This window comes from Streptomyces sp. NPDC102283, assembly GCF_044766265.1.
GTDB lineage: Bacteria > Actinomycetota > Actinomycetes > Streptomycetales > Streptomycetaceae > Streptomyces.
Genome location: NZ_JBIWLQ010000019.1, coordinates 1 through 170,954 on the forward strand (window position 1 = coordinate 1; position 170,954 = coordinate 170,954).

Annotated in this window: 147 protein-coding genes and 2 pseudogenes; 78 read left to right on the forward strand and 71 right to left on the reverse strand. The window is 71.8% G+C overall.

Going from position 1 to position 170,954, the window contains the following annotated elements; all coding sequences use genetic code 11:
• Positions 1-369: 369 nt before the first annotated feature.
• The 7 genes from ACIRJT_RS30330 to ACIRJT_RS30360 all read left to right on the forward strand — a co-directional run bounded on the left by ACIRJT_RS30330 (position 370) and on the right by ACIRJT_RS30360 (position 7,813).
• The gene (locus ACIRJT_RS30330) at positions 370-1,923 is read left to right on the forward strand and encodes a PP2C family protein-serine/threonine phosphatase (protein ID WP_403915317.1); all 1,554 of its coding nucleotides are present in this window, start codon (positions 370-372) and stop codon (positions 1,921-1,923) included.
• Positions 1,920-3,014, forward strand: a complete 1,095-nt coding sequence (locus ACIRJT_RS30335; protein WP_403915319.1) for a B12-binding domain-containing protein — start codon at positions 1,920-1,922, stop codon at positions 3,012-3,014. Before ACIRJT_RS30330 ends, ACIRJT_RS30335 begins: the two co-directional genes overlap by 4 nt.
• Positions 3,011-3,421, forward strand: coding sequence for an STAS domain-containing protein (locus tag ACIRJT_RS30340; protein WP_403915321.1), 411 nt, complete (start codon positions 3,011-3,013; stop codon positions 3,419-3,421). The genes ACIRJT_RS30335 and ACIRJT_RS30340 overlap by 4 nt, the downstream gene beginning before the upstream one ends.
• Before the next feature lie 49 nt (positions 3,422-3,470).
• The gene (locus ACIRJT_RS30345; protein WP_403915324.1) at positions 3,471-3,977 is read left to right on the forward strand and encodes a MarR family winged helix-turn-helix transcriptional regulator; all 507 of its coding nucleotides are present in this window, start codon (positions 3,471-3,473) and stop codon (positions 3,975-3,977) included.
• A gap of 319 nt (positions 3,978-4,296) precedes the next feature.
• Positions 4,297-5,538, forward strand: a complete 1,242-nt coding sequence (locus ACIRJT_RS30350; RefSeq protein ID WP_403915327.1) for a lycopene cyclase family protein — start codon at positions 4,297-4,299, stop codon at positions 5,536-5,538.
• Entirely contained in the window at positions 5,535-6,260 is a 726-nt protein-coding gene (locus ACIRJT_RS30355; protein WP_403915330.1) for a class I SAM-dependent methyltransferase, read from the forward strand. Before ACIRJT_RS30350 ends, ACIRJT_RS30355 begins: the two co-directional genes overlap by 4 nt.
• On the forward strand, positions 6,260-7,813 hold the full coding sequence (locus ACIRJT_RS30360) for an FAD-dependent oxidoreductase (RefSeq protein WP_403915333.1): 1,554 nt from the start codon (positions 6,260-6,262) through the stop codon (positions 7,811-7,813). The genes ACIRJT_RS30355 and ACIRJT_RS30360 overlap by 1 nt, the downstream gene beginning before the upstream one ends.
• 53 nt (positions 7,814-7,866) lie before the next feature.
• On the opposite strand, the gene ACIRJT_RS30365 is transcribed toward ACIRJT_RS30360, so the two are convergent.
• Genes ACIRJT_RS30365 through ACIRJT_RS30380 form a run of 4 tightly spaced genes read right to left on the reverse strand, consistent with a single transcriptional unit; the run spans position 7,867 to position 12,696 of the window.
• Positions 7,867-8,883: a DUF5914 domain-containing protein gene (locus tag ACIRJT_RS30365; protein WP_403915335.1), complete on the reverse strand. Its 1,017-nt coding sequence runs from the start codon at positions 8,881-8,883 to the stop codon at positions 7,867-7,869.
• Entirely contained in the window at positions 8,880-9,905 is a 1,026-nt protein-coding gene (locus tag ACIRJT_RS30370; protein ID WP_403915337.1) for a phytoene/squalene synthase family protein, read from the reverse strand. The genes ACIRJT_RS30365 and ACIRJT_RS30370 overlap by 4 nt, the downstream gene beginning before the upstream one ends.
• Positions 9,902-11,425: a phytoene desaturase gene (locus tag ACIRJT_RS30375; protein ID WP_403915339.1), complete on the reverse strand. Its 1,524-nt coding sequence runs from the start codon at positions 11,423-11,425 to the stop codon at positions 9,902-9,904. The genes ACIRJT_RS30370 and ACIRJT_RS30375 overlap by 4 nt, the downstream gene beginning before the upstream one ends.
• Positions 11,422-12,696, reverse strand: coding sequence for a polyprenyl synthetase family protein (locus ACIRJT_RS30380; RefSeq protein ID WP_403915341.1), 1,275 nt, complete (start codon positions 12,694-12,696; stop codon positions 11,422-11,424). The genes ACIRJT_RS30375 and ACIRJT_RS30380 overlap by 4 nt, the downstream gene beginning before the upstream one ends.
• 460 nt (positions 12,697-13,156) lie before the next feature.
• Between ACIRJT_RS30380 and ACIRJT_RS30385 the strand changes: the two genes are divergently transcribed.
• On the forward strand, positions 13,157-13,396 hold the full coding sequence (locus ACIRJT_RS30385; RefSeq protein WP_403915343.1) for a hypothetical protein: 240 nt from the start codon (positions 13,157-13,159) through the stop codon (positions 13,394-13,396).
• A gap of 377 nt (positions 13,397-13,773) precedes the next feature.
• Here ACIRJT_RS30385 and ACIRJT_RS30390 read toward each other — a convergent pair whose 3' ends face one another.
• The gene (locus ACIRJT_RS30390; protein WP_403915346.1) at positions 13,774-15,408 is read right to left on the reverse strand and encodes an acyl-CoA synthetase; all 1,635 of its coding nucleotides are present in this window, start codon (positions 15,406-15,408) and stop codon (positions 13,774-13,776) included.
• A 167-nt stretch (positions 15,409-15,575) separates the two neighbouring features.
• Between ACIRJT_RS30390 and ACIRJT_RS30395 the strand changes: the two genes are divergently transcribed.
• The 9 genes from ACIRJT_RS30395 (at position 15,576) to ACIRJT_RS30435 (ending at position 25,629) form a co-directional block, all read left to right on the forward strand.
• Complete coding sequence (locus ACIRJT_RS30395; RefSeq protein WP_403915349.1) at positions 15,576-16,376, forward strand: crotonase/enoyl-CoA hydratase family protein; 801 nt, start codon at positions 15,576-15,578, stop codon at positions 16,374-16,376.
• A 53-nt stretch (positions 16,377-16,429) separates the two neighbouring features.
• Positions 16,430-17,386, forward strand: a complete 957-nt coding sequence (locus ACIRJT_RS30400; RefSeq protein WP_403915352.1) for a Zn-ribbon domain-containing OB-fold protein — start codon at positions 16,430-16,432, stop codon at positions 17,384-17,386.
• Positions 17,387-18,439 carry a thiolase domain-containing protein gene (locus tag ACIRJT_RS30405; protein ID WP_403915354.1) on the forward strand — a complete coding sequence of 351 codons (1,053 nt, stop codon included), beginning with the start codon at positions 17,387-17,389 and terminating at the stop codon, positions 18,437-18,439. It abuts the gene before it with no gap.
• A complete protein-coding gene (locus tag ACIRJT_RS30410) occupies positions 18,432-19,598 on the forward strand; it encodes a thiolase domain-containing protein (RefSeq protein WP_403915356.1) in 1,167 nt (388 codons plus the stop codon). Before ACIRJT_RS30405 ends, ACIRJT_RS30410 begins: the two co-directional genes overlap by 8 nt.
• Before the next feature lie 92 nt (positions 19,599-19,690).
• A complete protein-coding gene (locus tag ACIRJT_RS30415) occupies positions 19,691-20,191 on the forward strand; it encodes a hypothetical protein (protein WP_003971159.1) in 501 nt (166 codons plus the stop codon).
• A gap of 275 nt (positions 20,192-20,466) precedes the next feature.
• Positions 20,467-21,717, forward strand: coding sequence for an MFS transporter (locus tag ACIRJT_RS30420; RefSeq protein ID WP_403915359.1), 1,251 nt, complete (start codon positions 20,467-20,469; stop codon positions 21,715-21,717).
• Positions 21,718-21,797: 80 nt separating this feature from the next.
• On the forward strand, positions 21,798-22,355 hold the full coding sequence (locus ACIRJT_RS30425; protein WP_403915362.1) for a TetR/AcrR family transcriptional regulator: 558 nt from the start codon (positions 21,798-21,800) through the stop codon (positions 22,353-22,355).
• A gap of 171 nt (positions 22,356-22,526) precedes the next feature.
• The gene (gene paaN, locus ACIRJT_RS30430; RefSeq protein WP_403915364.1) at positions 22,527-24,269 is read left to right on the forward strand and encodes a phenylacetic acid degradation protein PaaN; all 1,743 of its coding nucleotides are present in this window, start codon (positions 22,527-22,529) and stop codon (positions 24,267-24,269) included.
• A gap of 61 nt (positions 24,270-24,330) precedes the next feature.
• Positions 24,331-25,629: a LuxR C-terminal-related transcriptional regulator gene (locus ACIRJT_RS30435; protein ID WP_403915366.1), complete on the forward strand. Its 1,299-nt coding sequence runs from the start codon at positions 24,331-24,333 to the stop codon at positions 25,627-25,629.
• An 80-nt stretch (positions 25,630-25,709) separates the two neighbouring features.
• Here ACIRJT_RS30435 and ACIRJT_RS30440 read toward each other — a convergent pair whose 3' ends face one another.
• The 6 genes from ACIRJT_RS30440 to ACIRJT_RS30465 form a co-directional block, all read right to left on the reverse strand.
• Complete coding sequence (locus ACIRJT_RS30440; protein WP_403915369.1) at positions 25,710-26,591, reverse strand: SDR family oxidoreductase; 882 nt, start codon at positions 26,589-26,591, stop codon at positions 25,710-25,712.
• Complete coding sequence (locus tag ACIRJT_RS30445; protein WP_403915372.1) at positions 26,578-27,780, reverse strand: FAD-dependent monooxygenase; 1,203 nt, start codon at positions 27,778-27,780, stop codon at positions 26,578-26,580. Before ACIRJT_RS30445 ends, ACIRJT_RS30440 begins: the two co-directional genes overlap by 14 nt.
• A 1-nt stretch (position 27,781) precedes the next feature.
• On the reverse strand, positions 27,782-34,975 hold the full coding sequence (locus ACIRJT_RS30450) for an amino acid adenylation domain-containing protein (protein ID WP_403915375.1): 7,194 nt from the start codon (positions 34,973-34,975) through the stop codon (positions 27,782-27,784).
• 391 nt (positions 34,976-35,366) lie between these two features.
• A complete protein-coding gene (locus ACIRJT_RS30455) occupies positions 35,367-37,580 on the reverse strand; it encodes a germacradienol/geosmin synthase (protein WP_403915378.1) in 2,214 nt (737 codons plus the stop codon).
• 193 nt (positions 37,581-37,773) lie between these two features.
• Positions 37,774-38,448 (reverse strand): transglycosylase SLT domain-containing protein, encoded by a 675-nt coding sequence (locus ACIRJT_RS30460; protein ID WP_403915380.1) that lies wholly within the window; start codon positions 38,446-38,448, stop codon positions 37,774-37,776.
• Between the two features lie 613 nt (positions 38,449-39,061).
• Positions 39,062-40,198, reverse strand: coding sequence for an aminoglycoside phosphotransferase family protein (locus ACIRJT_RS30465; protein WP_403915383.1), 1,137 nt, complete (start codon positions 40,196-40,198; stop codon positions 39,062-39,064).
• A 231-nt stretch (positions 40,199-40,429) separates the two neighbouring features.
• Here ACIRJT_RS30465 and ACIRJT_RS30470 point away from each other — a divergent pair, with 231 nt between their 5' ends.
• Positions 40,430-41,923 (forward strand): hypothetical protein, encoded by a 1,494-nt coding sequence (locus ACIRJT_RS30470; protein WP_403915385.1) that lies wholly within the window; start codon positions 40,430-40,432, stop codon positions 41,921-41,923.
• A 77-nt stretch (positions 41,924-42,000) separates the two neighbouring features.
• Here ACIRJT_RS30470 and ACIRJT_RS30475 read toward each other — a convergent pair whose 3' ends face one another.
• Positions 42,001-43,428 (reverse strand): PP2C family protein-serine/threonine phosphatase, encoded by a 1,428-nt coding sequence (locus ACIRJT_RS30475; protein WP_403915387.1) that lies wholly within the window; start codon positions 43,426-43,428, stop codon positions 42,001-42,003.
• Between the two features lie 310 nt (positions 43,429-43,738).
• On the opposite strand from ACIRJT_RS30475, the gene rpmG reads away from it, so the two are divergent.
• Both rpmG and ACIRJT_RS30485 read left to right on the forward strand, forming a co-directional pair.
• Positions 43,739-43,903: a 50S ribosomal protein L33 gene (gene rpmG / locus ACIRJT_RS30480; protein WP_044369837.1), complete on the forward strand. Its 165-nt coding sequence runs from the start codon at positions 43,739-43,741 to the stop codon at positions 43,901-43,903.
• A 69-nt stretch (positions 43,904-43,972) separates the two neighbouring features.
• Positions 43,973-44,233, forward strand: coding sequence for a type B 50S ribosomal protein L31 (locus ACIRJT_RS30485; protein ID WP_371621721.1), 261 nt, complete (start codon positions 43,973-43,975; stop codon positions 44,231-44,233).
• A 377-nt stretch (positions 44,234-44,610) separates the two neighbouring features.
• Here the strand turns inward: ACIRJT_RS30485 and ACIRJT_RS30490 are convergent, their stop codons facing one another.
• The gene (locus ACIRJT_RS30490) at positions 44,611-45,111 is read right to left on the reverse strand and encodes a tetratricopeptide repeat protein (RefSeq protein ID WP_403915390.1); all 501 of its coding nucleotides are present in this window, start codon (positions 45,109-45,111) and stop codon (positions 44,611-44,613) included.
• A gap of 99 nt (positions 45,112-45,210) precedes the next feature.
• On the opposite strand from ACIRJT_RS30490, the gene ACIRJT_RS30495 reads away from it, so the two are divergent.
• Together ACIRJT_RS30495 and ACIRJT_RS30500 are read left to right on the forward strand one after the other, a co-directional pair.
• On the forward strand, positions 45,211-46,023 hold the full coding sequence (locus tag ACIRJT_RS30495; protein WP_403915393.1) for a VanZ family protein: 813 nt from the start codon (positions 45,211-45,213) through the stop codon (positions 46,021-46,023).
• A gap of 111 nt (positions 46,024-46,134) precedes the next feature.
• Positions 46,135-46,932 carry a DUF4389 domain-containing protein gene (locus ACIRJT_RS30500; protein WP_403915396.1) on the forward strand — a complete coding sequence of 266 codons (798 nt, stop codon included), beginning with the start codon at positions 46,135-46,137 and terminating at the stop codon, positions 46,930-46,932.
• On the opposite strand, the gene ACIRJT_RS30505 is transcribed toward ACIRJT_RS30500, so the two are convergent.
• Positions 46,905-47,927, reverse strand: coding sequence for a helix-turn-helix transcriptional regulator (locus ACIRJT_RS30505; protein WP_403915399.1), 1,023 nt, complete (start codon positions 47,925-47,927; stop codon positions 46,905-46,907). The genes ACIRJT_RS30500 and ACIRJT_RS30505 overlap by 28 nt on opposite strands.
• A 101-nt stretch (positions 47,928-48,028) precedes the next feature.
• Between ACIRJT_RS30505 and ACIRJT_RS30510 the strand changes: the two genes are divergently transcribed.
• The 7 genes from ACIRJT_RS30510 to ACIRJT_RS30540 all read left to right on the forward strand — a co-directional run bounded on the left by ACIRJT_RS30510 (position 48,029) and on the right by ACIRJT_RS30540 (position 53,681).
• Positions 48,029-48,598: a DinB family protein gene (locus tag ACIRJT_RS30510; protein ID WP_403915402.1), complete on the forward strand. Its 570-nt coding sequence runs from the start codon at positions 48,029-48,031 to the stop codon at positions 48,596-48,598.
• Between the two features lie 67 nt (positions 48,599-48,665).
• A complete protein-coding gene (locus tag ACIRJT_RS30515) occupies positions 48,666-49,766 on the forward strand; it encodes a winged helix DNA-binding domain-containing protein (RefSeq protein ID WP_403915404.1) in 1,101 nt (366 codons plus the stop codon).
• Positions 49,767-49,900: 134 nt separating this feature from the next.
• A complete protein-coding gene (locus tag ACIRJT_RS30520; RefSeq protein ID WP_403915407.1) occupies positions 49,901-50,605 on the forward strand; it encodes a DUF4230 domain-containing protein in 705 nt (234 codons plus the stop codon).
• Between the two features lie 275 nt (positions 50,606-50,880).
• The gene (locus ACIRJT_RS30525) at positions 50,881-51,396 is read left to right on the forward strand and encodes a lytic polysaccharide monooxygenase auxiliary activity family 9 protein (protein WP_371621713.1); all 516 of its coding nucleotides are present in this window, start codon (positions 50,881-50,883) and stop codon (positions 51,394-51,396) included.
• 184 nt (positions 51,397-51,580) lie between these two features.
• Positions 51,581-52,255: a TNT domain-containing protein gene (locus ACIRJT_RS30530; RefSeq protein WP_403915410.1), complete on the forward strand. Its 675-nt coding sequence runs from the start codon at positions 51,581-51,583 to the stop codon at positions 52,253-52,255.
• Between the two features lie 6 nt (positions 52,256-52,261).
• On the forward strand, positions 52,262-52,495 hold the full coding sequence (locus tag ACIRJT_RS30535) for a hypothetical protein (protein WP_403915412.1): 234 nt from the start codon (positions 52,262-52,264) through the stop codon (positions 52,493-52,495).
• 157 nt (positions 52,496-52,652) lie between these two features.
• Positions 52,653-53,681, forward strand: a complete 1,029-nt coding sequence (locus ACIRJT_RS30540) for an alpha/beta fold hydrolase (protein WP_403915415.1) — start codon at positions 52,653-52,655, stop codon at positions 53,679-53,681.
• 28 nt (positions 53,682-53,709) lie between these two features.
• Here ACIRJT_RS30540 and ACIRJT_RS30545 read toward each other — a convergent pair whose 3' ends face one another.
• The gene (locus ACIRJT_RS30545; protein WP_403915417.1) at positions 53,710-54,075 is read right to left on the reverse strand and encodes an iron chaperone; all 366 of its coding nucleotides are present in this window, start codon (positions 54,073-54,075) and stop codon (positions 53,710-53,712) included.
• 82 nt (positions 54,076-54,157) lie between these two features.
• Here ACIRJT_RS30545 and ACIRJT_RS30550 point away from each other — a divergent pair, with 82 nt between their 5' ends.
• The 3 genes from ACIRJT_RS30550 (at position 54,158) to lepB (ending at position 55,900) form a co-directional block, all read left to right on the forward strand.
• Positions 54,158-54,667: a DUF664 domain-containing protein gene (locus tag ACIRJT_RS30550; protein WP_403915419.1), complete on the forward strand. Its 510-nt coding sequence runs from the start codon at positions 54,158-54,160 to the stop codon at positions 54,665-54,667.
• A gap of 111 nt (positions 54,668-54,778) precedes the next feature.
• Positions 54,779-55,069 carry a hypothetical protein gene (locus ACIRJT_RS30555; RefSeq protein ID WP_403915421.1) on the forward strand — a complete coding sequence of 97 codons (291 nt, stop codon included), beginning with the start codon at positions 54,779-54,781 and terminating at the stop codon, positions 55,067-55,069.
• 108 nt (positions 55,070-55,177) lie between these two features.
• Positions 55,178-55,900 carry a signal peptidase I gene (lepB, locus tag ACIRJT_RS30560; RefSeq protein ID WP_403915423.1) on the forward strand — a complete coding sequence of 241 codons (723 nt, stop codon included), beginning with the start codon at positions 55,178-55,180 and terminating at the stop codon, positions 55,898-55,900.
• Here lepB and ACIRJT_RS30565 read toward each other — a convergent pair.
• The 6 genes from ACIRJT_RS30565 to ACIRJT_RS30590 form a co-directional block, all read right to left on the reverse strand.
• On the reverse strand, positions 55,897-56,328 hold the full coding sequence (locus ACIRJT_RS30565; RefSeq protein ID WP_403915426.1) for a protein-tyrosine phosphatase family protein: 432 nt from the start codon (positions 56,326-56,328) through the stop codon (positions 55,897-55,899). The genes lepB and ACIRJT_RS30565 overlap by 4 nt on opposite strands.
• A gap of 61 nt (positions 56,329-56,389) precedes the next feature.
• Positions 56,390-56,662: an HPr family phosphocarrier protein gene (locus ACIRJT_RS30570; protein ID WP_403915428.1), complete on the reverse strand. Its 273-nt coding sequence runs from the start codon at positions 56,660-56,662 to the stop codon at positions 56,390-56,392.
• Positions 56,663-56,711: 49 nt separating this feature from the next.
• The gene (locus ACIRJT_RS30575) at positions 56,712-58,805 is read right to left on the reverse strand and encodes a fructose-specific PTS transporter subunit EIIC (protein WP_403915431.1); all 2,094 of its coding nucleotides are present in this window, start codon (positions 58,803-58,805) and stop codon (positions 56,712-56,714) included.
• A gap of 159 nt (positions 58,806-58,964) precedes the next feature.
• On the reverse strand, positions 58,965-59,912 hold the full coding sequence (gene pfkB, locus ACIRJT_RS30580) for a 1-phosphofructokinase (RefSeq protein ID WP_403915433.1): 948 nt from the start codon (positions 59,910-59,912) through the stop codon (positions 58,965-58,967).
• Positions 59,909-60,670 carry a DeoR/GlpR family DNA-binding transcription regulator gene (locus tag ACIRJT_RS30585; RefSeq protein WP_403915672.1) on the reverse strand — a complete coding sequence of 254 codons (762 nt, stop codon included), beginning with the start codon at positions 60,668-60,670 and terminating at the stop codon, positions 59,909-59,911. The genes pfkB and ACIRJT_RS30585 overlap by 4 nt, the downstream gene beginning before the upstream one ends.
• A 187-nt stretch (positions 60,671-60,857) precedes the next feature.
• Complete coding sequence (locus ACIRJT_RS30590; RefSeq protein WP_403915675.1) at positions 60,858-61,106, reverse strand: DUF6296 family protein; 249 nt, start codon at positions 61,104-61,106, stop codon at positions 60,858-60,860.
• 197 nt (positions 61,107-61,303) lie between these two features.
• Between ACIRJT_RS30590 and ACIRJT_RS30595 the strand changes: the two genes are divergently transcribed.
• Complete coding sequence (locus ACIRJT_RS30595) at positions 61,304-62,101, forward strand: PepSY domain-containing protein (RefSeq protein ID WP_403915436.1); 798 nt, start codon at positions 61,304-61,306, stop codon at positions 62,099-62,101.
• 80 nt (positions 62,102-62,181) lie between these two features.
• Here the strand turns inward: ACIRJT_RS30595 and ACIRJT_RS30600 are convergent, their stop codons facing one another.
• The 3 genes from ACIRJT_RS30600 to ACIRJT_RS30610 form a co-directional block, all read right to left on the reverse strand.
• Positions 62,182-63,414: a serine hydrolase domain-containing protein gene (locus tag ACIRJT_RS30600; protein ID WP_403915438.1), complete on the reverse strand. Its 1,233-nt coding sequence runs from the start codon at positions 63,412-63,414 to the stop codon at positions 62,182-62,184.
• A 198-nt stretch (positions 63,415-63,612) separates the two neighbouring features.
• Entirely contained in the window at positions 63,613-64,113 is a 501-nt protein-coding gene (locus ACIRJT_RS30605) for a GNAT family N-acetyltransferase (RefSeq protein ID WP_403915440.1), read from the reverse strand.
• A gap of 166 nt (positions 64,114-64,279) precedes the next feature.
• Complete coding sequence (locus tag ACIRJT_RS30610) at positions 64,280-66,313, reverse strand: ATP-binding protein (protein ID WP_403915678.1); 2,034 nt, start codon at positions 66,311-66,313, stop codon at positions 64,280-64,282.
• Between the two features lie 208 nt (positions 66,314-66,521).
• On the opposite strand from ACIRJT_RS30610, the pseudogene ACIRJT_RS30615 reads away from it, so the two are divergent.
• The 9 genes and pseudogenes from ACIRJT_RS30615 to ACIRJT_RS30655 form a co-directional block, all read left to right on the forward strand.
• Positions 66,522-67,022, forward strand: a pseudogene (locus tag ACIRJT_RS30615) (alpha/beta hydrolase); the annotation flags it as partial.
• Positions 67,023-67,060: 38 nt separating this feature from the next.
• Positions 67,061-67,276 carry a hypothetical protein gene (locus ACIRJT_RS30620; RefSeq protein ID WP_403915443.1) on the forward strand — a complete coding sequence of 72 codons (216 nt, stop codon included), beginning with the start codon at positions 67,061-67,063 and terminating at the stop codon, positions 67,274-67,276.
• A 125-nt stretch (positions 67,277-67,401) separates the two neighbouring features.
• On the forward strand, positions 67,402-67,941 hold the full coding sequence (locus tag ACIRJT_RS30625) for a DUF6630 family protein (RefSeq protein ID WP_403915445.1): 540 nt from the start codon (positions 67,402-67,404) through the stop codon (positions 67,939-67,941).
• Between the two features lie 173 nt (positions 67,942-68,114).
• On the forward strand, positions 68,115-68,276 hold the full coding sequence (locus ACIRJT_RS30630; protein ID WP_403915448.1) for a hypothetical protein: 162 nt from the start codon (positions 68,115-68,117) through the stop codon (positions 68,274-68,276).
• 769 nt (positions 68,277-69,045) lie between these two features.
• On the forward strand, positions 69,046-70,398 hold the full coding sequence (locus ACIRJT_RS30635) for an ABC transporter substrate-binding protein (protein ID WP_403915451.1): 1,353 nt from the start codon (positions 69,046-69,048) through the stop codon (positions 70,396-70,398).
• 7 nt (positions 70,399-70,405) lie between these two features.
• On the forward strand, positions 70,406-71,374 hold the full coding sequence (locus ACIRJT_RS30640) for a carbohydrate ABC transporter permease (protein WP_403915454.1): 969 nt from the start codon (positions 70,406-70,408) through the stop codon (positions 71,372-71,374).
• Positions 71,375-71,391: 17 nt separating this feature from the next.
• Complete coding sequence (locus tag ACIRJT_RS30645) at positions 71,392-72,345, forward strand: carbohydrate ABC transporter permease (protein WP_403915457.1); 954 nt, start codon at positions 71,392-71,394, stop codon at positions 72,343-72,345.
• A 163-nt stretch (positions 72,346-72,508) separates the two neighbouring features.
• Positions 72,509-74,110 carry a glycoside hydrolase family 13 protein gene (locus tag ACIRJT_RS30650; RefSeq protein WP_403915460.1) on the forward strand — a complete coding sequence of 534 codons (1,602 nt, stop codon included), beginning with the start codon at positions 72,509-72,511 and terminating at the stop codon, positions 74,108-74,110.
• A 205-nt stretch (positions 74,111-74,315) separates the two neighbouring features.
• Positions 74,316-74,981 (forward strand): lysophospholipid acyltransferase family protein, encoded by a 666-nt coding sequence (locus tag ACIRJT_RS30655; protein ID WP_403915463.1) that lies wholly within the window; start codon positions 74,316-74,318, stop codon positions 74,979-74,981.
• A gap of 26 nt (positions 74,982-75,007) precedes the next feature.
• Here the strand turns inward: ACIRJT_RS30655 and ACIRJT_RS30660 are convergent, their stop codons facing one another.
• Positions 75,008-75,592 carry a DinB family protein gene (locus ACIRJT_RS30660; RefSeq protein WP_403915465.1) on the reverse strand — a complete coding sequence of 195 codons (585 nt, stop codon included), beginning with the start codon at positions 75,590-75,592 and terminating at the stop codon, positions 75,008-75,010.
• 258 nt (positions 75,593-75,850) lie between these two features.
• Here ACIRJT_RS30660 and ACIRJT_RS30665 point away from each other — a divergent pair, with 258 nt between their 5' ends.
• On the forward strand, positions 75,851-76,648 hold the full coding sequence (locus ACIRJT_RS30665) for a VOC family protein (RefSeq protein WP_403915468.1): 798 nt from the start codon (positions 75,851-75,853) through the stop codon (positions 76,646-76,648).
• Between the two features lie 24 nt (positions 76,649-76,672).
• On the opposite strand, the gene ACIRJT_RS30670 is transcribed toward ACIRJT_RS30665, so the two are convergent.
• The 4 genes from ACIRJT_RS30670 to ACIRJT_RS30685 form a co-directional block, all read right to left on the reverse strand.
• A complete protein-coding gene (locus ACIRJT_RS30670) occupies positions 76,673-77,533 on the reverse strand; it encodes an endo alpha-1,4 polygalactosaminidase (RefSeq protein WP_403915471.1) in 861 nt (286 codons plus the stop codon).
• A 54-nt stretch (positions 77,534-77,587) separates the two neighbouring features.
• Complete coding sequence (locus ACIRJT_RS30675; RefSeq protein ID WP_403915474.1) at positions 77,588-78,925, reverse strand: sensor histidine kinase; 1,338 nt, start codon at positions 78,923-78,925, stop codon at positions 77,588-77,590.
• Positions 78,925-79,599 (reverse strand): response regulator transcription factor, encoded by a 675-nt coding sequence (locus ACIRJT_RS30680; protein WP_403915477.1) that lies wholly within the window; start codon positions 79,597-79,599, stop codon positions 78,925-78,927. The genes ACIRJT_RS30675 and ACIRJT_RS30680 overlap by 1 nt, the downstream gene beginning before the upstream one ends.
• Positions 79,600-79,732: 133 nt before the next feature.
• Positions 79,733-80,656 (reverse strand): LysR family transcriptional regulator ArgP, encoded by a 924-nt coding sequence (locus ACIRJT_RS30685; RefSeq protein WP_403915480.1) that lies wholly within the window; start codon positions 80,654-80,656, stop codon positions 79,733-79,735.
• A gap of 67 nt (positions 80,657-80,723) precedes the next feature.
• Between ACIRJT_RS30685 and ACIRJT_RS30690 the strand changes: the two genes are divergently transcribed.
• The 4 genes from ACIRJT_RS30690 to ACIRJT_RS30705 all read left to right on the forward strand — a co-directional run bounded on the left by ACIRJT_RS30690 (position 80,724) and on the right by ACIRJT_RS30705 (position 84,605).
• Complete coding sequence (locus ACIRJT_RS30690) at positions 80,724-81,335, forward strand: LysE/ArgO family amino acid transporter (RefSeq protein ID WP_403915483.1); 612 nt, start codon at positions 80,724-80,726, stop codon at positions 81,333-81,335.
• Positions 81,336-81,796: 461 nt separating this feature from the next.
• Positions 81,797-82,741 carry a ScbA/BarX family gamma-butyrolactone biosynthesis protein gene (locus ACIRJT_RS30695; protein ID WP_403915486.1) on the forward strand — a complete coding sequence of 315 codons (945 nt, stop codon included), beginning with the start codon at positions 81,797-81,799 and terminating at the stop codon, positions 82,739-82,741.
• Between the two features lie 12 nt (positions 82,742-82,753).
• Entirely contained in the window at positions 82,754-83,602 is an 849-nt protein-coding gene (locus ACIRJT_RS30700) for an NAD(P)H-binding protein (RefSeq protein ID WP_403915489.1), read from the forward strand.
• A gap of 259 nt (positions 83,603-83,861) precedes the next feature.
• Entirely contained in the window at positions 83,862-84,605 is a 744-nt protein-coding gene (locus ACIRJT_RS30705) for a class I SAM-dependent methyltransferase (RefSeq protein WP_403915492.1), read from the forward strand.
• Here ACIRJT_RS30705 and ACIRJT_RS30710 read toward each other — a convergent pair.
• Positions 84,568-85,497, reverse strand: a complete 930-nt coding sequence (locus ACIRJT_RS30710) for a helix-turn-helix domain-containing protein (RefSeq protein ID WP_403915494.1) — start codon at positions 85,495-85,497, stop codon at positions 84,568-84,570. The two genes, ACIRJT_RS30705 and ACIRJT_RS30710, sit on opposite strands and share 38 nt — an antisense overlap.
• 162 nt (positions 85,498-85,659) lie before the next feature.
• Between ACIRJT_RS30710 and ACIRJT_RS30715 the strand changes: the two genes are divergently transcribed.
• Entirely contained in the window at positions 85,660-86,700 is a 1,041-nt protein-coding gene (locus ACIRJT_RS30715) for an NAD(P)-dependent alcohol dehydrogenase (protein WP_403915497.1), read from the forward strand.
• Positions 86,701-86,773: 73 nt separating this feature from the next.
• Here ACIRJT_RS30715 and ACIRJT_RS30720 read toward each other — a convergent pair whose 3' ends face one another.
• Positions 86,774-87,145, reverse strand: a complete 372-nt coding sequence (locus ACIRJT_RS30720; protein ID WP_403915500.1) for an ArsR/SmtB family transcription factor — start codon at positions 87,143-87,145, stop codon at positions 86,774-86,776.
• A 137-nt stretch (positions 87,146-87,282) separates the two neighbouring features.
• On the opposite strand from ACIRJT_RS30720, the gene ACIRJT_RS30725 reads away from it, so the two are divergent.
• Positions 87,283-88,401: an NADH:flavin oxidoreductase/NADH oxidase gene (locus ACIRJT_RS30725; protein ID WP_403915502.1), complete on the forward strand. Its 1,119-nt coding sequence runs from the start codon at positions 87,283-87,285 to the stop codon at positions 88,399-88,401.
• Between the two features lie 128 nt (positions 88,402-88,529).
• On the forward strand, positions 88,530-89,546 hold the full coding sequence (locus ACIRJT_RS30730; protein ID WP_403915503.1) for an alpha/beta hydrolase: 1,017 nt from the start codon (positions 88,530-88,532) through the stop codon (positions 89,544-89,546).
• 12 nt (positions 89,547-89,558) lie between these two features.
• On the opposite strand, the gene ACIRJT_RS30735 is transcribed toward ACIRJT_RS30730, so the two are convergent.
• The 12 genes from ACIRJT_RS30735 to ACIRJT_RS30790 form a co-directional block, all read right to left on the reverse strand.
• On the reverse strand, positions 89,559-90,677 hold the full coding sequence (locus ACIRJT_RS30735; RefSeq protein WP_403915506.1) for an AI-2E family transporter: 1,119 nt from the start codon (positions 90,675-90,677) through the stop codon (positions 89,559-89,561).
• Positions 90,678-90,767: 90 nt separating this feature from the next.
• The gene (locus tag ACIRJT_RS30740) at positions 90,768-92,981 is read right to left on the reverse strand and encodes a HelD family protein (protein ID WP_403915680.1); all 2,214 of its coding nucleotides are present in this window, start codon (positions 92,979-92,981) and stop codon (positions 90,768-90,770) included.
• A gap of 163 nt (positions 92,982-93,144) precedes the next feature.
• Positions 93,145-94,404 (reverse strand): phosphopentomutase, encoded by a 1,260-nt coding sequence (locus tag ACIRJT_RS30745; RefSeq protein WP_403915509.1) that lies wholly within the window; start codon positions 94,402-94,404, stop codon positions 93,145-93,147.
• An 11-nt stretch (positions 94,405-94,415) separates the two neighbouring features.
• Positions 94,416-95,579: a YhfX family PLP-dependent enzyme gene (locus ACIRJT_RS30750; RefSeq protein ID WP_403915511.1), complete on the reverse strand. Its 1,164-nt coding sequence runs from the start codon at positions 95,577-95,579 to the stop codon at positions 94,416-94,418.
• 2 nt (positions 95,580-95,581) lie between these two features.
• Complete coding sequence (locus tag ACIRJT_RS30755; RefSeq protein WP_403915513.1) at positions 95,582-96,709, reverse strand: aminotransferase class V-fold PLP-dependent enzyme; 1,128 nt, start codon at positions 96,707-96,709, stop codon at positions 95,582-95,584.
• Between the two features lies 1 nt (position 96,710).
• Positions 96,711-97,667: a phosphotriesterase gene (locus ACIRJT_RS30760; protein WP_403915516.1), complete on the reverse strand. Its 957-nt coding sequence runs from the start codon at positions 97,665-97,667 to the stop codon at positions 96,711-96,713.
• A 71-nt stretch (positions 97,668-97,738) separates the two neighbouring features.
• Entirely contained in the window at positions 97,739-99,073 is a 1,335-nt protein-coding gene (locus ACIRJT_RS30765) for a YhfT family protein (protein WP_403915519.1), read from the reverse strand.
• Between the two features lie 43 nt (positions 99,074-99,116).
• On the reverse strand, positions 99,117-99,473 hold the full coding sequence (locus tag ACIRJT_RS30770) for a DUF2620 domain-containing protein (protein ID WP_361332538.1): 357 nt from the start codon (positions 99,471-99,473) through the stop codon (positions 99,117-99,119).
• 71 nt (positions 99,474-99,544) lie between these two features.
• Complete coding sequence (locus ACIRJT_RS30775; protein ID WP_403915522.1) at positions 99,545-99,931, reverse strand: PRD domain-containing protein; 387 nt, start codon at positions 99,929-99,931, stop codon at positions 99,545-99,547.
• Positions 99,932-100,029: 98 nt separating this feature from the next.
• Positions 100,030-100,968, reverse strand: coding sequence for a GntR family transcriptional regulator YhfZ (gene yhfZ / locus ACIRJT_RS30780; RefSeq protein ID WP_403915524.1), 939 nt, complete (start codon positions 100,966-100,968; stop codon positions 100,030-100,032).
• 79 nt (positions 100,969-101,047) lie between these two features.
• Positions 101,048-101,260, reverse strand: coding sequence for a hypothetical protein (locus tag ACIRJT_RS30785; protein ID WP_403915527.1), 213 nt, complete (start codon positions 101,258-101,260; stop codon positions 101,048-101,050).
• An 82-nt stretch (positions 101,261-101,342) separates the two neighbouring features.
• Positions 101,343-101,867, reverse strand: a complete 525-nt coding sequence (locus ACIRJT_RS30790; RefSeq protein WP_403915530.1) for an RrF2 family transcriptional regulator — start codon at positions 101,865-101,867, stop codon at positions 101,343-101,345.
• 156 nt (positions 101,868-102,023) lie between these two features.
• Between ACIRJT_RS30790 and ACIRJT_RS30795 the strand changes: the two genes are divergently transcribed.
• Positions 102,024-102,764, forward strand: coding sequence for an SDR family oxidoreductase (locus ACIRJT_RS30795; protein ID WP_403915533.1), 741 nt, complete (start codon positions 102,024-102,026; stop codon positions 102,762-102,764).
• Between the two features lie 73 nt (positions 102,765-102,837).
• Here ACIRJT_RS30795 and ACIRJT_RS30800 read toward each other — a convergent pair whose 3' ends face one another.
• Positions 102,838-104,736 carry an RICIN domain-containing protein gene (locus ACIRJT_RS30800; protein ID WP_403915535.1) on the reverse strand — a complete coding sequence of 633 codons (1,899 nt, stop codon included), beginning with the start codon at positions 104,734-104,736 and terminating at the stop codon, positions 102,838-102,840.
• 217 nt (positions 104,737-104,953) lie between these two features.
• On the opposite strand from ACIRJT_RS30800, the gene ACIRJT_RS30805 reads away from it, so the two are divergent.
• Positions 104,954-105,616: a TetR/AcrR family transcriptional regulator gene (locus tag ACIRJT_RS30805; RefSeq protein WP_403915538.1), complete on the forward strand. Its 663-nt coding sequence runs from the start codon at positions 104,954-104,956 to the stop codon at positions 105,614-105,616.
• A gap of 19 nt (positions 105,617-105,635) precedes the next feature.
• Here ACIRJT_RS30805 and ACIRJT_RS30810 read toward each other — a convergent pair whose 3' ends face one another.
• On the reverse strand, positions 105,636-106,130 hold the full coding sequence (locus tag ACIRJT_RS30810) for a hypothetical protein (RefSeq protein WP_403915540.1): 495 nt from the start codon (positions 106,128-106,130) through the stop codon (positions 105,636-105,638).
• Between the two features lie 233 nt (positions 106,131-106,363).
• Here ACIRJT_RS30810 and ACIRJT_RS30815 point away from each other — a divergent pair, with 233 nt between their 5' ends.
• Positions 106,364-107,275: a LysR family transcriptional regulator gene (locus ACIRJT_RS30815; protein ID WP_403915543.1), complete on the forward strand. Its 912-nt coding sequence runs from the start codon at positions 106,364-106,366 to the stop codon at positions 107,273-107,275.
• Here the strand turns inward: ACIRJT_RS30815 and ACIRJT_RS30820 are convergent.
• Both ACIRJT_RS30820 and ACIRJT_RS30825 read right to left on the reverse strand, forming a co-directional pair.
• Entirely contained in the window at positions 107,264-107,506 is a 243-nt protein-coding gene (locus tag ACIRJT_RS30820) for a hypothetical protein (protein ID WP_403915547.1), read from the reverse strand. The genes ACIRJT_RS30815 and ACIRJT_RS30820 overlap by 12 nt on opposite strands.
• A gap of 231 nt (positions 107,507-107,737) precedes the next feature.
• The gene (locus ACIRJT_RS30825) at positions 107,738-108,148 is read right to left on the reverse strand and encodes an Ohr family peroxiredoxin (protein ID WP_403915550.1); all 411 of its coding nucleotides are present in this window, start codon (positions 108,146-108,148) and stop codon (positions 107,738-107,740) included.
• A gap of 113 nt (positions 108,149-108,261) precedes the next feature.
• On the opposite strand from ACIRJT_RS30825, the gene ACIRJT_RS30830 reads away from it, so the two are divergent.
• Positions 108,262-108,750: a MarR family winged helix-turn-helix transcriptional regulator gene (locus ACIRJT_RS30830; RefSeq protein WP_403915552.1), complete on the forward strand. Its 489-nt coding sequence runs from the start codon at positions 108,262-108,264 to the stop codon at positions 108,748-108,750.
• 26 nt (positions 108,751-108,776) lie between these two features.
• Here ACIRJT_RS30830 and ACIRJT_RS30835 read toward each other — a convergent pair whose 3' ends face one another.
• Together ACIRJT_RS30835 and ACIRJT_RS30840 are read right to left on the reverse strand one after the other, a co-directional pair.
• A complete protein-coding gene (locus tag ACIRJT_RS30835; RefSeq protein ID WP_403915554.1) occupies positions 108,777-109,322 on the reverse strand; it encodes a TetR/AcrR family transcriptional regulator in 546 nt (181 codons plus the stop codon).
• A 56-nt stretch (positions 109,323-109,378) separates the two neighbouring features.
• The gene (locus tag ACIRJT_RS30840) at positions 109,379-110,887 is read right to left on the reverse strand and encodes an MFS transporter (protein ID WP_403915557.1); all 1,509 of its coding nucleotides are present in this window, start codon (positions 110,885-110,887) and stop codon (positions 109,379-109,381) included.
• A 151-nt stretch (positions 110,888-111,038) separates the two neighbouring features.
• Here ACIRJT_RS30840 and ACIRJT_RS30845 point away from each other — a divergent pair, with 151 nt between their 5' ends.
• Positions 111,039-111,680, forward strand: a complete 642-nt coding sequence (locus ACIRJT_RS30845; protein ID WP_403915560.1) for a hypothetical protein — start codon at positions 111,039-111,041, stop codon at positions 111,678-111,680.
• Positions 111,681-111,749: 69 nt separating this feature from the next.
• Positions 111,750-112,406 carry a maleylpyruvate isomerase N-terminal domain-containing protein gene (locus ACIRJT_RS30850; protein WP_403915562.1) on the forward strand — a complete coding sequence of 219 codons (657 nt, stop codon included), beginning with the start codon at positions 111,750-111,752 and terminating at the stop codon, positions 112,404-112,406.
• Between the two features lie 29 nt (positions 112,407-112,435).
• Here ACIRJT_RS30850 and thpR read toward each other — a convergent pair whose 3' ends face one another.
• Positions 112,436-113,065, reverse strand: coding sequence for an RNA 2',3'-cyclic phosphodiesterase (thpR, locus tag ACIRJT_RS30855; RefSeq protein WP_403915564.1), 630 nt, complete (start codon positions 113,063-113,065; stop codon positions 112,436-112,438).
• A 184-nt stretch (positions 113,066-113,249) separates the two neighbouring features.
• Between thpR and ACIRJT_RS30860 the strand changes: the two genes are divergently transcribed.
• The gene (locus ACIRJT_RS30860; RefSeq protein WP_403915566.1) at positions 113,250-114,278 is read left to right on the forward strand and encodes an aminoglycoside phosphotransferase family protein; all 1,029 of its coding nucleotides are present in this window, start codon (positions 113,250-113,252) and stop codon (positions 114,276-114,278) included.
• Between the two features lie 83 nt (positions 114,279-114,361).
• Here the strand turns inward: ACIRJT_RS30860 and ACIRJT_RS30865 are convergent, their stop codons facing one another.
• Complete coding sequence (locus ACIRJT_RS30865; protein WP_403915568.1) at positions 114,362-115,288, reverse strand: LysR family transcriptional regulator; 927 nt, start codon at positions 115,286-115,288, stop codon at positions 114,362-114,364.
• A gap of 242 nt (positions 115,289-115,530) precedes the next feature.
• On the opposite strand from ACIRJT_RS30865, the gene ACIRJT_RS30870 reads away from it, so the two are divergent.
• Positions 115,531-116,142 carry a helix-turn-helix domain-containing protein gene (locus tag ACIRJT_RS30870; protein ID WP_403915571.1) on the forward strand — a complete coding sequence of 204 codons (612 nt, stop codon included), beginning with the start codon at positions 115,531-115,533 and terminating at the stop codon, positions 116,140-116,142.
• 155 nt (positions 116,143-116,297) lie between these two features.
• Here ACIRJT_RS30870 and ACIRJT_RS30875 read toward each other — a convergent pair whose 3' ends face one another.
• The gene (locus ACIRJT_RS30875; RefSeq protein WP_403915573.1) at positions 116,298-117,434 is read right to left on the reverse strand and encodes a PQQ-dependent sugar dehydrogenase; all 1,137 of its coding nucleotides are present in this window, start codon (positions 117,432-117,434) and stop codon (positions 116,298-116,300) included.
• 477 nt (positions 117,435-117,911) lie between these two features.
• Between ACIRJT_RS30875 and ACIRJT_RS30880 the strand changes: the two genes are divergently transcribed.
• Complete coding sequence (locus tag ACIRJT_RS30880) at positions 117,912-120,038, forward strand: glycoside hydrolase family 6 protein (protein WP_403915575.1); 2,127 nt, start codon at positions 117,912-117,914, stop codon at positions 120,036-120,038.
• Positions 120,039-120,177: 139 nt separating this feature from the next.
• Here the strand turns inward: ACIRJT_RS30880 and ACIRJT_RS30885 are convergent, their stop codons facing one another.
• From ACIRJT_RS30885 to ACIRJT_RS30910, 6 genes are all read right to left on the reverse strand, one after another.
• Positions 120,178-122,106, reverse strand: a complete 1,929-nt coding sequence (locus ACIRJT_RS30885) for an HtaA domain-containing protein (protein ID WP_403915577.1) — start codon at positions 122,104-122,106, stop codon at positions 120,178-120,180.
• 151 nt (positions 122,107-122,257) lie between these two features.
• A complete protein-coding gene (locus ACIRJT_RS30890; RefSeq protein ID WP_403915580.1) occupies positions 122,258-123,436 on the reverse strand; it encodes an oxygenase MpaB family protein in 1,179 nt (392 codons plus the stop codon).
• A 67-nt stretch (positions 123,437-123,503) separates the two neighbouring features.
• The gene (locus ACIRJT_RS30895) at positions 123,504-124,559 is read right to left on the reverse strand and encodes a polyprenyl synthetase family protein (protein ID WP_403915583.1); all 1,056 of its coding nucleotides are present in this window, start codon (positions 124,557-124,559) and stop codon (positions 123,504-123,506) included.
• Positions 124,556-124,828 (reverse strand): polyprenyl synthetase, encoded by a 273-nt coding sequence (locus ACIRJT_RS30900; protein WP_403915585.1) that lies wholly within the window; start codon positions 124,826-124,828, stop codon positions 124,556-124,558. Before ACIRJT_RS30900 ends, ACIRJT_RS30895 begins: the two co-directional genes overlap by 4 nt.
• A gap of 319 nt (positions 124,829-125,147) precedes the next feature.
• On the reverse strand, positions 125,148-126,293 hold the full coding sequence (locus tag ACIRJT_RS30905) for an RNA polymerase sigma factor (protein ID WP_403915587.1): 1,146 nt from the start codon (positions 126,291-126,293) through the stop codon (positions 125,148-125,150).
• 7 nt (positions 126,294-126,300) lie between these two features.
• On the reverse strand, positions 126,301-126,708 hold the full coding sequence (locus tag ACIRJT_RS30910; RefSeq protein ID WP_215103286.1) for a YciI family protein: 408 nt from the start codon (positions 126,706-126,708) through the stop codon (positions 126,301-126,303).
• Between the two features lie 260 nt (positions 126,709-126,968).
• Here ACIRJT_RS30910 and ACIRJT_RS30915 point away from each other — a divergent pair, with 260 nt between their 5' ends.
• Positions 126,969-127,778, forward strand: a complete 810-nt coding sequence (locus tag ACIRJT_RS30915) for an alpha/beta fold hydrolase (RefSeq protein WP_403915589.1) — start codon at positions 126,969-126,971, stop codon at positions 127,776-127,778.
• A 26-nt stretch (positions 127,779-127,804) separates the two neighbouring features.
• Here ACIRJT_RS30915 and ACIRJT_RS30920 read toward each other — a convergent pair whose 3' ends face one another.
• Positions 127,805-128,296 carry a MarR family winged helix-turn-helix transcriptional regulator gene (locus ACIRJT_RS30920; RefSeq protein WP_403915592.1) on the reverse strand — a complete coding sequence of 164 codons (492 nt, stop codon included), beginning with the start codon at positions 128,294-128,296 and terminating at the stop codon, positions 127,805-127,807.
• Positions 128,297-128,322: 26 nt separating this feature from the next.
• Here ACIRJT_RS30920 and ACIRJT_RS30925 point away from each other — a divergent pair, with 26 nt between their 5' ends.
• Positions 128,323-128,742: a DoxX family protein gene (locus tag ACIRJT_RS30925; protein ID WP_403915683.1), complete on the forward strand. Its 420-nt coding sequence runs from the start codon at positions 128,323-128,325 to the stop codon at positions 128,740-128,742.
• A 332-nt stretch (positions 128,743-129,074) separates the two neighbouring features.
• Here ACIRJT_RS30925 and ACIRJT_RS30930 read toward each other — a convergent pair whose 3' ends face one another.
• The 4 genes from ACIRJT_RS30930 to ACIRJT_RS30945 all read right to left on the reverse strand — a co-directional run bounded on the left by ACIRJT_RS30930 (position 129,075) and on the right by ACIRJT_RS30945 (position 135,042).
• Entirely contained in the window at positions 129,075-129,212 is a 138-nt protein-coding gene (locus ACIRJT_RS30930; RefSeq protein WP_403915595.1) for a hypothetical protein, read from the reverse strand.
• 134 nt (positions 129,213-129,346) lie between these two features.
• Positions 129,347-132,343, reverse strand: a complete 2,997-nt coding sequence (locus ACIRJT_RS30935; RefSeq protein ID WP_403915598.1) for a family 16 glycoside hydrolase — start codon at positions 132,341-132,343, stop codon at positions 129,347-129,349.
• Between the two features lie 411 nt (positions 132,344-132,754).
• Entirely contained in the window at positions 132,755-133,411 is a 657-nt protein-coding gene (locus tag ACIRJT_RS30940) for a DUF5701 family protein (RefSeq protein WP_403915601.1), read from the reverse strand.
• A gap of 56 nt (positions 133,412-133,467) precedes the next feature.
• On the reverse strand, positions 133,468-135,042 hold the full coding sequence (locus ACIRJT_RS30945) for an alpha/beta hydrolase (protein ID WP_403915604.1): 1,575 nt from the start codon (positions 135,040-135,042) through the stop codon (positions 133,468-133,470).
• A gap of 270 nt (positions 135,043-135,312) precedes the next feature.
• On the opposite strand from ACIRJT_RS30945, the gene ACIRJT_RS30950 reads away from it, so the two are divergent.
• The 3 genes from ACIRJT_RS30950 to rph all read left to right on the forward strand — a co-directional run bounded on the left by ACIRJT_RS30950 (position 135,313) and on the right by rph (position 140,227).
• A complete protein-coding gene (locus ACIRJT_RS30950; protein WP_403915607.1) occupies positions 135,313-136,497 on the forward strand; it encodes a sensor histidine kinase in 1,185 nt (394 codons plus the stop codon).
• A complete protein-coding gene (locus ACIRJT_RS30955) occupies positions 136,498-137,175 on the forward strand; it encodes a response regulator (RefSeq protein ID WP_403915610.1) in 678 nt (225 codons plus the stop codon).
• Between the two features lie 355 nt (positions 137,176-137,530).
• Entirely contained in the window at positions 137,531-140,227 is a 2,697-nt protein-coding gene (gene rph, locus ACIRJT_RS30960) for a rifamycin-inactivating phosphotransferase (protein WP_403915613.1), read from the forward strand.
• 75 nt (positions 140,228-140,302) lie between these two features.
• On the opposite strand, the gene ACIRJT_RS30965 is transcribed toward rph, so the two are convergent.
• Together ACIRJT_RS30965 and ACIRJT_RS30970 are read right to left on the reverse strand one after the other, a co-directional pair.
• The gene (locus ACIRJT_RS30965; RefSeq protein ID WP_403915616.1) at positions 140,303-141,091 is read right to left on the reverse strand and encodes an SDR family NAD(P)-dependent oxidoreductase; all 789 of its coding nucleotides are present in this window, start codon (positions 141,089-141,091) and stop codon (positions 140,303-140,305) included.
• A gap of 93 nt (positions 141,092-141,184) precedes the next feature.
• The gene (locus ACIRJT_RS30970; protein ID WP_403915619.1) at positions 141,185-142,993 is read right to left on the reverse strand and encodes a flavin-containing monooxygenase; all 1,809 of its coding nucleotides are present in this window, start codon (positions 142,991-142,993) and stop codon (positions 141,185-141,187) included.
• 245 nt (positions 142,994-143,238) lie between these two features.
• Between ACIRJT_RS30970 and ACIRJT_RS30975 the strand changes: the two genes are divergently transcribed.
• Positions 143,239-144,258 carry an SMP-30/gluconolactonase/LRE family protein gene (locus ACIRJT_RS30975; RefSeq protein ID WP_403915622.1) on the forward strand — a complete coding sequence of 340 codons (1,020 nt, stop codon included), beginning with the start codon at positions 143,239-143,241 and terminating at the stop codon, positions 144,256-144,258.
• A 13-nt stretch (positions 144,259-144,271) separates the two neighbouring features.
• On the opposite strand, the gene ACIRJT_RS30980 is transcribed toward ACIRJT_RS30975, so the two are convergent.
• Together ACIRJT_RS30980 and ACIRJT_RS30985 are read right to left on the reverse strand one after the other, a co-directional pair.
• Positions 144,272-144,862, reverse strand: a complete 591-nt coding sequence (locus ACIRJT_RS30980; RefSeq protein ID WP_403915624.1) for a TetR/AcrR family transcriptional regulator — start codon at positions 144,860-144,862, stop codon at positions 144,272-144,274.
• Between the two features lie 308 nt (positions 144,863-145,170).
• Positions 145,171-145,755 carry a DUF6461 domain-containing protein gene (locus tag ACIRJT_RS30985; RefSeq protein ID WP_403915627.1) on the reverse strand — a complete coding sequence of 195 codons (585 nt, stop codon included), beginning with the start codon at positions 145,753-145,755 and terminating at the stop codon, positions 145,171-145,173.
• Between the two features lie 682 nt (positions 145,756-146,437).
• On the opposite strand from ACIRJT_RS30985, the gene ACIRJT_RS30990 reads away from it, so the two are divergent.
• The 3 genes from ACIRJT_RS30990 (at position 146,438) to ACIRJT_RS31000 (ending at position 148,729) form a co-directional block, all read left to right on the forward strand.
• Positions 146,438-146,758 carry a hypothetical protein gene (locus ACIRJT_RS30990; protein WP_403915630.1) on the forward strand — a complete coding sequence of 107 codons (321 nt, stop codon included), beginning with the start codon at positions 146,438-146,440 and terminating at the stop codon, positions 146,756-146,758.
• Positions 146,759-146,987: 229 nt separating this feature from the next.
• Positions 146,988-147,605 (forward strand): hypothetical protein, encoded by a 618-nt coding sequence (locus ACIRJT_RS30995; RefSeq protein ID WP_403915633.1) that lies wholly within the window; start codon positions 146,988-146,990, stop codon positions 147,603-147,605.
• A 626-nt stretch (positions 147,606-148,231) separates the two neighbouring features.
• Positions 148,232-148,729, forward strand: a complete 498-nt coding sequence (locus ACIRJT_RS31000; RefSeq protein WP_403915636.1) for a hypothetical protein — start codon at positions 148,232-148,234, stop codon at positions 148,727-148,729.
• A 794-nt stretch (positions 148,730-149,523) separates the two neighbouring features.
• Here the strand turns inward: ACIRJT_RS31000 and ACIRJT_RS31005 are convergent.
• Positions 149,524-149,674 (reverse strand): annotated as a pseudogene (locus ACIRJT_RS31005) (IS5/IS1182 family transposase); the annotation flags it as partial.
• 625 nt (positions 149,675-150,299) lie between these two features.
• Between ACIRJT_RS31005 and ACIRJT_RS31010 the strand changes: the two are divergent.
• From ACIRJT_RS31010 to ACIRJT_RS31020, 3 genes are all read left to right on the forward strand, one after another.
• Positions 150,300-150,980, forward strand: coding sequence for a ScbR family autoregulator-binding transcription factor (locus ACIRJT_RS31010; RefSeq protein WP_403915639.1), 681 nt, complete (start codon positions 150,300-150,302; stop codon positions 150,978-150,980).
• A 170-nt stretch (positions 150,981-151,150) separates the two neighbouring features.
• Positions 151,151-151,348 carry a hypothetical protein gene (locus tag ACIRJT_RS31015; protein ID WP_403915642.1) on the forward strand — a complete coding sequence of 66 codons (198 nt, stop codon included), beginning with the start codon at positions 151,151-151,153 and terminating at the stop codon, positions 151,346-151,348.
• 592 nt (positions 151,349-151,940) lie between these two features.
• Positions 151,941-152,165, forward strand: a complete 225-nt coding sequence (locus ACIRJT_RS31020; RefSeq protein ID WP_403915644.1) for a hypothetical protein — start codon at positions 151,941-151,943, stop codon at positions 152,163-152,165.
• A 478-nt stretch (positions 152,166-152,643) separates the two neighbouring features.
• On the opposite strand, the gene ACIRJT_RS31025 is transcribed toward ACIRJT_RS31020, so the two are convergent.
• A complete protein-coding gene (locus ACIRJT_RS31025; protein WP_403915647.1) occupies positions 152,644-152,841 on the reverse strand; it encodes a hypothetical protein in 198 nt (65 codons plus the stop codon).
• Between the two features lie 124 nt (positions 152,842-152,965).
• Here ACIRJT_RS31025 and ACIRJT_RS31030 point away from each other — a divergent pair, with 124 nt between their 5' ends.
• On the forward strand, positions 152,966-153,241 hold the full coding sequence (locus ACIRJT_RS31030) for a hypothetical protein (protein WP_403915649.1): 276 nt from the start codon (positions 152,966-152,968) through the stop codon (positions 153,239-153,241).
• 26 nt (positions 153,242-153,267) lie between these two features.
• On the opposite strand, the gene ACIRJT_RS31035 is transcribed toward ACIRJT_RS31030, so the two are convergent.
• Positions 153,268-154,476 carry an IS110 family transposase gene (locus ACIRJT_RS31035; RefSeq protein WP_403915686.1) on the reverse strand — a complete coding sequence of 403 codons (1,209 nt, stop codon included), beginning with the start codon at positions 154,474-154,476 and terminating at the stop codon, positions 153,268-153,270.
• A gap of 1,537 nt (positions 154,477-156,013) precedes the next feature.
• Entirely contained in the window at positions 156,014-156,871 is an 858-nt protein-coding gene (locus tag ACIRJT_RS31040; RefSeq protein ID WP_403915651.1) for a ScbA/BarX family gamma-butyrolactone biosynthesis protein, read from the reverse strand.
• Between the two features lie 172 nt (positions 156,872-157,043).
• On the opposite strand from ACIRJT_RS31040, the gene ACIRJT_RS31045 reads away from it, so the two are divergent.
• From ACIRJT_RS31045 to ACIRJT_RS31070, 6 genes are all read left to right on the forward strand, one after another.
• Entirely contained in the window at positions 157,044-157,685 is a 642-nt protein-coding gene (locus ACIRJT_RS31045) for a ScbR family autoregulator-binding transcription factor (RefSeq protein WP_403915654.1), read from the forward strand.
• Between the two features lie 1,551 nt (positions 157,686-159,236).
• A complete protein-coding gene (locus tag ACIRJT_RS31050; protein WP_403915657.1) occupies positions 159,237-160,094 on the forward strand; it encodes a BTAD domain-containing putative transcriptional regulator in 858 nt (285 codons plus the stop codon).
• Positions 160,095-162,923: 2,829 nt separating this feature from the next.
• On the forward strand, positions 162,924-165,233 hold the full coding sequence (locus tag ACIRJT_RS31055; protein WP_403915660.1) for a BTAD domain-containing putative transcriptional regulator: 2,310 nt from the start codon (positions 162,924-162,926) through the stop codon (positions 165,231-165,233).
• A 219-nt stretch (positions 165,234-165,452) separates the two neighbouring features.
• Complete coding sequence (locus tag ACIRJT_RS31060; RefSeq protein ID WP_403915662.1) at positions 165,453-167,921, forward strand: BTAD domain-containing putative transcriptional regulator; 2,469 nt, start codon at positions 165,453-165,455, stop codon at positions 167,919-167,921.
• A gap of 442 nt (positions 167,922-168,363) precedes the next feature.
• Positions 168,364-169,977, forward strand: coding sequence for an acyl-CoA carboxylase subunit beta (locus tag ACIRJT_RS31065; RefSeq protein WP_403915665.1), 1,614 nt, complete (start codon positions 168,364-168,366; stop codon positions 169,975-169,977).
• A gap of 24 nt (positions 169,978-170,001) precedes the next feature.
• The gene (locus ACIRJT_RS31070; RefSeq protein ID WP_403915667.1) at positions 170,002-170,805 is read left to right on the forward strand and encodes a thioesterase II family protein; all 804 of its coding nucleotides are present in this window, start codon (positions 170,002-170,004) and stop codon (positions 170,803-170,805) included.
• Positions 170,806-170,954 lie beyond the last annotated feature (149 nt).

Here is a 170,954-nt window from a genome sequence, read left to right on the forward strand (position 1 = left end):
TCGTCGGACAGGATCAACTCGGCCTTCGGCCGCCCAGTACGCGCCACAGACCAAGCCTATACATCTGAACAGAATTCCTGACTCAGAAGACTAGCTCTCCCCGCGGCGGGTATGTGGTCCTGTGGTGAAGGATCTGCAACCTTCTCCGTGTGAAGCCCGCTCGGGGAGAGGGGGCGGTTGTCAGGCGGCGACCCCATGAGAGATTGTTGCCTTCAGGCAATCGTCTAGTTGATGAGGTGAGGGATCCGTTCAGCGGATCCTCGACATTTGGTACCCACTCAAGCGCAGACAGTCGCAGCCACGGGGTCCGACCTTCCATGGGGTGGGGCCCCGACTCCCGTCCTGATCGCTGACGTCGAGGGTTCTGTGGTGCAGTGCAATGAGGCGGCAGGCCGCCTTCTGCCCGCCGCGGCCCCCGGGACACCGCTGGTGGACGTGGCTCCGGACTGGCTCCGTGCCGCGCACGCCACACTGACCCTCCCCGGCCCGCACGCCGTCCCGGAGACCGCGGGGCCGCTGCGTGGTGTGATCGGCAGCCGTCGTTTCGAGGCCCACCCGACCGTGCGGAAGGACGGCTCCGTGGCGTGGTGGCTGGTGGATGACACCGATCACCAGCTCATCCGGGAAGCCCTGCACGTGGAGCGGGAGCGGACCGCGTTCCTGGCCAAGGCGTCCAATGTCCTGCTCTCCTCCCTCAACCTGGGGCGCTGCATGGATGTGACCGCGCAGCTGGCCGCCGAGAGCCTCGCGGATGCGGCGCTGGCGATCGCGCCGCTTCGTGGGCACCGGCTGCCGGTGGTGACCTGTCTGCGCGGCGGTCCCCCGGTCCTGTCCACCCTGGCGGTTGATCCTGACGACGTGCCAGGCCTGGGGGAGGCGCTGCGAGGGTTCCCGCCGGTGCCCTCGCGGTGGATCGACCCGGCGACCGCGCCCGCGTGGATGGTGCCCGAGGGCTTCGGGCCGGTCGGCTCGATAGTGATCACCCCGCTGCCCGGGCACGGTGTGGCGGCCGGGGCGCTGATCCTGCTGCGCAAGACGGAGAACGCCGCCTTCAGCGACGAGGAAGAGGGCTTCGCCAGGCTGTTCGCCGCCCGCGCCGGGGCGGCGATGTCGGCCGCACGCCTCTACGCGGAGCAGACCGCGATCACCGACGTCCTCATGCAGGAGCTCCTGCCCCCGACCCTGCACCACATCTCCGGAGTGGACTTCGCCGGCCGGTACCGGCCCTCCGCGGACCACGAGCGTATCGGCGGGGACTTCTACGACGTCCACCCCGCCGCCGTCGAGGGCGAGGCTTCGCTGGTCTCGCTCGGGGACGTGTGCGGCAAAGGCCTGGAGGCCGCCGTGCTGACGGGCAAGATCCGCAACACGTTGCACGCCCTGCTGCCCCTGGCCGATGACCACCAACGGATGCTCGGCCTGCTGAACACCGCGCTGCTCAACTCCCACCACACCCGGTTCGCGACTCTGGTCCTGGCCTCCGCCGTACGCCGCGGCAACACGGTGGACCTCAAGTTGACCAGCGGCGGCCACCCCAGCCCGTTGATCATCCGCTCGGACGGAACCGTCGAGGAGGCCGACACCAACGGCACCCTGATCGGAGCCCTCCCGGACATCACGGCGAGCACCGCCGCGGTATCCCTCGCCCCCGGGGAGTCCTGCGTCCTGTACACCGACGGCATCACCGAAGCCAAGGGCGGGCCCATGGGCGACGCCCTGTTCGGTGAGGACCGCCTCAAACGCGTCCTCGCCGGGTGCGCGGGCATGCCGGCCGAGGGGATCGTGGAGCACGTGCAGATGCTGGCCGCCCAATGGCTCGGCAACCGCTCCCACGACGACATGGCCGTCGTCGTGATCTCCGCCCCTCGCACCCACCATCTCAGTGCGGTGAACGGGCGCACCCGGGGCAGGTTCACCGGGTGAGCACCAGCACGCCGCCGTACCTCGCCGGCCTCGAACACGCGGAACACTCGGCAGAACTGCTGTGGAAGGCGGTCTCGGCCGCGGACGAGCGCGCGGCCACCGAGCTGGTGTCGGGCCTGCTCGACGACGGGACCGATCCGGAGAGCGTCCTGCTGGATGTGATCGCCCGGGTGCAGGCCAGAGTCGGTGAGGAGTGGGCGGCCGCCCGGATCGGCGTCGCCCAGGAGCACGCCGCGACCGCCATCAACGAGCGGGCCGTCGCCGCGGTGAGCGTGCACCCCGCCGCCCGCGCCGCTGCCACCGGGGGCCGGATCACGGTGGCCTGTGTGGACGGCGAATGGCATGGGCTGCCCGCCCGGCTCCTGGCCGAAGTCCTGAGACTGCGTGGCTGGCAGGTCGACTACCTCGGCGCCCAGGTCCCCACCCCGCACCTCATCGCCCACCTCCACGGCACCCGGGCCGACGCGGTCGCGCTCTCCAGCTCGATCGCCACCCGACTGCCCACCGCGCACGCGGCGATCACTGCCTGCCAGGCCATCGGCGTCCCCGTCCTCGTCGGCGGCGCCGCCTTCGGCCCCGAGGGCCGCTACGCGAAGCTGCTGGGCGCCGACGCCTGGGCCCCCGACGCCCGGACCGCCGCCCACCACCTCGCCCGGGGGCGGCTGCCTCGGCCGGAGCCCGACCACCAGCGGTTCGACGACCTGCCGCATCTGGCCGACCAGGAATACACCATGGTCGACCGCAACAGTGCCTCTCTCGTCCGGAGCGTCTTCACCGCACTGGAGGACGCCTTCTCCGCGATGCGCTCCTACGACGATCTCCAGCGCGAGCGCACCGCGGAGGATCTCGCCCACATCGTGGAGTTCCTCGCCACCGCGCTCTACCTCGACGACGAGGAACTCTTCACCCGGTTCATCACCTGGACCGCGCAGATCCTCGTGGCCCGGGGCGTCCCCGCCCACAGTCTGCCCCCGGCCCTGGATCTGCTGGCCCGTGAGCTCAAGGACTTTCCCCGAGCCGCCCGTATCCTCCGGGCCGGGACGCGCTCCCTCACCACCGCCCCCTTCACCGCCGCCTGGAACATCGCATGACGACACACCCCCAGCACCTGCGCCTGACCACGCTCGACACCGAGGGCAGCGTCCGTATAGAGGTCCATGGAGACCTCGACTACGACAGCGCCGGCCTCCTTCTGGACGAGGTCACCGCGCAGCTCGCGGCCCGGCCCGCCCTGACGGACCTGCGTCTGCACTGCGCGGAGCTCGGCACCGTCGATTCCACGGGCCTGTCCGCCCTGCTGATGATCAGCCGCCGTACCTCCGGGGCCGGGGTCCGGCTGCACCTGGACGCCCGGCCCGCGAAGCTGGACCGGCTCCTCCAACTCACCGGTACGCTTGACCACTTCACGGCCCCGGCCCCCGGCGGCGCGGTCAGGTCCTCGACGACCGAGGAGAGCGTTGCGGCGACCTTCCCCAACGGACCGGACGGCACCACCTGAGCCACTTCCCGGCCGTTCACCGGGCAGAAGCACACACCGACGGGCAACCATGACCGCACCAGACGCAGCCGCCGGCGGAATCCGGCGGGAGGCAACCGAATCCGCGAGCTTCATCATCGAATTCCTCGACGTGATGTGGGATCACGCCAGAAACTCCACCGCGGGCATGACAGCGCCCGGCTCCACCTCCCAGCTGCGTTTGATGTACGTCGTCGACCGCGAGGACGGCATACGGATGCGCACCGTCTGCGAACGCCTCGCCTCCGCGGCCCCGACCGTGACCCGCATGTGCGACCGCCTGCAGGCCATCGGCTTCCTCGAACGCCTGCCCAGCCCCGACAACGGCCGCGAGATCACGCTGCGACTCACCCCCACCGGCAGAAGGCACCTGCAACGCATTCGCGAGCAACGCGACACGATGCTCCATCAGGCCATCGACAACATGGCGCCGACCGAACGCCGTGCCCTGGCCCATGGGCTCGCAGGTCTTCACACACAGCTCGACACCGCCCAAGGGCAGCGACGCCACCCACCCGGCAGACACTCCGCGGCCTGAACCGGTGGATGCCGCGGCGTTCGGGACCGTGCTCCCCCGCGGAAGCTCGCCACGCCGGAGGATTCAGGCACCCGGCCGAGCCGCACAGGGCGACGCCGCTCGCGATCGCCCGTGAAAGGGCGGGGCGGGTGAAGAAGGCCTGCCGTCCCCGGGCCAGGCCTTACCGCCACTCAGGTGTGAGCGGCCGGGCATGCCGCGTGGGAGAGGGCGCCGCGGGATACGGTCGCCTGGCACCCCGCCCGCCCGGCGTTTCGATGGGAAAGGCGTCGGCTGCGCTCCCACCGCGAGGGTTCGTGTCTGTCCGACCGAGAGGAATGCCGTGCCCGCCGACTTCGACGTCGTCATCGTGGGCGCGGGCGCGGCCGGGATGAGCCTGGCCTACCACCTCTGCGCCCCGGGCAGCGACGTACCTCTGTCGGTCGCCCTCGTCGACGCCCCGCCGGGGCCTCTGCGCGCGCCCCCGCGGACCTGGTGCTTCTGGGAGCCGCCGGGCGGGCCCTACGACGCGAGCCTGGCCGCTTCCTGGCCCCGGCTGCGGGTCCGGGCGGCCGACGGAGCCTCCACCGTGGCCCACCTCCCGCGGCTGCGCTACAAGATGCTGTGCTCGGACGCCTTCGAGGCACTGGTCGACCAACGGTTGTCCCGTGCACCGGACCTGTGCCGGATGGAGGCGACCGCGAGTGCCGTGCGCGACGTCCCGTACGGCGTCGGCGGCGAGGTTCTGACCCGGGCCGCGTGCGGTGAACGGGTCCTCGTGCGGGGCCGTCTCGTCTTCGACTCCCGGCCGTCCCTTGGCCTGCCCCCCGCTCGTACGACGCTGCTCCAGCATTTCACCGGCTGGTTCGTCCGCACCGAGCGTCCCGTGTTCGATCCGGGGACCGCGGACCTGATGGACTTCCGCACGCCGCAGCCCGCTCGTGGGCTCTCGTTCGGTTACGTCCTGCCGCTGGACCCGCACACCGCGCTGGTCGAGTACACGGAGTTCTCACCTGCCCCGCTGGACACCGACGGCTACCGGCGAGCCCTGCGCCACTACACCCACGACGTGTTGAGGCTCGGGCCGCATCACGTCACGGCGCAGGAGCACGGCGTCATCCCCATGACGGACGGCCGCTTCCCGCACAGGCCGGGGCGTTCGGTGTATCGCATCGGCACCGCCGGAGGCGCGACCCGCCCGTCGACCGGCTACACCTTCGCGGCCGTGCAGCGACAGAGCCGGGCCGTCGCCGATCAGTTGCGCTCCGGACGCCCCCTGCGCATGCCGGCCCCGTACGGGCGGCGGGCGCGGATGATGGACGCCGTGCTGCTGCGGGCCCTGGACAGCGGCAGGGTGGACGGTGCGGACTTCTTCGGCCGGCTCTTCCGCCACGTTCCCGGCGAACGGCTGCTGAGCTTCATGGACGGCGGTTCGCAGCTGCACGAGGACCTGCTCATCGGCCTGCGGACACCGATGGTCCCCATGCTGCGGACTGTCCTCGAACTCCCCTTCAGGACCCGGCGTGAACGCTCAGCGGCTCCGTTTCCCCCCGCACCGACCGCCCACGAAGAGAGCGCCCCATGACCCTGTTGCGCGGTGACGCGCTGTCCGAGGCCTTCGACCACGGCTCCACCGTCTACGACCGCCTCGTCTCCGCCAGCCCCGGCTACCACGCGCACCTGCGCCGCTTCGCACGCCGACTGGGCCTGCCGGAGGAGGGAAGCGGGCTGCGCGTGCTCGACCTGGGATGCGGAACGGGCGCTTCCACGGCCGCGCTCCTCGCTGCCGCCCCGGGCGCCCGGATCACCGGAGTCGACGCCTCCGCCGGCATGCTGGACCGCGCGACGGCCAAGAACTGGCCGCAGGGCGTCGACTTCGCGCATCTCCCGGTCGAGGAACTGGCCGGCCGGCTGGAAGCCGGTTCCTTCGACGCGGTGTTCGCCGGTTACCTCTTCCGCAACCTCACCGACCCCGACGCGGCCCTCGACCTGGTGCGCGGCCTGCTCGTACCGGGCGGCCGCCTCGCCGTCCACGAGTACACGCTCGGCGGGTCCCCCGTCCACCGTGCGGTGTGGAGCGCGGTCTGCTCGCTGATCATCCAGCCCGCCGGCCGGCTAGCAGGGGACGCCGACCTGTACCGACACCTCCGGGACAGTGTCGCCCGGTTCGACACGGCTCCCGCATTCGCCCAACGGTTGCGCCGGGCCGGCTTCGCCGACGTACACGTCCTCCCGCTGCCCGGCTGGCAGACCGGCATCACCCACACCTTCGTCGGTCGCACCGCGGTCCCGGAGGTACGGGCGTGATGTTCCAGCAGCACAGCGGCAGGGGGCACCGGCGCGGCCGGGACCGGCAGGCGGCAGTCGTGCCGGCACCGGCCGGCCGCGCCCGATTCACGGGGAACGCTCCCGTGGTGGCGGTCGTCGGCGGCGGCATCGCAGGGATCGCGGCGGCCACCCTCCTGGCGGAACGCGGCGTACGCGTCACCCTCTACGAGCGCGAACCAGGCCTGGGCGGAAGGTTGTCGGGGTGGCCCACCGAGCTCACCGACGGCACCACGGTGACGATGAGCCGCGGGTTCCACGCGTTCTTCCGGCAGTACTACAACCTGCGCGGACTTCTGCGGCGGGTCGACCCGGACCTCGGTTGCCTGACCCGGCTGCCCGACTATCCGCTGTGGCACAGCTCCGGCCTGCGGGACAGCTTCGCCCGGGTGCCGCGCACGCCTCCGCTCAGCGCGATGGGGTTCGTCGCGCTCAGCCCCGCATTCGGTCCGCGGGACCTGATCCGGATGAACCCGAGGGCGGCTGTCGGGCTGCTGGACGTGCGGGTGCCCGAGGTCTACGAACGGCTCGACGGGCTCAGCGCCACCGACTTCCTCCACCGCATCCGCTTCCCGGAAGCCGCCCACCACCTGGCGTTCGAGGTCTTCTCCCGCAGCTTCTTCGCCGACCCGCGTGAACTGTCGGCCGCCGAACTGGCTCTGATGTTCCACATCTACTTCCTCGGCTCCAGCGAGGGCCTGCTCTTCGACGTGCCCGGCGAACCGTTCCCCACAGCCCTGTGGGAACCGCTGCGCCGCTACCTGGAGGTCCACGGCGTCGACGTACGGACACAGACACCGCTCCGACAGGTTCGTCCCCTGCCGGACGGCGGGCTGGACCTCACCACGGACGACCGCACCACCCGGTACGACGCCCTCGTCCTCGCCCTGGACAGCGGCGGCCTGCGCCGCCTCGTCGCCGCCTCCCCCGAGTTGGGCGACACCGACTGGCGCGCACGGATCGCACGGTTGCGCACCGCCCCGCCGTTCCTGGTCTCACGGCTCTGGCTCGACCGGCCCGTGGCGCACGACCGGCCCGGGTTCCTGGGAACCAGCGGCTACGGTCCGCTGGACAACGTGAGCGTCCTCGACCGCTGGGAGGGAGAGGCCGCCCGATGGGCCCGGCGCACGAGGGGATCGGTCGTCGAGCTGCACGCGTACGCCGTCGCACCGGACGCCGACCGTTCCGCCGTACAGGACGAGGCGCTGAGACAACTGCACCGGATCTATCCGGAGACCCGGAGCGCCCGCATCCTGGACGAGCGCCATGAATGGCGGGCGGACTGCCCCATGTTCGCCGTGGGCGGCTACCGGGACCGGCCCGGCGTGCGCGGCCCCGGCCCCACCGTCACCGTGGCCGGGGACATGGTCCGCACCGAACTGCCCGTGGCCCTGATGGAACGCGCGGCCACCAGCGGATTCCTCGCCGCGAACGCCCTGCTGGAACGCTGGGGCGTACGGGGGCAGACGCTCTGGACGGTCCCGCGCGCGGGACGGTCGGCCGTCCTGCGCCGGCTCGCCGCGCTGGCCGACTGACGGAGGGCCGACTGACGGAGGGCCGTGTGGAGCTTCACGAAAGGGGCCGCTCGTCAGCCCGGGAACGTCCCGCTGTCGCGGAGTTCCCAGCGCCTCTCCGCGTACGCCAGGTCGTCCCGCCACAACCGGCCGGCCGTGGCGCGCATCAGAGGGCGCAGCAACGGAGCGGCCGCCCGGGCCACGGCGAATCCACGACGGTCCGACGCCGCGATCAGCGCCTCCGTCACGGCGGTGCGGGGCTTGCCCCGCTCGTCCGGAGCGAGGGGCGTGGCGTGGGTCTCCACGACGGACCCCGCGCCCTCGCCCTCGACGATGTGCATGACGACCGTACGGGGCTCGGGCGCCGTGAAGCGGGCCCGGACCGGCACCACCAGTCGCCCGGCCAGCTTGAAGGAGACGTCGACGGTGAACCCGTCGTCGTCCGCCGGGCCGTCGGCGGGCGTTCCCGTCACCGTCAGGTCCACGAAGGAGTACGGGTGGAACCACGCGCCGTGCCACGGATCCAGGCGGTTGGCCACCACGTCCTCCGGCTCGCAGCGGCCCACGCCGGAGTAGACCGCCTCCACGGCGTCCCGCGCCCCCGGCCGGGCGGGTACGCAGGGACGTTCCGAAGGGGACTCGCCCCCCATGCGGTCGAGCCGCACCCAGAGAAGGACCCCGTCGTCGAAGGCGGGGTAGGGCTCCCATCCGGCGAACGGCCCGCCGTTCAGCGCGAGTCCGTGCCAGTGACAGACCAGCGTGCCGCAGCGTACGGGGCTGTCGCGCAGCGGCGCCCCCAGATGCGGGCAGGCACCCGGGCCGGTGCGCAGCCTTCCCCCGCCGTCGCGCCACGCCACCACTTCGGTGGAGCCGACCGTGGCCCCCAGGGCCTTCCCCGGGGGAAGGTCGCGCGAGGCGCCGATGACGTACCAATTGCCCGAAGGCCTGCTCTGCGCACGCTTCAGTGCCTCCGCGATGAGCGCGGGCCTGGCTTCGCGCCACGTGGGCGCCTGACGCTCCCACGGGACGGGCGCGCGCCGTACCCGCAAGGGGACACGGCCGGATCGTGGGCGTCCTGCCGCGGGGCTCATACGGCGTCCTCCCGCACGGGGGCCGGGGCGCCGGCCGGCCGCGCCGGCCGGGACGGCTCGGCGGACCCGACCGCCGAGTCCGCTCGGCGCCGACGCACCGTGCGTACGGCGACCGCCCGCACCAGCCCGTCCAGCGCCACGGCGGCCCGTCGTCGGCGCGGGACGACCGCCCGGCGGTGCAGGACCGCGTACCCGTCCGCCTCGATCGCGTCGAGGATGCCGCTGTACAGCACGAACGCCGTACGGATGCAGGGCCGCGACACCGGGGCGAGCATCGCGATGCCGGGCAGGGCGGCCCGGTAGACGGCGCGGTTGTGAGCCGCGGCGGCCCGCACGACATCGGTGATCCGGCTGTCCGGCAGCCCCGTACTCCGGCTCCACTCGAAGCGTTCCCGGTCCACCCCGTGCGCGGCCAGCAGATCGGCCGGCAGATAGAGCCGGCCCCGGTCGAGGTCCTCGCCCACGTCCCGCAGGAAGTTGGTCAGCTGGAAGGCGACACCGAGCGCGGCCGCGTGCGGTGCCGCTTCCTCGCGCGCCACCACGGTCCCGAGCACCGGCAGCATCTGAAGGCCGATCACCGCGGCCGAGCCGTGCATGTACCGGCCTAGTTCCTCGTACGAGGCGTACCCGCCGACCGTCAGGTCGCTGCGCATGGAGGACAGGAAGTCGGTGAAGTGCCGATGGTCGATGTCGTACCGGCCCGCCGTGTCGGCCAGGGCACGGATCACCGGCTCGGCGGCCCGGCTCTCCCGCAACCCTGCCTCCAGCTGGGCTTCCAGGGCGAGCAGGGCGCGGGCGCGCTCCCCCGGTGTGGCTGTGGTGTCGAGATCATCGACGATGTCGTCGGCCCGGCGGGCGAAGCCGTACAGGGCGTGGACGGCCGGCCTCCGGCCGACGGGAAGGAGCCGCGTCGCGAGGAAGTAGGTCTTGCCGTGTCGTGCGTTGAGGCCGCGGCAGCGGGTGTACGCGGCCCGTAGCGCGGGGTCGTGGATGCCTGCTGCGTCGAGTTCGTGGTCGGTCATGCGCTGGAACCTCTCGGGGCAGGGCGCGGGGTCCGGGTGATACGGGGGCCGGTGATCCTCTCCGCCGCCAGCTTCCCGGAGATCAGCACGGTCGGCACGCCGACGCCGGGCGTGGTGCCGCAGCCGGCGAGGACGGCGTTGACCGTGCCCCGCACCAGGTTGCGCGGCCGGAAGGGGCCGGTCTGGGGGAAGGTGTGGGCCACGGAGAAGGGGGTGCCCGCCGCATGCCCCCGAGCGGTCCAGTCGACCGGCGTGACCAGCCCCTCCTCCTCGATCGCCGCGCCGAGACCGGGCATCTCGCGGCGCTCCAGCTCCGCCAGCAGCTCGTCCCGGTAGCGGGGTCCCAGCTCACGCCATTCCCGTACGCCGGGCCCGACCTCGGTGTTCGGGCAGGGAGCCAGCACGTAGTGGAGGTGCTTGCCCGGCGGTGCGAGAGAGGGGTCGGTCGCGGTGGGCCGGGTGATGAGGAGCGAGGGGTCCGACATCAGCTTCCCGGTGCGGGTGAGTTCGTGGAAGGTGCTCTTCCAGGCCGCGCCGAAGGAGATGGTGTGGTGCGCCAGGTCCGGCCAGGTGCGATCCGTGCCCGCGTGCAGGATCACCGCGGACGGCGAGTGCCGCAGGGGCAGGGGCCGATGCGGGCTGCGGCCGAGCAGACGGTAGCTGATGGGGAGGTCGGGGGTCAGGACGACCGCGTCGCACGGAATGTGCTCCTGGTCGGTGACGACAGCGGTGACCCGGTCGCCCGAGCGCTCCAGCCGGGTCACCCTCTGTCCGTAGCGGAGACGGGCTCCGGCGTCGGCGGCCGCGTCCGCCATCGCCCGGGGCAACGCGTGCATGCCGCCCCGGGGGAAGTACACACCGGCCACCGTGTCCATGTAGGCGATCACCGCGTACGCGGCCAGCGCCCGTGCCGGCGGCACGCCCGCGTACAGCGCTTGGAAGGAGAAGACCCTGCGCAGCCGTTCGTCCGGGACGAAGTGCGCGATCCGCGCGTCGAGCCGGCCGAAACCGCCGAGCGCCGCGAGGCGGGCCAGGTCAGGATGGGCGAGCTGGAGCGGTGAGTCGAAGTTGGTGTCGATGAAACGGCGCATCTGCACCCGGTAGAGGCGCTCCAGCCAGATCCGCAGCCGCCGGTAGCCGACCGCCTGCCGGGCCCCCGCGAACTCCTCGACGGCGGCCTCCATCGCGGCACCGTCGGTGTGCACGTCGAGCTGGGACCCGTCGGCGAACCGGGCCCGGTAGGCGGGGTCCAGCGCGATCAGCTCCAGCCGGTCGGCCATCCGCTCCCCGACCGCGGCGAAGGCCTCCTCCACCAGGTCCGGCATCGTCAGCACGGTCGGCCCGGTGTCGATACGGAAGCCCCCCGACCGCAGTAGCCCGGCCCGGCCCCCGGGCACGCCCTCCTGCTCGACCACCGTCACGCGGCGGCCCGCGCCCAGCAGGTGCAGCGAGGCGGCCAGTCCTGCCAGTCCGGCACCGACCACCACCACATGGTCGACCGGCCCCTTGACCGTGATCACCCGGTATGACCTCCTTCGGTCGCGATCAGGACCGGGGAGGCACCTGCCGCCCCGGTGCCGCTGGCGTGCGTCTCACCGCCGGTGGGGGAGTGGCCGGTCCGCTCTCCGGAGACCGCGCGCAGCAGACCGAGCAGCTGGCGGCCGCCGTGCGCGTCCACGTCGACGGCCTGGCCCAGACGGCGTACTGCGTGGTCGTGGAGGCGCTCCGCCTTCCGCTCCACATGGGCGCGCGCCCCCGTCACCTCGAGCACGCCGCGTACGTCCGCGAGATCCTCCTCGGTGAGATCGGCGTTGCCGGTGACGCGGCCGAGGACGGCCAGCGCCTGTTCGTCGCCCGCCGCTTCGGCCCACCTCCGGCCGACAGCCAGCAGGTAGGTCGACTTGCCCTCGCGGATATCGTCTCCGGAGGGCTTCCCGGTCAGCGCCGGGTCGCCGAAGACCCCGAGCAGATCGTCCCGCAGCTGAAAGGCGATGCCGGCACACCGACCGGCGGAGCGCAGAGCGTCGGTGGTCGGCTCATCGGCGCCCGCCAGGGCGGCTCCGATCGCCAGCGGCCGCTCGACGGAGTACGAAGCACTCTTGAGACAGGCGGTCCGCAAGGCTTGCTCCACTGATGACCCACCGCTGACCTGGCCACGCAGATCCAGGTACTGCCCGGCGACCATCTCGGTCCGCATGGCCCGCCACAGGGCGCCGATCCGACGGCGCTGGACGGTGGACAGCACGGTCTCCGCCACCGTGTCATCGGCCCAGACCAGTGCGAGATCACCCGCCAGCACGGCAGCCGAGGTGCCGAAGACGCAACCCCGCTCGGAGTCCGGCGAGAGACCGGCACGCTCTGCCAGACCGATGTGCACGGCGGGCTTCCCCCGCCGGAGCCGCGAGCGGTCCATCACATCGTCATGGATCAGCGCGCAGCTCTGGATCAGCTCCAGCGCCACCCCGAGCCGCAGCGCGGCCACGGTCTCCGCCGCACCGCAGGAACGCATGCCCCACCACAGGAGGCGGGGCCGCATCCGCTTGCCGCCCTCCAGCGTGAAGTCGGCGACCCGCCGTGCCAACTCCTCGGAGAACGAGGCGTCGCTCCGCACCGCCTCGTCGATCCGGTCCGCCAGCACCGCCCGTGCGGTGCGCAGGACCGCATCGACCACGTCCGAGTCCACGCCCCGGGCGTCCTCGTGCGACGGGGTGGGGTGGCGGCTTTTGCCCGTCTGGTGGGCCGGGCGCGAAGAATCGCCGAACGAGTGTTTCGTAGGCTGGCGACGGCCCATCTCACGCCTTTCCGAGATCAGTGGTGATGACGAACGACTCGACACTCCGCCCGGGCGCGTGCCCCGATCGCCTGCCTTCGTGCACTGCCGATCGAAGGTTCGCGCCGCGCGAAGGCAGGCACTGACTCAGAGACGATCACGTCGGCCGCGCACTCCCGGTGGAGAAACACCCCGGACACGTCATGACGGCGGTCACCACGCCCGTATGGCCCACGTGAACGGGCATACACCGGCCGGCCCCGGCGGCGGCGCCTCTCTGCCCGCCGTTCCATCCCGGCGCTCGACAACGTGGGCGAGCGTCCTGTGGGCCCGGGAGGAGGACGCCCACGACGGGGAGATCCACGGCTGCGGCCGAACAGGTTCTCCTTGGCGGGACGCCCGCGAGCCGCATATGCCAAAGGTTGTTTCATCGGCCAGCCTGGTCGCACTGCACCTACCGATGACATGAAGGAGAGTGGCCATGATTCGTCGTATCGCGATCACGCTGGCGGCCGTCGCCGCGGCCGGGTTCGTCGCCGCGGGACCGGCTTCCGCGCAGGGAACGAACGGCTGGGACGGTCCGGCCGGCGGCGGCCACGCGGGGATCGAGGGTGGCTGGGCAAGCGGCGAGTACCGCAACCTCGGCGGCCCGTACGGGATCACCTACATCAAGGGCCAGAAGGCCTACTTCGACGCGGAGCGCGGCTACTTCGTCCGCTGACCCCTCGGCCGGGCACACCCGGCCGCGGCTGTTTTGGACACGGGTGAGGGTCCGCTCCCCAAGAGGGACGGTCCCTCACCCGTGCCCTTTCGCGTCAAAAGACGCCGGGGCCGCGCAGGACGCGCCCCGGCGCGCGGTCCGCAAGGGCGAGGACGGGGCGGATGAGATCCCCGCCGCACGCGGGAGCTGGTCGCCGGCGGCCCCGGGCGGCGTGGGGCGTCCCGACGCTCACCAGTCCGTGGATCGCCGGCCGCTCTGCCCTCGACGACCGACGACCGGCGACCGGCGACCGAAGACCGACGGCGCGGTGGTGGCGATCAGCGCCCGGCGTTCTTGCGGTGCGACCCCTCGGCTCCGAGCGATGCCCGGGCGGGCCCTCACCCCCGCTCGGCCCCCGCCGCCACCGCTTTCGCCCACCGGTAGTCCGCCTTGCCGCTCGGCGAGCGCCGGATCCGGTCGGCGAGCACCAGCGCGCGGGGCACCTTGTAGCCGGCGAGCCGGGTCCGGCAGTGCGCCTGTATCCCCTCCAGGGTCAACGCCTGGGCATCCTCGCGCAGTTGGACCACGGCGGCGACCCGGTTGCCCCAGCGCTCGTCCGGTACGCCCGCGACGAGCGCGTCGTACACGTCCGGATGGGCCTTGAGCGCCTGCTCGACCTCCTCCGGATACACCTTCTCGCCCCCGGTGTTGATGCACTGGGAGCCCCGGCCGAGCACGGTGACGATGCCGTCCGCGTCCACGGTCGCCATGTCGCCCAGCAGCACCCACCGCTCCTCGCCCCTGCGGAAGAAGGTGTCGGCGGTCTTGGCCGGGTCGTTGTAGTAGCCGAGCGGGACATGCCCGCGCTGGGCGATGCGGCCCGGCTCACCGGGGGCCACCGGCTCGTACGTCACCGGATCGACCACGGCAGTACGGGCGTTGACCTGCACCCGGAAGCCCTTCTCCGGCCCCGAGTCCGCGGTGGCCGTGCCGTTGAACCCGGACTCCGAGGAGCCGAAGTTGTTCAGCAGCATCACGGTCGGCACGAGTGCCTGGAACTCCGCCCGCACCGAGTCCGACATGATCGCCCCGGAGCTGGAGACGGAGAACAGCGACGAGCAGTCCGTCCCGCGCGAGGGCCCCTTCAGGCAGTCGATCAGCGGGCGCAGCATCGCGTCGCCCACCAGCGACACACTGGTGACCTTCTCCTTCTCGATCGTCCTCAGTACCTCGGCGGGCACGAACTTTCGGTGCACGACCACACGTTGGCCGAAGTTGAAGCCGATGAACGCGGTCAGTGTGGAAGTCCCGTGCATCAGCGGCGGGGTGGGGAAGAAGGTGATCCCGTCGCCGCCCGCGGCGACCCGCTCCGCCAGCTCCCGCGGTGCCTTCACCGGCTCTCCGGTCGGGGCTCCGCCGCCCAGGCCCGAGAAGAAGAGGTCCTCCTGACGCCACATCACGCCCTTCGGCATCCCGGTCGTGCCGCCGGTGTAGATGATGAACTGGTCGTCGGCGGAGCGGGGTGGGAAACCGCGCCCGGCCGCACCCGACGCCTCCGCCTCGGTGAACGGAACGACCGGTACGGCCGGGGTCGCGGCCGGGGGAACTGCGGGTGCGGGCCCCACCCGGATCAGCCTGCGCAGGCCCGGGGCCTGCGGGGCGGCCGCCGCGACCCGCTCGTCGAACTCGCCGTCGAAGACCAGTGCCGCCAGGTCCGCGTCCCGGTAGAGGTAGACCAACTCCCCTTCTACATAACGGTAGTTGACGTTCACCGGAACGATCCGCGCCTTGAGGGCCGCCAGCACCGTCTGGAGGTATTCGACCCCGTTGTAGAGGTGCAGCCCCAGGTGCTCGCCCGGCCGGATCCCCGCGTCGATCAGGTGGTGGGCGATCCGGTTGGCGGCGGCGTCCAGCTCCGCGTACGTGAGCCGCCGCTCCGCGCCCGTACCGGGATGGTCGACGTACAGGAGCGCCTCGCGGCCGGGCACCGCGTCGACGACCGATTCGAACAGGTCGGCAAGGTTGTACTCCACCGTTCCTCCTGACCCAGGGTGACTGGCGACTCGGCCGTCATTAGAGCGCCGGGCGGCACAAGTGGGAAGAGGTGGCGTCGAAACAATCTGACGAGTAGTCAGAAAACTATTGAACTGCGCCCCCTCCTCCTGCAACCTGTTCCAGGTCTGGAGAACAGGAGTCGGTCATGGGCGGTACGGAACACCTCACCGTGCGGCGTGAAGGCGCCACGCTGGTGCTCACCTTGAACAGACCACAGGCCAGGAACGCGTTGTCGCTGCCGATGCTCGTCGGCCTGTACGACGCTTGGCTCGCGGCCGACGCGGACGACACGGTCCGATCCGTCGTCCTGACCGGCGCGGGCGGCGCGTTCTGCGCCGGTATGGACCTCAAGGCGCTGGCGGGCGGCGGAATGGAGGGCGAGGAGTACCGGGAGCGGATGACGGCAGACCCCGACCTCCACTGGAAGGCGATGCTGCGCCACCACCGCCCGCGCAAACCGGTGATCGCCGCCGTGGAGGGCGCCTGCGTCGCGGGCGGCACCGAGATCCTCCAGGGCACCGACATCCGTGTCGCCGGCGCGGGAGCCACCTTCGGGCTCTTCGAGGTCCGCCGGGGCCTCTTCCCGATCGGCGGCTCCACCGTCCGGCTGCCCCGCCAGATCCCCCGCACCCACGCCCTCGAAATGCTCCTCACCGGCCGCCCGTACACCGCCGAGGAGGCCGCCGCCATCGGGTTGATCGGCAGGGTCGTGCCCGACGGAACGGCGCTGGAGGAGGCCCTCGCCGTCGCCGAACGGATCAACGCCTGCGGGCCGCTCGCCGTCGAGGCCGTCAAGGCCTCGGTCTACGAGGGCGCGGAGCTCACCGAGAGCGAGGCGCTGGCCGCCGAACTCAAGCGCGGCTGGCCCGTGTTCGCCACCGAGGACGCCAAGGAGGGCGCGCGCGCCTTCGCGGAGAAGCGCCCGCCCGTCTACCGGCGCGCCTGAGCGCCGGGCATCCCGCTCCCCGTCCTCGGCGCTCCCACAAGGAGGCAGCAGCCATGTCCGACGTCCTCAGCGCCCCGCTGGTGGTCGAATTCCCCTTCACCCGCTCGCTCGGCCCCGTCCAGAGCGCCTTCCTCACCGGTCTGCGCGAACGCACCGTACTCGGCGTCCGCACGGAGGACGGCACGGTGCTCGTGCCGCCCGTGGAGTACGACCCCGTCACCGCGAACGAGATCAGCGACCTCGTCGAGGTCGCCCCCACCGGCACCGTGACCACCTGGGCCTGGAACCCGGACCCGCGCCGCGACCAGCCGCTTCTCACCCCCTTCGCCTGGGTGCTCGTCCGCCTCGACGGGGCCGGCACCGCGCTCCTGCACGCACTCGACGCGCCGGGCCCGGACGCCGTGCGCACCGGGATGCGCGTCCGCATCCGCTGGGCGGCGAAGCGCACCGGAGCCATCACCGACATCGCCTGCTTCGAGCCGTACGACGGCGAGCCCGGCGGCTTCGAACCCGCGCCGCACACCGGGGAGTTCACCGACCCCGTCACCGGCATCGTCACCCCGGCCCGCCTCGACTACGTCCACACCCCGGGCCGCGCCCAGGGCGCCTACCTCACCGCCCTCGAAGACCACCGCATAGTCGGCGAACGCTGCCCCGCCTGCCGCAAGGTCTACGTCCCGCCGCGCGGAGCCTGTCCCACCTGCGGGGTCGCCACCGCCGAGCAGGTCGAGGTCGGCCCGCGCGGCACGGTCACCACGTTCTGCATCGTCAACATCAAAGCGAAGAACCTCGACATCGAAGTCCCGTACGTATACGCCCACATCGCTCTCGACGGCGCCGACCTGGCCCTGCACGGACGCATCGCCGGAATCCCGTACGACGAGGTGCGCATGGGGCTGCGCGTCGAGCCCGTCTGGGTCGGCGGCGGCCAGGGGTCCCGCCACCCGGACCACTACCGGCCCACCGGGGAGCCCGACGCCGACTACGACACGTACAAGGAGCTGGTGTAGATGCGGGACGTGGCCATCGTCGCCTTCGCCCAGACCGCGCACCGGCGGCGCACCGACGAACTGTCCGAGGTCGACCTGCTGATGCCGGTCCTCCACGAGGTGCTCGGCGCGACCGGCCTCAAGGCCAACGAGATCGGGTTCACCTGCTCCGGCTCCGCCGACTACCTCGCCGGGCGGGCCTTCTCCTTCACCATGGCGCTCGACGGCGTCGGCGCGCATCCGCCCATCTCCGAGTCCCACGTCGAGATGGACGGGGCCTGGGCGCTGTACGAGGCCTGGGCGAAGATCCAGACCGGCGAGGCGGACACCGCGCTCGTCTACTCCTACGGCAAGTCCTCGCCCGGCCGGGTCCGCGACGTCCTCACCCGCCAGCTCGACCCCTACTACCTCGCCCCGCTCTGGCCGGACTCCGTCGCGCTCGCCGCCCTCCAGGCGCAGGCACTCATCGACGCGGGCGCCACCGACGAACCGGCCCTCGCCGCGGTCGCCGCCCGCAACCGCACCGCCGCCGCCGGCAACCCGCACGCCCAGCTCACCGGCGACGTCCCCGCGGGCGACTACCTCGTCCGGCCGCTGCGCACCGGCGACTGCCCACCCATCGGAGACGGGGCCGCCGCCGTGGTCCTCGCCGCCGGGGACACCGCCCGTGCCCTGTGCACGCGGCCCGCCTGGATCCGGGGCATCGACCACCGGATCGAGGCGCACGGCCTCGGCGTCCGCGACCTCACCGACAGCCCCTCCGCACGGCTCGCCGCCGAGCGCGCCGGAGCCTTCGAACGGCCTCTCGACACCGCCGAGTTGCACGCCCCTTTCACCTCGCAGGAAGTCGTCCTGCGCCGGGCGCTCCGGCTCGGCGACGACGTCCGGGTGAACCCCTCCGGCGGTGCGCTCGCCGCCAACCCCGTGATGGCCGCCGGGCTGATCCGGCTCGGCGAGGCCGCCGCCCGCATCCACCGGGGCGAGTCCGACCGGGCGCTCGCGCACGCCACCTCCGGCCCCTGCCTGCAACAGAACCTGGTCGCCGTCCTGGAAGGGGAGACCGCTCATGCCTAAGGAGCCCGTCGCCGTCGTCGGCATCGGCCAGACCAAACACGTCGCCGCCCGGCACGACGTGTCCATCGCCGGGCTGGTCCGCGAGGCCGCCGTCCGGGCGCTGGAGGACGCCGGGCTCACCTGGAGCGACATCGACGCCGTCGTGATCGGCAAGGCGCCCGACTTCTTCGAGGGCGTCATGATGCCGGAGCTCTACCTCGCCGACGCTCTCGGAGCCGTCGGCAAGCCCATGCTCCGCGTCCACACGGCGGGCTCGGTCGGCGGCTCCACCGCCCTGGTCGCCGCGAACCTCGTCGCCGCCCGCGTGCACAGCACCGTCCTCACCCTCGCCTTCGAGAAGCAGTCCGAGTCCAACGCCATGTGGGGCCTCTCCCTGCCCGTCCCCTTCCAGCAGCCGCTGCTGGCCGGCGCGGGGGGCTTCTTCGCCCCGCACGTGCGGGCCTACATGCGGCGCACCGGAGCGCCCGACGAGGTCGGATCGCTCGTCGCGTACAAGGACCGCCGCAACGCGCTGAAGAACCCCTACGCGCACCTCCACGACCACGACATCACTCTGGAGAAGGTCCGGGCCGCCCCCATGCTCTGGGACCCCATCCGCTACTCCGAGACCTGCCCCTCATCCGACGGGGCCTGCGCCATGGTCCTCACCGACCGCGACGGCGCGGTCCGCTCGCCCCACCCGCCCGCCTGGGTGCACGGCGGGGCGATGCGCAGCGAGCCGACCCTCTTCGCGGGCAAGGACTTCGTCTCCCCGCAGGCCGGCAAGGACTGTGCCGCCGACGTCTACCGGCAGGCCCGGATCACCGACCCGCGCCGGGAGATCGACGCCGTCGAGATGTACGTGCCGTTCTCCTGGTACGAGCCGATGTGGCTGGAGAACCTGGGCTTCGCCGAGGAGGGCGAGGGCTGGAAGCTCACCGAGGCGGGCGTCACCGAACTTGACGGAGACCTCCCGGTCAATCCTTCGGGCGGTGTGCTGTCCACCAATCCCATCGGCGCGTCCGGCATGATCCGCTTCGCCGAGGCGGCCCTCCAGGTGCGGGGGAGGGCCGGGGAGCACCAGATCGACGGGGCCTCGAGGGCGCTCGGCCACGCCTACGGCGGAGGGGCGCAGTTCTTCGCCATGTGGCTCGTCGGAGCGGAGCCCCCGCCCGGCTGAGGGGGAGCGGTGGGCCCGGTCCCGCGGGGCCCGGTCCCGCGGGGCCCGGGCCCGGCTCCGCAACGTGAGCCGGGACACGTAACATGGGCGGCATGTCCTTCCTCCGCCGCCGTAGCGCCGCAACACCTGCGGGCCCGGACTTCGACGTCCTGGCCATGGATCCCGGGGACTGGCCCGGCAACCTCGGCGCCGGTCTGCTCCCCGCCCCCGACGGCAGCTGTCAGGGCGTCTTCCTCCGTTACGACCTGTACGGCGGCCGGGGCCCGGCCATGATCATCGGCAATCTTCCGGAAGGCTCGCCCGCCCGCGAGACCGAGGAGGGCCAGGTCCCCTTCGAGGTGGCGCAACTGCTCCTCGCCCTGGAGAACGACGAGCCGATCGAGGTCGTCAGCTCCGAGGACGTCCCCGTCATGCAGGGCGACAATCTGCTGATCGTCCGCCGTGTGAAGCTCTCCGAGAGCCGTATCGCCTGCGTCCAGTTCGACCGCAGCGACGGTGTCCTGGTGACCATCGCCAGCTGGGACCGGCCGATCACCGACGACCTGTACACCCTGCTCAAGCCCCTGCCCGCAGAGCTGTTCCAGCAGGGCTGAAACGTCCCTGCGCAAGGCCGTCCGGAAGCGTCCGGGCGGCCTTTTCCATGCCCGCTTCCCTGCGCACGCCCGCGCCCGTGCCGTTCGCATGCTCGTGCCCGCGCCCGTTCCCCTGCCCGCGCGACCCCTGTGCGGCTGATTCCCGCCCTGAACGCGACCGGAAATGCGCGTTGACACGGATGGCGGGGGACCGGCTACGGTGAGAAAATGTAACGACCGTTCAATGTGTAACGGTCGTTCATATTCTTCTTCTTCCCGTCCGGAGGTCCATCCCCATGGCCAACCCCTACGGCGCCCTCTTCAAGGCGCCGGGCTCCGTAGCCTTCTCCGCCGCGGGCTTCGTCGCCCGGATGCCTCTCTCGATGGCCGGCATCGGGATCATCACGATGCTGTCCCAGATGAGAGGGGAGTACGGCCTGGCAGGAGCCGTCTCCGCCGCCTTCACCCTCTCCATGGCCCTCTGCGGCCCCCAGATCTCCCGCGTGGTCGACCGCCGGGGGCAGAGCAAGGTCCTCCTGCCCGCCACCGGAGTCAGCGTCATCGCCATGGGCGTGCTGCTTCTCTGCGCGCGGTACGACGCTCCCGTCTGGACGCTGTTCGTCAGCGCCGTGGTGGCCGGGACGATGCCCAACATGGCCGCGATGGTCCGCGCCCGGTGGACCCACGTCTACCGCGGCTCCGACCGGCTGCACACCGCCTACTCCCTGGAATCGGTCGTCGACGAGCTCACCTTCGTCGTGGGACCCGCGCTCTCGGTCGCGCTGAGCACCGCGCTCTTCCCGGAGGCCGGGCCCCTGGTTGCGGTGGTGCTGCTCACCCTCGGCGTCCTCATGTTCGTCCCGCAGAGGCGCACCGAACCGCCGGTGATCCAGCCGGCCACCGACGGCACCCAGAGCGTCTCGGCGCTGCGCGGTGGACCGCTCGTCCTGCTGGCCCTCACCCTTGTCGCGGGCGGCACGATCGTCGGCACCGTGGACGTGGTCAGCGTCGCGTTCGCGGAGGACCAGGGTTCCCCGGCCAGCGCGGGCATCGTGCTCTCCGTCTACGCGGTCGGCTCGGCCGGCGCCGGGCTGGTCTTCGGCGCACTCAGGCTCACCACACCGCTGCCCCGGCTACTCCTGCTGAGCACGGCCGGCACCGCCCTGACGACGCTGCCGCTGCTGCTCGTCGGCAACATCGCCACGCTCTCGGCGGCCGTCTTCTTCTCCGGCATCTTCTTCGCGCCTACCATGATCGTGGTGATGGGACTGGTGGAGAAGACGGTGCCGCCCGCCGTCCTCACCGAGGGAATGACCTGGGCGATCACCGGCCTCAGCGTCGGCGTCGCGCTCGGAGCCTCGGTGTCGGGCAGTATGGTCGACCGCTTCGGTCCCTCCGGCGGCTTCGCCGTCGCCATCGCCGCGGGCGGCGCGACGGTGCTGCTGGCGCTGATCGCCCAACGGCCACTCGACCGCGGCCTGCGGGAGCGGGCCGAAGTGCCCGCGGACCAACCGGCGGACGAGGGACACGCGAAGTCCGCCCTGTAGCCGCCGGGCCCAGCAGCCGCGGCGAAGGGGGCCGGCCCGCCGCTCCCGCCCCGCCCCGACCACGACGCCCGGAGGGCACGATGCACACACCGCAGACCGATGGACGCCTGCTCAAGGGCGAGCTCCGGCGGCAGGAACTCATCGAGGCCACCCTCCAGGTGGTGGCCCGCGAGGGCGTCGCCGGCGTCAGCCACCGGGCGGTGGCGCGCGAGGCCAACCAGCCCGCCACCGCCGCCGCCTACTACTTCAAGAGCATCGACGACCTGCTCACCGCCGCGCTCACCGTCTGTATGGACCAGGACGCCGAACGGATGCGACTCCTGGCGGAAAAGGCCGACGGCAGCCCAGAGGGCCTGACCGCCCTCGCCGATCTGCTCCGGGACGTCGTGTCGGGCCCCGGCCGCCTGCTCGCCGAGTACGAGCTCTACCTCCTCGCCGCCCGCCGGCCGGAGCTGCGCACCTCGACCGGGCACTGGCTGGACGCCATCGCCGGGTACGCCCACCGCTACACCAAGGATCCGGTCCGGGTACAGGTCTTCAAGGGCGTCATCGACGGCCTGCTCCTCCAGGGGCTGCTGACCGACACCCCGCCGACGGCGGCCGAGTTCGAGGCCGTACTGCGCCACGTTCTGCTCTGACCGCGTGGACTCCGGTCGCCCTACCGCTGGTCCATCACCCCGCCCTTCCCTCCTCCTCCCCGGTCTGCCCCGTGTCCCCGGCGACTCGGCCTGCCCGAACCCGGCATGTCCGCCGGGCGGGACGACGAAGACCCTCCGAAGTGCTTTCCCGGACCGATCCAAGGAGCTCGTGTGAACCCCATCCCCGTGCAGGACTCCTTCCCCGCGGGCGCGACCGACGCCACCCGGCAGATCCTGGTCGACGCGCACCGGCCCACGCTGGAGCGTGCGGTCAAGACCCTGCGCACCCGTGTCCACTGGTCGCCCTATCCCGAGGACCCGGGCGCCTGCGGCGCGGAGGCCGAGGCCGCGGGGGAGCGGGCGTTCCGCGCCTTGCTGGACCGGCCCTTCCCCCTCGAACAACCCGGCCGGGACGGCACCGTGGGCCCCGCACCCGCCGAGGGCGGCGAGATCTCCCCGTACGGCTTCGCCCTCGGCATCAGCTACCCGCACAGCGACCCCGATACGCTACTCGCGTGCGCGGAGGCGGCCGCCGCCGACTGGCGGCAGGCCGGGGCGCTGATCCGGGCGGCGGTCTGCCTGGAGATCCTCGCCCGTATCAACGCCCGCTCCGCCGAGTTCGCCCACGCCGCCATGCACACCAGCGGGCACGGGCCCGTGATGGCCTTCCACGCCGGAGCCGTACACGCCCAGGACCGCGGTCTGGAGGCGGTGGCCGCCGCGTACACCGAACAGGACCGGCTGCCCGCGCAGGTGCTCTGGAGCAAGCCCCTGGCCTCCGGCGAACCCTGCGTCATGGAGAAGACGTTCACCCCCTCGGGCCGGGGCACCGCACTGCTCATCGGCAACCGGATCTTTCCCGCCTGGAGCGGTTACGCCGGTCTCTTCGCCTCGCTCGCCACCGGCAACCCGATCATCGTCAAGCCCCACCCCGCCGCCGTCCTCCCGCTCGCCCTGACCGTCGCCGTCGCCCGGGACGTCCTCGCGGAGGCGGGCTTCGCCTCCGACCTCGTCGCGCTGGCCGTCGAGCACCCGGAGGAAGGGCTCGCCCGGAGGCTCGCCGTCCGCCCGGAGATACGGATCGTCGACTTCACCGGCACCACCGCGTTCGGCCGGTGGCTGCGGGACAACGCGCGCCAGGCCGAGGTCTTCACCTCCACCACCGCCGTCAACACCGTGCTGATCGAATCCACCGAGCACTACGCGGCCATGCTCGACAACCTCGCCTTCTCCCTCGCCCTCTACAGCGGCCAGCTCTGCACCAGCCCCCAGAACATCCTGATCCCCCGGGCCGGTATCCGTACCGACCGGGGGCGCAAGGGCTACCTGGAGGTCGTCGCCGACCTCGCCGCCGCCGTCACCCGGCTCCTCAGCCGCGACGCCCACGCCTGCGACGTGCTCGGGGCGCTCTGCGGACCCGAGGCGGCGGAGTCTGCGGAGCGGGCCGACGCCGGCGCTTTCGGCCCGGTCGTCCTGGCCGGCCGCGCGGTGCTCCACCCCCACCACCCCCGGGCCACCGTGCGCACCCCGACCCTCGTCGCGCTGGACGCGGCCCGGCCGGAGGACCGGGCCACCCTGGCACACGCCCACCCCGGCCCGGTCTTCTTCACCGTTGCCGTCGACTCCGCCGACGACGGCGTCGACCTACTGCTCGACACCGCCCGCATCGCCGGATCGCTCTCCGCCGGGGCCTGGACGCTCTCCGAGGACGTGGAGCACGCGGTCGCCCACGCCTGCGCGGACGCCGGGGTCATGCTCTCCCTCAACATGACCGGCGACTGGTATCTGACCCAGAGCGCCGTCTACTCCGACCTGCACGGCACCGGAGCCAACCCGGCGTCCGACCACGCGTTCTGCGACGGCGCGTTCGTGGCACGCCGGTTCCGCACGGTCGCGGTCCGCCGCCGTGTGTGACCGGTCCGCACGCCCACCTGTGCGGCGGGCACAGGGAAGTGATCAGAGAGAGAGGCCCCACGTGTTACGTGCCCCGCTCGACCTGCCGTTCAGGGGACGGGACGACGAACTGTCCCGGGTCCGCCGTGTGCTCGACCACGCGTCGCGCGGCGGTTGTGCGCTCCTGGTCGTCGAGGGACCACCGGGGACCGGCAAGACACGCCTGCTGCGGGCCTGCGCCCAGGAGGCGGCCCGGCTGGGCTTCCACGTCCCCGGCGAGACCCGCGTACGCCGCCAACTGCCGTCCCTGGTCCGCGGCAGAGGGACCGGCCCCGGCCGCCCCGGCCGGATCGGCCGACCGGGGATGCGCCGCACGCCGGTCCTCGTCCTGGTCGACGAGGCGGACCACCTGGGTTCGGACGCGGTGAACGCCCTGCTGAGGCGTGGTTCCGGACCGCACGGCGTGCCCACCGTCTGGGTGGTCGCCCACCGCTCGGGGCGCGGCTGCGAGAGCCTGGCTGCCGTCCTCTCCACCCGCTGTGGGCTCGTGGAGCGCCTCACTCTGGGTCCGCTCGCCCCCGGCGTCATCGCCGCCCTGGCCGCCGAAGCCCTCGGAGCGCCCCTGTCGCCTCCGCTGCGACAGCTGATCGAGAAGGCCGGCGGCCACCCCCGGCTCACGTCGGAACTGCTCCTCGGGCTCCAGGAGGAGGGCGCGGTCGAGACCGGCTCGGGGCTCGCCCACCACACGGCCACCCGGCTGCCCGAACGGCTCCACCGGCAGGTCGAGGAGACCATGGCCGGCTACTCGCGCGACTGCCGCCAACTCCTCAGCGTCGCCGCAGTGCTGGGCCGGGAACTGGACTACGAGATCCTCGCGCCGATGCTCCGCACCGCACCCTCCGCCCTGATCCCGCTCTGCGAGGAGGCGTGCACGACGGGCGCGGTGGTGGGGGACGGCGGGCGGACGGTGTTCCGCAACGAACTGACGCGGGAGATCCTGGCCGAGGCGGTACCGGCCGCACTCCGGCGGGCGCTGTGCCGGGAGGCGGAGGCGCTGCGCACGGCACGTGCCGCCGGTCCCCTCGTTCCCGTACCGGCCGGGGCCGCCGCCCCGGCCGGCCGGCCGGAGGCGACGGCGGGGATCCCGCTGAACGACCGGCAGGCGGCCGTGGTCCGGTTGGTCAGGGCGGGCCTGACCAACCAGCAGATCGCCCGCCGTCTCGACGTCTCCCCGCACACCGTCAACTACCACCTGCGCAGGCTGTTCAGCAGCTTCGGCGTACGGTCGCGGATCGATCTGCTGCGCGCGGTCGAACAGCGCGTCCAGGCCGTCCAGACCGCCCCGGCCTCCCGGCCCGGCACGGAGTACGCCCGCTCATGACCACCGGCGGGCGGTCCGGACGGACCGGGCCGGGTCGGCCGGGTCGGCCGGACGGCCCGGCCGACCCGGCAGGCGGCCGGTCAGTCCGTGAGCGGCCGGAGATAGCGGTCCAGCACCGGATCCGGCAGCACCCGGGCCAGCACCCCGGCCCGCCGCGCGTCGTCCCCGACCCGGTAGCGGGCCCGCGGCCGCGCCGCGGTGAGGGCCTTCACCACCGCCGCGGCGAAGTCCCCGGGCCGTGTTCCGGCGGCCGCGGCCCCCGCCTCGTTCTGCCGCAGGAACCGCAGGAACGGCACCCGGTACAGCTCCGCCACCGACTCCTCCACGCCGGCCAGCGCCGCCTCGCCGCCCGCCGACACCTTGCTCCAGATCGGCGTCATGATCGCGCCCGGCTGCACCACACTCACCCCGATGCGCTGGGGCCGGAGCTCCCGGCGCAGCACATCGGTCAGGGCCTCCTTGGCGAACTGCGCGGCGGCGTAGGCGCCCAGGTAGGGCAGCGCGACGCTGCCCAGGCCCGAGGTCACGTTGACGATCCGCCCCCGGCTGCGCCGCAGGTCCGGCAGGAACGCCTGGGTGACCGCGAGCTGACCCACCACATTGGTGTCGAGCTGCTGCCGCAGCTGTTCGGGGTCGACACACTCCAGCGGCCCCGAGACGCAGATCCCCGCGTTGTTGACCAGCCCCCACAGCGGTCGGCCACCCCTCAGGGAGGCGATCTCCCGTGCCGCCGAGGCGATCGAGGCCCGGTCGGTGACATCGACGCGGACCGCGGTGATCCGGCCGTGCGTCGACCGCCCGGCCAGCGCCTCACCGTCCGCCTCCTTCCGTACGCCGGCGAAGACACGGAACCCGGCCCGCTCCAGCCGCAGCGCGCACGCCTCGCCCAGACCCGACGAGGCGCCGGTGACCAGCACGGCCCGTCCGTCCGGTGCGGGGGAGGGCTTCCTACCGGCCGCCATGGATGTCCTCCGATACGGAAGAGGCGCGGGGGAAGGTCAGCGCGCCCTCCAGCACAGCGGTGAGCCGCCCGGTGGGCAGGAACCTGAAGTAGGCGTCCCTGACCGGTCGCCGGACCGGATTCACCGACTGCTCGAAGGTGCTGATGGACCGGGAGGCGGCGACGATGCCCCGGGTGCGCTCGCGGCGCTCGTCCTCGTACCGGCGCAGCGCGACCGTGCTGTCCAAGGCCCCGGCCAGGTGGCGGGCCAGGACGACGGCGTCCTCGATCGCCATGCAGGAACCCTGCCCCAGGCTGGTCAGCATGGGGTGGGCCGCGTCGCCCAGCAGGGTCACCGGGCCCCGGCCCCAGCGCTCCAGGAAGGCCCGGTCGCGCGAGGGGACGGCCAGGATCGACTCCTCGGGCGTCCGCGCGATGGCCTCCTGCACCTCCTCGGCCCACCCGGAGAAGGCGCGTCGCACCTCCGCCTTGGACCCCTGCCAGTTGTTCGACTCCTCGGGGGGCATGTTCTTCGTGCCCCACCAGTAGAGGGTGCCGCCGCCCATGTCGACCAGGCCGAACCGCTGCCCGCTGCCCCAGAAATGGGTGACCGAGCCCCGGGTGAAGTTCGGGTGCTCGAACGGAACGAGAGCCAGCCAGCAGATGTAGCCGCTGTCCCGGGACGGTTCGTCCGGGCCGGTGAGCTGGCGTCGGACGGCGGAGTTGAAGCCGTCCGCACCGACGAGGAGGTCGCCGTCCGCCCGGGTGCCGTCGGTGAAGTGCACGCGCACCCCGCCCCCGGGCCGGTCCGGGTCGAACCGGTCGGCCTGCGCCCCCAGCACGATGGGAATGGACCCGGCCGCCTCCAGCAGGGCGGCCTGGAGCGCGGAACGGGTGATCAGAACGCTCGGCACCCCGAGCCGCCCGATGATCTCGGGTAACGGGAACTCCCGGATCAGCCGCCCCCGAGCGGTCCTGACGTGGTACGACTCCAGGACCTGGCCGCGCTTCTCCAGACCGAGATCGATTCCGGCGGAGTCCAGGGCGGCCAGCGCGTTGCTCATGACGGAGAGCCCCGAGCCGGCGGTGCCCAGCTCGGCGGCCCGCTCGTACACCTCCACGTCGAGTCCGGCCCTGCGCAGGGCCACCGCGGCCGTCAGGCCGCCGATGCCCGCACCGATCACGATCGCCTTGCGGCGTGCTTGCGTCATGTCACTCTCCGATCAGTTCGGTGACGACCCGGGCGAGGTGGGCCACATGGGGCTCCTCCATGATGGTGAGGTGGTCGCCGGGCACGTCGATGACCTTCAGTTCGCCGCTGGTCCGCTCCCGCCAGCCGTTCGCCGGGTCCCGGTGCAGGGACTCGATGGCCGTGTGCATCGAGTCCAGGACCTCGGGCAGCGGCTCGGAGGCGTGCACCAGCACCATGTCCTGGTCGACCGGCTCCGGCCGGTAGGCGAAGGCCGCCCGCCAGTTGGCCTCGTACACATGGAAGAGACGCCGCACCACCGCTCCCGTGCTGCCCGCCGGCAGCACACCCTCGTCGACGGCGAGCCGGGCGATGAAGTCGAACTTCTCCTCCAGCGTCCCCAGCCCGGACGGGATGGCCTCCAGGGGGGAGTCCCCGCCACGCTGGAGCCACAGCAGCTCCCAGAAGAACCAGCCCAACAGGGCGTCGTCGTCGGTGGTCAGCCGTCGGCCGGGGTTGAGCGCGGTGGTGTCCAGCAGCACGAGGCGCGCTATCTCCTGTCCCTCCCGCCGCAGTTGGCGTGCCATCTCGAAGGCGACGAACCCGCCGAAGGACCAGCCGCCGATGACGTACGGACCCTCGGGCTGAACCCGCCGGATGGCCTCGACGTATCCGCCGGCGATCTCCTCCACGCTGCGCAGCGGCTCGGTCCCCGCGTCGACCCCGACCGCCTGGAGCGCGAACAGCGGCTGGTCGTCCGGGAGGTGCTTGGCGAAGCGGACGTAGCACAGGACGTTGCCGCCCATCGGGTGGACGAAGAACGCGGGGCGCCGGTCGCCGCCGGGACGGATCGGCACCAGCGGGTCGAACGCCGCGCTCACGCCGCCCGCCCGCAGCCGGTCGGCGAGCTGCGCCACGGTGGGTGCGGAGATGAACTCCGAGAGCGGGATGCTCACTCCGTACCGCTGCTCGATGAGCATCACCAGCCGCATCGCCGTCAGCGAGGTGCCGCCCAGATCGAAGATGTTGTCGTGGACCCCCGGCACCGGCAGCTGGAGCAGCTCGCCGAGGAGATCGGCCAGCGCTTGCTCGTACGCGTCGCGTGGCGGCGTGTCGTCGCCCGCCCGTCCCGCGGTCAGCGGGATGCGGCGCAGCGCCGCGTCGTCGCGCTTGCCGCTGGGGGTGAGCGGCAGCCCGGGCAGCCACTCGTAGTGCGAGGGCAGCATGTACTCCGGCAGGACGGTGCGCAGTTGCTTGCCGAGCTGACCCAGATCGGTGTGCTCGCGCTCACCGACGAGGAACGCCGCGAGGAAGGAGTCGTTGCCCTCGCGCCGCCGCGCGACCACCGCCACGTCGGCGAGTCCGGGGTGATCGGCGCCGAACCGGCCCACGGCGAGCTCCACCTCGGCCGGCTCCACCCGGAAGCCGCGCACCTTGACCTGCGCGTCGGCGCGCCCGAGGCAGACCACCGAACCGTCCGGCAGGACGACACCGAGGTCCCCCGTGCGGTAGAGGCGGCGGCCCGGCGTGCCGTCGGGGTGGGAGACGAACCGCTCGCCGGTCAGCTCCGGTTGATGGAGGTAGCCGTCGGCCAAGCAGGTGCCGCCGAGGTGGATCTCCCCCTTGACGCCCGCCGGGACCGGCCGCATCCTCGCGTCGAGGACCAGCACCTCCGAGCCCGTCACCGCCGTCCCGATCGGCGGCAGCGGCGGCCACGACGCGGGGTCGCCCGTCATCGTGAAACTCGTCACCACATGCGACTCGGTGGGGCCGTACTGGTTCTCCAGCAGCACCCCGGGCAGCGCCGCGCAGAGCCGCCGGATATCCGGGGTGACACGCAACTGCTCGCCGGAGGAGATCAGCGTGGTGAGTGCGCGGGGGAAGACGCCGAGCGTGGTGGCCGTCTCGGCCAGTTGCTGGAGGGCGACATAGGGCAGATACATCCGCTGCACCCTCTCCCGGTCCAACAGCCGCAGCAGCGCGGGCAGATCGCGTCGCTCGGTGCCGGAGAGCAGCAGCAGGGTGCCGCCCCCGCAGAGCGTGGAGAAGATCTCCTGGAAGGAGACGTCGAAGCTCAGCGGCGCGTACTGCACGGTCGTCCCGCCGACCGCCCCGCTGGGAACGCCGTTCTGCCAGGCGATCAGCTGGGCCAGCGAGCGGTGCGGCATCGCCACGCCCTTGGGCCGGCCCGTCGAGCCGGAGGTGAAGAGGACGTAGGCCGTGCTGTCCGGCGTCACGGCGGGCAGCGGCCCACCGCCGTCCGGCCCGGCGAGGGCGTCCTCCGCCAGGAGGACGGGCACACCGTCCGGCAGCAGCTCGCTCCGCGTCCGCTGCGCGACCACCCGCAGCGGCCGGGCCTGCTCCAGCATCGCCGTGAGCCGCTCCCGCGGGTAGTCGGTGTCCAGCGGCAGCGCGGCGGCCCCCGCCTTCAGTACGCCCAGGATCACGGCGACGGCCTCGGGGGAGCGGTCCATGGCGATGCCGACACTGTCACCGGGAGCCGCGCCCAGGGCCAGCAGCCCGCGCGCCACCCGGTCGGACGCCCGCCCGAGGTCGGCGTACGTCCAGCGCTCCTCGGCGAAGACCAGCGCGACCGCGTCCGGGGTCTGCTCCACCCGCTCCCGTACGGCGGTGACCACGTCCACCGGCACGGTGGCGGGCCCGGTCGGCGCGGGCGCCAGGTCCGGGACGCCGGCCCGCAGCGCGGCGTGCGGCGGTTCCTCGGGGTGGTGTGCGAGAGCGCCGAGGAACGTGCCGAAGCGCTCCGCGTACAGCGCCGCCTGGTCCGGGGTGAAGACGCTGCCGCGGAAGTCCATCCGCAGCCAGAGGTGGCCGTCCGCCGGATCGGCCACCGCGTTGACGAGCAGGGCGAAGTTGGTCTCCTCCCAGGCGTGGAAGGCGTCCATCCGCACACCGGGGAGCGACAGGACCGGGGCGAGCTGCCGGAAGTGGATGTAGTTGAACGCGGTGTCCAGCACCGTGGTGCCCAGTTCCTCCTGGACGGCGCTGAGCGGGTAGCGCCGGTGCGGGTGGCTGAGCTGCTCCTGCCGAAACGTTTCGCGGGCCACGTCGAGGAGGCTCTCCCGGTCGGTGGCCAGGCGCACCGGCAGGGTGTTGAGGAACAGGCCCACGATGCGTTCGGCGCCGTCCGTGTCGGGCCGGCCGTGGGTGACGAGCCCTGTCGTGACGTCGGTGGTGCCGGTGAACAGACCCAGGGTCAGGCAGTGCGCCGCGAACAGCACCGACTTGACGGGCAGCGCGTGCTCCCGCGCGAACGCCCGTAGAGAAGAAGCGAGTTCGTGAGGGAGGTCGATCCGGCGGGTGATGAGCTCCTCGCTGCCGGGTGCCGCGTGCGGCCGGAAGCCGTCGAACTGCGGGAGGACGGAACCCGCCAGATACCGCGACCAGTACGTCCGGCTCTCCACGGACTCCAGCGCCGCGCGCTCGGCCGCCACGTGCCCGGCCGCGGACGGCAGCCGGCCGCCGGGCACCGGTCCGATCCCGGCCCCGACCGCGTGCAGATAGTCCTGGAGCAGCTCGCCGACCACGTTGGCCACACTGCCGCCGTCCAGCAGTGCGTGGTGGAAGTTGAGGACCAACTCCACGCTGTCCGGCAGGAGATGGGCGCGGAAGTGGTAGAGCGGGGCGTCGGTGAAGACGTACGGGTGGTAGCGCCGCTCGGCGACGTACGCCGCGATCTCCTCGCGCGCCGCCTCCGGCCGCAGCCCCCGCAGATCCCGGACGGAGAGCCCGCGCTCCGCCTCCTCGTGGACCAGTTGCAGCGGCTCGGAGAACCGGCCGAGGTCGAAGGAGGAGCGCAGCGCCGGATGGCGGGCCACCGACCGGTCGAAGGCGGAGCGGAACGGCCCTTCCTGCCAGGGGAGGCTCAGCGAGTACTGGAAGACGTCGCGGTAGACGGCGGACGCCTCCTCGGCGCGGCTGTGGTAGATCAGGCCGAGCTGGAGGCGGGAGAGCGGCTGCGCGTCCTCGATGCCGGGCGTGCCTTCGAGCCGGGCCACATCGACCCGGGAGACCAGGGCGAACGGCTCGTACCCGCTCTCCGCCGGAGCGGCGGGCCCCTCGGTCACCACCGCGGCCAGCTCCGCGACCGTCGGGTTGCGGATCAGGTCGGTGAGCGAGAAGTGCAGCCCGAGCTTCTCGGCGGCGGCCCGCACCCGCAGCATCAGTATCGAATCGCCGCCGAGCGCGTAGTAGTTGTCGTGGATCCCCACGTCGCCGACGTCCAGCAGCCCGGCCCACACCTGGGCCAGCAGCCGCTCGGTGCCGTTGCGCGGAGCGGTCGCGGTGCGCGGTGAGCCGGCCTCCGCCGCCGGTTCGGGCAGCGCGCGCCGGTCGGCCTTGCCGTTCGGGGTGAGCGGGACGGCGTTGATCCTCACGAAGTGCGCGGGGACCATGAACCCGGGCAGCGTCGCGGCCAGAGCCGACCTCAGCGCGGCGTCGTCCAGGGCGACATCGCAGACGTAGTAGCCGACCAGGTAGGTGCCCCGGGCGGAGGAGAGGCGGTCCACGACGACCGCGTCGCGGACGCCGTCCACGGCGGCCAGCGCGCTCTGCACCTCGCCCGGCTCCACCCGGTTGCCGCGGATCTTGACCTGCCCGTCGATCCGCCCCAGGTACTCCAGCGTCCCGTCGGCCAGCAGCCGCGCCAGGTCGCCCGTGCGGTAGAGCCGGCCCTCGCCGGAGAACGGGTCGGCGGTGAACCGCTCGGTGGTCAGCTCCTCGCGGCCCAGATAGCCGCGGGCCACCTGCACCCCGCCGATGCACAGCTCACCCGGCAGCCCGGGGGGCTGCTGGTTCCCGGCCGGATCGAGGACGTAGAGCTGGGTGTTGTCGACGGGACGGCCGATCGGGACCCGGACCTGCGGCGTCCCGTCCGGCGCTCCGGGCAGATCCTGGAAGGAGACGTCCACGGCCGCCTCGGTCGGCCCGTACAGGTTGACCAGCAGTGGACCGGAGCCGGCGGAGTGCGGGCCGAAGACCCGGTGGAACTGGTCCACCCGGGCTGCCGGCAGCGCCTCCCCACTGCAGAAGACCCGGCGCAGCGAGGCGGCGTCGGCGCGCAGGGCGGGGTTCTCCTCCAGCAGATCGAGGAAGGGGCCGAGCATCGACGGCACGAAGTGCAGGGCGGTGACCCGCCGCTCCCGCACGGTCCGCAGGATGTCCCGGGGGTCCTTCTCTCCGTCGACCGGCAGCAGCGCCAGGGACGCCCCCTCGACCGCCCACCAGAACAGCTCCCACACCGACACGTCGAAGGAGATCGGCGTCTTCTGGAGCAGGACGTCGCCCTCCCCGATCGGATAGCGGCCCTGCATCCAGGCCAGCCGGTTGACCACCGAGCGGTGCTCGACCATGACGCCCTTGGGGCGGCCCGTCGAACCGGAGGTGTAGATGACGTACGCGAGGTGGCGCGGCCCGGCGGTCGGCGGCAGCGGACCGGACGGCCCACGCAGCAGGTCCCGTACGGTCAGCACCGGTACGGCCGGGTCCACGGCCGTCGGCAGCGGCTCGCCGGACGTCAGGACGACGCCCGCCCGGCTGTCCCGGAGCAGAAAGGCGATCCGCTCCTGCGGGTATCCCGGGTCGACCGGAACGTACGCGCCGCCCGCCTTGAGGACGCCGAGGAGCGCGGCCAGCAGGTCGGGACCGCGCCGCAGGGCCACGGCCACCCGGTCGTCCGGGCCCACGCCCCTGGCCCGGAGGGCGCGGGCGACCTGATTGGCCCGCGCGTCGAGCGTCGCGAAGTCGATCCGCTCCCCGGTGGCGTCGTCCACGACCGCCGTACGGCCGGGGTTCGCCGCGGCCTGCTCCTCGAAAAGCCCGTGCAGCGTCCGGTCCGCCGGGTGGGGGACGTCCGGCCCGCGCGCCGCCCGCACCAGTTCCGCCCGTTCCGCGTCGTCGGTCAGGGGGAGGGCGGAGGCGGGCAGCTCAGGGGTCTTCGCCGCGCCCTCCAGCAGCCGGCGCAGCCCCTCAACCACGCCCGTGACGGGGAGGTCCTCGTCGAAGACGTCCAGCGCGTAGTCGAGGGCCACCCGCAGCGAGCCGTCGCCCTCGTCGGCGTGGACCGTCACCGCGAGTGCGTCCCCGCGATGCACGGGCGCCAGGATGGACGCCACGCGCGTGATCCCCGCGGGGACCTCGACGGCCGGGAACCGTACGTACGACAGGGTGATGTCGAAGAGCCGGCGCGCACCGCCGGGCAGCTCCCCGACCGTGCGCAGCACCTCGCCCAGTGCGAGACGCTCGTGGTCGCGCAGTTCCGCGGTTCTCGTCCTGACCTGCTCGGCGAGATCGGGCAGGGACGCGTCCGGGGTGAGATCCACCCGCAGCGGCAGACTGTTGGCGAACTGCCCGACGACGGAGCGCGTCCGCTCGTCCTGCCGGTTGAGGAACGGCACACCGAGCACGATCTGCTCGCTGCGGTGCACCCGGGCGAAGTACGTGGCGAACGCGGCGGCGACGTGGCCGAAGGGCGAGCCGCCGCCGTCCCGTATTCGGTCCACCAGCGACGCGTCCACGCGGAACCCGTATCGCGCCCGACCCGGTCCGGCTAGGGCCTCGGCAGCCGCGGAGCGCGGGAAGAGCGCGGGGACGGTGTCCCGGTGGGCGTCGCGGTGGAAGGCGAGGTCGCGCCCGTGGGACGCCGATTCCCGGTAGGCGGCGTCGGCCTCCACCACCACGCTGTGGGGGAGCGGGGCCCCGTCCGCGCCGCCCCGGGCGTACGCCTCCCACATCTGACCGCTCACCACGTTCAGGGCCCAGCCGTCGACGACGAGATGATGGGCCTTCAGCGCCAGGTGGACCGTTCCCGCGCTCTCCCGGACCACCAGGGCGGAGACGAGCGGGGAGTCCTGAACGGTGAACGGCTCGGCGAGGAAGCTCTCCAGCCGGGCGGTGACGGCCGCCGCCGGGTCGCTCTCGGCCGACAGGTCCTCGTCCGGCACCCATACGTCGGGCCACGACCCGGCATCACCGGACCACTGGAACGGTATCCCTTCCCGCTCACCGAACCGGAGCCCGAAGGCCTCGTGGCCGCGGAGGGTCCGGGTCAGCGCCTCGCGCAGCGCGTTCGTGTCCACGGGACCGGTCAGCCGTTCATGCTGGACCACATTGAACTGCGGGTCGCCCGGCGTCCTGGATTCGGCGGCCCAGATGTCTTTCTGGTAGGACGTCAGAGAAATCTCACGGTGCGTACTCACGGGTTCTCCCATTCGTCGGCACTCCGGTGCGCATCGCTCAGGTCGATTCGTCCGGAACGATAGGCATCCGGTGATCGGCGAAACCACTACTCGAATAGGTAGGGGTCGGTGCGCTCCCGGGGCCGAGCCGAGTGCTACTCGTGTGAGCAGCGACAACGGCGGAACCAAGGGGAGAACAAGGGCCGTTGCGATGGAACTGTTCACGCCCGCTTCATGATTCTCGCCATGTATGTCACGGGAGGAAACACAAGGGCGGGGAAGAGTGGCCTTCGGTCGTGGTGATCGAGGAGCGCAGGAATACGGCCACGGCCCGCCGTGAAGTTCTCACGACGGGCCGCATTCCCGGAAGCCGGGTCTCCCGCGACACTCCGTCCGGGACGGAAGAGAAGCTCTACACCCTGCTGCCTGCCAGTTCGGCCATCATCCGGGTCACCTGCGCCGCCGAGGTGCCCAGACCCGTGGGGCCGCTCAGATGCCAGGGGGTGTCGTTGCCCTGTCGCAGGTCCTCCTCGCGGTAGCGCCGACAGCCCCGGTGCCAGATCAAGATCCCCGCGATCCAGTGCTTGAGCTCCTGCACATAACCCGCCAGAACCTCCCGCGCCTCGGCGTCCAGGCCGAAGTCGTCGTACAGCACGGGAAGTTCGACCTCGGCGACATGCAGGAACTGGCGCAGCCGCGAGTTCATCAGGTCGTGCACGATCGCTACGCCCGTCGGATAGTCCACGCCGAAGAAGTTCTGCACGACCAGGACGCCGTTGTGGACCTCGCCCTCGTACTCGATCTCCTTCTGGTACGAGAACAGGTCGTTCATCAGGCACGCGTAGTCCGCCGCCGCGTTCTCCAGGGAACGCATCGGACCACTGCGGTAGACCTCGTCGGGAACCTTCCTGCCGTGCCCGAGCCGGCACAGGCTCATCGTCAGGTCCGAACCGAACGTCGCCCGACGCATCTCCACGTAGTCCACCGGATCGGGGATACGGTTCTGCGCCTGGTTCGCCAGCTCCCACAGCCAGCTCTCGGTCATCGACTCGATCGCCGTCCGGAAGGCGCGCCGTCCGCTCGGATCCATCGGAGCGGCCGTCCTGCGCCACAGATCGCCCAGACTCCGCTCCAACGCGTTCACCGGCTCCGGTGTCCCCTCGGCGTCCAGCGGCATGAACAGCGAAAGCCGCTCGTTGGCCAGCCGTGCCCCCGCCAGGTCCCGGGCCCGCCCGTGCACCACCGGGAACCAGTCGTCGCCGTACGTACCCCAGGCCAGCCACCCCGAGGACAGGTCCAGTTCGTCCGGGGTCGCGTCCGGATCCAGGCCCGCCGCGCACAGCGGCAGGTCGATCGCGACGATCCGCCGTTCGTCCCAGATGTGCGAACCCGGCACGCCCGGCTGGGCCTCCAGGATGCCCATCCGCCGCGCCCAGTCGACGATCCTGACCCGGGCTCCCTCCAGGTGCGGGCTCAGCGTCGTCCCGAACGGCAGGTCGAAGTCCGGCAGCAGCGAGGGTCCCACGTGCTGGTACGGCACATGGCTCTGGCTGCGGGCCCGCGCGGTCTCGGAGCGGAGCGTGAACCTGATGGAGGCGGCGGACATCCCGAAGCCGGCCGTTGCCACGCCCGCGCCGCCGCCGTTCGTGTAGCGGCTGGAGCGCATGTGCCACTCGTGGCCGCCGGACTGCCAGTCCTGGAGCCCCTTGACGTACGCCAGCACGGCGGCGGCCTCGGCCGGGTCCAGGCCCTTGCCGGCGCAGAGCGGGCCGAGTTCGGTCAGCGCGGTGTTCTCGAACTGCTGGAGCCGCGAGGTCAGCAGGTCGTTGACCGCCTCGGCGGCCTCCTGCGTGGAGCAGCCGAGGAACTTCTCCAGCACCAGAACGCCGTTGCTGTTCTCCCCCTCGTCCTCCACCTCACGCTGGTAGGAGAAGAGGTCGTTGCGCAGATGCACCCCGTCGGAGAACGCGTCCCGCAGCACCCGCAGCGGGCGGGCGTCGGCGACCGACGCGGGCACCTCGGCGTTCGCCGCGTACTCCACCAGCCCCGCGGACCATGGCGCGCCGCCCACTTTGCGGCGCATCTCGATGTACTCGACGGGGTTCGCGATGCGGCCCTCGTGGATGTTCGCGAGCTCCCACAGGGACTCGTTGAGGAGGTTCTCCGTCGCCTCCGCGAAACGGGCCCGCCAGGCGTCCGACATCGAGGGGACCGTGCGCGCCCACAGATCGGCGAGCCCCGCCTCGACGGGGTTCTCGGGCTCCGGCGTCGGGGCGCCGCGCTCCATCGGCATGAAGGCCGGGAGACGGTCGAGATACCGCTTGCCGCCCTCCCGGTCGGGCGTGCGCTTGAACAGTTCCAGGAAGTGGTCGTCGAAGAAGAAGACCCACACGTACCAGTCGGTGACCAGAGAGAGGGCCTCGGCCGAGCAGTCGGGGTGCGTGTAGGCGCACAGGAGGGCGTAGTCGTGCGCCTCCAGGTCCTTCTCCTCCCAGATGCCGGATCCCTCCAGCATCCTCATGGAGCGGGCCCACGCCCTGGTGTGCGTGCGTGCCACTTCCACATGAGGGTTGAGCCGCGCCGGATACGGAACATAGAAGTCCGGCAGTGAGAAGGGCTGTGCCATGTGCGTCAGGCCTTTCCAGAAGCCTCCGCGCGGGGAAACGCGCGGACCGGTGGTGTCCGCGCAGCACTACCCTTCGGCCATACGGAGCACGCACGGCGGCGATTAGTCACATAATCGCGGCGTTGGTGCGTGCTCGAGAGGCCGTCGTTCGGATGTCGGTCGTTCGGTAGCCGGTCGCTCAGTAGCCGGTCGCTCAGTAGGCGGAGTCGACGTTGTCGATCGAGCCGTACCGGTCCGCGGCGTAGTTGGCGGCGGCGGTGATGTTGGCGACCGGGTCGGTGAGCTTCTTCGGGGTGCCCTTGACGTGGTAGGTGTCGAAGGTGGGCTGGATCACCTGGAGGAGACCCTTGGAGGGAATGCCGTTCTGCGCGTTGATGTCCCAGTCGTTGACGGCGTTCGGGTTGCCGCTGGACTCGCGCATGATGTTGCGGTGCAGCCCCTCGTAGGAGCCGGGGATGTTCTTCTTCTCCATGATGTCGAGCGACTCGCGGATCCAGCCGTCGAGGTTGTTCGCGAACTTCTTGGGCGCGGATGCCTTGCGCTCGGTGGAGCGGTTGGCGGCCTGCTTCTCGGAACGCGCCTCCGCGGCGTCCTTCTCCGCTGTCGCCTTGCGGGCCGCCGCGGCCTTCTTCGCGGCGGCTTCCTTGGCGGCGGTCTCCTGAGCGGCCTTCTTGGCCGCCGCGTCCTTCGCCGTGGGGATGCCTGCGGCGGCGACCGGCTCCACGGAGACGGAGGACCGGGTCGCCGTGGTCTGCGCTTCGCTCGGGCCGCCGGTGGCGGCTATGGCGCTGACGGAACCGGCCGCGACGAGCACGGCGGTGGCGATCTTGTGCGAGCGGGTGATGCGCAGGGTGGAGATGCGGGGCATGCGTGAGCTCTTCCTATGGGGGACGGGCTTCGCGGCCTTCGCGCCGCGTCGGCAGGAACCGCAATGTCCGGGCCGCGTTCGCCGGTGTGCGGTCGACGCCGGTTCGGACTCGGTGCTTGCCGGGATCCATGGTTAGCGGGCACCGACATAGGAAGCAATGACCGCATTTACTACTCTTCATCGTGAGATGCCAATTTATGAGCCATATGGGCGGTTCGTTACGCCGGATGGGAGGGCCCACGCCTACTACCGGAGGTCGTAGGTGACGTGGGTCTCGTGGCGGGCCTCACCCGCGAGGGGCCCCGGGGCGGCACAGGGTCAACGCCCGGTCACGGGGAGGTGCGGCCCGGAAGGGCTCTGGTGGCCGCCGTAAGCATCGGGCGACTCCGTCCCGGAGCATCGGGCCACTCCGCCCCGGAGCGTAGGGCGATTCCCTCCCGGAGCGTCGGCGTCAGCTCTGCCGGGAGGCGGCGGACAGGCCCGGAACGCACAACAGCGCGCTGCGGGACCGGTGTGTCGGCACCGGTCCCGCAGCGCGCTTCTTCTTCACAGTGGTCCGGTCACTGTGGATCTCGGCAGGCGGGCCGTATCCCCGCCGCTTCCTCGTCCGGTCTCAGCGTGTGCCGACCGCGGCCCGCACGGCCCGTCGCGCCATGGCGCAGTCGTCGTGCAGCCTCCGCAGCAGCAGCCGCTGCTCCTCGCCCGAGGAGAGCGCGCCGGGCCGGTCGGCCCCCGCCCCCACCGCGGGCGCCTCGCGCATGGTGCGCTGGACCGCCGTCTCGTAATTGCGGATCTCCCGGGTCAGCACCAGCATCAGGTTCACCAGGAACGCGTCCCGCGCGGCCGGCCCCCTGGCCTGGGCCAACTGGCTGATCTGGCGGCGCGACACCGGGGCGTCGCCCAGCACCGCCCACAACGTCGCCAGGTCGTACCCCGGGAGATACCAGCCCGCGTGCTCCCAGTCGACGAGCACCGGCCCGGTCGGCGACAGCAGGATGTTGGAGAGCAGGGCGTCCCCGTGGCAGAACTGCCCCGTACCCTGCCTGCCGCCCGCGTGGGCCAGACCGTGCAGCAGCTTCTGCAGGTCGCCGAGGTCACGGTCGGTGAACAGGCCGAGTTCGTGGTAACGCGCGATCCGCGACGCGTAGTCGAGCGGCGCCTCGAACAGACCGGGCGGCGGCCGCCAGGCGTTCACCCGGGCGATCGCTCCGAGCGCGGCCCGGATGTCGGCCCGCGGCGGCGCCTCCGCCGGGTGCCGGGTGAGGGCGGCGACCCGGCCGGGCATCCGCTCGATCACCAGCGTGCAGTTCTCCGGATCCGCCGCGATCAGCCGGGGCACCCGAACCGGGGGGCGGTGCCGGACGAACGCGCGGTATGCCGCTATTTCGTGCCGGAACCGCTCAGTCCACGCCGGCGAGTGGTCCAGTAAACACTTCGCGACGGCGGTGGCCCGCCCCGTGGTTCCGACGATCAGGACCGAACGGCCGCTGCGGCGCAGTACCTGGACCGGGTTGAACTCGGGGCAGATGCGCTGCACGGAGGCGATGGCCATCCGCACCTGCGCGCCCTGGGGCCCGGACAGGTCGATCCTTCCGCTGAGCGGTCCGGCGCCCGGTCCCGCGGCCCGTCGGGCCCGGCCCGGACCCTGCGCCGGTGCGGCGGCGTGAGGAGCGAGATAGGGCCCGCCGCCCGCGCCCATCGGGCGGAGCGGACGGGGCGGGGCGGACACGGAGGACGATGCTGTGTACATGGGCGAGACAGATCCCTTCGTGCGCCGACAAGATACGTGCGCCAACCCGGCCGACGGCCGTTCGGCACCCTGGGGAGTACCTAGGGCTGCCGGGCGGGGTGGCGCTTTCCTACCTGACACCGGACCGCGGGTGGCAGACCATCTGGCGGACCCTGGCGAACCCTGGCGAATAGTCACAGCGCATCTGACAGGGGGTTAGTGTCAAGTCAGCCGAGAACCTGGGGGCTTGAAGTGACCGGAGAACCCAACACCCGTCTTTCCGACCTGTTCGGCCTGGCCGGCTGGTCCAAGGGCGAACTCGCGAGAATGGTGAACCGGCAGGCGGCGGCCATGGGCCATCCGCAGCTGGCCACCGACACCTCGCGTGTCAGGCGCTGGATCGACATGGGGGAGTCCCCCCGTGATCCCGTGCCCGGAGTGCTGGCGGCTCTGTTCACCGAGCGGCTCGGCCGTGTCGTGACCATCGAGGACCTCGGGTTCGGCCGACGCGGGCGTGTGGGGAAGCGGCGTGACTCCGGGACGGAACACGATCCCGATCAATTGCCGTGGGCGCCCGAGCGGACGGCAGCGGTCCTCACCGAATTCACGGGAATGGACCTCATGCTCAACCGACGTGGCTTGGTGGTGGGTGCGGGTGCCGCGCTCACCGCCGGCTCAACCATCGCCGGCCCCATGCGCGACTGGCTGCACAGCGATCCCGCTCCGGCGGCCGACGCTCCACGCGCCAACGATCCCCTGCACGCCGATCCCGTTGGTCTCGACCGGTACGAGGCCGCACCGGTCGGCTCCGAGGAGATCGAGGCCCTGGAGCATTCGGTCGAGGTGTTCCGCGCCTGGGACGCGTCCCGGGGCGGCGGACTCCAGCGCAAAGCGGTCGTGGGCCAGCTCAACGAGGTGGGCGGCATGCTCGCCTACCGCCACCCCGACCATCTCCAGCGCCGCCTGTGGGGCGTCGCGGCCAACCTCGCCGTCCTGGCGGGCTGGATGTCGCACGACGTCGGCCTCGAACCCACCGCCCAGAAGTACTTCGTCATCGCCGCCCACGCGGCCCGCGAGGGCGGCGACCGGCCGCGCGCCGGAGAGGCGCTCTCCCGGGCGGCACGCCAGATGGTGCACCTGGGCCGCCCCGACGACGCACTCGACCTGATGAAGCTCGCCAAGTCCGGATCCGGCGACGAGACCCTGCCCCGTACGCAGGCGATGCTGCGCACCATCGAGGCCTGGGCACAGGCGTCGATGGGGCGCGGGCAGGCCATGCGGCGCACCCTCGGCGAAGCCGAGGAGCTCTTCACCTCGGACAAGAGCGATGTGCCGCAGCCCAGTTGGATGCAGATGTTCGACGAGGCCGATATGCACGGGATGCAGGCTCTGGCCTTCCGCACTCTGGCCGAGCACGACCAGGGGGCCGCGATCATCGCCCAGCGCCATGCCAAGCAGGCGCTGGAGCTGCGGGACAAGGATCGCCGGCGGTCGAAGATCTTCGACTACATCTCGCTGGCCTCGGCCTGCTTCATCGCCAACGACCCCGAACAGGCCGACCGGTACGCCCGGCTCGCGCTGGTGTCGATGGGGGAGACCTCCTCGCACCGCACCTGGGACCGGCTCCGCGAAATGTACCGGCTCACCGGTCAGTTCGCCGGATACGCGGGGATCCAGGATCTGCGCGAGGAGATCGAGCTGTCGATGCCGCCGAGCCAGAAGAAGGCCAAGGGCACGCGCATCTGACCCGGCAGCGCCACTTCGCGCTCACCCACGCCCTGACACGTCCGCCCTCACTCCCGCCCTGACACGTCCGCGCTTCCTCACGCCCCGATGCGGGCGACCAGCACGCACGCGTCGTCCAGGCGCTCGGTACCGCCGAACTCCTCGACGACGCTCCGGACGCACTCCTGTGCCGTCCGGGCCTCTGCGAACCGAGGGGCGAGGGCGAGCAGCGCCTCCGGGCCCGCACCCCGGTCGCCGCGTCGTGCCAGGCCGTCGGTGTGCAGAACGAGCACGTCACCCGGACACAGCCGCACCTCGTCCTGCTCGAAGACGACGTTGGACGCGGCACCGAGCAGCATCCCGTCCGGCGGGGGCAGGAGCCGTCCCGAACCGTGGCGGAAGAGCAGCGGTGCGGGGTGTCCGGCCTGCGCCCAGGACAGAACGGAGGTACCGGGGTCGAAGCGGCAGCACAGGGCGCTGCCCAGCGCGGGCTGTACCGATGTTTCGAGCACCTGGTTGAGGTGCCCCATCAGCGCGCCCGGCTCGATGCCGGCGACGGCCATGCCACGCAGCGCTCCCAGCATCATCGCCATCGCCGAGGTGGCGGGGACGCCGTGCCCGGTGAGGTCGCCGACGGTGAGGAGGGTGCGCCCGTCCGGCAGTTCCATGGCGTCGTACCAGTCGCCGCCGATGAGGCCGCTCGACTCGGAAGGGAGGTAGTGCGCGGCGATGTCCAGGGCTCCGGGGCCCTGCGTCGGGAGCCGCAGCGATCCGCGCCACGGGGGCAGGACGGTCTCCTGGAACTCCACGGCCATGCGGTGCTCGGTGCGCTCGATGTGCTCCTCGCGCCGCACCGACGCGCGGCTTCTGCTCACGGCCTGCTCGCTGCGCCGCAGCTCGCTGACGTCCCGCAGGACCGCCCACATGGAGGCGGTGCAGCCCTCGGCGTCGAGGACCGGCTCGCCGGTCATGTGCAGGGTGCGTGTGCGGCCGTCGGGCCGGACGATACGGAACTCGCCGTCCATCGGCCGGCCGTCGACGAGGCAGCCCGTCACCATGGCGGTCAGCACCGGCTGGTCCTCGGGCAGTAGCACGGACGGCAGGTCGTCCAGGGAGAGGGGCGTGGACCCGGGCGGCCTGCCGAAGATCTCGTACAGCTCCTCGGACCAGCTGGACTCGTCGCTGAGGAGGTTCCACTCGGCGCTGCCCACCCGGTTCAGCAGGGAACCGGCCCTCGGGTCGTCCGGGACCGCGACAGCCCTGGGGGCTTCGTCGGGGCTCCGGTCCGGCAGACCCGCCCGGAGCTGCCCCAGATGCTCGTCGAGGTTGTCCAGGTGCTGCACGGCAAGCTCGCACAGAGCGCGCTGCCAGCGCAGCTGGGGGTCGTCCTCGTCGAACACGACGGCTTCCCGCCGCACGGCGTCCACGTCCCCGCGCAGCCGGCGCGTCCGGTGGATCAGGGCGTCGACGGCTTCGGGCGCGGGCAGCTGTGGTGCGGGGCGGTCCGCGAAGAGAGGGGACGGCATCTCGTACTCCGATACGGGCGCGGCCTAGCCGGTTCTGAAGGGTGGACCGCTCCCGACTGTCGCACAGGGTCGGGCGGGCCGTAAGGGATTTGGCAACACTCGATGCGTTCTTGCGTCTGGCATATGCCAGCGGCTCTCCGGGGGTGGCGGCGATCCGAACAAGCTTACGGTCAAGGGTAGTTGACCACACGCTTCGGAGGGTGGGGCGGGGTGGGAATGCCGAGGGGATGGCGCGCGTTAGCTCACCAGAACGAAAACGAATCCCATTCTCGATATGAGAGCGGGGTCGGCAGAGGTGTCGGGAGGCGCCATGGCACGCAGTGAGACCAGGCCGGTCGTCACCCTCCGGTCCACCGTCGGTACGGGCCGGAGTTATGTGACACGCAAGAACCGCCGCAACGACCCCGACCGGCTGGAGCTCCGCAAGTTCGACTCCGCCGTCGGACGGCACGTCCTGTTCCGTGAGGTCCGCTGACCGCCCGGAAGAGGCCCGCCCCTATGCACGTCACCGCTGTCCGTGCGGCGGTGAGGAAGGAGCGCATCGATGAAGTCCCGAATCCACCCCGTCTCCCGTCCCGTGGTCTTCCGTGACCGTGCGGCCGACGTCGCCTTCCTGACCCGCTCGACCGCCGACTCCGGCGAGCGAGTGGCGTGGGAGGACGGCAACACCTATCCCGTCATCGACGTGGAGACCTCGTCGGCGAGCCATCCGTTCTACACCGGCGGGGGCCAGGTGCTCGACACGGCGGGTCGCGTCGAGCGGTTCCGGCGCCGTTACGGCACCGGCGAGACGCCCGCTAGCTGACCGGGCGAACTCCGAGCTGGAGGACGCCACGGGAGTCCGTGCCATGGATCACATCCGTGGGGTCGGGCTCCCGGGAACGGCCCAGGATGGTTTATCGTTCATCTATACGTGGGAGTGAGGGGGACGGAGTCCCCGGGCCTCACCTGTAGCCCACGGGGAAGACCGCAACGCCGAAGCCCCGTGGAGCCCTCCGCCGAGAGGCGACCGCCCTTCACCCCCGCACGTGAGCCGCCCCGGCTGGATTCCCCCGATCCGGCCGGGGCTTCCCCCTGCCCGGCGCCGCGAGCGCCGCACAGGAGGACGAACACGCGCCCGCCGCGCCGGGGACGGCGAACGGCGGGAGCAGCGCCCGCCCCCGCCCGCCCCCCCGGCACGGGTCACTCGATCTCGTCGAGGTCCTTCGCGTAGTGCTCGATCGCCCGTCGGTACTGCTGGACGTACGGGTCCTGGCTGGTCGCGGCCGTCAACTCCAGCAACAGGCGCATCGCCTCATGGTGCTCGTCGGTGTTGTACAGGGCCATCGCCAGGAACGTCCGGAACGAGCCGTCGTCCGGGAACTCCTCGACGCCCCGGCGCAGCGTCTCCACCGCCTGCCCGTACCGCCCGAGGGTGCGGTACGTACTGCCCAGTCCCAGGAGCGCCCCGCGCCGGTCCTCCGCGGCCAGCTCCGGATTGGCCAGAGCGCGCTCGTAGTAGGGCACCGCCTCCGACTCGAGGCCCAGCACGTCATGGATCCACGCCGTCCGGTAGGCCACCTCCGCGTCGTCGGGGTGCTCGGCGGTCAGGGCGAGAAGCCGCTCGCGCGCCTCCTCGGGCCGGCCCTCCTTACGCAGCCGGCCGGCCTCGTCCAGCAAGTCCCTCTTCTTACGTGCGCTCATGCCGCACATCGTCGCAGGCGGGCGTGGACGCCGCGGGGAATTTCGCTCCAAGGGGCCGGTAAGGCGTGTGTTCCGACCGGGCCGGGGCATCCGTCGGCCATGACAGCAGAGGCGAATCCCCGTACACGCCAGGGGACATGGGTACGTGTGCTGGTGCGCGGGGCGGTCCTGACGGTGGTGCTGTTGGGACTGGTGGCGTTCTCCGTCCTCCTGGCCAAGGTGACGCTCACGCCCTCACCGGCCTCCGAGGACCTCGTCACCTCGAATCTCCGCCCCGGGCGCTCGCTGCGCCAGTACGCCGAGGACTACACCTTCCTCGCCGCGTGCAAACAGGCGGGCGGAAACCTGCTGCTCGGCGTGCCGTTCGGACTCCTGCTGCCGTTCTTCGTGCCACGGCGCCTCCGCATGATCCGGACGACGCTGCTGACCGCCCTCGCCATGGTCGTCGTCGAACTGATCCAGGGGGCCCTGGTCGAGGGGCGCGCCTTCGACATCGACGACGTCATCCTCAACACGGCGGGCGCGCTGCTCGGGTACTTCGTGCTGGGCCGCCGGATCAGCCACCGCTACTACACCTACACCGACGACACGGGCTCACCGGGCCCGACGGCGGAGGAGCCCGCGGCAGAGCCGCAGAGCACACCGAGGCCGACCGGCCGCACGAAGGACTTCCGCACGAGGATCGCCCGTACGAAGGAATCGCGTACGAAGGACTCCCGCACGGCGACCGCTACCACGAAGGCCGCCCGTACCGAGGCCGGACAGCGGGCCCGGCCGAAGCCGACGGCCGCGACCCCGGCGAAGAAGCGCGGCTCTCGCACAGGGAAGCCCGACGGCCCGGCGAGCGGCGGCCGGAACACCGCGGGATCCGGCGCCGTCCGCGGCCTGCTCGGCCGGCTCCGCGGGCGCTGAGCCGGGCACCCGTTCGGGCCGGGCCGTTTGCGGGCGGCCCGGAGCGGACGCACGGTGGGGACACGTCCTGCGCGCGGATGCCGTACGGATCCCCTGCCGAGGAGGAGCGACATGGCCGAAGGCCAGTGGAGCCCGGGTCGCACGGAGCCGGACGCGGACGAGTTCCGGCCCGTCCTGGACATCGTCGAACCGGCACGCCAGCGGCGGCTTACCGTGTTCTTCCGACTCCTGCTGCTCGTCCCGCACTTCATCGTGCTGTTCGTCCTTCACATCGCGGCGTTCTTCACCGTGATCGTCGGCTGGTTCGCGGCCCTGGTGCTGGGGCGGCTGCCCGACCCCGTCTTCCGCTTCCTGACCGGTGTCCTCGGCTACGACATGCGCGTCTCGGCCAGCGACATGCTGCTCATCGACCGCTACCCGCCGTTCGCCCTGACCCCGCCTGCCGACTACCCGGTGCGGATCGAGGTGCGGCCCACCCCGCTCAACCGCCTCGCGGTGCTGTTCCGCGTCTTCCTGATGATCCCGGCGGCGATCATGCAGAGCCTCGCCGTGTACGGGTGGTGGGCGCTGGCCCTCGTCTGGTGGCTGATCACGCTGTGCCTCGGCCGGATGCCCCGGCCTCTGTTCGAGGCGACGGCGGCCACCCTGCGCTACCGGATGCGGTTCTCCGCGTACGTCATGATGCTCACCCCCGCCTACCCCAAGGGGCTGTTCGGCGACGACGACCTCGCCGTGGCCCCGGAGCGGTCGCGCTCCGCCACCCGCCCGCTGGTCCTGAGCAGCGCCGCCAAGTGGCTCGTGGTGCTGTTCCTCGTGCTGGGCCTGGCGGGCCACATCGCCTCGTCCGTGACGGCGTCGACGTCCGACGACATCGACGACACCTACGCAATGCGTCTCGTGGGTTCCTGAGGGCCGCCGGGTCCCGTACCCGCCGCGTCGGCGAATCGGCGGGCCAGAAGGGCGAACGCGTCCCTGAGGTCGTCGGGTCCGACGACCTCGATGCCCGCGTCGAACCTGCCGAGTTCGGCGGCGAGGCCCGGCCACGACCAGGCGCCCAGGACCACGCGGCAGCGGTCCGGGCCGTACTCCTCCACGACCCCGTCGCGGACATGGCCGGCCATCGCGGAGGCCGGCGCGTCGAGGATCACCTCGCCGCGGCAGGGCCACGCGCCCGGGGCGTCGGAGCCCTGGAACCGGGCGGCGACGAAGGCGGCCACATCGCCTCCGGGCACCTCGCGCGGCGTGAACCGGGGGCCCGTGGGAGTGCGCGGGGCGATCCGGTCCGCGCGGAAGGTCCGCCAGTCGTCGCGATCCAGGTCCCAGGCGACGAGATACCACCGCCCGCCCCAGGTGACCAGGCGGTGCGGCTCCACCCGCCGCACGGCGGGCGGGGCATCGACGGCGTCCGGCGCGTACGCGGGGGAGTGGTCGAAGCGCAGCACCTCGCGGGCGTGCACGGCAGCGCTCAGCGCCACGAGCACCCGCGGATCGGCCTGCGGCCTCGGCGGGCCTCCCGTGCGTTCGACGGCGGTGACCCGCAGCGCGTCGACGCGGTGGCGCAGCCGGTCGGGCATGACCTGCCGGACGGTGGTGAGCGCCCGGGCGGCGGCCTCCCCGATCCCGGCGCCCGTCGCGGCGGCGGTCCGCAGTGCGACGGCGAGCGCGACGGCCTGGTCGTCGTCGAACAGCAACGGCGGCAACCGCGCGCCCGCGTCCAGCCGGTATCCGCCGTCGGGCCCCTTGAACGCCGCGATGGGATAGCCCAGCTCCCGCAGCCGGTCGACGTCACGCCGCACCGTGCGCGGGCTGACCTCCAACCGCTCGGCCAGCAACGGACCCGGCCAGTCCCGGCGCGCCTGGAGCAGGGAGAGCAGCGCCAGCAGTCGCGCTGAAGTCTTCGGCATGACGCCAGTATGACCCGGGAAGCGGCCACACCCTGGCCTCTTCCCTTGCGAGGGTTCGACCCGTAGCGCACGACAGGAACACCGGAAGGGACCCGATCACCATGACCACGGACTCCACCTCCCCCGACGCCGAGCGCACCGACCTGCTCGCCGCCCTCGCAGACGCGCGGACCGCCCTGATCCGCTCGGTCGAGGGCCTCGGCGACGAGCAGGCCGGTGAGCGCCCGACCGTCAGCGCACTGTGCCTGGGCGGCCTCGTGAAGCACGTCACGGCCATGGAGGAGGGCTGGCTGAACTTCGTGACCGAGGGGCCGTCCGCGATGCCCTTCGACCTGCCCGAAGGAGTCACCTGGGACGATCTGGCGGCCGGCACCGCCGCTGAGTTCCCGCAGTGGGCGATCGAACGGGAGAAGGAGTTCCGGATGCTGCCCGGCGAGACGACGGCCGGGGTCCTCGGCGCCTACGCGCAGGTCGCCGCCCGCAGCGAGAGGATCATCCTCGCGGTCCCCGACCTCTCGGCGACGCACCCGCTCCCCGAGGCGCCCTGGAACGAACCCGGCGGCGAGTGGAGCGTGCGGCGGGTGCTGAGCCACGTCCTCACCGAGACGGCCCAGCACGCCGGGCACGCGAATATCCTGCGCGAGACGCTCGACGGGCGGCGGGCGACCTGACCACCGGCGCATCGCGCGAGGACGCGCGGAATCCGACGACAGGCGACCGAGAAGGAGAGACCACACGGTGACCGTCCTCGACAACCGGGCGCTCAACCGCGCCATGCTGGCCCGCCAGTTGCTGCTCGACCGGAACGATCTGCCGGTCGTGGACGCCGTGGCCCACCTCTGCGGCCTCCAGGCGCAGGAGCCGCAGGAGCCCTTCGTCGGGCTCTGGTCCCGGCTGACCGCCTTCGATCCGGCGGTCCTCTCGGACCTGCTGACCCGGCGGAGTGTGGTGCGCACCCATCTGATGCGACGTACGGTCCACCTCGTCACCGCCGACGACGTCCTCGCCTGGCGGGCCCGCCACGACGCGATGCTGCGCCAACGCGTGCTCGGGGTCTACCGCGACGAGCTGGGAGAGGTCGACCTCGACGCACTCGCCGCGGACGCCCGGGAGCTGATGGCCGACGGCGAACCCCGTACCGCGGCCGAGATCGTGGCCGCGCTCGCCGGGCGCTGGCCCGGCCCGGGGCCCCGCCCCCTGGGCGAGGTGGTGGTCGCCGCTCTCGTCCCGATGGCGCAGGCGCCGCCCCGAGGGCTGTGGCGGGCGAAGGGCGGGGTGCGCAACGTCGCCCTCTCCTCCTGGCTGGGGCGCCCGGTGGACCCGCCCGCCCCCGACGGCGCCGACCCGGTCGGCCGGGCGCTGGTCCGGCGCTATCTGGCCGCCCACGGACCCGCCGCGACGGCCGACCTGCGCGCCTGGTCCGGGCTGGCCGGACTGCCCGGCGCGGTGGCCGCCGCACGCGACGAGCTGGTCGGCTTCCGCGACGAGCGGGGACGGGAGCTGCTCGACCTGCCCGACGCGCCGCGCCCGGACCCGGACACTCCCGCCCCGGTGCGGTTCCTGCCGGCCTTCGACAACGCGATCCTCGGCTATCAGGAGCGCGGCCGGATCATCGACGACGCCCACCGCGGCCTCTCGGTCGCCGGCGAACGCGTCGTGCTGGTCGACGGCCGGGTGGCTGCCACCTGGCGCGTCACCGACGAGGCCCTCACGGTGGAACCCCTGCACGCGTTCTCCCGGGCCGACCGCGACGCGGTGGCCGACCAGGGGAGGGAGCTGGCGTCGTTCCTGACCGACGGCGGGAGCGATCGCGTACGGGTGGCCGCCGCGCCGGGCTGAGCGGACCGGTACGGCCGGGCAGACGCCCTCGCGTCTGCCCGGCCGTACCGGAACAGGCCTATTTTGTAGGGTAGTTCCTTCCGGATTCGGGAGCAGCCGGACTGAAACCACCGGTCGCGGGTCACACGGTGAACATGACGTCCAGCGACGTAACCACAGAGCCCGCGCCGCACGGCGACAGAAAGCGCGACACGCGCCGCTCCCGCAAGTGGCCGATGGTCCTCGGGGCCACCGCGGCCGTGCTGGTGCTGCTGTTCGCCGGCAGCCGACTCAGCCTGCTGCCGGGATTCGACGACCTCTTCGGCGAGGAGACCCACGACCGCTCGGGCCCCGCCGTGCTCAAGTCGATCCAGGACATGAGCGCGTACGAGGCCGCCTCGGGCAACTTCCAGGTCGTCGTCGATCTGGAGAAGGACGCGAAATTCGTTCCCGACGCCCTGCGTGGCACCCGCACGCTGTTCGTCGGTGCGGGCACGGTCGGCGCCTCCGTCGACCTGGGCAAGGTCACCGGGAGCGGCGTCGTGGTGAACGAGGACCGCACCACCGCCGAACTCCGCCTGCCGCACGCGGTGCTGGGCAAGCCGGCCCTCGATCCCGACCGGTCCTACGCGGTGTCCAAACAGCGCGGTCTCCTCGACCGGCTGGGCGACCTCTTCTCCGACAATCCCGGCAGTGAGCAGGCGGTCAACAAGCTCGCCGTCCACCACATCTCGGAAGCGGCGGAGGAGAGCGAACTGACCGCCCGCGCGGAGAAGAACACCGCCGACATGCTGAAGGGGCTGCTCGGCTCCCTCGGCTTCGAGCGCGTCACGGTCCGATACGGCGACGACCAGGGATGATCGCGTCGCACGGGCGGCCGCGTGGGATGCGCGTGCCGCCCGCGCGGCTCGGAGCGGCGGCCCGCCCTCCCTCCATCGCCCTTGACGTGAACGCGTCCGTGGGTATGGTCTAGTCCAAGTGCAAGGCCTTTCCGGACACCTGGCATCAGGCTTGTCCGGTAAGGGACTTGCAGCCCTTCGCGCCTCGTTGGCCCCACACTCGCGAGGCCTCGCCGTCGAAGCCGGGCCCCCCACGGCCCGCCACCGCGCGGTGCGGTCTCATGTGAAGGAGAAACATGCACACGAAGAGGAAGACCGCACTCGCCGTCGGCGCCATGCTCGCCCCGGTCCTCGCCCTGAGCCTTCCGGCGAGCTCCGCCAGTGCCCACGGCTACATCTCCAACCCGCCGAGCAGGCAGGCGCAGTGTGCCGCGGGCACGGTCAGCTGCGGTGCGATCACGTACGAACCGCAGAGCGTCGAGGGCCCCAAGGGGCTCACCAGCTGCAGCGGCGGTAACAGCGGCTTCGCCGAGCTGGACGACGACTCCAAGGGCTGGTCGGTCACCCCGGTGAACCGTTCCCAGCAGTTCCAGTGGAAGCTCACCGCACGCCACTCGACCAGCACCTGGCAGTACTTCGTCGGCGGCCAGAAGATCGCCGAATTCGACGACGGCGGCGCGCAACCCGGCGCGACAGTGACGCACCAGGTCGACTTCGGCAACAAGACCGGCAAGCAGAAGGTGCTCGCCGTCTGGAACGTCGCGGACACCCCGAACGCCTTCTACGCCTGCATCGACGTCAACGTCAGCTAGGCGCCGCGTCGGTCGGGCTCCACGGCCCTCCGTCCATCACGCCCCGGTCGCGCATCGTCGCGGCCGGGGCGCGGTGCTGTCCGCGGTGGCCGGAAAGCGGCATGGCGCGAAAGCCTCAGGTAGTTGAGCGGTTACCCTACGTCAGCTGTCCTGATTGATCATCAGTGCCCGAGGGGACTCCTGAATGAACCGCATGCGTACCGTACTCGCCGCGCTCGGCATCACCGCCGGACTGATCTCCGCCCCGGCGGCCACCGCCGCACCGGGGCCCGCCCGGCCCGCGCCCGCCGCCGAGCGCCACGAACCCTGCACCGGAGAGTTCCGCGGCGACGCCCGCCTCGGCCCCAAGTGGCTGCCGAACAAGCGGCTCGCCCCGGTCGGCCCGCTCCTGAAGGGCTGGCAGCGCACCGGTGACCTCGCCCCGAAGGACTTCCTCAAGAAGTACTGGGAAGGGCCCGCGGACACCGGCAGCTGGAAGTACCCGCCCAACGACGGCTTCGCCGAGGTGAACGGCGAGATCGACAAGGAGCCCGTGAAGCTCCGCACCGGCCAGCGCCTGGACCGCTTCGGCTCGGAGTACGGCGGCTACCTCGCGCCCGCGGGCGACGCCTACGCCGAGCGCGCCCTGCCCCCGCAGAATCTGAACACCCGTGACGCGGCCAGCCCTTGTGACTACCGGGTCTACAAGGTCGCCAAGCCCTTCTGGGTCTGGCAGGGCGGCATCGCCCCGTGGTTCGAGCAGCCCGGTGGCGGCCAGCAGATCAAGCTCGACGCGGTGTTCCTCGACCCGGGCGAGGGGCAGCGGCTCAATGTGAAGTGGCTGCTGGACAACGCCTACCTGACGCCCGCGGGCGCGTAACCCGCCATGGACCGCCGGGCGTTGCACGCCGTACTCGTCGAGGCACGTATCCCTGGCGGTTACTACCGGATCGAAGGCGTCCACGAGCCCGTTCCCACCCCGCCGGACTTCCTCTTCGTCCGGCGGGGCGAGGGCGGCGGCTGGGAGACCGGGGCGTTCGAGCGCGGCACCCACGAAGTCCTCGCCCACCACCCGGACGAGGCCGCCGCCTGCGCTCATCTGCTGAGCCTGCTCGTCTGAAGCCGGTCCCCGCCCCATTGTTTTGCCGGAACGGCAAATATCCTTGTCCGTGCGGTCGCGTCGGCCGAATGATCGTGACCGGGCGGCCGGGCTCCTGCCGGGCCGCCGCCGAAGCGTCACGACCGCCCCGCCCGCACGGGGCGCCCGAGGAGGAGCCATGCCGGAGCCCACCCCCGTACCCCCGCCGTCCGCAGACCGTGCAGCCCGCCCCTCCGCCCTCCTGCCCGGCGCGACGCACCGGACGGTCGACGTCCCCGGCGGCCGGATCCACTGCGTCGAACAGGGCACGGGTCCCCTCGTTCTCCTCGTCCACGGCTTCCCCGAGTCCTGGTACTCCTGGCGCCACCAGCTCCCCGCCCTGGCGGCCGCCGGATACCGGGCCGTCGCCATCGACGTACGCGGCTACGGACGCTCCTCTGCCCCCGTCTCCATCGACGCCTACCGCATGCTCGCCCACGTCGCCGACAACACCGCCGTCGTCCACGCCCTCGGCGAGGAGACCGCCACGGTCGTCGGACACGACTGGGGCTCGCCCATCGCCGCGAACAGCGCCCTGCTCAGGCCGGACGTCTTCACGGCGGTCGCGCTGCTGAGCGTCCCGTACGCGCCCCGGGGAGGCCCCAGGCCCACCGACGGCTTCGCGGGCATCGGAGGCGAGGAGGAGTTCTACGTCAGCTACTTCCAGACCCCCGGCCGCGCCGAGGCGGAGATCGAACCGGACGTACGCGGCTGGCTCGCCGGCTTCTACGCGGGACTGACCGGAGGCACGCCGGCCCCCGCCGACCACGGCAGGCTCTTCTTCGTGCCCACCGGTGGGCGGATGGCCGACCGGTTCCCCACCGGCCGCCTCCCCGGCTGGCTCGACGAACGGGACCTCGACGTCTACGCGGAGGAGTTCGAGCGCACCGGACTGACCGGCGCGCTCAACCGCTACCGCAACGTCGACCGGGACTGGGAGGACCTCGCCGCCTGGGACGGAACACCCATCAGCCAGCCCTCGATCTTCATCGGCGGCGCCCTGGACGCCTCCACCACCTGGATGTCCGACGCCATCGACGCCTACCCGCGGACTCTCCCCGGTCTGTCCGCCGCCCACATCCTCGAAGGCTGCGGCCACTGGATCCAGCAGGAACGCCCCGACGAGGTCAACCGCCTGCTGGCCGACTGGCTGCACGGCCTGCGCTGAGGGCCGCCCCGGCCACGACGCGCCCGCGTCAGCAGGCCGGGCCGCGGGTCGCCGCCGTCGCCCGCAGCAGATCGCGGACGAGTGCGAAGTCGATCTTCCCCGGGTCGCGGAAGCGCAGGCAGCCCTTGCCCATGTCGTGGGAGGCAAGCCGGTCCGCGAACGCGTCGCGGACGTCCGTGCGCATCAGGTAGAACGAGATGTACTGCTTCTGGTCGGCGAAGGCGATCTCGCCCGTCCCGTCCCGCTCGTAGGCGGGCATGCCGTACGCCATCACCTCGCCGAACCCCGTCAGCTCCTCCCGGCACAGCGCGCGCAGCGCCGTGAGCGCGGCCCGGCGGGCCTCCGGGGCCTCGGCGAGGTACTGATCGACGTTCTGCGCGCTGCTTCGGACCATGAGCGGATCGTACGGCGACACACCGCCGGTCCGGCGGTGTGTCGCGCCCGGGAGCCGCGGCCCTCCGGGCCATGGTGGACGGATGAACACCGCAGGCATGCTGGCCGAAGCGTTCGACCGGGTCGCGGAAGCGGTCCACGCGGCGGTCGAAGGACTCACGCCCGACGACCTCAACGCCCGTGTCGACGCGGGGGCGAACTCCATCTCCTGGCTGGTCTGGCATCTCACCCGCGTCCAGGACGACCACATCGCCGACGCCACCGGAACCGGACAGATCTGGCTCACCGAAGGCTGGGCGGACACCTTCGGGCTGCCGTTCGACGAGACGGCGACGGGCTACGGACACCGTGCCGACGAGGTCGCCGCCGTCCGCGTGGACTCCGCCGGACCTCTTCTCGGCTACTTCGACGCCGTGCACGAGCGGACCCTGGAATTCGTCGCGGGACTGGAGGGCCACGCGCTGGACCGGATCGTCGACGAGGGCTGGTCACCTCCGGTGACGCTCGGGGTCCGGCTGATCAGCGTCATCGCCGAGGACCTCCAGCACGCCGGCCAGGCCGCCTTCGTCCGGGGAATGCTGGAACGCGCCTGAGCGGCGGTGGCGGAACCGGGCTCTCGCACACCCGTGCGCAGTCCCACCGGCGGTGCCATACTCGGAAGGAGTCGGCTGGACAGGCTTGCCATCGTCCGAAAGGTGACCGTCATGAGCTGGGCATCTTGGACGACCAGCGGGGTCTACGCGGGAACCGGCGGAGTACGCACCGAGGAAGCGGGCATCCTGAGCGGCGATCTCACGGTGCACACGACCTGGTCCGAAGGACAGGCGTCGGTGGCCGTGCAGTACAGCGGCTCGTCGGACTGGTTCACCCTGACCGGCAGCCCCGTGCCGTGCCCCTCCGAGGAGGAGAGCCGCACCTTCCACCAGAGCGTGGTCGAGGCCGTCCGCGCCGGCGAGGGCGCGACCGTCCCTCCGGTCGGCGCGGGACCCGCCTGACCGGACGGCCCCTGGCGTCCCTCTCCGCTCAACACGCCCCATAGAGTGGATCTCCGGATCCGTTCCCCCAGGGACGGGCGGGCGGTACACGGGGCGAGGAGCGGTCCAATGGGGCGAGCGGGAGCACGGCGGTCGAGGACGCGGAAGAGCCGGCCGTTCTGGGTGGAGCTGCCACTCCTCGTCGGCGTCGCCCTGGTGCTGGCGCTGCTCATCAAGACGTTCCTGGTGCAGGCCTTCTCCATCCCCTCGGACTCCATGCAGAACACCCTTCAGCGGGGCGACCGGGTCCTCGTCGACAAGCTGACCCCGTGGTTCGGGTCGGAGCCGGAGCGCGGTGAGGTGGTCGTCTTCCACGACCCGTCGGACTGGCTCGCGGGCGTGCCCGTGGACCCGCCCAACACCGTGCAGAAGGTGCTCAGCTTCGTCGGCGTGATGCCCTCCGCCGAGGAGAAGGACCTCATCAAACGGGTCATCGGCGTCGGAGGCGACACCGTGGAGTGCGAGGGCGACGGGCCGGTGAAGGTCAACGGCGCCGCCCTGGACGAGCCGTACGTCTTCCCCGGCAACACTCCCTGCAGCGACGACGAGGACGGCGGCCGGTTCAAGGTCACCGTGCCCGAGGGCAAGATCTGGGTGATGGGGGACCACCGTCAGGCCTCCGCCGACTCCCGCTACCACCAGGACGACCCGAACCAGGGGATGGTCCCGGTCGACGAGGTCGTCGGCAGGGCCGTCGTCATCGCCTGGCCGGTCGGCCGCTGGAGCACCCTGCCGGTGCCGGGCACCTTCGACAGCGTGCCCGAGAAGCCCCGGGGCCCCGCCGCTCGCTAACGCGCGAAGGTCCGTACGTAACGGCGCTGCCAGGGCGTCTCCACCGCGCGCGGGTGGTAGCCGGCGCGCACGAACGTCACCGCCTCCTCGGCGGGGACCCCGTCCAGGACGGCCAGACAGGCCAGCGCCGTCCCGGTGCGGCCCATCCCACCGCCGCAGGCCACCTCGACCCGCGTCCCGGCGGCCCGGTCCCACACCTCCTGGAGGAGGTCCCGCGCCGCCGCCCGGTCCGCCGGGAGCCGGAAGTCCGGCCACCGCAGCCACCGCGACTCCCAGGCGACCGGGGGCGGGGTGCGCCCGAGGAGGTATACGGCGAAGTCGGGTTCGGGGCCCGCGGGCAAGGGCTTGCGCAGACCCCGGCCGCGTACGAGCCGTCCGGACGGCAGGGCCAGGACAGCCGGGTCGGCGGCGTTCCACGTCTCGGTCATGTGTCCCAATCTATCGACACGGCAGCCGCCGACGGTTCGCATCGGAGAAGGCGACCGGGGGTCAGACCGCGGCGTCGAGATCCCGCGCGAGCAGCTCGGCCAACTCCTCGACCGCCGCCCGCGCCCCGTTGCCCTCGGCGCTGAGCACGACGATCTCCCCGTGCGGGGCGGCCAGGGCCAGCACCGCGAGCATGCTGCGCGCGTCGACCGGGTCGCGGCCCTCACGGGCGATGGTCACCTTGACCGGCTGACGGGCGGCGGCCTTGACGAACAGCGACGCCGGACGCGCGTGGAGCCCGCTGCGGGAGGCTATGGCGACGGTCTGCTGGTGCATGGATCACTCCTTGGGAAGGGGCGTGCGGGAGGAGGGGCGGACACGGAGCTCAGGCGGCGACGGTGACCCGGGAGTCGTCGGAGCCCGTGTGCCCCGCCTCCCCGGCCGCCTCCGGAGCCGTCCTGCGTACGCCCTTGAGCAGGACGACGAGCGCGGTCGCGACCAGCGTCCCGGCGGCGACGGCGAGCAGGTAGAGGAACGGCTCGCCGATCAGCGGGACGACGAAGACGCCGCCGTGCGGAGCGCGCAGGGTCGCGCCGAAGGCCATCGACAGGGCGCCGGTGACCGCGCCGCCCGCCATCACCGACGGGATGACCCGCAGCGGATCGGCGGCGGCGAACGGGATCGCGCCCTCCGTGATGAACGAGGCGCCCAGCACCCAGGCCGCGCGGCCGTTCTCGCGCTCGGTCTTCGTGAACAGCCTCTTGCGTACGGTGGTGGCCAGCGCCATCGCCAGCGGCGGCACCATCCCGGCCGCCATGACCGCGGCCATCACCTTGAGGCTGCCCGGCGTCGGGTCGGCGAGACCGCCGACCGCGAAGGCGTACGCCACCTTGTTCAGCGGGCCGCCCATGTCGAAGCACATCATCAGCCCGAGGACGACGCCGAGGATTACCGCGTTGGAGCCCGACAGACCGTTCAGCCAGTCCGTGAGGGCGTTCTGCAACGAGGCGATGGGCTTGCCGACCACGATGAACATCAGGAACCCCACGACCGCCGACGCGATCAGGGGGATCACCAGAACCGGCATGATGCCGCGCAGGGTCGCGTGGACCGGGACCCGCTGGATGGCCATCACCACCGCACCGGCCAGCAGACCGGCGACCAGACCTCCGAGGAACCCGGCGTTGACCGTGAGCGCGATGGCCCCGCCGACGAAACCGGGCACCAGCGCAGGCCGGTCCGCCATCCCGTACGCGATGTACCCGGCCAGCACCGGCACCAGGAACCCGAAGGCCGCCGAGCCGATCTGGTTGAGCAGCGCGGCCCAGCTGTCGGTCTCGTCCCAGACGAAGTGGTCGGCGACCGACTTGGCGCTCGCTATCTCATAGCCGCCGATGGCGAACGACAGGGCGATCAGCAGTCCGCCCGCAGCGACGAACGGCACCATATAGCTCACGCCGGACATCAGATACGTACGGAGCCGGACGCCGAAGTGCGCGTGATCCGCACCTGATCCGTTCCCGTCCCCGCCCAGGTCCCCGTCCTCGCGGCCGGCCGACGTGTCGGCTTCGGGCGCGGCGGCGATCTCCCCGCGTTCCGCCTTGCGGCGGGCCTCGGCGATCAGCTCGGCCGGCCGGTTGACGCCCGCCTTGACCCCGACGTCGACCAGCGGCTTGCCCCGGAAGCGGGCCTTCTCCCGGACCTCCACGTCGTGCGCCCAGATCACGGCGTCCGCCGCCGCGACGACGGCGGGGTCCAGCTTCTTGAAGCCGGCCGAACCCTGGGTCTCCACGGTCACCTCGACGCCCTCGGCGCGGCCCGCCGCGGCCAGGGACTCGGCCGCCATGTAGGTATGGGCGATACCGGTGGGGCAGGAGGTGACGGCGACGATCCGGAAGGGGACGCTCTCGGCGGCTTCGGCGGCTTCTGAGGCTTCCGCCCCCGTTCCCGCCTGTTCCTGTTCCTGCTCCTGCTTCTGTTCCTGTTCCTGTTCTCGGTTCTCCGCCTCCATCTGCTCCTGCTCGGGTTCCTCCGACTGCTCCTCGCCCCGGATCAGCGCGGCCACCGCTCGCGGATCCGTTCCGGCGCGCAGGGCGGCGGTGAACTCCGCGTCCATCAGCCTGCGGGCCAGGCCCGACAGGATGGTGAGGTGGTCGTCGTCGGCCCCGGCCGGTGCCGCGATGAGGAAGATCAGGTCGGCCGGCCCGTCGGCCGCCCCGAAGTCGATGCCCGGCCCGCTGCGCCCGAAGGCCAGCGTCGGGGCGCTCACATGCTCGCTGCGGCAGTGCGGGATGCCGATGCCGCCGTCGAGGCCGGTCGGCATCTGCGCCTCGCGGGCGGCGACGTCGGCCAGGAAGCCTTCGAGATCGGTGACGCGGTGCGCGGCCACCATCCGCTCGGCGAGCGACCTCGCGGCGGCGTCCTTCGTGGTGGCGGACAGATCGAGGTCGACCAGTTCCGCGGTGATCAGCTCACTCATCGCGGTGCTCCTTGCTCGGGGACCGCCGTGCGGCGGCTCGGGGTGACAGGGCGGCGGGCCCGTACGGGTGGGGTCCGTACGGGAGTCGCGGGAGGTGCGGCGGCGATGGCGGTACGGACGGGGGCGGTACGGACGTGGGCGGTGAAGGGAGGTACGGGGTCATGGGGCGCGCTCCGTCAGCGCGCGGTCCAGGGGTACGTCGGAAGTCGTCACGACCGACGGCAGATCGAGGTGGGCCGGGGTGGGCATGAGGCTTCCGGCCAGCTGCACGGCCGCGGCACCGTGGGCGACGGCCGAGGTGAGAGCCTCCGGGCCCTGCCCGCCTGCCGCCAGGAAGCCGGCCAGGGAGGCGTCCCCGGCGCCGACATTGCTGCGCACGGCGGCCACGGGTGCGGTGGCGAAGTAGGCACCCGAGGCCTCGACCAGCAACTGCCCGTCGGCGCCCAGGCTCGCCAGCACCGACCGGGCACCGCGCTCACGCAGCTCCTCGGCGGCCCTCAGCGCGTCGCCCACCGTGGCGAGCGGCCGGCCGACGGCCTCGGCGAGCTCCTGGGCATTCGGCTTGATCACGTCGGGTCCCCGCTCCAGTGCGGCGGTCAGCGCCGCTCCGGAGGTGTCCAGCGCGATCCGCGCTCCGGCCCGGTGGCTCCGCTCGACCAGCTCCGCGTACCACCGCGGCGGCAGTCCGCGCGGCAGGCTTCCGCAACAGGCGATCCAGTCGGCGGCGGCCGAGTGGACCCGCACCGCTTCCAGAACGTCCTCCGCCTCGGCCGGACTCAGCTCGGGGCCCGTCGCGTTGACCTTGGTGAGGGTGCCGTCGGGTTCGACGAGCGTGACGTTGATCCGGGTGTTCCCGGCGATCGGCACGCCAACCGCCTCGATCCCCAGATCGCCGAGCAGCCGGGTGAGCAGCGCGCCCTCCGGGCCGCCCATCGGGGCGACGGCGACGGTGCGGTGTCCGGCCGCCGCGACCGCGCGGGAGACGTTGACACCCTTGCCGCCCGGATCGACGCGGTCCGCGGTGGCGCGCAGCACGCCGCCACGGGTCAGAGCCGGCAGCTCGTAGGTGCGGTCCAGGCTGGGGTTGGGGGTGACGGTGAGGATCATGCGCGGACCACTTCCGTGCCCCGGCTCTCGATGGAGCGGGCGTCGTCGGGGCTGAGGCCGGTATCGGTGATGAGCAGGTCCACATCGGCGAGATCGCCGAAGCGGGCGAAGTGCTCCTGCCCGAACTTGCCGGAGTCGGCGAGCAGGACGACCCGGCGGGCCGCCCTGATCACGGCCCGCTTGACCGCGGCCTCGGCGAGGTCGGGCGTGGTGAGGCCGCTGTCGGGGGAGAAGCCGTTGGTGGCGAGGAAGACCACGTCGGCGCTGATCTCGGCGTACGAACCCAGCGCCCAGGCGTCGACCGCCGCGCGGGTGCGGTGCCGGACCCGGCCGCCCACCAGATGCAGCGCGATGCCCGGGTGGTCGGCGAGACGTGCGGCCACCGGCAGCGCGTGCGTCACCACGGTCAGCGTCGCGTCCACCGGTACGGCGGCGGCGAGCCGCGCTGTCGTCGTACCGGCGTCCACGATCACATTGCCGTCGACGGGCAGTTCGGCGAGGGCGGCCTGTGCGATGCGGTCCTTCTCGTCGGCGGCGACGGCGTCGCGTTCGGCGAGGTCGGGCTCGAAGTCGAGTCGCCCGACAGGAATCGCCCCACCGTGCACCCGGCGCAGCAGCCCCGCCCGGTCCAGGGCCTTGAGGTCGCGCCGAACGGTCTCGGCCGTCACCTGGAACTCCTCGGCCAGGGACAGTACGTCGACCCGGCCGCTCTCCTGGGCGAGGCGGAGGATCTCCTGCTGACGCTCCGGTGCGTACATGTGGTTTTGTTTCCGTTTCATGCCCGAGTTTGTGGTTTCGCGCTCAGATTACGTCCGAGGTGCGGGAATGTAAACACAATCGGGCGAAGGATAGGCATGAACGGAAAGGTGGGCTCGCGCGCGGACATGCGCGCACAGCAGGGCGGGGCGCACCGTCACGCGGTGCGCCCCGCCCGGGCTGGTCCGGTCACCGCGTTCGGGGCGCGTCCTCGCTCAGAGGCCGGGCCAGCAGGGGAGTGCCGGGGACCTGGTGGCCGCCGCTGGCGAGCATGCGGACCTCGCCCCGGTCGCTGATCTCGGCGCGCACGATCCCCGTCTCGTCCTCGTACACCGGGAATCCGCCGGCCCCCAGCCGGTCGGTGAGCCGGACGCGGACCACATCGTCCGCGGCGCCGGACAGCTGGAAGATGAGCTCGTAACGCTCGGTGTGCACCATGTGATCCATGACGGCCTCCCGGCCGGGCGCGGAGGGTAGGGCCCTGCCGCCATTGTTTCGCACCTCGGCGTCCACCGCCCGGGGAGCGACGGCCAACGGGCGGACCCGCCCGGTCGATCGGGTGACTCCCCGGTGCGACAACATGACCGATGGTCCGGGCGGCTAGACATGCGTGCATGAGACTTGAGCCTCGACGAATGAACAGTGCCTCCTCCCGTTCCCGCACCCTCAAGACGGTCGGCGCCCTCGGCATGGCCGCCGCAACGGCCGTTCTGATGACCGGATGCGGTCAGAGCTCGGACAGCGCGACGAGCGCGGCCACCTCCGAAGCCGCGAAGGTCGTCCCGCAGAAGCAGACGACGTCGCCCTCGGCCAGCGCCCAGCTGACCGAGGACCAGCAGGAGCGGAAGAAGGTGCTGGACGCCACGAAGGTCACTTTCGACGACGCCGCCACCACCGCCGCCGGCGAGGTGGCCGGGGGCAAGCTGGTCGATCTGGACCTGGAGGGCGTGGACGACGACGACAGGGACCAGAGCCCCAGCCCGACCGGATCCGGCAGCCCCACCGGCTCGGCCAGTCCGAGCGGTTCCGCGAGCCCGAGCGGAACCGGTACGTCCAGCCCGAGCGCGAGCCCGGGCTCCGAGGGCCCGGTCTGGGTCGCGGAGGTCGCGGAGAAGGACGGCACGGTCCACACCGTCCGGATCAACGCGGTCGACGGCAAGGTGATCGAGGCCCGTGTCGACGCTGATCAGGACGCGGACGACAAGAAGCAGACGGCCGACCGGCTCGCCCAGGCCACCCAGACCCCGCAGCAGGCGGCCAAGGTCGCCACCGAGAAGAAGAAGGGGAAGGTCACGTCCGTCGGCCTCGACGACAACGAGGGCGACGGCGTCATCTGGCAGGTCGACGTCGTCGGCTCGGACTGGAAGAAGACGACCTTCGACGTGGACGCCAAGAACGACACCATCGTCCGCGAGGAGACCGACAACGACTGACCGCGGCCCCGCCCGCCCCGCCTGACCGCCCGACCCTCGAAGGGGTACGCCGAACGCCTGGCGTACCCCTTCCCGCCCTTCTAGCGCGTTCCGCCCGGCTTCCGGCGGTCGAGCAGCCGGCAGACGAAGTCCTCCTGGAGCTCGCGGAGGGTGGCCAGCAGGCGAGGATTCGTGGTGCTGTTCACCTGGGAGGTGAGGGAGACGGTCAGCGACCGCTTGCCGTCCTTGGTCCCCGCGGCCAGCTGCGTGTAGCCGGGGAGGTTGCCGGTGTGGCCGTACACGGTGCCGCAGCGCGTCGCGTACGAGAACACGGCGAGACCGGCTCTGTTGCGCCCCGGGCCGGCCGGTTCGGAGCCGCCGGCCACGAAGGACAGCTGCTGTCGGCGGACCTCGGGGCCGAGGCCCAGCCCGCCGGCGTAGCCGCGGATGAAGCCTCCCAGGTCCCGAGGTGTGGAGACGATGCCCCCCGACGCCCAGATGCCCGACGTGCCGAGGGCCGTGCTGACGTCTTCCGGCGCGTCCGGCGGGTCCACCGCGTAGCCGTGCAGATAGGGCTCGGGAAGGCGGTAGCCCTGCGGGAGGCTGGTGTCGCGCAGGCCGAGCGGCCGGTACACGAATTCGGCGAGGAGCTTCTCGTACCGCTGCCCCGTAGCCGCCTCGGCCATCAGCGCCACGGCGATGTTGTCGGAGTTGGAGTAGTGGTACGCCGAGCCCGGCCGGAATCGCAGAGGGTCCCCGGCGACGTAGTTCAGCAGTCGGCGGGAGTCGAAGCGCCGCCGCGGGTCGGCCGTCAGCTCGGCGATGAAGGCCGGGGCCTCGGTGTAGTCGGGCAGACCGCTGGTGTGGTTCAGAAGCTGGCGGAGCGTCACCCGGTGCCAGGCGGCGGGGAGCCGGGGCAGCCGTCGGCCGATCGTGTCGTCCAGGCCGAGCGCGCCCCGCTCGGCCAGCTGCAGGGCGACCGAGCCGCTGAAGGCCTTCGCCGCGCTGGCGATCCGCATGTGGTCGGTGGTCCTGGGCGGACGCCCGGTGCCGAGCTGCGACGTACCCGCCCGGTACACCTCGCTCCGGCCGTTCGACGTGAGGACGGCGATGGCGCCTGGCGGCCCTCCCGGGGTGTCCACGAGTGCCTGGAGCCTCCGCCGCAGCGTGGGGTCGACCGGCCCGTGCGGGCCGTCGCCCCCGTCGCCGCCCGCGTGGGCCGGGCCGGTGATCAGCCCGGCGAGCGATGCGGCCGCCAGGGCCGCGACGACGGCTCTTCGCCGCCGGGACCGACGGCGGGGGAGCGGGGCGTCAGGATGAGAACGTACGGGCACGGGGGCCTCCTGAAGGCGGTGCGCGGTGCGCGGTGGGCGGAGCGGTGGCGTCCGCTCCCGCGAGCCCCAGCATCGGGCGATCGGGCGGGGCTTGCCCCCGAGGTGGACCATCCGGCCGATCACCGCCACACCGTCGGTGCCGGGCCGTGCGCCGGCCACCCGCCCGCTCCACGTCGCCGCATCCTCCGGCGGCGCCGCTCAGCGGGTCGGGGGAGCGCCCCCGCTCAGATCCAGGACGTACCGACGCCCGGGGCGGTCGCCGAACATGACGTCCTCCAGCGGCTCGAACCCCGAGTGCGCCAGCACCGCGCGGGATCCCGTGTTGTCCAGCGTCGTCTCCGCGCGCAGCGCGGTGAGCCCGTACTCCCGGACCGCCAGGGCGCAGACCTGCTGGACCGCCCAGGTGGCCAGCCCGCGCCCCGCGGCCTTCTCGGCTATCCGGTAGCCCAGCTCGGCCGAATTCTCCCGCACCCCGAGGAGGTTGATCCGGCCCAGGACGCCGTCGTCGTCCTCGATGAGGTGGAAGTGGTGCAGCCCCGCGTCCTGCTCGGCGAGCAGCTCGCGGTGGCGTTCGGCGAATGCGGCGAAGTAGTCGTCGCCCCGGTCGGGAATGGACGCGGCGAAGTAGGCCCGGTTCTCGCGCTCGAAGGCGAGCAGAGCCTCGGCGTGGTCGGCTCGGAGCCGGCTGATGGACGTCATACGGGGATGCTAAGTGGTGCCTCGACGGAGTGTCCGGGGCTCGGGGCCGGGGGCTCGGCCTTCAGGGTCCGGTGTCCGGGATTCGGGTGTCCTGGTTCCCGTCCGGCCGCCGGGCGGGAACCAGGCGAGGCGGACGGGCGGGGGCCGGTGCGCCGGGCTTCTCCCGCTATCCGGGATTCCCGCGCTCCAGCGCGTGGGCCAGGCCGCGTTCGGCGTCGTCGGCCGAGGCGCGCCGGTAGGCCCGCTCGTACGCCGAGTCGCCCGCGACCTGCCGCGCCCGGAGCTCCCACTGCTCGCGGATCGCCCCGAGCTCCGGGGTGCCCCGGTGCGGGTGGCCGATCATGCGCCAGTAGGCGTGTCCGGTGCCGGAGGCACGGGCCGCGGCCACTCCGTTCCCCTGCGCGGCGATGGAACCGGCGAGCAGATCGAGGCCGAGCGCTATGCCGAGGCTGTCATGGAGCTCGTGCTTGCTCGCGAGCATCGCGCGCGCGTGGCTCTCGGCGTGACGCGGGCGGCCCTGGAGCAGGTGGATGAGGGCGAGTTGATGATCGGCGTACGCCCGTGCCCAGTGCTCGCCGAACCGCAGACTGATCCGCTGGAGCCGCATGGCCTCCTCGTACGCCTCGTCGAGCCGGCCGAGCGCGGACAGCGCGAACAGGCGTATCACGCGGCAGCGCAGCTGCGAGGGCGCGTCGGCGGGGTCGCCGTCGTGGTGGCTGAGCGCGCGGTCGCTGACGGCGTACGCGGTGAGCGGCCGGCCCATCATCAGATACGTGAAGCTCACGGAGTGGGCCGCGAGCAGCACCGCCTCGGGGTCCTCGTCGCGGTGCGCCGCGTGCCGGCACTCCTCGCCCGTGCGGCGGGCCGCCTCGTGGTCGCCCTGGAGGGTCAGCGTGATGCCCAGGGCCCATAGCGCCCGGGTGCGGTGAGGACCGGCGGAGAGCGGCAGGGCGAGCACCCGTTCCAGATACGCGCGGGCCTGGTGCAGGTGACCGCAGCAGCTCCAGAACAGGCCCGCGCACCCGGCCATCTCCATCGCCATCTCCGGGTCCTCGGCCAGCAGGTGGTCCAGGGCCGCGCACAGGTCCGCGTGGGTGTCGGCGATCCGGTGGTACCAGAGGACCTGCGAGGGCCCGAGCCAGCCCGCGTACGCCTGGACGGCGACATGGGCGAAGTGCCGGGCGTGGCGGTCCGAGAGGAGTGCGTCCTCCCCGAGCTCCGCCAGCCACATCGCCCCGTACTCGCGCAGCGTGTCCAGCATCCGGTAGCCGTTCTCGGTCCGCCGGAGCACGGACTGGTCGGCCAGGCGTTCCAGGGCCGGGGCGACGGCCCCGGCCTCCAGCGGCCCGCCCGCGCACACCGCCTCCGCGTCCGGAGTCGTGATGACGCCGCGGAAGACGGAGAGCCGCGCCCACAGCAGCCGCTCCAGCGGTGCGCAGAGCTCGTGGCTCCAGCCGATCGTGGTGCGCAGGGCACGGTGGCGGCGGGGCCAGAGGGTGTCGTCGGCGAGCTCCTCCATCCGGGAGGCCAGCCGCCCGGCGATCTCCTGCGCGCTGCTCTCGCGGAGCTGGACGCAGGCCAGTTCGACGGCGAGCGGTATGCCGTCGAGCCGACGGCAGATCTCGGCGGCGGCGGCCGCGCTCCCGGGGTCGTCGAGCGAGAGGCCCGGGGCGACGGCGGCCGCGCGCTGGTGGAAGAGCCGGACGGCCTCGTCACCGTCGTCGCCCGCGGCGAGCGGGGGCACCTCGACGCGTTTCTCGTCCGCCGCGCCCAAGGGTTCCCTGCTGGTGGCCAGGACCGTCAACCCCGGTGCCGAGGCGAGCAGTTCGGCGACGAGCTGCCCGCAGGGACCGACGATCCGCTCGCAGCAGTCGAGAACGAGGAGCAGACGGCGGCCGGACAGCCATTCGGCGAGCGCGGCCACGGGCCGGCGGGGGCTGTGGTCCAGGAGTCCGACGCCGTCGCAGACGGTGGTGGCGAGCAGTTGCGCGTCGTGCAGATGGGAAAGGTCGGCCCACCAGACGCCGTCGGCGTACTGGTCCCGGGCACGCTCGGCGGTGCGCAGGGCCAGCCGGGTCTTGCCCACCCCGCCGGGGCCGGTGAGCGTGACCAGCCGATGATCTCGAAGTGCCCGTTCGACGCTGACCAGTTCGTTGTCGCGTCCGACGAAGCTGGTCGTCGCGACGGGGAGGTTGCCCATCACGGGGACATCCTGCCTCGCCGCGGTCCACCGCCTCCGTTCATAGCGAAAAGCAGTCAGAAACGGCCGACAATGCATCCTGCTCGATCGGCAAGTCGCTTGGATCGAAAGGGTGTGGCGTGCCTGCGCCCCGATGTCCCGTGCCGGTGCTGCGGCCGGCCCGTCCGCGGCCGAGGGGACTGTCGTACTCCTGCGCTACGTTGCTGGCATGACGCAATTCGTACGGGTGGCGGGGGCCTGGCTCGGCCCGTGGGCGTGGCGCGACGTGGAGCCCGGCCTGCGCGCGGCCGGTCACGGGGTCCACCCGTTGACCCTGTCGGGCCTCGCCGACAAGCAGGAGGCGGCGGCGGGGCAGCGGACGCGCGTCCAGGACATCGCCGACGAGGTCGAGTGCCTCGGCCTGCACGACGTGGTGCAGGTCGGCCGCGGCTGTGCGGGCATTCCGGTCGGGCAGGCCGCCGAGCGGATCGGCGACCGGCTCGCCCGCGTCGTGTTCGTCGACTCCAGCGTTCCGGTCGACGGCGAGTGCTTCGTCTCCGGCCGGCCGGACGACCGGGCCGGCGTCGAGGCCGCCGTCGCCGCCGACGCGGGTTTCTGGCCGCCGCCGGCCGCCGCCGACTGCGCGGACCAGGGCCTCACCGAGGAGCGGCTCGCCCGGTTCCTCGGCGGCTCGTCACCTCACCCCGGCGCCACCGTCACCGATCCCGCCCGGATCCTGCTGGACGCCGCGGGAACGGAGGCCGGACGATGACGACCTCACCCCGCCCGGAGCGGCGTTCCCCGGACGAAGCGGCCACGGAGCACCCGGAGATCACCTACATCGGATGCGCGCGCTGCGGCACCCTGATCGCGGGCCTCGACGGGCGGTACGCCTGTTCGGGCTGCGGTTGGGTGAACGAGTGGACCGAGGGTCACCGCCCCCTGCCCGAGGCCCGGCGTCGGCGCTCGGCGGGCACCACCTAGAGCACGGCCCGGCCCCGTTCACCGGCTCCCGTTGCACTCCGTGCCCCGGCTCCCGGTTTCCACCGCGAGCGCCCGCTCCCGGCCCGATCCCGGCCCGATCCCGCTTCCTCGGAGGAGAGCACGACATGTCCGACCCGCACGACGCCGACGCGATCCGCACCGCCCTGGCCGAGATCGCCTCACTGCTCGCCCCGGCTCACCCCGCCGTGGCCGAGGAGGTGCTGCGCGCCCACGACCGCCCGCACGACTACGTTCGCGCCTTCGAGGGCCGCCTGGCGGACCGGGGCATCGACGAGCCGGTGGACGGCCTCGCCCGGATCGCGCTCGTCGACGCGCTCGACACACACGGTCTGCTCGCGGAGTTCGACTGGAAGGAGGACGCGCAGGAGATCCGGGCCCGGCTGCGGACGCTGGGGTCGCGGCCCTCCGTGGATCCATGGGTGCTGTTCGAGGCCGAGGAGATGCTCCTGCCGACCGAGGAGTTCCTGCACGCCTGTGGCCGCCGCTACCGGGAGGTCGGTGCGGCGCTGGCCGTCCTCGACATCGCGTCCGACTGCTATCCGGTGGTGGGCCTGCGGGCGTTCCGTGTCGATGAGCTGACCGCGCTCGCCGGCCGTGCGGGCTTTCCTGTGCAGCACCTCGGCACGGGCCGCCGCAGGCGGTGACGGAGCCGCCGTCCAGCGCTCTCCGGGGCCGGGACGGGGAGCTTTTCCAGCAGGTGCGGCGAGGTCCGCGCGCCGGAATGGAATCGCGACCGCCGCCGCCCACCACGTACACTCGCCCCCGCCTCCGCCGACCGGCAGGGGCTTTTCGCACCAGACCGACGGGGAAAAACCGTATGAGTTCCGCAGACAGCACCGAAGCACCGATCTACGCCGGCCTCGTGCAGGAGCACGGCGACGTGCCCGCCGAAGTACGCAGAGTGGCCGAGGAGGTCCTGCGCGAAGCCGACCGCGCCATCGACTTCGGCACGGTGCGGACGGCCGCCGCGGCCCGCTGAGCGGGGTCCTGGAAGACGGCCCGGAACCTCGGTCGCAGCCGCCTCCGGGCGGGCATGTCCATCACGGGACGATAAACGTCCTGCAACTATTGCCATATTCTTGCGTTCGTGACGCGATGGTTTGCTGAAGAGCTGTCGCCAGGGGAACCGGCTGAGGCCGCGGAAGGCCGGGCGTGCGACATCGCGCCCGATGCCGCCGCGGCCCCCGGTCCACCCGCCGCGACCGCCCGGCGGCCGTGCTTCGGTGAGCGGTCCACGCAGCCGCGTGGAGAGCGCTCCCAGCCGGCCGCCGAGGGGTGGCGCGGCCGCAGGGTCGGAGCGGCGGGCGCCCCCGGGGGGCCTGCGGTTTCCCGGGCGGGCTCCTTCCCCTGTTTCCCGTGGTGACCCGCCCTCTGTGGCCGCTGCCCCCGCTCGCGGGCGTCGCCTGCGGGCACCGCGCGTCCCGCCGAGGGCCACCCGGCGGCGGCTGTCGCCCCGCTCCCGCCGTCAAGGCTCCTGCCGCCCGCCGTCTCCGCGTGCCCGGCCGCCCGGCCGGGCCCCGGTCCCGCGCGGTGTCCGCGGCCCTCGGGCGACATCCCGTACGAGGTTCCGGCAGCACGTTTCTCCACGGTTTCGTCAGCCGCCGAGGCCTGTGCCGAGCGAGAGCTGTCAAAGATTTACGAAATCAACGTGACATCTTGCGGACATTCGTCGGCGGTGGTTGAGTGTGGCTCGCCGCACAGCTCGGGGCTGTGGGCTTCCCGCACTCCTGCCCTAGAGGGGTCCACCGATGAGAAGTTCTGTTCTTCGTCGTACCTGCGTCACCGCCGTCGCCACCGCGCTGACCATCACCGGCCTGGCAGCCTGCAACTCCGAGGGCGACAGCGCCGCGGACGGCAGGACGGGCATCACGGTCAACTGCTGGCCCCAGCCGAGTGCGAAGATCGACCACAAGCGGTTCGACGAGGACGTCAAGACGTTCGAGAAGCAGAACCCCGACATCGACGTCACCGCGCACGACGCCTTCCCGTGCCAGGACCCCAAGACCTTCGACGCGAAGCTGGCCGGCGGTCAGATGGAGGATGTCTTCTACACCTACTTCACCGACACCGAGCGCGTCGTCTCGATCAACCAGGCCGCCGACATCACCGAGTACGTCAAGGACCTCAAGGCGTACAAGGACATAGCCCAGCCCCTGCGCGACGCCTACACCGTCGACGGCAAGATCTACGGCATCCCGCGCACCAACTACTCCATGGGCCTGCTCTACAGCAAGCCGCTCTTCACCAAGGCCGGACTCGACCCGGACAAGCCGCCGGCCACCTGGGAAGAGGTCCAGGCGGCGGCCAAGAAGATCGCCGCGCTCGGTGACGGCACCGTCGGCTTCGCCGAGTACAGCGCCCAGAACCAGGGCGGCTGGCACTTCACCGCCTCGATCTACTCCCAGGGCGGCGCGGTCGTCAGCGAGGACGGCAAGAAGGCCACGGTCGACACCCCCGAGGGCAAGGCCGTCCTGCAGAACCTCAAGAACATGCGCTGGCGCGACGACTCCATGGGTGCCAAGCAGCTCCTCATCATCAACGACACCCTCCAGATGATGGGCTCCGGCAAGCTCGGCATGTACCTGGCCGCCCCCGACAACGTCCCGCGCATCGTCAAGGAGGCCGGCGGCAAGTACGAGGACCTCGCCTTCGCCCCGATGCCCGGCGGCAAGGGCACCCTCATGGGCGGCGACGGCTACATGTTCAACAAGAAGGCCACCCCGGAGCAGATCAAGGCCGGCCTCAAGTGGCTGGAGTGGACCTTCCTCACCCCGGGCCAGGGCTACATGAACAACTACGCCCGCGCCGCCGGGGACAAGTCCCCGGTCGGCCTGCCCGAGCCGCGCCTGTTCACCGGCGCCACCGACGCCGAGGACCAGGAACTGAAGAAGGCGTCCGCCAACGTCCCGGTCGAGAACTACCGGGCCTTCATCGACGGCGGCCAGCAGCTCGACATGAAGCTGGAGCCCAAGCACGGCCAGCAGATCTACGCGGTCCTCGACGGCGCCGTCTCGGCGGTCCTGACGAAGAAGGACGCCGACATCGACGCCCTGCTGAAGGACGCCCAGTCCAAGATCGACGGAATCCTGGCCCGGGGCTGAGCGAGCCATGAAGACCACGTTCCGACCCGCAGTGCCCGCGAGGCCGCGGTCCGCCGTCACGACGCCTCCTGTGGGGGACGCGAGCACGGCGGGCCGCGGGCCCCTCGGCCCGCTGCGCAGGAAGATCGCCGACCAGGCCACCGCCTACGGGTTCCTGATCGGCGGCCTGCTCTGCTTCATCCTGTTCTCCTGGTACCCGGCCGTCCGGTCGGTGATCATCGCGTTCCAGAAGTACACCCCCGGCTCCGACCCCGAGTGGGTCGGCACCGCGAACTTCTCCCGCGTCTTCCAGGACCCGGAGTTCGCCGCCGCCTGGCGCAACACCCTCACCTTCACCGTGCTGGCCCTGGTCATCGGGTTCGCCATCCCGTTCGTCATGGCACTCGTCCTCAACGAACTGCGGCACGCCAAGGCCTTCTTCCGGGTCGTCGTCTACCTCCCCGTGATGATCCCGCCGGTGGTCAGCGCCCTGCTGTGGAAGTGGTTCTACGATCCGGGCGCGGGCCTGGCCAACGAGGTGCTCGGCTTCCTCCACCTGCCGACGTCCAACTGGACCAACGGCGCCGACACCGCGCTCGTCTCGCTCGTCATCGTCGCCACCTGGGCCAACATGGGCGGCACCGTCCTCATCTACCTCGCCGCCCTCCAGGGCATTCCCGGCGAGCTGTACGAGGCCGCCGAGCTGGACGGCGCGTCCGTCTGGCAGCGGGTCCGGCACGTCACGATCCCGCAGACCCGCTTCATCATCCTGATGCTGATGCTCCTCCAGGTCATCGCGACGATGCAGGTGTTCACCGAACCGTTCGTCATCACCGGCGGTGGCCCGGAGAACTCCACCGTCACCGTGCTCTACCTGATCTACAAGTACGCCTTCCTCTACAACGACTTCGGCGGCGCGTCCGCCCTCAGCGTGATGCTCCTGCTGGTGCTCAGCGCCTTCTCCGCCCTGTATCTGCGACTCACCCGCACCGACTGAGAGGAGCGTCGCCCGCCATGACACAGACAGCTCCGCCCCCGGTACAGAAACCGCCCACCGTCCGCGCCGGCAAGTCCGGCGACGCCCCGGCCGAGCGGTCGGTGCGTACCGTCATCTCGCCGCTCGCACTCGCCGGACGCCGCGGCAAGGTCGCCTACTGGTCGGTGTTCACCCTCGTCGTCCTGCTCTTCGCGTTCGCGTTCCTCTTCCCCGTGTACTGGATGGTCACGGGCGCGATGAAACCGCCCGAGGAGGTGGTGCGCACCCCACCCACCCTCGTCCCCGAGCAGTGGCGGGTGAGCGGCTACACCGACGCGTGGGACCTGATGCGGCTGCCGACCCACCTGTGGAACACGGTCGTCCAGGCGACCGGCGCCTGGGTGCTCCAGATCGTCTTCTGCACCGCCGCCGCCTACGCCCTGTCCAAACTCAAGCCCGCCTTCGGCAACATCATCCTCGGCGGCATCCTCGCCACCCTCATGGTCCCCGTGCAGGCCCTCGTCGTCCCGAAGTACCTCACCATCGCGGACATGCCGCTGATCCACGTCAACCTGCTGAACGACCCCCTGGCCATCTGGCTGCCGGCCGTCGCGAACGCCTTCAACCTCTACCTGCTCAAACGGTTCTTCGACCAGATCCCGCGCGATGTGCTGGAAGCCGCGGAGATCGACGGGGCGGGCAGGCTGCGCACCCTGTGGTCCATCGTCCTGCCCCTGTCGCGACCCGTCCTCGGCGTCGTGTCGATCTTCGCGCTGGTCGCCGTGTGGCAGGACTTCCTCTGGCCGCTGATGGTCTTCTCCGACACCGACAAGCAGCCGATCAGCGTGGCGCTGGTGCAGCTCTCGCAGAACGTCCCGCTGACCGTGCTGATCGGGGCCATGGTCATGGCGAGCATCCCGATGGTCCTCATGTTCCTGGTCTTCCAGCGGCACATCATCGCCGGAATCAGCGCCGGCAGCACAAAAGGCTGACCACGCCGGACGGCACCACCCGTGCCGCCCGCCCGGACCCGCCGCCGCCCCCGGCCTTCCCGCCCCGCTCCGGGGCGGCGGCGTCAGAACCTCCCGCCCTCTGTTGCGCGGACCGGCCCACACCTCGCCGGCGACCGTGCCCCGCCCGAAAGGAACCCGCCTTATGGAAGGCAGCCAGCTTGCCGCCGACGACTGGTGGCGCTCGGCCGTCATTTACCAGGTCTACGTCCGCAGCTTCGCCGACGGCGACGGCGACGGTACCGGCGATCTGACGGGCGTGCGGTCCCGGCTGCCCTACCTGGCCGAACTCGGCGTGGACGCCCTGTGGTTCACCCCCTGGTATCTGTCCCCGATGGCGGACGGCGGGTACGACGTGGCCGACTACCGGGCCATCGACCCCTCCTTCGGCGACCTCGCGGAAGCCGAGAAGCTCATCGCCGAAGCCCGCGAGGCGGGGATCCGGACCATCATCGACATCGTTCCCAACCATGTCTCCGACCAGCACGTCTGGTTCAGGGCCGCCCTGGCGGCGGGCCCCGGCAGCGCGGAGCGCGAACTCTTCCACTTCCGGCCTGGCCGCGGCGAACACGGCGAACTGCCCCCCAACGACTGGGAGAGCGAGTTCGGCGGGGTGCCCTGGACCCGTGTCGAGGACGGCGAGTGGTACCTCCACCTCTTCGCCACCGAACAGCCCGACCTCAACTGGGCGCACCCGGCCGTACGCCAGGAGCACGAGGACGTCCTGCGCTTCTGGTTCGAACGCGGCGTCGCCGGGGTGCGCATCGACTCCGCCGCCCTCGTCGCCAAGGATCCGGCGCTCCCGGACCTCGACGGGCACCAGGGGCCCCACCCGTACATCGACCGGGACGAGCTGCACGACATCTACCGGGGCTGGCGGGCCATCGCCGACGCGTTCGGCGGCATCTTCGTCGGCGAGGTGTGGCTGCCCGACTCGGAGCGCTTCGCCCGCTACCTCCGCCCCGACGAACTGCACACCGCCTTCAACTTCACCTTCCTCAGCTGCCCCTGGGACGGCGCCCTGCTGCGCCACGCCATCGACGAGACCCTCGCGGAACACGCCCCCGTCGGCGCCCCCGCCACCTGGGTCCTCTGCAACCACGACGTCACCCGCACCGTCACCCGCTACGGCCGCGAGGACACCGGCTTCGCCTTCACGGCCAAGGCGTTCGGCGTCCCCAGCGACCTGGAGCTCGGCACCCGGCGCGCCCGCGCCGCCGCCCTCCTCTCGCTCGCCCTGCCCGGCTCGGTCTACCTCTACCAGGGGGAGGAACTGGGTCTGCCCGAGGCCGACGTACCCCTGGACCGCATCCAGGACCCCATGTACTTCCGCTCCCAGGGCCGGGCGCCCGGCCGCGACGGCTGCCGCACCCCGCTGCCCTGGGCGGCCGGCGAACCGTTCGCCGGATTCGGCTCCACCGTCGAACCCTGGCTCCCGCTCCCCGCCGACTGGCCGGCCCGCGCGGCCGACCTCCAGGCGCGGGACCCCCACTCCATGCTGGCCCTCTACCGCGAGGCCCTGCGGCAGCGGCGCACCCTGACCGCGCTGCACACCGGACCACTGCGCTGGCTGAGCGACGAACCCGGCCTCCTGATGTTCGCCCGCGGCGAGGGCCTCGTCTGCGCCGTCAACGTCGCCGCGAGCCCCGCCGGCCTCCCCGCCCACACCGAGGTCCTGCTCACCAGCGGCCCCCTGGACGCCGAAGGCAGGCTGCCCCGGGACACGGCGGTGTGGCTGGCCCTCTGAACCGGCACGGCACACGGCTCGGGCGTCCCGGCACACCGGGAGGGCCGCGAAAGCGGGGGCGAGCGACCAGGGAGCCTGAGTACCCGCACTCAGGCCCCACGCCCCGGTCGCCACGACGATGAGGGTGTGGCGGGCGAAGCCGGGAACGGCGGACCCCGCACCGCCGTCACCAGGACGGCCTCGCCCGCCGAACCCCGGGAGAACCGTGCTCAGCCGTATCGCCGCCACCGTCGTCCCCTCGCTCGGACGCCTCACGGTCACGTCCGACCACGCCACGGCCCCGGCCGCCGGCAGCATCATCGTCGCCAACCACACCTCCCTGGCCGACCCGGGCATCGTCCTCGCCGCACTGCTGCGCCTCGGCGTCGAACCCGTCGTCATGGCCACCGCGGGGCTGTGGCGCATACCGGTCCTCGGCCGTCTCCTGGAACGCGGCGACCACGTGCCCGTGCACCGGAACACCGACCGGGCCGCGGCCGCCCTCGACGCGGCGGCCGAGGCGCTCAGGGGCGGCCGTCAACTGCTCATCTACGGCGAAGGGCGGCTGCCCTGCCGCACGGATGCGGCGGAGGCTCCGCCGGAGAGTTTCCGCAGCGGCCTCGCCCGCCTCGCGCACGCCTCCGGCGCGCCCGTCGTGCCGCTCGGCCAGGCGGGAGCACGCCGGGTGACCTCGGGCCGTTGCGTCAAGCAGATCTCCGGGCTCCTCACCGCTCCGGCCCGCCGCCCCCGGCTCCACGTCCACGTCGGCGCCCCGCTCCATCTCCCGCCGGAGGTCGAGGAGGCGACCGCCACGGCCCGCGAAGCCGTCACCGCCGCCTGGCGCACCGCCGCGCACCACCTCGGCGAACCCGCGGCACTGGCGCGTCGCTGAACGGGCGACGTGATCGGGGGGAGCGGCTACCCGGCCTCCCGCGCCACCCGCTCCAGGCGCTGCCGGTACTCCTCCCACCAGGCGCGGTCGCCCGGCGGCATGTTGTCGGTGCCGGACCGCAGCCCCACCGTCCCGTCGACGAGCTCCCGGACGATGTCGGCGTGGCCGGCATGCCGCTGGAGGTCGGCGATCACATGGACGAGGATCTGGTGCAGCGTCACCCGGTTCCGCCCGTCGGGCCACCACCGGACGTGCCCGACCGCGTCGAGCGGCAGCTCGGCGATCGTGGCGTCCGCGTGCTCCGCGACCCGGCGGTAGAGGGCGAGGACGTCCTCGCGCGACTCGTCGGCGGTCGCCCACATGTCCTGGTTCGCCTCGGCGTCGTCCGCGTAGGCGGGAGGCGTCTCGCCGAACGGCCGCCGGAACGTCTCGCCGAAGTAGCCCAGCTCCACCCCCGCGGCGTGCTTGACGAGCCCGAGGAGATTGGTTCCGGTCGGCGTCAGAGGGCGGCGGAGGTCGTACTCGGAGAGCCCTTCGAGCTTCCAGAGCAGGGCGTCACGAGCGGACTGCAGATAGTGCTGGAGGTCAGCCTTCGGCTGCGAGACGGTCATGCGGGCAGTCTGCCACCGGGCACTGACACGGCTCACCCGTCCGGAGGCGGCCGGGCCGTGCGCTCCGCGCCGTTCCGGGACGCGGCCCGGGTGGCGGGCGTGACCCCGGCGGCGTAGGTATGGAGGCGTGCAGCTCCGGAGGACGTCGGACGCCGCGGAGCGCACCGGCCTGCGACGGCCGGTGACCGAGCAGGCCCACCCGCCGGACCGGCGTCCGCGTCCGGCGGCTCGCCACCGGGGACGAGGAGACGGATCCCGATGACCGCCGCAGAGCAGAGCACCCCGGTGCACGGCGTTCCGTGCTGGGTCAGTCTCATGACCCGGGACCTGCGGGCGACCCAGGACTTCTACGGGACCGTCCTCGGGTGGACCTTCCGCTCCGGCACCCTGGGCGAGGGCTTCACCGTCGCCCACGTCGACGCCCTGCCGGTCGCCGGGATCGGGCGGATCGCCCCGGGCCTGCCCACGGTCGTCTCCTGGACCCCGTACTTCGCCGTCGATGACGTCGACGCCACGGCGGCCCGGATCCGCGAACGGGGTGGCACCATCGCCGTCGGCCCGATCCGGCTGGGCCCCGGGAGGGGAGCCGTGGCAGCCGACCGCGAAGGGGCCGCCTTCGGCTTCTGGGAAGGCCGGACCCCTCCCTGGTCGTTCGGCCGCGACCACCCGCCCGCCTCTCTCGAACTGCGGACGAGCCACGCCTTCGACTGCGCGATCTTCTACTCCGAGGTGTTCGGCTGGGCCTCTCAGGAACCCGGCGGCTGCGAGGTCGGCTACGCGTACCAGCAGGACGCGGTCGTCGTACGACAGGGCGGTCGCACCGTGGCCACCCTGCGCGGGGGCGGCGACGCGACGTCCCCCGATCCTCGGCTGCGGCCGCGCTGGCACGTCCGTTTCCCGGTCGCGGACCTGGAAGCGGCCACCGGGGCGGCCCGCGCGGCGGGTGGCACGGCCGGCCCGCCGGTGGACTCACCGGCCGACGGAACCGAAGCGGTGATCAGGGACCCCGACGGCGGGATCTTCACCGTCTGCGCCCACCCGCCGGACGCCCCCTGAACCCCGACTGCGCCCCGGGGCCCGTCAGCAGGTGCGGAACACGTACCCCGGCTGCCCGGCCGGCCGGACGTCGAGGTCCCGGCGCACCACCGAGACCTTCGCCCCCACGGACGAGCACGCCTTCGCGAAGTCGCGGTCGGTGTACTCGACGACGAACACCCTGTCGCCGTACGCGGAGGCGTAGTCGGCGCACTCGTCGTACCGGCCGCACTCCTCGGCGACGGCGAAGTCGAACCCGATCGCCTCCCGCCGCTCCAGCAGATCGGTGGTGTTCTTCTGGCCGATCGCCAGCCCCGCGGTATGCGCCCGGTCGGCCAGGAGCTTCGCGAAGGCCGCGTTGTGCGCCCGGGTCAGCAGGCCCTCGGAACGCTCGTAGGAGTCGAGGTTGTCCGGCTCCACCGCCTGGAATCCCGACTCCGCGCAGCCGTCGACCCAGGCCCCGACGATGTCCGCCAGCCGGGTGCGCTTGTCCGCCGTCGAGGTGTCGAGCAGCGCCTCGTCCCACTCCTCGTCCTTGACCGGGCCGCCGTCGCCGTCGCGGAGCAACAGGTCGGGGTTGTTCTTCTCCCACCAGCCGAGCGCGTCGGGCTGGGTCTGGAAGGCGTTGACGTAACAGACGTTGTACAGGCCCTCGGCCGGCTCGTCGTCACGGTCGCGGGAGACCGCGCCGACCCCGGCGGGCGGGGTGTACGCGCCGCCGATCTGGTAGTCGAAGACCACATCGGCCCTGGGCGGCACGACCTCGGGCGCGGCCTCGTCCGCGGACCCCGAGGCGAAGGCGTGGGACAGGAGCAGTCCCGCTCCCGTCGCGACCGCGACGCCGCCGGCCAGAGCGGCGAGCGTGCTTCGGCGGCGGAGGAACGGACGGACGGCGTGCTGGGACATACGTGACTCCCGTGCGTGGACTTCGGAACCTGCCCCGCCATCATGGACGGCCGATCATGAGCGAATCGTGAGCGTCCGCCCGGTGCCGCGCCGCCGGCCCCGCCGCGCCCGGTCGGGCGCGAGCCGCAGGACGAATTCCGCGCCGCCGCCGGTCCGGGCCCGGACGGTGAGCGACCCCCGGTGGGCCTGCGCGATCCGCCGTACCAGCGAGAGGCCGATGCCCGTTCCCCCGCCCGGCGAGCTGAACCGCTCCGTCAGCTCCGGCAGCCGCGCCGGATCCACTCCCGGGCCGCGGTCGGCGACCCACACCTCCGGACCGCGTACGGTCACCAGCAGCCCGGCCCGCTCCGGCGCGCCGGGATCCCGACCGTGCCGCACGGCGTTGTCCAGCAGATTGCGCACCGCGACCCGCACCAGCGCGGCGTCCGCGTGGACCACCGACTCCTCCAGACGCGACTCCACGCCGTGCCCGCCCTCCGCCACGTCCGCGCACACCTCCTCGACGAGCTGGTCCAGACGCAGCGGCTCCGCCCGTACGACGTCCACGGCGGCCTCCAACCGCCCCCGGGTCAGCAGGTTCTCCACGACATCGGCCATCCGGTCCGCCGCCCTCCGGATCCGGGGCAGATGCGCCTCCAGTCCGCCCGGAGCACCGGCGGCCACCTCCACCGATCCGCGCATCACCGCGACCGGGGTACGCAACTCGTGTGCCGCGTCGGCCAGCAGCCGCTCCTGCTGCTCCAGAGCCTCCCAGGCCGGCCGCATGCTCCGCCCGGAGAGCACATGCCCGGTCAGCGCGGCCAAGGCCGTCAGCGCACCGGCCCCGACGACGAGGGAGAGGACCAGGCTGCGGTGCTCGGCCGCCCCGCGCCCGGGATCGCCGACCGCGACGGCCGCGCCCGCCACCTCGTCGGTGGCGTCGTGGTAGAAGGGCACGGCCAGCAGACGCACGGGCTCTCCCGTGCGGTCGCGCGCCTCGGCCCGCACCGGCCCCTCCTCGCCCATCGCCGAACGGGTCACCGCCAAGATCGCCGTGTCCCGCACGGCGAACTGCGCGGTGCGGCCCCGGAAAACGGTGACCGGATCACCGCCGGGCCGCCCCTCCAGCACCAGGACCTGCGGGGTTCCCGAGGTCGCCTCGTCGTCCGCGAGCCCGTCCAGCCGGATCCGGCCGTCCTCGTAGTAGACGAGCGAGGCCGCGACGGAGGCCCGGCGGCGCATCTCGTCGTACTCGGCGTCCAGGCGCGCCCGGTCGTCGGTACGGATCACCAGCCAGGACAGGCAGGCCAGCCCGACGACGGTGATCAGGGTGTACGCGGCGGTCAGCCGCAGCCGCAGCCGGTGCAGCCGCCTCCGGGCCGGGGAGCGGCGGGGCCGAGTCGGCTCAGCCATCAGGACGGTCCCGGCTCCGCCGACAGCAGGAATCCCTGACCGCGCACGGTGTGCACCAGGCCGGGGGAGCCGAGCTTGCGCCGAAGTCCCGCGACGACGGCGTCCACCACATTGGAGACCGGGTCGGCCATCTCGTCCCAGCAGTGCTCCAGCAGCCCGGTGCGGGTGACGACGGCGTCCCGGTGGACGAGGAGCTGCTGAAGCACGGCGTACTCCTTCGGGCTCAGAGACAGCAGCACACCACCGCGCCGCACCTCGTGCCGCGCCACGTCCATGACCACGTCCGCACAACCCAGGAAGGAGGGGAGCCGGGCCGGCGCCCGCCGGCTCAGGCCCCGGACGCGCAGGACGAGCTCGCGCATCGAGAACGGCTTGGCCAGGTAGTCGTCCGCACCGCTCTCCAGTCCCCGCAGCCGCTCGTGCAGGGAGTCCAGGGCGGTGAGGCACAGCACGGGCACCGACCAGCCGGCCCGGCGCATGCCCTCCAACGGCGCGAGGGTGTCGCCGGAGGGCACCATCCGGTCCAGCACCACACAGTCGTACGCGCTCACGTGCAGCAGCACGTCCGCCTCCGGCCAGTCCGACGCGCTGTCCACGGCGAAGCCGCCGTCCCGCAGCCCGGACGCGATCACGTCCCGCAGGTCGTCGTCGTCCTCCACCAGCAGCACACGCATGGGGAGGATGCCTCCGACTCTTTTCCGGGGGGAGAGATCCGCCATCCTAAGGCGTCCCGCGCGCCCGTATCGAGGCGGCCCGTCGGGCCGGTGAGGCCTCCACGAGCCGGAGGAGGTCGGGCGGGCGCTGCGGTCAGTCCGGCCGGTCGCCGCTGTCGAGAGCTTCGGCGGCCTCCGCCGCCACCGCCTCGGCGACGGCCGCCAGCGCGGGTGATTCCAGTTTCCACTGCTGCCAGTACAGCGGGACGTCCACGGTGTGGTCCGGGGTGAGCCGCACCAGCCGGCCGCTGCTCAGCAACGGCTCCGCCTGGACCTCGGGCACCATGCCCCAGCCCATGCCCGACGCCACGGCGTTCGCGAACCCCTCCGAGGTGGGCACCAGGTGGCGCCGGTCGCTCGCCCGGGGGGCGGGACCGAGCCGACGCACGAAGGCGTCCTGGAGGTCGTCGCGCCGGTCGAAGCCGATCACCGGGGCTTCGCCGATCACCTCACGCAACGCGGCGCCTTCCCGCCGCCCCAGCCACCGGTCGGCGAAACCGGGGCTGGCCACCGGGAGATACCGCATCCGGCCCAGCCGGCGCACCGAGCAGCCCGTCACCGCCTCCGGCGACGAGGTCACCGCGGCCATCGCCAGTCCCTCCCGCAGCAGGGTGGCCGTATGGTCCTGGTCCTCCCGGCGCAGCTCGTAGCAGAGCCCCAGCTCCTCCGGCACGCGCCGCAGGGCGGGCAGGAACCAGGTCGACAGGGAATCGGAGTTCACCGCGATCGCCAGGAGCGTCGGCTCGCCCGGCCCGGACATCCCGAGCGCCGCCTGCGCGTCGTGCTCCAGCCTGGCCAACTGGCGGGCGAAGCGCACCACCACCTCACCGGACTCGGTGGGCCGCACCGGCTTCGTGCGCATCAGCAGCACTCGGCCCGTGCGCTGCTCCAGGGCCTTCACCCGCTGGCTGACGGCCGACGGCGTCAGCCGCAGGACGTTCGCCGCCGAGTCGAAGGTGCCTTCGTCGACCACGGCCAGCAGGGTTCGCACCTGGTCGAGAGGAAGCTCAGACATCATGACAGCTAATGTTACGTAAGAATCTTTAGCTGGACACCAGGTTTCCGCGCTCCGTAGCGTCGGCCGCATGACGAACGCACTGACCACCGCGGCCGCCGGCTTCGGCACCGGCCTCTCGCTCATCGTCGCCATCGGAGCGCAGAACGCCCTGGTGCTGCGCCAGGGCGTCCGCCGCGACGGCGTCCTCGCGGTGGTGGGTATCTGCGCCCTGTCCGACGCGGTGCTCATCGCGCTGGGGGTCGCCGGGGTCGGCGCTCTCGTGGTGGCCTGGCCGTCGGCGCTGACGGTGGTGGGGCTGCTCGGCGGCGTGTTCCTGATCGGCTACGGCCTGCTCGCCGCGCGCCGTGTGCTGCGCCCTTCGGCCCTGCACGCGGGGGACGCTCCGGCCGCCTCCCGCCGGGGCGTGGTGCTGACCTGCCTGGCGATGACCTGGCTCAACCCGCATGTGTACCTCGACACCGTGTTCCTGCTCGGGTCCGTCGCCGCCGACCGAGGGCCGTCGCGCTGGATCTTCGGCCTCGGCGCGATCCTCGCCAGCGTGTGCTGGTTCGCCGCGCTCGGGTTCGGCGCACGGCTGCTGAGCGGAGTGCTCGCGCGGCCCTCCGCGTGGCGGGTGCTGGACGGGCTGGTCGCCGTGATGATGATCGGCCTCGGCGCGAAGCTGGCGCTGAACGTCTGAGCGTCTGAACGCCCTCCAGGGTCCAGGGCCTCCTGGGCCCTTTACGCGTCCAGGAGTCGGGACGCTCGCCCGGCGTACGATGCCATGATCGCCGTCTTTCGACAGGATCGGTGCCATGGGAAGCGTGCAACGGGCCGTCGTTCTCGCCCTGGACAGGGTGTGCCCGTTCGTGCTCGGCACCTTGAGCCGGCAGTCGATAGGCGCGCGGGAAAAGGAAGCGGATACCGCCTTTCGCGCAGTCGGCGCTTTCGGGAATTCCCGTACTCGTCGCGGCCCGGCAGCCGCATTTCCCGGACGCCCGCGCCGCCGCCACCCGGATTCCCGCGCAGGGCCCGGGAAACGGCCGGGAGGGTGTGGAGGCCCCGCCCAGGCATGGAGAAAAAGTGATTATTCTGTATCTTGTCCTACCAGTACGCGCATCGCAGGAACGGCTCGCCACTACATGACCCCTGGGGGGAGTTATGCCCGAAGCAGCAGTCTTGATCGATCCGGTGCCGACTATGGACGCGGAGGCCGAGGTGGTGCACGCCGTAGGTATCGACATGGTGCACCGGATCAGGCCTGAGGACGCCTTTCCGCGGAACTGGGTACGCCTGGGGCACGACCGGTTCTCGGTGGGGGCGGTTCTTCCGCACGACCATCCGTTCTTCGCTCCGGTGGGTGACGACCGGCACGATCCGCTGCTGGTCGCGGAGGCGATGCGGCAGGCGGCCATGCTCGCCTTCCACGCCGGGTACGGGATCCCGCTCGGCTACCAGTTCCTGATGACGGGACTGGACTACGTCTGCCATCAACAGCACCTGGCGGTGAGGGGCGAACCCACCGAGATCGACGTGGAGGTGTACTGCTCCGACCTGAAGTGGCGGGGCGGGCTCCCGGCGCAGGGACGCGTCGGCTGGGCGGTGCACCGGGACGGCCGGCTCGCCGCGACGGGGATGGGGATGACCCGGTTCAGTACCCCCAAGGCGTACAGGCGGATCCGTGGCGACGTCCCTGCCGAGGGGATATCCATACCGGAGACCACGCCGGTCCCGGCCGTGCTGGCGGGCCGAGCCCGCGTCGAGGACGTGGTGCTCTCGGAGACCGGGCAGGACGGAGTCTGGGAACTGCGCGTGGACACCCGGCACCCCACCCTGTTCCAGCGGCCCAACGACCACGTCCCGGGCATGCTGCTGCTGGAGGCGGCCCGCCAGGCGGCGTACCTGGCGGCGGGGCCCGCCGGAATCGTTCCGGCGGAGGCGCGCACCCGGTTCCACCGGTACTCCGAGTTCGGCAGCCCGTGCTGGATCGGGGCGGTGGTCCTGCCGGAAACGGACGAGGATACGGTGACGGTCCAGGTGACAGGCCATCAGGACGGCGAAACGGTCTTCTCGACGGTTCTGTCCGGCCCCCGGGCCGACGGCTGAGAGGTGTCTCGGATGATTCTCGTGACGGGTGCGACCGGAGTGGTGGGCCGTGAGGTCGCCGGACAGTTGGCCGCGGCCGGCCCGGTACGGATTCTCGCCCGCCGTCCCGAGCGTCTCACGGTACGGGGGGAAGGGGTCGAGGTCGTCGAGGGTGAGTACGCGGACCGCGCCGCTCTCGACCGGGCCCTGCGGGGTGTCGCCTCGGTGTTCCTGGTGACGAACAGCCCCACGGAGCCCGACGACGAGCGGGTCGCCGCGGCGGCGGCCGCGGCGGGCGTACGCCACCTGGTCAAGCTGTCCATGATGGCGGTGGAGGAGCCGGGCGCCGACGATTTCATCACCCGGCTTCAGCGGGGGAACGAACAGGCGATCAGGGACTCGGGTGTCCCCTGGACGTTCGTGCGCCCCAGGACGTTCATGTCCAACACGCTGTCCTGGGTCCCCGGCATCCGGTCGGCGGGGGTGGTGCGCGCCCTGTACGGCGACGCTCCCGTAGCGTGCGTCGACCCGCGCGACGTCGCCTCGGTGGCCGTCGCCGTGCTCACCGGTACGGGGCACGAGGGCAAGGCCTACGCCGTGTCGGGCCCGGAGGCGATCACCGCGCGCGAGCAGACGGCTCAGCTCTCCCGGGTGCTGGGGAGGTCGTTGCGCTTCGAGGAACTGGACGTGGGCGCCGCGCGTACGGCCCTGCTGGCGAAGTATCCGCCGCCCGTCGCGGAGGCGTTCCTGGAAAGCGCGGAGCGGCAGCGGGGGGGAGCTAAGGCGGCCGTCCTGCCCACGATCCAGGAACTGACGGGCCGTCCGGCGAGGCCGTTCCGGGTCTGGTCGGCCGACCACGCGGCGGCGTTCGCGCCGGAATAGGGCCGCTTCGCGGGTGAAGGAAACGCCAAGGCGCCTTGCGGGCCGCGGATAAGCGCGAAGACCCACATATTCCCTTTCCGGTCACCCTTTATCGCATGCGGGTGAGGCGTGACCGGAAAAAAATACGGGAGTATCTGTCGCCTTCATCCGTTTCCCGATAAGGAATACCGGCGGGTAGGCTCGCGCGTAGCGATCTCCGGGTACGCGGATCCAGCTCCGCGCGGCCGCGCCGACGACAGCACCCAGTACCCTCCGGCGCATGGCTGACGAGATTTTCGTGCATCCCCGGCTTGCTGCTCTCTACGACCCGCTCGATCCCGACCGCGGCGACCTGGAAGCGTACGTCCGCCTCGCCGAGGAGTTCGGTGCGCGGCGAGTGCTGGACATCGGCTGCGGGACGGGCGTGTTCGCCCTGCTGCTGGCGGGCCGGGGGATCGAGGTCGTCGGGGTCGACCCCGCCCGGGCCTCGCTCGACGTGGCCCGCGCCAAGCCGGGAGGCGACCGGGTCCGCTGGATCCGCGGTGACGCCGCGGCCCTTCCGCCGTTGCGGGTCGACCTGGTCACCATGACGGCCAACGTCGCGCAGGAGATCGTCGACCCGGGCGACTGGGAGGCGACACTGCGCGGCGCCCACGACGCTCTGCGGCCCGGCGGGCATCTGGTCTTCGAGACCCGGGATCCGGCCCGGCGCGCCTGGGAGGCGTGGAACCGGGAGAGTTCCCACCGCGTCACCGAGATCCCCGGCGTCGGCGCCGTCGAGACCTGGGTCGAGGTGACCGAGGTCGTCGGACCGCTCGTGTCGTTCCGCTGGACCTATGTGTTCCGGGGCGACGGGCAGGTGCTCACCTCCGACTCCACCCTGCGCTTCCGCGAACTTCAGGAGGTCGAGGCCGGCCTGAGCGCACAGGGATTCGTCGTACGCGACGTGCGCGGCGCACCCGACCGCCCCGGCCGGGAATTCGTCCTCACCGCTCGCCGGCCGGACCCCGGCCCGCCTCGCTGATCACATCGGCCCGGCCCGCGTCCGCGCCCCAGCTCGCCAGCAGGCGCAGGGCCTGGGCCGACTCCGAGCCCGGTTCCGCGTGGTAGGTCACCAGGTGCTGCTCCTCGTCGTCCGGGAGGTTCAGCGTCTCGTAGGACAGGGTCAGCTCCCCGACGAGCGGATGCCGCAGCAGCTTGATGCCGTGGCCCTTCTCCTTGACGTTGTGCGTGGCCCACAGCCGCCGGAACTCGTCGCTCTTGACCGAGAGTTCACCCACCAGCGCCGACAGCTCCGGATCGTCGGGGTGGCAGCCCGCGTACAGCCGCAGATAGCTGACCATGTCCGAGGCCTTGGAGTCCCAGTTCACGAACAGATCCCGGTAGGCGGGGGAGAGGAACACCAGCCGCGCCCAGTTGCGTTCACCCGGCGGCAGCGCGCCCCAGTCGCCGAACACCGCCGCCGCCGTCGGATTCCAGGCCAGCACGTCGGAGCGCGCGCCGGTCACGTACGCGGGGATGCCGTCCATGCTGTCGAGCAGGTACAGCACGCCCTTCCGCACGCGCTGCACCCTGGCCGGGCGGCGCTTCTTCTTGTGCCGGGCGGGCTTGGCCAGGTGGGTCAGATGCGCGCTCTCGGCGTCCGTGAGCCGCAGCGCACGCGCGATCGCGTCCAGCACCTCGGCCGACACATTGCGCCCGTTGCCCTGCTCCAGACGCGTGTAGTACGCCACGGACACCCCGGCCAGCTGCGCCAGCTCCTCCCGGCGCAGACCGGGCACCCGGCGGTGCCGGCCGAACTCCGGAAGTCCCACGTCACCCGGCTGGAGCTTGGCCCTCCGGGTGCGCAGGAACTCGCTGAGCTCGGCGCGCCCGTCCAGCGGCTCGGGGGCGGCGGCCTCTGGTCGATCGTCCATGGTTTCCATTATTCCTGTGATTCCTGGTCGCAGGGGCCGGAGCCTGTCCCCGTCAGTAGTAGGAACGCTGGATGTAGGCAAAGCGGTGACCTGGGTAAATCTTGGTCGCGGCGTGATGCTGGGAGACGTTCCTACCGCATCACCCAGAGGAGAACCTCCGGCATGACCACCGTTGCCGCCTATGCCGCTCCCCGTGCCAAGGCCCCGCTGGAGCGCACCACGATCGAACGCCGCCCGGTGGGCGAGTTCGACGTCCTCATCGACATCAGGTTCGCCGGGATCTGCCACTCCGACATCCACCAGGCCCGGGACGGCTGGGGCGAGGGCATCTTCCCGATGGTGCCCGGCCACGAGATCGCTGGGATCGTCGCCGAGACCGGCTCCGGGGTCACCCGGTTCAAGGTCGGCGACCGCGTCGGCGTCGGCTGCATGGTCGACTCCTGCGGCAAGTGCGACGCGTGCCTGATGGGCCGCGAGCAGCACTGTGCCGAGGGGAACACCCAGACGTACAACGCCCTCGACCGTGGTGGCGAGCCCACGTACGGCGGCTACTCGACGCACATCGTCGTGGCCGAGACGTTCGCCCTCTCCATCCCCGAGGGCATCGCCCTGGACGAGGCAGCGCCGCTCCTGTGCGCCGGCATCACCACCTACTCCCCGCTCAAGCGCTGGGGTGCGGGCCCCGGCAGGAAGGTCGCCGTCGTCGGGCTCGGCGGTCTCGGCCACATGGCCGTCAAGATCGCGCACGCGCTCGGCGCCGAGGTCACCGTCCTCTCCCAGTCGCTGCGGAAGAAGGACGACGGGCTCAGGCTGGGCGCCGACCACTACTACGCGACCAGCGATCCGCGGACCTTCGAGGAGCTGGCCGGCACCTTCGACGTCATCCTCTCCACGGTCTCGGCCCCGCTGGACTTCGGCGCCTACCTCGGCCTGCTGCGCACCGACGGCACCCTGGTCAACGTGGGCGCCCCCGAAGAGCCGATCTCGCTGAACCTGTTCTCCCTGATCCTGGGCAACAAGTCGATCGCGGGTTCGGCGATCGGTGGGATCGAGGAGACCCAGGAGATGCTGGACTTCTGCGCCGTGCACGGGCTCGGCGCCGAGATCGAGGTGATCGGCGCGGGCCGGATCAACGAGGCGTACGAAAGGGTTCTCGCCAGCGACGTCCGCTACCGCTTCGTGATCGACACGGCGACGATCTGAGGATCGGCCGCCGGGCGACACACGACGCGAACGTCCGCCCCGAGCATCCCAGGTGCTCGGGGCGGACGCGCCCTCATGCCCGGTCCGCCCGGTCCGGTGCGCCGGCCGACCGGCGCGCCCCTTCCAGGACGGCCGGGAGCAGCCCCGGGAAGAGCGCCTCCAGGTCGTCCTCGCGCAGCCGGCTGAGACGGGAGGTCCCCTCGTAGTGCTGGCGGATGACGCCCGCCTCACGCAGCACCTTGAAGTGGTGAGTGGTGGTGGACTTGCTCACCGGGAGGTCGAAGGCGATACAGGCCATGTCGACGTGCCCGTCCGCCAGCTCGCGGGCGATGCGCAGCCTGATGGGGTCGGCCAGGGCGTGCAGGATCGCCTCCAGGCGGATCTCTTCCCTGAGCGGATGGGCGAGCTGTCGCCCGGACGCGGCTCCGCGTGCTGTGGTGGACATGGGTGGACAGCCTCCTCGGGGTCCCTATCAAACTACGATGAACATCGTAGTTTGACAATCGGCGTACTACGATGTCTATCGTACTTACCTCGGTGTCGCCGTCCGGCGACGAAGCCCCCACGTGAGGAGACGTACCGGTGAGTGCCTTGTTCACGCCCCTGACCCTGAGGTCCCTGGAGATCCCCAACCGTGTGTGGATGTCTCCGATGTGCATGTACTCCGCGGCGCCCGACGGGCCGGAAGCGGGCGTTCCGACGGACTTCCACCTCACCCATCTCGCGGGCCGCGCTGCCGGAGGCGCCGGACTCGTGATGGCGGAGGCCACCGGTGTGCGCCCCGACGGCCGGATCAGCCCGTGGGACCTGGGCCTGTGGAACGACCGCCAGCAGGAGGCCTTCACCCGGATCGCCGCCGCGATCACCTCGCACGGATCGGTGCCCGCGATCCAACTCGCCCACGCCGGGCGCAAGGCCTCGACCGACAGGCCCTGGCTCGCCGACCGCTACGTGCCCGAGGAGGAGGGCGGCTGGACGTCCGTCGCTCCCAGCGCCGTCGCGTTCGAGGGGCTGCCCGTGCCGCACGAGCTGACCGGGGACGAGATCCGGCAGCTGGTGCGTGACTTCGCCGCGGCCGCCGAACGGGCCCTCGCCGCAGGCTTCCGGGTGGTCGAGATCCACGGCGCACACGGCTACCTGATCAACTCCTTCCTCTCCCCGGCCGCCAACCGTCGCACCGACGCCTACGGCGGCAGCTGGGAGAACCGGCTGCGCTTCCCCCTCCAGGTGGTCGACGCCGTCCGCGCGGTGTGGCCGGACGATCTGCCGGTCCTCTTCCGCGCCTCGGCCACCGACTGGCTGACCGAGAACCCCGAGGACCCGCGCGAGGGCTGGACCGGCGACGACACCGCCCGCCTCGCCCAGGAACTGGCCGCACACGGCGTCGATCTGCTCGACGTCTCCACCGGCGGCCTCGTCCGCGACGCCGCGATCTCCGCGCACCCCGGCTACCAGGTCCCCTTCGCCGAACAGGTCCGGCGGACGGCCGGCATCCCCACCTCCGCCGTGGGCCTGATCCGTGACGCGGACCAGGCCGAGGAGATCGTCGCGGCGGGGCGGGCGGACGCGGTCATGATCGGCCGCGAGATGCTGCGCGATCCGCACTGGGCCCACCACGCCGCCGACGCCCTCGCGGCCGCACCTCGCTGGCCCGACCAGTACGGCTACGTCCTGGGTCGCCGCGCCACCGCCAAGGCCTGAACCACCCGTCGGCCTGCTCCCGGCAGCGTAGGGGCCGACTCTCCGTGGAGGATGCCGGGCACCCGCCCGCCCCGTACCGTCCCACGAGTCGGGCGAGGTCCGGCCGACGGTGTCGGGAGGTCGCGGTGATGAGTGTTCGGCGAAAGGCGGTCGTCTGGATCGCGGTCCTGCTGCTCCTCCTCCTGGGCGCCACGGCGCAAGCGGCCCCGCCCGATGGCGGCAGCACGGGCATCCGGGTCACGGAGGAGCGGTGGATCGGCCACCGGCTGCTCGAACTGACCGTGCGGTCAACGGCGTTGGGCGGCCCCGCCAAGGTCCGGCTGCTCACGCCGGACGGCTGGGAGGAGCGCGGGGGCGGCGAGCGGTGGCCGGTCCTGTATCTGCTGGCGGGTGGCCACGGCGACCCCGAGGCCTGGACCGAGGACTACGCGGTGGAGCGGCTCCCGCAGCTGCGTGACGTGCTCGTGGTCATGCCGTCGATGCCGGTCTTCGGGTTCTACAGCGACTGGTGGAACCACGGCGCCGGCGGCGCGCCGCGCGTGGAGACCTTCCACCTCGACGAGGTGCGCCCGCTGCTGGAGCGTTTCTACGGCGCGGGGGACCGGCGGGTCGCGGCGGGGGAGTCGCAGGGCGGCTTCGGAGCGCTGGCCTACGCGGCACGGCACCCGGGCCTGTTCCGCGCGGTGGCGGCCCTCAGCGGTTACGTCCATCCACTCCAGCACCCCCGGGCGGTCCGGGCGGGACTGGACTACCTCGGACTGGACCGGCTGGCCCTGTGGGGCGACCCGGTGGCCCAGCGGCGGATCTGGCAGGACCAGGACCCGTACTACCGGCCGGAGCGCCTGCGTGGCGTCGAGGTCCACCTCTCCAGCGGCGACGGCCGGGCGGGCGTGCTCGACCCGCCGGGCACCGAGCCGGACCCGCACGTCCCCGGCCTGGAGGATCCCGAGGACCCCTTCCCGAAGGACGTCCTGTCCCCGACCGAGGCCATCATGGAGGCGGAGAACCGGGCGATGGCCTCCCGGCTGAGGGCCCACGGCGTGGCGGTCACCACGCACTTCTACCGGGGCACCCACTCCCCGCCCTACTGGGAGCGCGAGTTGCGCGGCGCGCTGCCCGCGCTGCTGCGCACCCTCGGGCGGTGAGGGGGTCGGGCCCTACGCCGACGGGACCGGTGCGCCGGCCCCGTCGGCCGGGGCCCCTGCCTCCGGGGAATCCTCCACGAGCTGCTCGCGGAGGTAGTTCCAGACCACCCCGAGCACCGCAGCCACCGGTACGGCGAGGAGGCTCCCCACCACACCGGCCAGGCTGCCGCCCAGCGTGACGGCGAGCAGGACCGTGGCCGCGTGCAGACCCAGCCCACGGCTCTGGATCATGGGCTGGAACACATTGCCCTCCAACTGCTGCACCACGACGATGATCGCCAGCACGAGCAGGGCGTCCATCGGCCCGTTCGAGACCAACGCGATGACCACCGCCACGAATCCGGCGAACAGCGCACCCACGATCGGCACGAACGCGCAGACGAAGGTCAGCACCGCCAGCGGCAGGACCAGCGGCACCCCCAGGATCCACAGGCCGAGTCCGATGAAGACCGCGTCCAGCAGACCGACGAACGCCTGGGACCGCACGAACGCGCCCAGGGTGTCCCAGCAGCGGGAGGCCACCTCGGGGACGTCGGCGGCGAGCCGGCCGGGAAGCTGACGGGTGAGCCACGGCAGGAAGCGCGGGCCGTCCTTGAGGAAGAAGAACATCAGGAAGACCGCCAGCACCGCGGTGACCAGCCCGTTGACGACGGTGCTCACCCCGGTGACGGCGGTGGTGACCACGCTGCCGACACTGTCCTGGAGTTGCGCGGTCGCTGTGTCCAGGGCGCCGGTGATCTGGTCGTCGCCGATGTTCAGCGGCGGACCCGCCGCCCACTCGCGGAGCTTGTCGATGCCCTCGACCACTCCGTCGGCCAGCTCCCCGGACTCACCCGCCACCGGCACCGCGATCAGCGCCACGATGCCCGCCCCCACGAGCAGGGAGAACACCGTCACCACCGACGCGGCGAGCGAGGGCCACCAGCCGAGCCGACGCAGGAAACGGGCGAGCGGCCAGGTCAGCGTGGTGAGGAACAGACCGACTATCAGCGGCCATACGACCGACCACATCCGGCCCAGCACCCACAGCGCGACCGCCGCCGCCACGAGGACCAGCAGCACCTCTGCGGAGACCCGTGCCGACGTGCGGAGAGCGGCCGCGGTCTTTGTCGAACTCAATGGCGAAGACATGGCGTTACCCTATGGCTTCGCCGGCCGTGTTCCGGCCACGTCCGCGGCCCGCCGGCGCCGAGCGCCACGAGGGCGGGCCGCCCTGCCCCGTCAGCGCAACGCCGGGGGCAGCACCTCCCGGTGGACGATGCCCAGGCGCTGGGTGGCACGGGTGAGCGCCACGTACAGATCGCTCGTGCCGAACCGGGCGGGCTCCACGACCAGCACATGGTCGAACTCCAGCCCCTTGGCCTGGCGCGGATCCAGCAGCACCACCGGGTGCGTGAGATCGGGGGCCTCGCCTGCCGTGACGCCGTCGAGCGGGGCGGCGATCTCCTCGTGCAGCGCACGCGGCGCGATCACCGCGAGGCGCCCCTCCCGGGGCGTCAGCTCCACGACCGCCCGGGCCACCTCGCCCGCCAGATCCTCTCCGGCATCCCGTGTCCACGGCTTCTCGCCGGTCGACCGCACCGAGACGGGGGCGGTGAACGCGGGGCCCCTCTCCCGCAGGACCCCGGCCGCCAGCTCCATGATCTCCGCGGGCGTACGGTAGTTGACCTCCAGCGTGACGTGCTCGAAGCGGTCGCCGACGTACGGCCGGAGGATCTTCTCCCACGACCCGACGCCGGCCTCCTCCGAGGTCTGTGCCGGGTCGCCGACCAGCGTCATCGAGCGGCTCGGCGCCCGGCGCATCAACAGCCGCCACGCCATCGGCGAGAGCTCCTGCGCCTCGTCGACGATGATGTGCCCGAACGCCCAGGTGCGGTCGGCGGCGGCCCGCTCGGCGGCGGTGCGGTGGTCGGCCTCCTCATGCCTCTCCGCCATCCGCTCGGCGTCGATGATGTCGTGGGCGGCCAGGACCTCGGACTCCTCGTCCTCGAACTCATAGCTCTCCGAGCCGCGCGACAGCTCCAGCACGCCCTGCGCGTAGCCGACCCGCTCCTGACGGGCGGCCTCGGCAGCCGCCTGCTCCGCGCTGTCGTCGACGCCGAGCAGCTCGGCGGCCTCGTCGAGCAGCGGTACGTCGGCGGGCGTCCACGCCTCGGCGGTGGCCGGGCGCCGGATCGCGTCGGCGTCCTCGTCCGGTACGTACACCGGGTCGGCCAGGTAGTCGGCGAGGAAACCCTCCGGGGTGAGCGGCGGCCACAGCTCGTCCACGGCAGCGTGTACCTCCTTGCTCAGCGCCACGTCCCGGCCGAGCTGGGCCACGTCGTCGGGGCCGAGGAAGTTGGGCCCGCCGTAGGGGTCCGCGCCGATGCGTTCGACGAGCTGCGCGGTGAGCGCGTCGATGACGCGGAAGACGAAGTGGGGGCGGGCGAGATTGTGCGGGAGGCGGGTGTCCCTGGCCGCCTGTCGGGCCTCGTACGCGATCTCCCAGTCCAGGACCAGGTCCCCGCCGTCCTCGTGCGGGACGACCATCGCCGCCCCGGGCTCGGGCAGCCGCTGCCGGTCGCGTACGGCCAGGGCGAGCGCCTCGGCCATCGGCTCGCCGCCCTTGACGGTCGCGGCGCGCGCGGAGTCCGTTCCGGTGGCGTGGACACTGGGGAACAGCTCGGCCTGCGTCGCGAGCAGCACCCCGGTCTCGCCGAGCGCGGGCAGCACCTCCGCGATGTAGCGCAGGAACGCCGGGTTGGGCCCCACGATGAGCACGGCCCGCTTGGCGAGCAGCTCGCGGTGCTCGTACAGCAGGAAGGCGGCCCGGTGCAGCGCGACGGCCGTCTTGCCGGTGCCGGGCCCGCCCTCGACGACGAGGACACCCCGGTGCGGGGCCCGGATGATGCCGTCCTGCTCCGCCTGGATGGTCCGCACGATGTCGCCCATGCGTCCCGTGCGCGCGGAATCGAGTGCCGCGAGCAGCACGGCGTCACCGTTCGGATCCTCGAAGCCGGTGCGATCGCGGTCCCCGAGATCGAGGATCTCGTCATGGAGCTCGGTGACCCTTCGGCCCTCGGTCGTGATGTGCCGGCGCCGGCGAAGACCCATCGGGGTGTGCCCCGTGGCGAGATAGAAAGGACGCGCCACCGGTGCACGCCAGTCGATCAGAACAGGGGTGTGCTCCGCGTCGTCCTCACGAATCCCGATACGGCCGATATGGTGCGCGAGCCCGTCGGAACGGTCGATGCGCCCGAAACACAGCGAGCCGTCCACCGCGTTGAGCGCGGCGAGCAGACCCGAGCGCTCCGCGACGAGGATGTCGCGCTCCAGCCGCGCCTGCTGGCCCGTCCCGACCGGCGTCAGCGCGTGCTCGACGCCATCGGCGGCCACCCCGCGCAGGGCGTCGACCCGGGCATGGAGCCGGTCGATGAATTCCTGCTCTTCCCGCAATTCGTCGCTTTCCCGGTTTGACAAAACGGCTCCCCGCCAGATATATTCGTACTCATAAGGCCCCCCAGCGGGGCCTTTCTGCGTGAGCGCAGAAGAATCCAATATACCCGTGATAAACCCCGGACCGCCATTACGCGCCCCGGGGATTCTTCGTGCCCGGCGACTACGTCCGCAGCGCGGCGGCCCGCGCCTCCCCGTCCGTGTCGATCGGCGTTCCCGCCGCCAGGTCCCGCGGGGACAGCGCCAGCGACCGGGCGGCCGTCGCGCCCACGTCGGCGAGGCTCCGTGCGTCCGGCAGCAGCTCCACCCCGGCCCCCTCGGGGCGGTGGATCAGCACCGGCACGTACTCCCGGGTGTGGTGCGCGTGCCCGATCGAGGGGTCGTTGCCGTGGTCGCCGGTGACGAACAGCCGGTCCCCGGAGTCCGTGAGCAGTGCCAGAAGCCCGGCGAGCCCCGAGTCCACCCGCTCCAGCACCTGCCCGTAGCGCCCGGGGTCCTGCTGGTGCCCCGCCAGATCCGTCTCCTGGACGTTCGCGACCACCAGGGCGTCGCCCCCGGCGCGTACGGCGTCCAGGGCGTACGCCAGGACATCGGCGGTGGCCACGGCCGGCCGCCGGTCCGCCTGTTCGCACACCAGGATGTCGGCGGCCTTCCCCACCAGGGTGACCGGGATGCCGGCCCGCGCCGCGAGAGAGGGGAGCTGACGTGTGTCGTCGAGCGGGGCGCCCAGGTGCTGGACCTCCAGGCCGCCGTTGCGGTAGAAGCCGGTGGCCGGGGTGTCAAGACCGACGGTGCCCCCGTCCCCGCCCCGTACGTAGGAGCCGAGCGGACCGTCCGCGTGCCCGCCCACCGCGATGACCCGGGCGACCGGGGCGACCGCCCGCACCGTACGGGCGACGGCGAGAATCCCGCCCGGACCGTCGAACGGCAGATCCTCCAGGCGCCCCGACGCGTTCCAGTTGATCCCGGGGTCGGCCTCCAGGTTGTCGTGGACCAGCACCGCCCCGTCGACCAGCAGCAGCGGCTTCCCGTCGAGCCGCTCCGCCCGGTGACCGGCCGCCGTGAGCGCCTCGGTCACCTCGTCGAGGTGGTCGGCGAGCCGGGCCACGGTCACCCGGCTGAAGTCCGCGCCCATCATGGTCTGGTGGCCGGCGAACGTGTCCGCGCCCGGGTATCCCAGGGCGGCCCGGCCCGCCGCCACGGGCAGTCGGGTGCTCCGCGCCAGGTCCCGGTGAGGGTGGACCAGACCGAGGCCCAGCGCCCCGAGCACCGGGAGCCGCAGCGGCCGCCCGAACGCGGCGCGGGCGTGGTCGAGTACGTGCCCGCAGGTGTCGGCGGCGAGGTCGCCCGGGCGCAGTGCGCCCGCGTCGGGCATGGCGCCGACGCCGAACCCGTCGATGACGACGATGACGGTCCTGGCCATGTGATCGCTCCTTACAGGGCTCGGCCGTGGGCGTCGTAGAGCCCGTTCAGCCGGGGCCTGCCGGAGGCGAGTCCGGAGACGACGGCGACGGTCGAGCGGGTGACGAAGATCTGGGTGCGGAAGGCGAGCAGCGCGGTGTCGCCCAGCCGGACGTCCGAGCCGGACGGGGGCGCGTCGAGCAGCCGGTAGTAGTCGATGTTCTCGGCGGGGGCGTCCTGCACGCCCAGGCGCGCGCCGGTGCGTGGCAGGAGGGCGCCGCGGATGTGGGAGCGCGCGTAGAACCCGCCGCCGAACAGGGCAGGGCGGCCGTCGTCGAGGGTGTGCGCGACCTCGCTGACGTACACGTACGCCGGCTTCTCGGGCTGGGCCGGGTCCAGGGCGTGCAGCGGAGTGGTGCCGGTGAGGGCGTGGCCCGGCTCCCCGTGCGTGGCCCCGCGCTCGGCGAGCAGCGGGAGGGACGCCATCGAGGTGGCGCTGGGCGCGCTCAGCCTCAGGTCGAGGTGGCCGCGCGCGGCGAGGAGTTCGCGGGCCTTGAGCGCCAGGTCGAAGGTGGCCGTGGCGGCGGGCTGCCCCGACTCCGGGTCGCAGAGCACGCACGGGAAGGCGGTGACGCCCGCGATCCGGATGCCCGAAAGCGCCTCGGCGGCCTCGGCGAAGACGTCCAGCCGTTCCAGCGGAACACCGCCCTCCTGGCCGGGGTAGACGGCGCCTTCGGCCCCTTCGAGCCGGATCAGGACGTCCTGGACGAAGCCCAGCTCCCGGGCCGCGTCCGAGACGGCACGGGCGTTGGCCAGGTCGAAGACCGTGACGTTCTCCGGCCGCCACGCCAGCATGCCGGGCAGGGCCCGCCGGGGGATCTGGACGAGGTGGCCGAGGTTGCCCGCCCTCGCCCCGCTCGCGTGCAGGGTCCGGGCCTCGGCCGGGTCGATGGCCGCGGAGCGGGGGATGTGCCGGGCGACGGCCCGGATCAGTTCGGGATTGCGGCCGATCTGCTTGACGACGAACCACAGGCCGATACCGAGGCGTTCGCCCTCGGCCGCCAGAGCCGCCGCGTTGGCCTCGACGGCGTCGAGGTCCATCACATAGGTGTCGGGCGGGATCTCGCCCCGCCGGTGCAGAGCGGCCGCGGCGTCGACGAGCTCGGGGTTGCGGGTGAGCACGGTGTCGAGAAACACGGTCAGAGGTCCTTCGGGTCGGCCATCGCGGCGAGCGAGCGGCGCAGGATGTCGATGACGAGGTCCGCACCGGCCCGCATCGGGTTGACGCGCACGGTCCAGTCGGCCAGCCCCGGGGCGTCGTCCAGGGCCGAGCTGGACATCCGGTAGAAGAGCGGTGCGATCTCGTAGCGCGAGTTGGAGCCGACGGGGTACGGTGCGGCACCGAACCGTGCGGCGACGGACGGCAGTTCGGCCGCGACGGGCCGGTCGAGGCGGATCAGCAGGCAGCGGTCCTGGGCATTGGCGACGCGCACCTCCGCCACCCCGTCCACCTCACCGGCCGCGAGCCGTTCGGCGACCTCGGTCCCCACCCGGGACTGCACGGCCCACAGGAGTGGTACGTGGGTGAGGGCGCGCAGCGCGTCCAACGCCTGGTGGCCCTGGACCTGCCCGCCGCCGGAGTAGTTGTCGCGGCGGACGCCCTCGACCAGGTCCCGGGCGCCCACGACCAGGCCCACGCCCTCCGGCCCGTGGAGCTTGAAGAGCGAGAAACAGGAGGCGTCGGCGCCCAGTTCGACCCCGGCGGCGGGGGTGCGCATGACGGCGTAGTTGTCGTCCACGATCGTGCGGACCCCGGCCGCCCGGCAGGCGGCGATGACCTCGGCCGGATCGTAGGAGTCGGCCAGCCGCTGCCGGGTGTGCTGGACGTACGCCCACCGGAACCGCCCGGACGCCAGAGCGGCGTCGAGCGCCGCCCGGTCGTTGAAGTCCGCCTCCGTGGTGCGCACGCCGATGCCCCGGAAGGTGACCTCGGTCGTGCGGTAGACCGGGGCCCGGTGGATCAGCAGATCGTCGCCCGCCCGGACGACGGCGTTGAGCGCGGCCCGGATCGCCCCGGTGCCCGCGCCCTGTACGAGGGCGGCCTCCTCGGCGCCGAAGAAGTCGGCGAGGACCGCCTCGACGCGGGCGGTGGTGCGGGGCCTGCCGAGGCCGGGGACGACTCCCGCGTCGGCGGAGAACAACTGCTCGCCCTCGAAGTGCGCGGCGGTGGCCTCCAGCAACCGGAACTGCCGGGCCGCGGCGTCCTCCAGGGCCACCGTCGGCAGCGGAAAGGTCACGGGGAGCGCGGGTGGGGGCGCGGGGCTCATGTCAGTTCTCCTCCACGGTCGCGCCGGTCAGGAAGCGCACCGGATTGCGGCGGGTCAGCAGGTCGATCAGGTCGTCGTCGGCCCCGGCCGCCCGCAGCCGGGGCAGGAAGTCCGAGAAGAGGTGCCCGTACCCCTGGCCGCCCTCGCCGCGCAGATAGCCGTGGCGGGAGATGTCGCAGCTGAGCAGGGCCCGGTCGGCGTGGCCCGCCTCCAGCAGTGCGAGCAGCAGCCGCAGCCGGGTCCCGTCACTCTGGTACGCGGTCTTGCCCACGGTGTCGAACGCGACGTACGCCCCGCTCGCCGCCAGCTCCCGGTGGACGCCGGGGTCGTCCAGGAGGTCCTGGTGCCCGATGCTCACGCGGTGGGCGGGCAGGCCCTCACCGGTGAGCAGCTCCAGCTGGGCGAGGCCGCCCCGGCCGAGCTGCGCGTGGGTGGCGACGGAGAGGCCGGTGGCGAGCGCCGCGCGTGCGCCGGCCCGCAGCACCTTGGCCTCGGCCGCGGTGGGTACGTCGCCGTGGCTGCCGATCTCCCCGAGGACGCCGGGCCGGACGCCGCTCCCGTCGATGCCGTCCTCGATCTCCCGGACGAGGACGCCGGTGAGCGCCGCCACGTCGAGGGCGTCGATCTCCGCTGTGTGGAACGGCTCGTAGTACCAGCCGGTCGCGGCGACGACGGCGATACCGGTCTCCCGGGCGATGCGGGACAGCGCGCGGATGTCACGTCCCATGCCCCGGCAGGTCAGCTCGACGACCAGGGCGAGGTCGAACTCTTCGCGCAGTGCGGCGAGTTCGGCGGTCACGGCCGCCGCGTGGCGCTCCGGTCCGAGGACGGCCGCGCCGTCGCCCACCCGGTCCAGATCGAGGACGAGGTGCTCGTGGGCGAGGGCGGGGCCGCGTACCGAAGCGGCCCGGAGCTCTCCGGTGACGGTGCGCAGGGTGTGCGGTGCGGGGTGGTTCATCGTGGGGCCTCCTGCTCCATGTACGGCACGGCCTTCTCCGCGTACGGCACGGCCGGATCCGGGGTCGGACGTCAGCCCTTGACCGGGGTGAACAGGTCGAGCCAGTAGAGGACGTTGAGGAGGACACCGCCGACGATCACGGCCGCCGGGGCCGCGGCCATCCTCACGACGGGCCGGCCCATCGACTCGTTCAGCAGGTAGAGCCCGCCGACGACGAGGATGCCGAGCCCGCCGCCCATGGCGTTGGCGGCCATCAGCGAGCCGAACAGGATCGCGAGCTGGAGGGTGTCCCCGATGGCGCTGCGCAGGTGCTCCGAGGAGTCCCGGACGCTCGGCAGCTTGCCGAGCACCTTGCCGATCCAGGAGAGGGCCAGCACCTCGACGGCGAACACGAGCGCACCGACGACGGCGGCCAGGAAGGGGTTCGGCATGAGGTACCCGATGGGGTACACCAGGGTGAAGCCCGCGATGCCGTACGCGCCGGAGGCCAGGGCGGTCGTGGCGATCAGCGGGATGAAGCCGAAGACCCGGTAGAAGTCGACCTGCGCCGCCTCGGCGTACTGCCCCTTCGCGATCAGGAAGCTGGTCGCCTCGCCGCCGCCGAACACGTGCATCTGGGCGAGGACGCACACGCCCGCGCCCAGCAGCATGAACAGCGGCAGGTACTTCCGCAGCCGGGTCGCGCTGGCGCTGAAGAGGGATGCCATCGGGTCGTCCCCGGTCACCTCCTCCACGACGCCCGCCGCCCGGTCGGCCCGGCGCTGCCGCAGGTCCTTGGAGACGGCGAGGCCGATGAGCATCAGCACGCCCACCGCCATGGCCAGCGCCCCGGCGAACATGTCGGGCCACAGCTTCATCGTCAGGACGACCAGGGCCAGTTCGAGGACGCCCGCGACGCCGCCCCACCTGCGGCCGAACTGCTTGGTGATGGCGAGCACGGGGAAGAGCGTGAACAGGAACAGGATCGGCGTCGACATCTGCTGCATCGCGGTCAGGAAGTCGACCGGCAGGTCATGGGCGACGTCGTTGGCGCCGTTCAGTCCGAAGACGACCACCGCGCCCCACGCGCCGCCGAGGATCGGGGCGAGCCACTTCTTCGGTGACAGCATTCCGAGGATGTCCGTGGGCAGGAAGAGCAGCCACGGGTTCAGCACACCGGTGGACAGGGCCATCGGCGCGCCGAGCCCGAAGATGAACCCGGCGGAGAGCCCGAACGAGACGGCCGTCGTCGCGCTGCGGGTGGTGCGCCCCTGGATGAAGTCCAGCAGGAAGGGGCGCACGCCGTCGTTGAAGACGGCCAGCGCCATGTGCGCGATGAACGCCGTGAGCGCGCAGAGGGCTATCACGGTCAGTTGCTGGGCCAGCGAGAAGTCGAGTTCCGCGCCGGCGGCGAGAGTGGTGCTCACGAGTCACTCCTTGGTGCCCGGGACGATGAGAAGGAGGCTGTGATCAGCCGCGGGCCGCGATGGCACGGGCCATCAGCGGGGCGATGACGTCGATCTGGTCCATCGAGAAGCCGAAGGCCTTCTTGCCGTCGGCGAGCAGCGCGGCGATCGTGTCCTCGGTGGGGACGCTCCGGCCGAAGGTGTGGCAGGAGGCGCTGCCCAGGAGGCCCACGAGCACGCCCAGCGACGCGCCGGCACCGGTGTGGCAGGTGCCCAGGTAGTAGTCGGCCTGGCCGACCCGCAGCTTCATCGCGGCGTCCATGTCGCTGGAGGGGACGACGTCGAGGGAGTCGATGCCGAGGCTGCCGATGGCCTGGGTGACCTCGACCTTGCCGACTCCACCGGTGAGGATCTTCGTCATGGCTGTTCTGCTTTCTGCGTGTTCCTGCGGGGCGTAGGGGAGAGCGGGGCGTAAGGGGGCGCGGGGAGTGGTCAGGACGTCGAGGCGGGCGGGGACTGCCGTGCCAGTACGGCCAGGTGCATGCCGAGGAAGTTGATCTCGGATCGTGGGAGAGCGGCCCCCAGCTCCCGCTCGGCCCGTGCGGCGACCTCGCGGGCGCGGGCGACCGCTTCCGGATGGTCCGCCAGTTCGGCGGCGACCTGGTCGTCGGTGAGGAACTGCTCGATCGGCTCGCCGTTCAGCAGACGGCCGATGGCCATCATGAGATGGCTGGTCAGCATGCCCGCCGTCGCCTCGGTGACGAGATGCCCCTCGGCTTCCAGGGCGGCGAGTTCCGCGGCGACGAAGTCGGCCACCCCGGGTTTGACCTGACCGCCTTCGCGGAACAGCTGGATCCGCAGTGCGAGCTGGTCGTCCATGGCGCTCCTCCTCAATCAACAATAACCAGGATTCTGTATTTTCAGGCTGTGCGACGCTCCGGACCTCCGCGCCGCATCGGCCGGGGCGGCAGGCCAGGTCAGTACGAGGGGACGCGTTCTCCCCGCAGCACCTCACTCTGCAGCCGCGTCACCGTGGACAGGTCGAGCGACTCGCGGACGGCGGCGAGCGCCTTCGCTCCGTCGGTCCGTCCGATCACGGCGGCGGTGGAGTTGCGCAGCGCCAGCTCCCGGGTGACCTCGTCGCCGAGCGGCACCACGTCGACGCCGAGCCCGAGCCGGTCCTGCGCCTCGTCGAGGTTCCAGACGGTCGCGTCCACCTCGTTCCGTGCGAACAGGTCGTGCAGTTGCATGTAGGAGGCCTCCCGCCATTCGATGTCCTCCCGGCCGGCGAACACCCGCTCCACGAGCATGCGCAGATCCTCCGAGGCGTGGTCGATCGCCACCCGGAGTCCCGGCGCCGCCAGGTCCGCCCCGTGCCGTACGAGCATGCCGTGCGCGCCGACGTAGGTGGCGGGGCCGAGGTCGGCCACCAGCTCCACCGGATGTTCGGCGATCAGTCGGTCGGCGGCGAAGCGCGACAGCACCACCAGGTCGACCTTGCCCTCCAGCAGGGCGGCCGTACGGGCCCCGGCGCCCCGCATGAACGTGATCGCGAACGGCGCGCCCGCCTCCTCGAAAGCGCTGCGCAGTCCGGTCGCCAGCCCCTCGTACCTGCGCGAGTAGGGGAGCGGCATGGCCGCGAGCAGGGTGCCGAGACCGGAAAGCCGCCACAGGACGGTGCGGTCGGAGCGGACCAGGAAGGTTCCCAGGTGGCCGCGCGCGGTCGTGGAGATCGCCCCGGCCTCCTCCAGCAGCTGGAGGGCCGCCTGGACGGTTCCGTTCCCGCAGCCCAGCTCCTCGGCGAAGTCGCGCACCCGGGGCAGTCGGGTGTCCGGCTCGTGGTGCAGAAGCAGGACGGCCAGCTGCCGGGCGGCGAGGCCGTTGCGCGTGAGGAGTCGGTCGTCGAGGTCGTTCACGAATCAAACAGTAAACAGGATTCTGGATACTGGCAAGGGTCGTGCCGCCGGGCCTGTGTACGGCCGCCCCGGGTCGGTCTCAGTCCGGCAGGGGGACGCGGATCACGGGGTCGAACGGGTGCTTGTTGAAACCGCTGCGCACGTTGCGGCAGTTCGGCGCCTGGCACATGAAGAACTCGTCGGCGCTCCGGCGGCCCGTTCGGCTGCGGAGCCAGGTCTTCTCGTCGGCGGTAAGGGAACGGTGCTGCTCATCGGAATCGCACGTGTAGCAGTACATGGCGCGGGCCGGCACAGGACCTCCTGAAGCGGGTGAACTGGCAGAAGGTGAAGCATATGAGGGCGCGTGGGGCGTGAGCGGGGTGCGGCGCGCGCGATTATGTCGGTGGCGGCGCGGGGGCGCGTCCGCGGGTGCTGGACGCTCCCCGGTTGTCGGCCGGGGTCAGCCACGCGCTGATGCCGTCCAGTGCGCCTGGCCCGTAGTCGGAGGCGACGTCGGCGGCGAGGTCGGCGACGGTGGTCGAGCGGAGGGACTCGCGCCAGGCTGCCTCGGCCCGGCCCATGGCGCGGTTGATGGCGCAGGGAGTGGTGCAGGCTTCCGGGGGAGTGGCCATCGGGCCGCGCTGCCGGATCTCCGTGCAGACGAAGGCGGGCCCCGGCCCGTCGACCGCCTCGACGACGTCGAGCACGGTGATGAGCGCCGGTGAACGGGTGAGGACGTAGCCGCCCGCCTTGCCCTGGACCGACTGGACGAGTCCGGCCCGCGACAGGGCTTGCAACTGCTTGGCGAGATAGCTGGGCGATACGTCGTGCAGCTCCGCCAGTCGCGCGGCCGGCGCGGGTTCCTCGGTCGAGGTCAGCACGACGCAGCAGTGCAGTGCCCACTCGACGCCACCAGACATTTTCACTTCTTCACTCTAATCCACGGCTACCGATACCCGGATAGCGAATGTCCGAGTAGCATCTCGGACAGAAGATGTCCGCGTTCGGTGGCGGGGGTGGCGGAGATGCCCTCCTCGGGTGCCGGACGGGACACGCCATCGAGGAAGGGCAGGGCCATGCACATCGCTGTCATCGGCGGAACCGGACTGATCGGATCCCGGGTGGTGCGGGATCTCGACGCGGCCGGTCACCGCGCGGTACCCCACTCCCTGTCCACCGGGGTGGACGTGATCACCGGCGAAGGGCTCGACGCCGCCCTCGCCGGTGCGGACGTGGTCGTCAACCTGACCAACTCGCCGACGTTCGACGACGCCTCGCCGGCGTTCTTCCGTGCCTCGATGGACAACCTCGTCGCCGCCGCCCGGAAGGCGGGCGTCGGGCACTTCGTCGTCCTGTCGATCGTCGGGGTCGACCAGGTGCCCGAGCTGGACTACTACCGGGCCAAGACGCTCCAGGAAGAGATCCTGCGGGCCGGGCCCGTGCCCTACTCCATCGTTCGCGCCACGCAGTTCATGGAGTTCATGGACGCCGTCCTCTCCTGGACCTCCGACGACGACATCGTGCGCCTCCCGCGCACCCGGCTCCAGCCGGTCGCCGCCGCCGATGTCGCCGCCACCGTCGCCGAGGTCGCGACCGGCGCACCGCTGCGGGGCACCGTCGATCTCGCAGGGCCCGACGCCTACCCGCTGGACGAACTGGGCCTCATCACCCTCCGTGCCAAGGGCGACAGCCGCTCGGTGACCACCGACGACACCGCCGGAATGTTCGCCGCCGTCAACGGCGACGTCCTCACCCCGAAGGGCGACGCCCGCATCGCCCCCACCCGTTACGCCGACTGGCTGGCGCGGCAGGCCTGACGGGGGAGCAGCCGAGGACGCGCACCTCGGTGGCCCTCCGTCCGGAGAGCCGCCGAGGTCCCGGTCGTCCGCGTCAGCGGGCCAGGGTGAACGCCTGGGCCGGGGAGCCGGAGCACGGCTGCTGGGACAGCCTGGCCCCGTCGGCCGTCGAGGAGTCGTCGATACCGAGGCACTTGCCGCTGTGGCGGGCGACGAAGCGGTACTGCCCGCCGCCGGCCAGGGGCTCCGGCCGCCACTGCTGATTGAGGCCGCCCTCGTAGGACCACAGATGGACCCTGGTGCCGTCGGCGGTGGCCCCGGAGCCGCCGTCGACGTCCCAGGCCTTCGCGTTGTGCCGGTTCACCACCTGGTAGTGGCCGCCGTCGGTCGGCCGGAACTGCCAGCCCTGGTTGGCCCCGGTCCCGCAGGCCCACTGCTGCAGGGCGGTGCCGTTGGCCGTACCCCAGTCGGCCGCGTCGAGACAGGCCCCGCTGTCGGCGTTCCGCACCTGGTACCACGCGGCGGGGTCGATGGAGCCCACGGGCGGCTCCGTCGTACCGCCGCTCCCGACCCAGGTGAAGGTGGCGACGGCCCCGGCGGGCAGCGTGTACGCGAGCGACCTGCCGTTGTCGGTCAGGGAGAACCGCTGCGCTCCGGAAGCGGTGTTGACGACCACGGCCGCGCGGCTGCCGTCGCTGTTCTGGAAGGCGACATTCCGCACTCCTCCGGCACCTTGGCCGGTGGAGCCGATCCGGACCGCGCCCGCCTCGACGAACTTGGAGACATGACCGAGGACGTAGAACTCGGCATTGCGGGTGACCTGGCCGCCGTTGATCTCCACGATGCCGTTGCAGCGGTCGGTGCAGTGACCCTGGTGGGGGCCACCGTTCCGATCGAGGGCGAGGTTCCAGTTGATCACCGTCTCGCCGCCGTTGCGCATGTTCTGCACCACCAGGTTCTCGGTGTGCCACTTGAGCGTGTCGCCGAACGTCGTCGCCGGGTTCGCGCTGTCGGTGCCGGAGCACTCCGTGAAGAAGACCCGCTTCCCGGCGTCGGCGATCTGCTTCTGGGCGGCGGGCGCTCCGCCGTAGCAGTGGAACGCGGCGCCGATGATCCGCTGGATGCCGCCGGTCCGCGCGAAGACATCGAGCGGGTAGTCCGGGTGGTCCCAGTTGTGGTCGTAGGCCAGGATGTTGGTCGGTAGGTTCGCCGCGGTGAGCGCACCGTCCAGGACCCGCAGGAAGTCGGCCTGTTGGGTCGAGGTCATGCTCATGGACGGGTAACTGGTCGCGAATTCCGGCTCGTTCTGCGCCGTGAGGTCGGTGAGGGCGATGCCCTCCCGGCCGTACGCCCTGATCGCCTTGACCAGGTAGTCGGCGTACGTCTGATAGTGCTCGGGCCGCAGACTGCCTCCGTTGAGCGAGTTGTTGGTCTTCATCCAGGCCGGCGGCGACCAGGGGGAGCCCATGAACCGGATGGCGGGGTTGATGGCGGTGGCCTGCTTCAGAACCGGGATGATCTGGCTCCGGTCCCGGTCGATGGAGAAGGCTCCCCGAGTGTCCTCGTAGGTGTACGTGTCTGCGTTCGCGTCGAAATCGGTGCTTCCCAGCGGCTGGCGCAGGTAGTTGAGCCCGATGCCGTCGCCCTCCGTGGAGAACAGCGACTTCAGCACCGCCGTGCGCTGCGTCTGGGGGAGGCTCTGGAGGAGACGGGCGGACGCGCCCGTCACCGAGGCTCCCGCGCCGGTGAACTTCTGGCCCTTGTCCGCGGCGTCGATACGGATGTCGACCGCCTGCGGGGCCCCGGTGAAAGGGACGGTTCCCTCCGGGGTGAGCTTCTTGGAGCCGTCCGGAGTGGTGACCCACACCTGTGCGGCCGGGTCGGCCGCCCGGGCGGTTCCCGCGGCGCCGTCGACGCCGAGTGCGGCCACGGCGAGGACGAGCGCGGCGACTGCCGCGCGCGCTCCGGAACGAGGGCGAGTGGAGGTTGGCATGGTTGCGGCTCTCCTTGGGTTCGTACCTGCTGACAGGTTGCACCCCGGCCGACGGAGGGCGCGGCGGACGCCTCGCTCCGGGCGTGCCGGTCACAAGAGGGCGGGACAACGGCATGAAAGCACACCCACTAAGTGGTTAGTAAGTAGTCGGCTCCGGTGTTCTTCCCTCCGGCCCGGAAGATCTTCACCCGGGCTTCGGCAGGCTTAAGGTGAACCGGTGAGCAACCAGTCAGTGGGCAGGCCGGCGCGCGGTCCGGCCAAGCCCCGAACACCGCGCAGCCCGGAAGCCCGGCAGCGGCAGCAGGACATCCTGGCCATCGCCATGGACGCCTTCGCCGCCCGTGGTTACAACAACGCCTCGCTCGCCGAGATCGCGGACCGGGTCGGCCTCACGCAGGCGGGGGTGCTGCACTACTTCCGCTCCAAGGCCCTTCTGCTCACCAGCGTGCTCGAACTGCGCGACCAGCGGGACATCGAGCACCTGGGTCCGGACCGCCCGCAGGGGCTGGATTTCCTGCGGCACCTGGTGAACACGGCACTGCGCAACGCGGAGCGCGAGGGCATCGTCCGGCTGTACGCGGTGCTCTCGGCGGAGTCCGTCACCGATGACCACCCCGCCCAGGACTACTTCCGCGACCGCTACCACGGGCTGCGCGCCTTCGTCGCCGACGCCCTGCGCGAGGCCTGTGGACCTCCCGCCGGCCGCGAGGACCTGACCGACAACGCGGCCAACGCCATCATCGCGGTCATGGACGGCCTCCAGGTCCAGTGGCTCCTGTCGCCGGAATCCGTGGACATGGCCGCGTCGACCGATCTCGTGGTCACCTCACTGCTGGCGACTCTCGACCCCGAGCGCTTCGGCCCGCACGCCGCCGACTGACCGCTTCCGGGTCGGTCGCCTACTCCAGGCCGTTGCGTGCGGCGAGTCTCAACAGGACACCGATCAGGGCGGGTTCGAGCCCCAGCGCCGTGAAGGTGAGAGGCGCTCGGCCTCGTCGTTCGACCTCGACGCGGTGGGAGGCCATGAGGAGGGACGCGCTGCTCGTCCTGCGCAGGCCGGTCACCTCCCGCCATATCACCGCGTCCCGCACCCCGCCGAGCGGGCCGGTGACGGCGATGCCGCCCCGGTGCAGTCGGCACTGGTTGCCGCCGCATCGCGCGGTGACGAAGCGCCACACCAGGCGCAGGCCGAACAGGACAAGGACCACGGTCGCGGCCACGGCGCCCTTGAGCAGCGCGGAGTTCGGTCTGATCCACACCAGCGCGACGATCAGGACCACCACCAGCAGGGTGACGGTCCGCACCGCGAACTGGGCGAGCGCGCCTGCGAGCCCCACGGCGTGGTACGTGCCGATCCGCTGCCCCAACTCCGGTCCGCTCCTGGTCTGTCGCACGATGAACCGCCTTCTCGGGATCAAAGCCACTGGTGCCCGCCCGTCCTCGGCTGAGCGAGTGGCGGGCCAGGACGACCGCGCTTCCGCCCCTCGGCGCCGCCGTGGACCCGACGCTATGGCTGCCCGAGACATGACACCAGCGACCGAATCACATGGAACCCATGCGCGACCGGAATGTGATCGGGGAGGATGCCGGTGTCCGGGCGACGAGCGCGCGGTGAGAGGGGGAAGACATGTGGGACAACGAATCGCTCCGGTTGCTCGTCGCCGTGGCCGAGACCGGATCGTTCACCCGGGCGGCGGCCCGGCTCGACTACACGCAGTCCGCGGTCTCCCGGCGGATCGCCGCACTGGAGCACCGGGCGGGCGGGCCGCTGCTCGTACGCCTCCCACGCGGTGTACGGCTCACCCCCGCGGGGCGGGTACTGCACCGGCACGCCGTTGATGTGCTCGACCGCCTGGCCCGGGCCGAGCGGGACCTCGCCGTGCTGCACGCGGGAGACGGCGGGACCCTGCACACGGGCGCGTTCGCCACCGCCGGCATCGCACTCCTGCCGGCCGCGCTGCGCGCCCTCAAGGACGCCCGGCCGGGGGTCGAGGTGGTGGCCGTCGAGAATCCGACCGGCACGCTGATGCGGCAGCTCGCGGACGGGACGCTCGACCTCGCCGTCGTGAGCGACTACCCCTACGGTCTGCCCTCGGCCGACGGGATCACGACCACCGTGCTGTGCGAGGACGAACTGCTCGTCGCCCTCCCGCGCCGACACCCCCTGGCCGGGGCCGAGGTGGTCGACCTGTACGAACTCCGTGACGAGACCTGGATCCAGAGCGCCTACGGCGACCGCCCCACGATGCTCGCCGACGCCTGCGCCCGAGCGGGCTTCACCCCGGGAAAAGTCATGCGGATCGCCGGGTGGGCGGGCAAGTTCGGTTACGCGGTCGCCGGGCTCGGCGTGGCCCTGGTCCCCTCGCTGGCGGCGCCGGCGGTCCCCGGCGAGCTCGTCCTGCGCCCCCTCACCGACCCCGCTCTGCGCCGGACCGTGCACGTGGCGCTGCCCGACACGCCGCTCGCAACTGCCCTGGTCCTGCGGGAGTTGCTGCTCGTGGCGGTCGCGGAGCGCGAACAGCTCCGCTCACCGGGGTGATGCGGCCCGCGCCCCGTCCGGTACGCCCGTTCCGGGGGAAGGGGCGACGGAGCCGGGCACCCGCACGTCCACGCCGTCCGTCGCCTCCAACCGCGCGTCCAGGCAAGCCGGAAGCCGGTCGTGCGCGGAGCCCGGAGTCGGCTCGGGACGGTCGCCGGGAGCGCTGATCACCACGGCCGTCAGGTCCGAGGACCGGTCGACGCGCGGATCGGAGGCGAGCCGGCCGGTCACGGCGGTAGCCAGGCGTGTCGTGGGCGTTGTACGTGGACGCGTACGTGTCCACGAACCCGTCGAGCGCCTCGCCGGGAGAGTGCTCCGCACCGCCGACGCGGTGGAGCGGGTGCGCGCCGATCCGCGGGTGGACGCGGCTCGGCCCGTCCGACGGGGCGCGCGAGGCCGTGCACCGCGCGGTGACCGCGGTGCCGGGTCGCTTGAAAGGGTGACGCCCCATGCGCGGGGCGATTACTCGATGACCAGCTGGACGTCGATGTTTCCCCGGGTGGCCCTGGAGTACGGGCAGTAGGCGTGAGTGGCCTCGACCAGCTTCCGCCCGGCCTCGCCCGCGAGGGAGTCCGGGAGTTCCACGCGCATGACCACCGCGAGGCCGAAGCCGTCGCCGTCCTTGCCGATGGAGACCTCGGCGGTCACGGAGGCGTCCTTCGTGTCGACCTTCGTCTCGCGACCGACCGCGGCCATCGCGCTGGCGAAACAGGCGGCGTAGCCGGCGGCGAAGAGCTGCTCGGGGTTGGTGCCCCGACCGTTGCCGCCGAGGGCCGGGGGCATGGCGAGGGGGAGGTCGATCTGACCGTCCGAGCTCACGGCACGGCCCTCGCGGCCGTTGGCGGTGGCGGCGGCGGTGTACAACGCGTCCATGGGTGATCCTCCACTGGAGCCCCGACCGGGATGGTCGCGGCGACAGAAGAAAAGATTGCACACAACTAATTTGTGCACAACTTAATCGCGTGGTCGGCGGTACGCTGGTTCTCATGACCACTGCTCCGGGCGCCTCGCCCGATCTCTCCGACGTCCCCGACGCGGTGCTGCTGCGACTGGACCACCAGGTCTGCTTCTCGCTGCACGCCGCGTCGCGCGCGTTCGGCGGCTTCTACCGGCAGGCTCTCAAGGACCTGGGTCTCACCTACTCGCAGTACCTGGTCATGCTGGTCCTGTGGGAGCACGGCCCCCAGCCGGTCAAGGGCATCGGAGAGCGCCTCCGTCTGGACTCCGGGACCCTCTCGCCGCTGCTGAAGCGGCTGGAGGCGGCCGGACTGGTCCGGCGTGAACGCGGCCGCGAGGACGAACGCTCCGTTCTGATCGACCTGACCGGCGAGGGCGCGCGCCTGCGTGACCGCGCGCTGGCCGTTCCCCGTGGCGTGCTGGACGCCACCGGTCTGTCCCTGGACGAGGTTCTCGGGCTGCAGGAAGTCCTGGGCCGCCTCACCGCCGCTCTGGGCGAGGCTGCCGACGCGTACTGAGCCGCCGAGGGCTGCGTGGCCGGTGATCAGCTGTCGCGGTGACTCAGGGCGTCGGCTATGCGGTCGGCGACGGCCCGTCGCATGTCGGGGTCCAGTCGCTCCGCGGTCAGGGATTCGTACAGCCACAGCCCGTCGGCCGCGAGGCGGACGATGAACCGGTCGAGCGCGGCCGGGTCCTCGGCCGCCGAAGCCGGGGACGGCGCCCACCGTTCCGTCACGGCTTCCCACACGGCCGCGTGCGCGGCGTTCGTCGAGCCTTCGAGCATCAGCAGGAGCTCGGCCCGCGTGGCGCTCTGGATGGCGACCCTGGCGTAGGCGGCGAGCCGTTCCCCCCGAGTGGCGTCGGCCGCGGACTTTCCGGCCGCCGCGACCAGGTCGGCCTCCCACCGGTCGGCCAGATGCTGGTGGATCGCCTGGACGAGGTCGTCGCGCGAGGCGAAGTGGTAGAGGAGGCCGCCCTTCGTCAGCCCCGCCTCCGCGGCGACGGAGTCGAAGGTGACGCTCTTGACGCCTTCGCGCTGCACGACACGGGTGGCGGCTTCGAGGATCTGGGTCCGTTTGCTGGTGCGCATGCGTTGCTCCCGTGTCGTCGGGTCGGCGGTGTGCGGGACTCGGTGGTGCACGAAGCTCAGTGGTGCGTGGGGCCGGACAGCGCCGAGCCGGGGCCGTGGCGTCGCAGCAGGACGCCGGTCGCGAGGGCGCCGACGGCGAGGACGGCGGCGACCACGATCATCACGGCGAGGTACGCGCCGTCGAAGGCCTCGGACGCCGCGGTGACCAGCGCGCTGTTGGTCCCTGGCTCTTCCCCGGCCAGGGCGAGCGCGCTGTCGAGGCTGTCGCGCGCCCGCCCTGGCACCCCGGCGGGGAGGTCGATGGTCGCGGAGTACACGGCGGTGAGCAGGCTGCCGAGGAGGGCGACCGCGACCAGGCTGCCGAACTCGTAGGAGACCTCCTCGACGGACGAGGCCATGCCCGCCCTGCGGGCCGGGACGTTGCCCATGATCGCGCTGGACGCGACGGACATGGCCGCGCCGAGTCCGCTGCCGGTGATGATCAGCCCGGTGACGAGGAGGCCCGTGCTGGTGGCGAAGTTCATGAGCACCAGCACGGTGCCCGCGGCCCCCAGGGCCAGGCCTCCCGTGATGAGGGGCAGCAGGCCGACCCGGTGGAGGATCGCGCCTCCGAGCATTGCCGTGGGGAACGCGCCCAGGGCGACCGCCGCGACGAGGAACCCTGCCCGCAGTGGGGTGAAGCCCTCCACGAGCTGGAAGCGCTGGGTGGTCACGAGCTGGACGCCGGCGATGGCGAACATGGCGAATCCGGCGGCCAGCACGCCTGCGAGGAAGGCGCGGTTGCGGAAGATCGCGAAGTCCAGCAGAGGGTAGGGCAGGCGGCGTTGGCGCCGGGCGAAAGCCCACCCGCCGATCGCGGCCGAGAGGACGGCGGCGGCGATGACGGCCGGAGCCGGACCGGCCTTCGCCGTCTCCTTGATCGCGATGACGAGGCCGACCAGGGCGACGAGCGCCAGCAGCGAGGAGAGCAGATCCCAGCGCTTGGTGGGGTCCGGGGCGTCTCGCGGAGCGACGAGCAGCGTGGCCACGACCGCCGCGAGGACGACCGGGATGTTGATGATGAAGACCGATCCCCACCAGAAGTGCTGCAGCAGGATTCCACTGATGATCGGACCCAGCGCGCTGCCCACGACCGCCATGGTGCCCCAGACCGCGATGGCCATGTTGCGCTCGCGCTCGTCGTCGAAGGTGACGCGGATCAGGGCGAGCGTGGCGGGCATCATCGCGGCCGCACCGACGGCGAGGAAGGCCCGCGCGGCGATCAGCGCCTCCGGGCTGGTGGAGAAGGCCGCGACGAGCGAGGCCGCGCCGAAGACCGCGAGGCCGATCAGGAACATCCTCCGGTGTCCCACCCGGTCGCCGAGCGTGCCGCTCCCCAACAGCAGGCCGGCCATCACGACCGGGTAGGCGTTGATGATCCAGAGCCCCTCGGAGCTGCTCGCGCCGAGATCCTCCACGAGCGTCGGCAGGGCCGCGTACAGGATGGAGTTGTCCAGCGTGATCAACAGAAGTCCCGCGCTCACCACGGCCAGGAGCAGCCAGCGCCGCTTCGTGCTGATGATCATTCCTGGTGAGCCTCACCGTGAGAGCCGATCCGACTGCGTAACTGTACCTTACGAAAGGTATAGTTACGGAACACGTGACAGGCGACGCTGTCGCGTGACTTAAAAGACAAAAAGAATTGCGGATCGATCTCGCGACAGTTAAAGTTGTCGCATGGATGATTCGAAGGCGATCCCGACCCCTGACCAGAGCGATGAGAACTTCTGGGCCACGGTCCTGACCCCGGTGGATCCCGCCTGGAACGAGCCGCGCGACGACGACACGTTCGCCATGGACGAGCAGGTGCTCGCCGCGGCCCGGTCGCTGGCCGAGCGGATCTCGACGCGTGCGCTGGCCTACCGCGCGGCAGGCAAGCCCTTCGACGCGGCCCTCATGCCCGCGCCCGACGTTCAACTGGCGATGCTGCGGTCGCTCTACGAGGCCAAGCGGTCCGTCGACCGGCTGGCCGAGAGCGCGGCCACCGTCGCCGGACGCGGAGGATCCAGCTATGCGCAGCTCGGCGCGGCCTGGGGCGGCATCAAGCGCCAGTCGGCGCGCCTCAAGTGGCCGCACGCGGTGCCCAAGAAGTCCGCCAGCGAGTCCATTCCGCTCCACTACGCGGGCGGCGACGCCGTCATTCACCATGACCCGGGCGCCGACGCCTGGTGGTACACCGCCACGGGCGCGGACCTGCGCGAGGACGAGTCGGAGGCCGTTTACGGCACGTCCGCCGAGGCCATCGCGCGGGCGACCGAGTTCCTGCTGTCGCACGACCGGCCCGAGCGACACGAACGGGCGCGACACGAAAGCGCGTGACGGCGCGTGACGGCGGTCATCGGACACCGTCCAACTCGCGTGCTCCCCTGTCGCACTACCGTTACCGACGTGGACCTCTTCTCACGCTCGTGGACAGCGCTGCGCACGACGGTCGCCGGACTTCCCGTCGAGGACTTCGAACAGCCATCGGGCTGCGAGGGCTGGCTCGTACGGGATCTGGTGTGCCACCTGATCATCGACGCACAGGACGTCCTGATCACCCTGGTGACGCCCGCGGAAACGGAGCCGACCCGTGACGCGCTGACCTACTGGACCGTATCCGGCACGCCGCCCACGGGTGCCGACCCGCTCGACGCCCTGACCGTGCGGCTGGCCGCCGCCTACGAGGACCCGGGCCTGCTCACGTTTCACCTCGACGACGTGGGCTCCGCCGCGGGCCGCGCCGCCCGGCTCGTGGATCCCGACCTCCGGGTCAGCACCCGCGGCGAGGTCCTCACCGCGGGCGACTACCTCTCCGTGTACGTACTGGAGTGGACGCTGCACCACCTCGACCTGGTCAGGCACCTCCCGGACGCGGCAGGACCGCCCCCGGAGGGGCTCGCCCGGTCGAGGGAGCTGGTCGAGGGGATCTGCGGGGCTGTGTTCCCCGCGTCGTTCTCCGACGAGGACGTGCTGCTGCTCGGCACCGGGCGGCGGGCCCCGACCGGTGCCGAGACGCGCGAACTGGGCGACCTGGCAGCCGCTCTCCCGTTCGTCCTCGGTTAGCGCTGCGACCGCCGTCGAGGGGCGTTCGTTCAGATCCCGTCCGCTCCGTGGCGGAAGCCCCAGGCCTCGATGTCGCGGTAGTGGATCGGTCCCGGTCCCCGGCCGATGTTGCTGCCGACCAGGTGGAGGCGCCCGGCCTCCCAGCTCCGGCCGGCGAACGCGGCGAGCCCCGTCGCGGCCTCCACCGTGGCCGCGTGGTCGCCCCGGCGGGACCGGGCCAGCGTCAGATGGGGCCGGAGAGGCCGCTCGGGGAAGGAGACACCGCACTCCCGGACGAGGGCGCGTACGTCGGTGGCGAGGTGGTGCAGCCCTTCGAGGTCCCCCGTGACCCCGGTCCACAGCACCCGCTCGTCGAAGTGCCCGCCGCCGTGCAGCGCCAGCCGCAGGGGCCTTCGCCGCGCCGCGAGCCCGGCGAGCGGAGGCATCAGGGGCGGGACGGCGGCGACCGGCAGCTCCCCGAGGAACGCCAGGGTGATGTGCCAGTCCTCGATACGGTTCCACCGCATGCGGGGATAGGCGTCGTAGGCCGGGCGCAGCGCCCGGGCCAGCTCGTCCTTCGCGTCGTCGGGCGGCGCGAGCGCCAGGAACACGCGGGTCGTCGTGGCCCGGACGCGTTCGTCCGCAGGGGGGCCGGTCACGGCTTCGAGCGGTTCGTTCACCTGCCGTACGGTACGTGCCGGCCGTGGCCCCGCCGTAGAACGGGGCCCGACGACGGACTCGGGCGCGGGTCGGCCGACTCCGTAACGTACGGCGCGGGCATCGGTTTTTGGCACGCGTCACGCCGTGCCTCGGAGGTCGGGCATTCCACAGATCAGGACGCAACCCCCGTGCGAGGATGGCCGCATGCGAGCGCGACTGCCGTGGGGGGACGACTTACGGGCCGGACTAGGCGCTCCGGGGCGCTCCCGACGACTGAGCAGCAGCCCCCGCTCACGCGTGTGGCGGGTGGAGACGGCCGGGGCGCCCGTGGTGGTGAAGCAGGTCGTCGACGGCCACGACGCCGACGAGCGGTACGCCCGTGAACTGGCCGCGCTGCGACTCGCCGCCGGAGCCGACCCGGCCGTGGTGCCCGCACTGCTGGGCACCGCCCCCGACGACCGGGTACTGGTCCTGGAGCATCTGGACCACCGACACCCCTCCGGCGACTGGATCGTGGACTACGCGGCGGCACTGGCCAGGCTGCACGCAGTCGCCCGCCCCGAGCACGCCGGAGTGCTGCCCCGCTGGCAGGGTCCGGACGCGGCCGACGCCGCCTCCTTCCTCCGGCTGGCCCGGGCCCTCGACGCCTCCGTCCCTCCCGGAGTGCCCGGCGAGCTCGACGACCTCGTGCGCCGACTCGCCCTGGCGCCCGGGCACGCCCTGCTCCACGGCGACCCGTGTCCCGGCAACGACCTGCACACCACCGGCGGGACCCGGTTCATCGACTTCGAACAGGCGGCCCTGGGCAGCGGGCTGGTGGAACTCGCCTACCTGCGCATCGGCTTCCCGACCTGCTGGTGTGTCACCGCGGCGCCCGCCCCGCTGCTGCAACGGGCGGAGGCCGCCTACCGCACGGCATGGCGCACCGAGACCGGCGACGAACTCCACGACGATCTCACCGACCCCTGTGCGGGCTGGCTGATCCGGGGCGACGCCCTGGTCCAGAGGGCCCGTCGCCAAGGCGCCGATCACCTCGCGCGGATCCCGGTCCGCGACTGGAAGTGGGGCACCGTGACCGCCCGGCAACGCCTTGTCCACCGGCTCGGCGTCGTCGTCGGCATGACCGCCGGCCACGACGGCCTGAGCGGGCTGAGCACTCTCTGCGCGGACATGCGCCGGCAGATGCTGGCCCGTTGGCCCAGGCTCCGGCCGGTCCCCACGCAACGCCCCTGAGCCGAGGCCGCCCGCCGCACGGACCGGCGGCCGCCGGCCGCCGGCCCGGAGCAGCAGCGGGCGGGCCGCGTTTCGCCGACAGCTCAGCGGGCCCAGCCCGGAGTCCATCTGTCGGCCGGCGGCTCCGGCCGTACCCGCACGAGGTGCCTGCGCAGCGCTGCCAGAACCGGGTGAGGGTTGCCCGTCCGGTACAGGAGCACATGCGGATAGACCGGAGTAGGGCCCACGACCGGGATCCGCCGCAGGTCGTGGGCGGTCGGCCACACGTACCGGTCCCGGGAGCCGACGAGTGTGGCCAGCGCCGCGGAGTCGGCGATCGAGTCCATCAGCGCCTCGGTCCCGAAGTCGGGCCCGACCGCGTCGACGCGCAGACCGAAGTCCTCTGCGAGCCGGTCGTAGTAGGCGGCCCACTCGGTGCCCTGTCTGATGCCCGGAATCCAGATCCGGTGCCCGGCGAGGTCCGCCGGGGCCAACGACCGGGCGGAGGCGAGCGGGTGGCGCGGTCCGACGAGGAGCTGCAACGGATCGTCCAGGACGCGTTCGGCGCTGATCCCTTCGGGCAGGGCGCCCGCGGGCACGGCGCGGAAGGTCGCGTCGATCTCGCCGGCCCGCACCGCCTCGGCCGCCCCGGTCACGTTGGTGTCCGCGAGCGTCACCACGTCCAGGTCCGTGCCTGGATGGGCCTGGTAGAAGCCGCGAACGGCCAGCGCCGGGGCGATACGCCGGTGGAGCACGTCCACGCGCAGCACCCGGTCCCCGGGGCGTACCGAGGCGGCGGCCCGCTCCACGGCCCTCAGGACCTCGCGGGCGTGGGGCAGGAAGGCCTGCCCGTCCAGCGTGGGGCGCGCTCCGCGGGCGGTGCGCACGAACAACGCCACCCCGAGCACGCGCTCCAGGGCCGCCACGCGCTTGGAGACGGCCTGCTGGCTGACGCGGAGGTCCACGGCGGCCTCCTGGAACTGCCCGGTGTCCGCGACGGTGACGAAAGTGCGCACGGCTTCGATGTCCACGTACTGAACTCTATGTGGCCACAACCGCGGGTTGTGGCTCACCGATCACCCGGTTGTGGGATCGCGAGCCTGTCCGGCCATGCGCACACTCGTCGTCAACGATCGGTTGTGGCGGACGGTTCACTTCGTGGCACGCCAAGGCCCCCCGGTGCGGACTGCGGCATCGGAGCAACAGCAGGGTGAGGTCCCACGAGGTGTCCGGGGCTGAGCGCACCTTGCCTCACTGGCATACGCTTATGCTCATGACGCAAGATGACGGTGAGCTGGACAGCCTGGTACGCAAACGCATCCGCGCCCTCCGCGTGGCCCAGGGCTGGTCCCTGGAGGAGCTGGCCGCCCGGGCGAAGGTCAGTCAGTCCACGCTCAGCCGCATCGAGAACGGTCGGCGCCGACTGGCCCTGGACCAGCTGGTCACTCTCGCCCGCGCCCTGGACACCTCACTCGACCAGCTGGTCGAGACCGCCTCCGACGACATCGTCTCCAGCCCGATGATCGACGGAGCCCACGGTCAGCTGCGGTGGCCCATCAAGGCGGAACCCGGCATGACCGTCATCCGCCAGCGCCTGACCGAGCCGCCGCCCGACAACCCTTCCCGGCTCCGCGCGCATCCGGGAAGAGAGTGGCTCGTCGTCCTCTCCGGCACCGCGATCCTGCTCCTGGGCAACCGGCGCCTGCGGATCGAGACGAACCAGGCGGCGGAGTTCCCCACGATGCTCCCGCACGCGATCGGCGCCGAGGGCGGGCCGTGCGAGCTGCTGGGCGTCTTCGACCGGGACGCCCGCCGCGGCCATCAGCGCGGCGAAGGCGGGGAGAAGGCGAACCGCCCGCCCCCGCCCGGACGGAGCCTTTCGTGACGAGCGCGCGGTGGCGCGTCGGGGTGCCTGCCCTGCGGTCGGGCCCGAGCCCCCTCGCGTACGGCCGGACCATGCGGCAGGGGCCCACCGATCGTCATGATCGGCGGGCCCCCGGCATCGGTCCGCGCAGCTGACCGGCCGTGCGTTTCAGCGGCTCACGCGGGGTCGACGCGCGAGACGGCGCCGGCGCTGCCCAGGACGTACAGCTCGCCGTCACCGCCCTCGACGAACGAGATCACCTCGCCGCCGCTGACACCGAGGTCGCCGACGCCGGTCACCTCGCCGTTCTCCAGCTGGAGCGTACGGAGGGTGCCGTCGCAGTAGTCGCTGAACACATAGCTCCCCCGAAGGCCGGGGAGTGCGTCGCCGCGGTAGACGAATCCGCCGGTCACCGAGCAGCCGAGGCCCGTCCGGTCGTACTCGTGGACCGGCGGGACATGGTTCGCGGGCTCCGTGCCGCCCCGGAAGGGGTGAGTGCCCTCCATGGAGGACCAGCCGTAGTTCTCACCGCCCTTGCTGTCCGCCGGGGCCCAGTCGACCTCCTCCCAGTCGCTCTGGCCGACATCGCCGATCAGCAGGTCGCCCGTGCCCGCGTCGAAGGAGAACCGCCACGGATTGCGCAGCCCGTACGCCCAGATCTCGTCCTTCGCGTTCGCGTCGTCCACGAAGGGGTTGTCCGCCGGGATCGCGTACGGCTCGCCTCCGCTCGGGTCTATCCGCAGCAGCTTGCCGAGCAGGGTGTCGAGCTTCTGCCCGTTGCCGTGCGGGTCGCCGCCCGAGCCGCCGTCACCGAAGGCGATGTACAGATAGCCGTCGGGGCCGAACTTGATGTCCCCGCCGTTGTGGTTCGCGTACGGCTGCGTCTGGGTGAGGACGGTGCGCCGGGTCTCCGGCTGGAGCCGGCCGCCCTCCACGGCGAACTCGTCCACCGTGCTGGTGCCTTCGAGGTCCGTGAACGAGATGTAGAAGTGCGCGAAGGTCTTGTCGAACGCGACGCCCAGCAGGCCGCGTTCGCCGTCCGTGGTGGTCTCGTCGGATATGTCGAGCACCGGTGCGCCGAGGCCCGAACCGTCAAGGACCCTTACGGTGCCCGCGCGTTCGGCGATCCACAGCGCGTCATCGGGCCCGGCGGCTCCGGCGGACGGCCCCTGGGCCCTGGCCACTTCGGTCAGGGACGCGGTCACCGGCTGGATCGGTGCGGCCGGCTCGTCGGCCGACGCCGTGGCCAGCGCCAGTGACGTGACGAGGCAGAGCGTGCCGATGATCGCCGAGCTTCTGGTGCGAAATTTCACCGTGGCCTCCTGGAGGCGGCGAATGGGGGAGGTCACCCGGCTGCTCGAGCGGAGTTGAGTGGGGGGCACGAGCCGGCAGGCAACCTGGGTGGGGGAGTTGGTGTGTCACCGGCTACAGGTGAGGATAGGGGGACGGACGTGGCCTGGCCTAGACCAGCGTTACGGCGTCTTCTTCCGCGACGGTCCTTGCGCACACCGCAAGTCGATAGTCGGCCAATCGTCGACGCGAACTCGACCGGTGATGCATTCGTGTCGCCTGTTCGGTCGTTGATGGGAGCGCTCCATCTCTCACCAACTGCCGCTCCATACAACGTTATTGCGCCGTAACGCTTGACAGTCATCGAATGCCACGCCAGTTTGGGAGCGCTCCCACACGCACGGTTCCCCACTTGAATCCCTTACCTCCCGAGCGTCACGGACCCCTGAACCCGTCCGTCGATACCCCTGACGGACGTACGAGAGGAGCACGGAGCCGCAATGAGAATCAGAGGCACCACCCCACACGCACCTCACGCACTCCGCAGAAGAGCGGCCGCCGCACTGTCCGCACTGGTCATGGGCGCCGCGCTCGCCGTGGCCGTGCCCGGACAGGCGTCGGCCGCCGCCCGCGTCGACAACCCCTACGCCGGCGCCACCGCGTACGTGAACCCCGACTGGTCCGCCAGGGCCGCCGCCGAGCCCGGCGGCGACGTCATCGCGGACGAACCGTCGTTCGTCTGGATGGACCGGATCGCCGCGATCGGCGGCACACCCGGCGCCCGGGGCCTGCGCGCCCACCTCGACACGGCCGTGAGCCAGGGTGCCGACCTCTTCCAGGTCGTCATCTACAACCTGCCCGGCCGCGACTGCGCAGCCCTCGCGTCCAACGGCGAGCTCGGCCCCACCGAGCTGAGCCGCTACAAGGACGACTACATCGACCCCATCGCCGGCATCCTCGGTGACCCCGCCTACGCGAGCCTGCGCATCGTCACGCTCATCGAACCGGACTCGCTGCCCAACCTCGTCACCAACGCCGGAGGGACCGCCGGCTCCACCCCCGAGTGCGCCACGATGAAGGCCAACGGCAACTACGAGAAGGGCATCGGATACGCCCTGCACGCCTTGGGGGCCATACCCAACGTCTACAACTACGTCGACGCCGCCCACCACGGCTGGCTCGGCTGGGACTCCAACTTCGTCCCCGCGGCACAGCAGTTCAAGAAGGCCGCGACGACGGAGGGCGCCACCGTCTCCGACGTGCACGGCTTCATCGTGAACACCGCCAACTACTCGGCGCTCAAGGAGCCGCACTTCGCGGTGACCGACTCCGTGAACGGGGCCACGGTGCGCCAGTCGCGCTGGGTGGACTGGAACTACTACGTGGACGAACTCTCGTTCGCGAAGGCCCTGCGCACGGAACTGGTCCGTCAGGGCTTCGCCTCCGACATCGGCATGCTCATCGACACCGCCCGCAACGGCTGGGGCGGCTCCTCCCGGCCCGCCGGCCCCGGCCCTCTGACCAGCGCCGACGCCTATGTCGACGGTGGCCGGACCGACCGCCGCATCCACGCCGGCAACTGGTGCAACCAGAGCGGCGCGGGTATCGGCGAGCGCCCCACGGCCGCCCCCGAGCCGGGGATCGACGCCTACGTCTGGGCCAAGCCCCCGGGTGAGTCCGACGGCAGCAGCGAGCCCGTCGACAACGACGAGGGCAAGGGCTTCGACCGGATGTGCGATCCGACGTACACCGGCAACGGCCGCAACGGCTTCAACCTCACGGGCGCGCTGCCCGACTCCCCGGTGGCCGGGCACTGGTTCTCCGGACAGTTCCAGGAACTGCTCCGCAACGCCCACCCGCCGCTGGACGGCGGCGGAGGCGAGGACGACACACAGGCGCCGACCGTGCCCACGAACCTGCGGGTGACGGCCAAGTCCAGCAGCAGCGTCACCCTCGCCTGGACGGCGTCCACGGACGACACCGGCGTCACGGGGTACGACGTCCTCCGTGACGGCACCCGCGTGGGCACGACGGCCACGACGACCTACACCGACACCGGCGTGAGAGCCTCGACCGCCTACAGCTATTCGGTCAGGGCCAAGGACGCGGCAGGCAACGTCTCGGCAGGGACCCCGGCCGCGCAGGTCACCACCGAGGCGGGCGGCGGCACCGGAACGGGAGCGCTCAAGGCCGAATACCGCAACACCGACAACTCCCCGACCGACAACCAGATCCGGATGTCCCTCCGCCTGGTCAACACCGGTTCGGCCGCGATCGACCTGTCCACGGTCACGGCCCGCTACTGGTTCACCTCCGACGGCGGCGCGAGCACCTTCGGCACCGCCTGCGACTACGCGGTGCTGGGCTGCGGCAACGTGACGCACGGGGTCCGACCGGTGAGCACACCGGCCACCGGCGCCGGCCACTACCTGGAGGTCGGTTTCGGCGGCGGCAGCCTCGCGGCGGGCGCCACGTCCGGAGAGATCCAGCTGCGGATCAACAAGAGCGACTGGTCGGCGTTCCAGGAGAGCGACGACTACAGCCGCTCCGCCAACACCGCCTTCGCCGACGCCCCGAGGATCGGCGTCTTCACCGGCACCACCCTCGCCTGGGGCACCGCCCCCTGACCCGCTCCACCACCGGCACGGCTTCCGCCACCGCCGCTGCCCCTCTCCCCGGACGACGGGAGAGGGGCAGCGGCGCGAAGGCCGGGACGGACAGACCTGCGTCAGCCAGGTCGACCCGGGTCAGGCAGGTCGACGCGGGTCAGCGTACGTCGACCCGGTCGCCGGAGCCGGTCGTGCCCAGACGGGACGACGTGGCCTTGAACTGAGCCTTCCAGGTGCCGTCCTTCTTGGCGGTGAACCCCTTCGAGAACACGCCCTTGCTGTTCGTACGCACAGTCGCCAGCTTGCTCCACTTGCTGGAGCCGTCGGCCCTGAACAGGATGATCACGGACTGGCCGGAGGTGTTCTTCCAGGTGCCGTCCAGGCTGCGCAGAGTGCCCTTGACCGTGATGGTGCGTCCCTTGCGGACCGGTTCGGGGGACGCGTTGAACCCGGAGACGGCGGTCCGCAGCTTGACGTCCACGTTGTCGGAGGTGCTGACGGCCGCGGCGCGGTCGGCGGTCCCGGCGTAACGGGCGCGCCAGGCACCGTCCTTGACGGCGGTCACGGACACCGAGACGACGCCCTTGCCGCTGGTGTCGACCGTGGTGGCCCGGCTCCAGGTCTTGCCGCCCTTCGTCCGGAACTCGATCACGACGGGCGCCTTGGCCAGCGGCCGCCAGACGTCGTCCGTGGCGCCGGCGGTCTGGAGCGTGGCGACCACCTTCAGCTTGCCGCCCTTGGCGACCGGCTCGGGAGAGGCGTTGAAGGAGACGATCCGGGCGGGTACGGCGGACACCGTGAGCGCGGCGGCCGAAGTGGCGCTCTCACCGGACGCGTTGACGAAGACGGCGCGGTAGCGGTGGCCGTTGAGCGCGGCCGAGGCCTTGACCGGCAGGGTGGTGGCGGTGGCTCCGGGGACGGTGCTCCAGGTCGCGCCGCGGTCGGCGCTGCGCTCCCAGCGGACCGAGTCCGCGCCGGTCGCGGCAGCGGTGAAGGTGGCGGTGGCACCCGAGCGGGCGGTACGCGGCGCGGGGTGCTGGGTGACGGTGGCGGCGGGGACCTCGACGCCGAACTTGATGGGCTGGGCGACGTCCTGGGCCCGGGAGGGCATCCAGGTGGGGTCGCCGCCGTCGTGCGAGTTGAAGCTCGTGACGAAGCAGGCGGTGGTCCGGCAGTCGACGACGGGAGCCCCGGAGGGGGTAAACGTCTCGGTGAGCTTCGCCGTCACGGTGAACGTACCGTCCGCGCCGACCTGGCGGACGTACACGGCGTTGCCGAAGACGCTGGGGTAGGTGGTGCCGGGCATGGCTATGGACTGGGCGAGGTAGAGCCCGCGCCCGGGCCGGTAGCCCTTGCCCGTGATCGTGACCTCGTTCTCCGCGCCCAGGGCCGTGACCTGGCTGACCGTCAGAGTGGGGACGCTGACGCCGCCGCTGACGGCGAGCGGGTCGAGCGCGGTGCCGGCCGGGTACATGGGCCGGCCCTGGAAGGCGAAGATCTCCGCGCCCTCGGCGGTGAGCGCGGTCGTGATCCCCCGCCAGTCGACGGCGGACCCGTCGAGGGCGCCGGCCGCCGCGGTGAGGGTGGCGAGTGGCACACCGGCCGTGGTGACCGGGGCCTCACCGGCGACGAGATCGGTCGTCACGTCCGCGTGGAGCGTGCCCCGGCCGTCCTTGATGAGGACGCGCGGGCTGGCGAGGGTGATGGCGGTGATGCCGTGGCTGGGCACCGCGTAGGTGACGGAGCCGCCGAAGCGCACGTCCGCGGAGCGCTCGGCGGGGTTCACCGAACCGTGCTTGACGGGATAGCCGATCAGTCCGGCCGCGTCCTTGGTGGCGCCGCCGGCCACGTTCACCGAACCGCCCGAGGCCGTGACGTAACGGACCCAGGACTCCTTGAAGCCCCACGATGATCGGCCGGACGCCAGGATCGGGGAGGCCGCGGAGGTGCTGCCCGCGGCCTGTGCCGACGCGGCGGCGTGGACGCCCGGGGCGGCGGAGGCGGGGACGGCGAGGACGCCGGCGCCCACGGATACGACGGTCAGGGCGGCGAGAGCGGCCAGGCGGCCGCGACGGGGCATGGACATGCGCTGCATGTCTCCTTCGGGGGAGGGGCACGGCGCGCGTCTGGACGGAGCCGTTCCCGGGAGGCGAACGAAAGAAGGGGGGATACCGGCTTCTCGGCGTGTGGGGACCCGAAGACGACACAGCAGATATTAGGTGAGGCTTACCTAATTGTCACGATGGGGGTGTGAGGCCGGGAACGGTGACGGCGGGCGGGCTCCAGCGGCGGGCGCGGGACGCCCCGGGGGAGACGCCGTACTCCTCCTTGAGCTGTTCGGGGATGGCGTAGTGCATCACGCGGCCGCGCGTGAGGGAGGACAGTTCGAGGACGGTGGTGAGGTGACCGAGACGGTCCAGGGCCCAGGCGCCCAGGGGGGACCGGTCCTCGACGGCTTCGAGGACACCGAGAAGGTGGGGCACGGCCTTGACGACGGTGTCCCACGAGGTGCGGGGCACCTGGAGCCAGTCGGCACAGGTGCCGCCGACCAGATGCCGGATGAGCGCGGAGACGATCGGGTCGAAGAGGGTCCCGGGCACGACCTCCTCGTAGAGGTCGATGAGCTGCCGGGTCAGCAGCGCGCCCTCCTCGGAGGGCCCCATGTGCCGGATCATGTACAGGTCGAGGAACTGACGCGCCTCGTCCAGGGACCGGGGGGCGGTCTCCTGGCCGACGCCCAGCATCGCCCCGACCACACGCCAGGCGTAGTAGTAGGCCGCCGCGCCTTCCTCCGACATGTGGATGCCGAGGCGATGCAGGCTGTCGAGCACGAGCAGAGAGAAGAACATCTGCCCTCCGATCATGTCCTCCTGGCAGATCGGCGTCCCGAGCGCGTCGGAGTCCCATCGTTCCTCGCGCAGGAGGTGATGGCGGATCGACGCGTGCAGAAGTCGGACCTTCTGGGCGGCGGGGATGAAGCGGCCCCCGGCCTCGAAGGCGTCGGGCCGCATCAGGTGGACGGTGAACTGGCCGGTCTCCGCCATCCGTTTGGAGGGGTACTTCAGTCCGTGGGAGGCGGACAGGAGCTTTGCCACGTGCGGGACCACGTAGCAGGCCGGCATGGAGGCGAACGACAGTGCGGTGGAGATGTGCACGTTGTTGTCGATGAAGAACAGCCGGGCCTTCTCCATCTCCCCCCAGTCGACCCAGGCCGGCGGTGCACTCGTGGCCTGGAGGTAGTCCCGGGCGACATCGGGCAGCCCGTCCGGCAGGGGTGCGCCGGCGGTGGAGACGTAGCGCATCAGCGTGTTGAACCTGCCCACCTCCCCGCGCTCGAAGAGCGCGGCGACGGTGGCGTCGGCCAGTTCGTCGCCGCCGTGCCGCAGGGCGTTCATCGAAGCCTCGGTGTAGGTCAAGACGGACTTCCCCGTTCTCGGTGCGGTGCGGTGTAGGGGTGTGGGGGTCAGGTGGGCGGACGAAAGGTCAGGACAGCCGGACCGTCGCCGAGTTCGCCAGTGCGGTCAGGGCGTCGGCCGCGCCCGGCGGCACGTCCAGCTCATGGAGGGCGTCGAGGGCTTCCGCGACGCGCGCCGTGATCATGCCTTCGACGAGACCGGGGGCCTTCAGCCCGCGCATGACTTCGCGCACCGCGTCCAGCCCGTCCTCGTCCAGGTCGCGCCGGCCCAGGAGGGCCCGGAGCCGGTCGCGGTCGTCCTCACCGGCGACCCGCCAGGCCTCCGCCAACAGGGTGGTGGGCCGGTGGCCGCACACGTCGTCGGCACTGGCCTTGCCGGTGCGCCCCGGGTCCCCGAACAGCCCGAGCAGATCGTCCCTCAGTTGGAAGGCCTCGCCCAGCGGCAGCCCGTAGGCGGAGTAGCCCTCGCGCAGCCGGCCGCCGGCCCCGGCCAGGGCACCGCCGATCAACAGGGGCTGTTCCACGGTGTACTTGGCCGTCTTGTACCGGATCACCTTCAGCGAGGCCGCGGTGTCCGGCTCGACTCCGGTGCGCAGGATCTCCAGGCACTCGCCCGCGATCAGTTCCCGGCCCAGAACCGTCCACAACGGGCGGGCCCGGCCCAGATAGGCGGCGGGCAGACCGCTGGTGGTGAACAGCTGCCCGGCCATTCCCATCAGCAGATCGCCCACCAGCATCGCCAGCGACCTGGCGGCGGCGGCGGAACGCGGGCGACGGCGCACGGCACCGCGCAGCGCGATGTGCGCGGTGGGGCGGCCGTGCCGCAGAGCGCTGTCGTCGATGAGATCGTCGTGTACGACAGCGGCGGCGTGGATCAGCTCCAGGGAGGCCGCCGCCCGCACCAGCGCGGCGCTGTCCGGCTGACCCGCCGCCCGCCAGCCCCAGTAGCAGAACGCCGCCCGCAGCCGTTTGCCGTCCGCGACCACCGTCTCCACCTGCGCGGCCACCGGGGCCAGGTCCGGGTCGATGGCCGCGAACAGTTCGGCCTCCCGGGCGACGAACGGGCGCAGTACCTCGTCGACCCGGCCCTTGAACGCGGCCGCGTCCCACCGGTCAGGCATCATCGCCCGGCCCGCCGGGCCACAGCGTGCCGGGCGAGCAGCTCCAGATGGGCCGGGGGCGGGGCGGCGTACCGGTCCAGCACCAGGCGCCCGCGCGCCGTCAGCTCGTGCTCGGCATCCGCCACCAACTCCGAAGCGTCCGAGCGGCGCAGCAGCCCGCGTACCGCTCCCAGGGCCGAACCCACCGCGCTCACCGTCAGATCGGCGGCCCCCGCCACGAGCAGGACCACCCGCTCGTCCAGGCCCCCGTCACGCCCCGCTTCTCGCGTCATGCCACTCCCTCCCCCGGAACCGCCGACGGCGCAGGTCGCGCGTCCGTCCCACAGCATCGCGAAACATAGGGCGCCGAAGGGGCGGAAGTCACGATCGAGTGATCGACTCGCTCGGCCGTACGGTTCGCCGACTGTCCGCCGGAGCCGCGCGAGCAGAGTGGACGCGTGGCTGCCGAGCCTGCGCGCGTTCGGTGCGGAGTTCTGGGAGGACTCTCTCGCCAACCCGACGCTGGAGATGCTGCGTTGTCGCGCCTGAGGCGTGCGCCGGACCGGTCGCGCACCTCCGGACGCGGTGGGCGCGGAGGGCGCGGTCGATCCGTCAGCGTCGGAGACCGGCGTTCAGCCGGGCGGCCTGGCGCGTGAGGTGGTCGCGCTCGGCGAGCGTGGGTGCCTTGTGGGCGGCCTCCGCGTACAGCCGGGCCGCCTTCGGCAGATCGCCGTCGCGCTCGTGGAGATACGCCGACACCGCCGTGTGGCGGGGCAACGTGTCGCTCAGCGCGGCGAGTTGGTTCAGTCCGGCGCGCGGTCCGTCGGCCTCTCCGACGGCTACCGCACGGTTGAGCCGGACGACCGGGCTGTCGGTCAGGCCCGTCAGCTCGTCGTACCACTCGACGATCTGCACCCAGTCGGTCTCCCCGGCGCTCGGCGCGTCTGCATGGAGCGCCGCGATCGCGGCCTGGGCCTGGAACTCGCCCAGCCGGTCGCGGGCGAGGGCCGCCTGCAGGATCCCGACGCCTTCGGTGACCGCCCCGGTGTCCCAGCGGCCCCGGTCCTGCTCGGAGAGCGGCACCAGACTCCCGTCGGGCGCGGTCCGGGTGGCGCGGCGGGCGTGGTGGAGCAGCATGAGGGCGAGCAGCCCCGCCACCTCAGGGTGGTCGATCGCCGCAGCGAGCTGCCGGGTGAGCCGGATCGCCTCGGCGGCGAGGTCGACGTCGCCGGAATAGCCCTCGTTGAAGACCAGATACAGGACGCGCAGCACGGTCGCGACATCGCCGGGCTGATCGAACGGCACGCCGGAGACGGTGCGCTTCGCCCGGCTGATCCGCTGCGCCATGGTCGCCTCGGGCACCAGATAGGCCCGGGCGATCTGGCGCGTCGTGAGCCCGCCGACGGCCCGCAGGGTGAGCGCGACGGCGGACGACGGGGTCAGCGAGGGGTGGGCGCACAGGAAATAGAGCTGGAGCGTGTCGTCCATCGTCGGCACGGGGCCGGGCGCGGGCTCCTCGTCGACGAGGTCCTCCCGCCGCCGCCGGGCGGCCTCCGCCCGGGTCGCGTCGAGGAACCGCCGCCAGGCCACGGTGACCAGCCAGCCCTTCGGGTCGCGCGGTCGCTCGTCCGGCCATACGCGGACCGCCTCGACCAGGGCGTCCTGCACGGCGTCCTCGGCCGCCGCGAAGTCTGCTCCGCGACGGACGAGGATTCCGAGGACGCTCGGTGTGAGGCTCCGCAGGAGCGCCTCGTTCATCGTGGCGTCACTCCGTGACGGTGGGCGGCGCGGACAGGAACGGGCGGACCTCCAGCCACTCGTGGATCGGCTTTCCGCCCGCCCCCGGAGCGGCCGACAGCTCCCCGGCCAGTTCGACAGCGCGGTCGTAACCGTCGACGTCGATGATCATCCAGCCGGCGATGAGGTCCTTGGTCTCGGCGAACGGCCCGTCGGTGACCGGCGGGCGGCCCTCGCCGTCGTACCGGACCCACGTGCCCTCGGGGGCGAGCGCCTGACCGACGACGAACTCACCGGTCTTCTCCAACCGGTCCGCAAAGTCCTGCATGTACTGCATGTGCGCCGAGATCTCCTCGGGCGTCCACCGGTCCATCGGTACGTCGTTGACCGAGGCCGGGGCTCCGCGGTAGTGCTTGAGCAGAAGGTACTTGGCCATGGTGGTACTCCTCGGTGCTGTGCGGCCCATCGCGGCCGCTCTCACTCCAGGGACGGAGCCGGATTCGGGTTCTCGACATCATGGCCCGAGAACCTCTCGAAAATCTCTTCGGCGGGCCGGGGACGAGCCCGCGGTCCCTGCTCGCGCGGGTCCCGCGGACGTAACCGCTCGGGCTCCGCATGGCGGCCCGCGGGACCGCGGCGCAGACTGGACGGAGAACGGGGACCACGAAGGCGACTGCCCCGGGGAGGCCCGGAACGATGGGTGAGTACGCGGATCTGCCCGGTGTCAGGACCTGGTACGAGACCGGGGGGACCGGTGACCCGCTGGTTCTGCTGCACGGCGGCTTCTGCACCAACGACACGTGGGGAGCGCAGCGCGCCGACCTCGCCGCCGCCCATCGCGTGTATCTGCCGGAACGGCGCGCCCACGGGCACACGGCCGACGTCACGGGGCCGCTGACGTACCAGGACATGGCCGATGACACCGTGGCCTTCCTGGAGCGGGTCGTCGGAGGGCCGGCACATCTGGTGGGCTGGAGCGACGGGGGAGTCGTCGCGCTGCTCGTCGCCATGGACCGTCCCGACCTCGTCCGCAGGGTCGTGGCGATCGGGGCCAACTTCCGCCCGGGGACCGAGTGCTTCGTCGAGCCGTCGATGCTCGACGTGATGACCCCCGCCGCGCCCGATCTCGCGTTCTTCCGGGAGATGTACGAGCCTGTCTCACCGGACGGCGCCGACCACTGGCCGGTGGTGGCCGCGAAAGTGGTCGACATGTGGCGCACGCAGCCGACGCTGACGGCAGTGGACCTGGCCCGCGTCGAGGCGCCCACCCTCGTCATGGTCGGCGATGACGACCTGATGACGCTGGAGCACACGGTGGCTCTGTACCGCGCGATCCCGGACGCCGGGTTGGTCGTCGTTCCCAGGGCCTCCCACCTGGCCCCGCTGGAGAAGCCGGCGCTGGTCAACCGGCTGATCCTCGACCACCTCGCACAGGACCCGGTGGAGACGATGATGCCCATCCGGCGGGCGGAGACCGGGGCGGCCCCGGAGGGCACCGTGATCTGATCCGACGGCGTCGAGGACCGCGGGGTTCATTCCTCCGTGCAGCTGAAGTCCTGCGGGGAAGTCCGCAGCCGGCCCAGCAGCCGGCGCAGCGTGGCCCGGTCGCGCTCGGACAGGTCCGCGAAGAGTTCGTCCTCCACGGTGTCGAGTGTTGTGTCGGAGGTCCGCAGCTGCGCGGCGCCCCGCGGAGTGATCTCGACGATATGGCGGCGCCGGTCGGCGGTGTCGCGGCGACGGCGAACGAGATCGTCGCCTTCGAGGTCGTTGAGGAGGGCGACGAGGACGCTGGGGTCGACGTCGAGCCTCTCGATCAGTGCCTTCTGCGTGACCGGCCCGTCGGCGAGCTGCAGGAGCGTCTTCATGTGCCGCGGGGTGAGCCCGGTGGCCGTGAGTGCCTTGTGGATCAGGGTCTGCGTCGCGTTGCCGTGGTAGGCGAGCAGGAATCCGAGGCGGTGGACCGGATCGCCGGGAGACGTCGAAGGCCCTGCCGATGGCTGGGCGGCCCTGTCCTGAGCTGGCATTCCACCACGTTATCAGGACGCACATGGTGGAATCTGAGAAATCGTTTATAGTCATCAACGATCTAACCATTTACATCATTGATGATTTCGAGGTAACCATGTTCATCGCCTACGCCGTGGTCGGCGTCCTTCTCGCCTTCGCCCTCGGCGCCTCCGCCGCGCTGACGTTCACGCGTAACGAGGCCGTCACCGCCTCGATGGGCAAGGTGGGCGTCCCCGGCACCTGGTTCCCCTGGCTGGCCTCGCTCAAGGCGGCCGGCGCCCTCGGCCTTCTGATCGGCCTGGGCGTGCCGCTGATCGGAGCCGCCGCGGCCGTCGGCGTCGTCCTCTACTTCATCGGGGCCGTCGTCACCCACCTGCGCGTCAAGGACTACGAGATCGCGCCGCCCGTGGTGCTCGCCCTGCTGGCCGCCGCCGCGCTAGTCCTGCGCGTGCTGTCGGCCTGAACGCCCCGGCCGCTGCCGGGCGACCCGCGGGTGGCCGGTGGCGCGGCGACTGGCACCGGGCGGATGTCAGCAGTGGGCGAGATGCAAACATTTATGCTGGATCGATGTGATCTGCTCCCTGGTGGGCCTTGGTCTCCTCCGGATGTGCCCCGCCCTTCTGGTCGGCTCCTGGACGATTGCGCAACTGCGCCAGGGGCCGGATTACGACTCCGCGAGGCAGACCCTGAGCGTGCTGGCCTCCTACGGTGCTGCCGGTTACTGGCTCATGGCGGGAATGCTGCTGGTGCTGGGGACGAGCGCGAGCCTGGCCCCGTGCCGGGGGCCGATCCTGTTCAGCAGCGGATGCGCGCCGGTACCCGGAGTCCCGGGGCCGTCCCGCAGGTCGGGTGGGGGCGGGACGTGGCACCGAAGGGGACGAGCGGACCGTCGACGTCGAGGAACAGCAGCGGACGCTGCGCGGCGCGAGTCACGGGAAGACGATAGTGGTGGCCCCACCGGTGGGGCGTGCGGTGGGAGCGCCGGTGCGGACGGCGCCGGGGTGGCAGCCTGCCGCTGCCACCCCGGAACCGTACGTCGAGCCCGGAATCATCCCGAACGGGCTTCCCTAGGTGAGCGGTTCCACCCACACGTTGCGGTAGCGGACCTTGCTTCCGTGGTCCTGGAGCTTGATCGCCCCGGCTGTCGGACCCTCGGCCGCTCCGCCCCCGGTCGTGCCGTCCACGGCCACGTCGTCGTGGACGGTGACACCGTTCCACACGACGGTGACCCGGGCGTCCTGCGTCTTCGCGCCCGAGGCGTCGAAGCGGGCGGCGCGGAAGGTGATGTCGTACGTCTGCCAGGTCTCCGGGGCCGTGGCGGCGTTCACGTCCGGGGCCTTCTTGGTGTAGATCGCCCCGGCCTCGTTGTCGGCGAGCGTGGTGTCACCGTACGAATCGAGGATCTGCACCTCGTAGCGCTCCTGCAGGTACACGCCGCTGTTGGCGCGGTCCTGGCCGGTCACGTCCGGAGGGAGGTTCGGCAGCCGGAACTCGACGTGCGCACGGAAGTCCTGGAAGCCCTGCTTGGTACGCAGGTCGCCGCCGGCGACCTCCATCTCCCCACCGCTCACGGGCCATTCGGGTGTGCGCCCGTCCGGATGCTGCCAGGCCGCCTGGTCCGTGCCGTCGAAGAGCTGGACGCGGGCACCCTTCGGATGGACGGTGATCATGTCCAGGTTCACATGGCCGGTGTCGCCGCTGTCGTAGGAGTAGGTGATCGTGTTGCGTCCCTTGCGCAGCTCCAGCTGTTCCGTCCCCGTCGACCAGGTCTTCCAGTCGGTGGTCGACAGCAGCTCGACCTGCCGGACCTTCTCACCGTTGACATGGACGCTCACCGTCTTGGTGCCGGGCGCCGGATCCGGCCCGTTGGAGTAGCGCAGACCCACATCGTGCGTACCCGCCTTCCCGGCCTCCACGTCGAAGGCGACTGCCGCTCCCTCGTTGCCGAAGCCGTCGACGAAGCCGCCGCCCGAGTAGCCCGCGTGCTCCGTGTCGAAGCCCGCGCCCCCACCGAGGGCTGCCTCCTCCGCCTCGTACCGGGTGGCCGGAGGCTGGTCGCCGGGGAGGGCGTTGAGGGTGTACCAGGCCTCCGTGCTCCACAGCTCCGTGCCGCCGGCGGAGCTGAAGGGGCGCGGCGAGCGGATGTGGACCACACGGTTCGCCTTGAGCCCGGGGATGGTCAGCGTGACCTTCTTGCGGTCCTCGGAGAGGGTGGCGGTCCCGACGTCGAGGGACTCCTCATCGATTTTGGGGCCGCCGTAGGCGGGGGTCGGGGCGTACGTCCACTGCTCGACCCGGTAGCTCTCGGCGAGCTTCGCTGCCGTCTCCTCGGAGAGAGGCTGGGTGTACTCCAATGCGAAACCACCGGGCTTTGCGCGCATCGCCAGGATGTCGAAGGCCTTGTCACCGCTGGGGGAGAGCTTCTGGAGCCCGTAGGTCAGCTTGCCCTCCTGGCCCCAGTTACCGCCCGCGCCGAGGCCGCCGGCGTAGATCGCGCCGTCCGGGCCCTTGCTGATCCGGTTGACCCCGGCCTCCAGGCCCTGGGTGAAGCGGAAGACCGCCCCCTGGTACTCGCCGTCGACCTTCTCCAGATAGGCGCGCTGGATACCGCCGTACGTGACATCACCGAACAGCATCTGCCCGGCGAACCGGCCCTCATCCAACTGCAGCGGAGTGCTGGGGGAGTTGGCTATCTCGTTCTGCGGCAGCCACAGCACCGGCTTGGTCACCGGCTTCGCGTCGAAGGGACCCGACGGGTTGGTGTAGTGGTTGAAGAAGCGGTCCTGCTTGATGTGGAGCAGCTTCGAGGAGGGCAGCCAGCCACCCTGGTTGTCGAGGACGAACATGTCGCCCTCCGGGCCCCAGCCGATGCCGTTGGGCGTACGCAGGCCCCCGGCGATGTAGTCGACCTCGCCGGTCTCCTTGTTCACCTTGATCGTCGAGCCGCGGTTCGGCGCGGGTTGCGGGTCGGTCGTCGCCCCGCCCAGATCGATCGCCACGGACAGGTTCAGATAGAAGTAGCCGTCCCGGTAGAGCAGGCCGAAGGCGAACTCGTGGAAGTTCCCGCCGTACGGCCAGGTCGCCACCGTCCGACGCTCATCGGTCACGTCGTCGCCGTCGATGTCGGTCAGCTCGGTGAGTTCGTGCTTCTGCGACACGTACAGTTTGCCGTCGACGGCCTTGATGCCCATCGGCTCCTTGAGCCCCTCGGCCACCTTCTCGGCCGTTACCTCGCCGGGACCGGTCTCGCCCTGGACGTCGTCGAGGAGATAGACCTCGCCGGTCGTGTTGTCGGTGCCGCCCCAGGTGGTCACGGCCAGCCGGCCGTCCGGCAGCCAGTCCATCGCGGTGACCTGTGGTTCGAAGCCCGCGGGCCGCAGATCGGTGAGCGCGTAGTCCGGGTGCGTAGAGGTCAGCGGCAGCCCGTCGCCGGGGGAGTCGAGGGCTCCCTCGCACTCCTTGCGGCCCGGCGCCGTCACCCGTACGACGTCGGCGTCGGTGCTCAGCGCGGTGTTCGGCACGACGGCGAAGTCCCCGGCGCCCGGCGGCTTCCATTCGAGCGTGACCTGCTGACCGCCGGTGCGGTCGAAGTGGTCGATCCGCAACGAATGATGACCTGCCGTCAGGTCGATCGATCCGTCCTTGGGCTCCGCGCCGTGCAGCCCGTCGTGATCGATGACGGTGGAGCCGCCGATCCGCAGCCGCGAACCGTCGTCGCTGGTCAGGCGGAAGACGTACGCACCGTCCTCGGGAACGGTGAGGTTGGCGGTGGCCTGGGAGACGAAGTGGTCACCGAAGCCGAAGTCGTCCGGCGAACTCCAGTCGATGCCGGGCATCAACTTGTCGACGTTCGGCGTCTGTCCGGTCTTGATGTCGCACAGCTCGCCGAGGGGGACCTGCACATCGAAGACGCGCAGGGTGACGCCCGGCTCCTGCGGCGGGAGTTCGTCCGGCGGCGCCGGCGCGGCAGCGGCCGGCACGGCGGAGAAGGCGCCGACGAGAAACGCGGAGACGAGCAGGCCCGTGAGATGTCTGCGGCAACGGTGGAACGGCCGTGGATGCATTCTTCCTCCTGGCCCCTCGCGGCGAGGGGCACGTCGCGGCGGTGGGTGGGGCCACCCGGCGCCCGGGGGTGAACGTTCGGCTCGTGCGGTGGGGGCAGCGCTGTGTCCGGACAGGGACTCCGGTGGCTGCGCCGAGAACAGTAGGAGGCTTCTACCGGCGGCGTCCATACTTCGTCACCACAGTGTTCAAAGTTCGCCGCTGTTGATGCAAAGTCGTCAAACCTATTGTGGTGCAGGGCATGTGACGATCAATCATCAATTGAGGAGGCTCGGGGAACGCACTCCGGGGAGGTGTTCTCACGCGCCGATGAAGCGGGCCCGCGCGGCCCGCTTCATCGGAGGTGAGTCATCGGAGGTGAGTCATCGGAGGTGAGTGAATCGGAGGTGGGTCAACGGCAGGGCGAACGGGCGCTACCGGCCCTCGCGGCCCTCGGCGGAGGCGAAGCCCAACCAGGTATGGCGGTTGCCCCACCAGCACCAGCCGACCTTGGGGGCGTTGCGCCGCTCCTTGCCGTCCCGCCCGGTGCCGTTGCTGATCCAGATCGCCGGCGTGCGCGCGTCCAGGGCGCCGTTCGGCTTGCGCAGCCGGGACCCGATGGTCATGAAGCAGAGGTTCCGCTCGAGCACCGCCGGCTGCTGCAAGACCCAGTGGACGCCTTCGGTGAGCAGCAAGGGGCTGCGGCTCTGCTCGGTGAGGGCGGGCAACGCCTCCTCCGGGCTCCAGTTGGCCATGTGGTCGCCGCGGTCGGGCCCGGCGACGAAATAGAGAGGCGCGTCGGGAAGTTCGACCCCGTTGGGGACGAACAGGTCGACGTCGGGCATGTCGACGACGACGAAGCCGGGCTTGCCGTCACGCAGGAGCAGTGGCGCGAGTGTGGAGGCGGGGGCTCGGTCCGGATGGACGGCGAGCAGAACGTCACGGCCAGGGTCGGCCGTTCCGGCGAACGCGCGGATGTCATCGGCGGGAATCCCCGCGATCGCGTGCACCCCTAGCTCGATCAACCGCTCCGCCTGCGCGGCGGGCGAAGGGAGCTGGTGCACGGCGTCGGCAGTGGAAGCATCGGGCAAGGCAATCCCTCGGATTCACGTTTCGCGGAAGTGGGCCGGAGGTCGAACGACAGAGATCACCGGGGTGTTCCCGAGGCGACCATGTCCCGCTGGGCGGATCCGTTTCCGCGCTGCCCGAACACGGTCCGCTTCTCCTGGTCGCCCGGCTCCGCCGCACAGGCCACGTCCCGCGCCGGCCGCTGCCCGGTGGTCAGGAACGCCGTCACCGCGTCATGCGCGCACGTGTTGCCGCCGAACGGGTGGACACCGTGACCGCCCTGGTCGGCCGTCACCAGCGTGGCCCGCTGACCGAACGTCCGCCGCAGTTCCCGGGCGCCGGCCAGCGGTGTCCCCGGGTCGCGCTCGTTCTGCACCATGAGGATGTTCGACGGACCCCGGTCGCCGATCCGCACCGGCGGCTCGACCCGCTCCGTCGGCCAGAACGCGCACGGCCCGATACCGGCTGTGGACCCGCCGAGCATCGGATACCGCAGCCGGTCGAACGCGACGTTGCGCTGATACTCCCGAACGGTCCTCGGCCAGCGAGAGTCGCCGCAGATCACATAGAAGCGCGCGGCCATGAGGTTCTCCAGGTGCGGCGGCACGGGAAGAACCGGCACCGGCCGGCCCGTGTCGACCGCCTGCCAGAACTCCGCCAGGTGAGGCATGAGGGCATCGACATAGAGGCGTTCGAACGTGACCGCGCGGAACGCGGTCCCGTCGATGCCTTGAACGGGCTTCTCGTCCAGCCGCTTCGCGAGTTCGAAGAACTTCGCGGTCACCTGCTCCGTGGTGGCCCCCAGACCGTACCGGGGGCGCGCGGCCGCGAACGCGGCGAAGTCCGGGAACCGGTCCTCCAGCCCACGGGCGAACGACCGCATGGCTGTGACGTCATAGCCGCCGGGGCCCAGACTGCTGTCGAGCACGACCCGGTCGCCAGGCTTCGGGAACATCGTCGCGTACACCGCACCGAGATGGGTGCCGTAGGAATGGCCGAGGTAGGAGAGCTTCGGCTCGCCCAGCGCCGCCCGGATCCGGTCCATGTCGCGCGCGGTGTTCGCGGTGGTGATGTGCGGCAGCATCGACGCCGTGCGCGAGGTGGCGCACTGCTTCGCGACGGTTCGCGCGTACCCCGCCTCCCGTGTGACGTCGGCGGCGGTGTGCGCGTACGGGGCGAAGTTGCCGCGATACTGCTGCTCCCGCGTCAGATCGCAGGTCACGGGCGTGCTCCGGCCGATACCGCGAGGGTCGAAACCGATCACGTCGTAGGAGTCCAGCACCTCGCGAGGCAGCCCCGCACCGGCCAGCACCGCCGGATAGTCCAGCCCCGCGCCCCCGGGACCGCCCGGATTCGTCACCAGTACACCGCGGCGCTTCGACGGGTTCTCGCTCGCCAGTCGGGAGATCGCGATCTCGATCCGCCGGCCGTCCGGGCGCCGGTAGTCCAGGGGGACGTCGAGAGTCGAGCACTCCAGCCGGGGCGCGGTGACGTCCTCGGGGCACGGACCCCACCGCACGGGGTCCGGACTCGGCTGCCCGACGGCGCCGGGATCCACCCGTGCGGTGGCCGGAGCCGCCGCGGACGCTCCCGGCACCGAGGCCGCCACCGCCACCGCGCCGACGGCGAGAGCAAGGGACAAGGCTGTACGCATCTGACGTCCTCCTGAAGAAGGGGGCGCACGGGACGCCGGAACCACCGGCTCCCGGAGCACCGCCGCCGATCTCTGTGACGTGGCCGTACGGGCTACCCGCACCCTCGGCCCGCCGTCCGGACGAGTCTGTCCGTGCGGGCCCGGGCGGCACATCGGCCCGGCGGCCCGGAGCCGCACCGACCAAGGGCGAGGCGGAGGTACGACTCCGGGCCGGCCGGCCTCCGCCCCTGGGCCGACCCGTCGGCCGTAGGGCTTCGCGACAATGGAGGGGTGAACACCTACGGCACGCCACCGCTCGGACGGTGGCAGCAGACCTGGCGACTGACGGCGGCCGCCGCGGTGAGCGTGCCGATCTGGCTCTACATCGGAGTGCTGCTGCACGGGCAGGGCGCCGGCCCGGGCCCCTGGTTCCGCATCGGTGATCCGCTCGTGGCCCTCGGCTGCCTGACAGCCCTGTTGTGGCGGCGACGCTTCCCGCTCGCCGTCGCCATGACGGTCGCGGTCGCCTCGACCGCGTCCACGCTCGCCACCGGCGCGGCTCTCCTGGCGCTGGGCTCGATCTCCACGCGTCGACGCCCGGTCGAGATCGGAGCCGTTGCCGTGGCCCATGTCGCCGCGTCGCAGTTCGGGGGCGGGATCTACCCGGTCCAGAACCCGCCCGGCATGCTCTGGTTGCAACTCGCGTTGCCGGCCCTGACCGCGGGTATCGCGGCGGCCGTGGGCATGGCCATCGGCGCTCGGCGCGTCGAGGTGCGGTCCTTGCGGGGCCGTGCGGAGAGCGCGGAACGGGAGCAGGCGGCACGAGCGGCGCAGGCACGGGTCCTGGAGCGCAACCGGATCGCCCGCGAGATGCACGACGTGCTCGCGCACCGGATCTCGCTGGTCGCCATGCAGGCAGGCGTGCTGGACCACCGCGGCGACCTCGGAGCCGAGGAGAGCCGTCTGCTGGTCCGCGGCATAGCCGAGGGCTCCCACCAGGCACTGGAAGAACTGCGCGACGTCCTCGGAGTGCTCCGCGCCGACCCGGGCCACCCGGAACCACCGCAGCCCTCTCTCGACCGCGTCCCCGACCTGGTGGCCGACGCCCGCGCGTCAGGACTGGACGTCACCCTGAGCACCGCCGTGACGGGAACACCCGCCGACGTCGTGGGACGAACCTGCTACCGGGTGGTCCAGGAAGGGCTGACCAACGCCGCCAAACACGCCCCGGGCGCGCCCGTCCACATCGCCCTCGAAGGCACGGAGGGCACCGGGCTCGGCGTCGACGTGCGCAACTCCCCGGCCACCACGAGAACCGGCCACCGGCCACCGGCCTCGGGATTCGGACTGCTCGGCCTCACCGAACGGGTCGGCCTGGCCGGCGGAACACTCCGCCACCACCCCACGTCCGACAACGGCTACATCCTCAGCGCGCGACTACCCTGGCCCAACCCCACCCACGAAAAGAGAGCATGAGTGGACAGCGAGCGGGAACCTGTGCGGCTCGTCATCGTCGACGACGACCAGTTGGTGCGGATGGCGCTGCGCCTCGTCATCGACGGCGAACCGGATCTGACCGTCGTGGCGGAGGCGGCCGACGGGAACGCCGCGATCACCGTGGTGGACGAGCAGCGGCCGGACGTCGTGCTGATGGACGTACGGATGCCCGGCCTCGACGGACTCGGCGCGACCCGGGAGCTCCTGACCCGGCCGTCGCCGCCCAGGGTGCTCATGCTGACGACCTTCGACTCCGACGACCTGGTGCTCGGCGCCCTGCGGGCCGGCGCTCTCGGGTTCGTCCTCAAGGACACTCCGCCGCAACGCATCATCGACGCCGTGCGGGCCGTGGCGGACGGCAGCCCCGTGCTGTCACCGGCCGCCACGGCACGGGTGATCGCCGCGGCCACCGGCCCGCAGTCCTCCCACGCCCGTGACGCTACCCGTCGGGCCGCGCGGGAACGACTGTCGGCACTGACCGAACGGGAGCGCGAAACAGCTCGGGCCATCGCGGACGGACTGGGAAACCCGGAGATCGCGCGGAAACTGCACATCAGCGTCGCGACGGTCAAGGCGCACACCGGCAGCCTGTTCGCCAAGCTGGCGGTCCAGAACCGGGTTCAGATCGCCCTGCTGGTCCGCGACGCGGAGGAGTGACCGGGGCCCCCGGAGTCGCTGCGCCCAAGGCAGCAGGGCCCATGGGGTGACAGGGCAACCGGGTAAAAGGAAAGGCAAGGAGGGAGACCTCTCCTTGCCAGGCTCAACTTATAGCTCACCGGGGGGCTTGCGGCAAGCCCCGGGTGACGGCGCAGAATCCTCGGGTCGCTGCCACCACCTGCGGGAACGGTGACACGACGTGCACACGCCAGCAGGATCTGCCGGTCCACCAGCCAGAGGGAAGACAACCAGGAATGAACGCGTGTCCGACAAGAGGTTCGACGGAGGGCGAGGCGCCGATGATCCGATCGGCCGTCGCAGCGCAACGGCACACGACGGCCCCGGAGGTGTCGCGATGACGGACCCGTACGTGCTGGACCTCGGAGAGGTCGACGAGACGCGCGTCGCGGCCGTCGGCGGCAAGGGCGCGCACCTGGGCGGACTGTCGCGGATCGAGGGCATCCGCGTGCCGGACGGCTTCTGCGTGACGACGGACGCCTTCCGGCGGGCCATGGCACACGTCCCGTCGATCGACGAGCGGCTCGATGAGCTGTCGCGCCTGGGCCCGGAGGACCGGGAGGCGATTCGCGCGCTCAGCGGACGGATTCGCCGCCTCATCGAGGAGAACGCCGTCCCGGGGGACATCGAGGCGGCGATCTCCGGCTCGCTCGCCCGGTTCGGTGAGCAGGCCGCGTACGCCGTCCGCTCCAGCGCGACGGCGGAGGACCTGCCGACGGCCTCCTTCGCGGGCCAGCAGGACACCTATCTGAACGTCCTGGGGCCGACCGCGGTCCTCCAGCACATCAGCCGGTGCTGGGCATCGATGTTCACCGAGCGGGCCGTGATCTACCGGCAGCGGAACGGCATCGACCACCGTACGGTCCACATGGCCGTGGTCGTACAGCGGATGGTCTTCCCGCACGCGTCCGGCATCCTGTTCACGGCGGACCCGGTGAGCGGCAACCGGAAGGTCGCCACCGTGGACGCCGGGTTCGGCCTCGGGGAGGCCCTGGTCTCCGGTCTGGTGAATCCGGACGTCTTCACCGTCCGGGACGGCGAAGTCGTCACCAGGACCATCGCCGCCAAGGAGCGCGCCGTTCACGCCCTGCCCGCCGGCGGTACACGGGAAGTGGCGGTCGACGCACGGCAGCGGGAGCGGCCCGCGCTGACGGATGAGCAGGCCGTGCGCCTCGTGGGGCTCGGCCGCCGGATCGAAGCGCACTTCGGCCGCCCGCAGGACATCGAATGGTGCCTGGTCGACGGCGGGTTCCGGATCGTGCAGAGCAGGCCGATCACCACCCTTTTCCCTCTCCCCGACATCGAGAACGGTGACGAGGGAAAAACCGGCGGGGACGCCGAGGGAAGCGCCGAGAGGAAAGACGGGGGCGATGGCGGAGGCAATGGCGGAGGCGATGACGGGGGTAATCACGTCTACGTCTCCGTCGGCCACCAGCAGATGATGACCGATGCCATGAAGCCCCTCGGGTACTCCATGTGGCAGCTGACGGCCATGGTGCCGATGCACGAGGCGGGTGGGCGGCTGTTCGTCGACGTCACCCGGCGACTGGCATCGCCCACGAGCCGCGACGGCCTCCTGGACGTCCTGGGGAAGGGCGATCCGCTGGTCAGGGATGCCCTGGAGACCGTCCTCGAACGCGACGGCTTCGTGCCCTCCCTCCCGGACCCGGCCCCCGGCGGGCCGCCGTCCACCGGTGCGCCCGCCCCGGTCGAGACCGATCCGGCCGTCGTCACCGACCTGATCGAGCGCAGCCGGACGTCCGTCGCCGCCCTGGAACGTGACATCCGGACGAAAGAGGGCCCGGCGCTGTTCGACTTCCTGTTGGAGGCCTTCGAGGAACACAAGAGGGTTCTGGCCGATCCGCTGAGCATGCGGGCGATCATGGCGGGGATGGACGCCACCTGGTGGCTCAACGACAAGCTGCTGGAGTGGCTGGGCGAGAAGAACGTCGCGGACACGCTGACGCTGTCGGCCCCCGGCAACATCACGTCGGAGATGGGACTGGCGCTGCTCGACGTCGCGGACGTGATCCGCCCGTTGCCGGAGGTGCTGGCCTTCCTGCGGGACGCCGAGCGCCTTGAGGACGCGACTTTCCTGGACGAGCTGGCGAAGACCGAAGGCGGAGGCGAGGCTCGCGCGGCCATGGAGGCCTATCTCGACCGGTACGGCATGCGCTGCGTCGGGGAGATCGACATCACCAGGCCACGATGGCGCGAACGCCCCACCACGCTCGTTCCCGTGATCCTCGACAACGTGGGGAACTTCGGGCCGGGGGCCGCCGAGCAGCGCTTCGAACAGGGCCGGCGGACCGCCCGGCAGAAGGAACAGGACGTGCTGTCACGGCTGCGGTCCCTGCCGGACGGGGACCGGAAGGCCGACGAGACCCAGCGGATGATCGACCGCGTCAGAACCTTCATCGGATACCGGGAGTACCCGAAGTACGGCATCGTCAGCCGCTACTTCGTGTACAAGCAGGCCCTGATGGCGGAGGCCGAGCGACTCGTGCGGGACAACGTGCTTCCCGAGAAGGAGGACGCCTTCTACCTGACGTTCCGGGAATTCCACGAGACCGTACGGTCCAACCGGGTGGACGAGCAGCTCATCCAGCGGCGCAAGGACGCGTTCCGGTCGTACCAAGCGCTCACTCCGCCCCGGGTCCTCACGTCGGAGGGCGAGGCCCTCACCGGCGCGTACCGGCGTGACGACGTGCCGGCCGGCGCGCTGACCGGCCTGCCGGTGTCCGCCGGGACCGTCGAGGGAAGGGCCCGTGTCATCCTCGACATGGCGGAGGCCGACCTCGAAGCGGGCGACATCCTGGTCACGACCTTCACGGACCCCAGCTGGTCACCGCTGTTCGTCGGAATCGCCGGCCTGGTGACGGAGGTCGGCGGCCTCATGACCCACGGCGCGGTGATCGCCAGGGAGTACGGCCTGCCGGCCGTCGTGGGCGTCGAGCGGGCCACCCGGCTGATCCGGGACGGGCAGCGGATCCGCCTGCACGGAACCGACGGGTACGTAGAGTTCCTGCCCTGACCGCCCACGGTCAAGGAGCCTCGCCTCCGACGCGGCCCTCCCGTGACGTACGACGTGCACCTCGGCCGGGCCGCGTCAGACGGCTGACCAGCCGTCGTCCACGGGCAGGACCGCGCCGTTGACGAAGGAGGCCGCATCCGACGCGAGCCAGACGATGGCGGCGGCCTGTTCGTCCGCCGAGCCGATGCGGCCGATGTTCGCTCCGATGAGGCTCCCGACGATGGAGGGGCCGTGCGCGTCGGGGCGGCTGTCGACCCCCATACCGGTCGCGGTGGGGCCGGGCGCGATCACGTTGGCCCGGATGCCCTGTGCGCGGTACATCACCGCCAGGTTCTTCACCAGCCCGGTGGTCCCGTGCTTGGCGGCGGTGTACGCGGCTCCGGCGGCGCCGCCGCGCAGGCCGGCCTCGGAGCCGGTGAAGACCAGGCACCCGGAGCCGGCGGTCAGCATGTGGGGGAGTACGGCTCGGGTGAGGAGGAAGGGAGCCGTGAGGTCGACGCGCAACACCCGGTCCCACTCGGCGTCGTCGGTCTCGTGCGCCGCCGACATACGGTCCATGACTCCCGCGTTGTTGACCAGGACGTCGACCCCGCCGAACTCCGCCACCGCGCGGGCCACCACGGCGTCCACCACCCGTTGCTCAGCCAGGTCCCCGACGATCGTCCGGGCGACGCCCCCAGCGCCTGTGATCCTCTGTACGGTCTCCTCGACGCCGGCCGCGTCGAGGTCGGCGGCCAGGACGCGGTCGCCCCCCGCGGCGAAGGCCAGAGCGGCGGCCCGGCCGATACCGGACGCCGCCCCGGTGACGATCACGCTCCGCCCGGCGTGAGAGGCGATGTCCGGCTCGGATACAGGTGCGTTCATGGCTCGGTCCTTCCGACACTGCGAGGGCTGAGGGCTGAGGGCTGGGAGTTGGTGCTTGGTGGTTGAGGAGGGGGCGGGCGTGCCGAGCCGCGGTCAGGTCGGGAGAGCCGTCCGGCTCCGGAGGACCTCCGCCATGGACTCGTCGCGCCAGCGCTCCAGGAGTTCGTGGAAGGCGACGGCCCCGTGCGGGTAGGCGATGGGGCCGTTGGGCCGACCGCGCCCTTCACGGTTGTAGTAGCCCGGGGTGCACTCGGCGTGGAACCACTCGTGGTCGGGCGCGCCCTCGGCCAGGACGGCGATCCAGGCGTCCTCGATCTCGGACGAGGGCTCGATGAGGGCGCCGGCGGCCTCCGCGGCTGCGATGAGGGCGGCGGCGTGGATGGCCTGCTCGTCCAGGATGTGGGTGAAGTTGACGCTGCTGGCGTTCTGGAGCGGCCCCATCTGCAGGAGATTGGGGAAGCCGTTGCTCGTGAAGCCGTGGAGCGTGCGCGGGCCCCGTCGCGCCCACCTGTGGAGCAGCTGGACGCCGCCCCGGCCGTGTACGGGGAGTTTGCCCGAGTGGATGCCGGAGGTCCCGACGTTGAACCCGGTGGCGAAGATCAGGCAGTCGAGCTCGTACGTGGCGCCGCCGACCGTGACGCCGTGCTCGGTGACGCGCTCGATGCCGTGGGTGTCCGCGGTGTCGACGAGAGTGACGTTGTCCCGGTTGAACGCCGGGTAGTACAGGTCGGAGAAGGTGGGGCGCTTGCACGCGTAGCGGTACCAGGGCTTGAGCTTCTCCGCCGTCCCCGGGTCCGTGACCGTCTCTTCGACGCGGGCGCGGAGCTCGTTCATCTTGGCGGCGTCGGCTGCCTCGTAGGCGGCTTCGAAGGCCTGCCGGTCGCCCTGCCGCCGGAAGCTCGGCAGGAGCTTCTCCAGCAGGCCCGCCGACGTCGTCCACCGGTCCGCCACCAGATCCTGGTCGGCGCCCTCGCCGGAGACGATGCGGAGGTAGTTCTCCCGTCGCCCCCGGGCCCAGCCCTCGCGGTCGGCGCCCACGTCCCGGGCGGTGGTGCGGCGGTTGCCGCGTACGTCCACGGTGGAGGGGGTGCGCTGGAAGACGTAGAGGTGCGCGGCGTCCTCGGCCAGCATCGGGATGACCTGGATGCCGGTGGCTCCGGTGCCGACGATGCCCACCCGCTTGTCCGCGAGGCCGGCCAGGCCGCCCCGGGGGGAGCCGCCGGTGTAGGCGTAGTCCCACCGCGAGGTGTGGAAGGTGTGGCCTGCGAAGTCCTCGATGCCGGGGATCCCGGGTAGCTTCGGATCGGTGAGGGTGCCGGTGGCGTTCACGACGTAGGTGGCCCGGAAGGAATCGCCGCGGTCCGTGGCCACGATCCACGTCTCGGAAGCCTCGTCCCAGGTGAGTTCGGTGACCCCGGTGGAGAACAGCGCGTCCGCGTAGAGGTCGAACTTCCGCGCGATCCGCACCGCGTGGCGGCGGATCTCGTCGCCGGGGGCGTACTTCCACTCCGGTACATAGCCGGTCTCGTCGAGCATCGGCAGGTAGACGTGGGACTCGACGTCGCAGTGGACGCCCGGGTATCGGTTCCAGTACCAAGTACCGCCGAAATCACCGCCCTTCTCGATGACCCGGACGCGCTCGACGCCCTGCTGCCGCAGGTGCGCGCCCGTGAGGATGCCGCCGAATCCGCCGCCGATCACGGCGACGTCGACGGTGTCGAGGAGAGGGTCGCGCCCGAGAGGCCCCTCCGTGTACGGGTCCGCCGCGTAGTAGCCGAACTCGGCGTCAGCGTCGCGGTACTGCGCGGCTCCGTCGGGACGCACACGCCGTTCGCGTTCGAGTCGGTAGCGCCGCCTCAGTGCGGCGAGCTCGTGGGGAGCCGGTGGTTGAGGAGTCGTCATGTGGGGTCCTCGATCCGGATGGTGGGGCGGCAGCGGCCCAGGGCGGGCGGCCGTCCGCTACGGTAACAACTACCGGACAGTGTTGTCCGGTTGTGGTCCGGTCAGGACGGCGACATTCGGCCAGAGGCGTTCACCTCTCGCCGCGGCCTGCGTCATCCCGCCCACGGAACCCGCCCACGGAACCCGCCCACGGAACCCGCCCACTGCACAGCCACTGCACAGACCGCACAGGAAGAGTGATCCACATGCAGCGACTTTCGGCCCGGTCTCTTTCCGTTCTCGCCGCCACCGGCGCGCTGATCCTCGCCGGATGCGGTACGGAGAGCGGCGATCCCGGGGGAGAGGCGGCGTCGGCCTCCGCGGGCAGGACCATCCGGGCGCAGAAGGTCATGCAGCTGACCCAGGTGCACGACGAGACGGGAATGACCTTGCTGGAGGGACCCGTGTTCGGCGAGGACGGCGGCCTGATCGTCGTCGACGTCACCGCGCCCGAGGGCGAGCCCAAGGTCATACGTGTCGACGTGGCGAAGAAGACGTCCCGCACGCTCCACACCGATGGCAAAGGGGCGTACACCTCGGCGCAGTTCAGCCCGTACGACGGACGGCTCTACCTCAGCGACTTCGCGCACGGCGAGATCGTGAGCCTGGCGCCCGACGGCGGCGACCCGCTGACCTTCTTCTCCGGCGAGGTCGACGGAGCGCCGATGAACCCCGACGACATCGCCTTCGACCAGGAGGGCAACCTGTACGTCAGCGACTCACGCGGTCTGACCGAGGGCAAGGCCCACGGCCGTGTGGTGCGGATCGACCGGGAGGGCGGCGGGGCCACCGTTCTGGCAGAGGACCTGGCCGCGCCGAACGGGATCTCCTTCGACGCGGACTACCGAGGGCTGTGGTTCAGCGAGCTCACCGAGAACCGGATCTCCTACCTGCGTCTCGACGAGAAGGGCGGGGTGACGTCCCGGCACACCGCCATCCGCGTGGACGGCGGACTCGCCCAGACCGACTCGATCGCCGTGGACGCGGACGGAAACCTCTACCAGGGGCTGCACGGCCGGGCGGCCATGGCCGTGTACGACCGACACGGTGAGCGGCTGGCGACAGTGGAGCTTCCCTCGCGGGCCGAAGGCCTGGAGTCGGCGACGAACGTGGCCATCACACCCGGCGGTACCAAGGCGTACATGACCGTCAGCGGTCCCGCCGGGGGCTACCTGTACACCTTCGACGCGCTCGCGGAAGGCATTCGGCAGTCCAACGGCGGCTGACCCGGACCTCGGATCAGCAGCCGAAGGCCCGCACCGGCCCCACCTCGACGTCGAGCAACCGCCAGGCGGCCAGCGCCCGGTGCTCGCGTTCCTCGCGCGTGGGACCGATGACGGCGGCGGAGACCATGGCCACCGAGAGCACGAGGTCGTCCCCCGCACTCAGCCGGTGACCGCGGGGGAGGTGTTTGCGCAGTGCACACTCCACCCGCTCGGACAGGGCAAGGGCGTGCGCGCGGATGCCCGAGCGGCCGCCCGCCCGGTCGGCGTGCAGAAGACCGATGAAAGCCGCCGACTCGGCAAGATGCCACGTCAGCACACCGAGCACGGCGTCGAAGGTGGCGTCCTCGTGCGCCGCGGCCTGCTCGACCTGCCGCACGTTCTCCTCCAGGACCGCGACCACCGCGGCACTCCGGTCGGGAAAGTGCCGGTAGAGAACGCCCTGCCCGACCCCGGCCCTGCGCGCGATCGCGGAGAGCGGCGCCTCCAGACCGTGCTCCGCGAAGATCTCCCGGGCGGCGGTGACCAGAGCGGCCCGGTTACGAGCAGCGGCCCTCGGCCCGTCGTTCGCCGGCCGCCGCCCGTCCTGCTCGATGTGCTCCGTCACCCCGGCAGAGTACCGGCCGGGCAGACGCCCTTCGACCTTCCTCCCCGACCGACCGACCGACCGACCGACCGACCGACCGACCCGCCAGCCGACCGACCGGCCGCGCCGCATCGGGGCATGGCGATTGCTCACGGCAGGTTGGACGAAGCAGCCAGCGCCCGGCAGGAGTTTCCTCGTACGGCCAGCGCGCCGGGAGTTGGAAGACGGCTCCGCGCGCGATCTCTTCCGGATGTTGGCTGAGCAGGGTCCCCTTCAGGGCCGACTTGCCGTCGAGCAGTCCGCCCGGCGTGCCTGACGCGGTTGAGGCCTTATCCGGAGGTGAGCCGGGCGCCAAGAACAGGTCCGTTGACCAGATCGTCGTGCGGCAACCCGAGACCCAAGCCTTCCCCGAGACGGAGGAAGAGGCCCAGACAACCCAAGGGGCCGTAGTCGCCGGTGTCCGGGCTCGCACCGTGGGCCCGCAGTTCGGAGTCGAAGCGTGACGGTTCGGCTCCGAAGCGACCAGCCGGCCGGAGACCGCTGTACGAATCGAATGCGGAGACCAATCGGCCACCCTCGGCATACCAGAACTCCACTCGGCCGTTGGCGTAGTGCAGGACGACAGCAGCAGTTCCCCGGGAAACACTGCCGATCAGTCCGACATCCTCAGTACACCGCCCACTGGCATGCTCCCAGGCCCATGCCCAGTCGCCGTACCTGCCGGCGCTGACCGGACAGGTGTCGAGTTCGTCGGGGCCCTCGAACTCCCCGCGGAGATCATCCTGGCTCCGGACGGCCAGGGTCGCGGGATCGGCACCCATCCGTTCCAGAAGCTGCCGAGCCGTAAGGCCCCGCGCGAACGTGAGACTCAACAACGGCAGGTCTCTCCCATACATCCAGCCCAAACCTGTCATCGACTCTCCTCGACCTGATCGAACTACGCCGCGGCCCGGCCACGGCAGTCTGCGCCCCCGCGCGTGGACATGGCCACAGAACTCCACGGACTGCGCCGACCCAACGGAGTTACGGTGACCGCGCAGCAGCCGGGCCAAGTGCTCGGCCGTGGATCGCTTCACATCGAGCACCACGGTGTATGCGCCACAGATCGACACGTGAGACCCCTTGGCCAGGATGATCGGCCGCAAGATCGTTCCTGTCCGGGACCGTACAACTGCTCACAGTCGAGCGCTATATGAGCCGCAGCATCCGACACAGCGATAACAGTGGGCGACTTCTGTTCACCGGGAACGGATCACCTGTTTACTGGCAACGGCTCACTGGCCCGTGTGAAAGGACTGAGGACCGCTCGTGGACGTGGAGAGTATGGCGGAGAGTACGGCGACACGGTTGGTACGCCGATTCGGCCCGCAGGTTGCCGAATGGTGTGCTGACGCGCCCGATCTCATTGCCCGGCTGACGTCCCAGTGGGGACTTTCACTCGCAGAGCCCCTCCCTGACGGAGCTCCGTCGGTCGCGTTGCGGTGCCGGTGGCCCGACGGCACTCCCGCGGTGCTGAAGATCAGTCCGGAGCGGGCGCTCATGGCCGAGCAGGCCTGAATGCTGGAGTGGTTCGCCGCCTCGGGTCGGGTGCCTTCCGTGCTGGCTGTCGATGAGGAGGCGGGGGCGATGGTGTCGGAGGAGATCATGCCCGTGACGCAGGCCGGGGACTTGCCCGCTCCGCCGCTCCCGGGGCAGTGGTCGGAGCTGCTCGCCGCCCTGCACGAGGTCACGCCGCCCGCGGTGCCGACGCGAGTGCTGCGCGGCCGCTGCGAGGAGGCTTTCGCCCGGGTCGGCAGGCGGCTGTCCGAGCCTGCGATCGGTGCGCGAATAAACCTCAGCGCGTGGGACAGGGCCATTGAGCGGTGCGAGCGGCTGCTGGACACGGAAGCGACGACTCCTTCCCGGGGTAATCGGTGAGGTCCGGCTGCACTGAGGCCGTTCCGGTCTAAACACGTGCCGTTGGATCCGGTCTCCACCGTACAGCCGGCCCACGGCCGCAACCTCGGATCGTGTGCCGGTCGGGATGCCCCGTCCGGATGCGAGGCACCGAACCTCCGCAAGTCCCCCTGGCCGGAAAGCCCGGCTACGCGCTGCCGTCGATCCGGCGCACACGAAACCAGTTGACGGGGTCGGCAGAATGCCTGTCATGGGTACAGATATCAGCGGCTTCATCGAGTACCGCGAGCCACAGGCTGATCAGCAGCCGATCTGGCACGCCGCAAACGACCTCAACTCGCTGTGCGAGGAAGGTGGCTACGATGCGTTCGGTTGTCTTTTCGGCGTCCGCAACTACGCGAACTTCCGCCCCCTGGCCGCATGCCGGGGTCTGCCTGCCGGCATCTCGACGACCGTGAGTGCACGGCTTGCGCAGCTGTCCGAGTGGTACGGCGAGGATGGACTGCACAGCACCACATGGATCACCTGGGCGGAGGTGAAAGCGGCCGACTGGGATGAGCTTGCGGAGAGGCCTGACAGTCGACTCCACGAGTATCGCCGGTTTTCCAACGAGTTCAGGATGACGGGCAAAGCGTCTTGGAATCCTGAATTCGCTGAGGCTGTCGGTCTCGAAAGAGGCGAATGCCGGGAATGGCCCGAAGGAAGTGAGTGGCTCATCGGAGACACGCTCTACAGGTCAGTCACCATGCGCCGCAGAGAAGCCGTCACCGAAAGCGGTGAGTGGCAACCTGTCTGGGAGACCATGAGGGCACTCGCGGCACAGCACGGCGACGACAACGTGCGCCTCGTCGTCTGGTTCGACGACTGAGAGGCCGTTGAACCTCCTTACGGTGTGGTGCACGACTGAGGTCGCAAGGTGCCGGTCTGGCGGTTCGGTTGTTGGGCCATCATCACACGGCTGTGCGGTCAGAGGCAGGGCCGGCGATCGCGAGAAGAGCGATCGCGAGATGAGTTTCGTCGTGGTACGCGCGACGTCCGATGTGCCGCTGAAGGGCCCGCCACTGCTTGTGCTCGGCATGGGCATGCTCCACGCGGATCTGCTCTGAAGACTGCGGCTTGCGGCCTGTTCCCACGCGCCGGCCTCCGCGGCAAGGGCCTCCCTTCCGGGCTTCTTCGGCGGTGCCTGGACCTGCTCGGGAATTTTTCTGGCCGGGCCCCGGTGTCCGGCGTTGACTTTCGCCTTGACCGTGGGATGCCGCTCAAACAGGTTGCCGATCCCCTCGGTATTCATCACCGTCCGATCGTGCATACGGCCGGGCCGGATCGCCTCCGTCCACAGAATACGACCCCTCGCGTCGGTGATGACGTTGGCCTTCTTAGTGTTCTGCCGCACCTCTGCCGGAGACGAAGGCCCGGCGGTCTGAATGGCGTCACTCGGGTGCCGTACCCGCTCCTCGGTGGCGTCGAGCCGCGGCTCGACGCCCGCGCGTAGGCGTGGGCGAAGACATCGGCCATCGTACGCAGCCGCAATCCGGTCTCGCCGAAGACCGTGAAGCCGCACACGGCCAGCAGTGGGCGGATCTCATGGACAGCGCGGGTGATGGCGGAACGGCCGACGCCGCAGAGGACGGCCAGAGCCGCACGTGGGAGCTGGATCCGCAGGACCACCAGCGCGGCGATCGCCCGGTCGACGGATATGAGTTGATGGCCAGGCCCGCCTCCTTCGGCCCGCAGGCGGTCGCGACCTCGGCGTTCACGCGGCCGGGACTTCTGCCGTGCCGTCCACGCGACAGCCAACTCGACGATCAGCGAACCGAGTTGCTTCCTCGGGATGCCGGTGCGGACGAGGTGCGAAGGCGCCGTACGGACCAAGACGGGCGTCACGATCCCCTCAACCTGTACGGCTCCCCTCGCGCCATGACCAGGCACGGCCTTCATTTGGACAGGCCGGGACCGGTTGCAGCCCTTCACCACCGGAATTCACCGTCGTAGAGGCGTCGGTGCCACCATTCGCCGTGCCACCGCAGGCGCCGGTAGGCGTGTGGGTCGGGCAGGGTCCGGCGGCTAAACTCTGCGTCCAAACGCGCTACCACCCGCCCAAGTTCGGCGCGGGACGGCTGTGGAAGCGAACGCAAGGCCTCTTGCAGAATGTCCCGGGCGTTCGCCGCGTCGACGAGGGAGGACTCGGGATGAGGAGAGGCCGGGAAGTGCAAGTCCAGGTATCGGCCGGGCTGTCGAAGAAACGCCTGGTAGTGCCTGAGCGCAGACTCCACCGACCCATCCCACAAGCCGTCCCACAGACCGGCCCAGGAATCACCGTGATCACGCTCCGCGCGCTGGATCTCGGCGCAGGTGCGCTCGGACAATCCGGGGATTCGATAGGTCCAAGGGCTCCAGACGGGCGGGTCCGGATCTTCGGCGCGAAGCGCGCCAGGCCGTCTACGCGGCATGAGCCTTTCGATTGGTCATCATGCCCGCGATCATGCCGGACGGCCTGACAGCCCGCAAGGGCCCGCAGGCCCTCAACATCTCCCGGCGAACTCGCAGCATCCATCGTCCCGGATTGCGCTCAGCAAAATCCTGCTTGTCGAACAGAGTCGAACGGGACTGCCATGCGCAACAGCACACACCCCACCCTGCTGCGGACCTCTGACGTCATCCACGCAGGGCAGAGAACCGCCGCCGCTGTCGTGCACGCCGCAGTGAGTTGGAGATGTGATCGATCTGAAGCGTGTCGCAGAAGTCCGGTGCTGGGCAGGCGACGCCGGGTTCTGGTGTCGTGTGGATCATGCGGCCAGGGCGTGGTCGTGCAGGGTGGCGACGGCTTGGACTGCGTGGTGGAGGCTGTTCCGCGTTGTCGGGTGCCTCGCCCGGCAGGAGTGGGCGGCCAGGGCGTTTGCGGTGAAGGACGATGAGGCCGGTGTCGATGTAGGCGCCGTGCCGAGCACGGCGACGCGCGCTCGAAGAACTGGCGGGCGTTGGCCCATCACCTCCTCCGCCGAGAACACATGGACGACACCGTCCAACCCGTCGCCGGCCTACTGTCCCAGCACCGGTCCGCAGACCGCATTTCTGCTCGGACGTCAGCACCGGGGCCCCGCGCACCCTTTCGACCTCCCACCGCCAACCGCGCACGGGCTCGTTAAAGGGGTTGCCAGGAGCTGAAGGGCCTATTCGGCCCGCCCGTAGACGGCTTCCAGGACGGATGAAATCGGCACACGGATGGACAACTGACCTGGTCGAGGGTGGTCGGAATCGAGCTATATCGCCCTCCTCGCACCTTTTACTTTCGCTCTTTCGTGGGCAACGGATGCCGCATGCAGCCGACTTGACCCGCGTGCAGTGGGCGTTGACCGAACCACTGGTGACGAGGAAGCAGGGTGCGGGGTCGCGGTCGGCGACCCAGCCCCAGGCTCCTGCGATCCATGCGATCCCTCCCTGGCTGGAGGGGTGGTGGTTGTTTTCGGCCATTGGTGTGGGTTGTGTTCTAAACCATACATCCGTTTTGTTAGCGTGTTTGTTCTGTGTTGGTTGGTTGGTGGCGATCTCTCGGAGCGGCAGTATGGCGATGCAGGACCGTGCGGTTCGCACGCGTCGGGAGTTGATTCGTTCGGCGGCGGAGGCTTTCGGGCGGCAGGGTTTTGCTACGTCGTCGTTGTCGGAGATCAGTAGTGGGGCGGGGGTGAGTGCGGGTGCGTTGAATTTTCATTTTCGTAGTAAGAGGGAGTTGGGGGAGGCGGTGGAGGCGGCGGCGGTGGGGGTGTTGCGGTGTGTTGTGGGGTGTGTTTCTTCGGGGCGGTCGTTGCCGTTGCAGGTGTTGGTTGATGGGACGCATTTGTTGGTGCGGGGGTTGGAGGAGGATGTGGTGTTGCGTGCGGGGTTCGGGCTGGGGAGTGATGCGACGTGGAATGTGGGGTCGGGGGCGGTGTTGTGGCTGGAGTGGCGGAGTTGGGTGAGGGGGGTGTTGGTGGCGGCGGGGGGTGAGGGGAATCTGGCGGCGGGTGTGGTGGTGGAGGATGCGGATGCTGCGGTGACTGCGGCGGTGGTGGGGTTTGAGGTGCTGGCGCGTGGTGATGCGCGGTGGCGTTCGCGTGGTGCGGTGACGCGTTTTTGGGATCTGATGCTGCCGGGGTTGTCGTCGGAGGCGGTCAGGGCGGAGCTGGTGGCGGCGGGGGTGGTGGTGCCGGCCTGGGGGGAGGGTTGTGCGGGGGTGGGGGGTGTGTCGGGTGGTCCGGGTGGTTGAGAAACCGATCGAATGGTTTTTTGTTCGGGGTTCTGTGTGGGTGGTTGGGCGTTTTTCAGTCAGGTTTGTGTTGGCGGGCGGGCTCGGGGTGGGTGCGGGGTGTGCTGTCCGTGTGGTGCCGGGGTTCTGGAGGGTTTCGCTCCGGTTGTCTGGTGCTGTGGCGGGGGTGGTTGTTTCGTCTGGCCGTCCGCGGCGCTGTTTCCCTGTCGCTGGCGCTGGGCGGTGACCGCAGTCTGTGCGAGTTCGTGGATGCTGGCGCGCCGCTGGGGTCGGGTATCGGCGGGAAGGCGGTCCTGCTGGGGGGCGGGGGGAGCCGGGTCTTCGTCGAGCAGGTACGGCTGACCGCTCTGGAGCGACGGCCGGAGTAGGTTCACTCCACCGCGAATCTGTTCGGACTCCCGGTCTTCTGTCGCTGCGGCATCGGTACCATCGGCGCCTGGGGGTCCGGCGCCTGGGGGTCCGGCGCCTGGGGGTCCGGCGCCTGGGGGTCCGGCGCCCGGGGGTCCGGCGCCCGGGGGTCCGGCGCCCGGGGGTTCTGGGCCTGGGGGGACTGTGGGCGCGCATCATGGTGATGAAGTGGGTGATCGCCGGGGGTCACGGGGTTTTCCTCTGATGTATTACTGGTGGGTGATACCGGACTCTGGCCGGCCGTTTTTCGAGGTACTGGCCGGTGTGGGCCGAGCTGTCGTCTGGGGCGTGTTTCGAAAGTTCCGCCTGCTCGGCGGCGTCTGGTACTTCCTCGGGCTCTCGGCTTCGCTCGAGCGGGGGAGGCCCCTTTCCTCGCCGCGTTGTCGGGGTCGCCCCGGTGTATCCGGTATCGGGGCGGCCCTCCGCCGTGTGATCGCACGTGCCGGACGCCGCTGCGCCGGCCCTCCGGGCGGAGGGCGCTGCTTTCGAAACGCGCCCTGGTGGGGAGGCGGGCCGGTGGTATGTCGGCGGGTCGGAGCTCTCCAGCAGTTCATGGCAGGCCTGGTGCTGTTCCTGGAGTGCGTTCCGCGGAATGTGCACGACTGGGTGGGTGTCCGGATGAGGGCCGGTGAGGAGGCGGTCGAGCGGGCCTGTGTTGTGGTCGGGGGCGAGGTGGAAGCCGGAATGGCGTTCATGGACGTTTGTGGGCTTGTGTTCTTCGACGTCCGCTTCGGGAGCATTTTCACCGATGGTGACCGGCTCTTGTTCACCGGCTAGGGCCTCGTGGTGTCCTCACGCTTCGGTCTCGTACGGGGCGAGGCGGGCTTCTTCGGCCGGCACCGCACCTGCGGCGAGTGCTACGCCGTTACCCACCTGGTGAACTGGCCGGCCGTGGCTCTCTGCGGGTACACACCGGAAGAACGCAAGGCGTTTGTGCATACGTGCGGCCAAGGGGGCCCCGTGCAGGGGCCCCGTGCAGGGGGTTTCCGCGTTGATCGCGTCGCTCCTTGTGTGTTGCGCACCGGTTGCCGTGGTGATGGGTAGCTTCTGTCGCGAGTTTCTGCAGGAGAGCCGAGCGGCTTCCTGTCCGCTGGCAACGGTTTGTGGGATGGAGCGGCGTGCGTGATCGTCTGGACCCGGTCTCAGGCGGGTGGTGGACCGGCCGTCGGGTGGTTTCCGGAGCGGGCCGCGGTCGGGGAGTCTGATCAGTTTCCCCGTGGCGGTTCCTGCTCGGCCCGGGCGCTGACGTCCACTTTCAGCAGCTTGCCGGCCTGCCGGGCCGTGACCGGTCCGCGGCCTGCCGTGCGGCGGCGAGCATGCGCTGGTGGTCCGGCGGGAGCAGGCTCTCCTCCACATCAAGGGTGCGGTGCGGGATCAGCATGACCGCCCGTCCGCCCACCTCTGTGGGCGCCGGCGGGGCCGAGACGGGCTCCTGAGCGGTCTGTTCGCTCACCCGGCTCCGCGCCGTCATGGCCGGGCGGGGAGGGCGAGGTGGTGTTGCGGGATGTTTTTGCTGCTGACGGCTGGGTCGGGTAGGGGGCGTGGTTTTTTGGTGTTGCCGGCGGGGGGGTGCCCCTATGGGTTTGGTCAAGCGCCACGATCCATACTGGGCATTGAATGTCTCGGGGGGATTGATGAGCGGGTGGGCAGGGCTTGGTTGGAATCTGGTCTTTGGGGCCGCCACTTTGCTGGTGGCGTTCAACTGCCGAGATGTTGCATGGCGGATCCACGGCTTCATGGCGAACACGGTGGGGATCAACCGGCTCCTGACGCCGACGTTGGTCAGGGTAACTTGTGGTGTTCTGGCCACCGTTTCGATAGTGGACGTCGCGGTTGTTCTCGCCCGGTCCTGAGTGGCTGACGAGGGCGCGCAGGTATCTCACGCGGTCGTGGTCGCTCGGGCTTCATAGAAGGTGCCGTCGCGGAGCATGGCGAAGAGGACGTCGGCCCGGCGTCGGGCGAGGCAGAGCAGAGCCTGGGTGTGGTGCTTGCCCTGGCCGATCTTCTTGTCGTAGTAGGCCCGGGATGCCGGGTCGCCGAGGGCTGCGAAGGCGGAGAGGAAGAAGGCCCGTTTGAGCTGTTTGTTTCCTCTTCGGGATGGCTGTTCGCCTCGGATCGAGGAGCCTGAGTTGCGGGTTGCTGGGGCGAGTCCTGCGTAGGCGGCGAGGTGGGCGGCGGAGGGGAAGCTGCTGCCGTCGCCGACTTCGATGAGGATCCTGGCTCCGGTCCTGATCCCGACTCCCGGCATCGAGATCAGGACCTGGGAAAGAGGGGGGGCCTCCAGCAGTTCCTCGATCCGCCCGGCCAGGAGTTTGCGCTGGTCGAGGACGGCGGCGAGCGAGCCGGCCAGGCTCGGGACGATGAGTGCGGCCGCTTCGGTGCCGGGAACCACCACGGTCTGCTCGTCCAGCGCGGTGAATATGTCCTCGACCAGGCGTTCGGCCATCCGCGGTGCCTTCGGCCGCAGCAGCGTGATCAGCCGTCGGCGGCCTGCCTTGCGGATCTGGGCCGGTGACCCGAATCGTTCCAGCAGGGCCAGGACGGCCGGGTGTTGCAACCGCGGGCCCAGCACCCGCTCCAGGGACGGGTGGATCTGGGTGAGCAGGCCGTGGAGCCGGTTCGCGACGCGGGTGGCCTCACCGGTCAGGTCGTCGTCGAAGCCGACGATCATCTCCAGCTCGGCGATCGTCTCGTCTGCGAGGTCGACCGAGCGCAGGGTGTGAGGCATCGCGCGGGCGGCGTCGGCGATGATGAACGCGTCCTTCGCGTCGGTCTTGGCCTCGCCGGGGTAGAGGTCGGCGATCCGCCGCATCGTCAGGCCGGGCAGGTAGGCGACGGGGCAGCCCATGTCCCGGGCGACCGCGAGCGGCAGGGCTCCGATCGAGGCCGGCTGGTCGACCACGACCAGCACCGTCCCGTGCTTGGCCTGGAGTTTCGCGAACAGCTCGCGGAGCTTGGGCTCGGTGTTGGGCAGGCGTTTGTCGAACGCCTTCTTCCCGGCCGGGGTGACGGCGGTGGCGTGGTGTTCGCCCTTGCCGACGTCCAGGCCGAGGAAGACGTCGATGTCGCCGGTCTCGATCACGTGCATCCTCCGGTCGTGCTTCTGCCCGGCCTCGTCCACGGCACCGATCGCCACATCCACATTACGAAGAGCCTCCCGACCTGCGAAGAGTCGGTGGTCATGCCTCTAATCAGCGGTCAGTCAGTGCCTCCGGGCCCGGTGACACCACCCCCCGGATCATGGTTAACAAGGGGGGGGAAGTCATGCCGGGCCCGGAGGCCGGTAGCCCCGTTGCGGGGCCACCAAAAAGGTAATGGGGGGGCTGGGCGGTGTGGTTGTTGTCGTGGTGCCTGGTTTCGGCTGGTAGGACTGCTCCGACCGTCTGGCTGCACTGGTCCGTCCGCTGTTCGGCCGCTCCGAGGGGCTGTTCTGTCTGGTCGGGCGCCCAGGGGTTGTGTCCCGTCGCGGTCACGAGGTGTTCCCGTACGGGTGGCGGGCCTGGGCGCCCGGCGGCCTCGGGTGCGGCGACGGGGCGATCGCCGTGGCGGTTCCTGGCCGCCTCTGGTCCGGTCCCCGGATCGTCGGGTCGGGGCCGGCCGTCTCGGGAGGGCCGGCGGTTGTGATGGTGGCGCCGATGAACTGCGGGCCGTGGGCACGGTCAAGGCGCGTGAGGTGCTGTGCGGGGTCCTGGTCCTGCGGGGGCGGGCGGACGGGGCGATCGCCGTCCATCCCGTGGTGGCGGAACAGCGCGTTGCCGAGTTGAGGCCCAGGTCTGTCCCTGGGGGCGGGTGCGGGTATTCCGTGGAGCCGCCCTTGTGGGGATTGCTCTTGGTTTCGCACCGGCATCAGGAGTGGGGCGTGGGTGACTGCTACTTCGCGGGGCTGGGCGGTGTTGGCGTGGCGGGTGGCGTTGTCGCGTCACTGCTCGAGGCGGGTGAAGGGCCGTTGCGTGGTGTGGCGTCGCTTGTGGGTCTGCTTGTTGAAAGGGGGCGGGCGGCTTTCCTGGCTGCCGTGCCGGTGGCGGGTCCGGGCCTGGTCGGCGCGTTCGGGGGCGGTGTGTCCGGTGCCGCGCCGTCGGAGCCGGGCTCGGACGGGCTTGGAGCTGCGGTCCTTGTCGCTGGAGAGGTGACCGGGCCGGACGCGCGGCCGTCCGGGCCCGGGCCGTGGTACAGGTATCGGCTCCATCACGGTGGTGAACCGGGTGCGGTCGTTGGTATGGCGGCCCGTGGCGGCCCGTGGCGGCCCGTGGCGGCCCGTGACGGCCCGTGGCGGGCGGGTGGCCGCGGCCGTCACGGGTCGGATGGATCTTGCTGGTCGCCCCGCATCGCGGCCCGGCGCCGGGCCGTGATGCCCTCTCTTTTTTCGGGTCCCGGCGGCATGCTGGTGGGCCCGGACGGTGCTGGAGTGGGGCCGGGGCCTGCCGGTCGGTGTTTCCGGCGGTGTCTGTTCGCACGGCCACGGTTGATCACGCCGTGTGACCGGCCGGCGGGGCTTGTGGCGGGCCTGTGGGTTTCCCGTCGCGGACAGCGGGGGCCCGGTGGCGGGTGTCCCGTCCTCGGGGTGCCGGGGCCGGGCCCGGGGGTGCGCCATTTTCTGGCGGAGGGCGGGGGTGGTGGTGGGTGTGTCAGCGGTAGGTGCCGGTGAGTTTGGTGTGGAAGGCGGTTCTGCCGTTCTGGGTGCCGGTGATCAGGAGGGTGGTTTCGGTGGTGCTGGGGGGAGGGGTGGGCTGGGCTTCGATCCAGCACGGTGTGTCGAATTCGACGTACCGGTCGAAGGAGGTGAGGACTTCGGTGGGGTGGAAGGCGGCGGGGGTGCCGGTGGCGTGTGCTGCTTGCAGGGCTGCTTCGATCAGGACGAGTCCGGGGACGTGGTCGACCGGGTGGTCGTAGAGGAGGGTGTTGGCGGTGTCGTTGCGCAGTTGCCAGCAGTGGGGGGTCGCGGTGGGTGCGAGGAGTACGTCGGTGGGGGCGGTGTGGCCGACGGTGGGGGGCGGCACGGGGCTGGGGACGTCCCACTGTGCCCAGTCGACCGTGTGGTGGTCGCCGCGGAGCCGCCGGTAGGCGGGCGGGGACACCCAGCCGAATGACGAGTCGGCGTGGAAGAGGGTGATGCCGTCCTGGAGGATCTGGATGTCCAGGGTCAGTGCGGTGGTCGCTCTGCCCTTCTGCTTCTTCCCTGTCGCCCTGACCTCGACGGTCAGCGGCAGGGGGCGGCCCCGGGGGGCGCGGAAGCCGGGTGCGGCACGGTAGTTGAAGGTGTAGAGCAGGGTCTGGTGGGTCAGCGGGGCGCCGTACTCGGCGTGGGCGACGACCAGTCCGGCCTGCCGGATGGTCTGGGTGACCAGGCGTGCGTCGTAGGCGCTGCCGCCGGTGGGTGCGGGCCACAGGGCGGTGAGGCGGAACGCGTCGGGCTCCCGCCGGGCCCAGCTTCCTATGAGGACCCTGTCCTGGTGGCGCAGGTGCGCGTACTCCTTGGGTGCCACGGGTCCTGGGCCCTCGGTGCCGGTATGCGGCGGAGTCAGGCAGGAAGTTGTTTCGGACATGATCGGTCCCCCCGAGATGCGACAACTTGATGCAGGAGTTGCGCTGTTAGAATACCGATCCACCGGTCTTTTTCAACCGTAGGTAAAGGCCAGGTCAAGTATGGGGAATCAGTTGGCGAGACAGGAACGTGCAGTCCGGACGCGCAGAGTCTTCCTGGAAGCGGCCGCGGAAGTCTTCAACGAGTTCGGTTACGGGGCGGCGTCCATTTCCATGATCCTTGAGCGGTCCCAACTCACCCGGGGAGCGCTGTACTTCCATTTCACGTCGAAGGAGGAGCTGGCGCGGGGCGTGCTGGCCGAGGCGGTGACGACGGACGGTGTCGCCCCGCAGGCGCTCAAGGTCCAGGAGTGGATCGACGCCGCGCTCGTCCTGGCGCACCGCCTGCCCGGCGAGCCGCTGCTCAGCGCCTCGGTCAGGCTGTCCGTCGATCCCCGGGCCAGGGATCTCTTCGGCACTCCCTGGCCGGGATGGACCGAGCTGGGGACGCGGCTGCTCACCGAGGCGAAGCAGCGCGGCGAGCTGCAGGTGCACGTCGAACCCCGGGTGACGGCCCGGCTGTTCGTGGGGGCGTGGACCGGTGTGCAGATGGTGTCCGAAGCGCTGCCCGAGCGCCCGGGCCTGTCGGCCGAGATATCGGAGCTCTTCCACCTCGTCCTGCCGAACCTGGTGACTCCGGGGGTGCTGGCGAAGCTGGACCTGTCGCCGTACAGGGCCGAGCGCCTGCTGGCGGACTTCCGGGCGGCCGACGGCTGACGCAGGGCCCGGGCGGGGTGTTGGATCGGGGCGGTTCTTCCGTGCACCTGGGACAGAGGTGCACGGAAGAACCGCCCCGAGGCTTTTCCGCCCGCTCCGCTCCCGTTCTCCTCCTGTCCTTTGGGAAGCGTAAGCAGCGTGTTAAATAACAGTCGGTATGTTTACCGCCCCCGGGATGCCCTGGATGACCGCCTCCGCCGCGGTGTAACCCTTCACGACCTGCGGATACTTCTGCACAACCGCGGACGGGCCGTGTGCGCGACGGGTCCCGGATCGAGAAAAGACCTACTCAAAAAACCGATTGAGTGGTTTATTTGTGCTGGGCGGCAGGTCACGCTCGCAAGCAACGGGGGATGGGTGATGAGGATGGGTGCGCGCGAACGCAGGCCGCCCGGGCGCGAGGTCGCACGAGCTCCCGGCCCGGCGCCGCGGCCGCTCTTCGCCCCGCCGGGCGGCGGCACGCGGCCGCAGGCGCGGCGGTACGCGGCGGCGGGGCCGGGCGCTCCGGGCCGCGGCGCCCTGCGGAACACGGCCGCCGGGGCACGTGCCGCCGCCGGGCTCCCGCCCGGGCCCGCGATCGCGGGTGCCGCAGGGGCGGACACGGCCCGGACCGCCCGTCAGCTCCCCCCGGACACCCGGGAGTCCGCCGCCCCGGCCTGCCCCCCGGCCCGCCCGGGAACCGGCAGCTTCGTACGGCCCCGGTACGGGGGGAGTCACCGCGGTGCCGGGCGGGCGGCGGCCGCCGCGCCCCCGCCGCGCCCCCCGGCCCGGGCGGGCGCGCCGCACACACCGGCCGCCGCGGCACCGCCCTCACGTGCGGCGCCGCACGCCCCGCACACGCCGTTCGTGACGCATACGCCGCACGTGGCGGGGGCGCCGGGGTGTCTGCCCCGCGGTCCGCGGAGCCGGAGGGCGGAGTCGACGGCCGGACGGCCGGCGGGGGAGGGCGGTGGCCCCGGTCTGCGGCCGGCCGGCGCCACGGGCCTCCCGCCGGCCGGCCCGCCGCGGCAGGCCCGCCCTCCGGGCACCGCCGCACGGGACCTCACCCCCGCACCCACCCCCGCACCCGCACCCACCCCCGCACCCACCCCCGCACCCGCACCTGCGCCCACCCCGGCATCTACCCCTGCGCCCACCCCCGCGCTCGCCCCTGTGCCCACCCCGGCACCCGCGCCTGTTCCGGCACCCGCGCCCACCCCGGCACCCGCGCCTGTTCCGGCGTCCGCCTCTGTGTCCGGCCCGGTGTCCGATCGGGTGCGGGGGTGCGGGACTTCGAGGGGTGTTCCCTCGGCGGCCGGCGGTGCCGCGCCGCGCCGTGATCCCTCGCCCGTGTCACGGCTGTGCTCGCGAAGGGGGAGTGCCGGCCGGGGCGGGCGCGGTCCCTGGCGGGCGGGCCGGTGACGTCAGCCACAGAAACATACCTACCGATCGGTACCCTGGCATGGTTGAGCACTGCCACCAGGTTGCCCGCGGAAGTCGTTCGCCGTGCCCCACGTCACGTTGGGTTACGCACTACACGGGCGCCTGAGCCCCGGAACAGGAGTGTGTGCAGTGCAGTTCAACCTCATCGGTCCGTTCGAAATCGTCGCCGATGACGGCAGGCGGTATGCGCCCAACGCGCCGAAGATCTCCCGGATGCTCGCGCTGCTCGCGCTCCAGCCGCGCGAGGCCGTCGCGACGGACCTGCTGATCCAGGAACTGTGGGGGCAGAGCCCGCCGCGCAGCGCGCTCAGAACGCTGCAGACGCACGTCTACCACGCACGCCGGATGTTCGAGGACGAACAGGTGACGTCGCCGGGCCGGAACCTGCTGGTCACCAAGGCGCCCGGGTACGAGGCCCGGGTCGGCGACGACGAGGTCGACGTCAGCACCTTCGAGCAGTACGTCAGACGCGCCCGCTGGGAGGTCGACCAGGGCCGGCTGGAGTGCGCGGGCGACCACTTGAACCGCGCCCTGGCCCTGTGGCGCGGACCCGTACTGAGCAGCGTCCCGTTCGGGACCGTGCTCGCGGGCCGGATCGCCCGGGTCGAGGAGCTCCGCATCCGCGCCCTGGAAATGCGCATCGAGGTGGAGAGCGGACTCGGCAGGCGGCGTGAGCTGCTGCCCGACCTGCGCTCCCTGGTCGAGGAGTTCCCGCTCCACGAGTGGTTCCACGGCCAGCTCATCACCGGGCTCTACCACGCCGGCCGCAGGGCCGAGGCGCTGCAGGCCTACCGGAACCTCTACCAGATCCTCAAGAGCGAGCTGGGACTCGAACCCTCGTCCGACCTGCGCAGGATCCAGTCCGAGATCCTCAACGCCACCGGGCGCGACGAGCCGTTGCGGCTGCGCCGCAGGGACCAGGGGCAGGAGCTGCGCTCATCGGTCGCGTCCCTGCCCGCCCGGCTCCCGTCCGCCTACGCGAGCTGACCGGCACGAAAGCCGGTCCGCGTCGCTCTCGGCCGCACGGCGCGCGGCTCCGGGCCCGGACTGCCGCACCAGCTCCCCGGAGGCCGGCGGGCGGTGCCGTGGGCGGCCTGGACGGTCAGCTCGCGCAGACGGACGCCGCCGGCCCCGCCGCGCCGTCGCGTACACCTCGGCACCGACGAGGTGCCGCACCGCAGGTCGGGGACCCGGGCGGGCCACGACCCTCCCGGCCGCAGCCACGGCCGCAGCCACAGTGGCTGCGGCGGCTGCGGCCACGGCGGCTGCTGCGGCGACGGTGCTGGTCGCGGCGACGGTGTTGGACGCGGCGGTGGTCACGGCGGTGCCGGGGGCGGCGGCTGCTGCCCGGCACAGGCCCGGGCGCCACCGCCGGGCATCCTCGCGCACGGGACACCGGTCCGGTCATCGCAGGGCCCGCGTCCATGGGTCTGACCGTCAGCAGCCCGCTGTGCGGGGACCGTACTCGCCGCAGGTCCGCTCACACCACCGCCCGGTGTCCCGGTCCCGGTCTGCGCGCAAACCACCGATCTGCGCTCAGCGCCGCCCGATTTGATCCGGTCCGGTCCGGTCGGGTCCGGTCCGGTCCGGTCGTGGACACCGTGCGGAACCGCGTGTCGGGGCCGGGCACCCTGGCGCCGGCTCCGTCGAGCCCGGCCGCGCGGTGAGGGACAACGTCTGCCGCGCCCTCGCCGCAAACGCCCCCGCCCGGCCTCGTACCGGCGGTGCGGCGGGCCCGTGGGGCGGCGGCGCCGGTTCCCGGAGAACTCCTCGCGCCCGGGCTGCCGCCGTGCGCCGGATCGCCGAGCAGACCACCGGCCCGCCCGGCCCGGCCCCCCGCCCGGCCCGCCTGGCCAGGGTGAGTTCCCGCGGCCGGTCCAGCAGCCCGGTGTACGCGGCGTACGGGCCCTTTGTGTGCGTGTCGAGGGCGGTCGGCCCTCCTCGTACCTGTTACGAGGGCGGGTCGGCCCGCTCGACAGCTCCCGAGGAACTCGGGGCCGTCGCAAGGCGCGTCGCGTCGCGGAGGATACCCGGGGGAGCCCGCAGATCATCAGCGCGCGAACGGGTGCGCGAACACCCCGACCGGACCGTTTTCCCGGCCCTGCCGCTCCCTCGCGGTCAAGTGCTCCGCAGCGGTCTCCCGCCTCGGGTTCACCGGGCGCCGGGCGCCGGGAGGTGCAGGAGCGTGTACCGGGAGGTGAGGCGGGAGCCGGCGGGGCCGCCGCGGATCACCGGGCCGGCCGGTGTGTCCGTCGTGGTTCCTCATCCAGGTCATCGGCCCCGCTCTCCGTGCGGCTTCGCCCCGGGCCGGGCAACGTTCCGTGGGAAGGGCGAGGGGGCCGGTTCACGTCTGTTGTTCTTCCGGCTCGGCGCGGGGGCGATTACTCGGTGATGGCCGGCCGGTTACGGAGGACCTGCCACGCGACGACCGGACGATGCCCCGTCGATTACCCGAGGATTGCCGGACGGTGCCGGCCGGTTGCTCCAGGGCGGCACCACCGGTGACGATGCCGCCGCACGGGGGTCTGGGTGTGCGCCTGGGCGGTTTCCCCGGCGGCCCCTGACCCGGCGGCCCCTGACCCTGCGGAGCCGCCGGGGGAGGCACGGTCGCGGCCGATGCCTGTGTTCATGCCGAGCCGGGCCGTGGTGCCCCCGGCCGGTGCCGGCCCGATGCGGCCGGTCGAGGTCCTGAGCCTCACGTCCCCGAAGCCCCCCGTGCGGAGGAACGTCCGTGATCGGTACGCCGGCCCGCACATCCGGCCCGGAGGGGAGCCCGGTCTGATCCCGGTCGGGCCGCCCCGCACCGGGACACGGAGTGCACCTTGCCCCGGCCGGCCGGCGGACCGGGGTGCGCCGCTGGTCATGGCCACCTCGGTCCGCCGGCCGGCCCGTACGCCCGCCCCCGGCCCGAAGCGGTGCGCGGTGGCGTGCGGTGTGCCGGTGGCGCCATCGCCGGATTCGCACGGGCGGCGGAGGTGATGCGGGCCCGGGGCATTGTCTGTCCACCGCGCGGGACGGTGATCGGGGAACGGGAACACCGCCGCCCCGCCCTGCCTTGCGTTCCGGGCCGGACGGAGCGGAGGAGGCCCGCGAGATGACCGCACGCGAACGGCCAGGGCCCGCCGGCCGCCGGGGGCGGCCCCACAGCGCCCCCGGCGGCGCGCTCCTTACCGGCGAACAGCGGCTGCCGGCACGGGTGTTCCCCGGCAGCCGCACCGGGCCCGTCCCCGCACCGGGCCCGTCCCCGCACCGGGCCCGTCCCCGCACCGGGCCCGGTGCGGGCCCTGGCACGGCAGGCCTCCGCGGGCATCGGTGTCCCCGCTGCGCCGGTTCTGCCGGACCGGCGGGCCGCCCCGTGTGCGGGCGGCCGGTGCCGTGGGCGCGGTGACCCACCTCGACGGCGACCGTGCCGCGGCCGTGGTCCACAGCCGGTGTCCCGGCCGCGGCCGGCACCGACACCGGCCCCGGCGTCCCGGCCGGTGCGGCAGGGGCACGGCACCTGATGACCGTATCCGGGGAAGCGGGCCGTTCCGGCGGTGCCGGAAGCGATCCGGCCCCGGTACCGCCGGAAGCGACCCGGCCCGGTTCCGTGCCGTGGCGCCCCCCGGAGGCTGCGTGGGCGGGGTGGGAGCCCGGTCCTTGTCCCAGGTTTGTGTGGGCTTGGAGCAGGGCCCTGCACCATGGAGAGGGGGATCCCGGTCGCCAGGGCGCTATCGGCCCGGCGTGCACCAGCCGGAGGCCGGGTCCATTACTCGGGTACGCAGGTATCGAGTTGGGGGTGCGATGCAGTTCCGAATGCTGGGGCCGATGCAGGTCGTGGACGATGGACGAGCGGTGGGTCTGGGGGGCACCAAACAGCGGGCCACGCTCGGTTTCCTGCTGCTCCAGGCCAACAAGGTCGTGGCCACCAGCCAGTTACTGAACGCGCTGTGGGGGGTGGACGACGCCCCCACCACCGCGCGCAAGATTCTGCAGAACGCGGTCTACGGACTGCGCGGCGTACTGGCGTCGGCGGACACCGCCCGCGGCCCCCGGGGAGGGACCGCGGCGACACTGCTCACCCAGCCGCCCGGCTACATGATGCGCGTGGACCCCGGGCAGGTGGACCTGCACCTGTTCCACACCTGGGTCGCCCAGGGGCGTGAGCAACTGGCCAGGGGAGCGGCCGAGCCGGCGTCCGTGCTGCTGCGCGACGCGCTGACGCTGTGGCGCGGGCCCGCCCTGGCCGACCTGGTGGAGGCCGGGATCCAGTGGCCCGAGCTGGCCGCCGTCCAGAACACCCGGCTGGATGCCATGGAGGACTACTTCGACGCGCAGCTCGCCTGCGGGCGCCACCACGCGGTCCTGTCCGAGCTGGAGGCGATGGTGCAGGCCGAGCCGCTGCGCGAGCGGTCGTGCGGTCAGCTGATGCTCGCGCTGTACCGGTGCGGACGGCAGGCGGACGCGCTCCACCTGTACAGCAGGGTACGGGCCGTCCTGGTCGAGAACCTGGGGCTCGAACCCGGCCGCGGGCTGCAGCAGCTCCAGCAGGCGATCCTCGCCCAGGACCCCGCTCTGTCCCTGACCCGCGCGCAGATGTACGCACCGCTGACGACCGCGGCCGCCGAGGCCCCGCAGCCCGGTGCGACTCCCGCGGTCACCACGCCCGCCGCCCCCACTCCTGCCGCAACCACCACCACCGCCGCAACCACCACCACCGCCGCAACCACCACCACCGCCGCAACCACCACCACCGCGGCCTCCGCCTCCGCGGCCTCCGCCTCCGCCTCCGCCGCCTTCGCCGCGGCGCGGGAGCCCCGTGCCGCCTCCAACCGCCGCCGTGCCGCCGTCGTCTCCATACGCACCCGGCTCGCTCCGTCCATCACCGACGGACCCGCCCAGGAACTCGACGACCTGCTGGACGGCATCACCCAGCTGGTCCGGGGGCAGGTGGAGCGGTTCGGCGGGACCCTGACCGCCTCGATCGGATCCGTCTCCCTCGCCCTGTTCGGCCTCGACGACCCCCGCGACGACGACGCCGCACAGGCCGTCCTCGCCGCGCTGGCGATCCGCGAGGTGCTCGACGTGTGCACGGGGCCGGGCTCCGACACGGCTCAGCTGACCGTGCACGCCGCCGTGACCATGGGGGACGTGCTGCTGCGCCGCAGGGGAACGGCCGACGCCCCGACCGTGGCCGGCGCCGTGCTCGACGAGTGCCAGACGCTGCTCGCCGACGCGCCGGCGGGCGAGGTACGGGTCAGCGAAACGGTCCGCAGGGCCAGCGAGCACACCGTCCTGTACCGGTGCGCCGACGCGGCCTCCGGCAGCTGGCAGGCGCTGGGCGTCCGCGGGAAGGAGCGGCCGGGGGAGGAGACGGGCGGCGACGCGTACGAACTCGACATCCTGCGCGGCCTCTTGAAGCGTACGCAGGCCAGGGGCGTGCCCCACCTGGTGACCGTCCTCGGACAGGGCGGCACGGGCAAGAGCCGGCTGCTGCGCGACTTCGAGCGCTGGGTCGCACGGCGGCCGGGCGAGCCCCGGATCCTCCTGGGACAGGTCTCGCCGCAGGGGGAGGACTCCCCGCTGACCGTCCTGGCGCAGATCCTCGTGGGCTACTGCGGCATCGGACAGACGGACGACCGGGCGACGGCACAGGCCGCGCTCAGCCGTACCGTGCGCAGGCTGTTCCCCTCCGAACGGACAGCGGAGCAACTGCTGTCCCAGTTGCGGCCCCTCCTGGCCTCCCACACCTCCCAAACCTCCCGCACCTCCCCTGCTTCCTCTGCTTCCTCTGTTTCTTCCGCGGTCCGTGTCCCCCTCACCGCGCCCATGCTGGACGCCTGGGGCCAGTTCCTCCAGGAGGCGGCGCAGCACGAGCTCCTGGTGCTGTGCGTCGACGGCCTGCACCGTGCCGACGACCTGGTGCTGAACACCTTCGGGGAGATCGCCGAGGCCTCGGCAGCGGGGGCGCTCTTCGTGGTCGCGGCCGCCAGGCCCGAGCTGCTGATGCGCCGTCCGAACTGGGCGGGGGGCAAGAGCCATGCCACCACGGTCACCCTGGACAGGCCGGAGCGCGTCACCAACGAACAGCTCGTGGAGTTCCTGCTGTCCGCCGCGCGCAGCGAGGGCACACGGACGGTGACGTAGGACAGCCCGCCGGATTCCCGCCGGTGCGTCCCGTGCCGTCGCGGTGTACGCAGCAGGGGCCGTGCGGGTGGCCGTGCGGGTGCCGCGCCGTCAGGGGCCTGCCGGCTGCGGCGGGGTGGACGGCCGGTCCTTGCACGAGGTTTGTGTGGGCTTGGACCGCGTTCCTGCACGATGGTGAAAGATCTTGGCCGGTAGTGGCTGGCACTGTTTGGGGGAGCAATGCAGTTTCGGATTCTTGGTCCGCTGGAAGTCCAGGTCGACGGCATTCCGGTGAATCTGGGAGGTGCCAAGCAACGGGCCACTCTCGGGTTCCTGCTGCTGCAGATCAACCGTGTGGTGGCGGTCAGCGAACTCCAGGACGCGCTGTGGGCGTTCGACGAAGCGCCGCCCACGGCGCGGAAGGTGCTGCAGAACGCGGTGTGGGGGCTGCGGGGGCTGTTCCCGCCGGACGGCCGTTCGCCGGACACGGAGATGCTGGTCACCCAGGCCCCCGGCTACATGCTGCGCGTCGCTCCCGAGCAGGTCGATCTGCACCGGTTCCACCGCAAGGTCGAGGAGGGCAGGGCGCGGCTGGGGGCGGGTGCGCCGGAGCAGGCCGCCCGGCTGCTCGGGGACGCGCTGGCCCTGTGGCGCGGGCCCGCGCTGGCGGACCTGGTGGAGACCGGGATCGTCTGGCCGGGGCTCACCGGGGTGCAGAACGCCAAGCTCGACGTGATGGAGGACTACTTCGAGGCGCAGCTGGCGTGCGGGCGCCACTACGAAGTGCTCGCCGACCTCGGCGCGATGGTCGCGGCCGAGCCCTTCCGGGAACGGTCCTGCGGTCAGCTCGTGATCGCTCTGTACCGTTGCGGACGGCAGGTCGAGGCCCTGGACGCGTACAGCCGTCTGCGGTCCGTCCTGGCCAGGGACCTGGGTCTGGAGCCGAGCCGTGAACTGCAGTCCCTGCAGCGGGCCATCCTCACCCACGATCCGGCGCTCACCCCCGAGGAACTGCCGAAGCCCGCCGAACCGCGCATGGAGGTACGCGTCGAGCCGCGCATGGAGGCACGCGCCGAACCACGCGCCGAACCGCACACGGAGCCGCGCGTCGAGACGTCTGTGCGCCGTGCCGGGGCGATGGGCGCCGGCCCGCGCGACACCGCCCAGGCCGTGCCGTCCGTGCCGTCCGTGCCGTCCGCCCAGGCCGTGCCGTCCGTGCCGTCCGCCCAGGCCGTGCCGTCCGCCCAGGCCGTGCCGTCGGCGAGGGTGCCGAAGCCGCGTGCCGGGGCGGAACGGCAGTACATGAGCCTGCTTCTGATACGCAGTCATTTCGGTGACGGGTCGCAGAGGCTGGACCTCGCCGAGATCGACGATGCCCTGGAAGGTGTCGCCGCCACGGTCCAGGGCGAGGTCCAGGACCGCGGCGGCGCCCTCGCCCTGGCCATCGGGCCGCTGTCGCTGGCGGTCTTCGGCCTCGGCGGCGCCCAGGACTGCGAGCAGCGTGCGGTGCGGGCGGCGCTGGCCGTACGCGACCGCGTCATCGCCGCGGCGGAGCGTGCCGGCCGGGAGTCGGCCCGGGCGCCGCGCCCCAGTCTCAGCCTCGCCGTGGTCACCGGGGAAGCGCTGGTGCGGGACGACGCCGGTGCACCGCCCTCCGTGTTCGGGGCGCTGGTGGAGCGGTGCCAGTCGCTGCTCTCGAACGCGCAGGGCGGGGAGATCCTGGTCTGCGACCGCACGCGCCGGGCGACCGATGCCACGGTCGCCTACCGGCCGGCCGGCGGCCCGTCGGACGACTGGCGGGTCGAGGGAATACACGGTGTGCGCGACCGTTCCACGGAGCTTTCCGTGGCGGGCCACGGGCTCGAACTCGATGCGGTCCAGAGCTTGATGGGCTGGACGTGGCGTCGCAGGACGACGCACCTGATCACGGTCCTGGGGAGCCCCGGCGTCGGCAAGACCCGGTTCCTGGAGCAGTTCCGGGCGGGCTGGGCGGGGCGTCCCGAACCGGTGAAGTGGCTGATGCCCCGTATCCCGGCGTTTCCCGGCGACGATGCGATGCCGGTGCTGCGGAGCGTGGTGTCCGCCCTGTGCGGCATCTCGCCGGACGATTCCCCTGCGGCCGCGTTCGGCAGACTGACGGCAGCCCTGCACCGCTGGAGCGACTCCGAGCCGGAGCGCCAGTGGCTGGGTGCCCGGCTGGCCGTCATGTTCGGGCTGAAGAGCGCGGACGGCTCCGGCTCCGGCCCGCGCGACGCGCTGGAGGCCTGCGAGAAGTTCCTCACGAACGTGGCCGCCCGCCAGCCTCTCGTCCTGGTCATGGATGACGTGCACCGCGCGCACGGCGACGTGCTCGACTTCATCGAGGGGCTGGCCGACCTGTCCGCTCCCGTACCGCTGTTCGTGATCGTGGCGGGCCGTCCCGAGCTGCTCGAGCGGCGGCCCGGCTGGGGCGGCGGGAAGCGGCGTACGACGACGGTCACGCTCGCGCCCGCCGTCCCGGCCCCGGCCGACTGGGTGCCGGACATCCCGGCCGGGCGGCCCGCGCAGCCTCTGCGGCCGCTCCAGCCCCTGGCGTCCGTCGGGGCGGTGCACTCCCTGCGGAAGCGGGTCGTCCCCGCGGGAGTCTCCTGCGCGCAGGGACCGGGAGGCGGCCGGGACGGCTTCGAGGACTGCCCGGAGACGGCCGGCGGGAACCCGGCGGCCGGGTGAGGCGCCTGGCGGTCACCGGCCGGTAACCGGGCCTCCGCGAGGCCGTGCGCCCCGGCCGTGACCGTGCGGTGGACGCGCAGTAGGGCCAGGTCAATACCGTGGTGCTGCCTCCATGGAATTCATCTGCCTGTCGACTGTGCGGGCGTCAGGAGAGACGCATGCGAATACGCAGCAGAGGCCCGAGAACGAGCTCGCAGACATCCTCGCGCGGGACGGCGCCGCCGGCCGGAGGCGAGATCAGCCCCGGGATCGAGGTGCTGGCGCGCTTCACCGCGGGCGCGATCGGCTCCCTCACCGGCCCCGGCCCCGGCCTTGACCTCGACCCCGGCCCGGATCCCGGCCCCGGCCCGGATCCCGGCCCCGGTTCCGCGCCCCGTGATCACCAACGGGGCGACCGCGATGACGCACGCGGCCCCGGGACATCACCGATGGAGGAAACCCGATGACCGTCATCGACACACCGCCGCCGCAGCAGCAGGCGGCACCCCGGGCCGAACCGCGCACGCCCACCTCACGCCAACGCCTCTTCGAACTCCACGAGTTGCGCGAGGGAGTCCGGCAGGGCCCCGATCCGAAGGCCACCGAGCGCCAGCACGCCAAGGGCAAGCTCACCGCCCGGGAACGCATCGAGCTGCTGCTCGACAGCGATTCCTTCCAGGAAGTGCAGCCGCTGCGCCGCCACAGGGCCACCGGTTTCGGACTGGAGGACAAGCGCCCGCACGGCGACGGCGTGGTCACCGGCTGGGGCACCGTCCACGACCGCACCGTCTTCGTGTACGCGCACGACTTCCGGATCTTCGGCGGGGCGCTGGGCGAGGCCCATGCCGCCAAGATCCACAAGATCATGGACATGGCGCTCGCCGCCGGGGCGCCGCTGGTCAGTCTCAACGACGGCGCAGGAGCCCGTATCCAGGAAGGCGTCACGGCGCTCGCCGGCTACGGCGGGATCTTCCAGCGCAACACCCGGGCGTCCGGTGTCATCCCGCAGATCAGCGTGATACTCGGCCCGTGCGCGGGCGGCGCGGCCTACAGCCCCGCCCTGACCGACTTCGTGTTCATGGTCCGTGAGACCTCGCAGATGTTCATCACCGGACCCGACGTCGTGAAGGCGGTCACCGGCGAGGAGATCACCCAGAACGGCCTCGGCGGCGCGGACGTGCACGCCGGGACGTCGGGCGTCGCCCACTTCGTCCACGACGACGAGGCCACCTGCCTGCAAGAGGTCCGCTACCTGCTGTCGATGTTGCCGTCGAACAACCGGGAGATGCCTCCCCGCGCCCCCGCGACGGACGCACCCGGCCGCCGCACCGGCAGGCTCCTGGACCTGGTGCCCGCCGAGCCCTCCCGGCCCTACGACGTCCGCGAGGTCATCGCGGAGATCGCCGACGACGGGGAGCTCTTCGAGGTCCACGGGGCATGGGCCGCGAACGTGGTGTGCGCGCTCGTCCGGCTCGACGGCCACGTCGCCGGGGTGATCGCCAACCAGCCGATCGCCACGGCGGGCGTCCTCGACATCCACGCGAGTGAGAAGGCGGCCCGGTTCATCCAGTTCTGCGACGCGTTCAACATCGCGCTGGTGACCCTCGTGGACGTGCCCGGCTTCCTGCCCGGCACCGACCAGGAACACGGCGGCATCATCCGGCACGGCGCGAAGCTGCTCTACGCGTACTGCAACGCCACCGTGCCCCGCGTCTCGGTGATCCTGCGCAAGGCCTACGGCGGCGCGTACATCGTCATGGACTCCTGCTCCATCGGCGCCGACGTCACCTACGCCTGGCCCACCAACGAGATCGCGGTGATGGGCGCCGAGGGCGCGGCCAACGTCATCTTCCGCCGCCGGATCGCCGCGGCCGACGACCCCGAGGACATGCGCGCCCGCATGGTCAAGGAGTACAAGGCCGAGCTGATGCACCCCTACTACGCCGCCGAGCGCGGCCTGATCGACGACGTCATCGACCCGGCGGAGACCAGGACCGTGCTGATCGGCGCGCTCGCCATGCTCCGCTCCAAGCACGCCGACCTGCCCTCCCGCAAGCACGGCAACCCCCCGGTGTGAGCGAAACGAAAGAGAGCTGAAGTCATGCACGAGGACGTCAACGGCACCTGGCTGCGCCGGTTCGGGCCGGCGCTGGAGCACGGTGTGCGGCTGATCTGCTTCCCCCACGCGGGCGGAGCGGCCAGCGCCTATGTGTCCCTGGCCCGCGCCCTCGCCCCCGACGTCGAAGTGCTGGCCGTGCAGTACCCGGGCCGTCAGGACCGCCGCCACGAGGCCCCCGTCGAGGACGTCGACCGCCTGGCCGGCCTCGTCGCCCGGGCACTGCCCGCCGAATCCGGCCGCCCCTACGCCCTGTTCGGGCACAGCATGGGCACCGTCGTCGCGTACGAGAGCGCCCTGCGGCTGGCCCGCGACGGGCGCCCGGGGCCGCTGCGCTTCTTCGCCTCGGGCCGCGGCGCGCCGTCGCTGGGCCCCGGGCCCAGCGACGGCCTGCGCGGTGACGCGGCCCTGACCGCCGAGATCAGGCGGCTCGGCGGCAGCGGCGGCGTGCTCGAGGACCCGGAGCTGATGGCCATGGTGCTGCCCGCACTGCGCTCCGACTACCGTGCCCTGGGCGGCTACTCCTGGGCGGCGGGCCCGCCGCTGCACTGCCCCGTCAGCGTCCTGATCGGCGACGCCGACCCCCTCGTCACCCCCGGTGAGGCCCGCACCTGGCTCGACCACGCGGCCGCCGGGACGAACGGCACGGGCTCCACCACGCGGGTCTTCGCCGGCGGCCACTTCTACATCGACGGCCGTGTGACGGAGGTGGCCGCGGCGATCCGCGAGGATCTGCGCCGCGACCTCGACCGGGCGAGCGGGACGGCGGCCGCCGCACGCCCGGTCTGACCGGGCCGCGACCAGAGGGTGCAAGCGCCCGGCCGGGGCTCCCCGGCCGGGCGCTTCGCGTGGACGGCTGCGTGGACGGCTGCCGTAGGGGGATACCGGGGGAGAGGGGCGGACGGGCGGGGCCGCCCGCGCGTGGTGCGCGGGCGGCC

What these genes read in the sequence shown, in the direction of transcription:
- ACIRJT_RS30340 (WP_403915321.1), top strand. Translation starts at nt 3,011, where the DNA reads ATGACGACACACCCCCAGCACCTGCGCCTGACCACGCTCGACACCGAG.
- ACIRJT_RS30345 (WP_403915324.1), top strand. Translation starts at nt 3,471, where the DNA reads ATGACCGCACCAGACGCAGCCGCCGGCGGAATCCGGCGGGAGGCAACC.
- ACIRJT_RS30355 (WP_403915330.1), top strand. Translation starts at nt 5,535, where the DNA reads ATGACCCTGTTGCGCGGTGACGCGCTGTCCGAGGCCTTCGACCACGGC.
- ACIRJT_RS30360 (WP_403915333.1), top strand. Translation starts at nt 6,260, where the DNA reads ATGTTCCAGCAGCACAGCGGCAGGGGGCACCGGCGCGGCCGGGACCGG.
- ACIRJT_RS30365 (WP_403915335.1), bottom strand. Translation starts at nt 8,883, where the DNA reads ATGAGCCCCGCGGCAGGACGCCCACGATCCGGCCGTGTCCCCTTGCGG.
- ACIRJT_RS30370 (WP_403915337.1), bottom strand. Translation starts at nt 9,905, where the DNA reads ATGACCGACCACGAACTCGACGCAGCAGGCATCCACGACCCCGCGCTA.
- ACIRJT_RS30380 (WP_403915341.1), bottom strand. Translation starts at nt 12,696, where the DNA reads ATGGGCCGTCGCCAGCCTACGAAACACTCGTTCGGCGATTCTTCGCGC.
- ACIRJT_RS30385 (WP_403915343.1), top strand. Translation starts at nt 13,157, where the DNA reads ATGATTCGTCGTATCGCGATCACGCTGGCGGCCGTCGCCGCGGCCGGG.
- ACIRJT_RS30395 (WP_403915349.1), top strand. Translation starts at nt 15,576, where the DNA reads ATGGGCGGTACGGAACACCTCACCGTGCGGCGTGAAGGCGCCACGCTG.
- ACIRJT_RS30400 (WP_403915352.1), top strand. Translation starts at nt 16,430, where the DNA reads ATGTCCGACGTCCTCAGCGCCCCGCTGGTGGTCGAATTCCCCTTCACC.
- ACIRJT_RS30405 (WP_403915354.1), top strand. Translation starts at nt 17,387, where the DNA reads ATGCGGGACGTGGCCATCGTCGCCTTCGCCCAGACCGCGCACCGGCGG.
- ACIRJT_RS30410 (WP_403915356.1), top strand. Translation starts at nt 18,432, where the DNA reads ATGCCTAAGGAGCCCGTCGCCGTCGTCGGCATCGGCCAGACCAAACAC.
- ACIRJT_RS30415 (WP_003971159.1), top strand. Translation starts at nt 19,691, where the DNA reads ATGTCCTTCCTCCGCCGCCGTAGCGCCGCAACACCTGCGGGCCCGGAC.
- ACIRJT_RS30420 (WP_403915359.1), top strand. Translation starts at nt 20,467, where the DNA reads ATGGCCAACCCCTACGGCGCCCTCTTCAAGGCGCCGGGCTCCGTAGCC.
- ACIRJT_RS30425 (WP_403915362.1), top strand. Translation starts at nt 21,798, where the DNA reads ATGCACACACCGCAGACCGATGGACGCCTGCTCAAGGGCGAGCTCCGG.
- ACIRJT_RS30440 (WP_403915369.1), bottom strand. Translation starts at nt 26,591, where the DNA reads ATGGCGGCCGGTAGGAAGCCCTCCCCCGCACCGGACGGACGGGCCGTG.
- ACIRJT_RS30445 (WP_403915372.1), bottom strand. Translation starts at nt 27,780, where the DNA reads ATGACGCAAGCACGCCGCAAGGCGATCGTGATCGGTGCGGGCATCGGC.
- ACIRJT_RS30455 (WP_403915378.1), bottom strand. Translation starts at nt 37,580, where the DNA reads ATGGCACAGCCCTTCTCACTGCCGGACTTCTATGTTCCGTATCCGGCG.
- ACIRJT_RS30460 (WP_403915380.1), bottom strand. Translation starts at nt 38,448, where the DNA reads ATGCCCCGCATCTCCACCCTGCGCATCACCCGCTCGCACAAGATCGCC.
- ACIRJT_RS30465 (WP_403915383.1), bottom strand. Translation starts at nt 40,198, where the DNA reads ATGTACACAGCATCGTCCTCCGTGTCCGCCCCGCCCCGTCCGCTCCGC.
- ACIRJT_RS30475 (WP_403915387.1), bottom strand. Translation starts at nt 43,428, where the DNA reads ATGCCGTCCCCTCTCTTCGCGGACCGCCCCGCACCACAGCTGCCCGCG.
- rpmG (WP_044369837.1), top strand. Translation starts at nt 43,739, where the DNA reads ATGGCACGCAGTGAGACCAGGCCGGTCGTCACCCTCCGGTCCACCGTC.
- ACIRJT_RS30485 (WP_371621721.1), top strand. Translation starts at nt 43,973, where the DNA reads ATGAAGTCCCGAATCCACCCCGTCTCCCGTCCCGTGGTCTTCCGTGAC.
- ACIRJT_RS30490 (WP_403915390.1), bottom strand. Translation starts at nt 45,111, where the DNA reads ATGAGCGCACGTAAGAAGAGGGACTTGCTGGACGAGGCCGGCCGGCTG.
- ACIRJT_RS30495 (WP_403915393.1), top strand. Translation starts at nt 45,211, where the DNA reads ATGACAGCAGAGGCGAATCCCCGTACACGCCAGGGGACATGGGTACGT.
- ACIRJT_RS30500 (WP_403915396.1), top strand. Translation starts at nt 46,135, where the DNA reads ATGGCCGAAGGCCAGTGGAGCCCGGGTCGCACGGAGCCGGACGCGGAC.
- ACIRJT_RS30505 (WP_403915399.1), bottom strand. Translation starts at nt 47,927, where the DNA reads ATGCCGAAGACTTCAGCGCGACTGCTGGCGCTGCTCTCCCTGCTCCAG.
- ACIRJT_RS30510 (WP_403915402.1), top strand. Translation starts at nt 48,029, where the DNA reads ATGACCACGGACTCCACCTCCCCCGACGCCGAGCGCACCGACCTGCTC.
- ACIRJT_RS30520 (WP_403915407.1), top strand. Translation starts at nt 49,901, where the DNA reads ATGACGTCCAGCGACGTAACCACAGAGCCCGCGCCGCACGGCGACAGA.
- ACIRJT_RS30525 (WP_371621713.1), top strand. Translation starts at nt 50,881, where the DNA reads ATGCACACGAAGAGGAAGACCGCACTCGCCGTCGGCGCCATGCTCGCC.
- ACIRJT_RS30530 (WP_403915410.1), top strand. Translation starts at nt 51,581, where the DNA reads ATGAACCGCATGCGTACCGTACTCGCCGCGCTCGGCATCACCGCCGGA.
- ACIRJT_RS30535 (WP_403915412.1), top strand. Translation starts at nt 52,262, where the DNA reads ATGGACCGCCGGGCGTTGCACGCCGTACTCGTCGAGGCACGTATCCCT.
- ACIRJT_RS30540 (WP_403915415.1), top strand. Translation starts at nt 52,653, where the DNA reads ATGCCGGAGCCCACCCCCGTACCCCCGCCGTCCGCAGACCGTGCAGCC.
- ACIRJT_RS30545 (WP_403915417.1), bottom strand. Translation starts at nt 54,075, where the DNA reads ATGGTCCGAAGCAGCGCGCAGAACGTCGATCAGTACCTCGCCGAGGCC.
- ACIRJT_RS30550 (WP_403915419.1), top strand. Translation starts at nt 54,158, where the DNA reads ATGAACACCGCAGGCATGCTGGCCGAAGCGTTCGACCGGGTCGCGGAA.
- ACIRJT_RS30555 (WP_403915421.1), top strand. Translation starts at nt 54,779, where the DNA reads ATGAGCTGGGCATCTTGGACGACCAGCGGGGTCTACGCGGGAACCGGC.
- lepB (WP_403915423.1), top strand. Translation starts at nt 55,178, where the DNA reads ATGGGGCGAGCGGGAGCACGGCGGTCGAGGACGCGGAAGAGCCGGCCG.
- ACIRJT_RS30565 (WP_403915426.1), bottom strand. Translation starts at nt 56,328, where the DNA reads ATGACCGAGACGTGGAACGCCGCCGACCCGGCTGTCCTGGCCCTGCCG.
- ACIRJT_RS30570 (WP_403915428.1), bottom strand. Translation starts at nt 56,662, where the DNA reads ATGCACCAGCAGACCGTCGCCATAGCCTCCCGCAGCGGGCTCCACGCG.
- ACIRJT_RS30575 (WP_403915431.1), bottom strand. Translation starts at nt 58,805, where the DNA reads ATGAGTGAGCTGATCACCGCGGAACTGGTCGACCTCGATCTGTCCGCC.
- pfkB (WP_403915433.1), bottom strand. Translation starts at nt 59,912, where the DNA reads ATGATCCTCACCGTCACCCCCAACCCCAGCCTGGACCGCACCTACGAG.
- ACIRJT_RS30585 (WP_403915672.1), bottom strand. Translation starts at nt 60,670, where the DNA reads ATGTACGCACCGGAGCGTCAGCAGGAGATCCTCCGCCTCGCCCAGGAG.
- ACIRJT_RS30590 (WP_403915675.1), bottom strand. Translation starts at nt 61,106, where the DNA reads ATGGTGCACACCGAGCGTTACGAGCTCATCTTCCAGCTGTCCGGCGCC.
- ACIRJT_RS30595 (WP_403915436.1), top strand. Translation starts at nt 61,304, where the DNA reads ATGAACAGTGCCTCCTCCCGTTCCCGCACCCTCAAGACGGTCGGCGCC.
- ACIRJT_RS30605 (WP_403915440.1), bottom strand. Translation starts at nt 64,113, where the DNA reads ATGACGTCCATCAGCCGGCTCCGAGCCGACCACGCCGAGGCTCTGCTC.
- ACIRJT_RS30610 (WP_403915678.1), bottom strand. Translation starts at nt 66,313, where the DNA reads ATGGGCAACCTCCCCGTCGCGACGACCAGCTTCGTCGGACGCGACAAC.
- ACIRJT_RS30620 (WP_403915443.1), top strand. Translation starts at nt 67,061, where the DNA reads ATGACGACCTCACCCCGCCCGGAGCGGCGTTCCCCGGACGAAGCGGCC.
- ACIRJT_RS30625 (WP_403915445.1), top strand. Translation starts at nt 67,402, where the DNA reads ATGTCCGACCCGCACGACGCCGACGCGATCCGCACCGCCCTGGCCGAG.
- ACIRJT_RS30630 (WP_403915448.1), top strand. Translation starts at nt 68,115, where the DNA reads ATGAGTTCCGCAGACAGCACCGAAGCACCGATCTACGCCGGCCTCGTG.
- ACIRJT_RS30635 (WP_403915451.1), top strand. Translation starts at nt 69,046, where the DNA reads ATGAGAAGTTCTGTTCTTCGTCGTACCTGCGTCACCGCCGTCGCCACC.
- ACIRJT_RS30640 (WP_403915454.1), top strand. Translation starts at nt 70,406, where the DNA reads ATGAAGACCACGTTCCGACCCGCAGTGCCCGCGAGGCCGCGGTCCGCC.
- ACIRJT_RS30645 (WP_403915457.1), top strand. Translation starts at nt 71,392, where the DNA reads ATGACACAGACAGCTCCGCCCCCGGTACAGAAACCGCCCACCGTCCGC.
- ACIRJT_RS30650 (WP_403915460.1), top strand. Translation starts at nt 72,509, where the DNA reads ATGGAAGGCAGCCAGCTTGCCGCCGACGACTGGTGGCGCTCGGCCGTC.
- ACIRJT_RS30660 (WP_403915465.1), bottom strand. Translation starts at nt 75,592, where the DNA reads ATGACCGTCTCGCAGCCGAAGGCTGACCTCCAGCACTATCTGCAGTCC.
- ACIRJT_RS30665 (WP_403915468.1), top strand. Translation starts at nt 75,851, where the DNA reads ATGACCGCCGCAGAGCAGAGCACCCCGGTGCACGGCGTTCCGTGCTGG.
- ACIRJT_RS30670 (WP_403915471.1), bottom strand. Translation starts at nt 77,533, where the DNA reads ATGTCCCAGCACGCCGTCCGTCCGTTCCTCCGCCGCCGAAGCACGCTC.
- ACIRJT_RS30675 (WP_403915474.1), bottom strand. Translation starts at nt 78,925, where the DNA reads ATGGCTGAGCCGACTCGGCCCCGCCGCTCCCCGGCCCGGAGGCGGCTG.
- ACIRJT_RS30680 (WP_403915477.1), bottom strand. Translation starts at nt 79,599, where the DNA reads ATGCGTGTGCTGCTGGTGGAGGACGACGACGACCTGCGGGACGTGATC.
- ACIRJT_RS30685 (WP_403915480.1), bottom strand. Translation starts at nt 80,656, where the DNA reads ATGATGTCTGAGCTTCCTCTCGACCAGGTGCGAACCCTGCTGGCCGTG.
- ACIRJT_RS30690 (WP_403915483.1), top strand. Translation starts at nt 80,724, where the DNA reads ATGACGAACGCACTGACCACCGCGGCCGCCGGCTTCGGCACCGGCCTC.
- ACIRJT_RS30695 (WP_403915486.1), top strand. Translation starts at nt 81,797, where the DNA reads ATGCCCGAAGCAGCAGTCTTGATCGATCCGGTGCCGACTATGGACGCG.
- ACIRJT_RS30700 (WP_403915489.1), top strand. Translation starts at nt 82,754, where the DNA reads ATGATTCTCGTGACGGGTGCGACCGGAGTGGTGGGCCGTGAGGTCGCC.
- ACIRJT_RS30705 (WP_403915492.1), top strand. Translation starts at nt 83,862, where the DNA reads ATGGCTGACGAGATTTTCGTGCATCCCCGGCTTGCTGCTCTCTACGAC.
- ACIRJT_RS30710 (WP_403915494.1), bottom strand. Translation starts at nt 85,497, where the DNA reads ATGGACGATCGACCAGAGGCCGCCGCCCCCGAGCCGCTGGACGGGCGC.
- ACIRJT_RS30715 (WP_403915497.1), top strand. Translation starts at nt 85,660, where the DNA reads ATGACCACCGTTGCCGCCTATGCCGCTCCCCGTGCCAAGGCCCCGCTG.
- ACIRJT_RS30720 (WP_403915500.1), bottom strand. Translation starts at nt 87,145, where the DNA reads ATGTCCACCACAGCACGCGGAGCCGCGTCCGGGCGACAGCTCGCCCAT.
- ACIRJT_RS30730 (WP_403915503.1), top strand. Translation starts at nt 88,530, where the DNA reads ATGAGTGTTCGGCGAAAGGCGGTCGTCTGGATCGCGGTCCTGCTGCTC.
- ACIRJT_RS30735 (WP_403915506.1), bottom strand. Translation starts at nt 90,677, where the DNA reads ATGTCTTCGCCATTGAGTTCGACAAAGACCGCGGCCGCTCTCCGCACG.
- ACIRJT_RS30745 (WP_403915509.1), bottom strand. Translation starts at nt 94,404, where the DNA reads ATGGCCAGGACCGTCATCGTCGTCATCGACGGGTTCGGCGTCGGCGCC.
- ACIRJT_RS30755 (WP_403915513.1), bottom strand. Translation starts at nt 96,709, where the DNA reads ATGAGCCCCGCGCCCCCACCCGCGCTCCCCGTGACCTTTCCGCTGCCG.
- ACIRJT_RS30760 (WP_403915516.1), bottom strand. Translation starts at nt 97,667, where the DNA reads ATGAACCACCCCGCACCGCACACCCTGCGCACCGTCACCGGAGAGCTC.
- ACIRJT_RS30770 (WP_361332538.1), bottom strand. Translation starts at nt 99,473, where the DNA reads ATGACGAAGATCCTCACCGGTGGAGTCGGCAAGGTCGAGGTCACCCAG.
- ACIRJT_RS30775 (WP_403915522.1), bottom strand. Translation starts at nt 99,931, where the DNA reads ATGGACGACCAGCTCGCACTGCGGATCCAGCTGTTCCGCGAAGGCGGT.
- ACIRJT_RS30790 (WP_403915530.1), bottom strand. Translation starts at nt 101,867, where the DNA reads ATGTCTGGTGGCGTCGAGTGGGCACTGCACTGCTGCGTCGTGCTGACC.
- ACIRJT_RS30795 (WP_403915533.1), top strand. Translation starts at nt 102,024, where the DNA reads ATGCACATCGCTGTCATCGGCGGAACCGGACTGATCGGATCCCGGGTG.
- ACIRJT_RS30800 (WP_403915535.1), bottom strand. Translation starts at nt 104,736, where the DNA reads ATGCCAACCTCCACTCGCCCTCGTTCCGGAGCGCGCGCGGCAGTCGCC.
- ACIRJT_RS30815 (WP_403915543.1), top strand. Translation starts at nt 106,364, where the DNA reads ATGTGGGACAACGAATCGCTCCGGTTGCTCGTCGCCGTGGCCGAGACC.
- ACIRJT_RS30825 (WP_403915550.1), bottom strand. Translation starts at nt 108,148, where the DNA reads ATGGACGCGTTGTACACCGCCGCCGCCACCGCCAACGGCCGCGAGGGC.
- ACIRJT_RS30830 (WP_403915552.1), top strand. Translation starts at nt 108,262, where the DNA reads ATGACCACTGCTCCGGGCGCCTCGCCCGATCTCTCCGACGTCCCCGAC.
- ACIRJT_RS30835 (WP_403915554.1), bottom strand. Translation starts at nt 109,322, where the DNA reads ATGCGCACCAGCAAACGGACCCAGATCCTCGAAGCCGCCACCCGTGTC.
- ACIRJT_RS30840 (WP_403915557.1), bottom strand. Translation starts at nt 110,887, where the DNA reads ATGATCATCAGCACGAAGCGGCGCTGGCTGCTCCTGGCCGTGGTGAGC.
- ACIRJT_RS30845 (WP_403915560.1), top strand. Translation starts at nt 111,039, where the DNA reads ATGGATGATTCGAAGGCGATCCCGACCCCTGACCAGAGCGATGAGAAC.
- ACIRJT_RS30860 (WP_403915566.1), top strand. Translation starts at nt 113,250, where the DNA reads ATGCGAGCGCGACTGCCGTGGGGGGACGACTTACGGGCCGGACTAGGC.
- ACIRJT_RS30870 (WP_403915571.1), top strand. Translation starts at nt 115,531, where the DNA reads ATGACGCAAGATGACGGTGAGCTGGACAGCCTGGTACGCAAACGCATC.
- ACIRJT_RS30880 (WP_403915575.1), top strand. Translation starts at nt 117,912, where the DNA reads ATGAGAATCAGAGGCACCACCCCACACGCACCTCACGCACTCCGCAGA.
- ACIRJT_RS30885 (WP_403915577.1), bottom strand. Translation starts at nt 122,106, where the DNA reads ATGTCCATGCCCCGTCGCGGCCGCCTGGCCGCTCTCGCCGCCCTGACC.
- ACIRJT_RS30895 (WP_403915583.1), bottom strand. Translation starts at nt 124,559, where the DNA reads ATGATGCCTGACCGGTGGGACGCGGCCGCGTTCAAGGGCCGGGTCGAC.
- ACIRJT_RS30900 (WP_403915585.1), bottom strand. Translation starts at nt 124,828, where the DNA reads ATGACGCGAGAAGCGGGGCGTGACGGGGGCCTGGACGAGCGGGTGGTC.
- ACIRJT_RS30905 (WP_403915587.1), bottom strand. Translation starts at nt 126,293, where the DNA reads ATGAACGAGGCGCTCCTGCGGAGCCTCACACCGAGCGTCCTCGGAATC.
- ACIRJT_RS30910 (WP_215103286.1), bottom strand. Translation starts at nt 126,708, where the DNA reads ATGGCCAAGTACCTTCTGCTCAAGCACTACCGCGGAGCCCCGGCCTCG.
- ACIRJT_RS30915 (WP_403915589.1), top strand. Translation starts at nt 126,969, where the DNA reads ATGGGTGAGTACGCGGATCTGCCCGGTGTCAGGACCTGGTACGAGACC.
- ACIRJT_RS30920 (WP_403915592.1), bottom strand. Translation starts at nt 128,296, where the DNA reads ATGCCAGCTCAGGACAGGGCCGCCCAGCCATCGGCAGGGCCTTCGACG.
- ACIRJT_RS30935 (WP_403915598.1), bottom strand. Translation starts at nt 132,343, where the DNA reads ATGCATCCACGGCCGTTCCACCGTTGCCGCAGACATCTCACGGGCCTG.
- ACIRJT_RS30945 (WP_403915604.1), bottom strand. Translation starts at nt 135,042, where the DNA reads ATGCGTACAGCCTTGTCCCTTGCTCTCGCCGTCGGCGCGGTGGCGGTG.
- rph (WP_403915613.1), top strand. Translation starts at nt 137,531, where the DNA reads ATGACGGACCCGTACGTGCTGGACCTCGGAGAGGTCGACGAGACGCGC.
- ACIRJT_RS30965 (WP_403915616.1), bottom strand. Translation starts at nt 141,091, where the DNA reads ATGAACGCACCTGTATCCGAGCCGGACATCGCCTCTCACGCCGGGCGG.
- ACIRJT_RS30970 (WP_403915619.1), bottom strand. Translation starts at nt 142,993, where the DNA reads ATGACGACTCCTCAACCACCGGCTCCCCACGAGCTCGCCGCACTGAGG.
- ACIRJT_RS30975 (WP_403915622.1), top strand. Translation starts at nt 143,239, where the DNA reads ATGCAGCGACTTTCGGCCCGGTCTCTTTCCGTTCTCGCCGCCACCGGC.
- ACIRJT_RS30985 (WP_403915627.1), bottom strand. Translation starts at nt 145,755, where the DNA reads ATGACAGGTTTGGGCTGGATGTATGGGAGAGACCTGCCGTTGTTGAGT.
- ACIRJT_RS30995 (WP_403915633.1), top strand. Translation starts at nt 146,988, where the DNA reads ATGGGTACAGATATCAGCGGCTTCATCGAGTACCGCGAGCCACAGGCT.
- ACIRJT_RS31010 (WP_403915639.1), top strand. Translation starts at nt 150,300, where the DNA reads ATGGCGATGCAGGACCGTGCGGTTCGCACGCGTCGGGAGTTGATTCGT.
- ACIRJT_RS31020 (WP_403915644.1), top strand. Translation starts at nt 151,941, where the DNA reads ATGGCAGGCCTGGTGCTGTTCCTGGAGTGCGTTCCGCGGAATGTGCAC.
- ACIRJT_RS31030 (WP_403915649.1), top strand. Translation starts at nt 152,966, where the DNA reads ATGGGTTTGGTCAAGCGCCACGATCCATACTGGGCATTGAATGTCTCG.
- ACIRJT_RS31035 (WP_403915686.1), bottom strand. Translation starts at nt 154,476, where the DNA reads ATGCACGTGATCGAGACCGGCGACATCGACGTCTTCCTCGGCCTGGAC.
- ACIRJT_RS31060 (WP_403915662.1), top strand. Translation starts at nt 165,453, where the DNA reads ATGCAGTTTCGGATTCTTGGTCCGCTGGAAGTCCAGGTCGACGGCATT.
- ACIRJT_RS31065 (WP_403915665.1), top strand. Translation starts at nt 168,364, where the DNA reads ATGACCGTCATCGACACACCGCCGCCGCAGCAGCAGGCGGCACCCCGG.
- ACIRJT_RS31070 (WP_403915667.1), top strand. Translation starts at nt 170,002, where the DNA reads ATGCACGAGGACGTCAACGGCACCTGGCTGCGCCGGTTCGGGCCGGCG.